Annotated in this window: 200 protein-coding genes and 4 pseudogenes (1 of these 204 cut by a window edge); 95 read left to right on the top strand and 109 right to left on the bottom strand. The window is 73.7% G+C overall.

Going from position 1 to position 230,686, the window contains the following annotated elements; translation table 11 throughout:
- Window positions 1–554: 554 nt before the first annotated feature.
- On the bottom strand, window positions 555–1,559 hold the full coding sequence (locus IMZ35_RS04610) for an NAD(+)/NADH kinase (RefSeq protein ID WP_199439681.1): 1,005 nt from the start codon (window positions 1,557–1,559) through the stop codon (window positions 555–557).
- A gap of 92 nt (window positions 1,560–1,651) precedes the next feature.
- On the opposite strand from IMZ35_RS04610, the pseudogene IMZ35_RS32055 reads away from it, so the two are divergent.
- From IMZ35_RS32055 to IMZ35_RS32065, 3 genes and pseudogenes are all read left to right on the top strand, one after another.
- Window positions 1,652–1,951 (top strand): annotated as a pseudogene (locus IMZ35_RS32055) (winged helix-turn-helix transcriptional regulator); the annotation flags it as partial.
- A gap of 40 nt (window positions 1,952–1,991) precedes the next feature.
- Window positions 1,992–2,216 (top strand): annotated as a pseudogene (locus tag IMZ35_RS32060) (acyl-CoA thioesterase domain-containing protein); the annotation flags it as partial.
- A gap of 21 nt (window positions 2,217–2,237) precedes the next feature.
- Window positions 2,238–2,480, top strand: a complete 243-nt coding sequence (locus tag IMZ35_RS32065) for a hypothetical protein (RefSeq protein WP_368857012.1) — start codon at window positions 2,238–2,240, stop codon at window positions 2,478–2,480.
- Between the two features lie 81 nt (window positions 2,481–2,561).
- Here IMZ35_RS32065 and IMZ35_RS04620 read toward each other — a convergent pair whose 3' ends face one another.
- Window positions 2,562–3,278: a hypothetical protein gene (locus IMZ35_RS04620; RefSeq protein WP_199439683.1), complete on the bottom strand. Its 717-nt coding sequence runs from the start codon at window positions 3,276–3,278 to the stop codon at window positions 2,562–2,564.
- Window positions 3,279–3,442: 164 nt separating this feature from the next.
- Here IMZ35_RS04620 and IMZ35_RS04625 point away from each other — a divergent pair, with 164 nt between their 5' ends.
- Complete coding sequence (locus IMZ35_RS04625) at window positions 3,443–5,020, top strand: penicillin-binding transpeptidase domain-containing protein (RefSeq protein ID WP_199439684.1); 1,578 nt, start codon at window positions 3,443–3,445, stop codon at window positions 5,018–5,020.
- A gap of 60 nt (window positions 5,021–5,080) precedes the next feature.
- Here IMZ35_RS04625 and IMZ35_RS04630 read toward each other — a convergent pair whose 3' ends face one another.
- On the bottom strand, window positions 5,081–6,058 hold the full coding sequence (locus tag IMZ35_RS04630; RefSeq protein ID WP_199439685.1) for a sigma-70 family RNA polymerase sigma factor: 978 nt from the start codon (window positions 6,056–6,058) through the stop codon (window positions 5,081–5,083).
- Window positions 6,059–6,380: 322 nt separating this feature from the next.
- Between IMZ35_RS04630 and IMZ35_RS04635 the strand changes: the two genes are divergently transcribed.
- Window positions 6,381–8,063 (top strand): DEAD/DEAH box helicase, encoded by a 1,683-nt coding sequence (locus tag IMZ35_RS04635; protein WP_199439686.1) that lies wholly within the window; start codon window positions 6,381–6,383, stop codon window positions 8,061–8,063.
- A gap of 118 nt (window positions 8,064–8,181) precedes the next feature.
- Window positions 8,182–8,487: a DUF3140 domain-containing protein gene (locus IMZ35_RS04640; protein ID WP_199439687.1), complete on the top strand. Its 306-nt coding sequence runs from the start codon at window positions 8,182–8,184 to the stop codon at window positions 8,485–8,487.
- Here the strand turns inward: IMZ35_RS04640 and IMZ35_RS04645 are convergent.
- Window positions 8,453–8,647 (bottom strand): hypothetical protein, encoded by a 195-nt coding sequence (locus IMZ35_RS04645; protein WP_199439688.1) that lies wholly within the window; start codon window positions 8,645–8,647, stop codon window positions 8,453–8,455. The genes IMZ35_RS04640 and IMZ35_RS04645 overlap by 35 nt on opposite strands.
- 18 nt (window positions 8,648–8,665) lie before the next feature.
- Between IMZ35_RS04645 and IMZ35_RS04650 the strand changes: the two genes are divergently transcribed.
- Window positions 8,666–9,322, top strand: coding sequence for a hypothetical protein (locus IMZ35_RS04650; protein WP_199439689.1), 657 nt, complete (start codon window positions 8,666–8,668; stop codon window positions 9,320–9,322).
- A gap of 210 nt (window positions 9,323–9,532) precedes the next feature.
- Here IMZ35_RS04650 and IMZ35_RS04655 read toward each other — a convergent pair whose 3' ends face one another.
- Window positions 9,533–10,234, bottom strand: coding sequence for a polysaccharide deacetylase family protein (locus tag IMZ35_RS04655; protein ID WP_229370738.1), 702 nt, complete (start codon window positions 10,232–10,234; stop codon window positions 9,533–9,535).
- A 272-nt stretch (window positions 10,235–10,506) separates the two neighbouring features.
- Here IMZ35_RS04655 and IMZ35_RS04660 point away from each other — a divergent pair, with 272 nt between their 5' ends.
- Window positions 10,507–10,677 carry a hypothetical protein gene (locus IMZ35_RS04660; protein WP_199439690.1) on the top strand — a complete coding sequence of 57 codons (171 nt, stop codon included), beginning with the start codon at window positions 10,507–10,509 and terminating at the stop codon, window positions 10,675–10,677.
- A 42-nt stretch (window positions 10,678–10,719) separates the two neighbouring features.
- On the top strand, window positions 10,720–11,313 hold the full coding sequence (locus tag IMZ35_RS04665; RefSeq protein ID WP_199439691.1) for a DUF1349 domain-containing protein: 594 nt from the start codon (window positions 10,720–10,722) through the stop codon (window positions 11,311–11,313).
- A gap of 37 nt (window positions 11,314–11,350) precedes the next feature.
- On the opposite strand, the gene IMZ35_RS04670 is transcribed toward IMZ35_RS04665, so the two are convergent.
- Window positions 11,351–12,088 carry an SAM-dependent methyltransferase gene (locus tag IMZ35_RS04670; protein ID WP_199439692.1) on the bottom strand — a complete coding sequence of 246 codons (738 nt, stop codon included), beginning with the start codon at window positions 12,086–12,088 and terminating at the stop codon, window positions 11,351–11,353.
- Between the two features lie 586 nt (window positions 12,089–12,674).
- On the opposite strand from IMZ35_RS04670, the gene IMZ35_RS04675 reads away from it, so the two are divergent.
- The 4 genes from IMZ35_RS04675 (at window position 12,675) to IMZ35_RS04690 (ending at window position 16,394) form a co-directional block, all read left to right on the top strand.
- A complete protein-coding gene (locus IMZ35_RS04675; protein WP_199439693.1) occupies window positions 12,675–13,880 on the top strand; it encodes an NAD(P)/FAD-dependent oxidoreductase in 1,206 nt (401 codons plus the stop codon).
- Between the two features lie 48 nt (window positions 13,881–13,928).
- Entirely contained in the window at window positions 13,929–14,255 is a 327-nt protein-coding gene (locus tag IMZ35_RS04680) for an ArsR/SmtB family transcription factor (protein WP_199439694.1), read from the top strand.
- Between the two features lie 424 nt (window positions 14,256–14,679).
- Window positions 14,680–15,090, top strand: coding sequence for a hypothetical protein (locus IMZ35_RS04685; protein ID WP_199439695.1), 411 nt, complete (start codon window positions 14,680–14,682; stop codon window positions 15,088–15,090).
- A 104-nt stretch (window positions 15,091–15,194) separates the two neighbouring features.
- Window positions 15,195–16,394, top strand: coding sequence for a serine/threonine-protein kinase (locus IMZ35_RS04690; RefSeq protein ID WP_199439696.1), 1,200 nt, complete (start codon window positions 15,195–15,197; stop codon window positions 16,392–16,394).
- Here IMZ35_RS04690 and IMZ35_RS04695 read toward each other — a convergent pair.
- Window positions 16,384–17,148 (bottom strand): bestrophin-like domain, encoded by a 765-nt coding sequence (locus IMZ35_RS04695; RefSeq protein ID WP_199439697.1) that lies wholly within the window; start codon window positions 17,146–17,148, stop codon window positions 16,384–16,386. The genes IMZ35_RS04690 and IMZ35_RS04695 overlap by 11 nt on opposite strands.
- A 163-nt stretch (window positions 17,149–17,311) precedes the next feature.
- Here IMZ35_RS04695 and IMZ35_RS04700 point away from each other — a divergent pair, with 163 nt between their 5' ends.
- A complete protein-coding gene (locus IMZ35_RS04700) occupies window positions 17,312–18,757 on the top strand; it encodes a hypothetical protein (RefSeq protein WP_199439698.1) in 1,446 nt (481 codons plus the stop codon).
- A 42-nt stretch (window positions 18,758–18,799) separates the two neighbouring features.
- Here the strand turns inward: IMZ35_RS04700 and IMZ35_RS04705 are convergent, their stop codons facing one another.
- The 3 genes from IMZ35_RS04705 to IMZ35_RS31630 form a co-directional block, all read right to left on the bottom strand.
- Window positions 18,800–22,090, bottom strand: a complete 3,291-nt coding sequence (locus tag IMZ35_RS04705) for a GH92 family glycosyl hydrolase (RefSeq protein ID WP_199439699.1) — start codon at window positions 22,088–22,090, stop codon at window positions 18,800–18,802.
- A gap of 131 nt (window positions 22,091–22,221) precedes the next feature.
- A complete protein-coding gene (locus IMZ35_RS04710; protein WP_199439700.1) occupies window positions 22,222–23,889 on the bottom strand; it encodes a glycoside hydrolase family 43 protein in 1,668 nt (555 codons plus the stop codon).
- Between the two features lie 109 nt (window positions 23,890–23,998).
- A complete protein-coding gene (locus IMZ35_RS31630) occupies window positions 23,999–25,003 on the bottom strand; it encodes a YdcF family protein (RefSeq protein ID WP_199439701.1) in 1,005 nt (334 codons plus the stop codon).
- A 100-nt stretch (window positions 25,004–25,103) separates the two neighbouring features.
- On the opposite strand from IMZ35_RS31630, the gene IMZ35_RS04720 reads away from it, so the two are divergent.
- From IMZ35_RS04720 to IMZ35_RS04730, 3 genes are all read left to right on the top strand, one after another.
- Window positions 25,104–26,762, top strand: a complete 1,659-nt coding sequence (locus IMZ35_RS04720; RefSeq protein ID WP_199439702.1) for an NAD(P)/FAD-dependent oxidoreductase — start codon at window positions 25,104–25,106, stop codon at window positions 26,760–26,762.
- Window positions 26,759–28,180 (top strand): ATP-binding protein, encoded by a 1,422-nt coding sequence (locus tag IMZ35_RS04725; protein WP_307867764.1) that lies wholly within the window; start codon window positions 26,759–26,761, stop codon window positions 28,178–28,180. The genes IMZ35_RS04720 and IMZ35_RS04725 overlap by 4 nt, the downstream gene beginning before the upstream one ends.
- A gap of 74 nt (window positions 28,181–28,254) precedes the next feature.
- A complete protein-coding gene (locus tag IMZ35_RS04730; protein ID WP_199439703.1) occupies window positions 28,255–28,914 on the top strand; it encodes an HAD-IA family hydrolase in 660 nt (219 codons plus the stop codon).
- Window positions 28,915–29,023: 109 nt separating this feature from the next.
- On the opposite strand, the gene IMZ35_RS04735 is transcribed toward IMZ35_RS04730, so the two are convergent.
- The 19 genes from IMZ35_RS04735 to IMZ35_RS04825 form a co-directional block, all read right to left on the bottom strand.
- A complete protein-coding gene (locus tag IMZ35_RS04735; RefSeq protein WP_199439704.1) occupies window positions 29,024–30,139 on the bottom strand; it encodes an acyl-CoA dehydrogenase family protein in 1,116 nt (371 codons plus the stop codon).
- 94 nt (window positions 30,140–30,233) lie between these two features.
- A complete protein-coding gene (locus IMZ35_RS04740) occupies window positions 30,234–31,406 on the bottom strand; it encodes a trans-sulfuration enzyme family protein (RefSeq protein WP_199439705.1) in 1,173 nt (390 codons plus the stop codon).
- Window positions 31,396–31,854, bottom strand: a complete 459-nt coding sequence (locus IMZ35_RS04745) for a rhodanese-like domain-containing protein (RefSeq protein WP_199439706.1) — start codon at window positions 31,852–31,854, stop codon at window positions 31,396–31,398. Before IMZ35_RS04745 ends, IMZ35_RS04740 begins: the two co-directional genes overlap by 11 nt.
- A gap of 133 nt (window positions 31,855–31,987) precedes the next feature.
- Entirely contained in the window at window positions 31,988–32,845 is an 858-nt protein-coding gene (locus IMZ35_RS04750; protein WP_199439707.1) for a sugar phosphate isomerase/epimerase family protein, read from the bottom strand.
- Window positions 32,846–32,859: 14 nt separating this feature from the next.
- Window positions 32,860–33,870 (bottom strand): sugar phosphate isomerase/epimerase family protein, encoded by a 1,011-nt coding sequence (locus IMZ35_RS04755; protein WP_199439708.1) that lies wholly within the window; start codon window positions 33,868–33,870, stop codon window positions 32,860–32,862.
- Window positions 33,870–35,255: an alkaline phosphatase family protein gene (locus tag IMZ35_RS04760; RefSeq protein ID WP_199439709.1), complete on the bottom strand. Its 1,386-nt coding sequence runs from the start codon at window positions 35,253–35,255 to the stop codon at window positions 33,870–33,872. Before IMZ35_RS04760 ends, IMZ35_RS04755 begins: the two co-directional genes overlap by 1 nt.
- Window positions 35,252–36,424, bottom strand: a complete 1,173-nt coding sequence (gene eboE, locus IMZ35_RS04765) for a metabolite traffic protein EboE (RefSeq protein WP_199439710.1) — start codon at window positions 36,422–36,424, stop codon at window positions 35,252–35,254. Before eboE ends, IMZ35_RS04760 begins: the two co-directional genes overlap by 4 nt.
- Window positions 36,424–37,290 (bottom strand): TatD family hydrolase, encoded by an 867-nt coding sequence (locus IMZ35_RS04770; RefSeq protein ID WP_199439711.1) that lies wholly within the window; start codon window positions 37,288–37,290, stop codon window positions 36,424–36,426. The genes eboE and IMZ35_RS04770 overlap by 1 nt, the downstream gene beginning before the upstream one ends.
- Before the next feature lies 1 nt (window position 37,291).
- On the bottom strand, window positions 37,292–38,725 hold the full coding sequence (locus tag IMZ35_RS04775; RefSeq protein ID WP_199439712.1) for an EboA domain-containing protein: 1,434 nt from the start codon (window positions 38,723–38,725) through the stop codon (window positions 37,292–37,294).
- The gene (locus tag IMZ35_RS04780; protein WP_199439713.1) at window positions 38,722–39,576 is read right to left on the bottom strand and encodes an SCO3242 family prenyltransferase; all 855 of its coding nucleotides are present in this window, start codon (window positions 39,574–39,576) and stop codon (window positions 38,722–38,724) included. The genes IMZ35_RS04775 and IMZ35_RS04780 overlap by 4 nt, the downstream gene beginning before the upstream one ends.
- Window positions 39,573–40,739: an inositol-3-phosphate synthase gene (locus IMZ35_RS04785; RefSeq protein ID WP_199439714.1), complete on the bottom strand. Its 1,167-nt coding sequence runs from the start codon at window positions 40,737–40,739 to the stop codon at window positions 39,573–39,575. Before IMZ35_RS04785 ends, IMZ35_RS04780 begins: the two co-directional genes overlap by 4 nt.
- 81 nt (window positions 40,740–40,820) lie before the next feature.
- On the bottom strand, window positions 40,821–45,623 hold the full coding sequence (locus IMZ35_RS04790) for a ThuA domain-containing protein (RefSeq protein ID WP_199439715.1): 4,803 nt from the start codon (window positions 45,621–45,623) through the stop codon (window positions 40,821–40,823).
- Window positions 45,624–45,785: 162 nt separating this feature from the next.
- Window positions 45,786–46,934, bottom strand: a complete 1,149-nt coding sequence (locus IMZ35_RS04795) for a Gfo/Idh/MocA family protein (RefSeq protein WP_229370739.1) — start codon at window positions 46,932–46,934, stop codon at window positions 45,786–45,788.
- Window positions 46,935–46,996: 62 nt separating this feature from the next.
- Complete coding sequence (locus tag IMZ35_RS04800; RefSeq protein WP_199439716.1) at window positions 46,997–48,046, bottom strand: substrate-binding domain-containing protein; 1,050 nt, start codon at window positions 48,044–48,046, stop codon at window positions 46,997–46,999.
- A gap of 103 nt (window positions 48,047–48,149) precedes the next feature.
- On the bottom strand, window positions 48,150–49,193 hold the full coding sequence (locus IMZ35_RS04805; RefSeq protein ID WP_438816824.1) for an ABC transporter permease: 1,044 nt from the start codon (window positions 49,191–49,193) through the stop codon (window positions 48,150–48,152).
- Window positions 49,190–50,707, bottom strand: coding sequence for a sugar ABC transporter ATP-binding protein (locus IMZ35_RS04810; RefSeq protein ID WP_199440276.1), 1,518 nt, complete (start codon window positions 50,705–50,707; stop codon window positions 49,190–49,192). Before IMZ35_RS04810 ends, IMZ35_RS04805 begins: the two co-directional genes overlap by 4 nt.
- Before the next feature lie 71 nt (window positions 50,708–50,778).
- On the bottom strand, window positions 50,779–52,023 hold the full coding sequence (locus IMZ35_RS04815) for an ROK family transcriptional regulator (protein WP_199439717.1): 1,245 nt from the start codon (window positions 52,021–52,023) through the stop codon (window positions 50,779–50,781).
- A 260-nt stretch (window positions 52,024–52,283) separates the two neighbouring features.
- Entirely contained in the window at window positions 52,284–53,486 is a 1,203-nt protein-coding gene (locus tag IMZ35_RS04820; RefSeq protein WP_199439718.1) for an ROK family protein, read from the bottom strand.
- Between the two features lie 77 nt (window positions 53,487–53,563).
- The gene (locus tag IMZ35_RS04825; protein WP_199439719.1) at window positions 53,564–55,417 is read right to left on the bottom strand and encodes a SpoIIE family protein phosphatase; all 1,854 of its coding nucleotides are present in this window, start codon (window positions 55,415–55,417) and stop codon (window positions 53,564–53,566) included.
- Window positions 55,418–55,605: 188 nt separating this feature from the next.
- Between IMZ35_RS04825 and IMZ35_RS04830 the strand changes: the two genes are divergently transcribed.
- The 3 genes from IMZ35_RS04830 to IMZ35_RS04840 all read left to right on the top strand — a co-directional run bounded on the left by IMZ35_RS04830 (window position 55,606) and on the right by IMZ35_RS04840 (window position 57,710).
- Window positions 55,606–56,010 carry an ATP-binding protein gene (locus IMZ35_RS04830; protein ID WP_199439720.1) on the top strand — a complete coding sequence of 135 codons (405 nt, stop codon included), beginning with the start codon at window positions 55,606–55,608 and terminating at the stop codon, window positions 56,008–56,010.
- 88 nt (window positions 56,011–56,098) lie between these two features.
- Window positions 56,099–56,449, top strand: coding sequence for a PRC-barrel domain-containing protein (locus IMZ35_RS04835; RefSeq protein ID WP_199439721.1), 351 nt, complete (start codon window positions 56,099–56,101; stop codon window positions 56,447–56,449).
- Between the two features lie 541 nt (window positions 56,450–56,990).
- On the top strand, window positions 56,991–57,710 hold the full coding sequence (locus IMZ35_RS04840) for a spermidine synthase family protein (RefSeq protein WP_307867765.1): 720 nt from the start codon (window positions 56,991–56,993) through the stop codon (window positions 57,708–57,710).
- A 14-nt stretch (window positions 57,711–57,724) separates the two neighbouring features.
- Here the strand turns inward: IMZ35_RS04840 and IMZ35_RS04845 are convergent, their stop codons facing one another.
- From IMZ35_RS04845 to IMZ35_RS04870, 6 genes are all read right to left on the bottom strand, one after another.
- Entirely contained in the window at window positions 57,725–58,033 is a 309-nt protein-coding gene (locus IMZ35_RS04845) for a hypothetical protein (RefSeq protein WP_199439722.1), read from the bottom strand.
- Window positions 58,034–58,133: 100 nt separating this feature from the next.
- Entirely contained in the window at window positions 58,134–58,505 is a 372-nt protein-coding gene (locus IMZ35_RS04850; protein WP_199439723.1) for a hypothetical protein, read from the bottom strand.
- Window positions 58,506–58,602: 97 nt separating this feature from the next.
- A complete protein-coding gene (locus IMZ35_RS04855) occupies window positions 58,603–59,853 on the bottom strand; it encodes an MFS transporter (RefSeq protein ID WP_199440278.1) in 1,251 nt (416 codons plus the stop codon).
- A 166-nt stretch (window positions 59,854–60,019) separates the two neighbouring features.
- Window positions 60,020–61,114 (bottom strand): zinc-binding dehydrogenase, encoded by a 1,095-nt coding sequence (locus IMZ35_RS04860; protein WP_199439724.1) that lies wholly within the window; start codon window positions 61,112–61,114, stop codon window positions 60,020–60,022.
- A 72-nt stretch (window positions 61,115–61,186) separates the two neighbouring features.
- Window positions 61,187–64,111: a beta-galactosidase gene (locus IMZ35_RS04865; RefSeq protein ID WP_199439725.1), complete on the bottom strand. Its 2,925-nt coding sequence runs from the start codon at window positions 64,109–64,111 to the stop codon at window positions 61,187–61,189.
- Window positions 64,112–64,156: 45 nt separating this feature from the next.
- On the bottom strand, window positions 64,157–67,123 hold the full coding sequence (locus IMZ35_RS04870) for a glycoside hydrolase family 3 protein (protein ID WP_307867766.1): 2,967 nt from the start codon (window positions 67,121–67,123) through the stop codon (window positions 64,157–64,159).
- Window positions 67,124–67,479: 356 nt separating this feature from the next.
- On the opposite strand from IMZ35_RS04870, the gene IMZ35_RS04875 reads away from it, so the two are divergent.
- The 4 genes from IMZ35_RS04875 (at window position 67,480) to IMZ35_RS04890 (ending at window position 69,320) form a co-directional block, all read left to right on the top strand.
- Window positions 67,480–67,842, top strand: a complete 363-nt coding sequence (locus tag IMZ35_RS04875) for an ArsR/SmtB family transcription factor (protein ID WP_199439726.1) — start codon at window positions 67,480–67,482, stop codon at window positions 67,840–67,842.
- On the top strand, window positions 67,839–68,327 hold the full coding sequence (locus IMZ35_RS04880) for an SRPBCC family protein (RefSeq protein ID WP_199439727.1): 489 nt from the start codon (window positions 67,839–67,841) through the stop codon (window positions 68,325–68,327). The genes IMZ35_RS04875 and IMZ35_RS04880 overlap by 4 nt, the downstream gene beginning before the upstream one ends.
- Window positions 68,328–68,431: 104 nt before the next feature.
- A complete protein-coding gene (locus IMZ35_RS04885; RefSeq protein ID WP_199439728.1) occupies window positions 68,432–69,091 on the top strand; it encodes a HemK2/MTQ2 family protein methyltransferase in 660 nt (219 codons plus the stop codon).
- On the top strand, window positions 69,063–69,320 hold the full coding sequence (locus IMZ35_RS04890) for a CDGSH iron-sulfur domain-containing protein (RefSeq protein ID WP_199439729.1): 258 nt from the start codon (window positions 69,063–69,065) through the stop codon (window positions 69,318–69,320). The genes IMZ35_RS04885 and IMZ35_RS04890 overlap by 29 nt, the downstream gene beginning before the upstream one ends.
- On the opposite strand, the gene IMZ35_RS04895 is transcribed toward IMZ35_RS04890, so the two are convergent.
- The 4 genes from IMZ35_RS04895 to IMZ35_RS04910 all read right to left on the bottom strand — a co-directional run bounded on the left by IMZ35_RS04895 (window position 69,242) and on the right by IMZ35_RS04910 (window position 72,520).
- Entirely contained in the window at window positions 69,242–70,237 is a 996-nt protein-coding gene (locus tag IMZ35_RS04895) for an iron-containing redox enzyme family protein (RefSeq protein WP_199439730.1), read from the bottom strand. The two genes, IMZ35_RS04890 and IMZ35_RS04895, sit on opposite strands and share 79 nt — an antisense overlap.
- Before the next feature lie 45 nt (window positions 70,238–70,282).
- Window positions 70,283–71,377 (bottom strand): carboxylate-amine ligase, encoded by a 1,095-nt coding sequence (locus tag IMZ35_RS04900; RefSeq protein ID WP_199439731.1) that lies wholly within the window; start codon window positions 71,375–71,377, stop codon window positions 70,283–70,285.
- Window positions 71,378–71,467: 90 nt separating this feature from the next.
- The gene (locus tag IMZ35_RS04905) at window positions 71,468–71,749 is read right to left on the bottom strand and encodes an isoamylase early set domain-containing protein (RefSeq protein WP_199439732.1); all 282 of its coding nucleotides are present in this window, start codon (window positions 71,747–71,749) and stop codon (window positions 71,468–71,470) included.
- Window positions 71,750–71,884: 135 nt separating this feature from the next.
- A complete protein-coding gene (locus IMZ35_RS04910; protein ID WP_199439733.1) occupies window positions 71,885–72,520 on the bottom strand; it encodes a TetR/AcrR family transcriptional regulator in 636 nt (211 codons plus the stop codon).
- A gap of 220 nt (window positions 72,521–72,740) precedes the next feature.
- Here IMZ35_RS04910 and IMZ35_RS04915 point away from each other — a divergent pair, with 220 nt between their 5' ends.
- Window positions 72,741–73,913: a cytochrome P450 gene (locus tag IMZ35_RS04915; RefSeq protein WP_199440280.1), complete on the top strand. Its 1,173-nt coding sequence runs from the start codon at window positions 72,741–72,743 to the stop codon at window positions 73,911–73,913.
- Window positions 73,914–73,924: 11 nt separating this feature from the next.
- On the top strand, window positions 73,925–74,119 hold the full coding sequence (locus IMZ35_RS04920; RefSeq protein WP_199439734.1) for a ferredoxin: 195 nt from the start codon (window positions 73,925–73,927) through the stop codon (window positions 74,117–74,119).
- On the opposite strand, the gene IMZ35_RS04925 is transcribed toward IMZ35_RS04920, so the two are convergent.
- The gene (locus IMZ35_RS04925) at window positions 74,105–75,607 is read right to left on the bottom strand and encodes an MFS transporter (protein WP_199439735.1); all 1,503 of its coding nucleotides are present in this window, start codon (window positions 75,605–75,607) and stop codon (window positions 74,105–74,107) included. The genes IMZ35_RS04920 and IMZ35_RS04925 overlap by 15 nt on opposite strands.
- A gap of 193 nt (window positions 75,608–75,800) precedes the next feature.
- On the bottom strand, window positions 75,801–78,140 hold the full coding sequence (locus IMZ35_RS04930) for a chitobiase/beta-hexosaminidase C-terminal domain-containing protein (RefSeq protein ID WP_199439736.1): 2,340 nt from the start codon (window positions 78,138–78,140) through the stop codon (window positions 75,801–75,803).
- Window positions 78,141–78,531: 391 nt separating this feature from the next.
- Between IMZ35_RS04930 and IMZ35_RS04935 the strand changes: the two genes are divergently transcribed.
- The gene (locus tag IMZ35_RS04935) at window positions 78,532–79,233 is read left to right on the top strand and encodes an SOS response-associated peptidase (RefSeq protein WP_199439737.1); all 702 of its coding nucleotides are present in this window, start codon (window positions 78,532–78,534) and stop codon (window positions 79,231–79,233) included.
- Between the two features lie 185 nt (window positions 79,234–79,418).
- Here IMZ35_RS04935 and IMZ35_RS04940 read toward each other — a convergent pair whose 3' ends face one another.
- The 5 genes from IMZ35_RS04940 to IMZ35_RS31635 form a co-directional block, all read right to left on the bottom strand.
- On the bottom strand, window positions 79,419–80,318 hold the full coding sequence (locus IMZ35_RS04940; RefSeq protein WP_199439738.1) for a nitroreductase/quinone reductase family protein: 900 nt from the start codon (window positions 80,316–80,318) through the stop codon (window positions 79,419–79,421).
- A 234-nt stretch (window positions 80,319–80,552) separates the two neighbouring features.
- Complete coding sequence (locus IMZ35_RS04945) at window positions 80,553–81,692, bottom strand: sugar efflux transporter (protein ID WP_199439739.1); 1,140 nt, start codon at window positions 81,690–81,692, stop codon at window positions 80,553–80,555.
- Window positions 81,693–81,777: 85 nt separating this feature from the next.
- Window positions 81,778–82,473 (bottom strand): NUDIX hydrolase, encoded by a 696-nt coding sequence (locus IMZ35_RS04950; RefSeq protein ID WP_199439740.1) that lies wholly within the window; start codon window positions 82,471–82,473, stop codon window positions 81,778–81,780.
- A gap of 27 nt (window positions 82,474–82,500) precedes the next feature.
- Window positions 82,501–83,826, bottom strand: a complete 1,326-nt coding sequence (locus IMZ35_RS04955) for an adenylosuccinate synthetase (protein WP_199439741.1) — start codon at window positions 83,824–83,826, stop codon at window positions 82,501–82,503.
- An 8-nt stretch (window positions 83,827–83,834) separates the two neighbouring features.
- The gene (locus IMZ35_RS31635; protein ID WP_199439742.1) at window positions 83,835–84,821 is read right to left on the bottom strand and encodes a hypothetical protein; all 987 of its coding nucleotides are present in this window, start codon (window positions 84,819–84,821) and stop codon (window positions 83,835–83,837) included.
- A 1,156-nt stretch (window positions 84,822–85,977) separates the two neighbouring features.
- On the opposite strand from IMZ35_RS31635, the gene ilvD reads away from it, so the two are divergent.
- The gene (ilvD, locus tag IMZ35_RS04970; protein WP_199439743.1) at window positions 85,978–87,666 is read left to right on the top strand and encodes a dihydroxy-acid dehydratase; all 1,689 of its coding nucleotides are present in this window, start codon (window positions 85,978–85,980) and stop codon (window positions 87,664–87,666) included.
- On the opposite strand, the gene IMZ35_RS04975 is transcribed toward ilvD, so the two are convergent.
- The 8 genes from IMZ35_RS04975 to IMZ35_RS05010 all read right to left on the bottom strand — a co-directional run bounded on the left by IMZ35_RS04975 (window position 87,577) and on the right by IMZ35_RS05010 (window position 97,019).
- Window positions 87,577–89,304, bottom strand: a complete 1,728-nt coding sequence (locus IMZ35_RS04975; protein WP_199439744.1) for a PucR family transcriptional regulator — start codon at window positions 89,302–89,304, stop codon at window positions 87,577–87,579. The two genes, ilvD and IMZ35_RS04975, sit on opposite strands and share 90 nt — an antisense overlap.
- Window positions 89,305–89,393: 89 nt before the next feature.
- On the bottom strand, window positions 89,394–90,500 hold the full coding sequence (gene menC, locus IMZ35_RS04980) for an o-succinylbenzoate synthase (RefSeq protein ID WP_199439745.1): 1,107 nt from the start codon (window positions 90,498–90,500) through the stop codon (window positions 89,394–89,396).
- Window positions 90,497–91,411 carry a GNAT family N-acetyltransferase gene (locus IMZ35_RS04985; RefSeq protein ID WP_199439746.1) on the bottom strand — a complete coding sequence of 305 codons (915 nt, stop codon included), beginning with the start codon at window positions 91,409–91,411 and terminating at the stop codon, window positions 90,497–90,499. The genes menC and IMZ35_RS04985 overlap by 4 nt, the downstream gene beginning before the upstream one ends.
- Complete coding sequence (locus tag IMZ35_RS04990) at window positions 91,408–92,562, bottom strand: M20/M25/M40 family metallo-hydrolase (protein WP_199439747.1); 1,155 nt, start codon at window positions 92,560–92,562, stop codon at window positions 91,408–91,410. Before IMZ35_RS04990 ends, IMZ35_RS04985 begins: the two co-directional genes overlap by 4 nt.
- Before the next feature lie 201 nt (window positions 92,563–92,763).
- Window positions 92,764–93,939 carry an aldose epimerase family protein gene (locus IMZ35_RS04995; RefSeq protein WP_199439748.1) on the bottom strand — a complete coding sequence of 392 codons (1,176 nt, stop codon included), beginning with the start codon at window positions 93,937–93,939 and terminating at the stop codon, window positions 92,764–92,766.
- Between the two features lie 185 nt (window positions 93,940–94,124).
- Window positions 94,125–94,787, bottom strand: a complete 663-nt coding sequence (locus IMZ35_RS05000; protein WP_199439749.1) for a response regulator — start codon at window positions 94,785–94,787, stop codon at window positions 94,125–94,127.
- Between the two features lie 20 nt (window positions 94,788–94,807).
- Window positions 94,808–96,331, bottom strand: coding sequence for a sensor histidine kinase (locus tag IMZ35_RS30395; RefSeq protein WP_199439750.1), 1,524 nt, complete (start codon window positions 96,329–96,331; stop codon window positions 94,808–94,810).
- Between the two features lie 13 nt (window positions 96,332–96,344).
- Window positions 96,345–97,019, bottom strand: coding sequence for a phosphatase PAP2 family protein (locus tag IMZ35_RS05010; RefSeq protein WP_307867767.1), 675 nt, complete (start codon window positions 97,017–97,019; stop codon window positions 96,345–96,347).
- A gap of 219 nt (window positions 97,020–97,238) precedes the next feature.
- Between IMZ35_RS05010 and IMZ35_RS05015 the strand changes: the two genes are divergently transcribed.
- Together IMZ35_RS05015 and IMZ35_RS05020 are read left to right on the top strand one after the other, a co-directional pair.
- Window positions 97,239–98,258, top strand: coding sequence for a DUF6892 domain-containing protein (locus IMZ35_RS05015; protein WP_199439751.1), 1,020 nt, complete (start codon window positions 97,239–97,241; stop codon window positions 98,256–98,258).
- A gap of 88 nt (window positions 98,259–98,346) precedes the next feature.
- On the top strand, window positions 98,347–99,372 hold the full coding sequence (locus tag IMZ35_RS05020; protein ID WP_199439752.1) for an LLM class flavin-dependent oxidoreductase: 1,026 nt from the start codon (window positions 98,347–98,349) through the stop codon (window positions 99,370–99,372).
- A 471-nt stretch (window positions 99,373–99,843) separates the two neighbouring features.
- On the opposite strand, the gene IMZ35_RS05025 is transcribed toward IMZ35_RS05020, so the two are convergent.
- Window positions 99,844–100,587: an ABC transporter permease gene (locus IMZ35_RS05025; protein ID WP_199439753.1), complete on the bottom strand. Its 744-nt coding sequence runs from the start codon at window positions 100,585–100,587 to the stop codon at window positions 99,844–99,846.
- 232 nt (window positions 100,588–100,819) lie between these two features.
- Here IMZ35_RS05025 and IMZ35_RS05030 point away from each other — a divergent pair, with 232 nt between their 5' ends.
- The 4 genes from IMZ35_RS05030 to IMZ35_RS05045 all read left to right on the top strand — a co-directional run bounded on the left by IMZ35_RS05030 (window position 100,820) and on the right by IMZ35_RS05045 (window position 103,268).
- Window positions 100,820–101,404 (top strand): malectin domain-containing carbohydrate-binding protein, encoded by a 585-nt coding sequence (locus IMZ35_RS05030; RefSeq protein WP_199439754.1) that lies wholly within the window; start codon window positions 100,820–100,822, stop codon window positions 101,402–101,404.
- A 264-nt stretch (window positions 101,405–101,668) separates the two neighbouring features.
- Window positions 101,669–102,166, top strand: coding sequence for a DUF2231 domain-containing protein (locus IMZ35_RS05035; RefSeq protein WP_199439755.1), 498 nt, complete (start codon window positions 101,669–101,671; stop codon window positions 102,164–102,166).
- A gap of 113 nt (window positions 102,167–102,279) precedes the next feature.
- Window positions 102,280–102,933: a DJ-1/PfpI family protein gene (locus tag IMZ35_RS05040; RefSeq protein WP_199439756.1), complete on the top strand. Its 654-nt coding sequence runs from the start codon at window positions 102,280–102,282 to the stop codon at window positions 102,931–102,933.
- Between the two features lie 35 nt (window positions 102,934–102,968).
- Complete coding sequence (locus tag IMZ35_RS05045) at window positions 102,969–103,268, top strand: hypothetical protein (RefSeq protein WP_307867768.1); 300 nt, start codon at window positions 102,969–102,971, stop codon at window positions 103,266–103,268.
- Window positions 103,269–103,423: 155 nt separating this feature from the next.
- Here the strand turns inward: IMZ35_RS05045 and IMZ35_RS05050 are convergent, their stop codons facing one another.
- Together IMZ35_RS05050 and IMZ35_RS05055 are read right to left on the bottom strand one after the other, a co-directional pair.
- Entirely contained in the window at window positions 103,424–105,109 is a 1,686-nt protein-coding gene (locus tag IMZ35_RS05050) for a DUF4832 domain-containing protein (protein WP_199439758.1), read from the bottom strand.
- 91 nt (window positions 105,110–105,200) lie between these two features.
- Window positions 105,201–106,124, bottom strand: a complete 924-nt coding sequence (locus IMZ35_RS05055; RefSeq protein WP_199439759.1) for an MBL fold metallo-hydrolase — start codon at window positions 106,122–106,124, stop codon at window positions 105,201–105,203.
- A 441-nt stretch (window positions 106,125–106,565) separates the two neighbouring features.
- Here IMZ35_RS05055 and IMZ35_RS05060 point away from each other — a divergent pair, with 441 nt between their 5' ends.
- From IMZ35_RS05060 to IMZ35_RS05080, 5 genes are all read left to right on the top strand, one after another.
- On the top strand, window positions 106,566–107,897 hold the full coding sequence (locus IMZ35_RS05060; protein ID WP_199439760.1) for a glycoside hydrolase family 10 protein: 1,332 nt from the start codon (window positions 106,566–106,568) through the stop codon (window positions 107,895–107,897).
- Window positions 107,898–108,209: 312 nt separating this feature from the next.
- The gene (locus tag IMZ35_RS05065; protein WP_199439761.1) at window positions 108,210–108,845 is read left to right on the top strand and encodes a DUF998 domain-containing protein; all 636 of its coding nucleotides are present in this window, start codon (window positions 108,210–108,212) and stop codon (window positions 108,843–108,845) included.
- Window positions 108,846–108,907: 62 nt separating this feature from the next.
- Complete coding sequence (locus IMZ35_RS05070) at window positions 108,908–109,081, top strand: hypothetical protein (protein WP_199439762.1); 174 nt, start codon at window positions 108,908–108,910, stop codon at window positions 109,079–109,081.
- 44 nt (window positions 109,082–109,125) lie between these two features.
- Window positions 109,126–109,503, top strand: a complete 378-nt coding sequence (locus IMZ35_RS05075; RefSeq protein WP_199440282.1) for a hypothetical protein — start codon at window positions 109,126–109,128, stop codon at window positions 109,501–109,503.
- 93 nt (window positions 109,504–109,596) lie between these two features.
- Entirely contained in the window at window positions 109,597–110,058 is a 462-nt protein-coding gene (locus tag IMZ35_RS05080) for a DoxX family protein (protein ID WP_199439763.1), read from the top strand.
- Here the strand turns inward: IMZ35_RS05080 and IMZ35_RS05085 are convergent.
- From IMZ35_RS05085 to IMZ35_RS05110, 6 genes are all read right to left on the bottom strand, one after another.
- The gene (locus IMZ35_RS05085; protein WP_229370753.1) at window positions 110,009–110,221 is read right to left on the bottom strand and encodes a hypothetical protein; all 213 of its coding nucleotides are present in this window, start codon (window positions 110,219–110,221) and stop codon (window positions 110,009–110,011) included. The two genes, IMZ35_RS05080 and IMZ35_RS05085, sit on opposite strands and share 50 nt — an antisense overlap.
- Window positions 110,222–110,266: 45 nt before the next feature.
- Window positions 110,267–110,650 (bottom strand): hypothetical protein, encoded by a 384-nt coding sequence (locus tag IMZ35_RS05090; protein ID WP_199439764.1) that lies wholly within the window; start codon window positions 110,648–110,650, stop codon window positions 110,267–110,269.
- Between the two features lie 85 nt (window positions 110,651–110,735).
- Window positions 110,736–111,149, bottom strand: coding sequence for a VOC family protein (locus tag IMZ35_RS05095; RefSeq protein WP_307867769.1), 414 nt, complete (start codon window positions 111,147–111,149; stop codon window positions 110,736–110,738).
- Window positions 111,146–111,733, bottom strand: a complete 588-nt coding sequence (locus IMZ35_RS05100; protein ID WP_199440285.1) for an ArsR/SmtB family transcription factor — start codon at window positions 111,731–111,733, stop codon at window positions 111,146–111,148. Before IMZ35_RS05100 ends, IMZ35_RS05095 begins: the two co-directional genes overlap by 4 nt.
- Before the next feature lie 128 nt (window positions 111,734–111,861).
- Window positions 111,862–113,349 carry a DHA2 family efflux MFS transporter permease subunit gene (locus IMZ35_RS05105; RefSeq protein ID WP_438816825.1) on the bottom strand — a complete coding sequence of 496 codons (1,488 nt, stop codon included), beginning with the start codon at window positions 113,347–113,349 and terminating at the stop codon, window positions 111,862–111,864.
- A 158-nt stretch (window positions 113,350–113,507) separates the two neighbouring features.
- On the bottom strand, window positions 113,508–114,158 hold the full coding sequence (locus IMZ35_RS05110; RefSeq protein WP_199439765.1) for a TetR/AcrR family transcriptional regulator: 651 nt from the start codon (window positions 114,156–114,158) through the stop codon (window positions 113,508–113,510).
- Window positions 114,159–114,353: 195 nt separating this feature from the next.
- On the opposite strand from IMZ35_RS05110, the gene IMZ35_RS05115 reads away from it, so the two are divergent.
- Complete coding sequence (locus IMZ35_RS05115) at window positions 114,354–115,055, top strand: alpha/beta fold hydrolase (protein ID WP_199439766.1); 702 nt, start codon at window positions 114,354–114,356, stop codon at window positions 115,053–115,055.
- A gap of 62 nt (window positions 115,056–115,117) precedes the next feature.
- The gene (locus IMZ35_RS05120) at window positions 115,118–115,438 is read left to right on the top strand and encodes a hypothetical protein (RefSeq protein ID WP_199439767.1); all 321 of its coding nucleotides are present in this window, start codon (window positions 115,118–115,120) and stop codon (window positions 115,436–115,438) included.
- Between the two features lie 78 nt (window positions 115,439–115,516).
- On the opposite strand, the gene IMZ35_RS05125 is transcribed toward IMZ35_RS05120, so the two are convergent.
- The 5 genes from IMZ35_RS05125 to IMZ35_RS05145 all read right to left on the bottom strand — a co-directional run bounded on the left by IMZ35_RS05125 (window position 115,517) and on the right by IMZ35_RS05145 (window position 121,372).
- Entirely contained in the window at window positions 115,517–116,131 is a 615-nt protein-coding gene (locus IMZ35_RS05125) for a helix-turn-helix transcriptional regulator (RefSeq protein ID WP_199439768.1), read from the bottom strand.
- A gap of 200 nt (window positions 116,132–116,331) precedes the next feature.
- Window positions 116,332–118,080 (bottom strand): glycoside hydrolase family 35 protein, encoded by a 1,749-nt coding sequence (locus IMZ35_RS05130; RefSeq protein WP_199439769.1) that lies wholly within the window; start codon window positions 118,078–118,080, stop codon window positions 116,332–116,334.
- A 49-nt stretch (window positions 118,081–118,129) separates the two neighbouring features.
- Window positions 118,130–119,470, bottom strand: coding sequence for an ABC transporter substrate-binding protein (locus IMZ35_RS05135; RefSeq protein ID WP_307867770.1), 1,341 nt, complete (start codon window positions 119,468–119,470; stop codon window positions 118,130–118,132).
- Window positions 119,471–119,525: 55 nt separating this feature from the next.
- Window positions 119,526–120,449, bottom strand: a complete 924-nt coding sequence (locus tag IMZ35_RS05140) for a carbohydrate ABC transporter permease (protein WP_199439770.1) — start codon at window positions 120,447–120,449, stop codon at window positions 119,526–119,528.
- A 2-nt stretch (window positions 120,450–120,451) separates the two neighbouring features.
- Window positions 120,452–121,372 (bottom strand): carbohydrate ABC transporter permease, encoded by a 921-nt coding sequence (locus IMZ35_RS05145; RefSeq protein ID WP_307867771.1) that lies wholly within the window; start codon window positions 121,370–121,372, stop codon window positions 120,452–120,454.
- A 276-nt stretch (window positions 121,373–121,648) separates the two neighbouring features.
- Here IMZ35_RS05145 and IMZ35_RS05150 point away from each other — a divergent pair, with 276 nt between their 5' ends.
- On the top strand, window positions 121,649–122,641 hold the full coding sequence (locus IMZ35_RS05150; RefSeq protein ID WP_199440289.1) for a LacI family DNA-binding transcriptional regulator: 993 nt from the start codon (window positions 121,649–121,651) through the stop codon (window positions 122,639–122,641).
- 144 nt (window positions 122,642–122,785) lie between these two features.
- On the opposite strand, the gene IMZ35_RS05155 is transcribed toward IMZ35_RS05150, so the two are convergent.
- Window positions 122,786–123,676 carry a helix-turn-helix domain-containing protein gene (locus IMZ35_RS05155; RefSeq protein ID WP_307867772.1) on the bottom strand — a complete coding sequence of 297 codons (891 nt, stop codon included), beginning with the start codon at window positions 123,674–123,676 and terminating at the stop codon, window positions 122,786–122,788.
- A 133-nt stretch (window positions 123,677–123,809) separates the two neighbouring features.
- On the opposite strand from IMZ35_RS05155, the gene IMZ35_RS05160 reads away from it, so the two are divergent.
- Both IMZ35_RS05160 and IMZ35_RS05165 read left to right on the top strand, forming a co-directional pair.
- A complete protein-coding gene (locus tag IMZ35_RS05160; protein WP_307867773.1) occupies window positions 123,810–125,198 on the top strand; it encodes an MFS transporter in 1,389 nt (462 codons plus the stop codon).
- Between the two features lie 56 nt (window positions 125,199–125,254).
- On the top strand, window positions 125,255–126,109 hold the full coding sequence (locus IMZ35_RS05165; protein ID WP_199439773.1) for an NYN domain-containing protein: 855 nt from the start codon (window positions 125,255–125,257) through the stop codon (window positions 126,107–126,109).
- A 9-nt stretch (window positions 126,110–126,118) separates the two neighbouring features.
- Here IMZ35_RS05165 and IMZ35_RS05170 read toward each other — a convergent pair whose 3' ends face one another.
- Window positions 126,119–126,622 (bottom strand): Lrp/AsnC family transcriptional regulator, encoded by a 504-nt coding sequence (locus IMZ35_RS05170; RefSeq protein ID WP_199439774.1) that lies wholly within the window; start codon window positions 126,620–126,622, stop codon window positions 126,119–126,121.
- Window positions 126,623–126,808: 186 nt separating this feature from the next.
- Here IMZ35_RS05170 and IMZ35_RS05175 point away from each other — a divergent pair, with 186 nt between their 5' ends.
- The 4 genes from IMZ35_RS05175 to IMZ35_RS05190 all read left to right on the top strand — a co-directional run bounded on the left by IMZ35_RS05175 (window position 126,809) and on the right by IMZ35_RS05190 (window position 130,817).
- Window positions 126,809–127,912 (top strand): thiamine pyrophosphate-dependent enzyme, encoded by a 1,104-nt coding sequence (locus IMZ35_RS05175; protein ID WP_199439775.1) that lies wholly within the window; start codon window positions 126,809–126,811, stop codon window positions 127,910–127,912.
- The gene (locus IMZ35_RS05180; protein WP_199439776.1) at window positions 127,909–128,883 is read left to right on the top strand and encodes an alpha-ketoacid dehydrogenase subunit beta; all 975 of its coding nucleotides are present in this window, start codon (window positions 127,909–127,911) and stop codon (window positions 128,881–128,883) included. The genes IMZ35_RS05175 and IMZ35_RS05180 overlap by 4 nt, the downstream gene beginning before the upstream one ends.
- An 88-nt stretch (window positions 128,884–128,971) precedes the next feature.
- The gene (locus IMZ35_RS05185; RefSeq protein ID WP_199439777.1) at window positions 128,972–130,327 is read left to right on the top strand and encodes a dihydrolipoamide acetyltransferase family protein; all 1,356 of its coding nucleotides are present in this window, start codon (window positions 128,972–128,974) and stop codon (window positions 130,325–130,327) included.
- Window positions 130,328–130,457: 130 nt separating this feature from the next.
- Window positions 130,458–130,817, top strand: a complete 360-nt coding sequence (locus IMZ35_RS05190) for a cupin domain-containing protein (RefSeq protein WP_229370755.1) — start codon at window positions 130,458–130,460, stop codon at window positions 130,815–130,817.
- A 36-nt stretch (window positions 130,818–130,853) separates the two neighbouring features.
- Here the strand turns inward: IMZ35_RS05190 and IMZ35_RS05195 are convergent, their stop codons facing one another.
- A complete protein-coding gene (locus IMZ35_RS05195) occupies window positions 130,854–131,810 on the bottom strand; it encodes an NAD(P)-dependent alcohol dehydrogenase (protein ID WP_199440291.1) in 957 nt (318 codons plus the stop codon).
- 122 nt (window positions 131,811–131,932) lie between these two features.
- Between IMZ35_RS05195 and IMZ35_RS05200 the strand changes: the two genes are divergently transcribed.
- Window positions 131,933–132,631: a TetR/AcrR family transcriptional regulator gene (locus IMZ35_RS05200; RefSeq protein ID WP_229370765.1), complete on the top strand. Its 699-nt coding sequence runs from the start codon at window positions 131,933–131,935 to the stop codon at window positions 132,629–132,631.
- Between the two features lie 34 nt (window positions 132,632–132,665).
- On the opposite strand, the gene IMZ35_RS05205 is transcribed toward IMZ35_RS05200, so the two are convergent.
- Entirely contained in the window at window positions 132,666–133,319 is a 654-nt protein-coding gene (locus IMZ35_RS05205) for a TetR/AcrR family transcriptional regulator (RefSeq protein ID WP_199439778.1), read from the bottom strand.
- Between the two features lie 104 nt (window positions 133,320–133,423).
- Here IMZ35_RS05205 and IMZ35_RS05210 point away from each other — a divergent pair, with 104 nt between their 5' ends.
- From IMZ35_RS05210 to IMZ35_RS05220, 3 genes are read left to right on the top strand one after another with little or no spacing between them, the layout of a single operon-like run.
- Window positions 133,424–133,927: a (2Fe-2S)-binding protein gene (locus IMZ35_RS05210; protein ID WP_307867774.1), complete on the top strand. Its 504-nt coding sequence runs from the start codon at window positions 133,424–133,426 to the stop codon at window positions 133,925–133,927.
- A complete protein-coding gene (locus tag IMZ35_RS05215; protein WP_199439779.1) occupies window positions 133,924–134,919 on the top strand; it encodes an FAD binding domain-containing protein in 996 nt (331 codons plus the stop codon). The genes IMZ35_RS05210 and IMZ35_RS05215 overlap by 4 nt, the downstream gene beginning before the upstream one ends.
- Window positions 134,916–137,216: a xanthine dehydrogenase family protein molybdopterin-binding subunit gene (locus tag IMZ35_RS05220; protein WP_199439780.1), complete on the top strand. Its 2,301-nt coding sequence runs from the start codon at window positions 134,916–134,918 to the stop codon at window positions 137,214–137,216. The genes IMZ35_RS05215 and IMZ35_RS05220 overlap by 4 nt, the downstream gene beginning before the upstream one ends.
- A gap of 109 nt (window positions 137,217–137,325) precedes the next feature.
- Here IMZ35_RS05220 and IMZ35_RS05225 read toward each other — a convergent pair whose 3' ends face one another.
- Window positions 137,326–138,330, bottom strand: coding sequence for a hypothetical protein (locus IMZ35_RS05225; RefSeq protein WP_199439781.1), 1,005 nt, complete (start codon window positions 138,328–138,330; stop codon window positions 137,326–137,328).
- 467 nt (window positions 138,331–138,797) lie between these two features.
- On the opposite strand from IMZ35_RS05225, the gene IMZ35_RS05230 reads away from it, so the two are divergent.
- Genes IMZ35_RS05230 through IMZ35_RS05245 form a run of 4 tightly spaced genes read left to right on the top strand, consistent with a single transcriptional unit; the run spans window position 138,798 to window position 145,025 of the window.
- A complete protein-coding gene (locus tag IMZ35_RS05230; RefSeq protein ID WP_229370776.1) occupies window positions 138,798–139,934 on the top strand; it encodes an isochorismate synthase in 1,137 nt (378 codons plus the stop codon).
- Window positions 139,935–139,972: 38 nt separating this feature from the next.
- Window positions 139,973–140,581, top strand: coding sequence for an isochorismatase family protein (locus tag IMZ35_RS05235; protein WP_199440294.1), 609 nt, complete (start codon window positions 139,973–139,975; stop codon window positions 140,579–140,581).
- A 29-nt stretch (window positions 140,582–140,610) separates the two neighbouring features.
- Window positions 140,611–143,595: an amino acid adenylation domain-containing protein gene (locus tag IMZ35_RS05240; protein WP_199439783.1), complete on the top strand. Its 2,985-nt coding sequence runs from the start codon at window positions 140,611–140,613 to the stop codon at window positions 143,593–143,595.
- Window positions 143,592–145,025 carry an MFS transporter gene (locus IMZ35_RS05245; protein WP_199439784.1) on the top strand — a complete coding sequence of 478 codons (1,434 nt, stop codon included), beginning with the start codon at window positions 143,592–143,594 and terminating at the stop codon, window positions 145,023–145,025. The genes IMZ35_RS05240 and IMZ35_RS05245 overlap by 4 nt, the downstream gene beginning before the upstream one ends.
- Here IMZ35_RS05245 and IMZ35_RS31275 read toward each other — a convergent pair.
- A complete protein-coding gene (locus IMZ35_RS31275; RefSeq protein WP_199439785.1) occupies window positions 145,012–145,878 on the bottom strand; it encodes a polysaccharide deacetylase family protein in 867 nt (288 codons plus the stop codon). The genes IMZ35_RS05245 and IMZ35_RS31275 overlap by 14 nt on opposite strands.
- Window positions 145,879–145,935: 57 nt before the next feature.
- On the opposite strand from IMZ35_RS31275, the gene IMZ35_RS05255 reads away from it, so the two are divergent.
- On the top strand, window positions 145,936–146,307 hold the full coding sequence (locus IMZ35_RS05255; RefSeq protein WP_199439786.1) for a MerR family transcriptional regulator: 372 nt from the start codon (window positions 145,936–145,938) through the stop codon (window positions 146,305–146,307).
- Window positions 146,308–146,314: 7 nt separating this feature from the next.
- On the opposite strand, the gene IMZ35_RS05260 is transcribed toward IMZ35_RS05255, so the two are convergent.
- Complete coding sequence (locus IMZ35_RS05260) at window positions 146,315–148,354, bottom strand: phosphocholine-specific phospholipase C (protein WP_199439787.1); 2,040 nt, start codon at window positions 148,352–148,354, stop codon at window positions 146,315–146,317.
- Window positions 148,355–148,678: 324 nt separating this feature from the next.
- On the opposite strand from IMZ35_RS05260, the gene IMZ35_RS05265 reads away from it, so the two are divergent.
- On the top strand, window positions 148,679–150,412 hold the full coding sequence (locus tag IMZ35_RS05265) for an ABC transporter ATP-binding protein (RefSeq protein ID WP_199439788.1): 1,734 nt from the start codon (window positions 148,679–148,681) through the stop codon (window positions 150,410–150,412).
- On the top strand, window positions 150,409–152,268 hold the full coding sequence (locus tag IMZ35_RS05270) for an ABC transporter ATP-binding protein (protein WP_199439789.1): 1,860 nt from the start codon (window positions 150,409–150,411) through the stop codon (window positions 152,266–152,268). Before IMZ35_RS05265 ends, IMZ35_RS05270 begins: the two co-directional genes overlap by 4 nt.
- Before the next feature lie 75 nt (window positions 152,269–152,343).
- Here IMZ35_RS05270 and IMZ35_RS05275 read toward each other — a convergent pair.
- A pseudogene (locus tag IMZ35_RS05275) lies at window positions 152,344–152,724 on the bottom strand (ATP-binding cassette domain-containing protein); the annotation flags it as partial.
- Window positions 152,725–153,165: 441 nt separating this feature from the next.
- Window positions 153,166–153,696, bottom strand: a complete 531-nt coding sequence (locus IMZ35_RS05280; RefSeq protein WP_199439790.1) for a CGNR zinc finger domain-containing protein — start codon at window positions 153,694–153,696, stop codon at window positions 153,166–153,168.
- Between the two features lie 38 nt (window positions 153,697–153,734).
- Here IMZ35_RS05280 and IMZ35_RS05285 point away from each other — a divergent pair, with 38 nt between their 5' ends.
- Entirely contained in the window at window positions 153,735–154,682 is a 948-nt protein-coding gene (locus IMZ35_RS05285; protein WP_199439791.1) for an EamA family transporter, read from the top strand.
- 15 nt (window positions 154,683–154,697) lie between these two features.
- On the opposite strand, the gene IMZ35_RS31640 is transcribed toward IMZ35_RS05285, so the two are convergent.
- Window positions 154,698–155,819, bottom strand: coding sequence for a Rossmann-fold NAD(P)-binding domain-containing protein (locus tag IMZ35_RS31640; RefSeq protein WP_199439792.1), 1,122 nt, complete (start codon window positions 155,817–155,819; stop codon window positions 154,698–154,700).
- A gap of 293 nt (window positions 155,820–156,112) precedes the next feature.
- Here IMZ35_RS31640 and IMZ35_RS05295 point away from each other — a divergent pair, with 293 nt between their 5' ends.
- The 5 genes from IMZ35_RS05295 (at window position 156,113) to IMZ35_RS05315 (ending at window position 164,482) form a co-directional block, all read left to right on the top strand.
- Entirely contained in the window at window positions 156,113–159,406 is a 3,294-nt protein-coding gene (locus tag IMZ35_RS05295; protein WP_199439793.1) for a hypothetical protein, read from the top strand.
- A 121-nt stretch (window positions 159,407–159,527) separates the two neighbouring features.
- Window positions 159,528–161,843, top strand: coding sequence for an ATP-binding cassette domain-containing protein (locus IMZ35_RS05300; RefSeq protein ID WP_199439794.1), 2,316 nt, complete (start codon window positions 159,528–159,530; stop codon window positions 161,841–161,843).
- Entirely contained in the window at window positions 161,840–162,232 is a 393-nt protein-coding gene (locus tag IMZ35_RS05305) for a hypothetical protein (protein ID WP_199439795.1), read from the top strand. Before IMZ35_RS05300 ends, IMZ35_RS05305 begins: the two co-directional genes overlap by 4 nt.
- A gap of 447 nt (window positions 162,233–162,679) precedes the next feature.
- A complete protein-coding gene (locus IMZ35_RS05310) occupies window positions 162,680–164,179 on the top strand; it encodes a family 43 glycosylhydrolase (protein ID WP_307867775.1) in 1,500 nt (499 codons plus the stop codon).
- Between the two features lie 72 nt (window positions 164,180–164,251).
- A complete protein-coding gene (locus tag IMZ35_RS05315) occupies window positions 164,252–164,482 on the top strand; it encodes a DUF2188 domain-containing protein (RefSeq protein WP_199439796.1) in 231 nt (76 codons plus the stop codon).
- Here IMZ35_RS05315 and IMZ35_RS05320 read toward each other — a convergent pair.
- From IMZ35_RS05320 to IMZ35_RS05335, 4 genes are all read right to left on the bottom strand, one after another.
- Window positions 164,443–165,069, bottom strand: coding sequence for an alpha/beta hydrolase family protein (locus tag IMZ35_RS05320; protein WP_438816826.1), 627 nt, complete (start codon window positions 165,067–165,069; stop codon window positions 164,443–164,445). The genes IMZ35_RS05315 and IMZ35_RS05320 overlap by 40 nt on opposite strands.
- 223 nt (window positions 165,070–165,292) lie before the next feature.
- Entirely contained in the window at window positions 165,293–166,027 is a 735-nt protein-coding gene (locus tag IMZ35_RS05325; RefSeq protein ID WP_199439797.1) for a hypothetical protein, read from the bottom strand.
- Window positions 166,014–167,585 (bottom strand): substrate-binding and vWA domain-containing protein, encoded by a 1,572-nt coding sequence (locus IMZ35_RS05330; protein WP_307867776.1) that lies wholly within the window; start codon window positions 167,583–167,585, stop codon window positions 166,014–166,016. The genes IMZ35_RS05325 and IMZ35_RS05330 overlap by 14 nt, the downstream gene beginning before the upstream one ends.
- Window positions 167,576–168,745: a hypothetical protein gene (locus IMZ35_RS05335; protein ID WP_199439798.1), complete on the bottom strand. Its 1,170-nt coding sequence runs from the start codon at window positions 168,743–168,745 to the stop codon at window positions 167,576–167,578. Before IMZ35_RS05335 ends, IMZ35_RS05330 begins: the two co-directional genes overlap by 10 nt.
- A gap of 410 nt (window positions 168,746–169,155) precedes the next feature.
- Between IMZ35_RS05335 and IMZ35_RS05340 the strand changes: the two genes are divergently transcribed.
- The gene (locus IMZ35_RS05340; protein ID WP_199439799.1) at window positions 169,156–170,313 is read left to right on the top strand and encodes a hypothetical protein; all 1,158 of its coding nucleotides are present in this window, start codon (window positions 169,156–169,158) and stop codon (window positions 170,311–170,313) included.
- Window positions 170,314–170,332: 19 nt separating this feature from the next.
- Here IMZ35_RS05340 and IMZ35_RS05345 read toward each other — a convergent pair whose 3' ends face one another.
- Together IMZ35_RS05345 and IMZ35_RS05350 are read right to left on the bottom strand one after the other, a co-directional pair.
- Window positions 170,333–170,695 (bottom strand): hypothetical protein, encoded by a 363-nt coding sequence (locus IMZ35_RS05345; RefSeq protein ID WP_199439800.1) that lies wholly within the window; start codon window positions 170,693–170,695, stop codon window positions 170,333–170,335.
- A gap of 43 nt (window positions 170,696–170,738) precedes the next feature.
- A complete protein-coding gene (locus tag IMZ35_RS05350) occupies window positions 170,739–171,932 on the bottom strand; it encodes an aminotransferase-like domain-containing protein (protein ID WP_307867777.1) in 1,194 nt (397 codons plus the stop codon).
- Here IMZ35_RS05350 and IMZ35_RS31645 point away from each other — a divergent pair.
- The gene (locus tag IMZ35_RS31645; protein ID WP_199439802.1) at window positions 171,864–172,601 is read left to right on the top strand and encodes a cupin domain-containing protein; all 738 of its coding nucleotides are present in this window, start codon (window positions 171,864–171,866) and stop codon (window positions 172,599–172,601) included. The genes IMZ35_RS05350 and IMZ35_RS31645 overlap by 69 nt on opposite strands.
- Window positions 172,602–172,707: 106 nt before the next feature.
- On the opposite strand, the gene IMZ35_RS05360 is transcribed toward IMZ35_RS31645, so the two are convergent.
- On the bottom strand, window positions 172,708–172,884 hold the full coding sequence (locus tag IMZ35_RS05360; RefSeq protein WP_199439803.1) for an adenine nucleotide alpha hydrolase family protein: 177 nt from the start codon (window positions 172,882–172,884) through the stop codon (window positions 172,708–172,710).
- Here IMZ35_RS05360 and IMZ35_RS05365 point away from each other — a divergent pair.
- The 7 genes from IMZ35_RS05365 to IMZ35_RS05395 all read left to right on the top strand — a co-directional run bounded on the left by IMZ35_RS05365 (window position 172,864) and on the right by IMZ35_RS05395 (window position 182,375).
- Window positions 172,864–173,739 carry a LysR substrate-binding domain-containing protein gene (locus tag IMZ35_RS05365; protein ID WP_199439804.1) on the top strand — a complete coding sequence of 292 codons (876 nt, stop codon included), beginning with the start codon at window positions 172,864–172,866 and terminating at the stop codon, window positions 173,737–173,739. The two genes, IMZ35_RS05360 and IMZ35_RS05365, sit on opposite strands and share 21 nt — an antisense overlap.
- A gap of 144 nt (window positions 173,740–173,883) precedes the next feature.
- Window positions 173,884–174,798 (top strand): 5-dehydro-4-deoxyglucarate dehydratase, encoded by a 915-nt coding sequence (kdgD, locus tag IMZ35_RS05370; protein ID WP_199439805.1) that lies wholly within the window; start codon window positions 173,884–173,886, stop codon window positions 174,796–174,798.
- Window positions 174,799–174,826: 28 nt separating this feature from the next.
- Window positions 174,827–176,158, top strand: coding sequence for an enolase C-terminal domain-like protein (locus IMZ35_RS05375; RefSeq protein WP_199439806.1), 1,332 nt, complete (start codon window positions 174,827–174,829; stop codon window positions 176,156–176,158).
- Between the two features lie 28 nt (window positions 176,159–176,186).
- Window positions 176,187–177,323, top strand: a complete 1,137-nt coding sequence (locus IMZ35_RS05380; RefSeq protein ID WP_199439807.1) for an L-talarate/galactarate dehydratase — start codon at window positions 176,187–176,189, stop codon at window positions 177,321–177,323.
- A 24-nt stretch (window positions 177,324–177,347) separates the two neighbouring features.
- Window positions 177,348–178,862, top strand: coding sequence for an aldehyde dehydrogenase (NADP(+)) (locus IMZ35_RS05385; RefSeq protein WP_307867778.1), 1,515 nt, complete (start codon window positions 177,348–177,350; stop codon window positions 178,860–178,862).
- 415 nt (window positions 178,863–179,277) lie between these two features.
- On the top strand, window positions 179,278–180,033 hold the full coding sequence (locus IMZ35_RS05390; RefSeq protein ID WP_307867779.1) for an HAD family hydrolase: 756 nt from the start codon (window positions 179,278–179,280) through the stop codon (window positions 180,031–180,033).
- Complete coding sequence (locus tag IMZ35_RS05395; RefSeq protein WP_199439808.1) at window positions 180,030–182,375, top strand: glycoside hydrolase family 65 protein; 2,346 nt, start codon at window positions 180,030–180,032, stop codon at window positions 182,373–182,375. Before IMZ35_RS05390 ends, IMZ35_RS05395 begins: the two co-directional genes overlap by 4 nt.
- A 396-nt stretch (window positions 182,376–182,771) precedes the next feature.
- Here IMZ35_RS05395 and pip read toward each other — a convergent pair whose 3' ends face one another.
- Both pip and IMZ35_RS05405 read right to left on the bottom strand, forming a co-directional pair.
- A complete protein-coding gene (gene pip, locus IMZ35_RS05400; RefSeq protein ID WP_307867780.1) occupies window positions 182,772–183,713 on the bottom strand; it encodes a prolyl aminopeptidase in 942 nt (313 codons plus the stop codon).
- A gap of 36 nt (window positions 183,714–183,749) precedes the next feature.
- Entirely contained in the window at window positions 183,750–184,709 is a 960-nt protein-coding gene (locus tag IMZ35_RS05405; RefSeq protein ID WP_199439809.1) for an endonuclease/exonuclease/phosphatase family protein, read from the bottom strand.
- A 132-nt stretch (window positions 184,710–184,841) separates the two neighbouring features.
- Here IMZ35_RS05405 and IMZ35_RS05410 point away from each other — a divergent pair, with 132 nt between their 5' ends.
- Window positions 184,842–185,513 carry a GntR family transcriptional regulator gene (locus IMZ35_RS05410; protein ID WP_199439810.1) on the top strand — a complete coding sequence of 224 codons (672 nt, stop codon included), beginning with the start codon at window positions 184,842–184,844 and terminating at the stop codon, window positions 185,511–185,513.
- 41 nt (window positions 185,514–185,554) lie between these two features.
- A complete protein-coding gene (locus IMZ35_RS05415) occupies window positions 185,555–185,872 on the top strand; it encodes a PASTA domain-containing protein (protein WP_199439811.1) in 318 nt (105 codons plus the stop codon).
- Between the two features lie 9 nt (window positions 185,873–185,881).
- Here the strand turns inward: IMZ35_RS05415 and IMZ35_RS05420 are convergent, their stop codons facing one another.
- Window positions 185,882–186,760: an alpha/beta fold hydrolase gene (locus tag IMZ35_RS05420; RefSeq protein ID WP_199439812.1), complete on the bottom strand. Its 879-nt coding sequence runs from the start codon at window positions 186,758–186,760 to the stop codon at window positions 185,882–185,884.
- 131 nt (window positions 186,761–186,891) lie between these two features.
- Here IMZ35_RS05420 and IMZ35_RS05425 point away from each other — a divergent pair, with 131 nt between their 5' ends.
- The gene (locus IMZ35_RS05425) at window positions 186,892–190,122 is read left to right on the top strand and encodes an ATP-binding protein (RefSeq protein ID WP_307867781.1); all 3,231 of its coding nucleotides are present in this window, start codon (window positions 186,892–186,894) and stop codon (window positions 190,120–190,122) included.
- A 159-nt stretch (window positions 190,123–190,281) separates the two neighbouring features.
- A complete protein-coding gene (locus IMZ35_RS05430) occupies window positions 190,282–191,214 on the top strand; it encodes an NADP-dependent oxidoreductase (RefSeq protein ID WP_199439813.1) in 933 nt (310 codons plus the stop codon).
- A gap of 120 nt (window positions 191,215–191,334) precedes the next feature.
- On the opposite strand, the pseudogene IMZ35_RS31650 reads toward IMZ35_RS05430, so the two are convergent.
- A pseudogene (locus tag IMZ35_RS31650) lies at window positions 191,335–191,598 on the bottom strand (Atu4866 domain-containing protein); the annotation flags it as partial.
- On the opposite strand from IMZ35_RS31650, the gene IMZ35_RS31655 reads away from it, so the two are divergent.
- Together IMZ35_RS31655 and IMZ35_RS05440 are read left to right on the top strand one after the other, a co-directional pair.
- The gene (locus tag IMZ35_RS31655; protein ID WP_307867782.1) at window positions 191,519–191,725 is read left to right on the top strand and encodes a hypothetical protein; all 207 of its coding nucleotides are present in this window, start codon (window positions 191,519–191,521) and stop codon (window positions 191,723–191,725) included. The pseudogene IMZ35_RS31650 and the gene IMZ35_RS31655 sit on opposite strands and share 80 nt — an antisense overlap.
- Entirely contained in the window at window positions 191,722–193,539 is a 1,818-nt protein-coding gene (locus tag IMZ35_RS05440) for a cation:proton antiporter (RefSeq protein ID WP_307867783.1), read from the top strand. Before IMZ35_RS31655 ends, IMZ35_RS05440 begins: the two co-directional genes overlap by 4 nt.
- Before the next feature lie 66 nt (window positions 193,540–193,605).
- Here the strand turns inward: IMZ35_RS05440 and IMZ35_RS05445 are convergent, their stop codons facing one another.
- From IMZ35_RS05445 to IMZ35_RS05455, 3 genes are read right to left on the bottom strand one after another with little or no spacing between them, the layout of a single operon-like run.
- A complete protein-coding gene (locus IMZ35_RS05445) occupies window positions 193,606–193,941 on the bottom strand; it encodes an STAS domain-containing protein (RefSeq protein ID WP_199439814.1) in 336 nt (111 codons plus the stop codon).
- Entirely contained in the window at window positions 193,938–195,188 is a 1,251-nt protein-coding gene (locus IMZ35_RS05450) for a SpoIIE family protein phosphatase (RefSeq protein WP_199439815.1), read from the bottom strand. The genes IMZ35_RS05445 and IMZ35_RS05450 overlap by 4 nt, the downstream gene beginning before the upstream one ends.
- Window positions 195,188–196,000: an alpha/beta fold hydrolase gene (locus IMZ35_RS05455; protein WP_229370802.1), complete on the bottom strand. Its 813-nt coding sequence runs from the start codon at window positions 195,998–196,000 to the stop codon at window positions 195,188–195,190. Before IMZ35_RS05455 ends, IMZ35_RS05450 begins: the two co-directional genes overlap by 1 nt.
- Window positions 196,001–196,243: 243 nt before the next feature.
- Here IMZ35_RS05455 and IMZ35_RS05460 point away from each other — a divergent pair, with 243 nt between their 5' ends.
- Window positions 196,244–198,817 carry a family 2 encapsulin nanocompartment cargo protein terpene cyclase gene (locus tag IMZ35_RS05460; RefSeq protein WP_229370804.1) on the top strand — a complete coding sequence of 858 codons (2,574 nt, stop codon included), beginning with the start codon at window positions 196,244–196,246 and terminating at the stop codon, window positions 198,815–198,817.
- Between the two features lie 134 nt (window positions 198,818–198,951).
- Here IMZ35_RS05460 and IMZ35_RS31280 read toward each other — a convergent pair whose 3' ends face one another.
- Together IMZ35_RS31280 and IMZ35_RS31285 are read right to left on the bottom strand one after the other, a co-directional pair.
- Window positions 198,952–199,548, bottom strand: coding sequence for a winged helix-turn-helix domain-containing protein (locus tag IMZ35_RS31280; RefSeq protein ID WP_199439816.1), 597 nt, complete (start codon window positions 199,546–199,548; stop codon window positions 198,952–198,954).
- A gap of 75 nt (window positions 199,549–199,623) precedes the next feature.
- Window positions 199,624–199,752: a hypothetical protein gene (locus tag IMZ35_RS31285; RefSeq protein WP_267877040.1), complete on the bottom strand. Its 129-nt coding sequence runs from the start codon at window positions 199,750–199,752 to the stop codon at window positions 199,624–199,626.
- A gap of 322 nt (window positions 199,753–200,074) precedes the next feature.
- Here IMZ35_RS31285 and IMZ35_RS05470 point away from each other — a divergent pair, with 322 nt between their 5' ends.
- Window positions 200,075–203,314: a LamG-like jellyroll fold domain-containing protein gene (locus IMZ35_RS05470; RefSeq protein WP_199439817.1), complete on the top strand. Its 3,240-nt coding sequence runs from the start codon at window positions 200,075–200,077 to the stop codon at window positions 203,312–203,314.
- 75 nt (window positions 203,315–203,389) lie between these two features.
- Here the strand turns inward: IMZ35_RS05470 and IMZ35_RS05475 are convergent, their stop codons facing one another.
- Window positions 203,390–203,845, bottom strand: coding sequence for an STAS domain-containing protein (locus tag IMZ35_RS05475; RefSeq protein WP_199439818.1), 456 nt, complete (start codon window positions 203,843–203,845; stop codon window positions 203,390–203,392).
- Between the two features lie 501 nt (window positions 203,846–204,346).
- Window positions 204,347–205,393 carry a cell division protein ZapE gene (gene zapE / locus IMZ35_RS05480; protein ID WP_199439819.1) on the bottom strand — a complete coding sequence of 349 codons (1,047 nt, stop codon included), beginning with the start codon at window positions 205,391–205,393 and terminating at the stop codon, window positions 204,347–204,349.
- A 186-nt stretch (window positions 205,394–205,579) separates the two neighbouring features.
- Between zapE and IMZ35_RS05485 the strand changes: the two genes are divergently transcribed.
- On the top strand, window positions 205,580–207,013 hold the full coding sequence (locus IMZ35_RS05485; RefSeq protein WP_199439820.1) for a WGR domain-containing protein: 1,434 nt from the start codon (window positions 205,580–205,582) through the stop codon (window positions 207,011–207,013).
- 55 nt (window positions 207,014–207,068) lie between these two features.
- On the opposite strand, the gene IMZ35_RS05490 is transcribed toward IMZ35_RS05485, so the two are convergent.
- Window positions 207,069–207,224, bottom strand: a complete 156-nt coding sequence (locus tag IMZ35_RS05490) for a hypothetical protein (protein ID WP_199439821.1) — start codon at window positions 207,222–207,224, stop codon at window positions 207,069–207,071.
- 197 nt (window positions 207,225–207,421) lie between these two features.
- On the opposite strand from IMZ35_RS05490, the gene IMZ35_RS05495 reads away from it, so the two are divergent.
- Entirely contained in the window at window positions 207,422–208,639 is a 1,218-nt protein-coding gene (locus tag IMZ35_RS05495) for a cytochrome P450 (RefSeq protein ID WP_199439822.1), read from the top strand.
- A 16-nt stretch (window positions 208,640–208,655) separates the two neighbouring features.
- Here IMZ35_RS05495 and IMZ35_RS05500 read toward each other — a convergent pair whose 3' ends face one another.
- Entirely contained in the window at window positions 208,656–209,237 is a 582-nt protein-coding gene (locus IMZ35_RS05500; RefSeq protein WP_199439823.1) for a TetR/AcrR family transcriptional regulator, read from the bottom strand.
- A gap of 25 nt (window positions 209,238–209,262) precedes the next feature.
- Between IMZ35_RS05500 and IMZ35_RS05505 the strand changes: the two genes are divergently transcribed.
- Together IMZ35_RS05505 and IMZ35_RS05510 are read left to right on the top strand one after the other, a co-directional pair.
- Entirely contained in the window at window positions 209,263–210,432 is a 1,170-nt protein-coding gene (locus tag IMZ35_RS05505) for an MFS transporter (RefSeq protein WP_199439824.1), read from the top strand.
- 259 nt (window positions 210,433–210,691) lie between these two features.
- Complete coding sequence (locus IMZ35_RS05510; RefSeq protein ID WP_199439825.1) at window positions 210,692–211,294, top strand: class I SAM-dependent methyltransferase; 603 nt, start codon at window positions 210,692–210,694, stop codon at window positions 211,292–211,294.
- 184 nt (window positions 211,295–211,478) lie between these two features.
- Here the strand turns inward: IMZ35_RS05510 and IMZ35_RS05515 are convergent, their stop codons facing one another.
- Window positions 211,479–212,144 carry a TetR/AcrR family transcriptional regulator gene (locus tag IMZ35_RS05515; RefSeq protein WP_199439826.1) on the bottom strand — a complete coding sequence of 222 codons (666 nt, stop codon included), beginning with the start codon at window positions 212,142–212,144 and terminating at the stop codon, window positions 211,479–211,481.
- 109 nt (window positions 212,145–212,253) lie between these two features.
- On the opposite strand from IMZ35_RS05515, the gene IMZ35_RS05520 reads away from it, so the two are divergent.
- Window positions 212,254–213,201 carry an SDR family NAD(P)-dependent oxidoreductase gene (locus IMZ35_RS05520; RefSeq protein ID WP_199439827.1) on the top strand — a complete coding sequence of 316 codons (948 nt, stop codon included), beginning with the start codon at window positions 212,254–212,256 and terminating at the stop codon, window positions 213,199–213,201.
- A gap of 124 nt (window positions 213,202–213,325) precedes the next feature.
- Here IMZ35_RS05520 and ligA read toward each other — a convergent pair whose 3' ends face one another.
- Window positions 213,326–215,317 carry an NAD-dependent DNA ligase LigA gene (gene ligA / locus IMZ35_RS05525; RefSeq protein WP_199439828.1) on the bottom strand — a complete coding sequence of 664 codons (1,992 nt, stop codon included), beginning with the start codon at window positions 215,315–215,317 and terminating at the stop codon, window positions 213,326–213,328.
- A gap of 84 nt (window positions 215,318–215,401) precedes the next feature.
- Window positions 215,402–216,214: a DUF1684 domain-containing protein gene (locus IMZ35_RS05530; protein ID WP_199439829.1), complete on the bottom strand. Its 813-nt coding sequence runs from the start codon at window positions 216,212–216,214 to the stop codon at window positions 215,402–215,404.
- A 243-nt stretch (window positions 216,215–216,457) separates the two neighbouring features.
- Here IMZ35_RS05530 and IMZ35_RS05535 point away from each other — a divergent pair, with 243 nt between their 5' ends.
- Both IMZ35_RS05535 and IMZ35_RS05540 read left to right on the top strand, forming a co-directional pair.
- On the top strand, window positions 216,458–217,483 hold the full coding sequence (locus IMZ35_RS05535) for a dihydroxyacetone kinase subunit DhaK (RefSeq protein WP_199439830.1): 1,026 nt from the start codon (window positions 216,458–216,460) through the stop codon (window positions 217,481–217,483).
- Complete coding sequence (locus IMZ35_RS05540; RefSeq protein WP_199439831.1) at window positions 217,480–218,103, top strand: DAK2 domain-containing protein; 624 nt, start codon at window positions 217,480–217,482, stop codon at window positions 218,101–218,103. The genes IMZ35_RS05535 and IMZ35_RS05540 overlap by 4 nt, the downstream gene beginning before the upstream one ends.
- Before the next feature lie 63 nt (window positions 218,104–218,166).
- Here IMZ35_RS05540 and IMZ35_RS05545 read toward each other — a convergent pair whose 3' ends face one another.
- The 8 genes from IMZ35_RS05545 to IMZ35_RS05575 all read right to left on the bottom strand — a co-directional run bounded on the left by IMZ35_RS05545 (window position 218,167) and on the right by IMZ35_RS05575 (window position 222,897).
- Window positions 218,167–218,658, bottom strand: a complete 492-nt coding sequence (locus IMZ35_RS05545; protein ID WP_199439832.1) for a VOC family protein — start codon at window positions 218,656–218,658, stop codon at window positions 218,167–218,169.
- Window positions 218,659–218,712: 54 nt separating this feature from the next.
- Window positions 218,713–218,847 carry a hypothetical protein gene (locus IMZ35_RS31290; RefSeq protein WP_267877042.1) on the bottom strand — a complete coding sequence of 45 codons (135 nt, stop codon included), beginning with the start codon at window positions 218,845–218,847 and terminating at the stop codon, window positions 218,713–218,715.
- A 46-nt stretch (window positions 218,848–218,893) separates the two neighbouring features.
- Window positions 218,894–219,487, bottom strand: a complete 594-nt coding sequence (locus IMZ35_RS05550; protein ID WP_307867784.1) for an MSMEG_1061 family FMN-dependent PPOX-type flavoprotein — start codon at window positions 219,485–219,487, stop codon at window positions 218,894–218,896.
- A 213-nt stretch (window positions 219,488–219,700) separates the two neighbouring features.
- Window positions 219,701–220,009 (bottom strand): DUF3140 domain-containing protein, encoded by a 309-nt coding sequence (locus tag IMZ35_RS05555; protein WP_199439833.1) that lies wholly within the window; start codon window positions 220,007–220,009, stop codon window positions 219,701–219,703.
- The gene (locus tag IMZ35_RS05560; RefSeq protein ID WP_199439834.1) at window positions 220,006–220,221 is read right to left on the bottom strand and encodes a hypervirulence associated TUDOR domain-containing protein; all 216 of its coding nucleotides are present in this window, start codon (window positions 220,219–220,221) and stop codon (window positions 220,006–220,008) included. Before IMZ35_RS05560 ends, IMZ35_RS05555 begins: the two co-directional genes overlap by 4 nt.
- A gap of 66 nt (window positions 220,222–220,287) precedes the next feature.
- The gene (locus tag IMZ35_RS05565; protein ID WP_199439835.1) at window positions 220,288–221,655 is read right to left on the bottom strand and encodes a permease prefix domain 1-containing protein; all 1,368 of its coding nucleotides are present in this window, start codon (window positions 221,653–221,655) and stop codon (window positions 220,288–220,290) included.
- A complete protein-coding gene (locus tag IMZ35_RS05570; protein ID WP_199439836.1) occupies window positions 221,652–222,026 on the bottom strand; it encodes a PadR family transcriptional regulator in 375 nt (124 codons plus the stop codon). The genes IMZ35_RS05565 and IMZ35_RS05570 overlap by 4 nt, the downstream gene beginning before the upstream one ends.
- A 268-nt stretch (window positions 222,027–222,294) precedes the next feature.
- Window positions 222,295–222,897 (bottom strand): TetR/AcrR family transcriptional regulator, encoded by a 603-nt coding sequence (locus tag IMZ35_RS05575; protein ID WP_199439837.1) that lies wholly within the window; start codon window positions 222,895–222,897, stop codon window positions 222,295–222,297.
- Window positions 222,898–223,448: 551 nt separating this feature from the next.
- Between IMZ35_RS05575 and IMZ35_RS05580 the strand changes: the two genes are divergently transcribed.
- The 6 genes in view from IMZ35_RS05580 to IMZ35_RS05605 are tightly spaced (at most 10 nt apart) and all read left to right on the top strand, a layout consistent with a single transcriptional unit that may run on beyond the window.
- Window positions 223,449–224,963 (top strand): aromatic amino acid ammonia-lyase, encoded by a 1,515-nt coding sequence (locus tag IMZ35_RS05580; RefSeq protein ID WP_199439838.1) that lies wholly within the window; start codon window positions 223,449–223,451, stop codon window positions 224,961–224,963.
- A complete protein-coding gene (locus IMZ35_RS05585) occupies window positions 224,960–225,841 on the top strand; it encodes a 3-methyl-L-tyrosine peroxygenase-related protein (protein ID WP_199439839.1) in 882 nt (293 codons plus the stop codon). Before IMZ35_RS05580 ends, IMZ35_RS05585 begins: the two co-directional genes overlap by 4 nt.
- Window positions 225,777–226,445, top strand: coding sequence for an O-methyltransferase (locus IMZ35_RS05590; protein WP_199439840.1), 669 nt, complete (start codon window positions 225,777–225,779; stop codon window positions 226,443–226,445). The genes IMZ35_RS05585 and IMZ35_RS05590 overlap by 65 nt, the downstream gene beginning before the upstream one ends.
- Entirely contained in the window at window positions 226,442–227,674 is a 1,233-nt protein-coding gene (locus tag IMZ35_RS31295; RefSeq protein WP_199439841.1) for a wax ester/triacylglycerol synthase domain-containing protein, read from the top strand. The genes IMZ35_RS05590 and IMZ35_RS31295 overlap by 4 nt, the downstream gene beginning before the upstream one ends.
- The gene (locus IMZ35_RS05600; RefSeq protein WP_199439842.1) at window positions 227,671–228,699 is read left to right on the top strand and encodes an alcohol dehydrogenase catalytic domain-containing protein; all 1,029 of its coding nucleotides are present in this window, start codon (window positions 227,671–227,673) and stop codon (window positions 228,697–228,699) included. Before IMZ35_RS31295 ends, IMZ35_RS05600 begins: the two co-directional genes overlap by 4 nt.
- A gap of 10 nt (window positions 228,700–228,709) precedes the next feature.
- On the top strand, window positions 228,710–230,686 hold the 5' portion of the coding sequence (locus IMZ35_RS05605; protein WP_199439843.1) for an SDR family NAD(P)-dependent oxidoreductase. The gene runs 270 nt beyond the window's last position; only the first 1,977 of its 2,247 coding nucleotides appear in the window; its start codon is at window positions 228,710–228,712; the stop codon falls past the right edge of the window.

Here is a 230,686-nt window from a genome sequence, read left to right on the forward strand (position 1 = left end):
GCACCGTCACCGGCCGACACCAACCAGACCGTGCGGCTGGAGCGGCCGACCCCCGACCCGCGGCAGTAGCCGTCGCGGGGGGGGGGGGCGCCCCCCCCCCCCCCCGCCACCGGCTGGTCGACCGCCGTGTCAGCGCGAGCCGGAGGACGCTCGGCGCCTGCGGCTCAGCACCGGTGCGGCGGTGCCGGCCGCGAGCAGGACCGCGCAACGGACGAGCAGGGCGAGGACTCCGCGCACACCGGTCCCCGGCGCGTTTCTCCGCGCGCTCCGTCAGCACGCGGAGAAACTCTCGACGTATTCACGAATCGGGCCCGTCCCCCCTGCGGACGGCACTTCTCTGCAGACAGGGGGAATTGCAGAGACGTGCCGTCCGCCGGTTCGGGCCGATACCGGAGAAGAAGAGCAGGGCGTCGATTTCAGGGGGATCGACGTTCGTTTCTCCTCCGATGCGGAGAAAGTTACGGCACGTCGAACGGCGACCACTCCACCGTTCGGACCATTAATGATCTTTAAATTCGCTTAACCCACAGGTCGGGAGGGGTGGCGTCCAGCGGTCAGGCACCGCCCTCGAACAGGGCGGGCGGAGCGCCGTCGGCCGAGGCGGCGGGGGCGTCGGCGAGCGCGAACCGGTCGCGCAGTCTGCCGTAGAAGTCCGAGGGGCGCAGCCGCAGGAGCCGCGCCGTGCGGTCGGAGGGGTGCACGGAGATCCAGTCACCGGGGTCGAGGACGGCGCGGAGCTGCCCGTCGACGCTCAGCGCGACCTGGCCGGAGTGGTCGAGCACGCGCAGGCCGACGGCCTCGTCCGCGGACATGATGAGGCTGCGGTTGAACGCCATGTGCGGCGCGACGGGGGTGAACACCAGCGCGCGCAGCCGCGGGGACAGCACGGGGCCGCCCGCGGCGAAGCTGTAGGCGGTGGAGCCGGTCGGGCTCGCCACCACCAGCGCGTCGGCCGAGTAGGACGCGAACAGCCGACCGCCCACGTAGACGCCGACGCTGGCCTGGCGGTCGCGCGCGAGCTTCTCCAGGACGATGTCGTTGACGGCGGTGACGTCGACGGCGACGCCGCGCCCGCCGGTGTCCGGGCGGCACAGGGGCGGCGCGAGCACCGCTCCCCTGCCGTAGCGCAGCAGCTCCTGGATGCCGTCGGGGACGGACAGCGGGCGGGAGGCGCGCAGGCCCAGCAGCAGCCGCGACTCGATTTCCACCCGGTCCTCGCCGTAGGCGGCGAGCGCCTCGGGGATCTCCGCCGGTTCGATCTCGGTGAGGAAGCCGACGCGGCCGACGTTCACACCGAGCACCGGCGCGTCGTCCTGCACGGCGATGCGGACCCCGCGCAGGAACGTGCCGTCGCCGCCGATGGTGACGATCAGGTCGGGGTGGCCGGACGCCTCGGCCTCGTCGTGGGCGCTGCGCCGCGCGCCGCCGTCCTGCTCCCAGACGTCCATCTCCGCCACGGACACGCCCCGCTCGGCGGCCCACTCGCGCACGACCTCACCGGCCGCGACCGCGGCGGGCCTGCCCCGGTGCACGATCAGCCCGATCCGCCGACACACCATGCGCTTCTCCCGTCCCGAGCCGTGGCACCGATCTTGCCACCCGACCAGTGGGTTGCATCAAGCTAGTGACTCCTCCCAGCGTCGCTCGCATCATGCGACGAACCAGTTTCCGCGACGTGGAGTGCCCGGTCGCCCGCAGCCTCGAAGAGGTCGGCGAGTGGTGGAGCATCCTGATCCTGCGCGACGCCTTCCACGGGCTGCGGCGCTTCGACGAGTTCGCCACGAGCCTCGGCGTGACCGCGACCGTCCTCACCCGGAGGCTGACCACGCTGGTCGACAACGGCCTGCTGGAGCGGCGGCGCCACAGCGAGCGGCCACCACGCGACGAGTACGTGCTCACCGGCAAGGGCAGGGACTTCCAGCCCGTGCTGCTGGCCCTGCTGGCGTTCGGCAACCGGCACCTGTCCGGGCCGGACGGTCCCGCGCTGGTGGTCCTTCGCCGGGGCGCACGGCGGCCTGCTCGCCGCGCACGGCCTCACCGCGATGCGCGCGCGACTCGACGACGTCCGGCCGGTGCGCACGCTCAGCGCCCACTTCTTCGTCCCGGTGGACGACCGTCCCCCGGCCCACACCGCAGTTGTGGAGCGCGCGGCGGTCGGCACGACCACCACCTCGTTCTCCGCGCGGCAGGGCGACGGCGTGGCCCCGATCGGCACGGCCGTGTTCGGCGCTCTCCCGATGAGCGGCGGGCCGCGCCCGGAGCTGGTGGCGTGGATGCGCTTCGCCGACGGGCGGCCGGTCGACGCCGAGTCCGCGGTGCTGCTGTCCGACGCGCTGCCGCCCGCGCTGTTCGCCACGTGGACCACGCCGCGGCCGGTGCTGTCGGTGGACCTGACAGTGCACCTGACCGACGCGCTGGACGACGGCGCGCGCCACGGGTGGGCGCGCTCGCCGTGGCGCGTCAGGTCAGGCGCGTGGTGAGCGCCCGGCGGTGAGCCCGCTCGTCGCACCGCCGGACCGACCCGGCTCCGTCCCCCGGCCGCAGCCGGTCGGCTGACCGGCTCACCTGCGTCGCAGCAGCTTCACCAGGATCAGCAGCGCGGCCACGGCCGCCGCGGCGGCGGCCACCGGCACGGGCCTCTTGCGCACCTCGGCGGAGTACGTCCGCACCTGTTCCGTCGCCGCGGAAGCGGTGTCGCGGGCGCGGTCGGCGGCGTCGGAGGCCACGGACGCGGCGTTCTCGACGACGCGGCTCGCCGTCTCGGTGGCGCGGTCGGCCACCGTGCCACCGAGCTGCGCGGCCTGATCCGAGGCGGCCGACACGGTCTCCTGGACCTTCTGGGCGACCTGCTCGGTCGAGCCGGTCCGCTCGTCCTGGTCGTCGGCGCCGGTCTCGCCGGTCGCGCCGGTCTTCGCGGGCTCCTCGGCCCCGCCGGTCGCGCCGGTCGCGCCGGTCTTCGCCGGCTCCTCGGCCCCGCCGGTGGCACCGGTCTTCGCCGACTCCGCGGCCCCGCCGGTCGCACCGGTCTTCGCGGGCTCGTCGGCTCCGCCGGTCGCACCGGTCTGCTCGGTCCTGCCGCCGGGAGCGGGCGTCTCCTTCTTGGCCCTCTCTGCCGCCTGCGCGACCTTCTGGACCTTCTCCGCCGGGGTCCTGGTCGTGTCGGCGATCTGCTCCTGCACGCGCCGGGCGTCCTCGCGCGCCAGGGCGGGGTCGGCGGGCAGCTCGGACGCCTCGGCGGCCGTGTCGCTGGACGTGCGCTGGCCTGCGGACTCGGTCATCGGTATCCCTCCGTCGGTGATCTCGTCACCCACCTACCCGAACCGCGCGTCCGGCAACCATCGACGCGTCCGTTCGGGCGTTGTGCCTCGCGGGTGCATCCGTTCACCGCCGGGAGTGGGAAGATCATCGCCCCGACCGGGTGACCAACAGGAGAGCAGTCGCGGTGACGACCACGGCGCGGAAGCGGAAACGCGGTACGCGCACCGACCTCGTGCGCATCAGGGTGAGCCGCCTGGTGATCGCACTCGTCCTGCTCGCGGCGGCGGCCCGGCTGGTCCAGGTGCAGGGCGTGCGGGCCGCGGCGCTGTCCGCCGAGGCCGAGCAGCAGCGCACCATCACCGAGACCGTGCAGGGCCTGCGCGGGACCATCGCCGACCGCAACGGCATCAGCCTCGCGTTCAGCGTGTCCACCCGGAAGCTGTGGATGAACCCGGTGGTGCTGCGCGGGGACTGGAAGGCCAACCCCGACTCCTACCGGGCGCTGAAGCTCGGCAGCACCTACGAGGAGTACACCGCGCGGCTGGCGGCGAAGCTGCACATCGCCGTCGGCGGGCGCGTCCCGGAGGACTCGCTGCTCGCGTCGATCCGCTCCGACCGCGGCTACGTCGTGCTCGCCGACGACGTGGACCCGGTGCTCTCGGCCGAGGTGGTCGAGCTGTACCCGTCGGTCGGGACCGAGGTGCGGCAGCGGCGGGTGTACCCGTCCGCGCCGGTCGGACAGGCCGTCGTCGGGACGGCGAACTGGCGGACCGACGCGACGCCGCCCGGCATGTACGGCCTGAGCGGCCTGGAGAGCTCGTGGGACGGGCGGTTGCGCGGCGTCGACGGCAAGCGGATCTACCAGATCGCGCGCTCGCGCGACGACCTGGAACTGCCCGGCGCCTCCCGCACCGTCGAGCAGGCCGTGCCGGGCTCGAACGTGCGGCTGACGCTGGACGCCGACCTCCAGCACCGCGCCCAGTCGCTGCTGGAGGACCACGTGGCCCTCAGCGGCGCGACCTCGGGCGCCGCGATCGTCGTGGAGGTCGCCACCGGCGAGGTGCACGCCCTGGCCGTGTCCGGCGAGCTCGACCCGGCCCGCACGGCGTTCGAACCCGGCGCGGCGGCGTCGATCGCCGCCGAGGCCGCCGCGGTCGAGCAGGGCGTCGACTCCCCCGCCGACGTGGACGCGGAGCGGTTCGCCGCGCTGCTGGACCGCTGCGGCCTCGGCGAGAGCACCGGCTCGGGACTCCCCGGCGAGACCGGCGGACGGCTGCCGCCGCACAACCAGTGGTCGGCGGCGACGCTGCCGGGACTCGTCGCCGGTGAGGGCGTCGAGACGACCCTGCTCCAGCTCGCCGGGATGTACCAGGCGATCGGCAACGAGGGCCTGCGGCTGCCGCCGTCGGTGGTCAAGGAGGAGCGCCGCGCCGACGGCACACCCGTCCCGCTGACGAGACCGGACCCGGTGCAGGTGGTGAGCCCGCAGACGGCGCGGGCCGCGCTCGCGGCGCTCCCGGAGACCGGCGCGGCGCGGGCGTTCCCCTCCGCCGGCGCCGAGGGCCGCTCGCGGCACCTGGACCGCGGCACCGGGCAGACGTGGCTGCGCGACGTGTTCGCCGGACTCGTCCCCGCCGAACAGCCGCGCTTCGCGCTGGCCGTGGTGCTGCACGGGCAGATCGCGGAGGCCCGCGCGGAGCCGGTGTTCCACGACGTCGCCGCGGACCTGGTGTTGCGCCACGGCATCCCCGCACCGCCCTGACGTGCCAGAACGGCGGGTGACCGCGCGCGTGCGCGCGGTCACCCGCCGTTCCGCGGTGCCTCAGCTGGCGACGGCCAGCAGGTCGCGGTTGCGCTCGGGGTCGCGGAGCTGCTTCAGGGCGATCTTCTCCAGCTGGCGGATGCGCTCCCTGGTCAGGCCCAGGTGCTTGGCCACGTCCTGGAGCGTGCGCGGGTGGTCGTCGTCCAGGCCGAAGCGCATGCTGATGATCAGCGCCTCGCGCTCGGGCAGAGTGCGCACCAGGGAGCGGAGCTCCGCGTGCACGGCCTCCTGCTCCAGCAGGGCCGACGCCACGGGCACCTCGGAGTCCTCGATGAGGTCACCGATGCTCGTGTCGCCCTCGGCCCCGACCGGGGTGTCCAGGCTGATCGTCTCCCGCGACGCGCGCCGCAGGTCGGCGATCTTGTTCTCGGGCACACCGGCCTCCCGGGCCAGTTCGGCCGGGGTCGGGTCGCGGTTCAGCGTCAGCGCGAGCTTGCGCTCCAGCCTGGTGTACTTCGCCAGCTCCTCCACGACGTGGACGGGCAGGCGCACCGTGCGGGTCTGCTCGGCCAGCCCCCGGCCGATCGCCTGACGGATCCACCAGGTCGCGTAGGTCGAGAACTTGAAGCCCTTGGTGTAGTCGAACTTCTCCACGGCGCGGATCAGCCCGATGTTGCCCTCCTGGATCAGGTCGCCCAGCGGCAGGCCGCCGCGGAACTGCTTGCGGACCAGCGACACCACCAGCCGCAGGTTCGCCCTGATCATGTGGTCCTTCGCGGTCACGCCCTCGCGGGCGATCGTCCGCAGGTCGCGGCGCCGGTCGCGGTCGAGCTCGCGCCCGCCCCCGTCGGCTCGGCGCAGCAGCTCCTCGGCGTAGAGTCCCGCCTCGATGCGCTTGGCCAGCACGACCTCCTCGTTCGCGGTGAGCAGCGGGGTGGCCCCGATCTCCCGCAGGTAGTAGCCGATGGGATCGGGCTCGTCCTGACGGCCGGGGCCGCGACGCCCACCCCGCACAGCGACCTTCTCCTGAACGGACACGCGCACACCTCCTCAGACCGCAGAACGGCAGCGCGAGCCGTCCAGGGTGATTCCTCCGACACGAGGGAACCCGCCGCTCACGTCCCCGGTGAGCCGGGCGGTCGATCACCGGCCGAGTGCCGGTTCCTCCTCCTTCAACGCCGTGGCGCCCAGGTGAATTCCGTGTGTGACCGGCGATTCACCGGTGCGTCGACGACCCGTCGCGGGTACCTCTTCACGACGCCGAAAGACCACAACGCACGGCCGGTCGGGTGAGTTCCCGAGCGACAGGGGAACATGTGCACCACCGATACCGTCGCACTACCCCTGGAGGAACACGCCCATGCCCCTGGACGCGAACGAAGACCGGACCGGCTTCGCCGAGCTGGCGCTGCGGCCCGAGCTCCTCGGCGCGCTGTCCGGCCTCGGCTACGAGGAACCGACGCCGATCCAGCGCGAAGCCATTCCCCCTCTGCTGGAGGGGCACGACCTGCTCGGACAAGCGGCGACGGGCACGGGCAAGACCGCCGCGTTCGCCCTGCCGGTCCTCCAGCGCATGGAGAAGGACCGCAGCGCCACGGCGCCGATGGCCCTCGTGCTGGTCCCGACCCGCGAGCTGGCCGTGCAGGTGTCGGAGGCGGTGCACCGCTACGGCAAGGACATCGGCGCACGCGTGCTGCCGATCTACGGCGGCCAGCCCATCGGCCGGCAGCTGCGCGCGCTGGAACGCGGAGTCGACGTCGTCGTGGCCACGCCGGGACGTGCGATCGATCACATGGGCCGGGGCACGCTGAACCTGGACCAGCTGAAGATGGTCGTGCTCGACGAAGCCGACGAGATGCTCGACATGGGCTTCGCGGAGGACATCGACCAGATCCTCCAGGCCGTGCCGGAGCAGCGGCAGACCGTGCTGTTCTCCGCGACGATGCCGCCGCGCATCGACCGCATGGCGCGCAGCCACCTCCGGGAGCCGGTGCGCATCCAGATCGGCCGGGAGACCACGCCGCAGGGCGAGGCGCCCCGCGTGCGCCAGGTCGCCTACGTGGTGTCCCGCGCGCACAAGCCCGCGGCGCTGGGCCGGGTCCTCGACGTCGAGGCGCCCACGGCGGCCATCGTGTTCTGCCGCACGCGCGACGAGGTCGACCAGCTCACCGAGACCCTCAACGGCCGCGGCTACCGCGCCGAGTCGCTGCACGGCGGCATCAGCCAGGAGCAGCGCGACCGGGTGATGAACCGGCTGCGCGCCGGTACGGCCGACCTGCTGGTGGCCACCGACGTCGCGGCCCGCGGCCTGGACGTCGACCAGCTCACGCACGTGATCAACTACAACGTGCCGTCGGCACCGGAGTCCTACGTCCACCGCATCGGCCGGGTCGGTCGCGCGGGGCGCGAGGGCGTGGCGATCACGCTGGCCGAGCCCCGCGAGCACTCGATGCTCAAGACGATCGAGCGGGTCACGAAGCAGAAGATCGAGATCGAGAAGATCCCGACCGTCGCCGACCTGCGCGCACGGCGGCTGGAGCTGACCAGGGCGGCGCTGCACGAGAGCCTGCTGGAGGACGACCTGGCGTCGTTCCGGGTGGTCGTGGAGTCGCTGACCGACGAGTTCGACCTCGTGGAGGTCGCGCTCGCCGCGGTCAAGCTCGCGCACGAGGCCAGCGGGGCCGCCGCCGACGAGGAGGAGATCCCCGAGGTCGCGCCGCGCACCGAGCGGCCGCGCCGCGAGCAGAGCGGACCCGGTGGCGTCGGCGGCGCTCGTCGCGGCCGGGGCCCCACGGCGGGGATGACGCGGCTGTTCGTCGGTGCGGGCCGCGCGGCCCGGATCCGCCCGCAGGACCTCGTCGGAGCCATCGCCAACGAGTCGCGGCTCAACGGCCGCGACATCGGCGCGATCGAGATCGCCGACCGGTTCTCGCTGGTGGAGGTGCCGGAGGAGGCCGCGGAGGACGTCATCTCGGCCCTGCGCGGCGCCACCATCAAGGGCAGGCGCGTGCAGGTCCGCCGGGAGCGCGACACCACCGCCTGAGGTCTGTTCCACCACGGGTGTGGTGGTCGGGTCACCCGACCACCACACCCGTGGTGCTCACCCGAGCGGGCGACCCTTTTGACGTGCGCCGGAGGGGTACCCGTCCGAAACTCGGTTCATGTGCATCTACCGAGATTTCGACGAGGCGGTGAACATGAGCGCCTCGGAGTTGCGGCGCTGGCTCGGAACCAGGGAGTCCAGATCCGTCGGCCAGGTCGCCGAGGACGGCGACCACTCCGGACGGCGCGTCGTCGACCTGCTCCAGAAGCGCGTGTCCGACCTGACCGAGTCCGACACCCAGACCATGCGCGGGATCGTCGGCTACGTGCACCGGCACCTGGCGCAGAAGCCCGGCGGCGACGTCGCGCGCAGCCGCTGGCGCTACTCCCTCATGAACCGGGGGCACGATCCGCTGAGGGACTGACCGCCTCGGACGCCGTCGCCTCCGCCACGCGCGCGTGCAGCCTCGACCGCACCTCGTCGGGCGTGTAGGCGCGGCGCTGCCGCTCGGAGCGGGCCACCACGGCCCCCGTCGCGGCGACGCCGACGAATCCGGCCAGGCCGAGCAGCTTCCACCAGCGCATCTGCCTAGGCTACACAGCATGGCGGAGACGCGGATCACCCTGGACGAGGCTGTCAACCTGACGCGGACCGGTGACGTGTGGCTCTTCCGCGGGCAGTCGCCCGCCGACCGGGCCATCCGGATGACCACCAACAGTCCCGTGAACCACGTCGGCATGTCGGTCGTGCTGGACGACCTGCCGCCGCTGATGTGGCACGCGGAGATGGGCCGGTCACTGCCCGACGTGTGGACGGGCACGCACCAGCGCGGCGTGCAGCTGCACGACCTGCGCGACGCGGTCGTCACCTGGGCCCGCAAGTACGGCCAGCGGGCGTGGCTGCGGCAACTGGAGTTCGACCACACCCGCGAGTCCGACGACGCGCTGCTGCGCACCATCGCCCGGCTCGACGGCACCCCCTTCCCCTCGACGGCACGCCTGGCCTCGCGCTGGCTGCGCGGCCGGCTGCCGAACCTGCGCGGCCCCAGGCCCGACGGCGACCTGGAGACGGCGTACTGCGCCGAGGTCGTCGCCGTCACCTACGAGGCGATGGGACTGCTGCCCGCCGGCAAGCGCGCCAGCTGGTACGACCCCGGCCGCTTCTGGAGCGGGGACGACCTGGAGCTGTCCGGCGGCACGCTGAGCCAGGAGATCGCGGTGGACGTGCTGGACGCGGAGATCCCGGAGCGCGTGAGCTGAGCAGGACTGCCGCGGTGTCCGATCGCCGCTCGTGCGCAGACGGCGGTCCGGGTGCTCCGCCCCGGTCGTCCCGTCTCGCTGGACCACACGCTCCGCGAGTTCCGCGTGCGGTCCAGCGAGGCGGCGGACGACCGGCGCACCCCCGCACCGCGCCCACCCCCGTGCGCGAGTCGACCGTTCAGGCACCGCCGGCCGAGCTTCCGCTCCCCGCTACGGGGCCACCACCGCGGCTGTGCCGTCGCGGTTGACCAGGACTCCGGGGCACAGGTTGCGGGCGGCCAGGTCCCGCACGATCCGGCTCACCGCGTTGACCGTGGTCGTGTAGCCGTCGTGCATCAGGACCACGCCGCCCGCCTGCGCCCTGGCGGCCGCGGCGACTATCTGGTCCGTGCTCGCGTTGTTCCAGTCCTGGCTGTCCACGCTCCACAGGACCTGCGCCAGCCCCTGGCTCCTGGCGATGTTCTGCACCGTCCCGTTGGTCTCGCCGTACGGCGGGCGGAAGAGCGTCGGCGACCTGCCGATGATCTGCTGGGTGATCTGCTGCGTGCTGCTGATCTCCTGCTGGACCTGGCTCGTCCCCAGCTGCGTGAGGTGCGGGTGCGACCACGTGTGGTTGCCGACCGTCATGCCGGCCTGGTTGATCCTGCGCAGCAGGTCCGGGTACTGCTGCTCGCGGGAGCCCAGTGTGAAGAACGTGGCCTTCGCGCCCGCCGCTTGCAGCGCGTTGAGCAGCGCGGGGGTCGACGACGGGTTGGGTCCGTCGTCGTAGGTGAGGGCGACGTAGCCGTTGCACGCCGCCGCGTCCCGCGGTGCGGCGGTGGCGGCGGGAGCCATCAGCGAGGCCCCCAGCAGCAGTCCCAGAGCCGACGTGCAGGACGACCGCACCACGCGGCCGAGTACGCGTCCAGACATCCTTCCTCCTCGAAGGACGACCGGAGCCGGGCAGCGGAGCGGCACTCCGGTGGGTGGAACTCCACCGTGCCCGTGCTCTCCTCGCCGGGCAATGCGTTTCGGAAACTTTTCGATAGGTATCACCCGACCGGGTGGACGCACTGCGGCGGCAGCCCGACAGGATGCCGCACGCCCGGTCGTCGCGCGTGACGTGTCCCACGGAGGAGTGGTTCGACACCGCAAGATCGGGGGGTGGTTGCGCCGGACGGGGGCGAAGAGGACAGCATGAACCCATGAGCTCGACTCCGATCTACGACGAACTGGCCGCCATCCACCTGGCCGATCTGGACGCGCCCGCGTCCGATCCCCGGCCCGAGGATCCGGTCACGGCGACACGTCAGACACCCGTGCCGCCGGCCGCGCCCGCGGGTGGACGACGGCGGCGGCCCGAGACCGGAGCCTGACGCTCCCTTGCCCCGCGCGCCGCCGTCCGCTTCGGTGGGCGCATGGGACACGAGATCGTCGTACCGGGCGCGAGCGCGCCGCTGACCGGACCCGCCGCCGTCACGCAGGACGACGGCGTGGTGACCGTCGTGGCCGGACCGCGCACGGACCTGTTCGTCTCGCCGGGCGGAGCGCCACCGGTGCTCACGGCCCCGCGCGCGCTGACGCCGGTGCGCGGCGACTTCGCGTTCTCCGCGAGGGTGAGCTGCGACGGCACCGCGACGTTCGACGCCGCGGTGCTGCTGGCGTGGGCGGGCGAGGACCGCTGGGCGAAGCTGTGCCTGGAGCGCTCCCCCGCCGACGTGTTCACCGTCGTGGGCGTGGTGACGCGCGGGGTGTCCGACGACGCGAACGCGTGGGTCGTGCCGGGCACGTCGACGTGGCTGCGGATCTCGCGGCACGGACCGGCCACGGCCTTCCACGCCTCGTCCGACGGCCGCCGGTGGGACCTGGTGCGCCAGTTCGCGCTCGGCGAGGACACCGAGCTGTCGATCGGCGTGCTGGGTCAGTCGCCGACCGGCGAGGGCTGCACGTCCCGCTTCGAGGACCTGCGCGTCGTGCCGGAGGGCGTCGCGGAGATCCGCTCGGGCGAGTGACGTGCCGGAGCGGGCGACGGGCCCGCTCCCCCACCGGTCAGGCCGGGCGCAGGACGAACACACCCCACCCGAGGTGCTCGCGCGCGAGCAGGTGGCCCCGTCGCGAGCGCGTGAGGAACTCGCGGACCCCGTCGTGGTCGGGGTCGTCGGGGTTGGCCCTGAGCCACTCGTCCAGCGCCCACCACTGCGGCGCGACGTAGCGGTCCCAGCTGCCTCCGTCGGCGAGGACCATCTCGATCAGCTCGACACCCGCCGCGGTGAACCGGTCGAGCGTGCCGGGCAGCGAGGTGAACATCTCCTCGGGGAAGCCGAACGCGTCGAGCACCTCCTGCGGCGGGGGCGAGGTCCAGCAGGGCTCGCCGACGAGCAGCAGCCCGCCGTCGCGCAGCGCGGGCCTCATCAGCTCGATCGTGCCGGCGAGGCCGTCGCCGATCCACGTGGCGCCCAGGCAGGACACCACGTCGAAGGACGCGGGTTCGGCCACGTACCGCGCCGCGTCGCCCCGCACGAAGCGCACCTGGTCGGTGACGCCCAGCTCGGCGGCCCTGGCGTGCGCGGCGGCGAGGAAGACATCGCTGATGTCGACGCCGACGCCGTGGACGCCGTGACGCAGCGCCCAGGTGCACAGCATCTCGCCCTTGCCGCAGCACAGGTCGAGCAGTCGTCGTCCGGCGGAGAGCCCGGTCAGCTCCCCCAGCAGGGCGACGTGGTGTTCGGAGACGGGGTTGAGAATCCGGTTGCGGGACTCGGCGATCTCGTGGAAGCGCAGCGACACGACGTTCTCCGTGCTCGAGGAGGGACCGGCCGGACACCGTCGACGACACCCGCACCACGGTCGTCCCGCGTCCTCCTTCTCGTCCACGATCCGTGCCGGACCCGCGACCGTACCGGTGGAACGGGGGTCGGCCAACCGGTTTCCCGGCCGCACCGCCGACGGGCGGTCCGCGGCCCGGACGGCGGTGGTGGTGGCCGGTGAGAACCGGCCGGTCCACTCCCGCTCCTCGGGCTGCCCGAGCAGCGGTGCCCCGAGGACGCCGCGTCGATCACCGCGGTCGTGGACCAGCTCGACGGCCGGTGCGAGCGCCGTGCACGAGGACGGCACGCCCACCGTCGCGTCGCGGGGTGGGGGTCGCAGCCCCCGGACCACGTGGTGCCCGCCGGTCACCGGACCGGGCCGGTGCTGGTGCAGGACCTCGCCGACCGCGTGGTGGTGGCCCCGGCGGCGCGGGAGGTCGCGGTGGAGCCGGACGCGACGAGCGTGTCGGTGCCCGTCGTGGGCGGGAGGTGCCGCTCGGCGCCCGCGCGGAGGCCAGTACTCTCCTGCCACCGCTGTAGGACGGGCCTCGGGAGGACCTCCAGGAATGAGCACCCCGATCCACCGCGTGGTCGTCGTCGGCGCGTCCACCGCGGGGCTGTCCACGGCGGAGTCGTTGCGGCGCGGCGGACATCGCGGGGAGATCGCGCTGATCGGGGACGAGCCGAGTCCGCCCTACAGCCGCCCTCCCCTGCTGAACCAGGTGCTGCGCGGCGACTGGAGCCCCGAGCGCGCCCAGCTGCGCTCCGCCGACGAGCTGACCGCGCTGCGCCTGGAACTGCGGGTCGGCACCACGGCCACGGGCCTCGACCTGGACGCGCGCGAGGTGTCGCTGTCCGACGGGTCCACCACGGACTACGACGCCCTGGTGATCGCGACCGGCGTGCGTCCGCGCGTGCTGCCCGGCGTGGACGGCGTCTCCGGCGTGCACTCGCTGCGGACGCTGGAGGACGCGCTGAACTTCCGCAAGCGCCTCGTCCCCCGCAGCCGCCTGGTGGTCGTGGGCGCCGGGCTCCTCGGCACGGAGGCCGCGGCGCTCGCGCGGTCCGAGGGCGTCGACGTGTGCGTGGTGGAACCGGCGTCGGCCCCGCTCGCGGGACTCGTCGGCGATCAGGCCGGTGCCGTCGTGGCGGCGGCGCACCGGGAGCACGGGGTGGACCTGCGCACCAGCACCGGTGTCGCGTCGATCCTGTCGGTCGACCGGCGCGCGACCGGCGTGTGGCTGTCCGACGGCACCACGCTGTCCGCCGACACCGTGCTCGTGGCCATCGGATCGCGCCCCAACGTGGAGTGGTTGCGGGGCAGCGGGATCGTGCTGGACGACGGCGTGGTGTGCGACCGCTTCTGCTCCGCCGCACCGGGCGTGTGGGCGGCGGGGGACGTCGCGCAGTGGCAACACCCGGTGCTGCGGGCGCCGGTGCGGGTGGAGCACCGGGCGAACGCCGCGGCTCAGGGTGCGCTGGTGGCGTCGAACATCCTCGCCGAGGGCGCGCTGACGCCCTTCGAATCCGTACCGCACTACTGGTCCGAGCAGTACGACCTGCGCATCGACGTGCACGGGCACCTGGCGGGACACGACGAGTGCCACGTCCTGGAGCTGGACCCGGAGTCGCGCCGGTTCCTCGCCGTGTACCGCAGGGGTGAGCACCTCACGGGCGTCGCCGGGATCAACATCGCGCCGCGCGTGCTCCGGCCGTGGCGCACCGCGCTGAGCGCCGCGACGACCTGGCGCTCGGTCCTGCACGGCGGCTGACCGCGCTCGCCCCGACGGCGTACATGCCTCTCTTGGTATATTTCCGCGGTGGCGACGACGTTCGAGGTACTGGCCGAACCGAGCCGCAGGCGGATTCTCGACCTGCTGCGCGGGGGTGAGTGCCCGGTCAACGAGCTGGTCGAACGGCTCTCGCTGACCCAGCCCGCCGTCTCCAAGCACCTGCGGGTGCTGCGGGAGGCCGGACTCGTCCAGGTCAGGCAGGACGCCCAGCGCCGCTGGTACCGGCTGCGCCCGGAGCCGCTCGCCGAGATCGACGAGTGGCTCGCGCCCTACCGCGAGCTGTGGAACACCCACCTCGACGCGCTCGAACGCCACCTCGACTCCACCCCCGACCGGGGAGGCGACCGCGCCTGATCACCGCGCGCACCAGCCGGAGGGGCGCCCGCACGTGCTGCGGCAGCGGTGTGCCGTGACGTCCGGGAGCTGACCGTCGCGACCGGACCGCCGTGCGGACGGCGGCGCGGTGCGCGCAGCGGCAGCGGCGCGCCCGTCGACGAGCGGTTCGTCGTTCCCGCAGGGCGTCCGGGGAGCAGACCGCGGGTGCGGGGGGCGGTCGTGGCGGCGCTTCTTCCTCGCGAGGTGCCGACGTCGCGGGGAACGGGGTCACGTCGTCCGCGACGATCCGCACCGCGGTGAGAACACCGCGCGCGCCGTCCGCGCGACGTCCCGGATCGTCGAGGGGGCACGTCCTCTGCTCGTCCGCGCACACCCTCGCCCCGGTGGCGCCGAGATCACCTAGGGTGGCAGGCCAGTGCCGAATACTGGGGAGCGTGCGGCAATGACGACGGTGCAGAACCGAGCTGGAACGAGACGAACGCGCGACGATCTGCGCGACGACCTCCTGATCACGACCATCCGGAACGACGTCGAGGCGTCGGCTCCGTGCGAATCGGCCGATCGGGTCTTCGCGGACGACGGCGGCACGGCCGTCCCGGACGCGGAGCAGATCGCCCGGACGATCTCGGAGGTCGACAGGATGCACGCGGTGCTCACCGGACAGCTCGCACTCGTGCGCGAGCTGGAGGACGCGCTGCCGTCCGACGGGGAGCCGGTGGTTCCCCTCCAGGGCGGGACGGCGGTGTTCGGCCGCCGGAGCGGTGCGGGCGGCGCTGATCTCCAGGCGGTGCTCCAGGCGTCCCTGAGGCAGCTGGAGTCCGTGCGCGAGGCGATCACCGGCGTCCGCCGCTGACCCCGCTGTCCGCCGGGCGGCACCACCGCCCGGCGGGCAGCTCCGCGCCACCGTCCACAGCGGACTGACCGGCCGCGGGCCACCGGGCTGACTACGCTCGCCGCGTGGACGACGAGCGGGAACGGCCGGGCGCGGACGACGACCCGCCGGCACGGGCACCGGAGTCCGGGCGCACCACGCGGCCGGTGCCGCGACCGGCGCGTCCGGAGATCTCCCTGCCCGGTTACGCCGACTTCCGGCTGATCGCGCAGGGCGGCGCGGGATCGGTCTACCGGGCCAGGCAGATCGGGCCGGACCGCGACGTGGCCGTGAAGGTCCTCCAGGTGTGGGACGACGCCTCGCTCGCCCGGTTCCGCGAGGAGCTGGAGACCACGGTGCGGCTGGGGCGTCGGCACCCGCACGTCGTGACGGTCGTCGACACCGGGACGGTGCCGGACGGACGGCCGTGCGTCGTGATGGAGTACTACGACCAGGGCTCGCTGCACGACCGGTTGTGCGAGCGCGGTCCGCTGCCGGTGGCCGAGGTGGTCGCGGCGGGGACGGCGGTGGCCGACGCGCTGGCGTTCGCCCACGCGCGGGGCGTGCCGCACCGCGACGTGAAGCCGCAGAACGTGCTCGTGCCACCGGCCTCGTACGTGCTGGCCGACTTCGCCATCGCGCGCGGCGTCGACGCGGCGCTGTCGGCGTCGCTCCAGACGGTCAGCTACCAGCACGCCTCGCCGCAGGTGCTCGACGGTGCCGCACCGGCCGCGGCGGACGACCTGTGGTCGCTCGGGTCGACGTTGTTCACGCTGCTCGACGGCAGACCGCCGTTCGCGGCCGACGATCCCGGCGACGCGGTGCTGCCGTACCTGGCGCGGGTGCGGGCGGGGCGGCCGAGGGAGCTGACGCGCGACGACGTGCCGCCCGAGCTGCGCGCCGTGATCACCCGCTGCCTGCGGACGCGCCGGGAGGACCGCTTCCCCGACGCGGCGGCCCTGCGCTCGGCCCTGGCGGCGATCGGCACCGCACCACCGCGGCTCGTCGCGATCCCGCCGCGCGCCGCGGAGCCGGACAGCGCGGCCGCCTCCCCCGACCGGGCGCCGCCGCGGGAGGCGGAGGAGCCGCCGCGACGCCGCGGTGGCCTGCTGCTCGCACTGGTCGTGGCCGTCGCGGTGGTCGGCGTCGCGGTGGTGGTCGGCGTCGCGATCGGCATCGCCCTGATGTCGGCCGGCGCCGACAGCGCGCCGTCGCAGCACGCCCCTCCCCCGGCACCCCCCGCGGCGGCGAGCGCGCCGCCGGACCTCGACGAGATCAGGGGATGACCGAGAACTCCACCAGCGCCGCGCGGAACGCGTCCGGTTGCACGGCGAAGACTCCGCTGAACGGGTGCCCCAGCTCGATGGACACCCACAGCACGAGCGCGAGCGCCAGTGCGAGCACTCCCACGACGAGCACGTGCCGGACACCGGCGCTGAAGCCGATCACGAGCGGGAAGGCCACCATCAGCACCGCGCCCGCGACGGCTCCGACGAGCAGCAGCTGGAGCAGGGCGTCACCGCCACCGGCGACGGCCACCCGCTCGCGCCTGCTGTCGACCACCTGCCGCACGTCGCGCAGGGCGTGCTCGCGGGCGCTCTTGACCTTCTCGTCCTCGACCGGCAGCGCCGCCACACCGGCGCGCAGCGACACGAGCAGCTCGTCGGCCCCCGGATCGGCCCGTCCCCGCTCCAGCAGCGACCACTCCTGGTCGACCACCCTGGTGGTGTAGTCGCGGATCAGCCCCCGCAGCTGGTCGCGCTCCTGCTCGGGCGCGGCGGCCACCTGCCAGTAGGCGTCCACCAGCGCGGCGGACTCGGTCGCTGACCGCTCGTGCACGTCGTTGCCCGCCTCCCAGGCGAACACGACGTAGAAGGCGAGGACGACGACGAACAACGCGTTCAGCACCCCGCCGACGAACGACGCGGAATCACCGTCGAACTGCCCTTCCGAGGCGCGGCGCAGGCGTCCGGCGACGATCGTCGCGACTATCGCGAGAACGACCGGAACGACGACGGCGACCGCGGAGAAGAAAGACATCCAGCATTCCTCCCCGGCGGTCGGCGCACCCGACATCGAAGCATCCTCGGGCGCTGCGCCGCACGTCAACGAGGTTGCCCCCATCGTGAACACCCGGCCGAGGGATGTGTTCCACCGCCGCGAAACCCTACAGTCGTCTGTCAGTTCCGGTGGGAGGTCATTCGTGCGCACGGTCAGGAGGTGGTGTGCGGCCGCGGCCTCCGGCGTCCTCTTCTTCGCACTCCCCGCCGAGATCTCCGCCGCTGTTCCCCCTGGGCTGGAACATCCCCTGCACGTCGCGTTCGACCGCACGGTGCGCGGGGACTTCGCGATGGCCGGGAACACCGTCACCGAGTGCCCGCCGCACTCCGTCGCGTGCCGGCGCGCGCAGAACCGGGAGGGCGAGGGGCTCAACAACCACTTCCCGATGCGGTGGGCCGACGTGGACGGCGATCCGGCGACGTTCACCTCCTCCACGGCGCTGCTGACGATCCCCGCGGGGGCGTCGGTCGTGCACGCCGAGCTGAACTGGGGCGGGGACACCGGCCGGTCGCGCACGGCACCGTGCGGCCGGGCCGGTCGCCCGGCGGGATCACCGCGGGAGCAGGCCGTCGCGCTGTCGGTGAACGGGACCACCACCAGGATCGGGCCGGGCCGGTTCGCGCTGCGGGAGGACGAGCCGGCCCGGCTGGGACCGGAGGACGGGCTGCTCTACAGCGCGCACGCCGACGTCACCGCGGAGTTCGCCGGTCTGCCGGGCGGCGCCGCGGCCGAGGTGGGCGTCGCCGACGTCTGGACCCCGCTGGGCCGGGACTGCGTGGGCGGCTGGTCGGTGGTGGTCGTGTGGTCGGCGGCCGACGCGCCGAGCCGGCGGGTGACGGTGCACGACGCGCACATCAGGACCTCCCAGCGCGCGCGGACCGTCCGCACACCGCTGCAGGTGGGTCCGGCGGCGCGCCTGGGCGTCACCGCGCACGAGGGCGACTGGGCGCTGGACGGTGACGAGATCTGGGTGGGCGGGCGGCGACTGGGCGAGCCGGGCAACGCGCTGACCTCCAGCGCGCTCGGGGCCGCGCGGCCCGCGCACCTCAACGGCATGAGCACCGACGTCGTCGTGTGGCCGCTGCCCGACGACGGAGACGAGGACGGCGGGGACGAGACGGTGCTGGAGTTCCGGGCCGTGCCGGACGTCTACCTCGTGCAGGGGGTCGTGGTGTCGTGGTCCGACCCCGAACGCGGGGGCGGCGCGGGCAACACGGTCCCACCCGCCCCGGTCGGGTCCGCGACGCCGGTGGAGCCGGTCCGCAACACCGTTCCGCCCGCGCCGGTGGTCCCACCGGCGCCACTCGTCCCGGTTCCCGTCGCGGAGCCGCCCGAGCCCGTGCCGTCCCCCGTACCGGTGGTCGAGCCGTCGGAGGAGCCGGTCACCACGGCGGCGCCGGTTCCTCCGCCGAGCAGTGCGGCGCCCCCCGCGAGCAGCGCGCCGCTCGCGGGCGACGAGCCGGAGGACTCCGTGCCGCCGGAGGAGGACTCGCTGGTGGCGGTGGCCGTGTTCATCGCGAGCCTGGCGGCGTTCGTGATGCTCGTGTCGATGGGCTCGGTGGCCGCCGCCGTGCGGCCCAAGAGCTGAGCGGACCGTCCCGCCCCGAGCGGGGGCGGGACGGTCCGGCCCTCACGCGAGGGTCAGCGCGTAGACCTCGATGCGCGGGTCGTCCGGCAGGGTCACCGAGTGGACGGTCTTCGCGCCGTCCAGGGGCAGCGACCGGCCGAACAGGCGCACGGGCGGGCCGTCCACGCCGCTGCCCGCCTTGATGCGGTGCGGCATGTCGAGCACGACCGTGCTGCCGGCCGGGGTGGACCCGGCCCAGTCGCCGACCACGACCGGCACGTCCGCGGTGGTGCCGTCGGTGTAGCGCACGGTCAGCGCGGACGTCACCGGGCCGTTGTGGGCGGCGGCGACGAGGCGCAGCGAGCCGTGCTTCCCCTGCGGCAGCAGCAGACCCCGGCCGCGGGCCTCGACGAAGTTCGCGGCCGTGCCGGTGGCGTTCGGAGCGACGTAGGTCGTGTCGCCCCAGACGACGGGGCCGGCCGCGGGCAGCAGGTCGCCGTCGTAGCTCCAGCCCTGACCGTCGAAGTCGCCCTGGGCCGACTGCGCCGTGGTGGCCGTCCCGTCGTGGTTCGCCTCGCGGGAGAGGTCCACCGCGCACTGCGTCCCCGCCAGGGCGGCGCAGACCGCCGCCTCCCGGACCTCGATCGACGCGGTGAGGTCCACGGTGCTCGCGCCGGGAGCCGACACGCTCACCTTCAGCGAGCTGGTGCCGACCGGGGTGCCCGCCGGAACGGTCACCTCCAGGGCGACGGTCTGCTGCGCGGGCAGCCGGTTCGACCTGATCACCAGCGGCGAGCGCGGGGTCGCCCGCACGGTCCAGCCCTGCGGCGCGGTGGTCCGCACGGTCACCGGCAGCGCGCCCGGTGCCTGGCCGAGCACGTCGAGGTTCAGCGGCACCGTCTGGGCCGTCGCGCCGGTGGGCACGACGGCGGACGCCGGTCGCAGCGAGGCGTCCACGTCGCGGCGGCCGTCGGCCTGCGCCCTGTTCACCGACGGCGGCGCGGCGTCGCGGCCGGTCCCCCAGGACGACGGCGTCGTGTCGAGCTGGTGGGCCAGCGTGCCGCCGTGCGCGATCGTCCTCCAGTCCAGCCAGGTCTGCCGCACGTCGCGGCCGTCGAACGACACGCTGCGCACGTAGCGCTTCGCGTCGCTCGCACCGGGCGCGGTGACGGTCAGCGTTCCGCCCTGCGAGGTGCCGTACCGGCCGATGCGGACGGTCGCGGACTCGAACTGCGGGCTGGACAGCGCGAGGAAGTTCGCGCCGCTCATCGTCGGGTAGAGCCCGAGGGAGGAGAAGACGTACCAGGCCGACATCGTGCCGAGGTCGTCGTTGCCGGTCATGCCGTCGGGTCCGGTGGTGAACAGCGTCATCGCCGCCCGCACGACCGTCGCGGTCTTCGCGGGCGCCCCGGCCCACAGGTAGACGTAGGGCGCGTGCAGGTCGGGTTCGTTGTTGGGGTTGTAGGTGGGCTTGCCGTAGTAGTCGTAGGGCTGGGTGATCCAGTCGGTGCGCGCGGTGCCCGCCGGGTCGGTGAGCAGCTCGTCGTAGACGAAGAAGTCGTCCAGGCGCCGCTCGGTGGCCTGCCGGCCGCCCATCAGGTCGACCAGTCCGGCCGTGTCCTGCGGGACGAGCCACTGGTACTGGTGGGCGCCGCCCTCGTGGAACTGGTGCCCGGCCTCGACCGGGTCGTAGGGGGCGTACCAGGTGCCGGCGGTCGTGCGGGGGCGGAACTGCGCGATCGAGGAGTCCCACAGGTTGCGGTACCACTGGCCGCGCTCGGCGAACGTCCTCGCGTCCTCGCGGTGTCCCAGGCCCTCGGCCATCAGGGCCAGAGCGGCGTCGGCCGCGGAGTACTCCAGGGTGGCCGACGCGGGGTGGACGCAGTCGTTGTCACCGCCCTTGTGCGCGCAGTCCTGACCCAGGACGAGCCCGGAGGGGATGTAGCCGCGGGCCTTGTAGTGCTCGACGCCGGAGCGGCCGTTGTACTGCGAGTCGGCGGGCGGCAGCGTGGTGGCGTTGGCCTTGAGCAGCCGGTACGCCTCCTCCTCGTGCCCGGCGAGCAGGCCCTTGGACCACGCCTCGACCAGGAAGGGCGTCACCGGGTCACCGGTCATGATGTTGGTCTCGCTGTTGGCCAGCGCCCAGCGCGGCAGCCAGCCGCCGTCGCGGCCGACGTCCAGGATCGACAGGGCCACGTCGCGGGCGACCTGCGGGCGCAGCACCTCCAGGAGCTGGTTCTGCGGCCGGTAGGTGTCCCAGAGGGAGAAGTTCTGGTACGGCGTGTGGTCGGTCGCCACGTGCACCCGGTCGTCGAACCCGGTGTAGCTGCCGTCGACGTCGCCGGCGAGGTTGGGGTGCAGCAGCGAGTGGTAGAGCGCCGTGTAGAACGCGGTCTGCCGCTCGGGGGTGCCGCCGCTGATGCCGATGGAGCGCAACTGCTCGGCCCACGTGTCGTGCAGGGCCGTGCGGGTGGCGTCGAAGTCGTGGGAGTCGCCGGTCTCGGCGGCGAGGTTGCGCCGCGCGCCCTCCACGCCCGTGTAGGACAGGCCGACCTTGAGCACGACGTCGCGGTCCGCGGTCGCGTCGAAGGTGACCCACGCGCCGTTGCCGCCGGTGCCGGCGGCGTCGCGCGAGCCGGGGGTGCGGGTGGAGCCGCGCCACGTGCCGGTCGCGGTGAAGGGGCGGTCGAACGTGGCGGTGAAGTAGGTGGTGTGCTCGTCGCGGCCCGCGCAGAAGCCGCCGGAGCGCACGCGGCCCTCGACGGTGCGGTCGCCGACGACGTGGATCTCGGAGTCGAACACCGACTGGTTGGCCTTGCCGGTGTTGAACAGGACGTTGGCCGCGCCGGTGGCCGGGAAGGTGTAGCGCTGCCAGCCGGTGCGCTCGGTCGCGGTCAGCTCGGCGTTCACGCCGTAGCGCTTCAGGCCGACCCGGTAGTGACCGGGCGAGGCGTCCTCGTCGTCGTGCGAGTACTCCGAGCGGTAGGCGGCGGGGTCCACGGTGTCGACCGCGCCCGTGGTGGGCATGATCGGCAGCTCGCCCACCACGCCGCAGCCCACGCCGGACAGGTGGGTCTGGCTGAAGCCGTAGATCGAGTTCTGCTGGTGGTCGTAACCGCCCTGACCGCCGGTGTCGGGGCTGACCTGGACCATGCCGAACGGCGCGCTCGCTCCGGGGAAGGTGTTGCCGAAGTTCTGCGTGCCGACGAACGGGTTGACCAGCGTCGTCGGATCGGCGGGTTCTGCCGCCGCTGCGGCCGGTGCGGCGATCGCACCGCCGGACAGCAGTCCGGCGATCAGCAGGCCCGCCGTCGCCGCGGCGGGGGCACGGTGTCGTCTGACTCCAGGCGGCATGGGGACACCCTTCTCGCTGACATCGTTGTCACGCCCCGATGCGGACCCGGGGACCGGAGGTCACGGTCTCAGCGGGTTCCCCGCCTGTCAAAGAACCTGTCCGATTTCAGCCAGGCCGTCCACCGCCCGGCTCAACGGACGACCAGCCCCACGGTGACGGCCGCCGGGGTCTCGTGGTGGTGCCGGGTGTTGGCGACGTCGGTGTAGCTGCCGTCGGCACGCTGCCGCTGGTAGGTGATCGTCACCCGGGAGACGCCGCGCCGGTGCGGCGTCACGGTGACCTCGCCGCCGCTCACCGTGACGGTGGCGGCGCCCGCGGGCCGGACCTCGGCGCGCACCCGGTTCAGCGGGTTGGTGAGGTCGAACGCGGCTCCCGGCGCGCTGTGCACCCGCACGGTCGTCGTGACCGGCCGTCCCGCGGCGGTCCGCAGCACGCGCTGGTCGGCCACCGGGGTGATCGGCCCGACGCCCGACGGCATCGGCTCGTCGGTGGTGGACGACTCGATCGCCAGGTTCCCGTCGTCCAGGAGGAACCGGGAGGTGTAGAGCGCCCTGCCCGCGGTGGTCGACGGCCGCCCGTGGTGCACGTAGTACTGCTCCGCGCCGTCCGGGGACGCCGCGATGCTGCCGTGACCGGTCGAGTAGAGGCCCTTCGCCGGGTCCTGCGCCAGGACCGGGTTGTCCGGGCTCTTGCGCCACGGGCCGAGCGGGCTGGACGCGGTCGCGTAGCCGACGCCGTAGAACTCGTTCTCGTAGTTGTTGGCCGAGTAGGTCAGCAGGTACAGCGGCCGGCCCTGCGCGTCCGTCGTGCGGATCGTCGTCGAGCCCTCGGCCCAGCGCCGGTCCTTCTTCGCCCCTCCCGACCTCGCGTAGTCGTCGACGTGCGCGTTCTCCCACTCCTGCGGGTCCGCGCCGTGGTTCAGGATCGGGACGTAGCCGTCCTTCCTGGTGCCCGGCGGGTCCTCGGGAGCGAGGTTGGCGTTGCGGTACGCGGGCGCGATGCTCGGCACGGTGCGGCCGGTCGGGTCGCTCCACCAGTCGCCGGTCAGCTCCACGGCGTAGATGTTCGACTCCTCGACGTACTTGCCGAGAGCGTCGTCCCAGACCCAGTTCCGGTAGGCGTTGCGGGAGAAGTAGAGGTAGATCCGGCCGTCGGCGTCGAAGAACACGTCGGGGTCGATGAACGGGATGTAGGTGCCCAGCGGCGCGGTCCGGCCCTCCTCCTGCGTGGCGGGCGGCTTCTTCTGCTCGGCGTCCATGATCAGGTTGACGTCGTGGTAGTCCGGGTCGTACGGGAAGTAGTCCAGCGGTGCCTCGACGATGTCGCGGAACGGTCCGGCGGGCGAGTCCGCCACCGCGACACCGACCTTGGACGGCTCCTCGAAGTCCGCGTACCGGAAGTTCTCGGCGACGCGCGTGTTCATCCGGCCCGAGTAGAACAGGAAGTACAGGCCGGTGGCCGGGTTGTGGTAGACCTCCGGCGCCCAGAACCAGTCGTGGGCCCAGTTCCCGTCCTGCCCCTCCCGCAGCGCGCCGCCGGGCAGGTGCTCCCAGGTCGCGAGGTCGGGCGAGCGGTAGACGCCGAAGTGGTGGCCGGGATCGGCTCCCTCGGTGGAGTAGGCGTAGTAGTAGCCGCTGGCCCGGTCGAAGAGCACGTGCGGGTCCGCGCCGGGGCTGCCCGCGTCGTTGAACCAGGTGGCGTCCGTGGCCGGGGCGCGGTGCGGTGGCGCGGCCTCGGCTGGCACCGGCGCGAGCACCAGCGCCAGGACGACGGCACCGCGCAGCAGACTCTTCCTCATCAGCACCCCACGTCCTCGCACCACCCGATCGGTCCGTCCTCCGCATCCTGTGCCCCGACGCGCCGCCGGGCAAGCCGGTCGACCTGTTCGTCGTACGCGGCTCCCCCGCTCAGGAGAGCACCACGACCGCGAGCGGGAAGATCAGCGCGAGCACCGCGCCGATGCTGACGTTCACCGCGAGGTGCTCGACGAGGACCGCGACGAACTCGCGGATGATCGCGTTGGGCAGGAAGTACCGCGCGGTCGGCGCCCCGACGACGTGCCCGTTGACGCGCGCCTTGCGCGCCCAGAGCGCGGCGCGGAAGGCGTGGAAGTTGTTGGTGACGACCACGCAGCGGGCGTCGGGACGCACCCGGTCCATGATCGCCCGGCTGAACCGCAGGTTCTCCAGGGTCGTCGTGGACCGCTCCTCCAGCAGGATGCGGTCGTCCGGAACCCCTCGCTCGATCAGGTGGTCGGCCATCGCGCGCGCCTCGGACACCTCCTCGTCGGCCCCCTGACCACCGGAGGTCACGATCATCGGCGTGCGGCCGGCCGCCGTCGAGGCGTCGAAGACCTTCCGCGCGAGGTCGAGCCGGTTCGCCAGCAGCGGCGGCACGCGCGATCCGGCCAGTCCCGCGCCGAGCACCACGACGAAGTCCACGGCGTCGCGGCGCGGCATCCGGCCGTAGAGGAACGAGTACAGCAGGTAGCAGGTGAACACGAACGACGCGTAACCGATCAGCAGGGCCGTCGAGACGGTCACCACGAGCAGCGGGGTCGACCGGGTCAGCACCCCCGCGAACGCCAGGACGGCGAAGCCCACGATGCCGAGCCCGACGAGCAGGGACAGCAGGTTCGCCGGGCGGGCGCCCTCCCGCTTGATCATGGTCACACCGTTGGTGATCAGGAACACCGCCAGCAGGAGCCCGAGCAGCGGGGTCAGGACGAACACCGCCGACGCGGCCACGGCGGGCACGAGCGGCGTGCGGTACGACAGCGTCCAGTACCACCCCGCGGCGAAGAAGAGCAGGGTGAGCCCCAGGTACACGCCGTTGCGCAGCTGGCGGCGGTCGCGGGCGACGCTGACGACGAAGAGGACGAGGAAGACGGTGGCGACGAGGTGGAACGGCACGGCGCAACGGTAGCCGCCGCCACCCGGCGACCTCCTCGTCCCCGCACGTCCGCGAGGTAGCGTTCACGCTGAGCACGAGGCCCTGCGAGAGGACCTGCGAATGGGCAAGCCCGTCCTGCTGACCGTCGACGACGACCCGAGCGTGTCCCGCGCGGTCGCCCGCGACCTGCGTCGGCGCTACGGCGAGGAGTTCCGCATCGTCCGCGCGACCTCCGCGCAGGAGGCGCTGGACGCGCTCAAGGAGATCAAGCTGCGGGGCGAGCCGGTGGCCGCGGTGCTCGCCGACTACCGGATGCCGGTCATGGACGGCATCGAGTTCCTGGAGCAGGCGATGGACCTGTTCCCGCTGGCCCGGCGGGCGCTGCTCACCGCGTACGCCGACACCGACGCGGCGATCCAGGCGATCAACGTCGTCGACGTGGACCACTACCTGCTCAAGCCGTGGGACCCGCCGGAGGAGAAGCTCTACCCGGTGGTCGACGCGCTGGTGGAGACGTGGCGGTCCACCGACGACCGGTCCGTGGAGGAGATCAAGGTCGTCGGGCACCGCTGGTCGGCCAGGTCGTTCGCCTGCCGCGACTTCCTGGCTCGCAACGCCGTGCCCTACCGGTGGTACAGCGTGGACGAGCCGGAGGGCGAGCGGCTCGTGCAGGCCGCCGGTGGCCGCGCGGAGGACATCCCGCTGGTGGTGACGCCCGACGGGCAGGCGCTGGTGTGCCCGACGGAGAGCGAGATCGCCACCGCGGTGGGCCTGTCGGTCGACCCGGTGCAGGAGTTCTACGACCTGATCGTCGTCGGCGGCGGCCCGGCGGGGCTGGGCGCGGCGGTGTACGGCGCGTCGGAGGGCCTGCGCACGGTGCTGGTGGAGCGGCACGCGACCGGCGGCCAGGCCGGGCAGAGCTCCCGCATCGAGAACTACCTCGGCTTCCCGGACGGCGTGTCCGGCGCGCAGCTCACCGACCGGGCCCGGCGGCAGGCGCTGAAGTTCGGCGCGGAGGTGCTGTCGGCGCGCGACGTGGTGTCGCTGGAGGCGCGCGGCTCGGCCCGCGTCGTGCACTTCGGCGACGGCTCGGAGATCTCGGCGCACTCGGTGATCCTCGCGACGGGCGTGTCCTACCGGAGCCTGGACGCGCCGGGCGTGCGGGAGCTCACCGGACGTGGCGTGTACTACGGCTCGGCGATGACGGAGGCACCCGGCTGCATCGGGCAGGACGTCTACGTCGTGGGCGGCGCGAACTCGGCGGGGCAGGCGGCGGTGTTCTTCTCCCGGCACGCCCGCACGGTCACGCTGGTGGTGCGCGGCCCGTCGTTGCAGGCGTCCATGTCGCACTACCTGATCGAGCAGCTCGACGCCCTGGAGAACGTCGTGGTGCGGTCGGGCACGGTCGTGGACGAGGCGCACGGCAGCGACCACCTCCAGCAGCTCACGCTGCGGTCGGTGGAGACGGGCGAGACGGAGAAGGTGGAGACGGGACACGTGTTCGTGTTCATCGGCGCAGCGCCCCGCACCGAGTGGCTCGACGGCGTGGTGCACCGCGACGAGCGCGGTTTCGTCCGCACCGGCCCGGACCTGCTGGTGGACGGGAAGCGCCCGCCGGGCTGGACCGTGCCGCGCGACCCGTACTACCTGGAGTGCAGCGTGCCCGGCGTGTTCGTGGCGGGCGACGTGCGGGCGGACTCGGTCAAGCGGGTGGCCTCGGCGGTGGGTGAGGGCGCGATGGCCGTGACCCTCGTGCACAGGTTCCTGGAGGAGCGGTGAGCACGTCGGGGCTGCTGTCGCACGAGGACCTGCGGGCGCTGTTCCTGTTCGAGCAGCTCGACGACGAGCAGCTCGACTGGATCGTCGACAACGGCGACGTGGTGGAGCACCCGGCGGGCGCGGAGGTCGCCCGCGAGGGCGAGACCGCCGAGTGCTTCTACGTCCTGCTCGACGGCGAGATCCGGCTCAGCCGGGCCGTGCGGGGCGACGACGTGGAGCTGATGCGCGGGAGCCGGGCCGGGGTGTACGCGGGCGCGACGCAGTTCTACCTGGGCGACCAGGTGACGCAGACGTACTCGGCGACGCTGCGCGCGCTGACCGACGTGCGCCTGCTGGCCCTGCCCGCGCCGCAGTTCGCGGCGGCGTTCAGCCGGTGGTTCCCGATGGCCGTGCACCTGTTGCAGGGCATGTTCGTGGGCATCCGCAACAGCGACGAGATCGTGGGCCAGCGGGAGAAGCTGCTGGCCCTGGGCAAGCTGTCCGCGGGGTTGATGCACGAGCTGAACAACCCGGCCGCCGCGGCGGCGCGGGCGACGCAGGCGCTGCGCGAGCGGGTGGCCGGGATGCGCTCGAAGCTGGCGAAGCTCGCCGACGGGCGCATCGACGGCGAGCAGCTGCGCACGCTCACCGAGTTGCAGGACGACTTCGTGGAGACCGTGCGCGACGCTCCTCCCCTCTCTGCGCTGGAGACCTCCGACCGGGAGGACGAGCTGGGCGAGTGGCTCGACGAGCGCGGCATCGCCGGGAGCTGGGACCTGGCGGCGGTGTTCGTCGGCGGCGGCCTGGACACCTCGGCGCTGACGCGGGTCGAGCGGACCGTGGCGGAGACGTTCCTCGAACCGGCCCTGCGGTGGCTCGCCTACACCGTCGAGACCGAGACGATCATGTCCGAGCTGATCGACGCCAGCGGGCGCATCTCCACGCTGGTCGGCGCGGCCAGGCAGTACTCCCAGATGGACCGGGCGCCGTCGCAGGTCGTGGACCTGCACGAGGGCCTGGACTCGACGCTGGTGATGCTGGGCCGCGACATCGGGCCCGGCATCGACGTGGTGAAGGACTACGACCGCACGCTGCCCCGCCTGCCGGTGTACTCGGCGGAGCTGAACCAGGTGTGGACGAACCTGATCGACAACGCCGTGGACGCGATGGGCGACCGCGGCACGCTGACGGTCCGCACCGCGAGGGAGGGCGGCGACGTGCTGGTGGAGATCGGCGACACCGGCCCCGGCGTGCCGCCCGATCTGCGGCGGCGCGTCTTCGAGCCGTTCTTCACCACGAAGGGCGTCGGAGAGGGCACCGGCCTGGGGCTGGACGTGTCGTGGCGGATCGTCGTGACCCGGCACGGCGGGGACCTGCGGGTCGTGTCGGAGCCGGGTGACACCCGCTTCCAGGTGCGCCTGCCGCTGCCCGCCGCCTGACGCCGTCGCCGGTGACGGTCGGGCGTCGGGGACACTGTGGACGCCCGACCGTCACCACCCCTCCCGGAGAGAACATGATCGAGATTCCCTGCGACGGCCTGCTGTTCGACAACGACGGCGTGCTCGTCGACTCGGACGCGGGAGTGCGCGCCGCCTGGGGACGCTGGGCGACCGATCGCGGCCTGGACCCCGACGAGGTCAACGAGATGGTGCACGGCCGCCGTGCCGCGGACACCGTGGCGCTGCTCGTCGCCGAGGCGGGACGGGCCGCCGCGCTGCACGAGGTCACCGAGCTGGAGCTGGCCGAGGCCGAGGGCACGACCGAGATCCCCGGCGCGGGCGCGCTGCTGCGGTCGCTGCCTCCGCACGTGTGGGCGGTCGTCACCTCCGGGGTGGCCCCGCTGGCGAAGGCGCGGATCAGCGCGGCCGGACTCCCCGCGCCGACCGTGGTCGTGACCGCCGAGGACGTGGCCGAGGGCAAGCCCGCGCCGGACTGCTACCTGGCCGCGGCGCGCGCGCTGGGCGTCGACCCGGCTCGCGCCGCGGTGCTGGAGGACAGCGGCGCCGGGATCGCGGCGGGTCGCGCCGCCGGTGCCGGGGCGCTCGTGGGCGTGGGCGTGCGCGGCCTGGAGACGGACGCGGACGTCGTGGTGCGCGACCTGAGCGGACTGAGCTGGGCGGACGGTGTGCTGCGGGTGGCGCAGGACTCCGTGCTGCGGGCCGGGCGGCGGTGAGGCGGTTCCGGCGCCGTCTGCGGAGCACCCGGTCGGGTCGCCGGTCGGGTCGCCCAGCTCCAGGCGGAGCGAGGCTCGTGCGGTGCCCGCCAGCCGTCCGGGCACGGCCCTAGAGGCGGCTCGTGTCGGCCGGGACGCCCAGGGCGACCTTCGCGTAGACCTCGAACAGGCGGCGCGAGACGATGGCGTGCTGCCCGGCGACGTGCGCGTCGCGCAGGCAGCGCTGGAGCACCGACGACTCGAACACCGCACTGCCGCCGCCGGTGAGGAACGCCAGCCTGGCCACCTCGGACGACTCGGCGGCGGCGTGCGAGCACGCCAGGCGCAGCCGGGCCCGCCGCCCCTCCGGCAGCGCGCGCCCGGCCACGGCCTCGGCCCAGCAGAGCGCGGTCTCCTCGCGCAGGAACGCCCCGGCCGCGGACAGCCTGGCCTCGGCGGTGGCCAGGTCGAGCTGCGCGCCGGTCTGCTCGGCCAGCCGGACCGTGGTGTGCGCGGGCGTCTTGTCCGCGGCCAGCGCCGCGATCTCGTCGACCGCCCGGCGGGCGATGCCCAGGCACACCGCCGCGACGCCGAGGGCGAGGAACGTGAAGTGCGGGAACAGCGGCAGCGCGCCCTCGACGACCGGGCGGCCCGCCGGTGGCCACGCCGTGCGGCGGTCGGGCACCACCACGCCGTCCACGGAGAACTCGTGCGAGCCCGTGGCGCGCAGCCCGGCCGCGTGCCACGTGTCGTGCACGCGCACGTCCTCGGCGCGGAAGACGGCCAGTCGCGGCCCGCCGGGCAGCAGCACACCGCCGACGACGGCCGTCGCGTGCGGCACCGCGCTCCCCCAGCCCCAGCGGCCGTGCACGAGGTGGCCGCCGTCGACCGCCTCACCCGCGCCCTGCGGCGCCGCGGTGCCCGCGATCACCGCGGCCGGGTCGCCGAAGACCTCGTCCGCGCCGTCCTCGGGCAGGAACCAGGCCAGCGAGGAGGTGGCGCTGGTCGTCATCACGCACCAGCCCGTGGAGCCGTCGGCGCGCGACACCTCCTGGAGCAGGTCGATCCACGCCGGCAGGTCCAGCTCGGCGCCGCCGTGCCGGGCGGGCGCGAGGGCGCGCAGCACTCCCGAGCCGACGAGCGCGTCCCACACCTCGTCGGTGAGCCGCCGCGCCGCCTCCGCCCCGGCGGCGTGCTCCCGAATCGTCGGCAGCAGTTCCAGTACCCGCTCGCGCACGTCGTCCACGCTTGGATCTTGCCCCGGACGACGGTCGCCCGTCAGGCGATCGGGGAAGTCGCGGCGGGCCCGCTCGGCCGACACCCCTCGCGAGCCGCCGGCGTCAGAGGACGTCCAGGGCCGCGCTGAAGTCGGCGACCAGGTCGGTCGGGGCCTCCAGCCCCACCGAGACGCGGACCGCCGCGGGCGAGATGCCCGCCGCCTCCAGCGCGGTGTCGTCCAGCTGCCGGTGGCTCGTGGTGGCCACGTGGCTCACCACCGTCGTCGTGCCGCCCAGCGACGGCACGACGCGGGCCAGGCGGAGGCCGTCGCACAGCGCCGCCGCGGCGGCCCGGCCACCGCGCGGGGACACCGTGACGACACCGCCGAACCGGCCGTCGTCGAACAGCTCCTTCGCCAGCGCGTGATCGGGGTGCTCCTCCAGGGACGGGTGCAGCACCGACTCGACGGCCGGGTGGCCGCGCAGCGCGGCGGCCAGCGCGACCGCGGTGCCGTTCTGCCGCTCCACGCGCAGCGGCAACGTCCGGAGACCGCGCAGCAGCAGGAACGCCTCGTCGGGGGCCAGCGAGCCGCCGAGGTCGACCCGCACCTGCCGCACCCGCGCCAGCAGATCCGGCGAGCCGGCCACGACACCGCCCGTGGCGTCGCCGTGCCCGCCGAGGTACTTCGTGGCCGAGTGGACCACCAGGTCGGCGCCCAGCTCCAGCGGGCGGCACACGAGGGGGGTCGCGAAGGTGGAGTCCACGACGAGCACCGCACCGGCCCGGCGCGCGACGGCGGCGTACGCGGGCAGGTCCGCCACGCGCAGCACCGGGTTGGACAGCGTCTCGCAGAACAGCACCCGCGTGGCCGGGGTCGTGGCGGCGGCGGCCTCCGCCGGACCGTCCACGAAGGACACCGCGACGCCCCAGCGGGGCAGCAGGCGGGCGAGCAGGTGGTGCGTTCCGCCGTAGAGGTGCTTCTGCGCCACGACGTGGTCGCCCGCCGAGAGCAGCGCGAGCAGCGTCGTGCTGATCGCCGCCGAACCGGAGGCGAACGGCTGACCGGCCGCCGCGCCCTCCAGCTCGGCCACGGCCACGGCGAACGCGTCGCTGGTGGGGTTGTCGATGCGGCTGTAGGAGTAGCCGGGTTCCTCGTCGCCGATGACGGCGGCGAACTCCGCCGAGGTGGCGAACTCGAACGTCGAGGTCCGGTACACCGGCGGGGTCGACGGGCGGCCGACGGGAGTGGCCGGGGTGCGCGGGTGGACGGCTCGGGTGTGCGGGTCAGCAGCCACAGGACGCCCCCGCGGGCACGGCGGTGAGCGCGTCCACCGGACCCCGCAGCACGCCGTCGGCGGTGGCCACCGGCAGTCCCTCGCGGGCCCAGTACTCGAAACCGCCGATCATCTCCTTGACGCGGTAGCCGAGCAGCGCGAACTCCAGCGCGGCTCGGGTGGCGCCGTTGCAGCCGGGGCCCCAGCAGTAGGTGACGACGGTGGCGTCCCGGTCGACGAGCGCCTCCGCCTCGGCCGCGACACGCGCCGTGGGCAGGTGCAGCGCGCCGTCGACGTGACCGCGCGCCCAGCTCGCGTCGTCGCGGCTGTCCACGACCACGAGCCCGGCCACGCCCGCCGCGAGGTCGGCGGCGACGTCCGAGCAGTCGGTCTCGACCGCCAGCCTGGCGGCGAAGTGCCTGACGGCCTCGCGCTGATCCGCTGCGGGTACCCGCTTCACCGACGACATGCGGCTCCTCCTGCTGTTCCGGTTGGTTCCATCCTCGGGAGCGGGAGGGAGCCGGAACCAGTGGCAGGACTGCTGACCACCGTCAAGATGGCGCCACGGCGGCGCGGAGGCTCGGCCTCCGCGCCGCCGCACGTCAGAAGCGGAGGTTCGCCAGGTACTCGTACCCGACCTTCGCCGTCACCAGCGCGTCGGCGGGCTGGTCGTTCTCCACGACGTACTCGTCGACGCGGTGGTGCCACGTCTCCCGGAAGATCCGGGCGAAGTCGATCGTGCCGGTGCCGAGGTCGGCGAAGCTTCCGTCGGGCTTGCGGTCCTTGACGTGGTACTGCCGCACGCGCGGGAAGTTCTGCCGGAACACGTCGACGGGGTCGACGCCCGCCACGACGGCCCAGTACAGGTCCAGCTCCAGGTGCACGTCCCGGCGCGACGTGCCGCTGGTGATCACGTCGTAGGGGCGCTTCCCCTCCAGCACCTCGAACTCGTGGGCGTGGTTGTGGTAGCCCAGCTTCAGCCCGGCCCGGCGGAACACCTTCGACGCCGCGTCCAGGCGCTCGGTGAACGACACCCACTCCGCGAGCGTCGGGTAGTTCACGTACGGCACGACGACGTGGGTGTTGCGCAGCGTCTTCGCGTCGGCGATCACCTGGTTCAGGTCGCCGTCGATGCCCACGTGCGCGGACGTCGCCGCCAGCCGGTGCCGGCGCAGGATCTTCGCGAACTCCGCGGCGGTGCGGCCGTAGGTCCCGGCCAGCTCCACCCGGCGGTAGCCGATGTCGGCCAGCGCGGACAGCACGGGCTCCGGGTCGTCGCCCATGATCCCGCGCAACGTGTAGAGCTGGATGCTGATGGCCTCGCGGGGCACGCGGCGGCCGTGCCACCCGTGCCCCCCGCCAGTGGCGGCGGCGGTGCCGGGCAGGGCGCCCGCGACACCGGCGGCTGCGGCTGCGCCGAGGGCGCCGAGAACTGCTCTTCTGGACGGGCTGTGCGTCATCGCGCGCTGTCCTCTCAGGATTCTTCTCGGGTGGAGAACGCCGCGTCGAAGGCCGCGGCGGGCGGGTCGAACACGAGCCCCCTGATGAACTGCACGGCCTCCTCGGCACCGCGCAGCCGGTCCATCCCGGCGTCCTCCCACTCCACCGAGATCGGGCCGCTGTAGCCGATGGCGTTCAGGGCGCGGAACGCCTGCTCCCACGGGACGTCGCCGTGCCCGGTGGACACGAAGTCCCAGCCGCGCCGGGGATCGGCCCACGCCAGGTGCGAGCCGAGGCGGCCGTTGCGGCCGTCGAACCGCTTCTTGGTGTCCTTGCAGTCGACGTGGTAGATCCGGTCGGCGAAGTCGAGGATGAAGCCGACCGGGTCGAGGTCCTGCCACACGAAGTGCGACGGGTCCCAGTTCAGGCCGAACGCGGGCCGGTTGTCCACGGCGTCGAGCGTGCGGCGGGTGGTCCAGTAGTCGTAGGCGATCTCCGACGGGTGCACCTCGTGCGCGAAGCGCACGCCCACCTCGTCGAACACGTCGAGGACCGGGTTCCAGCGGCGGGCGAAGTCGGCGTACCCGTCGTCGATCACCGCCTGCGAGACCGGCGGGAACATGGCCACGTACTTCCAGATCTTCGACCCGGTGAAGCCCACGACGGTGTCCACGCCGAGCTTCGCCGCGGCCCGCGCGGTGTCGGCCATCTCGGCGGCGGCCCGCTGCCGCACGCCCTCCGGTTCGCCGTCGCCCCAGATGCGGGCGGGCAGGATGTTGCGGTGCCGCTCGTCGATCGGGTCGTCGCACACGGCCTGGCCGACGAGGTGGTTGGAGATCGTCCACACCTTGAGCCCGTGCGACTCCAACTGGGCGAGCTTCGCCGGGACGTAGTCCGGCTCGGCCAGCGCCCGGTCGACCTCGAAGTGGTCACCGGAACAGGCGATCTCCAGCCCGTCGTAGCCCCACCGGGCCGCGAGCGCGCAGACCTCCTCGAACGGCAGGTCGGCCCACTGTCCCGTGAACAGGGTGACGGGTCGGCTCATCACTGCTCTCCTCTCGTGTGCACCGCGAGTCCCTGCAACTCCAGCAGGAGGTTCTTCACGTCGGTGGCGGCGATCCGGTCGCGCGGCGGCGCGGTGGTGTCCGAGCACAGCAGCACGGGTCCGTCGGCCGCGCTGTCCGGCAGCCGGCCGTGGGTGCCGCGCACGTGCGACGGGTCGAGCGGCACGACGTTCATCGCGTACCGCAGGCCCGCCTTCTTGCGGACGAGGTTCAGCCCGGCCCTGGCCCTCGCCAGCGGATCGGCCGGGTCGAAGAACAGCTCGGCCGGGTCGTAGCCGGGTTTGCGGTGGATGTCCACGCCGCGCGCGAAGTCCGGGGCGCGGTCGTCGTCGAGCCAGTAGTAGTAGGTGAACCACGCGTCGGGCTCGGCGACGGCGACGAGTTCGCCGGAACGCTCGTGGTCCAGACCGACGGCGGCCTGCGCGGTGCGGTCGAGCACCTGGTCCACGCCGGGCAGCGCGGCGACGACCGCCCGCGCCCGCGGCACGTCGGCGGGGTCGGCGACGTAGACGTGGGCGATCTGGTGGTCGGCGACGGCGAACGCGCGGGACGTCCACGGGTCCAGGTACTCCATGCCCGCCTGCGCGTAGACCTCCAGCAGGCCCTCCGCGCGCAGCGCCCGGTTGACGTCGACGGTCCGGCGGGCCGGGGTGATGCCGTACTCGGACAGGGCCACCACGGTCGCGCCCGCGCCGAGCGCGTCGACGAGCAGCGGCGCGATCTCGGCGTCCACGGCGGCGGCCGCCGCGACGGCCTGCGGGGAGTCCGGGCCGAAGCGCTGGAGGTCGTAGTCCAGGTGCGGCACGTACACCAGCAGCAGGTCCGGGCGCTGCTCGACGAGCACCTTCCTGGCCGCGCCGACGATCCACCGGCTGGAGGCGATGGACGCCGTCGGCCCCCAGTACTGGAACAGCGGGAACTCGCCCAGCTCCTCCACCAGCCGGTCGTGCAGCGCGGGCGGGCGGACGTAGGCGTCGGGCGACTTGCGGCCGTCGGCGTGGTAGATCGGCCGGGGCGTCACGGTGACGTCGGTGGACGCCCCCATCGCGTACCACCAGCAGACGTTGGCCGCGGTGTAGCCGGGCTGCGCGCGGCGCGCGGTCTCCCACAGCTTCTCCCCGCCGACGAGGCGGTTGTGCTGGCGCCACAGGTGGACCTCGCCCACGTCGCGGAAGTACCAGCCGTTGCCGACGACACCGTGCTGCGCCGGGGTGAGTCCGGTGAGGAACGTGGACTGGGCGCTGCACGTGACGGCGGGCAGCACGGTGCCCAGCTCCGCCCGCCAGCCCAGTCGTGCGAGGTTCGGCATGTGCGGCAGCAGCGCCGGGGTCATCCCGACGACGTCGATCACGACCAGCGGCGTCACGGGCGCGCTCCTTCCTCGACGGGCAGATCGCGGGCGGACGCCTGCGCGGGTACGGCCGGGTGCGGCGGGGCCAGGTGCTCGCGCGCCCAGCGCAGCTCGGCGGCGATGCCGCGCACGAGCCCGGTGTCGTCCTGCCCGACCGCGCCGGGCAGCACGCCCCAGGTGTAGGTCTCGACCTCGACGTGCGGCAGCGGACCGTGCGCGGCCAGCGCGGCGACGGCGTCGCGCAGCACGTCGGTGGTCGCCGACAGGGGCGCGGCGGGGCGGGCGTGCAGCGGCACGTGGAAGTGCACCCGCCACGGGTCGCGGCCCGGCAGCTCGTGCCGGGCCTGCGGCAGGTCGTCGGACGCGAGGACCACTCCCCCGCTGCGCTCGCGGACCTGGTGCAGGTAGCGGGGTTCGGTGAACGCGGCCAGCGCGGCGCGGCCCTCGGGCGTGCTCGGCCCGCTGACCTCCAGCGCGGCGGACGCCTGCACCTTCACCACGCGCAGGCCCGCCGCGTGGATCTCGGCGACGGCGGCGGCCGGGTCGGCGAAGGACACCGCGAGGTGGCAGGTGTCCAAGCAGATGCCCACGTGCCGGGGGTCGACGCGCCCGGCGAGGCGGGTCACCGCGTCGTGCACGGTGTCCAGCACGCAGCCGGGCTCCGGTTCCACGGCCAGCGCGATCGGCTTGCCGGTCCACGCGGCCTGCGCGCGCAGCACCCTGGCCAGCTCGTCGAGCGCGGCGAACGCGACGGAGTCGTCCTCGGGGGTCCACGGGTCGCGCCAGCCCAGCGGGAGCGTCGAGATGCTGCCGCTGGTCGCGTCGTCGGGCAGCAGGTCGGCCAGCACGGTCGCGCAGTCGGTGGTGTAGCGCAGCCGCGCCGGGTCGGTCCAGCTCGGCCGGTACACCGAGTGCTTGACGACGGCGTCGTGGAAACCGCCGTAGGGGAAGGCGTTGAGGGTGCGGACCTCCAGGCCGCGGGCGTCCAGCGCGGCCCGCAGGCGTGCCCGCGCTGCGGCGTCCTCGGCGAGGCCGCGGGCGACGTCGGCGGAGAGCCACAGGCCGAGGCCGAGCCGGTCGGCGCCGAGCAGGCGACGCACCGGCAGGGCGAAGCGGTCGAACTGGGCGAGCACGCCGCGCAGGTCCTCGGCGGGGTGCACGTTGGTGCAGTAGGACAGGTCCATCAGCGATCACCGCCGCCGCGCAGCACGGAGTTGCCGGAGAACGTCTCCGGCGCGGCGCTGAAGCCGGGCAGGTCGTCGAGCACGAGCCGCCCGCTCTGGCCGTAGAACTCCACCGGGTTGCGCCACAGCACGTCGTCCACGTCCGACTCGGTGAACCCGGCCGCCAGCATCGCCAGACCGGTCTTGTGCGTCTTGAGCGGGTCGGAGCGGCCCCAGTCGGCGGCGGAGTTCACCAGCACCCGTGTCGTCCCGTACTCCTTGAGGATCGCGACCATCCGCTCCTCGTCCATCTTGGTGTCGGGGTAGATGGAGAACCCCATCCAGGCGCCGGAGTCGGCCACGGCACGCACGGTGGTCTCGTTGAGGTGGTCCACGGCCACCCGCTCGAACGGCAGGCCGGACTCCTTCACCAGGTCGAGCGTGCGGCGCGTGCCGGCCGCCTTGTCCCGGTGCGGGGTGTGCACCAGGGCGGGGAGGTCGTGCTCGATCGCGAGCTGGAGCTGCCTGGCGAACGCCTCGTCCTCCTCCGGCGTCATCGAGTCGAACCCGATCTCGCCGACCGCGACCACGCCGTCCTTCTCCAGGTAGCGCGGCAGCACGTCGAGCACCGGCGTGCAGCGCGGGTCGTTGGCCTCCTTGGGGTTCAGCGCGATCGTGCAGTGGTGGCGGATGCCGAACTGGGCGGCGCGGAAGCGCTCCCAGCCGATGAGGGCGTCGAAGTAGTCGGTGAACGAGCCGACCGACGTGCGGGGCTGGCCGAGCCAGAAGGCCGGTTCCACCAGCGCGCGCACACCGGCGGCGTGCATGGCCTCGTAGTCGTCGGTGGTGCGGGACGTCATGTGGACGTGCGGGTCGAAGATGCGCACCTCACATCCCCCTTCCGAGCAGTCGGGCCGCGTCGGCGGGCACGTCGCGGCCCGCTGCGGTGCGTTCGGCGGTGTAGTCGGCGACCATGCGCCGCAGCTCGTCGTCGGTGCGCCGCTCCAGCCCGGCCACCGCGGCCAGCGGCACTCCGGTGAACAGGCACTTGAGCACGCCGTGCCGCCAGCCGTGCTGGTCGAGGTGCTCGGCGGCGAACGGGCCGAGCGCGGCGGCGACGAGACGGACGTCGTTGGTGCGCAGCGCGTCCCGGACGATCTCCAGGCCCGCGTCCACCGCCCGGTTCCCCACCAGCGCCAGGCCGCGCAGCACGCCGCGCTTCTCGGCGTCGTCGCCGTGCCGGTAGAGCGCGAGCAGCTCCGCGGACAGCGCGTCGTCGTCGAGCACGGTGGCGAGCGCGCCGAGCAGTTCGGCGCGGGCGGAGTCGTCCAGGGTGCCGTGCACGAGGCCCCGCGGGTCGTCGTCGGGCCGGGCGGCGGTCCGGCCGACGCGGCGGCCCGCCGCCGGGAACAGCCGGCCGATCTGGACGGGGTCGCGGCGCACGGCGCGCTGGGCGTCGGCCAGCCACGGGTGGCGGGGGCGGGCCGGTTCGTCGGGCATCGCCGCGCGCAGCGCGTCGAACGCCCGGCCGGCCACGTCCGGGGCGGCGTGGCTGTGCCGGGGCAGTTCGACGGCGGCGACGCCCGCGTAGCCGACGGCGGCGAGCGCGGCGAGCGTGCCGCGCAGGTCCAGCTCGCCCTCGCCGAACTCCAGGTGCTCGTGCACCCCGGGCCGCATGTCGTCGAGCTGCACGTTGACCAGCAGGCCACCGGCGCGGCGCACGCAGGTCGCCGCGTCGTCGGGTTCGACGGCCACGCAGTGCCCGACGTCCAGGGTGATGCCGAGCAGCTCGGGCGACCCGAGCTCCTCGCGCAACCGCAGCGCCTGCGTGAGGTGCTGCACGAACATGCCCGGTTCGGGTTCCAGGCCGAGCGTCACGCCCAGCGGGGTGGCGCCCTCCAGGACGGCGGCCACGCCGGAGCGCATCCGCCGCCACGCCTCCTCCCGCGGGACCTCCGCGGGCTTGATGCCGGACCAGAACGACACGCAGTCGGCGTTCAGCTCCGCGGCGACGCGCACCGCGCGGAGCAGGAAGTCCACCCGCACGTCGTGCGCCTCGTCGACGAGCGTCGGGTGGTGCTTGCGCCGGGGGTCGAGCAGGAACCGCGCGCCGGTCTCCACGACGCAGCGCAGGCCGAGCCGGTCGAGCCTGGCGGCGACGTGCGCCACCCGTGCGGGCAGGTCGTCGGCGAACGGGTCGAGGTGGTGGTGGTCCAGGGTCAGCGCCACGGAGGTGTAGCCGAGCCCGGCGATGACGTCGAGGGCGTCGTCCAGGCGGTGGTTGCTGAAGCCGTTGGTGCCGTAGCCGAGGTGGAAGGTCACGTCGGGCTCACCTTCCGGCTCAGCCGCCGCGCGAGCGGCAGCGCCAGGGCCACGGCGGCGGCACCGGCGAGCGATCCGGCTCGCGCGGCCAGCGCCGACTGGAGCGGCACCATGCCGTGGACGCCCGCCTTCGTCGCGGTCCGCACGGACGCCGCGTCGGGCGCCCGCACGGCGGCGAGCTGGGGGCGGCCGACGGTGACGACGTAGCCCGCGGCGGCGACGAGCCCGGCGAGCCGGTCCCGCCGGGACGCAGACGGCCCGGCGACGGCGGCCAGGGCGCTGAGCGCCGTGCCGCCGAGGGCGGTGCGGGCCGTCGACGCCGACGTGCCGTGCACCTCGCCGCGCGACAGCGCCGTCACGCCGAGGGTGTGCCCCGCGACGGCCGCCGCGGCGGGCAGCGCGCTCCGCGATCCGGCGGCGCCCGCGCCGAGCAGCACGTCCAGCGCCCGGCAGGCCGCCATGCCCACCGGTCCGGCCGGGGTGTTCTTCAGGACGGTGTCGTAGGACCACACGGCGAGGGCGAGCGGCACGGCGACGCGCAGCGCGTCCCGGCCACCCGCCCACGCGGCGAGCCCCAGGCCGGTGGCGCTGAGCCCGGTGGCCACGATCAGCGCGCGGCGCGGGGAGATCCTCCCCGACGGCACGGGCCGCTCGGGGCGCTCCACCGCGTCGAGGTCGCGATCGGCCCAGTCGTTGAGGGCCATGCCAGACCAGTACAGGGCGGCCGAGGACAGCGGCAGCAGCACGCGGCGGCCGCGCAGCGGGTTCCCCGCCGCCGCGGCACCGGCGACGGTGTCGCCGAGGACGGTGAGCGCGGCGGGGGCGCGGACGAGTTCGACGTAGGCCCTCACGCGCCCCTCCCCAGTTCGCGCGCCCAGGCGTGCAGCTCGCGGGTCTGCTCGGCGAAGCGGTGCTCGTCGTGGCCGAGGGGGTCCTTGAAGAAGAACGCCAGCGCGCCCAGCGGGCCGGACTGCCCGTCGGCGTGCGCGGCGGCCACGAGCCGGCCCAGGTCGAGCACGAGCGGCGCGGCCAGCGAGGAGTCCAGGCCGGTCCAGGTGAACTGGAGGCTCATCCGCGCGCCGAGGAAGCCCTCGAACGACACGTGGTCCCACGCGGTCTTGGTCTCGCCCAGGTCGGGGACGTTGTCGATGTGCAGGGGCGCGGCGACGGGCTCGCCGAGCAGCGCGGCCAGGCCGCGGGCCTTGGACTCCAGCTTGCTGGCGGCGTGCTCGGGGTCCTCCAGGGTCGCGCCGTCGCCACCGCCGAGCAGGTTGGTGCCCGACCACGAGCGCACCCGCAGGCCGCGCGCGGTGAACATGGGGGCGAGGACGGTGCGCAGCAGCGTCTCACCGGTCTTGCCGTCCCGCCCGGCGTAGGGCAGGCCGAGGTCCTCGGCGAGCCGGTGCAGCACGGGCAGCGCGACACCGGTGGACGGGGTGAAGTCGACGAACGGGCAGCCCGCCCGCAGCGCCGCGTACGCCGTCAGCGAGCTGGGCGGCAGCACGGCGCGCTCGGGGTCGGCCAGCGCCACCTCCAGCAGCGCGAGGTCGTCGTGCTCGGGCAGGTGCGGCACCGGCGGTTCGGTGGAGGACACGTTGACCACGACGACGCGGGCCAGGTCGTGCCGCTCCCGGAAGGACACCAGGTCGGCGGTCAGCCGCTCCGCCGCCACCGCCTGCGCTCCCCGGTGGGTGGCCGGGTGGTAGCCCTCGCGGATCTCGGCGTCGGCCGCGCGCAGCCCGCCGGCCAGCGAGGGCAGCAGGTGGTGCGGCAGGACACCGGCGTGCGCGAGCTGTTCGGCACGCTTCTCCAGGGGCGTCGTCACGACGTCGTGGCCGCCGACGACGAGGTCGTCCCACGACGGCAGGTCCACGTCCGCCAGTTCCACTCTGGCGGTGACGCAACCGGTGGGCGGCGCGAGCCCGGCCCGCAGCGCGAGCAGTCCGCTCACCGCCGTCGTCGCCACCGATCCGCGCGCCCCGATCAACCACAGTCCGGTCCGCTGGTCCGTCATCACTACCGCCCTTCAGGAGAGGTTGGTGGTGCCGGGACGGGCGGGCGCGGGGTCGCCGCGCCCGCCCGTCCCGCTGGTGCCCTACTCGCGGTGCAGCGCGATCTCCCCGTTCAGCACGGTGATCACCGCGTCCGCGTCGCGGACGAGCACGGCGCGCACGCCCGTGTCCGGAACACCGGACGCGAGGGTGCGGAACCGCTGGAGCTCCTGGACCGCCCTGTGGTCCTTGCCCGCCGCCTCGGCCGTGCGGGCCTTGGCGAGCTGCTTGGTCAGGGCGTCGTGGGACGCCCGCGACAGCCGGTTGGTCGCCTTGAACCGGTCGAGCAGCTGGGACACGTCCCGCAGCGACGTGGTGACCGCGAACGGCACCGTCCTGGTGGTGGTGTTGCCCGCGACGTCGGTCGCGGACACCCGCAGCTCGTGCACGCCCAGGGGCAGCTCGTGCAGCGCCACCGCCACGCCGGAGGTCAGCGTGCGCTGACCCAGGGTCGCGGTGACCGCGCCGACGCCGGAGGTGGCGTCACCGGCCTGCCACGACACGACCACGTCGGTCGCGTCGCCGTACACCCGGTCGTTCGCGACGCCCGAGACGAGCAGCGTCGGCGAGGTGCCGTCGATCTCGATCGTCGCCGCGCGCTCCACCTCGGTGTTGCCCGCGACGTCCACCGACCGGTGCAGCAGGGTGTGGGTGCCGTCGCCGGACACCGCGACCGGGCCGCTGTAGGCCGTCCACGGGCCGCCGTCGAGCCGGTGCTCCGTGCGGGCCACCCCGGAGGCCGGGTCCGCGGCGGTCAGCACCACGGCCACGTCCCCGGTGTGCCAGCCGCTCTCGCCGGGTGCGGCGAACTCGGCGGACGTGACCGGGGCGGTGCCGTCGAGCTTGATCTCCAGCGACGTGGCCTGCTCCACGTTGCCCGCGACGTCGGTGGAGCGGTACTCCACGACGTGCCTGCCGTCGCCGGTCACCACGACCGCCTCGGTGTAGGCGGTCCAGTTCCCGCCGTCGAGCCGGTACTCCGTGCCCGCGACCGCGCCGTCCGCGTCGGTGGCCGACAGCTGCACCGACACCGGTGCCGCCGTGTACCAGCCGGAGCTGCCCGGCTGGGTGCTCGTCGTGGCCGTCGTCACCGGCGCCACCACGTCGAGGTCCTTGACGCGCACGTTGCGGAACCAGACGTCGTCGCCGTCGCCGTGGTTCTGCAGGCCGATGTGGCCCCGCGTGAGGTCGCGCGCCGGGTCGGTGCTGGTGTAGTCGTTCACCAGCGTCCCGTTCAGCAGCACCTGGATGCGCTGCCCGGTCACCACGATCTCGTAGGCGTTCCACTGGCCGGCCGGCTTCAGCGCCGCGTCGCGCGCCGCGAGGTCGGCGGACTGGAAGGAGTACACCGAGCCGGTGGTGCGGTCGGCGGCGTCGGTCGGGTCGATCTGGATCTCGTAGCCGTTGTCCACCGCGACCCACGGGTCGTCGCCGGGGTCGGGGAACCCGATGAAGACACCGGAGTTGTCGTCACCGGCGAGCTTCCAGTCGAGCTTCAGGCTGTAGGAGCCCAGTTCGCCCTCGTGCCACAGCAGACCCATGCCGCCCTCGGTGCGGACGGAGCAGTCGGGCTGGTGCGCGAAGCGTCCCGGACCGGCCTGGTTCCACGTCTCCAGGCTCGCGGCGGTGCCGTCGTAGAGGCTGCGGTAGCCCTCCTCCGGCACGACCGGCTCGCACGTCGGCGTCTCGACCGGGTCGGTGCTGAAGTGCAGCGCGTCCACGTCGAACAGGCTGCCCGCGCCGCCCGTGAAGACCAGGTACAGCTCGTGCGTGCCGCCGGGGTCGGTGACGGGCGTCGGCGCGAGGTCGACGTAGTTGTCCCAGCCACCGGTGTTCGCCACCGGCACCGACTGCACCAGCGGACCGTTCGGCGCGTCGACGCGCACCTCGATCGTGCCACCGGAACCGCCCGAGGAGACGCGGTAGCCGATCCCGGTCACCCCGGCGAGGTTCACCGGGCCGTACTTGACCCAGTCGCCGTTCTCGATCTCGCCGACCCGCTTGCGGCCCTCGGCGGTGTCGCGCTCCAGCGCCCGCGCGCCCTGCGCGCCGGTGTAGAACTCGGCCTGCTTGTGCTTGGGCTGGAGCACCGCCTCGTCGGAGCCGGTGAGCGCCGGGGCGCCCTGGCCGCCGCCGTCGGTGTAGGTGGCGTTGATGACGCCGAACACGTTGGCGTCCGCGCCGTGACCGCCGTCGGCCGGGGTGGGGATGGTGCCCTCGCAGCCGGTGGCCCGGCTGAGCGGGTGGCCGTGGCTGTCGTGGCCGAGGATGTACTCCACGACGACCTTCGAGCAGTCGATCGGCGTGTCCTCCGGGTCGGTCACCGTCACCGAGAACGGCACCTGGTCGCCGAAGCTGAACACCGAGCCGTCGGCCGGGGTGTTGAGCACCACGACCGGCGCGGTGTTGCCGACGTTGATCACGACGCTGGCCGAGCCGGTGAGCCCGGTCGGGTCGGTCACCGACAGCTTCGCGCTGTACTGGCCGACGGTGTCGTAGGTGTGGCTCACCGGCCCGGCCTGCGTGGAGTCGGTGGTGCCGTCACCGTCGAAGTCCCAGGCCCAGCTCAGCTCGGGACCGTCCTCGTCGGTGGTGCCGGCGGGGTCGAAGTTCACCGTCAGCGGCGCGGGGCCGGACGTCTTGTCGGCGGCGAGCTTCGCCACCGGCGTGTGGTTGCCCTGCGTGTAGTCGATCCGGTAGACCGCCGAGTCGGCGGCGCCGCCGAAGTAGCCGCTGCCGTAGTCGAGCACGTACAGCGAGCCGTCCGGCCCGAACTCCAGGTTCATCGGCCTGGTCAGCGTCATCGAGTCGAAGAACGGGGTGATCGCGCCGCGCTCGCCGTTCTCGCCGACGTCGATCGTCTTGATCCAGCCGCGGTCCCACTCGTAGGCGAAGTTCTTGCCGTCGAAGTACGCCGGGAACTTCGTCACCGAGTTCAGGTCCGGGTCGAAGTCGTAGGTCGGCCCGCCCATCGGGGACTCGCCGCCGGTGCCGAACTCCGGCACGGAACCGCCGTCGTAGGGGATCCAGGCGGGCTGCACGGGCGGCAGGTCCACCAGGCCGGTGTTGTGCGGGCTGTCGTTGCGCGGGGCGGCGCAGTCGAACTTCGCGCCGGACGCGCCCGTGGCGAAGTCGTAGTCGTTGTACGCCTGGTTGTCCCCGACGCACAGCGGCCAGCCGTAGTTGCCCGGCTCCTTGACGAGGTTGAACTCGACGGTGCCGCCCGGTCCGCGGTTCGGGTTGGCCGAACCGGCGTCGGGGCCGTAGTCGCCCAGGTGGATCCACCCGGTCTTCTTGTCCACGGCGAACCGGAACGGGTTGCGGAAGCCCATCGCGTAGATCTCGGGACGGGTCTTCTCGGTGCCGGGCGCGAACAGGTTGCCCGCGGGCACGGTGTAGGAGCCGTCCTCGGCGACCGCGATGCGGATGATCTTGCCGCGCAGGTCGTTGGTGTTGGCCGAGGAGCGGCGGGCGTCGAACGCGGGGTTGCGGTCGGCGCGCTCGTCGATCGGCGTGTAGCCGTCCGAGGCGAACGGGTTGGTGTCGTCGCCCGTGGACAGCAGCAGGTTGCCCTGCGCGTCGAAGTCGATCTCACCGCCCGCGTGGCAGCACAGTCCCCGGTCGGCCGGTACCTGCAAGATCCGCTGCTCGCTCGCCAGGTCCAGCGTGCCGTTGTCGGACAGGGTGAACCGCGAGAGCTGGTTGTGGCCCCTGAACCGCTCGAAGTCGGCGGGCGTGCCGTTCTCCGGCGCGTCACCGGCCGGGGTGTTCAGCGGCGGTGCGTAGTAGAGGTACACCCACTTGTTGGTCGCGAAGTCCGGGTCGACCGCGATGCCCTGCAGGCCGTCCTCGTCGTGGTTGTAGACGGGGATCTGCCCGGCCAGCGAGGTGGTCGCCTCGGGGGTGGTCAGCCACACGCGGCCGTCGCGGGAGGTGTGCAGGACCCTGCGGTCGGGGAGGACGGCGAGCGCGATGGGCTCACCGGTCTTCTCCTCGCCCAGCGCCAGGGTGATCTGGTCGAAGTCCGCGTCGGTCGGCGGCTCGTCCGGCGCGGTGTCCTGCGGCTCGCAGTCGGCCGCGACGGCGCCCGCGGCGTACTTGATCCCGCCGAGCAGGTGCGCCCGGAACGCCGGGTCCGCGTAGGACTCCTTCGTGTGGCCCATGCCGGTGTACCAGGAGCGGCCCTCGCCCTGCGGGTGGCACCACACGATCGGGTGATCACCGGCGGGATCGGTGGGGGTGTAGCTGGTCTCGTCCAGCGCGGCCAGCACGTGCACGTCCTCGCGCGGGTTGCTCTGGTAGCTGTACCACTCGTCGGTGCGGGTCCAGGTCTCCGGCAGGGTGGCCGTGGAGGGGTGGTCGTGGTCCTCCACCAGGACGTCGGCCTCCTGGATGGCCGGGTGGGACTTGAAGTAGGAGCCCACCAGCTCGCCGTACCAGGGCCAGGTGTACTCGGTGTCGGCCGCGGCGTGCACGCCCGCGTAACCGCCGCCGTCCTGCACGAACCGCTCGAACGCGGCCTGCTGCTGGTCGTTCAGCACGTCGCCGGTGGTCGACAGCCACACCACGGCGTCGAACCGGTCGAGGTTCGCGTCGGTGAAGGCCCCCGCGTCCTCGGTGGCCTCCACGGAGAACGCGTTCGCCGCGCCCAGGGCCTGGATCGCGGCGATGCCCTCGGGGATGGAGTCGTGCCGGAACCCGGCGGTCTTGGAGAAGACCAGGACGTGCTCACCGTCCGGGTGAGCCGCCGCCGGAGCGGCTGCGGTGACGAGCCCTGTGCCGACACCGGTCAGCAGGGCCAGGGCTGCGACGCCGAGTCGCCTCGCCGTCGGTGAAGGTGGTCGCAACTGCGCATCGAGCTCACTGCTTCGCTTACCACGCACGGATGTTCTCTCCTCGTTCGCACCGAACTGGGGACCGTGAAAGGGCGGGTGATCTCCTCTCGTGCCGCGGCACCGTTCCGGACCGTCCGCCGGACCGGTGCCGTCCCGTCTCGTGCTCCGTCCCGGTCAGGCCGGGATCTGCTGCCAGGCGGCGTTCGCCGCCGCGCTGTCCTCCACCGCCGCGAGGACCCGCTGCACGCGGAGCCCGTCGGCGAAGCTCGGCGCCGGATCGGTCCCGGCCCCGACGGCGTTCACGAGGTCGACGACCTCGTGGACGAAGGTGTGCTCGTAGCCGAGCAGGTGACCGGGCGGCCACCACCCGCCGACGTAGGGGTGGTCGGCCTCGGTGACCAGCACGCGGCGGAAGCCCGCCGCGTCGGCGGGGTCGTCGCCGTCGAAGAAGCTCAGCTCGTTCATGGACTCGAAGTCGAAGGCCAGGCTGCCGCGCGAGCCGTTGACCTCCAGGCGCATGGCGTTCTTGCGGCCCAGCGCGTAGCGGGTCGCCTCGAAGCTGCCGATCGCGCCACCGGCGAAGCGGGCCAGGAACAGCGCCGCGTCGTCGACGGTGACCTCGTCCGTCCCGCCGTCGCCCGTCGGGCGGGACCGCACGAACGTCTCGGTCAGCGCCGACACGCCCGTGACCAGGTCGCCGGTGACGAACTGCGCGGCGTCCACGATGTGCGCGCCGAGGTCGCCCAGCGACCCCGACCCCGCCCGGTCGCGCCGCAGCCGCCACGTCATCGGCGACTCCGGGTCGGACAGCCAGTCCTGGAGGTACACCGCGCGGACGTGCCTGACGGTGCCGAGCCTGCCCTCCGCGACGAGGCGGCGGGCCAGCGCCAGCGCGGGCACGCGCCGGTAGTTGAACGCCACCATCGACCGCACGCCCCGCGCGGCGGCCGCCTCGGCCGCCGCGGTCATCCGCTCCGCCTCGGCCACCGAGTTGGCCAGCGGCTTCTCGCACAGCACGTGCTTGCCCGCCTCCAGCGCGGCCACGGCGATGTCGCAGTGCGAGTCGCCCGGCGTGCAGATGTCCACCAGCTGCACGTCGTCGCGCCGCACCAGGGCCGCCCAGTCCGTCTCGACGGCGGCCCAGCCGAACTTCGCCGCCGCCTCCTTCGCCCGGGTCTCGTCCCGTCCGCCCAGCACCGCCAGCCGCGGCACCAGCGGCAGGTCGAAGAAGCGGTGCGCGTTGCGCCACGCCTGGGAGTGCACGGCACCCATGAAGGCGTGCCCCACCATGCCGACGCCGATCTCACCGCGGTTGTCGCTCATCCCTACCGGCCCTTCGTCGCTCGTGCGCTGCGCTCCACCCGTGTCCCCCCGCGGGGGCCGGGTCACGAGTCGAAGCCCACGTCGAGGTAGGAGTCCACGTTCTCCTTGTGCACGACCGCCGAGTACGTGGTGATCAGCGCGGGGATCTCGTGCTCGGCGAGGTCGGAGATGCCCTTGGCCTGCCCCAGCATCCGGGCCAGCGCGATGGCGGAGGACGCCATCGAGGGGCTGTAGAGGACGGTCGCCTTGACCACGCCGCTGTCGGCCTTGATCAGGTCCATCATGTTCCGCGATCCCGCGCCGCCGACCATGATGAACTCGCTGCGTCCCGCGCCCTCGATCGCGGCCAGCACGCCGATGCCCTGGTCGTCGTCGTGGTTCCACAGCGCGTCGAGCTTGCTCGCGCCCTGGAGCAGGTTCGAGGTCTGCTGCTCTCCCGACTCCGGGGTGAACTGCGCGGACACCCGCGGGCCGACGGAGAAGCCGCTGCGGGCCAGCGCGTCCTTGAACCCCTGGCTGCGCTGCTGCGTCAGCGGCAGCGAGTCGATCCCGGCGACCTCGCCGATGACCGGGTTCGAGATGTTCTTGGCCTTCATCTGGTCGGCGATGTAGTTGCCCGCGTTGACGCCCATGCGGTAGTTGTCGCCGCCGATCCAGGCCCGGTAGGCCAGCGGCGTGTCGAAGATCCGGTCGACGTTGACGACCTGGATGCCCGCGTCGGTGGCCTGCCGACCGACCTCGGTGAGCGCGCTGCCGTCGAAGGGCAGGATCACCAGCACGTCGACCTTGTCGTTGATCAGCGTCTCGACCTGGCCGATCTGCTGGTTGACGTCGTTGGTGCCCTCGGTGGTCCTCAGCGTCACGTCGGAGAACTGCTCCGCCTGGGCGCGGGCGTTCTTCGTCATGGCCGCCATCCAGCCGTGGTCGGCGGCGGGAGCGGAGAACCCGATGGTCACCTGCTTGCCCGGCGCGCTGTTGGCGCCGGTCCCGCCCGCGACGGCGTTGGTGGCGCCGGCGTTCGGCGACTCGTTGGAGGTGCAGCCCGCGAGGACGGCGGTGGCACCGACGGCGGTGGTTCCCCAGAGGAAGCGGCGGCGGTCGAGTGATGGCATGGCGAACTCCAGCGGTGTGGGTGCGGGTGGAAGCGGTGACGGACGGCCGCGCGTCCGGTGGGCGCGCGTCGGGTCGCCGTGCGTCGAGCGGTGCGGCTGTGCGTCAGGTCGCCCGGACGCGGCGGCGCAACCGGGTGCTCTGGAGCAGCACGGCGGCGACGATGATCACGCCCTTGGCGATGTTCTGGATGTCGGTGTCGAGGTTGTTCTGGGTGAAGATGCTGTTCAGCACGGTGAAGATCAGGACGCCGACGAGGGTGCCGACCAGGCTGCCCCGTCCGCCGGTGAGCAGCGTGCCGCCGATGACGACCGCGGCGATGGCGTCCAGCTCGTAGAACAGGCCGTTGGTGGAGGCGCCGGAGGTGGTGCGGGCGACGACCATGATCGCGGCGATGCCGCAGCACAGACCGGCGATGCCGTAGACGATCGCGGTGTGCCGCTTGACGTCGATGCCCGCGAGGCGTGCCGCCTCGGCGTTGCCGCCGACGGCGAAGGTGCGGCGACCGAAGGTGGTGCGGTTGAGCACGGTCCAGCCGATCGCGAACACCAGCGCCAGCATCCAGATCAGGACGGGGACGCCGAGCAGGTCGCCGCGGAAGAAGGTGGTGAAGCCGGTCTCGGAGACGACCTGCGTGCGCCGCCCGGACAGCCGTTCGGCCAGTCCCCTGGCCGAGGCGTACATCGCGAGGGTGGCGATGAACGGCACGATCTTGCCGTAGGAGATCAGCACCCCGTTGATCAGACCGCAGCCCAGGCCCACGGCCAGCCCGCACAGCACCATGACGAACGGCCCGAAGGACTGGGTGGCGAGCGTGGTCATCCACACGCTGCACAGCGCCACCATCGAGCCGACCGACAGGTCGATGCCGCCGCTGATGATCACGAACGTCATGCCGACGCTGACCACGCCGATGGCGGCGGCCAGCCGCAGCATCGTGGAGATGTTGGCCTCGGTGAGGAAGCTGTCGGGCCGGGTGACGTACCCGACCAGGCACAGCACCACCAGCACGCCGACGAGGCCGGCGAGCCGCACGTCGAAGGGGAACCCGCCGCGCCGCCGGTCGCGCTCGCCCGGCGGGGCGGGCCGGGCGGCCTGGTGGTCGCCGGTGTCGGCGGTGAGCACCGGGATCGAGGACTTCTGGGTCACGACGCCTCCTCTGCCACGCCACCGAGCTCGGTCGCGGCGCTGCCTTCCATCACGATGTCGAGAACGGCCGCCTCGGTGAGGTCGCTCGCCGGTCGGTCGGCGAGCACCTCCCCCTCGCGCAGGACCAGCACGCGGTCCGCGAGGCCGAGCACCTCGGGTACCTCGCTGGAGACGAGGACGACGGCCACGCCGTCCGCCGCCAGCTCGTGGATCAGCCGGTACAGCTCGGCGCGCGCGCCGACGTCCACGCCCCTGGTGGGCTCGTCGAGCAGCAGCACCCGGCAGCCGCGCACGAGCCAGCGCGCCACGACGGCCTTCTGCTGGTTGCCGCCGGAGAACGTGCCGACGAGGCGGCGCGGATCGGCCGGGCGCAGGTCCAGCCGCTCCAGGGTGGTGCGCGAGTCGCGCATCTCCCGCGCCCGGTCGGTGAACCCGAAGGAGCTGTACTTGCCCAGGCTCGCCAGGGTCACGTTGTGCGCCACCGGGAGTTCGAGCAGCAGGCCCTGGCTCTTGCGCTCCTCCGGTGCGAGCCCGATCCCCGCGCGCACGGCCGCCGCGACGCTGCCGGGCCTGAGCCGCGTCCCGTCGACCGACACGCTGCCGGAGTCGGGCTTGCGGGCGCCGAACACGGTCTCCAGGATCTCGCTGCGCCCGGCGCCGACGAGGCCCGCGATGCCGAGGATCTCCCCGGCGTGCACGGTGAAGCTCACGTCGGAGAACTCGCCGCGGCGCGTCAGGCCCTGCACGCGCAGCACCTCCACCGACCGGTCGGCCGTGGACGCCTCCCGCTCCGGGAACACCGTCCGCACCTCGCGGCCGGACACGAGGTCGACCAGCTCGGAGGTCGGCGTGTCGGCGGGCAGCCCCGAGGCGACCGTGCGGCCGTCCTTGAGGACGGTGACGCGGCTGCCGATGCGGCGGATCTCCTCCAGCCGGTGGGAGATGTAGACCACGGACACGCCGTCGGCGGCCAGCTCGGCGACGATGCGGAAGAGGTTGTCCACCTCGTCGGAGGCCAGCGCCGCCGTGGGCTCGTCCATCACGATGAGCCGCGCGTCGTGGGCCAGCGCCCGCGCCATCGACACGAGCTGCTGCCCGGCGGCCGACAGCAGGCCGACCTCGCGCTCGGGCCGGATCTCGGGGTGGCCGAGCCGCCGCATCAGCGCCGCCGCCTCGGCCCTGGCCGCACCGCGGCGGCTGAACCCGAAGCGGGACTTCTCGTGGCCGAGGAAGATGTTCTCCGCGACCGACAGGCCCGGCACGAGGTCCAGCTCCTGGTACATCGTGGCGACGCCGAGCCGCAGCGCCGTCACCGGGGAGGACAGCGTCGTGGGCCGGCCGTGCCAGCGGATCTCGCCGTGGTCGGGCTGGTGCGCGCCCGCCAGGACCTTGATCAGGGTGGACTTCCCGGCGCCGTTCTGGCCGAGCAGGCAGTGCACCTCCCCCGCCTCGACCCGCAGGTCCACGCCGTCCAGCGCGCGGACGCCGGGGAAGGTCTTCACGATGCCGCTCATCACCAGCAGCGGCTCGCCGCCGGTGCCGTGGGCCACCGGGTCGGCGGTGTGCGGGCTCGGTTCTCGCTGGCTCATGCCGGAGCCTCCTCGTTGTCCTCGATCGGCACGACGGTCGGGTCGTCCAGCACGCGGCTCAGCGCGTGGACCGCGCCGCCGATCGACGAGGCGCGGAAGCCGAGCCGGGACGCGACGACGGTGGCGCCGCCCGCCCCGTCGGCGAGCACGCCCGCGGCGACCTCGGTCCGGATCGGGTCCACCAGCCACTCGGGCAGTGCCGCGAAGTAGCCGCCGAGCACCACCACCGCCGGGTTGAGCAGGTTGACCAGGACGGCGATCCCGGAGCCGAGCGCGACGCCGATCTGGTGCAGCGCGTCGAGCGTCCGCCGGTCGCCGGCCTCGGCCCTCGCCCGCACGATCGCCATCCGCTCGTCGGGGTGCAGCGCCGGGTCGCGCACCGGGTCGTCGGGCGTGGAGCACGCGTGCAGCAGCGCGCCGAGCCCGACCCGCGTCTCCCAGCAGCCGCGACGGCCGCAGGAGCACCTGCGCCCGAGCGGGTCCAGCGACATGTGGCCGACCTCGCCGGCGTGGCCCAGCGCGCCGCGCACCAGCACGCCACCGCAGACGAGTCCGCCGCCGACGCCGTGGTCACCGGTCAGGTGGACGAAGTCCTGCGGCGAGTTCGCCGGACCGGCGTCGATCTCCGCGGTCGCAGCGAGGTTCGCGTCGTTGTCGATGCCGAAGAACTCCAGCGGCAGGCCGGTGCGCGCGGCGAGGCCGTCGAGCACGGTGACCTCGCGCCAGCGCAGCCGCGGGGCGGTGCGGACGATTCCGGTGCCGGTGTCGACCAGGCCGGGGACCGCGACGGTCGCACCGCTCACCCAGCCGCCGCGCGCCTCGACCGCGGCGAGCACCCGGTCGGCCACGGCTGCGAGTTCGTCGAGCGCACGCTCCGGCCCCAGCGACGCGACGTCGAGGGGGACGCGCTCGGTGTGCAGCACGTCGCCGGTGAGGTCGACCGCGGTCGCGCTGACGTGCTCGACGTGCACGTCCAGCCCGATGCCCGACGCCGCGGCGGGACGCAGCTCGACGAGCTCGCCCGGCCTGCCCTGCCCACCGGCCGTGGTGCCCGCGCTGCGCACGAGCCCGCGCTGCGCCAGCTCGGTGACGAGGGAGGAGACCGTGGCCTTGGACAGCCCGGAGTGCACCGCGAGCTGGGCTCGCGAGACCCGGCCGTGCTCGCGCACGGTGCGCACGAGGAGGGCGAGGTTGGCACGACGCAGACCACTGCGGTCCGCCGGGCTGGTACTGCTCAGCACGGACTGCTCCACTTCGTTGAGGAGCCGATCGAATGACGGTGTCTCAGCTCACAATGGAGCCTGAACTACGACCCGCACTCGACGCAATACGCCAATCAGAGCAAGAAGTCGGGGGTACTTTTGTATAAAACATGCAAAAGTTGGTAAAGATCAGTCGAAACTTCGGCGACACGGAGCGCCCGCACGAGGACGTGCGGGAGCCGCTGGGGGGTGTGCGGAAGGAGGCCGCGCGGCTCAGCCGACGGTGACCACTGAGCGGCTCAGCCGACGGTGGAGAACGCCCGGTCCGTCGCCGACCACGCCGCACCCGTGACACCGGCCAGGTCGCCGAGCTCGGACAGCACGATGGGCAGGTTGCCGGTGGCCAGCGGCAGCGAACGCCGGTAGACCGCGCCGCGCACCTCGGCCAGCAGCGAGTGCCCCAGCCGGGACACGCCGCCGCCGATCACGACCATGCCGGGGTTGAGGAAGCTGACCAGGGACGCGACGACCTGACCGAGCCTGCGGCCGCCCTCGCGCACCAGGCTGGCCGCGGCGAAGTCGCCCGCACCGGCCGCGGCGCCGACGTCCTCCGCGGTGAGCGCTCCCCTGGCCTCCAGCGCGGCGGCGAGCAGCGTCGACCGGCCGCTGCGCGCCAGGGTCAGCGCCTCGCGGGCCAGCGCGGCACCGCCGAAGTACGCCTCCAGGCACCCGACCTCGCCGCACGCGCAGGCGGGCCCGAAGTCGTCGAGCCGGATGTGACCGATGTCGCCCGCGGTCCCGGCGACGCCCCGGTACACCCGGCCGCCGAGCACGATGCCGCACCCGATGCCCGTGCCGACCTTGACGAAGATCAGGTCGTCCAGGGAACGCGCCACTCCGGCGTGCCGCTCCCCCAGCGCCATGACGTTCACGTCGTTGTCGACCGTGACCGGGCAGCTCCACTTGCCCGCCAGCTCGTCGCGCACCGGGTAGCGGTCCCAGCCCGGCATGATCGGCGGCGCGACCGGCATGCCGTCGCGGAAGCTCACCGGTCCCGGCAACCCGATGCCCGCGCCGATCAACCGTCCCGGAGCCTGCGCGAGCACCCGGTCGGCCAGCGCGACGACCCGGCCGAGGACCGCGACGGGGCCCTGCCGGACGTCGCACTCCTCGCTCTCGTGGGCCAGCACCTCGCAGCGTCCGTCTGTGACGGCGACCGTGATCGAGGTCGCGCCCACGGCCGCGCCCAGCAGCCGCAGGTCGTCGGCGAGGTGGACCAGCGTGGAGCGCCGTCCCCCGCGACTGGCCGCCGGGCCGCCGACCTCGGCGAGCCCGCAGTCGACGAGCTTGCCCAGCTCGGCGGTCAGCTTGGCGCGCGGCAACCCCACGCGCTCGCCCAGCGCCACCCTGGAGATCGCGCCCTCGTCCCGCAGCAGGGCCAGCAGCTCCGCCTGGTGGCGCGATCCGACCCGCGGTCGCCGAGACGTGCCCGCTGCGCTCATCGAGCCGCCCTTCCTCGCACTGATCGACGTCCAGTGTGCCGCGTGTCGCGCACGGACACGCGAGGCGGGTGCGCCGATCAGGTTCTGGGCACGCCGATGGCGAGCACGACCACGTCGTCGTCGTGCCCCGCCCCCACGAGGGTGCTCACCGCCACGTCCACGATCTGTCTCGTCGGCAGCCCGGCCAGCTCCTGCAGCAGCAGGCGCAGTCCGGCGGTGGCCTCGTCGAGGTCCGTGCCGCGCCGCTCCACGAGACCGTCCGTGTGCAGGAAGACCGTCGTGCCGGGTTCGAGGACGACGAGGTGGTCGGCACGCCGGTGCTCGCGCAGCTCGGGAAAGCCGAAGAGCATGTCGTGCCCGGTGCTCGTGCCGGTGCTGCCGTCCGGGTGGATCAGCACGGGCGGCGGGTGCCCGGCGTTGCTGAAGCACAGGGTCCACCGGCCCGATCCGTCGCCGTGCGGCAGCAGGTGGGCGTGCAGCAGGGTGCCGTGCGCGGCGACCGGGATTCCGGCGAGTGCCTCCTCCAGCGCCTCCACGATCGTCGACGGCGGCTCGCCGGGCGTGCACCAGGCGGCCTGCCGCAGCATGCTGCGCACCTGGCTCATCATCGTGGTCGCGTGCACGTCGTGACCGGTGATGTCGCCGACGGTCACCGCCAGCGCCCGCTCACCGGGCTGGCCGGGGTACGGCACGGACACCGCGTCGTACCAGTCGCCGCCGACGGTCTCCTCCGCGGCGGCGGGCAGGTAGCACGCCGCCAGCTCCAGGCCCTCGATCTCGGGCAGGTCGGTGAGCAGGGCCTCCTGCATCAGACGCGCCACGCCCTCGCGCTGCTCGACGTAGCGGGCGCGTTCCAGCGCCCGCGCGGTGTACGCGGCGATGGTGGTGATCACGGCGCGCTCGGCGGAGTCGATCCGGCGCGGGGTGTCCCAGCCGAACACCAGGACGCCCAGCAGGTCGCGCGACCCCGTCACCGGCGCGCAGACCAGCGCGTGCAGGCCCAGGGCCACGAGGAGACGCACGACGTCCGGCGGGAACTCGGCGGCGAAGCTCTCCCGGTCCTCGTGCCAGATCGTCCGGTGCTCCCTCGCGGCGACGGCCGTCGGCAGCGCCGCGCCGAACCCGCTGCCGCCGAACCCGCCGTCGCCGCCGCGCGACGCGCGCGGGTCGGCGACCTGTCTCAGCCGTCCGTTCTCCACGACGAGCAGGCCGACGTGCGCGGGCTTCAGCTCGCCGGAGACCAGTTCGCTGACCTCGTGGCGGATCTGCTCCACGCTCAGCGTCGTGTTGAGCGCCTGCGCCGCGGTCAGCAGCAGCTGGCTGCGGGCGAAGGCCAGCTCGACCAGCACCGACAGCTCGCGGCTGCGTCCGCGCTCGTGCTCGGCCTGCCGGGCGGCGACGCGCAGCCGCAGCTCGGCCGAGCACGCGGCGGCGACGTCGCCCAGCGCGTCCAGGTCGTCGCGCGTCCAGTCCCGCGGCTCGGGGTCGATCGCGCACAGCGCGCCCAGCACGTGGCCTCCGCTGTCGGTGAGCGGCGTCCCGGCGTAGGCGACGACTCCGAGGCCGGGAACCGCGAGGCCGCCGCGCAGCTCCGGGTCGGCGCGGACGTCGGCCACCGCCAGCGGTCGCCCGGTCGCCACGACGTGCGAGCACGGCGAGTGCGACAGCGGGGTCCGGCGCGAGGTCGCCCAGGGTTCGGCCAGGCCCCGCGCGCCGGGGAGCACCTGGTGGTCCGGCTCGACGAGCGTCACCAGTGCCGCGGACACGCCCAGCTGCCGCCGCGCCATCCCGGCGAAGCGGTCCATCGACTCGTCCGGGGCAGCGCTCAGCCCGCTCTCGCGCACCGCGGTGACGCGCGCCGGATCGTGCAGGACCCCGGCCGTGGCGGACCGCTCGCCCGCGGAGGCCCCTGGGGGCGACTCTCCCGGCACCCGAACTCCGTCCCGTGAGGCACGATCCCGCGGTGGGTCGGCGTCGCCCCACGGTAGCCCTGCGAGGATCTCCGCACACCACCGCCGATCACGCGGTCGTGCGGCGCGAGGTGTGTTCCGGGCCGGGAGCGGGTACCTCCTCGGTGCCGCTCGGTCGTCGGGAGGAGCGGCACCATCCGAGGAGAGACGTGGACACCGCTGAGACCGAGCAGAACCAGCACGACTTCGACATCGGAAGTCCGGAGGACCCACGCCTCTCCGAACTGCGCGCCTGGGTGCGCGATCTGCTCGCCGACCTGCACTCGGACGTCGTGGCCGACGCGGAGCTGGTGGTCACCGAACTGGCGGCGAACGCCTGCGAGCACGCCGAGGGACCGCGGTCGCTGCGGCTGATCCGCCGGTCGGACGAGCCGGTGGTGGACGTCGAGGTCGACGACGCGAGCCCCGACGCGCTGCCACGTCCCGGCCTGTCCACCCTCGGGGACTTCCGGGGTCGCGGGCTGCTGATGGTGGAGACGATGAGCACCTCCTGGGGCGTGCGGCAGCACCCCGGTCGCAAGACGGTCTGGGCACGCCTGCCCGCCGTGCCCTGATCCGGCCGGTGTGTCGGCCCGCCGTCTGCGGGGAACACCGGGAGTGCGCGCGCCGAGGAGCGCGCCCAGGAGCGGAGAGGGCCCGGACATGAGCGAGCACGAGCAGCACTCCGACGACCTGACCGGCCGGGTCGTGTACGACCCCGACGGCTTCAAGATCGGCAAGCTCGGTCAGGCGTGGATCGGCGAGCACGACGAGCGGCCGCGGTGGGTGACCGTGAACACGGGTCTGTTCGGCCTGCGCGAGTCCTTCCTGCCGGTGCGGGGTCTGCGGCTGGACGAGGACGGCGAGATCCAGACGCCGTACTCCAAGGACCACGTGAAGGACGCCCCGTCGATCGAGCCCTCTGGCCGGCTCGACCCCGCCGAGCAGCGACGGCTCGCCGAGCACTACGCCGAACAGCCCGTCGACGACACCGCCGGCAGCACCAGCGTCTGACGGTCCACACCGGACCAGACGCGCCAGCGGCCGTCGCGGGGGTGGTGCGCACCGGGTCGCGCTGCGGTCGTCGTCGCCACGTGAGGACCGGAGAACCCGTTCCGTCCCCGGAGGACGACGAGCCCGGAGGACGACGAGCCCGGAGGACGACGAGCCCGGAGGACGACGAGCCCGGCGCACGCCGCGGAACGGGGGTCGCCACCACGCGCCCGTGGTGGCGAGGTTCGAGCCGTGCCGACGAGGCGGGGTGGGGACGACCGCGCGCGAGGTGCTCGACTAGCACCTCGCGCGCGTCGGGCGGGTGAACCCGGTGGTCAACGCCGTCGTCACCCCCGACGAGGACGAGGTGTTCGGCCACCGCGGCGACGCAGGTGCTGCCCGCGGGACTCCCGATCGTCGGCGGTCACCTCGCGGACCTCGCCGTGCTGTACGCCGCGCACGCCTTCGAGGGCGCCACCGGCTTCGGGCGGCTCGCTCCGCCCGCGTGACCGGGTCCGGGTCGGTACCCTGCGCGGATGACCGCACACGTGAGGCCGAACGGGTGAGCGCGCGCTTCCAGGAGCTCGACTGGCGTCCGACCCCCATGGGAGAACTCGTCCTGCGCCGCCGGAGGGACCCGGCCGTCGACGAGGACGTGTACGAGATCAAGCTGGGCGCCGAGTTCCTCATGTCGAGCATGTTCACCGTCGCCGAGATCGAGCTGGCGCGGCTCGCCCTCGCGGAGCTGAGCGGGACCGCGCTGGACGTGGCCGTCGGCGGGCTCGGCCTCGGGTACACCGCGCTGGCGGTGCTGGAGAACCCCGGTGTGCGGTCGCTGGCCGTGGTCGAGGCTCTCGGCGAGGTGATCGAGTGGCACGAGCAGGGCCTGGTCCCCGCCGGGTCCACGCTCACCGCGGACCCCCGTTGCACGTTCGTGCGAGGCGACTTCTTCGCCCTGGTCCGCGACTCGGCACTCGCGGACGTCGCGCCCGAGCGCCGGTTCCACGCCGTCGTCCTCGACGTCGACCACTCGCCGCGGCACGTGCTGCACCCCGATCACGCCGACTTCTACGAGGTGGAGGGACTGCGGCGGCTGGCGCACAGCCTTCATCCCGGCGGGGTGTTCGCGCTCTGGTCGAACGACCCGCCGGACGAGGACTTCATCGCCACGCTCGCGCGGTGCTTCACCGGTGTCCGGGCAGAGGTGATCAGCTTCGCCAACCCGCTCCAGGGCCGCGAGTCCACCAACACCGTCTACCTCGCCCGGACTCCCCCGGCCTGACCGGGTCCGCCCGGTCAGGCGCCCGGCGAGGTCAGCACTCCCGCGGGCGACGTGTCCACCGGCGACCTGTCCATCGGGAGGGTCTCCGGCGGCACGGGTCCGGTCGTCGTCGTGCCCGCGGTGCGGGGACCGGCCGGACCCGCCGGACCGCCGCCGTGCCCGCGGGGCAGCAGCGCGACCGCCAGGACGACGGCGGCCGTGGTGAGCCCGGTCCCGGCGACGGCGAGGGCACGACGGCGCCGGCGGACCCGTCCACCGGCGCGGACGACGTCGGCCGCGGTGCACCGCAGCTCGGGCTCCCCCGCGCGCAGCGCGTCGAACACCTCTCTCAGGTCGCTCTCCCGCAGCAGGTCACACCTCCGATCCGCGCCGACACGGACCCGAGCGCGCCGGTTCCCGGCGAGGACCTCCGCGCGACGCCGGTCAGCGCCGGGTCGTCGCGGTCGGAGACGTGGTGACCGGGGTCGTCTCCACCGGGGTCGTGGCCACCGGCGGGGCACCGGCCGGAGACGTCTCCACCGGCGGCGCACCAACCGGAGACGTCTCGATCGGCGTCGTGGCAGCCGGTGACGTCTCGATCGGCGGCGCACCAGCCGGAGACGTCTCCACCGGCGTCGTGGCGGCCGGAGACGTCTCCACCGGCGTCGTGGCGGCCGGAGACGTCTCGATCGGCGTCGTGGGGACCGACACCGTGCCGGGGGCTCCACCGCCGGACGCACCGGCGATGGCCGGCACGGCCAGCCCGGCGGCGCCGAGCACGATCGCACCGATCACGAGCATCTGACGCTTCTGCATGTGCTGCTCCTCTGAACTCACGACGGGCGGCCACCGGTTCGGCGACGCCCTCGCCCCTCTTCATGCGATCGGCCGGTCCGGTGGTTGCACCGCGTTCTCAGCCGGTGGACCGGGCTCGGCTCACGACCGGGTCCGACCGCCGCGCGGGGTCGTGCCGGGGAAGCAGGAGCGGGGTCGCCAGCAGGAGCACACCGGCGACGGCGATGGCGGTGCGGGGACCGGCGAGCCCGGCCAGCAGGCCCCACAGGGCGGTCGTGGCCGCCGTCGTGGCCTTGCCGGTGACCGACCACGCCGCCAGGACGCGAGCGACCCGGTCCACCGGGACCAGGTCGAGCCGGTGGGTGGCGAACACCGGGGTGAACACGCTCGTGCAGGTGATCAGTCCCAGCTCGACCACGATCACGAGCACCAGCCCGGACGGTCCGGCGTGGACGAACGCCAGACCGACGGACCAGCAGACGCGCAGCGTCCCGGCGACGAGCAGCACCTCGCGCCGGCCGAACCGCGCGACGAGCCGGGGGGACAGCCACGAGCCCAGCAGACCTCCGAGGCAGGGCAGGCCGAACGCGAGGCCGTACTGCCAGGGCGCGAAGCCGAGGTCGCCGAGCATCAGGACGGCCAGCAGCGGCGCGACGGCCATGATCAGGCCGTTGACCAGGACCGTGTTGAACAGCAGTGCGCGCAGCGCCGGGTCGGTCAGCACGTGACGCCACCCCTCGACCAGCTCACCGGCGCGGGAGCGCCGTGCGCCGGTCCGCGCGGGAGGTGCTTCCCCGCCGCCGATCGCGCGGAGTCCCGCCGCCGACAACAGGTAGCTGACCGCGTCGGCCACCACGGTCGTCACCGGACCGAGCAGTCCGATCGCGGCGGTGCCGAGCGGCGGTCCGAGCGCGGTGGCGGTCCAGGCCGTGGACTCGAACCGCGCGTTCGCGACGAGCAGGTCCGACGGCGGCACCAGCGACTTCAGGTACGCGCCACCGGCCACCTGGAAGGTGATGTCGGCCGCGGCGACGACGACCGCCACGACCAGGAGCTGGGTGAAGCTCAACCGGCCCAGCGCGAGCGCGGCGGGAACGCTGATCAGCGCCGCGAACCGGACCAGGTCCATCGCGATCATCACCGGCCGCTTGCGGCGGAACTCCAGCCACGGGCCGAGCGGCACCGTCACCACCGCGCCCACGGCCAGCCCGGCCGCCGCCAGCAGCGACACCTCGGTCGCCCCGGCGTGCAGCACCAGGATCGCGATCAGGGGGAACGCGTCGAAGGCGAGCCGCGTGCCGAACGTGCTGACGGCGCTCGCCGCCCACAGCCAGCCGAACCGCCGTCCCAGCGACCGTCCGCCCACCACGTCGTCCCCCCTCGCCTGCGAGACCGGCGCACCCCCGGCGCCGATCGGTGAGATCACAGCGGACCGCGCGCCCGCCGGGCGACCTCCGGTTCCGCGGGTGCGGGCGCGGCGTGCAGGAACTCGCCGGTCCACGGCGTCCGACCGGCCGGCCGCCGTGGACCGGCGGTCAGGGGACGATCAGCGCCTTCACCACGCGCTGCGCGGCGACGTCCTCCAGCGCGGTCTGCGCGTCGGCGAGGGCGTACTCGGCGCTGATCAGGTCGGTCCACGGGAACTGCCGCGCGTAGCGGTCCACCACCCGCACCGCCCGGTGCACGTGCCCGGCGTCGCTGCCCCAGCAGCCGCGGACGTCGAGGTGCTTCTGGTTCAGGTCCAGGTGCGGGTTGATCGTCGCGGAGCCGACGTCGGTGTACTGGCCGACGACCACGTAGCGCCCGGCGTCGCGGGTGAGCCGCATCCCCTCGGGCACCGCCGACGGCACACCGGTGGCCTCGATCGTGACGTCCGCTCCCCGTCCCCCGGTGGCGTCCCGGATCATCGCGAGGCGCTCCTCCGGGGTCGTGCTGGCGATGTCGATCACCGCGTCGGCACCGAAGGCGGTGGCCGCCGCCAGCCGCACCACGGGTCCGCCGACGACGATCACCGACCCGGCTCCGCGCAGCTGGGCGAGCACGGCGGCGCACAGGCCGACCGGTCCCGCGCCCTGCACGACGACGGTGTCGCCGAAGGCGATCTCGGCGAGGGTCGCGGCGTGCAGCGCCGTCGGCATCCCGCAGCCGCCGGCGAGGAACGCGCGCCAGTCCAGGGAGTCGGGCAGGGGGACCACGTGCACGCCGGGCTTGAGGTGGATCTGCTCGGCCCAGCCGCCGAGCAGGCCGTCGTCGGCCGACATCGTCACCCCGTAGACCCGGCGCGACGGGCACCGCGTGGTGGCGTGCCCGACCGTGCAGTACCAGCACCGGCCGCAGGTCCCGTGCACGTCCAGGAACGTCACGACCTGGCCCACGTGCAGGGGCACGCCGGACACGTCGCGCGGGACCTCCCCCGGACCGAACGCGGCGATCCGCCCGACGCTGACGTGCCCCGGCACGATCGGGTAAGGCACACCGGCGAGCTGCCCCCTCCACAGGTGCACGTCCGTGCCGCACACCTCGCTGCCGAGCGTCGTCAGCAGGATCGCGCCCGGTTCGAGCTCCGGCGGCGGGAACGTCCGCAGTGCGAGCGGTTCACCGGGTCCGGTCATCACGGCTGCGGAGATCACACCGGTTCCGTTCTCTGGTCGGGTCCGTCGTGGACGGCGGACCCCGATCATCTCCCACGACCGGGGCCGGTCTCAGCCGACGTCGCGCACGGGCACCCCTCCGCGGGAGGCGCCGAGCACGACGAGGTCCACGTCGCCCGGTCCGCTCGCCCCGGCTCCCGGTGTGATCACCGCGAGCGAGAGCGTGTTCTCGCCGTGCTCGCGCAGCAGCCCGGCCGGCAGCGGGAACTCGCGCTGCGGGCTCGCGTCGCCGAAGTACTGGCCCACGTTCCAGCCGTTGAGGAAGATCAGCACGCGCTGTCCGGCCGGTGCGCTCCCGCCGAAGCGCAGCCTCACGGAGGTGTCCTGCCCGCGCGGCAGGTCGAGCCGCGCGGTGCCGCGGAACCACGAGACGCCGGGAGCCACGGCGACGTCGCCCGGCGAGGCCGTGCGCTGCCAGCCCCGGTCGGGGGCGTCCGGCAGGTGCCAGCCGACGCGTTCGCCGTGCAGACCGCCGGTGTTGAGCGGGCCGCGCGCCACGTCCACCAGGTCCTGCCCGCCGCGCGCGCCCTGCACGCGCCAGCCGATGGGCGTGGACGAGCCCGTCAGCTCGGCGTGGACCAGGCCGCGCGGCTGCTTGTGCCGGACGTCGTCGGCGGTCCAGTCGTCGTTGTGGCCCGTGTTCTCCACCAGGACGGACACGACGGCCTCGTGGCCGGGCCGCAGCAGGCCGGGTGGGATGGGGAAGTCGCCGGGACCCGGATCGGGGTTCACCGGTTCCGCGTCCGCTTGCACTCCCCCGGCGGCCGAGCCGAGGTGGTGCCCGTCGACCCACACCAGGTAGATCCCGCGGCGGCCGGTGATGGCGTTGAGCTTCAGCGACGTCTCGTCCCCGGTGGGCGTGAAGCGTCCCCGGTACCAGACGTTGCCGTGGTGGAAGCCGTACTCGTCGCTGTAGAGGACGTGCTCGCCCCGCGGCTTGATCGGGCTGACCGTGGTGGTCCGGTCGGCCACCGCCCAGGCCGAGTCGTCGAAGGCGGGCTCGGTCTCCGGCACGTCGGCTCGGTGCCGCCAGCCGGTCAGGGCCGGCAGCTCCACCGGCCGGGGGCCGGGGAGCGTCCCGAGCAGCGTGCCGCTGCGCGTGCGGGTCACGTCGACGGCGGCGTTCCCGACGACCAGGCGGCGCGCGGAGGACGGTCCGAACACCTCGACCTCACCGGCCCGCTCGGTGTCGGCGCGCAGGAACACGGTGCCGCCGGCGACGCGGGCCGACCGCGCGAGCGACGTGCCGCGCACCAGCACGGTGCCGTCACCGGTGTCCAGCCGCCAGAACTGCGCCGCGACGTCGCTGGTGGCCAGCAGCAGGAGCAGGGGACCCCGGCCGCCGCCGGTGATCTGCACCCTGGCCAGGCCGGAGTGGCGGTGGTCCAGCCGCAGGTCGCCGGTGGCGGGGTCGAAGGAGGTGCGGACGTCGCCGTCGAGCACCCGCACCGACGGCGCGGAGGAGTACCGCAGGACGGTCGAGCCGTCCTCGCCGTCGCGGCCGTGCAGCACGGCGACGTCGCGGCCCCCGGTCGAGGTGTGGGTGAGGATCTCCGAGGAGGACCACACGAGCCGCTGCCCGCCGAGGTCGTACCCCGCCACCAGGATCTTCGCGTCCCGGCCGCCGACCCCGGTCGGCACCGCGTAGCGGCCGTCGGGCGTGACCCAGTCCAGCGTGGTGCTCGCGGGGGTGGCCGAGCCGCGCTCGGCGTGGCGCACGAGGACGAACTGGGTGCCGGTCTCGGTGTTGGCCCTGGCGAGGGTCTGCACGGCCGGATCGCTCGACGCCGGAGCGGGCGCGGGATCGGTCCTGGTCAGCGGTGCCACGGTCGTCGCGAAGTAGCCCTGCCGCTTGAACTCGTCGTACTTGTCGGTGAGCTGCCGGGACTCGGTGATCGCCGCGCCGTAGTCGTAGGAGCTGTAGACGTCGTCGGGCTGCGGCAGCCAGCCCCACGAGGTGCCGCCGAAGGCCATGTAGTACCCGAACACCGTCGCGCCGCTGGCGACCACGTTGGACTTGTAGAACGACCGCATGTAGGCCGGGCCGGTCAGTTCGCGGCACCGGTCGTACCCGGCGTCGTGCAGGTCGATGGCGCCCGCCTGGTACTCGGCGGCGTAGACCGGCGCGTCCTCGCGCAGCCGCCGGGTCACGCCGTCGCCCCACGGTCCCCACGCGTCGGGGTTCGGGCAGTCGAAGGACTGCGGGTAGTCGTCCACGCCGGGGATCTGCACCGCGCCCCGCCCCGACGACCAGTTGGGCAGGTCGCCGCCGCAGCAGTTGTTGTGCGTGATCGGCACGTCGACGCCGTGGCCGCGCGCGGTCTCCTGGAGCTGCTCCATGTAGAGGGGGTCGACGTTCGCGCCGTACTCGTTCTCGACGTTGTAGGCGATGACCGACCCGCCGCGCGTCACCTGGTGCCGGGCGATGATCGGGTCGAGGTGGCCCAGCCAGTCGCGGTAGGCGGCCGTGTAGCCCGGATCGCTGGAGCGCGCCCGGCCCTCCACGAGCTTGAGCCACGCCGGGAGGCCGCCGCCCGTGGTCTCGGCGTTGATGTAGGGGCCGGGCCGCGCGACGACGTACAGGCCCAGCTCCTCCGTCATCCGCAGCAGCCGCTCCACGTCGCGCACGCCGGTGAAGTCGTACACGCCCGGCGCGGGCGAGTGGTAGCCCCAGTGGAAGTACAGCGAGACGCCGTTGAACCCGGCGGCCCGGATCTTCTCCAGCACGTCGCGCCACAGGTCGGGGCTGGGCAGCCGGAAGTAGTGGAACTCCCCCGACCACAGCAGGACCCTGCGGCCGTCGACGGTCATCGAGTACCGGTCGTAGCCGACCTCGTGGCGCTGCTGACCGGCGGCGGGCGACGGCGGACCGGCCGCGGCGGGCGACGGCGGACCGGCCGCGGCAGGGGACGCCGGCGCCCCGGTGAGCAGCGCGAGCAGGACGGCGAGGATCAGCAGCGGTCGGCTGCGGGACATGACGGCCTCCGGTCGGAGCGGTGCTCTGGTCGGCGCGGGCCCGGATCAGCGCACGGAGAAGGTCGACACCCTGGCGTCGCCGGTGAACACGAGGTAGACGTCCTGGCGGCCGCGCGCGCCGTGCAGCGCGGTGGTCGTCGTGACGTAGGAGTGGACGTCGCCGGTGCTCGGCACGCGCGCCGTGCCGAGCAGCCGGCCGTGCACGGGATCACCGAGGCGGACCTGCACGGTCGCCTCCCCGGCCGCCGCCCTGGCCACCCGCGCGGTGAACGTCCTCGCCCCGCGTCCCAGGTCCACGTCGCGGAAGCGGAGCCAGTCGCCCGCCGAGCCGCCGACGGCGTCTCCGCGCACCCTGCTCTCGTCCACCAGGTCGACGCCCGCGTACCCGTCGAAGTCGACGGCGCGCGTGCCCGTGCCGAGCGTGCGGGCGGGGATGCGCTCACCGTCGACGCGCAGCGCGCCCCTCAGTCGGACGTCCCGCGCGGACGAGCCGACGAGGACGTCGTGCACCGAGGACTCCACCGCCCACCTGTTGCGGGTGACGTCCCAGGTCGCGAGGTCCGCGGCCGCCACGTCCAGTTCCACCCGCCGCGTCTGGCCGGGGTGCAGCTCGACGCGCTGGAACGCCCGCAGCTGCTGGTTCGGCTGCTCGTCGCGCGAGGTCCGCTGGTGGGTGTAGAGCTGCACGACCTCGTCGCCCGCGCGCGATCCGGTGTTGGTGACGTCGACGCTCACCCGTGCGCGACCGTGCGCGTCGATCGAACGCCGGTCGATCGACAGCCGGTCGTAGCGGAACGACGTGTAGGACAGCCCGTGGCCGAAGGGGTAGAGCGGGGTGCCGTCGAAGTACAGGTAGGTGCGGTCCCCCTCGATCACGTCGTAGTCCAGGATGTCCGGCAGGTCCTCGGCCGACCGGTACCAGGTCTGGGTGACCCGTCCGGCGGGGTTGCGGTCGCCGAACAGCACGTCGGCGAGCGCGTTGCCGGTCTCCGCTCCCGCGTGGGTCGTCCACAGGATCGCCGGGAGCTCCTCCTGCTCCTCGTTCACCGTCGTGGGATAGCTGTTCTCCAGCACGAGCACGGTGTTCGGGTTGGCCTCGTGGACCGCGCGCACCAGCGCCCGCTGGGACTCCGCGAGGTTCAGGTCCGTGCGGTCGTGGTCCTCGCGGCCGTTGATGAACGGCATGCTGCCGACCACGACGACGGCGGTGTCGGCGGCCTTCGCGGCGGCCACGGCCTCCTCGACGCCGCTGCGCACGACCTCCTTGGCGAACCTCGCCGCACCGGCGGCGCTCGTCGCGCCGAGCACGAGGGTGCCGTCGGCGGCCACCGTCAGGTACTCCTCCGGCCCGGACCAGTCGTGGGCCTTCTCGTAGCCCGCGTAGCGGACGACGACGGTCCCGTCACCGGCGTCCTCCAGCACGAACTGCTGCTGCACGAACCACCCGTGGGGCTGCTCGGCGCTGTTGGTGAAGGAGGAGCCGTTCAGGGTCGCGTACCTGCCGTTGGCCGCGCTGCGCAGGGTGAGCACACCGCCGCCCCAGTCGAACACGTCGAGCTGCTGAGCCGGTCCCGCCGCGGTCCCGGTCGCGCGCAGCACGTCGCCGTCCGCGTCGGTGCCGCCGGTGACGTAGCGGCCGGTGGCGACGTCGCGCAGGGCGATCCGGTCGACGCCCTCGGTGCCGGTGACGGTGCCGTCGTCCCCCAGCCGCGCGGTGATGCCGGCGCGGGGCGTGACCTCGTAGGGCAGCGCGCCGGAGTACCAGTCGGTGTAGAGGGTGTCGGCGAGCGGGCCGATCACCGCCACGTCCTTCGAGGTGGCGGGGTCCAGCGGCAGCGCCGCGCCCTCGTTCTTCAGCAGCACCACCGCGTCACCGGCGGTCTCGCGGGCCAGCGCCCGGTGGGCCGGGCTGTCCACGACGTCGGCGGTGATGCCCGCGTGCGGGCCGCCGCCGGGGTCGAACTCGCCGAGGCGGACGCGCACGCTCGCGATGTGCCGCACCGCGGTGTCCACATCGGACTCGGCGAGCAGGCCCCGCTCCAGCGCGGTCCTGATGGCGGTGGTCGTCCTGGTCGGGTCGGTGTTGTCGGTGGTGAAGCTGTCCACCCCGGCCTTCAGCGTCGCCGCGTTCGCCTCGACCAGGCTCGGGTAGTACTTCTGCGAGTCGACCAGGTTGTTGGGGCCGGACGCGTCGGTCACGGTGAACAGGTCGCGGTCGGTCCACGTGCGCACCACGTCGTTCACGTCGGAGTGCGCGGTCATCGGGCGGCCGTTGACGAGGTTGTAGGCGGTCATCACGCCGGTGGCGGCGTCGGCCGCGATGGCGGGCCGGAACGCGGCCTCGTCGTACTCGTGCTTCACGATCGGCCGCAGGTTCGACGACGTGGTGTCGCGGCGGACCTCGTTGTTGTTCGCCAGGTAGTGCTTGAGCACCGGGGCGGCCTTGAGGTGGTCGGGGTCCTCGCCCTGGATGCCGTGCCCGTAGGCGGTGGAGATGGCGCCGGTGAGCAGGGGGTCCTCGGAGTAGCCCTCCTCGTTGCGGCCCCAGCGCGGATCGCGCAGCAGGTTCACCACGGGCGCCCACAGCTGCAGTCCCCACACGTCCGGGTTCTGCGAGTGCAAGCCGCGGGCCTCGTCGCCGACCGCGGAGCCGACCCGTTCGACCAGTTCGGGGTCCCACGTCGAGGCGAGGCCGACGGCCTGCGGGAACACCGTCGCGGTGGCCGTGACGACGTTGCCGTCGTCGTGCACGTCGGTGGACCACCCCACGCCGTGCAGCGCCTCGGTCCCCGTCTTGAACGAGGCGATGCCCAGCCGGGGGATCGCCGGCTGGTACTGGTGCAGCAGGGAGATCTTCTCGTCCAGCGTCAGCCGAGACACCAGGTCCGTCACACGGGTGTTCAGCGGCAGGGCGGGATCGCGGAACGCGGGGGTGTCCGCCCCCGCCTGCGGGACGGACGTGGACAGCGCGGTGACGAGCACCGCCGCCGTCGCCGCGACGGTTCTGCTCACGGCTGCGCTGCGTCGGGAACGGTGTCCGATCACGGGTGGATCCCCCTCGGTCGAAGCGATTCGACGGTGAATCGCGGACCACGACGTCGAGTCGCGGGCGGCGTCCAGCACTATCGCAGCAGCACCAAAAGCGGGTCAAGGAATTCCCCGAGGAATTCACCGCTCGAAATCGAAGCGATTCGACTGCCTGGCGGGAAATCATCGAACCAATCGAACGCAACGGGCGGACGGGCGAATTCCCGACCGATTCCGGACACGTCCGCCACCCCGTGTTCAACCAATCGGTTGACAACAGGACCGCCTGCGGCGTACCGTCTTCCTCAACCACTTGGTTGAAGAAGAGCAGGAGGTGTGCGGTGGCGGACGACCGGCTCTCCAGGGTCTTCGCGGCCCTGGCCGATCCGACCCGGCGCGACATCGTGGCCCGCCTCTCGATCACGGACGCCACGGTCGGTGAACTGGCCGAGCCCTACGACGTCTCGGTGCAGGCCGTGTCCAAGCACCTGCGGGTGCTCACGGACGCCGGGCTGGTGAGCCGCAGCCGAGACGCCCAGCGCAGGCCCTGTCGCCTCGAACCGGAGGTGTTCGACCTGATGACGAAGTGGATCGAGCGGTACCGCGTGCAGGCCGAGGAGCGGTTCAGGCGCCTCGACGCCGTGCTGGCGGAGATGGACGACGAGCAGAGAGCGACCGACGATCGACGAGGAGCAGCATCATGACCACGACGTCGAAGAACGAGACCACCATCGAGGTGGACCCGGCCCTGCCGACCCTGCGGATCGTGCGGGAGTTCGACGCGCCCGCCAGCCGCGTGTACCGGGCCCACACGGACCCCGAGCTGGTCGCCCGCTGGCTCGGGCCGAGGAGCATCGTCCACCGCGTCGACAGCTGGGACGCCCGCACCGGGGGCAGCTACCGGTTCTCGGCGTGGCGCGACGGCGAGCGGGTCGCCGCGTTCTACGGCTCGTTCCACGAGGCGCGGCCGAACGAGCGGCTGGTGCAGACCTTCACCTACGAGGGCGTGCCGGACGGCGTCTCCCTGGAGACCCTGACCTTCACCGACCTCGGCGACGGGCGCAGCAGGATGACCTCGCTCGCCGTCGTGGACTCGATGGAGGCCCGCGACGCGATGGTCGCCAGCGGCATGGCGGTCGGCGTGGTCGAGGGGTACGAGAAGCTCGACGAGCTGCTCGCGGAGGGCTGAGGACCCGCTCGGCGCTCGTCCCGCGGGACGAAACGCGCCTCCCCGGACGCCGCGGCGTGCGAGGAGGCGCGTTTCGTCCGGCCACGAGGAGGTACTTCCCCGGTGTGATGCTGCTCAGAGCACCCGGCGTGTACGCGCCGCAAGCCGACACCTGGCTCCTCGCGGAGGCACTCGCCGACGCCGCCGTGCCTCCCGGTGCCCGCGTCCTGGACGTGGGCACCGGAACCGGCGCACTCGCCGTGATCGCCGCGAAGGCGGGTGCGAGCGAGGTGACCGCTGTGGACGTCTCCACCCGCGCCGTGCTGTCCGCGCGGCTCAACGCGCTCGTCCGGCGGCTGCCGGTGCGCGTGCGCCGCGGCCGGGCGCCGGACGCGGTCGCGGGCAGGCAGTTCGACCTGATCCTGTCCAACCCGCCCTACGTGCCCGCGCAGCGCCAGGGCCGGGGGCGGCACCGCGCGTGGGACGCGGGCACGAACGGCCGGTCGCTGCTCGACCCGCTGTGCGAGAGGGCCCCGGAGCTGCTGGCGCCGGGCGGGATCGTGCTCGTCGTCCACTCGGCGCTGTGCGGGGTGGACGAGACGTTGCGGCAGCTCCGCGACGCCGGGCTCAAGGCGTCGGTGGTGCGCCGCCGCTGGGAGCCGTTCGGCCCCGTGATGCGGTCGCGCATCGGCTTCCTGGAGAGCGCCGGTCTGATCGAACCGGGTCAGCGCAAGGAGGAACTGGTGGTGATCCGCGGTGAGCGCCCCGTGCGGTCGAGCAGCTGACACCCCCGGCGCCGAACCGCGCCGGGTGACCGTCGTGCCCGGAGGCCCCGTCCTGGTGGAGGGACCGGTGGAGCTGGTGCTGGAGGACGGCACCACGCACACCTCCGACCGCTTCGTGGTCGCGGTGTGCGCGTGCCGCCGCAGCAAGCGCTACCCGTTCTGCGACACCAGCCACCGGCGCCGGGTGCGCAGCGACGACTCGCCCGAACCCCACGACGACAGCAGCTGATCGGCGAGCCGCGCCTCCAGCAGTTCCGTCGCCTGCACGCCGAACACCACGTCCTCGCGCAGCTCCGGCTCGCGGTCGAGCAGGTCGCCGATCACGTCGCGGCGCATGATCTGCTCGTGCACCGCGTCCGCCTCGATGTGCTCGGTGAAGAACAGCGTGCAGGCGGCGGGCGCCTCCAACCGGTCCAGCGCCGCGGCCATCCGCCGCGCGCTCGGGGCGGTGGTGATCTCCGCCGCGGCGAAGTGCCCGACCAGCGAGCCCCGCAGGTTCCGGTGCAGACCGAACAGCGACATCATGTTGACCAGCGCGATGGCCGGGGCCGGCACGTCGTCGAAGTAGTGCAGGTACTCCCCCGACATCCCGGCGGCCACCAGCAGGTCCACGTAGAGCTGGGAGTGCATGCGGGAGCCGCGGCCACCGCCGAACTCGTCGAACTCGACGGCCACCAGCGACGCCTTCGCCTGGCCGCGCAACCGGGGGATCACCCAGGCGTGCGGGTCGGCCTCCTTGTGGTGGTAGATCGAGCGGTGCGCGAAGTACTCGCGCATCTGGTCCCAGTCGCCCTCGTCGCGCAGGTGGTGCGACACGCCGGAACCGGGAACGTGCTCGACGAGGAGCTCGTCCAGCACCCCCTCGACGTCCGCGCCGCCGTCCACCCCGGACCTCAGCGCGTCCAGGAACACCCGTTCGACGGCGGCGCGGAACCTCAGCAGTTCGGGGTTCCACTCCCACTCCGGGTCCACGTCCGGGAATCCCCGGTAGTGCAGTTCGTAGAGCGTGTGCAGCGCGACGGCGACGTCGTCGCCGAGGGGATCTGCGTCGGCGACGGCTGAGGCGGGAAGGGCGCTGCTGGACGGGCGGTGTCGCAGAGCGTCCACGACGACCTCTGACAGCGGTCCACGGGGTTCAGGGAGCACGGTCGGGGTGTACCCACTTCCACGCGCTTCACGCGGCGTGGTCGATCACCGCAGCACGGCCGCCCCCGCCGACTCCGCGATCCGGCCGAGCACCGCCGTGTCGCCGCTGTCCTCCAGCGCGGGGGTCACGTGCGCGACGAGTTCGCCCAGCAGGGTCGTCGCGGGCACGCGCTGCTCGCGCAGCGGGTGGACGCCGACGCCGCCCAGGCCGTACCTGGCCGCGGACCACACCGCGGCGGCGCACACGTCGTCGCGCACCCGCGGCGCCTCGCGGCCCGCGCGCAGGTCGGTCAGCGCGGTGCGCACCAGCGCCCGCGACAGCGCGGCCTGCACCACGGCGTCCTCCACCTCGCGTGCGGTGTCGGCGACCCGGAACTCCACCGTCGGCAACCGCGGCGAGCGCCTGACCAGCCAGAAGCTCATGGCCCGGTCGACCAGCACCCCGCACTCGACCATCCGCTCGACGTGCGCGTCGTACTCGGCCGCCGAGTCGAACCACGGCTGCACGCCGAAGCCGGGGAAGCGCGACTGCTGCACAGCGCGCCAGCTCGCGTACCCGGTGTCGCGTCCGCCGTGGCGCGGCGAGTTGGCCGACAGCGCGAGCAGCGTCGGCAGCCACGGGCGCAGGTGGTTCAGCACGCCGATCGCCGTCTCGGCGTCCGGCACGCCGACGTGCACGTGGCAGCCGCACGCCTCGTAGTCCTCGACCACGGCCGCGTAGGTGTCCGCGATCCGACCGAAGCGCTCCTCCGTGCTCAGCACGGGCCCCGCCGCGGGTTCCGGCGGGGCGCCGAGCGGCACGAGGTCCAGGCCCAGCGCCCCGGCCGCCGCGGTGAGCCGGCCGCGGGCCTCGCCGAGCGCGGAGCGCAGTTCGTCCAGGTCGACGCACGGTCCGGTGGCCGCCTCGACCTGCGTCGCCGCCAGCTCGCCGTGGAACCGGGTCAGCGCCCCGTCGCGCACGAGCCCCAGCACCTCGTCCGCACGCGGCGCGGTGCGCCCCGACCGGGGGTCGACGAGCAGGAACTCCTCTTCCACACCGACGGTGCCGCCAGCCGCGGGGTCGATCACGTGCCACTCCTGTGCGGTCGTGCCGTCACCCGAGCGGACGGCGAAGACCACGGTGCCACGTTCGGGTGCCACCCGCACAACACCCCCGCGAGTGGAGCGTTCAGACACCACGAGTGGAGCGTTCGGGCACCGCGAGTGGAGCGTTCGGGACGGGTGCGCGGGTCAGAGGGTGATCCGGCCGTTCCCGTGCTCGTCGCGGTCCGACAGGGCGGGGTCGTCGGTCCACACGCCGCCCTCGGTCAGGTAGCGGAAGGACACCGCCGCGCCGCGCGGCAGGACCACCGACACCGAGCGCTTGCCGTTGGACCTCCCCCGCAGCGGGTGCGTGTCCGGCGTCCACCCGTTGAAGCAGCCGACCACGCTGGTGGCACCGGCCGGTTGATCTCGGTCCAGCGTGAAGGTGACGCGGACCTCGTCTGACGGGAGTGGTTTCGTGCTGATCATCGGGCGAGCGGATCCTCTCCGGCTGGACGGTGGTGGCCTGCCGCGACGATCGGCGCGGCAGGAGCAGAGTGCCGTCCCGGCGGGGACGACACCACCACTGGCACCCGGTCGTGGGACACACGGGAGAGTCCCGCCTCAGCGGCCCAGGTCGCCGACGCTCAGCGGGCGGCCGGGCAGCGACGTGGCGGAGGTGGAGCGCAGGCCGTCCACCATGATCGCGATGCAGCGGTCGGTCGCCCCGGCGGCGGTCTCCGGGGTCTTCGCGCGTGCCCGGCGCAGCAGGAGGGCGAACAGCAGCGCGATGTCACCGGGGCCGACGTCGGCACGCAGTTCGCCCTCCCGCTGCGCCTCGCCCACGAGCCGTTCGACCTCCGCGAGCAGCTCGTCGCGCAGCACGAGCACCTCCGCGTCGCTCTTCAAGATCTCCAGCGCCCGCGGCGAGAGCATCGCGAGCTGGATGCCGAGCTGGAGCTCGGCGGACCGGTGCAGCAGCCGTACCAGGGCCTGCCACGCGGTCCGCTCCTCGCTCGCCGCGGTTCTGGCGTCGGCGATGACGCGGGCGAAGCTGTCGAGCGCGACCGCCCTGATCAGCGCGTCGCGGTCGGGGAAGCGCCGGTAGAGCGTGCCGACGCCGACGCCGGCCGCGCGGGCGATCTCCTCCATCGGCACCTCGGGCCCGCGACTGCCGAAGATCGTCCGCGCCGCGGCGACGATCTGATCGCGGTTGCGCCTGGCGTCGGCGCGCAGGGGAACTCCGGGCTCTGCCGTCATACCTCGCCTCTCACCGGCTACGACGGGAATTGTTCCACGCGGCGGCGTCACCCCTTCGCACGTGGACGAACACCGGGCCCGTGCGTAGCGTCGAGAGCGAAGTGGAAGGTAATCGTCCGCACACGTTCTGCGCCTGTGCGCGTCGGCGGCCCACCCGGCCGACCGGTGCGCCGGGGAGGAGGCCAGCGTGACCACGGCACACGACGCACCGCAGTTCCCGATGACGAGGGAGTGCCCGTTCTCGCCGCCCGCCGAGTACCGGCGCATCCGCGAGGAGGAACCGGTGAGCAGGGTCCGGCTGCCCAACGGGAGCGGGGCGTGGGTGGTCAGCAAGCACGAGCACGTGCGCCTCGTGCTCAACGACCCGCGGTTCAGCGCCGACCGCGCCAACCCCGACTTCCCCGTGCTGACCAGGCAGAGCGTGGAGCGCGACCCGAAGGCCGAGCGCACCATGATCACGATGGACGCCCCGGAGCACGGACCCGCGCGCCGCGCCGTGCTCGGCGAGTTCACCGTCAAGCGGATCGACGCGCTGCGCCCGCGCGTCCAGGAGATCGTCGACGACCTGATCGATCGGATGCTGGCCGGTCCGAAGCCCGTCGACCTCGTCGAGGCGCTCGCCCTGCCGATGCCGTCGCTGGTGATCTGCGAGCTGCTCGGCGTGCCCTACGCCGACCACGACTTCTTCCAGTCCAGGACCGCGGCGATGATCAAGTGGGAGGTGGACCCGAAGGAGCGCAAGGCGGCGTTCGACGACGTCCGCGACTACCTCGACGGCCTGGTGGCGACCAAGGAGCGGGACCGGCCGGACGACCTGCTCGGCAGGCAGATCACGAAGCTGACCGCGGAGGGCACCTACCGGCGCGGCCCCCTCGTGGGCACCGCGTTCCTCCTGCTGATCGCCGGGCACGAGACCACGGCGAACATGATCTCGCTCGGCACCGTGGCGCTGCTGGAGAACCCCGACCAGCTCGCCGCGCTGCTCGCCGACCCCGAGCGGACCCCCGACGCGGTCGAGGAGCTGCTGCGCTACTTCACCATCGCCGACGTGGTCACGGCGAGGGTGTGCGTGCGGGACACCGAGGTCGGCGGCGTGCTGATCCGCGCCGGGGAGGGCGTGCTGGCGCTGGGCCACGCCGCCAACCGCGACGAGGAGGCGTTCCCCCGCCCGGACGAGCTGGACATCGAGCGCGGCGGGCGGCACCACGTCGCGTTCGGGTTCGGCCCGCACCAGTGCCTCGGGCAGAACCTGGCACGCACGGAGCTGCGGATCGCGTTCGACACCCTGTTCCGGCGCGTCCCCGGCCTGCGGCTCGCCGTTCCCGTGGACGAGCTGCCCTTCAAGCACGACGCCGCCATCTACGGCCTGTACCGGCTTCCCGTCACCTGGTAGGAGGAGGCACCATGAAGATCGTCGCGGACACGGGCCGGTGCGTCGGAGCGGGTCAGTGCGTCCTGACCGACCCCCGGCTCTTCGACCAGGACGAGGACGACGGCACCGTGGTCGTCCTGGACGACGCGCCGGAGGGGGACCTGGCCGACGCCGCCCGCGAAGCGGTCGAGATCTGTCCGAGCCAGGCGCTGTCACTGCACGGCTGAGCCGTCACCGCTCGATCTCGTCGTGGTGCGGGCCGGGCTCCCCCGGCGCTCGGAGCGCCGCTCCACGACGCCGACCGCCAGCGCCACCACCGCGGACGCCGAGGCCACGCCGATCGCGACGGCCGCCGCCGTGGAGGAGGAGCGGCCCGACGCGGCGAGGACCGCGTAGTAGGCGCCGGGCAGCGCGGCGGTGCCGATCGCGGCGCCGACGCGCTGCCCGGTCTGGAGCGCGCCACCGGCCGAGCCCGCGGTGGAGACGGGCACGTTGCGCAGGGTGAGCGTGGTGTTGGGCGAGATCACCCACCCGCTGCCGACACCGGCGACGAGCAGCGCGGGCGCGACCGCGAGACCGACCGCGCCGGACGGGACGGCGAGCAGGATCAGCGCCGTGGCCGTCAGACCTCCCACGACCAGGCTCAGCCCGACGACCGTGAGCGTGCGGCCCCAGCGCTCGACCAGCCGCCCGCCGATCGCGGCCGAGCACGCCGAGCCGAGGGCGAACGGGGTCACCGCGAGGCCGGACCACAACGGTGTGTACCCCAGGCCGGACTGGAGGTGGACGGCGAACACGAGCCAGATCCCGCTGAACCCGATGAAGTAGACGAGGCCGAGCAGAACACCCGAGCCGTACCCCGGTGTGCCGACCAGCAGGCCGATGTCCAGCAGCGGTTCGCGGCCGCGGCCGGCCACCCGTCGCTCCCACCACACGAACACGACCAGCAGCACCGTTCCGAGCGGGAACGACCACCACAGCCGGAACAGGCCGCCCGCCTCGGCGAGGACCAGCGGCAGCATCACCGCGAACACGCCGCAGCCGAGCAGACCGACGCCCACCAGGTCGACGTGCCCACGTGGGCCGCCGCGGCCGCGCGGCAGCAGCCGGGCCGCGAGCACCAGCGCGACGAGTCCGATCGGAACGTTGACGTAAAAGATCCACCGCCAGCCGTCGGCCTCACCGGCCAGCGCCAGCAGCGCGCCGCCGACCACCGGCCCCACCGCCGTGGAGACGCTGACCGTGGCGCCGTAGAACCCGAACGCACGTCCACGTTCGGCGCCGCGGAACATCTGCTGGATCAGCGCCGAGTTCTGCGGAGCGAGCGCGCCGGCGGCGACGCCCTGCGTGAGCCGTGCCGCGATCAGGACCCCGGTGCTGGAGGCGGCTCCCGCGATCGCGCTGCACAGCACGAAGCCGCTGAGAGCGGCGAGGAACATCGTGCGACGGCCGATCGCGTCGCCGAGCCTGCCCGCGGGCACCAGCGCGAGGCCGAACGTGAGCGCGTACCCCGACACCACCCACTGCACGCTGGACGGGCCGGCGTCCAGTCCCTCCTGCACCGAGGGCAGCGCCACGGCCACGATGCTGATGTCGAGCAGACTCATGAAGCCCGCGACGAGGGTCACCGCGAGCGCCTGCCAGCGCCGGGGGTCCGGCTGGTGCTCACCGCCGGGAGTGCGGTCCGCGGCCTCGCGCACGGCGCGGTCGGTCATGAACTCCTCCTGGGGCCGGTGCCGTTCGGGCCGGAAGTGAGGAGGTACCCGCCACCGGGGAGCCGACACGTGCCCCGGAACGACGTCACGGCCCGGCCGGAACCCGGCCGGGCCGTGAACGTGCTGCTCACCGTGCTCGAAAGCTCACCTCACGGTGCTCGAAAGCTCCACCCGTGGTGTCTGAACGGTCCGCTCAGGGGTAGTTGATCACGTTCGTCGGGACGGTGCCCGGCTGGGTGACGCCACCCGTGTCGTTGACCACGTGGGTGATGGTGCCCTTGTAGTTGAGCGAGACCGTCAGCAGGTTGTGCAGCTTCACGCCCGGGTTGTTCGGCACCTCGAACGCGTGGTACGCGCTGACGGAGGGGTTGACGTTGAAGAAGCAGTAGCTGCCCAGGCCCCACGCCTCGTGCGAGGTGACGTTGTCCGCGACCTTGTACGCGGCGTAGCCGTTGAGCCCGTTGGGGCTCTTCCAGCCGGCCTGGTCCGGCACGTCGTACGGCATCTCGTTCTGGAAGAAGATCGTCCGGCCGCGCTGGCCGTTCCAGATCACCTGGTACTTCTGGTAGTGCTCGACGAACAGGCCGGTGGCGAGGACGTCGTTGCCGTTGACGATCACGCCGGTGTCGCCGAGCGCGGTCGTCCAGTCGTACGTGCCGGGGTTGCCGTGGTCGGCGCGCCAGGCCCAGGTGTGGTCGATGATCGTGTTGTTGCTGTTGACGATCAGGCTGGTGGTCGCCTTGCCGGCGATGGAGCCGCCGATGCGGAAGAACACGTCCTGGAGCGTCGTCGGGTTGGCCGCGTGGTTCGCGGTCGAGCCGGAGTGGCCGACGGTCAGCAGCGCCGCCGACCTGGTCGTGCCGGCGTCGAAGAGCAGACCCTTGAGCCGCACGCCGTCGACGTCGGCGACCTGCATGGCGTCGACGCCGTTGTCCGGGATCAGCGTCGGGTAGCCGATGCCGAGCACGACGGTGTTGGCCTTCGTCACGTTGAGCGTCTGGTCCAGGTGGTAGACGCCGGGGGTGAACAGCAGGTGGCAGCCGGAGGCCAGCGCTGAGTTGATGGCCGAGGCGGTGGCGCCGGGGCGCACCACGTAGAACTGGCTCATCGGCAGCGAGGTGCCGGGGGTGCTGCCGCCGGCCCAGCTCGGCCCGGAGGCGTTCGTGCGCAGCGCGGGCTGGAACACCCGGTACTTGCCGGAGCCGTCGACGTAGAGGTAGGGCACGTCGCGGGAGACCGGCGTGGTGCCCAGGGTGGTCACCGGCGGGTTCGGGAAGGTGCTGGCCGGGGCGCCGGTGGTGCCGGAGAACACCATGTTCCACACGCCGCCCTCCCAGCTGCCGTAGCTGGTGTCCCGCGTGTACCACTGCTGCTGGGAGATCGACGCGGTCTTGCCGGACACCCTCGTGTCGGCCGTGTAGCCGCCGCTGGCGAAGCCGTAGCTCGCCGGGTAGAGCTGGAGGTCTCCGCGCACGTCGATGCGGCGGAACGGGGCGGCCTGCGCCACCGCCCAGCGGTTGGCCCCGCTGCTCGGGTTGATGGCGAGGTTCTCCGCGGAGCGCCAGAAGTTCTGGAGCGCGACGCCCTGGTCGGACTCGTTGAAGGCGTCGACCGTCACGTCACCGTTGATCACCACGTCGCCGGGGTTCTGCCCGAGACCCGCGACCGAGGTGTAGTAGCCGACGTTGTCCTTGACGTTGTAGGTGCCCGGCTTGAACAGGTGGGCGACCCGCCTGTCGGTGAACTGGGCGCTCAGCGTGTCCTTCTGCGCGGCGAAGTCGGCGTCGAGCTGCGCCTGGATCGTCGCGGCGGGCATGCTCGGGTCGAACACGCGCGTGTTCGGGCCGAGGTTCGGGGTGTCCGACTGCGTCGGGCAGGACGCCGCAGCGCCGATCGTGTAGGTGGCCGAGGCCACCGCCGAGGTCGTCGAGCCGCTCTTGAGCGCGACGGCCCGCACGGTCGTCGTGGCCGAGACGGTGATCGGGCCGCTGTAGAGGGCCGACGACGCGGTGGGCGTCGACCCGTCCAGGGTGTACCGGATCGTCGCCCCCGCGGTCGCGGTCGACAGCGTCACCGACTGCGCCGAGGAGTACGTGCCGCCCGCCGGGCTGAAGGTGGGCGTGGCGACCGCGCCGGTGCCCCCGCCGTGGGTGTACGTGAAGTGGGGCGTGTCGTACTGCGGGCCGCTCTTCTCGTAGGTGAACCAGTACTCCAGCGCGGTGCCGGTCGACAGGGAGCCGACGGTGTGCTGCCAGGTCCCGGCGTTGTTCGTCATCCGGAGGTTCTGCTGGTTGGAGCCGTTGACCAGGTAGTGGAGGTCGACGTAGCGCGAGGGCGTGGCGGGTGTGAAGGCGATCTGCGCCTGGGTGGAGCTGAGCGGCGCGACGCTCTGGGTGTAGTCGGCCGCGGCCGCGGAGGCCCCGCCGACGCCGGAGGCGAGCAGCAGGGTCGAGGACGCGACGGCGGCGAGGGCGACGAGACGGGCACGCCAGCGCGCCCCTCTCCGTCGCGGGTTCTGAGGGCTTGTGGACATGGTGCGGTACCTCCAGGCAGGGAAACCGTGGCCGAGCACCTGTGAGAGCGCTCTCACCAAGGAGACGGTAAACCGCGAAATCCTGAGAAGGAAGAGGCGAGGGCCAGAAACACCCGCAACCGCTGCGTCATCCGGCGGTGACCGGGTGTTCACGAGCGGGGCTGCCCACCCCGCGCCCACCGCCGGTCGGCGCCTCAGCCACCTCATGGCGACGGTGCCGGCGCGGGGAGCGCGACGAGGTGGCCCGGCAGCAGACCGGGTGCGGCCGGTCCCCGCACCCGGCTTCCACCTCGGTTCCGACACGGACTTCTCGCGCGTGCCGCTGCCGCGCTCGCGGACTCCGCGCTGAGCGCGCGCTGCGGGTCCCGGCGGTGAACGGGAGACTGGGAGCATGTGCGGCCGATACGTCAGCTCCAGTTCCAGCGCGGACCTCGCGCGCGCGTTCGACGTCGACGACGTGGTGGGCGAGGACCTCTCGCCCTCGTGGAACGTGGCCCCGACCCAGCAGGTGCGCGTCGCGCTGGAGCGCGCGGAGCAGGAGGAGGAGCCGGTGCGGCAGTTGCGCACCGTGCGGTGGGGACTGGTGCCGTCGTGGGCGAAGGACCGCAAGATCGGCTCGAAGATGATCAACGCGCGGGTGGAGACGCTCACCGAGAAGCCCGCGTTCCGGGCCGCCGCGCGGCGCCGCCGCTGCCTGGTGCCCGCCGACGGCTACTACGAGTGGCAGACCGCCGACGGGCGCAAGACGCCGTACTTCCTGCACGCCGCCGACGAGGAGGTCCTGGCGTTCGCGGGCCTCTACGAGCTGTGGCAGGACCCGGAGCGCGCCGAGGACGACCCGGACCGCTGGCTGTGGAGCTGCACGATCGTCACCACGTCCGCCCCGGACACCCTGGGCCACGTGCACGACCGCTGCCCCCTGCTGATCCCCGCCGACCTGCGCGACGCCTGGCTGGACCCCGCGCTCACCGAGGACGACGCCGTGCGCGACCTGCTGGCGCAGGTCCCGGAACCCCGCCTGGAGCCCCACCCGGTGAGCACCGCGGTCAACAACCCCCGCAACAACACCCCGGACCTGGTGGCCCCGTCCTGACCCCGAGTTGAGCGTTCAGGCACCCCGAGTTGAGCACTCGGGCACCCCGAGTGGAGCGCCCGCGCCGGGCGAGGTGAGCGCTCACGCCCCGAACGCTCCACTCACCCGACCCGAACGCTCAACTCACCATGCCCGAGCGCTCAACTCACCGTGCTCGAACGCTCAACTCGGGTGGTCGGGACTGGTCACGCGGGGGGCGGGGCCAGCGTGTTGAGCGCGGTGACGATCGTCCGCTCCTCGTGGGCGAAGTGCGCTTCCAGCTCGGCCGTGAGGCGGTCGAGTTCGCGACGCAGCGCGGCGGGATCGTCCTTCCCCGGCACGTGACCGTCCACCAGCCGCTGGATCTCGTCCTGCAAGCGCGCCACGACGACGTGGTCCTCGCCGAGCTTCGTCAGCACCGGCGCGAGCGCGGGGAAGCGCTGCGCCAGCACCGGGAACGCACCCACGTCCTCCCCCGTGTGGTGCTTGGTCAACGCCCCGCAGAACGTCGCGCAGTGCGCCCGCAGTTCCCGCACGAGGTCGCTCCCGGCGGTGCCGCGACCGTCCAGCACCTCGTCGGCGCGACGGCGCAGTTCGGCGAGCTCTCCGCGCAGCCAGTCGTGCACCTCCACGAGGAAGGCGCCCGGCCCCTCGGCGTCCGGGTCGATCCGGTGCAGGCTCACCACCGGGATCACCCGGCTCGTCCTGGTCTGGTACTCGGCGTAGCCGGGCTGCACCTCGGCGATCTTCGCGAAGAGCGCGTCGCGCTCGGCGCCGGTCGGGATCGCCGCCATCGCCTCGAAGGTCTCGGTGCCGGTCTCCACGGTGACCAGCGGATCGCGCCGGATGTTGTGGTACCACGCCGGGTGGGTCGGCGCGCCCATCGCGGAGGCGACGACGAGCGGCTGCCCGTCGATCACCACGTACCCCAGCGGGCTGGTCCGGCGCAGGCCGGTCCGCGCGCCCGTGGTGGTCAGCAGCGCCAGGGTCGCGCCGGCGAACATCCCGCCGACCCGGCCGCCGTTGGCCCGGAACTCCTCGATGACGCCGCGCTGGAACGCGTCGACGTCGAACTCCTGCGGCGCAGTGGTTTCTCGCTCTGTCATCTGGTCTTCTCCTCGTCGATCCACTTCGGACCGGAGGCGGGCTTCCGCCGGAGGGGAGACGACACGGAGCACACGTGAAGGGCCTGGTACGCACTGGAAACCCCGAAGAACCGTCCGGGGGACGGAGGTGCGAGAGACTCGGGCTCGTGCCGATCTCGGGTGGCTGAGAAGCCGCTACCTCCGTGCGTAGGCCCATACGGGGCTCGTGAGGAAACTACCACGGACCCGTGCGGTTCAACCGCGGCGTGGCCGGAACAGCAGCAGCACGGCGAGGCCGCACACGCACAGGCCCAGCGCGATGGCGTAGGCGGAGCGGTAGCCGAGGTGCGCGGCGAAGCCGATCAGGGGCGCGACGATCATGCCGCTGAGCGTGAGGGTGTTGGTGTAGAGCGTCGTGGCGTACCCCGGCCGGTCGGGCGCGAGGTCCTGGAAGAAGGAGATGCCGATCCCCATCACCGCGGAGATCGCGATCGCGCTGAGCACCTGGGCCGCGAGCACCTGCCAGGTGGTCGTCACGACGAGCATCACCGCGTGGTAGAGCATGGCGGCCACGCCGCCGGCGCAGACCAGCAGCCTGCGGTCGAACCTCAGCGCGAGCAGTCCGAGGCCCATGATCAGCGGGATCTCCAGCGCGGCGCACAGGCCGAGCACGAAGCCCGCCTCCTGCGCCGTGCCGTGCAGGTCGGACGTCACGAACAGCGGGATCGCCGTGACGCCGAGGGAACTGGCGCCCTGGAGCAGCACGAACGCCAGCGCCGCCAGCAGCATCTCCCGCCGGAGGTTCCGCCCCTCCCCCGCGACGGGCGTCGCCGACGCGCGCGCTGCGCCCAGCCCCGGCAGCCACAGCGCCGCGACGCCCGCCGTCAGCGCGTACACCGCGGCGGTCACCCCGAACAGGCCCGCGTACCCGGTCTGCGCGACGAGGACCGCGGCCAGCGGCGGGCCGATCACCCAGGCCACGGAGAACAGCGTCCGCAGTCCGCTGATCACCATCGGCGCCCGTTGCGAACCGCCGTCGTCCAGAGCCTGCCGCGCGTAGGCGAAGGTCTGCGACATCAGCGACGACGCCACGGCCGCGAAGGTGGCCGAGACCAGCAGCAGGAGCCAGTACTCGCGCACGAGGGCGAACAGCGCGTACCCGCCCGCACCCGCCACGCCGCCGATCACCAGCAGCGCCCTGCGCACCGGGCGTGCGTCGGACAGCCGCCCGAGCAGGGTGTTCGCCACCAGGCCCGCGATCGGCGCGACCAGCAGGAACACGCTGAGGCGCACGGGGGAGACGTGCAGTTCGTCGGTGAGGAACAACGCCGTGAAGGGCATGGTCAACGCGGCCGCGACACCGACCAGCACGCTGACCGCCGCCAGCGGCACCATCGGTCGCCCCGAGACGGGAGAGGCTTTCTGAAGCGCTACAGACACGCCTCCAGTGTGGCGACGAAGGCCGAATTCGCGAAATCTTTTAAGATCGATCCCGAGTGGTGACACCGGACGGAACCGGGTCCCACCTCCACACCAGCGGCGGCCGGCCGCCCTTGGGCAGCGCGGACGCGTGCTGCGCGGTCCGGCGCAGCCCCGGCACGCGGTCCATCGTGCGGCCCAGGTTCGCCGGGTAGGGCCGGTCGCCGGTCAGCGCCTCGGTGACGTCCAGCGCCTGCGCGGTGGTGAACTCGGCGCCCAGCAGACCGGCGGTGAACGCCGGATCGCGCCAGAGCCGGTCCCGGAACAGGGGGCGGCAGTCCGCCACGATGCGGTCGTGGTCGAACGCCAGGGCGGGCACGTCGCCGAGGGACGCCCAGGTCGGCCCGTCCCGGCCGTCGAGCCGACCGGGGTCGACGGTCGCCCACAGCGCCACCGACAGCGTCGGCCCGCGCGGGTCGCGGGAGGGCTCGTCGAAGGTCGCGAGCTGCCCCACCGCCGTCACCGCTTCCGCGGCCACCCCGAGCTTGCCGGTCACCGCGCGCAGTGCGGCGTCGCGCAGCCGCTCACCGCGTCCCAGCAGCACGCCGGGCAGGGCGAGGTCGCCGCCGAAGGGGTCGTGGGCGCGGGGGGCGACGCCCAGCAGCACCGCGCGGGCGTCCGGGGCGAACCGCAGTGCGAGCACGTCCACCGAGACCAGCGTCGACTCGATGCGCTGGTCGTCCTGTGCCGGGTTCATCCGACGATTCTGGCGCACCGCGCGGGATCAGCGGCGCAGCGGCACCGGCGTCGCGAGCCGGTGGTCGGCCCGGTCCGGGCCGGTGCCGGTCAGCAGCACCGGCGCGTCCAGCAGCGTCTCCAGCCGGTCCACGACGGCGTCCGGATCGCGGGGCAGCTCCTCCAGTCGCGGGGTGCACCGGCTCAGCGACTCCGTCAGCTCCCGCTGGTGCCGCACCGCTCCGGCCGGTCCCAGCGGCAGGCTCGTGAGGTCCGCGCCGGACGGGGTGCGGTGGGCCGTGGCGACGCTCAGCCCGCTCGCGACGCGGTCGAGGTGGGTCACGGCGAGCGCGTCGATGCCGCCGCACGCGGCCGCGGCGTAGCGCAGGAGCACCTCGTCCAGGTGACCCGCCCGCCACGCGCCCTGGTAGCGGCCGGTGCCGTTGTGCGCCTCGGGAAAGCGGTCGAGCACGCCGGGGTCCTCGGTCGGCAGCGGACCGGCGCCGTGCCGGGTCTGGTAGGTGCGCGTCACGCCGAGCACGGTGGCCCGGCGCGCGCCGAGCAGCCCCGAAGCCGCGTCCGGGGTGACCGTCGACCAGGTGGTGTGCGGGTGGAAGCCGCGCCACTGGTCGAGCAGCACGCCCTGCGCGCCCTCGAAGACCAGCCGTCCCCGGTCGGCGCGGCGGCCCACCTCGTCACCGGACACCGTCCGCACCGCCCCGGAGAACTCGCGGTAGAGGTTCACCAGCTCCTCCACGGCGGGGAACCCGTGCTCGCTGCCCGCGATCAGCGGCTCGTAGAACCGCGCCAGGTCGTCCAGCCGCCGCCGCAGGCGAGCCGGGTCGCCGCAGTCGCCGACCGTCGGCGGCGTCCCCGGCGGGCTCGGCACCACCTGGTCCTCCACGACGTCGCCCGGCGCGGACCCGCGCCGCGAAACCAGGGAGTACCAGACCGTCTCGCCGATCCCCCTGCCGCACGAACCGTGCCGGCTCGCGCCCCTGGCGTCCTCGCGGGCGCGGTTGGCCGCGACGTGGATCGGCGTGGTGAGCAGCGCGCCCGCGTCGACGGACACCAGGCCCAGCGGGTCCGGCACGCCCAGCGCCACCAGCTCTCGGGCCTCCGTGGCCAGGGCGATCGGCTCGACCAGGACGTGCCGGGACAGCAGGGTCGGCGTGCCGCAGAGCGTGCCCGACCCGAACTGGCTGAACGTGTGGTGCCGTTCGCCCGCGACCACGTTGTGCGCGGCCTGAGCGCCGCCGTTGAACCGGACGACCGCGGACACCGAGCCGTCCCGGCACAGCGCGTCGACCACCGAGCCCTTGCCCTCGTCGCCGAAGCCGAGGCCCACCACGACGACGTGCCCGTCGGAGATCATCGCGGCCGTCAGTTCAGCGTCACGTCGTCGGGGCCGTCGAGCCCCGGCAGGGCCGGCAGCGTCGCCACGGCTCCCCGCGCCGCGCCGACGCGGACGAGCGCCCGGCCCACCGAGCCGCTCTCGGCGTGCGACCCGACCTCGGCCAGGTCGACCATCGCCTGCTCCAGGTCCACGACGCGCTCCTCCAGGCCGATCGTCGTGGCGATCAGCTCGCACACCGCGCCGGGGTCGTCGAGCTTGAGGAAGTTCTGCCCGAGGATCTCCTGCCAGTGCTCGGCGATCTGCGGGTCGTCGTAGTACGAGGACTGCCGGGGCAGGACGAAGTACACGTGCCAGCGGCGGCTCAGCTCCCGGTACACCGACGCGGGGTCGACGTCCTCGGGCAGGTCGTCGCCGATGATCCGGCGGACGTGCCGCGCCTCCAGCCGTGGCTTGTTCAGCTCGTCGCCGATGATGAACAGGTACCCCTTGCGGCCCCGCTTCCGCCACGCGTCGGTGACGACGTGCCGGGCGACGAAGTAGGCGGCCAGCTCGTAGGACTCGCTCTTCTGCCCGCCGCCGTTGCCCTCCAGGAAGATCGTGCGGAGCTGCTCGTCCATCCGGTTGTCCGACTCGAACTGCCCGACCTGGAGCGGCACGCGGTCGCTGTCGGCGTCACCGATGCCGCCGAACATCAGCTGCGGATCGGTCACGTACCCCTTGCGCTGCAACAGACCGTGCAGCTTGCCGAGCTTCTGCTGCATGATCTGCGGCACCTGCCCCATCGATCCCGTCACGTCGAACAGCACCGCGATCGGCGTCGAGTCCGCGTGGTCGGGCGAGTCCAGGCACTCCCGCGCGGTGACGCCCAGCGGGTCCAGCGAGGGGTCAGCCTTCCAGGCGGTGGACGGCGCCGCCTTCATCGCGCTGGTGTAGCCGAAGTCCGCGATCCCCCTGGCCGCCCGGAAGGTCCGCGCCGCCGCGTACGTGTCGTCGTCCCACTTGCCGTGTCCCACGTCGTTCCCCGTTCTTCTGGTCCGGCAGCACGAACGGCCGGAAGACCCGGTCGCCGTACAGCTCGTCGAGCAGTTCGTCGTACTCGTCCAGCAGATCGGCCGCGTCGGGCCGCGTCCGCGGGTCGTCCTGCGTGCAGCCGCGCGCGAAGGCGCGCTGCCCGGTCTCGCCCGGCCCGAGCAGGCCGAGCATCAGCGCGTGCGTCATGTGGACGTCGGTGGCGGCGGTGACCGGGGCACCGGCGCGGACCTCCGGCGGGTAGGCCGCCCGGAACTCCGCCGCCCCGCTGGTCGCCAGGAGCCGTTGCCCCGGCTCCACGGCGAACGACCAGCCGACCAGCACGATCCCGTGCTGCTCCGGGTGGACCAGCACGTTCTCGGCCACGATCGCGCCGTGCACGAGACCGGCGCGGTGCGCTCCGGCGACCGCCCGCAGCAGGCGGCGGTGCATCCACGCCCAGTCCCGGCCGTCGAGCCCGGCCGGGAACGCCCGGCGCACGTCGGCCAGCGTCACGAACCCGTCCACCAGCGGTTCGAGCACGGTGAACGCCCGCTCGTCCCGCCCCACCGGTCCCGAGGCGTCCACCACCCGCGGGTAGTAGGGGGTGAGCCAGCGGTGCCGGGAGGTGAACTCGCCCAGGGCGCGCAGGGCGTCCAGCTCGGCGTGCAGCAGGGCGTTCGTCGCGGGGTTGCGCACGACCTTCACCACGCACGGGCCGCCACCGCCCTCCGCCAGGTACGCGTTGGCGACGCTGCCGGTCGCGTGCAGCGCGCCGATCCGGTAGGCGTTCCCGGCCGGTGTGCGCAGCGCCGCCGCGCCCGCGCCGCGCGTCCAGTCGTCGTAGAGCCGGGTCAGCTCGGCCGACGCCGCGCCCGCCCTGGCGTCCGCACCGGTCCGGTCGGGGTGCAGCACGGCGGCCAGTCCCCGGAACGTCCGCTGCGCTTCCCGGCGCACCGCGGAGTCGGCCGAGCGCGGGCCGAACAGCACGGTCGCGGACGCGGCCGTCTCGACCCTCCGGAGCGCTTCCTCCCTGGTGAACATAGTTTAAGTCTAGATAACTCAAACCTGGATCGCAAGCGCGTGGTGTCGGCCGGTCGCGTGCGGCCCGATCGACGGAACCGCGGCGTGCCCACCTCGCGCCGGTGCTAGCGTCGAGCCGTGGCCGATCTCAAACCTCGCAGCAGGGACGTCACCGACGGTCTGAAGAGCACCGGCGCACGCGGGATGCTCCGGGCCGTCGGTCTGTCCGACGACGACTTCGCGAAGCCCCAGATCGGCGTGGCCTCGTCCTGGAACGAGATCACGCCGTGCAACCTCTCCCTGGACCGGCTGGCCTCCTCCGTCAAGGAGGGCGTGCACGCGGCGGGCGGGTTCCCGCTCCAGTTCGGCACCATCTCCGTCTCCGACGGCATCGCGATGGGCCACGAGGGCATGCACTTCTCGCTGGTGTCCCGCGAGGTGATCGCGGACTCCGTGGAGACGGTGATGGGCGCCGAGCGGTTCGACGGGTCGGTGCTGCTCGCCGGGTGCGACAAGTCGCTGCCGGGGATGCTGATGGCCGCCGCCCGGCTCGACCTGGCGGCGGTGTTCCTCTACGCGGGCTCGATCCTGCCCGGCCGGGCCACGATGTCCGACGGCTCCGAGCGCGAGGTCACCGTGATCGACGCCTTCGAGGCCGTGGGGGCGTGCGCGCGCGGCCTGATGAGCCGCGAGGACGTCGACGCGATCGAGCGCGCGGCGTGCCCGACCGAGGGCGCCTGCGGCGGCATGTACACGGCGAACACGATGGCGAGCGCCGCCGAGGCGCTGGGCATGTCGCTGCCGGGGTCGGCCGCTCCCCCGGCGGTCGACCGGCGGCGCGACGGGTACGCGCGCCGCTCCGGCGAGGCCGTCGTCGAACTGCTGCGGCGGGGCATCACCGCTCGGGACGTCCTGACCAGGGAGGCGTTCGAGAACGCCATCGCCGTGGTCATGGCGCTGGGCGGCTCCACCAACGCCGTGCTGCACCTGCTGGCCATCGCCCACGAGGCGGAGGTCGAGCTGACGCTCGACGACTTCGCCAGGGTCGGCAGCCGCGTGCCGCACCTCGGCGACCTCAAACCGTTCGGACGGCACGTGATGACCGACGTGGACCGGATCGGCGGCATCCCGGTCGTCATGAAGCTGCTGCTCGACGCCGGCCTCATGCACGGCGACGCGATGACCGTGACCGGCCGGACCATGGCGGAGAACCTCGACGAGCTGAACGCGCCCGCTCCCGACGGCGCCGTCATCCGCACGCTGGCCGAACCGCTGCACCCCACCGGCGGCATCACGGTCCTGCACGGCTCGCTGGCCCCGGACGGCGCCGTGGTGAAGTCGGCGGGGTTCGACGAGACGGTCTTCGAGGGCACCGCCAGGGTGTTCGACGGCGAGCGCGCCGCGATGGACGCGCTGGAGAACGGCACGGTGGTCGCCGGTGACGTCGTCGTGATCCGCTACGAGGGCCCCAGGGGCGGTCCGGGGATGCGGGAGATGCTCGCGATCACCGGGGCGATCAAGGGCGCCGGACTGGGCAAGGACGTCCTGCTGATCACCGACGGCCGCTTCTCCGGCGGCACGACCGGGCTGTGCGTGGGGCACGTCGCCCCCGAGGCCGTCGACGGCGGTCCCGTCGCGTTCGTCCGCGACGGCGACCGGGTGCGCCTCGACGTGGCCGTCGGAACCCTCGACCTGCTGGTCGAGCCCGCGGAGATCACCCGCCGCGGCACCGGCTGGTCACCGCCGGCCCCCCGCTACACCCGCGGCGTGCTGGCCAAGTACGCCCGTCTGGTGGGAACGGCCAGCCGAGGCGCGGTCTGCGACTGACGGTCCACGCGGGGGCGGGGCCACCACGCGGAGCTGGATCATCGCGGCGAAGCGGGCCTCCGGGTCGGTCAGGTCCAGGCCGCCGACCTCGGCCAGGCGGCGCAGGCGGTAGCGGAAGGTGTTCGGGTGGACGTGCACGGACGCGGCCGCCGCGACGACGTCGCCGAAGGTGTCCAGCCACGCCCGCAGCGTCTCGACCAGCCTCGCGCCGTGCCGCTCGTCGTAGGCGAACAGCTCGGCCACCGCCCCGGTCGGTCCGTCGCCGCGCGCCGCGGCCAGGTCGCGCAGTTCCAGCACCAGCGTCTCGACGTGCACGTCGGCCAGCCGGGCGACGCGCCGCGCGCCGTCGCCGTCGCGCAGGACCCGCAGCGCCCGCACGGCACCGGCCCGCGCGTCCGCCAGCTCCACGACGTCCTGCGCGACCCGGCCCACGCCGATCACGGCACGGACGCGGTCGCCGACGCGGTCGAGGAAGTCCGCGGCGATGCGCACGGCGCGCTGCTCCCCGTCCCCGTCGCGGCTCACGGGCAGCAGCCCGTAGGCCACGTCGCCGATCAGCGCGGCGGCGCAGCGCGGGTGCACGGCGCTCAGGTGCAGCGCGAGGGCGTCGCTCAGCCGCTGCCGCTCGGTGGCCAGGTCCGCGTCCGCGCCGGGACCGGGTTCCGGCTCGCGCACCGCGAGGGCGAGCACGACGACCGGCCGATCGGCCAGCCCCAGCCGGCGCAGCGCCTCGCGCGCCGCGACGCCGCCCTCCAGCGCCGTGCTCACCAGGTCGGCGCGCAGGCGGCGCTCGACGTCGGCTCCGGCCCGGATGCGCAGCATGTGCAGCGCCGTCACCCCGGCCGCGTCGCGCAGGGCCCGCGTGCGCTCCTCGCTCAGCGGCTCGCGCACGGCGGCCCAGATCGAACCGAGCACCTCGTCACCGGCGCGCACGGCGACGGCGACGCGCGGCAACGAGAGCGGGGGCCCCGGCAGCGGCTCGACGTACACCGGCCGGTCACTGCGGTACAGCTCGCGGAACACCCCCCGCTCGGTCAGCAGGCGCGAGTACCTCTCCGGGACCTGGCGGCCCAGGATCGTCTCCACCCGCGACGGGTCCGCCTCGTCCTGCCGCCCGGAGAACGCCAGCACTCGGGAGCTGCGGTCCTCGATCGTCACCGGTGCGTCGAGCAGCGCGGCGACCGCGTTGGCCAGCGCGAACAGGTCGCCCGACGGCATCCCGCCCCTGGCCTCGGGCTCGCCGACGTCGCCCTCCGCGAGCAGCGAGCGCAGGAGCGCCGCGAGCTGGGCCCAGGACGCGCCGCGGGTCAGCGCGAGCAGTGCCACGCCGGACTCCCGCGCCGCGGCGGCCAGTTCGCCGGACACCACGACGGGCGCGCGCAGCACGAGCCCGGCCGCTCCCCGACCGCCGAGCGAGCGCAGCAGCCGCACGACCTCCGCCGGTTCGCGCAGTCCCACTCCCAGCACGAGCGCGTGCTGCGGCAGGACCGGTTCCTCCAGCGGGTCGTGGATGACCACGCCACCGACGTGGCCCGGCCGGTCCGCGTCGCCGTGGACGATTTCCAGCAGCGTGGCCCCGAGGTCGTCGAGCACACGGCCGAGGCTGGCGCGGGGTCGCGGGTTCTTCGACACGAGCACCACCCGATGGTAGGAGTCGACGGGTCAGCCCGGTTCGTCGGCGCGGACGAGATCGGCCCCCCGCACCTGTCGGACCGGACGAGGTCGTCTCACGGTGTGAGCCACCGCGTCGACGTGGTGACCGCCTCCAGTTCGTCGGGCAGGGGGTCGACGCCGATGCCGGGCCCCGCGGGCACCGGCAGGTGGCCGTCGTCGAGCACGAACGGCGCCGTGACGTCCGTGCGGTAGTAGCGGCCGGAGGCCGAGGTGTCGCCGGGCAGCGTGAAGCCGGGCAGCGCGGCCAGCGCGAGGTTCGCGGCCCGGCCGATCCCCGTCTCCAGCATCCCGCCGCACCACACGGGCACGCCGTGCGCCGCGCACACGTCGTGGATGCGGCGAGCTTCCAGGTAGCCACCGACGCGGCCGGGCTTGACGTTGACGATCGAGCACGCCCCCAGGCCGATCGCGTCGGCGGCGGCGCGGGCGGAGGTGATCGACTCGTCCAGGCAGATCGGGGTGCTGAGGACCTTCGCCAGCGCGGCGTGCCCGCGCACGTCCTCCTCGTCGAGCGGCTGCTCGATCAGCAGCAGGCCGAACGGGTCGAGCCGGGCGAGGTGGCGCGCGTCGGCGAGCGAGTAGGCGGCGTTGGCGTCGACCTGGAGCAGCACGTCGTCGCCGAAGCGCTCGCGCACCGCGCGCACCGGCTCGACGTCCCAGCCTGGCTCGATCTTGAGCTTGATCCGGACGTAGCCCTCGTCGAGGTGGCCGCCCACGGAGTCGAGCAGCTCGCCGATCGAGTTCGCGATGCCGACCGACACCCCGCACGGGACCCGCTCGCGCACCGCGCCGAGCTCGCGCGCCAGCGGGCGGCCCGAGGCGCGCAGTTCGGCGTCGAGCACGGCCGTCTCCAGCGCGGCCTTCGCCATCCGGTGCCCCCGGAACTGCGCCAGCGCGGGGGCCACGGCGTGCGCGTCCAGTCGCGGGTGGGCGGCCAGCACCGGGACGAGGAAGCGGGTCAGCACGTCCGCCGCCGCGTCGACGTACTCCGAGGAGTAACGCGGGTCGGACATCGCCACGCACTCCCCCCACCCCTCGGCCTCGTCGGTGACCGCCCGCAGCAGCAGGACGTCGCGCGAGGTCTCGGTGCCGAACGAGGTCCGGAACGGCGCGACGAGCGGCATTCGGATCCGACGCAGTTCCACTCCGGTCAGCTTCATCTGTCGTTCTCCTCCGGTGCGGGCGGTGCGGGCGGTGCCGCGGTGTCCTGCGGGCCTCGGGTGACGACGTACCACCCGGCCCGGTCGAAGCCGGTGATCCGGGCGCCGTCGGCCACGAGCGTCGTCAGCACGTCGCGCAGCGCGACGCGCCACTCCTTCGCCTGTCCCGGATCGGCCGAGCGCAGCGCCTCGACGTCGCGCGGCACGGCCACCAGCAGCGTGTCGCCGGCCAGCTCGCCCGCGATCGGCAGGTCGTGCTCCGAGCGGCCGAGCGCGACCACCGCGCCGCCGGCCAGCTCCGCCCGCGCGTCGCGCGGCGACGGCGTTCCGGCGCAGGCCGCCACGACCGCCGGAGCGGTCAGGTCCCAGTGGACCAGCAGCCGGTCGCTGTCGTCGCTGCCGTTGATGCCGTCGCGCATGCCGCCGTAGAAGTCGACCAGGTACTCCTCCGGCGCCGCGCCGAGCTTGGCCAGGTTGAAGTGGGCGTTGCGGCGGACCAGCGGGTCGAACGTCCACGCGACGGTCGAGACGCCGCGGTGCAGGGCCCAGGCGCGCTGGTGCAGCTTGAGCGCGAAGCCGACGCTGCGTCCCAGCGCCGCGGCGGACACCCCGGCGACGTGGCTGTGCAGGGCGGCGCGCGCCGGTGGGCCGAAGAAGCCGGCGCAGGCGCCCACGAGCCGTGGCCCGTCGAACGCCCCGGCGACGTAGTTGCCCGCCTTGCTCAGCGCGCGCAGCAGTTCGGTGGTCACCGGCGGGTTGGTCGGGTCGGGCCGCCAGATCTCGTCGTAGAGCCGGTGGACCGCTTCCAGCTCGGGCAGGCCGGTGATCTCGCGGATCGTGACGCCCGCCGCCAGCGCGGCGGCCTCGGCGGCCGCGTGCCCCTCGGCGACGAGGTGGTGCTGCGCGGTCATCCTCGCTCTCCCGTCGGCGCGGCGGACGTGTCCAGCAGGTCGGCCACGAGCGCGGCGACCAGGGCCGCGCGCCGGGGCAGTTCGGCGACGAGGACGTGCTCGTCGTCGGCGTGCGCCCCGCCGCCGACCGCGCCGAGACCGTCGAGCGTGGGCGTCCCGACGCCCGCGGTGAAGTTCCCGTCCGATCCTCCGCCCACGGCGACTCCGGTCAGCGGCGGAAGTCCCAGCCGGTCGGCGAGCGCCGCGGCGCGGGCGAACAGCGCCGCCGACGCCGAGGCGGGCAGCGGTGGCCGGTTCGGGGCGCCGAGCAGCTCCAGGCGCGCGCCCTCCAGCACGGGGCTCAGCGCACGCAGCGCGGCGTCCACCCGGTGCTGCTCGGCGGCGTCGCGGACGCGGACGTCGAGCGCGAACTCACCGGTGGCGGGCACGGTGTTGGTCGTGGTGCCCGCCGACATCACCGTCGGCGTCACCGTCGTGCCGCGCTCGGGGTCGGCGAGCGCGGTCACCGCCAGCACCTGCCGCGCCAGCTCGACGGTGCTGTTGACGCCGCGTTCCGGCTCCAGTCCCGCGTGCGCGGCCCTGCCGGTGACGCGGAGCCGGTAGTGCGAGACGCCCTTGCGCTCGGTCTTGAGCGCGCCGCCGCCGGCCGACGCCTCCAGCACGAGCGCCGCGACGCGGCCAGCGGCCTCGGACTCGATCAGCTCCCGCGAGCTGGGCGAGCCGATCTCCTCGTCGCCGGTGATCAGGAGCGTCGCGCCGGAGGGGTCGGGGAGCGCGGCCAGTGCGTGCACCGCCAGCACCACACCGGCCTTCATGTCGAAGCAGCCCGGACCGCGCAGGACGCCGTCGCGCACCGCGAACGGGCGGGTGTGCAGCGATCCCAGCGGCCACACCGTGTCGTGGTGCCCGAGCAGCAGGACGCGGGACGGTCCGTCGCCCAGCCGCCAGCGCAGGTGGGTGCGCCCGTCGAGCACGATGCGCTCGGGGGCCGCGCCCAGCCGCCGCGTCCCGACGCGCGCCACGACGTCGGCGCTGGCGGCGACCGCGGCGAGGTCGGACGACGGCGACTCGCAGGTCACCAGCGCCTCGACGTCGGCGAGCAGCGCGGGCAGCAGGGCCTCGAACCGGCCCGGCGTCTGAACGGGTGTCATCGTGCCTCCAGCGGAACGTCCGTGAGGCACAGCCTGCCCGCGCGGCGGGCACCTGTCTTCGTTCCACCCGACCAGGAAACGCGGTCCGGCTCGTCCGCCGCGCTCACCCGGCCGGTGAGCGGCCCCGGACGCGCCACCGCCCGGCGGATCGCGGCCTCGTGGCGAGGACCGGGATCGGCCGGGCGGTGGGGAGAGGAGGAGCTACCCGCGGTCGGTGGAGAACTGGTAGGTGGTGCTGGTCCGGTAGGTGTCACCGGGGCGCAGCTCGGTGGACGGGAACTGCGGCTGGTTCGGCGAGTCCGGGAAGTGCTGGGTCTCCAGCGCGAACCCGTCGCCCTGGCGGTAGATCCGGCCGCTGGTGCCCACGAGGGTGCCGTCCAGGAAGTTGCCGGAGTAGAACTGGATGCCCGGTTCGGTGGTGCGGATCGTGAGCACGCGCCCGCTGTCCGGGTCGATCACCCTGGCGGCCTGCTCCAGCGAGGTGTCGTCCCTGCGGTCGAGCACGTAGTTGTGGTCGTAGCCGCGGCCGATCACGAGCTGCTCGAAGCCGTCGCGGACGCGCTCGCCGATCGCGGTCGGACGCCGGAAGTCCATCGGCGTGCCGGCGACGGAGTCGATCGCGCCGGTGGGGATCAGCGTGTCGTTCACCGGCGTGTACCTGCTGGCGTCGAGGGTCAGCCGGTGGTCCTCGATGCTCCCGCTGCCCTCCCCGCCCAGGTTGAAGTAGGTGTGGTTGGTGAGGTTGACGACGGTCGGCGCGTCGGTGGTCGCCCGGTAGTCCACGTGGATCGTGTTGTCGCGGGTGAGCCGGTAGGTCACGGTCACGTCGAGCGCGCCGGGGTAGTTCTCCTCGCCGTCGGGGCTGGTGTAGGTCAGCTCCAGGCCGACCGCGTCCCGGTCGCGGATCTCGGCGGCCCGCCAGATGCGCTTGTCGAAGCCCACCGTGCCGCCGTGCAGGTGGTTCACCCCGTCGTTGAGCGCCAACTGGTGGGTGACGCCGTCGAGGGTGAACCTGCCGTTGGCGATCCGGTTGGCGTAGCGACCGGTGATGCTGCCGAAGTAGGGGCTGCTCTCGACGTAGTCGGTGATGTTGTCGAAGCCGAGCGCCACGTTCGCCGTGCGGCCGCGCCGGTCGGGGACCTCGATGGACTGGATGATCCCGCCGTAGGTCAGGATGCGCACGCGCATCCCGCGGCCGTTGGTGAGCGTGTAGCGGTCGACGGCCGCCCCGTCCGGAGTGCTGCCGAAGACGTCCTTCTCGATCCGGGGCTGACTCGCCCCGACGGCCGACGGCGCGGCCGGGCCGAGCACCGCCAGACCTGTGATGATCAGCGGCACCGCGCCGAGGCGCGCTGCCGTCCGGGTGAACCACCGCATGTGGACTCCTCTGTCCGATCACGCCACTGCGACCACCGCGTCCGACAGGTCGAACCACTTCGATCGCCGATCGACGGTAGACGCTAGCGCGCCCGAACGCTCGGTGCCAGCACGACTTCAGCGCGACGTTCGCGGTGGAGCCGGTCAGGACGACGCCACACCGGGCGGCGCCCGCGCGCCGTCGCCTACAACAGCCGGTGCGCCGGCGGGACGAGTCCGGCCTCGTGGGCGACGACTGCGGCCTGCACCCGGTTGCGCACGTCGAGCCGTCTGAGGATCGTGCTGACGTGCACCTTGACGGTGCCCTCGACCACGTGGACGTGACGCGCGATCTCCGCGTTGGACATGCCCGCTCCCACGAGGCCGAGCACCTCGCGCTCCCGCGCGGTCAGACCGGTGACGCGGTCGGTCGTGCGCAGCCGGGGGCCGCTGCCGGAGAGGTGGTCGATCACCCGCTTGGCGACCGGCGGCGAGAGGTGGGCGGCACCGGCCGCGACGGCGCGCACCCCCACGACGATGTCCAGGGGATCGCCCGTCTTCAGGACGAACCCGCTGATGCCGCTGGCGAGCGCGCGGGAGATGTGGGCGTCGTCGGCGAAGGTCGTGAGGACCAGCACCCCGGTGCCGGTGCCCAGCCGACGGATCTCCGCGGCCGCGTCCAGTCCGTCGAGCACCGGCATGCGGATGTCGAGCACGGCCACGTCCGGACGGTGCGCGAGCACCAGGTCCACCGCGGCGCGACCGGTGTCGGCCTCCGCGACGATCTCGACGTCGTCCGCCGTCGAGAGGACGGCCCCGACCCCCATCCGCACGACCGCCTCGTCGTCGGCGAGCACCACTCGGATCACGCCCGCATCATGACCGGTCGTCACGGGTCGCGGGTGATCAGGGTCTTGTCCACCAGACGGCCGTCCTGGAAGCACAGCCGGTGCAGGTCGCGGCCGCGCTGGCCGAACGGGTTCCAGTGGGTGCTGTAGTACCGGCAGGTCCACCCGTCCCGCGGTGGCGGTTCGCCGTCCGGGTCGTCGACGCGGGTCCGCCCCGGCAGCACGGCTCCGACGTCCGCCTCGCCCTGGCCGACGTGGAGCCCCGCGTAGTGGACCGGGGAGAGCACCGAGGTCGCCGCGTCGACGACGAGGTGGCCGAGCACGCTGAGCACGACGCCCGCGCACGTCGCGGCGGCCACCAGCACGGTCCGGCGGGCGCTGTCCCGCACCCGCCGCTCCGTGGACTCGCGGTGCGTCCGGGTCGTCGGCGTTCCCGGCGCGATCGTGGTGACCGGCCGGCTCGGCAGGTGGGCGACGACCTCGAACCCCCCGCCCAGGCGAGGACGGGCGTCGAACCGGCCGCCGACGAGCGCGACACGTTCGCCGAGCCCGAGCAGACCCCGGCCGCTGCCCGGCGCTGCGGTCGCCGCGGACCGGGCCGCCTCGTTGACGACGCGCAGGTCGAGACCGTCACCGGCCCCGGTGAGGCTGATCGCGACCGGCGCGCCGGGAGCGTGCTTGACCGCGTTGGTGATCGACTCGGTCACCACGCGGTGGACGGTCCGCGCGATCACCGGGTCGAGCTGTGCTGCTCCGGCCTCCTGGACGACCAGGTCCACCGGCAGACCCGATCGGCGTGCGCGCTCGACGACGGTCTCGACGGGTTCCACGGGCTCGTCCTCCTCGGGGCGCAGCAGGCGGACCGCGTCGGCCAGCCGCTCCGCCGCCGCGGTGACACCGGCGCGAGCCTCGCGGGCCGCCGCGCGGTGCTCGGCCGGCAGCGTCGGAGCGACCTCCAGCGCACCGACGCGCAGCGCCGCTCGTGCCAGCTCGTGCCCGACCAGGTCGTGCATCTCCGCCGCGAGCCGCGCACGCTCCCGCGCCCCGGCCTGCTCCACCGCGCGCTCGGCCTCCCGCTCCAGGTGCTCGGCGCGGTCCCAGCCCGCTCGGACCATCTCCGCGTAGCGGCGGCGGTAGCGGCCGACGGCCCAGGGCACCACCGCGAGCACGAGGACGGCGACGAGGGACGCGACAGCGGTGTCCGTCCCTCCGACGACGAGTCCCCCGGTCACCGCTGCGGTCAGACCGCACAGCAGTGCCGCGACACCCCGGTGGCCCGTCGTGGCGTGCCGACCGGCGAGGAAGCTCAGCGCGACGAGCCCGGCGGCGAGGACGGCCACCGCGAGCGTGCTGTCCCGCTGCGCACGGCTGAAGAACACGACCTGCCACGTCGCGGTGATCAGGAGCAGCACCGTCGCGGGTCGGCGACGGACCAGCCGCACCGCCGCGGCGAGCACCACCAGGCACGCCACCGCCTCCACCGCGCTCAAGCGGTGGGGCCGCGAGACGACCGCGGCCCAGACGACGGGCGAGGCGGCACAGGTCCACAGGGTCACCGCGCGCACGGCCCGCATCATGTCAGCTGCGGACTTCCCGCGAGGCGGGCACCGGGCCCGCCCCCAGCAGCCGTGCGCCGACGGGGTGCGTCCGCACGCGGGCGACGAGCGGGGTCAGCAGCCGGGCCAGCAGCGGCAGGATCGCGGCGACCGCCGCACCGAGCAGCAGTCCCGCCAGCACGTCGTGCGGGTAGTGCACTCCGACGAACACCCTGGACGCCGCGGCCGGCAGCGCCAGCACGACGGCGGCGAGACCGAGGGCCCCGCTCGACCACAGGACGGCGACCGCCGCGGCACCGGCGAACGTCGCGTGGTTGCTCGGGAAGGACCAGTCGCCGAACTCCGGACAGGCCGCGATCGTGGCGACGTCGCCGAGCGTCCGGCAGGGCCGGTCCACCTGCCACGCGCTCTTGGTCACCTCGCTCGCGACGTGGGCGAGCACGGTCACCACCGGGGCCAGCAGCGCACGCGCCGCGCGCACCGCCGAGCCCCGCCGAGCCCGCCACCACAGCGCCACGAACATCAGCACGAACACGCCCACGACCGCCTCGGTGAGGACCGCGCCGGCGAGCCGCGCGAACTCCGGACTCTCCGCCCCCAGACCGGCGACGTCGAGGTACCACCGCGCGCTTGCGTCGGGGACGTCCGGGACACCGGTTCCGTCCGGCGACCTCTCCACTGCTCCTGGTGTCAGCACCGGACCGACGCTAGGCAGATCCGCCGCCGCCGACCTCTGTCGAAAGCGAACGGTCCACCCCCACCTTCGACGGGGTCCCGCCCCCGCCCACCGGCCCGTGCCGTCCACGCCGGACCGCCGCGCCGGACCGGGAAGTTCCGCTTCTCGGTCCGGGCCGCTCGCCGATCGCGTACGGTGCGGTGATCCACCGCCGTCCAGCAGAAGGGCCGCCCCGCCGCCGTGGAGTTCCACGATCTCGCAGCCAAGCTGCTGGTCCTGGACCAGCTCTGCCACCAGCTGCGCCTGCTCCCGCCCTACGACGGCCCCGGCCTGCCCGACGACCGCCACGACGCCACCGCGATCGACGAGGCGGCCCGCTCCTACTACCGGGACCTGCACGTCCCCGACGAGCTGCTCGCGCGGGTGACCACCGTCCTGTTCGACGGCGGGAACTCCGTCTACCAGGACGTCGCCCCCCTCTGGGACGGTGAGGACGACCTCTTCGACGTGCGCGACTGGCGGGAGATCGCGGCGCTCCCGGCGCTGGAGGTCGTCAGCGCCGCCGGTCCGCTCGACCCCGCCGCGAGGCGCCTGCTGCGGGAGCGGGGCGTGGTCGTGGACGACGGCTCCGACCGGAGCGCGGTGACCCGCGGCTTCCTCCGCGACGTCGGCGACCTGAAGGTCCGGATGTCGGCCGAGAGCCGGCACGCCGCCCTGCTCGACGGTCTCGTGGAGGCGTTCGCGCCGCTGCCGGTCGACGCGGTGACGTCCGGTGTCCCGGTCCAGCTCGGGTGCGGTCTGTTCCGGATCGTCCCGGAGGAGCACGGCGGGCGTGCCGAGTGGGTGGCGCAGGCCCCCGACTACTTCCGCGACCTGCGCGGGGCGCCCCTGTCGTGGCAGCGGAGCCTGAGCCAGTCCCTGCGGATCGTCGACGCCCAGCGGCAGCTCGCCGAGGAGGTGCTCGGCGACGGTGCGCCGTCCGGTCCCGCACCCTCCTTCACCGACGGGGTGGACGTCGAGCCGGGCGCGGAGCGGGCGCGGGAGGTGCACCTGCGCCGGAGCCCTCCCACCCCCGGCCGGTCCGGGTGGTGCCTGCGCCCCGGCCGCCCGGACGGCTCCGGCGCGGCGCCGAACCCCACGACGTACCCGCTGGCGCACCTGCTGCGCATCCGCCCCGGCGCGGTTCCCGCCCTCGCACTCCCGCCGGGCACCACCGTCGTCCTCGACGTGGACGAGGTCCTGTCGATCACCACACTCTGAGATCACCACCGCGATCGGGAACCGCGTGCCACGATCGGCAGTGCGCCGACGGTGCGGCAGAGCACGTCGCCGACGATGGAGGAGCCCGGTGCCACCGACCTCTCGACCGCTGCGCAAGCTGGGTTTCCTGACGATCGGGCTGTTCGACGAGGCCGATCCCCGCCGCGGCCACGAGTCCACGCTGGAGGTCGTCGAGCTGGGCGAGCGGCTGGGCTTCGACAGCGCGTGGGTGCGGAACCGGCACCTCCAGCACGGCATCTCCTCCCCGGTCGCCGTGCTGGCGGCGGCCACGCAGCGCACCAGCCGCATCGAGCTGGGCACGGCGGTCATCCCGCTGGGCTGGGAGAACCCGCTGCGGCTGGCCGAGGACCTGGCGACGGTCGACGTCCTGTCCGGCGGGCGGCTCAACCCCGGCGTGAGCGCCGGTCCGCCGATGAACTACGACAGCGTCAAGCACGCGCTGTACCCGGACACGGCCGACGCGGAGGACTTCGGCCACGGCCGCGTGCGACGCCTGCTGGACCTCGTGCGCGGTGAACCGGCCAGCGACTTCAGCGGCACCCGCGGCTTCGAGGTGTTCTCCGACCGCGTCCAGCCGCACTCCCCCGGCCTGGGTCGGCGCCTGTGGTACGGCGGCGCGAGCCTGAGGTCGGCGCGGTGGGCCGGGGAGAACGGGATGAACTTCCTGACCAGCAGCGTCGTGAAGGCGGAGGAGTCCGAGGACTTCGCCGAGATCCAGCTCTCGCACGTGCGGGAGTTCCGCGCCCACCACCCGGACGGCGACCGCGCCCGCGTCTCGCAGGGGCTCGTCGTCGTCCCCACGGACTCGGCCTCGGCGGAGCAGCGGGCGAAGTACGAGGAGTACGCGCGGCAGCGGACGCCGCGCACCACCGCGCCGCGGGGACCGGCGCGGATGCTGTTCGCGCCCGATCTCGTCGGCACCTCCGAGGAGATCGCCGAGCGCCTGCACGCCCACGCCGCGTTCCGGGAGATCGACGAGGTCGCGTTCGCGCTGCCCTTCACGTTCGAGCACGAGGACTACGTCCAGATCCTCACCGACATCGCCGAGAAACTCGGCCCGGCGCTGGGCTGGCAGCCGACCGCGTCGGGCTGAACCAGGTCGCCGGTTCACCAGCCGCGGGCCGGTGAACCGGTCACGACCCGGACCCCGCGCACGGCCAGCCGTTCCAGCTCGGCCTCGGCGAGAGCGGGCGCGGATCTCCCACCCGTGGCGGTGCGGGCAGTGGACCACGTCGTGCCCGGCCGCGCCCTCGATCAGCAGTCACAGGGCCTCGTCCTCGGTCCGGGTGGCCAGCACGGCGTGTCCGACCGTCACCACACCCCCGTGCTGCTCGACCTCCGCCCGGTGGCGGCCGGACCCCGGCGAGAAGACGAGCGGTCTTCGCGGGAGATCGGGGTTCGGCGACTCCGCTCCGGAACCGGGGGCGGCCGCGCGGGGTGGACGTGCTCGCCGCCCCGGAGTCCGCCCCGCCGCTGCGTGAGCGGCAGGAGCGTCGCCGTGCCGACGCGGACCGGACGCGGGTCGCCCGCCGGGGCACGCCGGTGCCCACACGGCGTCGCGGCGCTACCCGACCGGCCGCCGCACCCCACCCGCGGCGACCAGTTCCACGACCACCACGACAGCGATCACCTCGACCACGAGCAGCGCCAGCAGCACCACCAGCTGGAGCGCAGCGGCCTGCCACACCGGAGCACCACCGAGCAGCATGCCGACGAACGCGCCCGGCAGCGTCACCAGCCCGACCGTGCGCGTCTGGTCCAGGGCGGGCACCAGCGCCTCGGCCGCCGGAGCGCGCACCAGCTCCCTGACCGCGAGCGGCTCGGTGAAGCCCAGCGCCAGGGCGGCCTCGAACTCGCCGTTCCGGTCGCGCAGCGTGTCCAGCGCGCGGCGCGCGGACAGCGTCGTGGCCGTCATCGCGCCGCCGATCAGGATGCCGCCGACCGGCACCAGCGCGATCCCCTCCAGCGGCACCACACCGACCGCGACCAGCAGCGCCACCGTCGGCACCACACCGGCCAGGATCGCCAGCCCGACCCGCGCGCCCCGCGCCCCGACACCCGTGCGGGCCGACGACGTGCCGGTCGCCACGGCCGCCATGACGACGAGGAACGCGGCCGTGAGCGGTAGCGACACCAGCACGGCCGTGATGACCGCCGACACCGCGGCCAGCTGCACCACCGCGCGGACCGCGGCCCGCAGCACCGGCCGCGGCGGCACCACCCCGGCCACGCGCCCGACCCCGGCGACGACCGCCGTGAGCACGACGCACACGACCACGATCCGCACCTGGTCCGCGACGACGATCACCCGGACCGTTCTACCCGCCGCACCGGTCGTCGTCGACCGGAGCCGCTGCGACGAATCCGATCTCACGACCGCGGAGAACGGTCAACGTGACGAGAGTCCCACGACACGAATTCACAGAATCGCAGGTGAGCGTTGTCGCGACCGAAGAGACACCGTTCCCGGACCGTTGCCCGCCAGGAAGCAGCACCGCTGGTTTCAACCGCGCTGAGAATTCACAGAACAGGAGTTCTGAATGCGCTCGACGACCTTTTCCCGGCGAACCGCGGGCGTGCTCGCGGCCGTCGCCCTGGTGAGCGGAACCGCTTCGGCGGGAGTCGCGCACGCCGATCCGAGCGCGGTGCACGTCGACGTGGGCGGCAGCGGCGACGCGACGTTCGCGGCCGACAGCTTCGGCACGGGTGGCATCGTGGACACCAAACCCGCCGGCGTGCGGAGCTACCCCAACTGGGGACGATCGGTCCCGCACCCGATCCCCGCCGAGATCTGGCACACCTCCCGGTTCACCGACTCCTCGTACACCGTCACCGGTCTCACGGGGGGCACCACCTACGAGGTGCGCCTCTACTTCATGGACTGGTACTTCCAGCGAACCGGCAAGCGCGTGTTCTCCGTCGTGATCAACGGCGTGGAGGTGCTCACGAACTTCGACATCACCGGAACGGTGGTCGCACTGGGCGCCGACGGTCAGCAGTCGTTCGGCCTGGAGCGCGATTTCCCGGTCGTCGTCGACTCCACCGGAACGGTCACCATCGACTTCGTGCGCGGCTCCGCCGACCAGCCGCAGATCAACGCGATCTCCCTGGTTCCGATCGGGTGACCGCCGGTTCGCGCGGGAGGGCGGTCTCCGCTCTCCCGCACGCCGGTCCCCCGGCGGTCACCGCCTCGCGGGCGAGCCGAAGCAGAGCCCACCGGACGGACGACGGCCGCGGCGGAGGGCGAGCGGGTCACAGCCGGGGCGGCTGCGAGGCCACCTCGGCGGACGCTCCCCCCAGCGGCGGTCGGGTGTCCCCCGGTTGGCCCGACTACTCGCCGTTCCGCGGGGTACGCCAGCGTTCTGGTGACCACGAGAGGGGCGATGACGATGCGCAGTCGTGTTCGGGCGGCGGGGCACGCCGTGCACCCGATGCTCATGGTGTTCCCGCTGGGCCTGCTCTCGACGGCCGTCGGGTTCGACCTGCTGCACCTGTTCACCGATCGCGCGAGCTTCGCGACCACGGCGGCGCACCTGATCGGCGCGGGCGTGCTGCTCGGCGTGCTGGCGGCGGCGACCGGCTGGCTGGACTGGCGGCTGGCCGTCCCTCCCGGCACCAGGGCACGCCGGGTCGGCCTGATCCACGGCTCGGCCAACTCGGCGGTCCTCGCCCTGTTCGCCCTGAGCTGGTTGCTGCGCTCCGGCGAGCCGTCCTGGCAACCGGGCTGGTTCGCCGTGGTCCTCGGCTGGATCGGTCTGATCGGCGCGGGCGTCGGCGGCTGGCTGGGCGGTGAGCTCGTCGAACGGCTCGGCATCAGCGTCGAGGAGGACGCCCACCCCGATGCGTCCAGCTCCCTGCGCACCTCGGGAGCCGCGCACCGGCCCTGACGGGGGTCGGCGGCGGCGAGAACCCGGCGGAACGTGGCACGGCGACCCGTGTCGGCACCGGTCCGCCCTCACTAGCGTCGGCCGGGTCGAGAACGAGGAGGACTGATCCGACCATGCGCACGCAGATCGTGTTGTTCGACGGGTTCGACCCGCTGGACGTCGTGGCCCCGTACGAGGTGCTCAGCGCCGCCCGGATGGTCGGCGAGGCGGGGGTGGAGGTCGAGCTGGTCTCGGCCGAGGGCGCGCGCGACGTGCCCAGCGGGCTCGATCCGATGACCCTCCGGGCGACGGCCCGGCTCGACCCGTCCCGCGCCGACCTGGTCGTGGTGCCCGGCGCGCTGGGCGCTCTGCCGGACGGGGACGACATCGCCGAGGACAGCATCCCCGCCGTCCTCGCCCGCACGCTCGACACGGGGCTGCCCGGACTGCTCGCGGAAGCCCTCGACCGTCCGGGACTGACGGTCGCGACCGTGTGCGGCGGCTCCGCGCTGCTCGCCATGGCCGGACTGATCGAGGGCCGCCCGGTGACGACGCACCACCTGGGGTTCGACCTGCTCGACGCGAGCGGAACGGTCGGCGTCGACGCGCGGGTCGTGGACGACGGCGACCTGGTGAGCGGCGCGAGCGTCACCTCCGGCCTGGACCTGGGCCTGTACCTGCTGGAGCGCGAACTGAGCCCGCAGGTGGCGCTCGCCGTGGAGAAGCTCATCGCCCACGAGCGCCGCGGCACCGTCTGGCGCGCACCGGTCGCGGCGGCGCGGCCGTGAGCGGGACGTCCGTCGAGGGGACGTGGAGCCTCGTCGTGGACACCCCCCTCGGGAAGCAGCGAGCCGTGCTCGAACTGTCCACTCGGGACGGTTCGCTGCACGGTGCGGTCCGCGACCTCCGGCACGGCGAGGAGGTGGTCGTCACCGACCTGGTGCGCGACGGCGACCGGCTGACGTGGGCGCAGTCCGTCACCAGGCCGCTGCGCCTGAACCTCGTCTTCGACGTCGTCGTGGACGGCGACGAGCTGACCGGCCGGGCGCGGGCGGGCCGCCTGCCCGCCTCCGCGGTCACCGGGCGCCGCGAGGACCCGAACCGCGTCGCGGACGGCCTCTAGCCGGCGTCGGACGAGGACGGCCTGATCGACGAGCTGACGGTCGTGGTGCGCCCGGTGCCGGTGGCGGTGGCGGTTCGAGCAGATCCAGCGCTGGGCCGCCGGGGGCGGACACCCCGGACCGCCCGCACGTGACGTGCGGACGGTCCGGGGGCCGACTACGACACGGTCACCGTGTGCCGCAGGTCGTTCAGGCCGGTCGACGCCTCCCACAGGCCGGTGTTGGCCGTCCGCACGGAGTACTCGGGCCGGTTCGGCAGCGCCGGGTCGGCCAGCTCCAGCAGCAGCGCGTAGGAGCCGGGGGCCAGCGACGACGGCACCGTCACGGTCTGCGCCACGGTGTGCGCGCCGGGCTGCCAGGTGCGCGGGTCGGCGCCGAGCGGGAGCCGCGTCACCGCTCCGGTGGAGGTGTTGCGCAGCACCAGCGCCGCGCCGCGCGGGTTGACCGGCGCGGCGTAGCCGTCGTTGGTGAGTCCGATCCGGACGGCCAGGCCCGAGCCGCGCGCGGCGGTCGCCGGGAACGAGCCGTCGCGCAGGGTGAGCCGGTAGCCGAGCCGGTTGGTCACCTCGGCCAGGCAGCCCTGGTCGGCCCACGACTGGAGAACACCCTGGTGGAAGTCGGTGTTCAGGTAGGTCCAGTGGAACCGGGACAGCTCGGCCGTGGCGGTGGGGCAGTCCGACCGGGGCGCGTTGACGCCGCACGTCTCGCCGCCCATCGGCACCGTCCTGGTCTCGTTCTCCAGGTAGGGGTAGTCCACGGACGTGTTCTCGTAGGTGCCCATGTCGGTCGGGCTCGCCAGGAAGCAGTCGTTGTGGTGGCCCAGCCGCGCGTTGCCGGGGAACATGGTGCGCTTGTAGGCCAGCGTGCGCAGCTGCACGGCGCGGTCGGCGGGCAGGACGCTGAGCAGCTTGTCCACCACGGCCTTGCGGTTGGCCCAGTCGGTGGAGCTGATCACGCCGAGGTCGCCGAAGTTGCGCGTGTAGTACCACTCGCCCCACGCGCCGACGAAGCCCGCCTGCACGACGCCGATCACGTCCGCGTTGGCCCTGAGGTACGGCGCGAGCTGGTCGAGGTGGCTCAGCACGCGGTCCTTCGGGGCGTCGTCACCGGATTCCGCCGTCGTGTAGGCGAAGCGCACGACGAACTTGACCCCGGCCGCGCGGGCCGCGGTGAACTGCCGCTGCAACCGGTCCAGCGCGGTCTGGGCGATCGGCGCGTTCCGGTACTCGGCGAGGTAGAACACGCACATCACCAGCGTGATGCCCTGCGCCTCGCGGTACTGGCGCAGCACGTCGACGGAGAAGTCCGACTTGTCGCAGTCCCCGCTGTAGCGGTAGAGCCCCCGCTCCGGGTTGGCGATGTTCGCGGTCGACGGCTGGTAGACCGTGCCGCTCCCGCTCCCACCGCCGGTGTAGGTGTGGGTGAGCTTGGCGGAGGTCTCCATCGGCGCTTCCACCTGGAACACCACGTCGGCGTCGTTCGGACTCGCCTGCTCGCCGATGGCGGCTCGCTGCACCTCCCAGCGCGCCGTGCCGCCCGAGGAGGTGAACGGCACCTGCCCCAGCTGGGTCCAGGACCAGTCACCGCCGGCGTGCCGGTAGAGCCACCCGTTCTCCAGCAGGTAGTCCGCGCCCACCCCGTGCTGGGCGTACCCGGTGGCCGTGGAGCGGTCCACGTCCACGTAGACGCGGGCGAACTCGGGCGTCCCGGTGTGCCCGACCTGGTAGGTGACGGTCGTGGCGGTGCTCGTCACCGAGGGGGCCGTGATGGCCGCCCCGGCGGGCACCGCCGCCACGCAGGTCGCGGCGAGCGCCACGACCAGGCCTTGAACGATCTTCGACACGCAGTCCTCCGTATGTCACCCGAACGGTGCAAGACCCATTCAACCCAACCGGTCCGGGCCGGGTCGAGGTGGTCGTGGTTCGCCGGGGTGATCACCTCCAGTGCGTGCGCCGCCGCCACCGCAGCCACGCGGCGCGGACGCGGTGGCGTGCGAGGGCCGCGCGGCACGGCCCGTTCCAGATCGCGAAGTCCTCGTGGACGTGCACGCCCGGCCGGTCCACCGTCCGCACGGCGGCGTCGCGCACGGCGCGCAGCCGGTCCACCGTCATCTGCGGCGGCAGCTCGTCGGGCTGGTACGTGCTGCCGATCGGGTGGTCGCGCCCCGGCCTGCGGCTCATCTCGACGTGGCAGCCCAGCACGTGCGTCACCGCTCTGGCGTCGGCGAACGCCACCAGCCGCTCCAGGCTCGCCGCGAACGCCGGCGCGTCGCGCACGTACAGGCGGCCGGGGTAGACGGTGTCACCGGTCAGCAGCAGTCCCGTCCACGGGTCGTGCAGCGCGACGGAGGTCTCGTGGTGGCCGGGACAGCGCACGACGTCGAGCACCCGCCCGCCGAGGTCGAACCGCGCGACCTCGTCCAGGTCGTCGCCGAACCCGAAGAACTCCCGCACGGCCGCCACGTCCGTGCCCACCACGGTCGTCCGGGGCCGATCGGCGAACTGCCCGTCCCCGGCGACGTGGTCGGAGTGCGCGTGCGTGTGGGCGACGACGAGTTCGTAGTTCTCCCGCGGGTGCCGGGCGAGGTGCTCGCGCAGCAGCCGGTCCACGGTGCCGCGCAGGGGGAACAGCGCCGGATCGGCGGTGGCGCCGCTGTCGAGCAGCAGCGCGCGGGCGTTGCCGAGGAACAGCACGAGGAACGGCGCTTCGTGGTGCACGGCCATGCTCTGCCGCAGGACGACCGTGAACGGGTCGTGCTCGTGGACCTGGACCGGCGGGTCGTCCGCAGCGGCCCCGTGGATCCACCGCACGTCGAGGTCGCCCGCCACCGGCGCCCCGCGGACGAAGTCGATCTCCACCGTCGGCCTCCCCGAATCCGAGGCCCCGATCCTCTCATCCGGCGCTGACGGACGAGCCCGTCACGCCAAGCGGACTCGAAAGTTTCGACATGTTTGCGCAATCTCTGATCGACCCACGCAAGGAGACGACTGTTCCACTGACTACGAACAGTCGAGTCATCACCTGCACTTATGGGTTCGAAGACGGATCGGACGCGGTGATCGTGCCCGCGTTTCCCGTGCGGGTCAGCGCTGCTCCACCTGGCGGAGAGCGTCGAAGGCATCCTTGCCACGGGTGTCTGTTTCGGTCAATACTGCTAAACGTTTCAGACCTGGGCGGGTCGCGCTGCCGCCGCCGTGCCGGACCAGGTCGCCGACGCCGACGCACGGGCACGCCCCGGCGACGTCGCGCCGACCACCCCACCTGCCGCAGCCGCAGGTGCTCCCCAGAAGGTGCCAGACATGACACTGACGACGACGTCAGGATCGCGAGCCGCGCTCGTGGCGGCAGCGGTGGCCATCACCGCGGGAGCCGTGGTGCTCGCGCCCGCGGCCGCCGACGCCGCGACGACGCTCGGCGCGTCGGCGGCCCAGTCCGGTCGCTACTTCGGCACGGCCGTGAGCGCGGGCAAGCTGAGCGACTCGACGTACGTGAACATCTTGAACCGCGAGTTCGACATGGTCACGGCCGAGAACGAGATGAAGATGGACGCCACCGAGCCGAACCCGGGGCAGTTCTCCTACGGCAACGCCGACCGGATCGTCAACCACGCCGTCGCCAGGGGGATGCGGGTGCGCGGGCACGCGCTGGCCTGGCACCAGCAGCAGCCCGGCTGGATGCAGAGCATGGAGGGCTCCGCCCTGCGCCAGGCGATGCTCAACCACGTCACGCAGGTCGCCACCCACTACCGGGGCAAGATCTACGCGTGGGACGTGGTGAACGAGGCGTTCGCCGACGGCAGCAGCGGCGCGCGCCGCGACTCCAACCTCCAGCGCACCGGCAACGACTGGATCGAGGCGGCCTTCCGCGCCGCCCGAGCCGCCGACCCCGGCGCGAAGCTCTGCTACAACGACTACAACACCGACGACTGGTCGCACGCCAAGACGCAGGCCGTCTACCGGATGGTGCAGGACTTCAAGGCCCGCGGCGTGCCGATCGACTGCGTCGGCCTCCAGTCGCACTTCAACGCCGCCAGCCCGGTCCCCGGCAACTACCAGACCACGTTGCAGAACTTCGCGGACCTGGGCGTGGACGTGCAGATCACCGAGCTGGACATCGAGGGCTCCGGCTCGGCCCAGGCCGATGCGTTCGGCCGGGTCACCAGGGCCTGCCTCGCGGTGACCCGCTGCACCGGCATCACCGTGTGGGGCATCAGGGACACCGACTCCTGGCGCGCGTCGGGCACCCCGCTGCTGTTCGACGGCTCCGGCAACAAGAAGGCCGCCTACACCTCCGTCCTCGACGCTCTCAACGGCGGCGGGACGACCCCGCCGGACGAGTCGGACGGCTGCACGGTCGCGGCGTCCGTGAACGCCTGGAACACCGGCTTCGTCGCCACGGTGCGGGTCACCGCCGGATCGGCGGCCATCAACGCCTGGACGGTGACGTTCGCCCTGCCGACCGGCACGACGGTCACCGGGACGTGGAACGCCGAACGCAGCGGTGACAGCGGAACGGTCCAGTGGAAGAACACGACGTACAACGGGAACGTCGCCGCCGGGCAGTCCGTCGAGTTCGGCTTCCAGGGCACCGGGTCCAGTGCCGGTCTGAGCCCGACCTGCGTCTCCAGCTGACCCCGTCGACGGTCCGGGGCGGGGGAGCCGCCACTCCCCCGCGCCGGACGCCCGGTGTCCACCGGCGCGTCGGCGACCAGTCCGCCGAAGCGCGTCCGCGTCCCCGCCAGCCGCACCGCCTCGGCGTCACCGGAACAGCGCACGAGCACGTTCCCCCGATCGCTCCCGGCAGCGACCGGTGCGCGCCGACGGGCCGTGCGGACGGTGACCCGGTAGAACGAGGAGAGCAGTTTCGCCGACTCCGGGGGTGACGTGCACTCGCACGATCGTGGCGCACGCGCCGCCTGTTCGACGAGCACGCGGCAGTCGTGGGTGGCCGCGGCCGTGCTGTGGGTGCTGGCGAGCACCTGGTACCTGCTCTCGGAGGCGGTGACGGCCCTGGCCCTGCCCGGCTACAGCTACGCGCAGCACTACATCAGCGACCTCGGCGTCCCGGAGACGAGCGCCGCCGCGGGAGCGGTGACCGGCTCGCCCCTGGCCGCGGTGATGAACCTCGGTCTCGTCCACCAGGGTCTGCTGTTCAGCACAGGCGCCGTGTTCGCCTTCCGCGCGATGCCGGCGGGCCGGGGACGGCGAGCCTTTCTCGCGCTGGCGCTCGTGCACGGTGCGGGCAGCGCCCTGGTCGGCCTCGTCCACTCGGACGCCGACCACGTCGCCGCCCTCCACGGCGTCGGCGCGGCGATGGCGATCGTGGGCGGCAACCTCGCGGTGATCACCGCCGGGGTCGTGGTCCGCCGCTCCGCCCCGCCGCGCGGCTTCCCGGTGGTGAGCACCGTGCTGGGAGCGGCCGGGCTCACGTCGCTGGTCGTGCTCCTGGTCGGCTCCTCCGCCGGAGGTCCTCTCCTCGGCGTCGGCGTCTGGGAGCGCGGCGCCGTCTACACGATCAACGCCTGGGAGTTCGCCGTGGCCGCGGCCGTTCTGGCCACGCGCGGCCGAGCGGGCGAGTGAGCCCCTCCCGCGGTGCGGGGAGGAGGATCGGACCCGACCGGGCTCGCGAGGTGGAGGTGGCGGTGGAACTCGAAGCGGACGGTGCGCCCCCGCGAGGTGACGCCGAGGGCGGTGATCCGGTGTGCTGGCTGTCGCGGGTGTGCCCGGAGTGCGGGGCGTTCGTCGAGGCCGTCCCGCCCGCGCCGTGCCCGCGGTGCGGTGCGGTGGTGGCCGCGAGCGAGGACGGTGTCCGGTGACCTCCGCCGCGGTGGTCGCGGGCGGTGCCTGCGTCTGGCTGGGGATGGTGCTGGCGATCTCCTTCCTGGAGGCGCCGCTGAAGTTCCGGGCTCCGGGCGTGACGGTCCCGATCGGGCTGGGCATCGGCCGGATCGTGTTCCGCGCGCTCAACCTCGCCGAGGTGGTGCTGGCGGTGGCCGTGGTGACGGCCGCGGTGGTGAGCGGGCCGCCCGGCGCGGTGCGGGGAGCGCTCGGTGCGGTGGTGGCGGTGCTGGCGCTGCAACTGCTCGCCGTGCGACCGGTGCTCGACCGGCGGTCCGATCGGGTCCTGGCGGGCGGGACACCGCCCCGGTCGCGCGCCCACCTGGCCTACGTCGTGCTGGAGGTGGTCAAGGTGGTGGCGCTGGTCCTGCTGGGCGTGACCGCCCTCGGCGATCTCTGACACGCCCCTCCTCGGACGGTCGTGCGGCGGACGTGTCGATCGGGCCGGTTCCCGTTCGACGTACCGGTAGAAGCCCACCGAGGAGGAACCGAGATGACCACCACCACCGCGTCTCCCACCGCGTCTCCCACCGCGTCCGCCACCCGCACCACCGGACGCGACGCCCTCGTGCTCGCCGCGTTCAGGATCGTCGTGTCGTTCCTGTTCAGCTTCCACGGCCTGATGGGCCTGGGACTGTTCGGCGGTGTCGACGGCGCGGGCGCCGCGGCCCCGGTCGGCTCGTGGCCCGGCTGGTACGCCGGTGTGATCGAACTGGTGGGCGCGCTCCTGGTGCTGCTCGGCGTGGCCGCCCGGCCCGCCGCGTTCGTGCTGTCCGGTGTGATGGCCTTCGCGTACTTCACCGTGCACCAGCCGGAGGCGCTGCTGCCGGTGCACAACGCCGGTGAGCTGGCTGCCGTCTACAGCTGGGTGTTCCTGCTGCTGGCGGTGCTCGGTCCCGGCGCCCTCACCCTGCCGCGGGCGCTGGGCGCGCGCTCCACCCGCGGAACGGACTGACGTCGCGGATCAGGTCGAGCAGTGGTGCGAGGAGGTCGAGTGCGATCTCCCGGACCGCCGGCACGAACAGGACCAGTGCCAGCAGCAGCGCCACGTACGGTGCGATGCCGGTCCTGCGCTTCGACGCCATGCCCACCCCCGGCCCGTGTGCCGCGGACAGCATGACACGTCGCCGACGGCCGGGACACCGCTCGTCGCCCGCTCGTCGTCACGGCCCGTCGTTCCCGACGACGCGGTCGAGCCAGGACCGCCAGGCGGCCGTGCGGGCGTCGCGGTCCACCGCGACGCCGCAGGAGCACTCGATCGTGCTCGCCATCCCGTGCAGGTCGTCCACCGCGAAGCGGATCAGGCCGTGCCCGGTGCGCACGCCGAGCAGCGACGGCTCGCGCAGGTCCACCACGCCCTCGGCGGGGTCGAGGCCCTCCGGTCTGAGGCGCACCCGCTCGCCGAGGGCCGGATCGGCACCGAGACGGGCGATCGGGCCGGCCCACACCTCGTCGCCGGGCCGGGTGGTGACCCCGATGGCGACCACGCTCGTCACCGGCGGCCCGGCGAAGTGCCGGAAGCACTCCGCCAGGTCGTGGAGGAACACGGTCCACCCCGGTCGTCGCCGTCGAAGAAACCGCTGTGGACCAGGCGGAGCACGGTGGTGCCGTGCTCCGCCTGGTCCACAGCGCTCAGTCCTGCTGGGTGAGCGCGATGAGGTTGCCGCAGGTGTCGTCGAAGACCGCCTGCGCACCGAAGTCGGTCTTCGTCGGCTCCAGGGTGAACCTGACGCCGTGGGCCTTCAGCCGCGCGCAGTCCTTCTCCAGATCTGTGCTGCCGAGCACGGTGAACGGCATCCCCGCGTCGTAGAGCGTCTTCTTGTAGACCCGTGCGGCCGGCTCGCCGCCGATCTGCACGCCGGGGTTGCCGTCCGGTTCGAGCAGCAGCTCGACGCCGTCCGGCGCGCCGGGCGAGACGACGGTCAGCCACTTCGCGTCGCCGACCGGGACGTCGGTCTTCTTCACGAACCCCAGCACGTCGGTGTAGAACGCCAGGGCCTTCTCCTGGTCGTCGACCAGGATGCTGGTCACCGGGACGAACATCATCGGATCTTCCCCTCTCGTCGTGCGGTCGGATGCACGGCGACCACGATGCGGTGCGCCCGCCCACCGGCCGCGGACTCGTCGTGGTACTTCGAGACCAGCGACGTCACCGCCCCGGCGAGCTCCTCGGCGAACGCGGCGCGGTCGGCCGCCGAGGCGAACCGGACCTCGCCGTCCAGGGCGAACGTCGCCACGCGCTCGCGAGCCCCGGCCGCACCCGTGATCAGCTCACCCACGTCGCGCACCAGCCGCGCCGCCACGGCGAGCAGCCAGCGCGCGGACAGCTGGTCGGGGGACCTCGCCGGATCGGGCTCGACCGCGGCCAGGGCGCTCGGCGAGATCACGTACGAGGCCGCGGTCGCCCGCAGCACGCGCTCGGTGAAGTTGCCCCTGCGCCGCTCCTCGACCAGCTCCACCAGCCCGTGCCGCTCCAGCGTGCGCAGGTGGTAGTCGACCTTCTGCCGGGTCGGCCCGACCCGCTCGGCCAGCGTCGTGGCCGAGCCGGGTTCGGACAGCTCGGCGAGCAGCCTGGCGCGCACCGGGTCGAGCGAGACCTCGGCCGCCTCCGGATCGTCGATCACCGCCACGTCGTGCCCGAGCCTCACTCTGACAAATTTTTTTGTCGAGGGGGGCGGGCGAGCACCGGAGAGGAACGGGTGGCGGTCGTGGAACGGGTTCTCCCCGACCGGCGTCGGCCGGCCGGGGAGAACCGTCGTCAGTGGCGGTCGCCCGCGGGCCGCGCCGCCGCGTCCGCGCCGCCGCGGCGTCCGCGGATGAACAGGGACGCGATCAGAGCGATCACACCGACGCAACCGGCGGCGACGAAGGCCACCCGCAGGCCGTCGACGTCCGGGATGCCCGTCGGGTCGAGACTTCCGCGAGCGGCCAGGGTGACGAACACGGCGGTGCCGAACGCACCGGCGACCTGCTGGAGGGTCGACAGGATCGCGCTGCCGTGCGAGTACAGGTGGTCGGGCAGCGCGCCCAGGGAGTCGGTCATGAGCGGGGTGAGCATCAGGCCGATCCCCACCATGAGCAGCACGTGGACGCCGACGACCAGGCCCAGCGACGAGCCGGCGCCGAGGCTGGCGAACAGCCACAGCGCCGCGGTCATCGCGGACGCGCCGGAGATGACCAGCCACCGAGCGCCGACGCGGTCGTAGAGCGCTCCCACCGGACGGCCGAGCAGCCCGAGGGCCAGGCCGCCGGGGAGCAGGACCAGTCCGCTGACGAAGGTGCTGGTCCGCAGCACGCTCTGGAGGAACAGCGGGAGCAGCATGGCCGACGCGCCCAGGAAACACATGAAGACCAGGGCGGACACGAGCACCGAGACGGAGAAGTCGCGCTGCCGGAACGGACGCAGGTCGAGCAGAGCGCGGTCGCGGCTCTGCAACCTGAGCTGCCGCCACACGAACACCGCCAGCGCGAGCAGCCCGACGGCGATCGACGCCCAGGAGAGTGCGTGCCCGTCCCCGCTGGACTCGCCGAAGGACGACAGCCCGTAGAGCACTCCGCTGAAGCCGATCGCGGACAGCAGCACCGAGAGCAGGTCCAGCGGCACCGACCGGGTGTCCGCCGACAGGCGCAGGAACCGGGTGCCGACGACCAGGGCGGTCACCGCGAGCGGCAGGACGAGCCAGAACATCCACCGCCAGTCCAGCGTGGACAGGATCGCGCCGCCCGTGGTCGGGCCGATCGCCGGAGCGACGGCGATCACGATGGTGATCGTGCCCATGGTCGCGCCGCGGCGCTCGGCCGGGATCAGCTTCATCACCGTGGTCATCAGCAGCGGGATCATCACGGCGGTTCCGCCCGCCTGGAGGACGCGGGCCGCCATCAGCACCGCGAAGCCGGGGGCCAGCGCCCCCAGCAGCGTGCCCAGGGTGAACATCGTCATCGCCGCCGCGAACACCTGGCGCGGCGTGAACCGCTCGAGCAGGTAGCCCGTCATCGGGATGACCACGGCCATCGTGAGCAGGAAGCCGCTGGTGAGCCACTGGACGGTGGTGGTGCTCACCCTCAGGTCGACGGCCAGGTCGCGCAGGGCGACGCTCAGGATCGTCTCGTTGAGGATCATGACGAAGGCCGACAGGACCAGGACCGTGAGCACCAGGGTGGTGGCCCTGGACGAAGCGGGTGGGACGTGGGCGGTTTCCGGCGCGTCGGCCGTGGCCGATCTGGGTGTACCGGACGTGGTGGTCACGTGGATCTTCTCCTGGCGTCGTGCGGGCGGAACGGCCGTCCCGCGGACGGCGTCGAGGTGCGAACCGCACCGTGCGTTCGTGGTGAACCTGCGCAGTCCACGTCGGTCGTCGTCGACCCGGCCGTGGACGTGCCGCCCGGCGGTGCGGGCGGCGGTGGTCAGACCGGCTGGGCACTCCCGTGCATCCGGTCGAGGTCGACGGCGTCGACCAGCGGGGTGGGGTCGGGTGCGCACAGGCCGTCCACGAACAGGTCGAGGTGCCGGTGCGCGCAGGGTGCCGACAACCGGGCGTCGACGCCCGGCATCGGTCGGGTGAGCTGGCACAGGGCGAGGAAGACGTCGCCGACACCGATGTCGGGGCGCAACCGGCCCTGCTCCTGCCCCTCGGCGATCATCGTCCCCAGCGCGGCGAGCATCCGGTCGTTGGCCTCGGCGAACCCGGGGGTTCCCCCGTTCACCCAGCGGGCCAGCGCCGTCTCGATCGCGCTGATCCGGCTCTCCGCACCGCGGTGCACGAACGCGCGCAGCGCCGCGACCGGGTCCGGTTCTCCGGCGAGCAGCTCCTCGGCCGTGCGCGCGTTCTCCTCCACGACCGCGAGGATCACGCCGTGCAGGAGTTCGTCCCGGTCGGGGAAGTGCCGGTAGACGGTCGCGTTGCCGACCCCGGCACGCCGGGCGATCATGTCCAGCGGAGCGTCGCACCCGTGCTCGATCAGGACGTCGAGCGCTGCCGCGAGGATGTTCGCCCGGTTGCGCTCGGCGTCTGCCCGGCGAGGTCGGACGCACACGACGGTCTCGTCGTCCAACACCTCGCCCTTCTCGCGCTTACCGGGGACTTCTTCCCCGGTCAGTAAACCAGCCGACGATCCGGGGAGCAAATCCCCACATCCGGCTCGCTGTTCCACCGGATCGAGCGGACACGACCGCCCGCGCCGCGGGAGTGCGGTTCCGGCGCGGAGCACGAGCGCGGCGGAACCGTCGGTGGCACGTCGTAGCCTCCCGTCGTGAACATCCTGCTGATCCCCGGTTTCTGGCTCGACGGCTCGTCGTGGGACGAGGTGACCCCCGTGCTCGAACGGGCGGGCCACCGGGTGCGCGCGCTGACGCTGCCCGGCCTCGGAGCGGTCGACGCCGACCGCGGCGGGATCGGACTGCGCGACCACGTCGACGCGGTCGTCGCCGCGGTGGACGAGGCAGACGGGCCGGTCGTGCTCGTCGGGCACTCCGGGGGCGGCGCCATCGCCCACGCCGCGACCGACGCCAGACCCGACCGGGTGGCGCGGGTCGTGTACGTGGACGCCGGGCCGCTGGAGCACGGGAAGGCGATCAACGCCGAGCTGCCCGTGGTCGACGGCGAGATCCCGCTGCCGGACTGGTCGGAGTTCGACGAGGCCGACCTGCGCGACCTGGACGACGAACTGCGAGCGGCGTTCCGGGCGCGGGCGGTGCCCCAGCCCGCGGCCGTCGCCGGCGATCTCCAGGTGCTCTCCGACGAGCGGCGCTACGACGTGCCGGTCACGGTCGTCGCCTGCGAGTTCCCGAGCGAGCTCCTGCGGGAGTGGATCGCGCGGGGGCACCCGTACGTCGCCGAACTCGCGCGCGTGTCCGACGTCGAGCACGTCGACCTCCCCACCGGCCACTGGCCGCAGTTCACGAAACCGGCGGATCTCGGACGGGTGATCCTCGCCGCCGTCGACCGGAACTGATCATCGTCGGCCGCGGTTCGAGTACTGTCGGATTTGTCAGGTTTCGACGAGAGGTGCACACCATGGGTCTGTTCGACGCCATCCGCGACAAAGCCACCGAACTCGTGTCGGGTGCCACCGGCGCGGTCGGCGACCTCGCCGGCAACCTGCCCGGTGCGCAGGCGGCCGAGGGACTGTCCACGTCCGCGACGGACGCCGCCACGCAGGTCACCGGTGACGTCACCGGCACCGCTCAGGACCTCGGCACCACCGTGACCGGTGCCGCCACCGACTCCGTCGGCACCTTCACCGACGCCGCCGGCAACGTCACCGACGCCGCCGGCAACGTGACCGGCTCCGTGAACGACGGATTCGATTCGCTGACGGACCCCTTCCGCTTCTAGGTCGGGCAGCGGGCCGGGAGTTCCCGGCCCCTCCCCGCGCCCGAGGGGGTGCGGCGCGGCGTGAACGGCCGCTCGCGGTCAGATGACGCCCGCGCGGATCGCGTACGCCACCGCGTGCGGGCGGTTGCGCAGCTTCTTCCTGGTGATCAGGTTGTGGACGACGTTCATGACCGTGCGCGTGGCGCACCCGAGCTCGTGCGCGATCTCCGCGGTGTGCCGCCCCTCGGCCAGCAGCCGCAGCACGTCGACCTCCCGCGGCAGCAGGCCCTCCGCGGCCGGGGAGCGGGGTGCGGCGGAGCGCGACTCCTCCTCGGCGAACGCGTCGAGGAGGGCGCCTCCGGTGACCACCGGGCCGGTGGCCGCGTGCCGGATGCCGCGCACCAGCCGGTCCCCGGTGGTCGTCGCCCTGGGCAGGACCTGGACCACACCGGCGGCGGCGAGACGGAGCGCCTCCCGCCGGTCGAACTCGCCCACCACCAGCACCGCGGGCACGGCGGCCCGGCGCGCCTCGTCGCGCACCGCGAGTTCCGCGGAAGCCAGGACCAGCACGTCGACGTCGGCCCGCTCGCCCGGTGACACCGCGGAGATCCCGCGCGCCCGGTCGAGACAGGTGAGCAGCGCGGTCATCGACAGCGGGTCGTCGGTCCGGACCGCGACGCGCAGGCCGTCGGCCGACTGCGGTGAGGAGGGCACTGTCCCGATCACCTTCCTTCCGGACAGGTCGTCGCGGAGCGCGATCCGCTCCCCACCACCTCTACCACCACGACGGGCGGGGAGGCGCGGTCTCGCCCCGCCGGGACCTCAGCGGCGCTGCCCGACCTGGTTCGACCCGCAGCCGCCGACGAGACACCCGTGCGCGCGGAACGTCCGGGTGCTCGCGGCGGCGGCCGTGCTCAGCGCTCCGTCGGACCGAGGTCGGGTTCGGCGCGCAGCGCGACCGCGGGGCGGCGGGTCGAGTGGAGTTCGAGCACGGTGATCTCGTTCGCGCCCGGTCGCAGCACCGGCGCGGGCACGTAGAGCGTCCGCTGCGGGCCGCGCGACCAGTACCGGCCCAGGTGGAAGCCGTTGACCCACGCGTTGCCCTTGGTCCAGCCGTCCAGCGACAGGAAGGTGTCCGCCGGGGTGTCGACGTGCACGACGCCGCGGTGGAAGGCGGGGCCGACCGGTGGCCCGGAGGTCGGGGTGAAGCGCAGGTCCGCCAGGTCGTCCAGCGGCAGGGCGGTGCTGGTCCAGTCGCCGAGTTCGACGCCGTCGAGCAGCACCGGGCCGGTGATCCCCTTGCGGTCGTGCACGGCCGGGCCGTAGTTGACGCGACCCTGGTTCTCCACCAGCAGCGCGAGAGCCGCGCCGGGGTGCGGCACGGTCAGCGCCAGCACGTGCTCGTGGCGCTCGCGCTCCAGCACGCCGACCGGCACGCCGGCGAGGAACACCTGGACGCGGTCGCCGAAGGCGGTGACGTCCAGCAGGGCCGGGCCCGCGTGCTCGACGGTCGTCTCGTACAGCACGAACCCGGTACCCCGGCCCAGTTCCTCCATCGTGAACGGGTGGCCGTCCTGCTCGGCGGCACCGAGGACGCCCGCGCTGCCCAGGAGCGGAGCGCTGTCGGTCAGCAGCACCTCGGGCACCGCCAGCTTCGGCCCGGCCGCGGGCGGCTCCCCCGGCGGAACGGGGGCGTGCTTCGCGATGACCTCGCGGAAGGCGTGGTACTTGGGCGTCGGGTCACCCGCCTCGGACAGCGGGCTGTCGTAGTCGTAGGAGGTGACGGTCGGGCGGTAGGTGCCCTTGTCGTTGGCGCCGTTGGTGAAGCCGAAGTTCGTGCCGCCGTGGAACATGTAGAAGTTGACCGACGCACCGGCGGTGAGCATCTCGTCCAGCGTCGCGGCGGCGTCCGCGGCGGGCCGGGTGACGTGGTGCCCGCCCCACTCGTCGAACCAGCCGTTCCAGAACTCCGAGCACATCAGCGGACCGGTGGGCTGGTGCTCGCGCAGCGCGGCCAGCGCCTCGGTGGCGCGGCTGCCGAACGTGACCGTGCGCAGCACGTCGGGCAGGCCGCCGCGGGCGAGGTCGCCGGGCTGGTCGCAGGTGAACAGCGGAACGTCCACCCCGTTGCCGCGCAGCAGGTCCACCAGGCGGCGCAGGTACTCGGCGTCGTCGCCGTGGGCGCCGTACTCGTTCTCCACCTGCACCGCCAGCACGGGACCGCCCCGGCTGGCGAGCGTGTCGAGCAGCGACGGCCACAGCTGCGCGAAGTAGGACTCGACCGCGTCGAGGAAGCGCGGGTCGGTGCTGCGCAGCCGGACGTCCGGCTCGGCCAGCAGCCACGACGGCAGGCCGCCGCCCTCCCACTCGGCGCAGATGTAGGGGCCGGGGCGCAGGAGCACGTGCAGTCCGTGCTCCTGCGCCAGGCCGACGAACCGCGGCAGGTCCAGCTCCGCGTCCACGCGCACGACACCCCGCTGCGGCTCGTGCAGGTTCCACGGCACGTAGGTGTCGACGGTGTTGAGGCCCATCCACTTCGCCTTGCGCATCCGGTCCTCCCAGTGCTCCGGGTGGACGCGGAAGTAGTGCAGCGCTCCGGAGATCATCCGGAACGGGGCCCCGTCGAGGGTGAATCCGTCGTCGGTGGTGCCCAGGGCGGTCATGGACGTCCTCTTCTCGTAGCGGGCGGCGCGTCGACGTGGTGCTGCCGGTTCACGGTCCGACCGTGAACCCCTGCTGCTCGCCGTACTCGATCGACGAGTCCTGCCACGCGCGCAGGCCGTCGCTCAGCGTGGTGTCCGAGACGTAGGCCTTGCCCGCGGTGTCGTTGAAGACGCTGTTGGCGTAGACCTGGAAGGGCAGGTAGGTCCACCCGTCGAGGACGTTGCGCGCCTCCTCGGCGAAGATCTCGTTGGCCTTCTGGCCGCCGAAGTAGGGGAACTCGGCGTTCAGGAACTCCGGCGACGACAGCTGCTCGGTGGTGGCGGGGAAGGCGCCGCCGTCGACGCGGAGCTGCACGCCCTCGCCCGTGGTGGCGTACTCGACGAACGCGTGGGCCAGCGGCTTCTTCTCGCTGGCCGCCGGGATGGACAGGCCGCTGCCGCCGTTCTCCGCACCGGCCCGCTCACCCGCCTTCCACTGCGGCATCGGGGCGACCCGCCACTTGCCCGCGCCCGCGGCGACACCGGACTGGAGGTTGGCGGGCATCCAGGCACCGGTCACCAGGGTCGCGACACTGCCCTCGGCCAGGCCCTGGTACCACTGGTCGGTCCAGGAGTCCACCGGCGCGAGCAGCTTCTCGCTGATGAGCTGCTGCCACATCGCGGTGTAGCGCTGGGTGCCCTCGTCGGAGAAGTCGATCGTCACGTTCGTGCCGTCGACCCCGTACGGCTTGCCGCCGGCCTGCCAGATCATGCTGGTGGCCATGCCCGCGTTGCCGATGTCGTTGGTGATGTAGACCGCCGGGTCGGCCGCGTGCAGCGCGCGGGCCGCGGCCACGTACTCGTCCCAGGTGGTCGGCACCGCGATGCCGTGCTTCTGGAAGATCTCCTGGTTGTAGTACAGCGCCATCGGGCCGGAGTCCATCGGCAGGGCGAAGACGCCCTCCCCCGCGTGCACCGACGCCCACGGGCCGGGGGTGAAGGTGTCCCGGTACTCGTCCGCACCGAGGGTGCGCAGGTCGGTGACCGACTTGGCCAGGGCGAACTGCGGCAGGGCGTAGTACTCCAGCTGCGCCACGTCGGGCACGCCAGAACCGGCCGCGATCGCGTTCTGCAACGCGGTGTACTGGTCGTCGCCGGTGCCGACGTTGACCAGTTCCACCTTCACCCGGGGGTGCTTGCGCTGGAACCCGTCCACGACCTGCTTCAGGGTGGGCTCCCACGCCCACACCGTCAGCGTGCCGCCCGCGTCCAGCGCGGCCTGCACGTCCTGGTCGGAGAACTGCTGTTCCTGCGCGCCGGAGCCGGAGCCCCCGGAGCCGCAGGCGGCCAGGACGAGCGCGAGGACGCCGGCCAGGGCGGTGAACGCGGAACGACGACGTTGTCTGATCACGGTGCGACCTTTTTCCGAGGGTGGAACGGGGAACCGGGAGGTGGTGCGGTCGGCGTCATCCCTTGACGCCTCCGGCGGTCAGGCCGGACTGCCAGAACCTCTGCAGCAGCAGGAAGGCCGCGATCAGCGGGAGGATCGTCAGCAGCGAGCCGGTGACGACGAGGTCGAACACGACCTCGCCGCCCGCCGTGGTCGCCTGCGAGTTCCACGCGTCCAGTCCCACGGTCAGCGGGTACCAGTCCCGGTCGCGCAGCATGATCAGCGGCAGGAAGTAGTTGTTCCAGGTGGCGACCGCGGTGAACAGCAGCACGGTCACCGTGCCGGGCGCCAGCAGCGGCAGGCAGATGCGGAAGAAGATCCGGAACTCGCCCGCGCCGTCGAGGCGCGCGGCCTCCAGCAGCTCGTCCGGGATCGCCTCGGACGCGAACGTCCACATCAGGTAGAGGCCGAACGGCGAGATGAGGCTGGGCACCACGACCGCCCACGGCGTGTCGGTCAGGCCCATGCCGCTGAACATCAGGAAGGTCGGCACGGCCAGCGCGGTTCCCGGCACGGCCACCGCGCCGATGATCACCGCGAAGACGGCGCGCTTGCCGGGGAAGTCGAACTTGGCCAGCCCGTACCCGCCCAGTGCGGCCAGCGCCGTGGCTCCGCCCGCGCCGAGCACGACGTAGAGCACGGTGTTCCCCAGCCAGCGCAGGAAGATCCCGTCGTCGTAGGTCAGGGTGCGGACGACGTTGTCCCACAGGGCGAAGTCGTCGGCGAACCACAGGCCGAAGGAGTCGAACAGGCCCTGCTGCGTCTTGGTCGCGTTGACGACCAGCCACACCAGCGGGACCAGGGAGTACAGGACGACCACGCCGGTCAGCGCGGTGAGCAGGACGCTGCGCCGCGGTCGGCGGGCGCTCGTCGACCGGCCGGTGGAGCGCGGCGGCGCCACCCGGCGCCGGGACTCGCGGATGCGGACGGGAACGCTCATCGTCAGCCCCTCTCGCGCATGCCGCGCAGCTGCACGACGTAGGCCACGACCATCGTGATGAGGCCCATCACGATCGCCACGGTGGCCGAGTAGTCGAAGCGCTGACCGGAGAACGACAGCGAGTAGGCGTACAGGTTCGGCGTGAAGTCCGTGGTGATCGCGTTCGGTGCGATGCTCTGCAGGATGCTGGGTTCGTTGAACAGCTGGAAGCTGCCGATGATCGAGAAGATCGTGGCGATCAGCAGTGCGCCGCGCAGGGCGGGCAGCTTGATCGAGGTGATGACCCGCAGCTGACCGGCCCCGTCGATCTCCGCCGACTCGTAGAGCGACGTGGGCACCACCCGCAGGGCCGAGTAGAAGATCAGCATGTTGTAGCCGATGAACTCCCAGGTCACGATGTTGCCGATGGACGCGAGGACCAGTTCCGGCGACAGCGGGTCCGGCAGCGTGATCCCGAACGCCTCGTTGACGTTGCCGACCAGGCCGAACTGCGTGCCGTACATGAAGCCCCACATCAGCGTGGCGACGACCGCGGGCACCGCGTACGGCAGGAAGACCGCGATGCGGAAGAAGTTCCGGCCGTAGAGCCGCCCGCTGTCGACGGCCAGCGCGACCAGCAGCGCGATCAGCAGCATCACGGGCACCTGGACGGCCAGGAACAGCGTCACGCGGACCACCGCGGACCAGAACTGCGGATCGCGGAGCACCTGCTCGTAGTTGTCCGGGCCGACGAACGTGGTGCCGCCGACCAGGCGGGTGCGGAAGAGGCTCAGGTAGATCGAGTAGGCGACGGGCGCTAGGAAGACCAGCGCGAAGATCGCCAGGAACGGGCCGACGAACCGCCAGCCGGCCCACGAGCGCCGTCGCCGCGGCCGTCGTCGCCCGTTCTCGGCCGGTACGGCCGCGGGCAGGGGTGTCGCCACGGTGCTCCTCACTTCCGGCCGCAGCGGTGCGACCGGGGTGCTCGACGATGTTTACGCAAACATCAACTTCGCGGAACTGCTCGGCAGAATTGACCTCGGGTAGCCGAAAACGCTCCCACCAGGGGATGTTTGCGCAAACACGGTGGCGCTATAGTTGCAGCGCCGTCCGGTCGCGTCAAGACCCGGCGCGAAAGGGGGCAGCACGGCGTGAGTGCGAGCAGATCGGCCGCTGACGTGCCGCGGGACCAGCCCGCACGACCCTCGCGCCGCGTGTCGATGACCGACGTGGCCCGCCGGGCCGGTGTCTCGGCGCAGACCGTCTCCCGGGTCTCCAACGGCCATCCGGGCGTCGTGGGCTCGACCAGGGAACAGGTCCTGACGGCCATGCAGGAGCTGGGCTACCGGCCCAACAGCGCGGCGCGCGCGTTGAAGTACGGCCAGTTCCGCACCATCGGCGTCATCCTCTTCACCCTGTCCACGGTCGGCAACAGCCGGACGCTGGAGGCGATCGTCGACCACGCCGCGAGCGAGGGCTACGCCATCACGCTGATCCCCGTCGCCGTGCCGACCCGCGACGGCGTCCTCGGCGCCTTCACCCGGCTGGGAGAGCTGGCCGTCGACGCGGTGATCGTGATCATGGAGAACCACCTGGTCGACACCGCCGCCGTCAGCCTCCCCTCGGGGGTGCCGGTCGTCGTCGTGGACTCCGACGCCGACGACCGCTACGCCACCGTGGACACCGACCAGGTCGACGGGGCCCGCCTGGCCGTCCGGCACCTGCTGGACCTGGGTCACCGCACGGTGTGGCACGTGGCCGGACCGGAGGAGTCGTTCGCGGCGGAGCGGCGCGCGGCGGCGTGGCGCACCACGCTGGAGCGGTCCGGCCGGCGCGTTCCCCCACCGGCTCGCGGCGACTGGTCCTCCGACTCCGGGTACCGCGCGGGCCTGCTGCTGGCCGACGAGCCGGACTGCACCGCCGTGTTCGCCGCCAACGACCAGATGGCGCTGGGGCTGCTGCGGGCGTTCCACGACCGGGGCAGGATCGTGCCCCGCGACGTCAGCGTCGTGGGGTTCGACGACATCCCGGACGCGGTCTCCTTCATCCCGCCGCTGACCACCGTGCACCAGGACTTCGCCGAGGTCGGTCGCCGGTGCGTCGAGCGCGTCCTGCGTCAGGTGCGCGCCGAGGCGGTCGAACCGGGCACGTCCCTGGTGCCGATCCGCCTGGTGGTGCGCGAGAGCACGGCCCCGCCGCGCCACCGGCACTGACGCGCGTCAGCCGGTGGTGGTGCCGCCCCGGCAGCGCGACGCCGGGCGGCTTCCCCGCGGGCGATCTCCTCACGGCGGTCGTTCGGCGATCCGCGCAGCGCCTGCCGCCTCCGGGGCGGGGAAGAGAGCAGGACGGGCGCCCGATCACGTCCGGAAGGACCGGTCCCCGGTGGACGGTCGCACGTGCGCGGTCGCGCGCAGCAGGCTCAGGGCGGCTTCCGACGGCGAGCCCGGCGCCGCGCTGAGCGCGAGGACCCGCTGTCCGGACGGGCCCGCCACGTGCAGCGCCTCGAACTGGAGGTCCAGGTCGCCGACCACGGGGTGGCGCAGGTGCTTGGTGCCGGACACGCAGGTCGCCACCGGGTGCTGCGCCCACAGCGACGCGAACTCGGGGCTGCGCACGACCAGCTCGCCGATCAGCTCGGTCAGCGCCCGGTCGTCGGCGGCGCGTCCGGCGACCAGGCGCAGCGACGCCACGGCGCGGGTCGCCTCGGTCCGCCAGCAGCGGTGCAGGTCGCGGTGGTGGGGGTCCAGGAACAGCATCGCCGTGAGGTTGGGCCGGTCGGCGATCCGGTCCGGCGCGTCGCGGTCGAGGTGCCCGGCGTAGAGCTGGTGGCCCAGCGCGTTCCAGGCGAGCACCTCGGTGCGCGGGCCCAGCACGAGGGCCGGGACGTCGGTCATGGCGTCGACGAGCTGCCTGGTCCCCGGTCGCGCGACGGCGGGCCGCTCCGGCGGGCGGCGCTTCGCGCGGGCCGGCCGGGCGAGGTCGTGCAGGTGCGCGCGCTCGTCGTCGTCGAGGCCGAGCGCGGTCGCCACCGCGTCGATCACCGACTCCGAGGCGTTCGTGCTGTGCCCCTGCTCCAGGCGGGTGTAGTAGGTGAGGCTGACCCCGGCGAGCATCGCCAGCTCCTCGCGGCGCAGGCCGGGGACGCGGCGCTCGCCGTGCCAGAGGACGCCGACGTCCTCCGGCCGGACGGCGGCCCGTCTGCCGCGCAGGAACTCGCCGAGTCGGGTACCGCGTGCTCGATCCACCACTCCCCCATGTTGCCCCGGCGCGGCCGTTCGCGGGTGTCCCCGGCAGTGCTGGGCAGAACGGGCACCTGGTTCACCGCGCCGAACGCGCCGACGGTGGCGGTGTCCGATCCCCGTGCACCGAGAGGTCCTTCCCGTGACCGACACCGATCGACGCGTCCCGCCCGCGATGAGCGCGAGGCAGCGGGTGGCGCTCGCCCTGCTGCTCACCGCGAGCTTCACCCTGGCCGTCGACTTCTCCGTCCTCACCGTCGCCCTGCCCGCCATCGGCTCCGACGTGGGCCTGCCGCTGGAGCACCTCCAGTGGATCGCCACGTCGTTCGCGCTGTGCTCGGCGGGCTGCACCCTCCTGTTCGGCCGGGTCGCCGACCTGGTCGGCCGTCGCCGCGTCTTCCTGGCGGGCGTGGCGCTGCTGGGGGTCGCGTCCCTCGCCGGCGGCGTCGCCACCTCACCGGGCGTGCTGCTCGCCGCCCGCGTCGCCCAGGGGCTCGCCACCGCGGCCGTCACCCCGGCGGCGCTGTCGCTGCTGACCACGTCGTTCCCCGAGGGGCCGCTGCGGGACCGGGCGCTCGGCCTCAACGGCGCGCTGATGGCGGCGGGCTTCACCACCGGGGCGGTGCTGGGCGGTGTGCTCACCGACCTGCTGAGCTGGCGCTGGGCGTTCTTCCTCAACGTCCCCGTCGCGGTGGCCGTGCTGCTCCTCGCGCCCGCCGTGCTGCCCGCGGACGGGCCGGAGCGGCGGGCGCGGCTCGACGTGCTCGGCGCGCTCACCGTCACCTCCGGACTGCTGGCCGTCGTGTTCGGCCTGACGACCGCGGGCCGCACGTCGTGGACGGACCCGGCCGCGTTCGGCTCCCTGCTCGCCGGTGCCGTGCTGCTGGCCTGGTTCTGGCTGGTCGAGCGGCGAGCCGCCGACCCGCTGGTGCCGGTGGCGGTCCTGGGGCGCCGCACGGTCGGGTGGGGGAACGTCGTCGGGCTGCTCGCGTTCGCGACCGAGACGTCCCTGGTGTTCCTGCTGACCCTCTACCTCCAGGACGTGCTGGGGTACTCGCCGCTCGCCGCCGGGCTGTCCTTCGCCGTCCTGGGCGTGGGCACCGTGCTCGGCGGGGCGGTCGGGCCGCGGCTGATCGCGGTGCTGGGCACTCGCAGCACCCTCGTCCTGGGGTCCGGCGTGCAGGCGGTCGCGACCGCGCCGCTGGTGCTGCTCGGCCACGAGCCGGGCTGGATCGCGCTGCTGCTCGTCGCGACGTTCGCCGGTGGCGTGGGCAACCTCGTCGCGATCGTCGGCTTCGTCGTCACCGCCACCTCGGGGCTGCCGGACCGGGAGCAGGGCCTCGCCACGGGTCTCGCGACCACCAGCCAGCAGATCGGCATCACGACGGGCATCCCGGTGATGAGCGCGGTCGTCACGGCCCGGCTCGACGGCGGCGTGCTGAGCGGGATCACCGCGGCCGTGGGCGTCAACGCGGCGCTGTGCGCGCTCACCGCGGTGCTGGCCGCCGTGTTCCTGCGCCCCGGCAGGTAGCGCCGCGGCGGTCCGGGCGTCTCACCCGGTGGCGGCCGGGAGGTAGGGTCGGTGGCGTGGGGAAGGTCGTGCGCATCGGTGTGTTCTACGACGGCACGTGGTTCGCCTACCTGAGCGACTTCTACGCCACCGTCCACCCGCGCGCGGCCCGCATCGCCCTCGACGGCCTGCACGACGCGCTGCGCTGGTACGCGCACACCGAGACCGGCGGCGACCTCGCCGACTGCCGCGTGCAGGAGGCGCACTACGTCCGCGGGCGCATCGCCACCCCGGCGACGTCCTTCGACGCCGTCCTGGCCGCCGCCGGGGTCGCCCGGCACGACCTGCCGCTGCACGGCGGCAAGGAGAAGGGCGTGGACGTCCACCTCGCGCTGGAGGTCTGGGACCGCGCCACCACCGCGCCGCTGGACCAGGTCGTGCTGATCACCGGCGACGCCGACTTCGCGCCGCTGGTGACCCGGCTGGTCGCGCGCGGCGTGCAGGTGGTCGTGCCGGTCGCCGACCCCGACCCGGCCACCTTCCCCGTCCTGCCCCCGTCGGCCTCGACGCCGCGCACCGCCGCGCCGCTGCGGGCCGCGGCCACCCGCACCCCCGCCTTCGACGCCCTGTTCGCCGCCGCCGAGCGCTCCGGCGTTCCCCTGCGCAGTCCGTTCGTGCGCTCCACCGCGGTCGTGGCCTCCCCCGCCGGCGCTCCGCGCGGCCGCCGCCGCGGCACCGTGACCGGCTGGCGCGCGGGGCAGCCGCACGGGTTCATCACCGACAGCCGCGGCGCGTCGTGGTTCGTGTCGCGCGACCAGCTGCCCGGCGGCCGCACCGAGCTGCGCTCCGGGACGGCCGTGTCGTTCACCGGGTCACCGGCACCGACGCCGGGCAAGAAGTACCCGCAGGCGTTCGAGGTCCGCGTCGACTGACCGGCGGTCTCACAGCGGGCCGGGGGTCGAGCGGCCCCACCCGCGACCCTCGGTCAGCTTGTCCAGCAGCGGCTGGAGCCGGTAGGGCACCGGCGTCGACACCGCCAGGGTCGTCGTGGTGTGGCGCACGCCGGGCAGGTCGATGATCACGGTGACCACCTCCTGCAACGTCTTGTGCGTGCTGGAGGCGACCCTGGCCACGAGGTCCTCCCGGCCCGCCTGGGTGACGACCTCCAGGACCTCGGGCACGCGCGCCAGCGCCGCGGTGACCTCCCCGAGGCGCTTCTGGTCGAGCTCGATCGCGACGAACGCCTGCACGTGGACGCCGATGCGGTCCAGGTCCAGCTCCGGGCGGAACCCGCCGAGCACGCCGGTGTCCTCCAGCCGCTTGAGGCGGGCCTGCACGGTGCTGCGGGTGACCCCCAGGTGCGCGGACAGCTCGGCGACGCTCATCCGGGAGTCGACGGTCAGCCTGCCGATGATCTCGGCGTCCAGGCGGTCGATCTCGGCCACGTCCCACTCCTCGCACGGATCGGTCTCCTGGGCAGAACACGCAGGTGAGCAGCCTTGCGTCGAGTCCCACTATACGAATCGAGCAGTTGTGGGAGAAGCTGTTGACCTTTCAGCACGCCTGAACGACCTTGTGCTCACAGTTCCGGGCACCACCGCCGGGGGCCGGGGAGGAAGGAAGGCCGGGCGATGAGCACCGAACCGCTGTCCCTGCTGGCTCCCGACGGGACGTTCACCGCGCACGCCGGACCGGCCGGCCCGGCCGGCCCGTTCGGCCCGGCCGAGCTGCGGGCGCTGCACCGCGACATGGTCATGACCCGGCGGATCGACACCGAGGCCATCGCCTTGCAGCGGCAGGGCGAGCTGGGCCTGTGGCCGTCGCTGCTCGGCCAGGAGGCGGCGCAGGTCGGCGCGGGCCGGGCCGCGACGCCGCGCGACGTCGTCTTCCCGACCTACCGCGAGCACGGCGTCGCCTGGTGCCGCGACGTGGACCCGGTCAGCCTCCTCGGCCTGTTCCGGGGCACCACGCTGGGCGGCTGGGACCCGGCGAGCAACAACTTCCAGCTCTACACGCTGGTCATCGGCGCGCAGACGCTGCACGCCGTGGGCTACGCGATGGGGATCGTGCGCGACGGCGACGTGGGCACGGGCGACCCCGGCCGCGACCGCGCGGTGCTGGTGTTCCTCGGCGACGGGTCGCTCAGCGAGGGCGAGACGAACGAGGCGTTCGTGTGGGCCGCCGCGCAGAGCCTGCCGATCGTCTTCTTCTGCCAGAACAACCAGTGGGCGATCTCCTCGCCGTACTCGGTGCAGAGCCGGGTCCCGGTGGCCCAGCGGGCGCAGGGCTTCGGGTTCCCCGGCGTCCGGGTCGACGGCAACGACGTGCTGGCCTGCCTGTCCGCGACCCGCGACGCGCTGGACTCGGCGCGCGCCGGGAACGGCCCGACGCTGATCGAGGCGTTCACCTACTGCCGCAACCCGCACACGACGTCCGACGACGACGGCCGCTACCGGTCCGGTTCGGAGAACGACGCCTGGGCCGCGCGGGACCCGATCGAGCGCTTGCGGCGTCATCTCGTGTCCTCGGGGGCGGCCGACGCCGCCCACTTCGCGAAGCTGGAGGCGCAGGAGCGCGCCCTGGGCGAGCGGCTGCGCACCGGGTGCCGCGCGCTGCCCGACCCGCCGCCGGACTCGTCGTTCCGCAACACCTACGTCGACCTGCCCGCCGAGCTGGCCGGGCAGCTGAGCGAGCACACCGAGTTCGTGGCGGCGGGACAGGAGGACGCGCGATGAGCCCCACCGCGATGGCGCACGCGCTCAACGCCGGACTGCGCCGGGCGATGGAGGACGACGACCGCGTGGTGCTCATCGGCGAGGACATCGGCCGTCTCGGCGGCGTCTTCCGGGTCACCGACGGTCTCCAGAAGGACTTCGGGGACCTCCGCGTCGTGGACTCCCCGCTGGGCGAGGCCGGCATCGTGGGCAGCGCGATCGGCCTGGCGATGGCCGGGTACCGGCCCGTCTGCGAGATCCAGTTCGACGGCTTCGTCTTCCCCGCCATGAACCAGATCGTCACCCAGCTCGCGAAGTACCGGCACCGCGCGGAGGGCAGGGCCTCGCTGCCCGTGGTCGTCCGCATCCCCGTCGGCGGCGGCATCGGCGCGATCGAGCACCACTCCGAGTCGCCCGAGGCGTACTTCGCGCACACCGCGGGTCTGAAGGTCGTCTGCCCCTCCTCGCCGCAGGACGCCTACGACCTGGTCCGGCAGGCGGTCCGCAGCGACGACCCGGTGGTGTTCCTGGAGCCCAAGCGCTCGTACTGGCGCAAGGGGGAGCTCGACCTCGACGCGGTGCCCGCTCCGGTGGAGCGGGCGCGCGTGCTGCGGGCGGGCGACGACGTCACCGTGGTCACCTACGGGGCCCTGGTGCCCGTGGCGCTGGAGGTCGCGCGGATCTGCGCCGAGGAGGGCCGCTCCGCCGAGGTGATCGACCTGCGGTGCCTGTCCCCGATCGACGACGCGACGATCCTGGACTCGGTGCGGCGCACCGGGCGGCTGGTCGTCGCGCACGAGGCGTCCCGGACGGCCGGACTCGGCGCGGAGATCGCCGCCCGCGTGCAGGACCGGGCGTTCTACTCGCTGGAGGCGCCGGTCCAGCGGGTCACCGGCTACGACACCCCGTACCCGCCGAGCCGCCTGGAGGAGGACTGGCTGCCGGGTGTGGACCGGGTGCTCGACGCCGTGGACCGCACCTTCGAACACTAGACCGCACGTCAGGAGTCGGTGTCCGGCACCAGCCGCGCCGAGCGGCCCCACCGGACGACACCTCCGGAACTCGACCCAGGAGAAGACCGTGAGCACGGCGACCACGTCCCAGTTCCACCTCCCCGACGTGGGCGAGGGCCTGACCGAGGCCGAGATCGTCTCCTGGCTGGTCCGGCCCGGTGACCTCGTCGAGGTCAACCAGCCGGTCGTGGAGATCGAGACGGCGAAGTCGGTGGTGGAGCTGCCCAGCCCGTTCGCCGGCCGGGTCAGCGCGCTGCACGCCGAGGCGGGCGAGACCGTCGCGGTCGGCCGGGTGATCATCAGCGTCGAGTCCGGCGCGGCCGCCGACGAGCGGCCGACCACCACCGACGACCCGCAGCTCCTCGTCGGCTACGGCGCGAGGGAACCCGGCGCGCACCGCCGCCGCAGGCGGGGCGGGGCCCCCGCTGCCCCGGTGGCGGAGGCGGCGCCCGCCGCCCGGCCGCTGGCGAAGCCGCCGGTCCGCAAGCTGGCCAGGGACGCGGGCGTCGACCTCGCCGCGGTCACGCCGACCGGGGCGGGCGGTGTGATCACCCGCGCCGACGTGCTCCGGGCGTCCGAGCAGGCTCCCGCCGCGTACGAGACCGCCGCGAACAAGACCGCCGCGCCCGAGGCCGCCGCGCACCGGGTCGCCGCTCGCGAGGTCGCCGCGCACCGGGCCGTCGCGACCGGGGCCACCGCGCCGGAGGTTCTCGCGGGCGGCGACCTCCGCATCCCGATCAGGGGCGTGCGCAAGCACACCGCCGCGGCGGTGACGGCGTCCGCGTTCACCGCGCCGCACGTGACGGAGTTCGTCACGATCGACGTGACCAGGACGATGGAGCTGCGCGAGGAGATCGCCCGGCGGCCGGAGTTCCGCGACGTCAAGCTCAGCCCGCTCGCCCTGGTCGCCCGCGCGTTCCTGCACGCCCTCGCCCGCACCCCCGAGGCCAACTCCCGGTGGGACGAGCGGGCGCAGGAGATCGTCCAGCTGGCGGAGGTCAACCTCGGCATCGCCGCGGCCACGCCGCGCGGGCTGGTCGTGCCCAACGTCAAGAGCGCGCAGCGCCTCTCGCTGCTCGACCTGACGCTCGCGATCAACGACCTGGCCGCGACGGCGCGCGCGGGCAGGACCGAACCCGCGGCGATGGCGGGCGGCACCGTCACCATCACCAACATCGGCGTGTTCGGCATCGACACCGGCACCCCGATCCTGAACCCCGGCGAGACGGCGATCCTGGCTCTCGGCGCCGTGCGGCGGATGCCGTGGGTCGTGGAGGACCGGCACGGCGAGCGCATCGAGCCGCGGTGGGTCACGCAGCTCGCCCTGTCGTTCGACCACCGCGTGCTGGACGGGCAGCAGGGATCGCAGCTCCTGGCCGACACCGCGGCGCAGCTCACCCAGCCGGGGCTCGCCGTCCTCTGACCGGCCGACCGGCGGCCGGTCGGAGGACTGCGCTGTGACCACACCACCGGACGACGCTTCCGATCGTCCGCGGAGGTGGACGGCGGGGACCGGGGACGCGCCCCGGTGCCCCGTCGTCGCCGTCGTCGCGATGAGCGAAGATCGTGACATGCGCGACGAGCACGAGTTCTTCGAGGTGGACGCACTGCCCTGGCGGGAGGACCCCGCGTCGCCCGGTGTGTCGGAACGGGTCCTCAGCCGGGGCTCCGACGGCGTCACCCTCACCAGGATCGCCCGCTGGGCCCCCGGCCTGGACACCTCCGCCTCCGGGGTGATCCGGCACCAGTACCACGAGGAGGTCTACCTCCTGACCGGTGAGCTGACCGACCTCACCTCGGGCGAGACGCACGTCGCGGGCAGCTACGCGTCCCGGCGGCCGGGAATGCCGCACGGCCCGTACGTCACCGGCCCCGGTTGCACGATGCTGGAGATCCGCACGGTCGCCGGATGACCGACGTGGTCCCGCCGGCGGCCGGTCCGGCGGCGCTCAGCCGATCTCGACCACGATCTTCCCGCGGACGCCGCCCGCCTCCAGGGCGCGGTGCGCTCCGGCGATGTCGGCCAGCGGGAACACCCGGTCCACGACGGGCCGGATCGCTCCGCTCTCCACGAGCCGGGTCAGCTCGGCGAAGAGGTCGTGCCCCGGGTTGCCGCTGAAGAACCGCACCCGCCGGGAACCGAACACCGCGGTTCCCGCGATGTGGGCCAGCGACCGCACCGGGTGGTCCACGTCGAAGCTGATCGACACCATGCGCCCCGTCCTGGTCAGCAGACGCCGGTAGGGCTGGAACCCGCCGCCGACGGTGTTGAGGACGACGTCGAAGCGGCCGAGGTCGGCGGGACCGGTGCTCGCGCGGTCGAACACCTCGTGGGCGCCGAGTTCGCGGACGAACTCGGCGTGCCGGGCACCGGCCAGAGCGGTGACGTGCGCGCCGTACGCCCTGCCGAGCTGCACGGCGACGCTGCCGACCCCACCGGCGGCCCCCCGCACCAGCAGCCGCTGTCCCTCCCGGAGCCGGGCGTGGTCGCGCAGCGCGGTGATGGCCGTCGTGCCGACGCCGGGCAGGGCCGCCGCCCGCACCGGGTCGATCCCGGCCGGGGCGAGGGCCAGTTGCCGGGGAGGCACGGCCACGAACTCGGCCGCGCTGCCGAACCTCCGCGGCAGTCCTCCCCACACCGCGTCGCCGACGGCGTGCTCCGTGACACCGGGTCCGACGGCGGCGACCTCCCCGGCGAAGTCGATCCCCACCCGCTTCGGGAAGCCCCGGCTCGCCAGAGCGGTCGCGAACCGGACCCGGCCCGCCCGGCCCGCCAGTTCGCCGCCGTTCACGCTGGCGGCGCGGACCCGCACGAGCACCGTCCCCGGACCGGCGACCGGCGCGGGCACCACTCCTTCGTACAACACCTCTGGCGGCCCGTAGCGGTCGTACAGGGCAGCACGCATCTCGTTCACGAATCGTGTTCCGTTCTACCGGAGAATGAACTGCGGAGATCGACGTCTTCCGCTCGGATTCACGCTATCGCGCACGACGGGGTTCCGAACCGCCTGCAGCTAATGTGAGAGACATGACCGCCGATCCCTCTCGGATGACACCGGACCCCGCAGGCGCCGACGCGGTGCGGTTGCGCTCCGACGCGCTGCACAACCGCGAGCGCATCCTCGACGCCGCGCGCGAGGTGCTCACCACCCGTGGGCTCGACGTCCCGATGACCGCCATCGCCCGGCGCGCGGGTGTCGGCGTGGCCACGCTGTACCGGCGCTTCCCCACCAGGGAGGCGCTGATCACGGAGATGTTCGTCGATCAGCTCGACGACTGCGCATCGGCGCTCGACGACGCTCTCGACGACCCCGACCCGTGGCGCGGGTTCTGCACCGGCATCGAGAAGCTGCGCAGTTTGCAGGTGGCCGACAGCGGATTCACCGCAGCATTTCTCACGGCATTCCCCGAGGCGATCGACTTCGAGGAGAAACGGGCGACCGCCGAGCGCGGACTCACCGAACTCGTGCGGCGGGCGCAGGCGTCGGGCCACCTGCGCGCGGACTTCGACCCGTCGGACCTGGTGCTCCTCGTCCTGGCCAACAACGGCCTCCTCGCCAGCACCGGCACGGCGGCGGCGGTCGCGTCCCGGAGGTTGGTGGCCTACCTGCTCCAGTCCTTCCGAGCCGATCACACCGGCCCGCCGGCGCCCCTGCCGCCACCGGCACCGCTCGACCTGCACGACGTGCACGAGCGGCGGACCGAGATCCGCCGTCCCCCCTCCTGAAGGGCGACACGCCGTGACGCGTGCCCCGCCGGGTTCAGCGCAGGGTCGGCAGACCGGCGATCACGGCGGCGATCAGCCGCTTCATCGACGGCAGGAACTCCGGGCAGGACGCCGCCAGCCGCTCGTCCTGCTCGTAGAGCCGCACGAGGGTCGGGGGCGGGGTGATCAGCGGGTAGAGCAGTCCGGCCACGCCGGAGGCGGCCTGGACGATCTCGGCGGCCTCGCTCTCGGTCAGCGTCGGGTGCGCCGCCACGACCAGCGGGGCGACCTCGGCGACGACGTCGTACATCGTGTGCTTGAAGTGCCGTGCCGCGTCGACCGAGACGTTGTGCTCCAAGATCGTCGACACCTGGCCGAGGAGGTCGCAGAACAGCGGCAGCGCCAGGAACGGTTCGGCGAGCGCGTCCACGACGGCGTCCGGCCCGCTCGCGCCGTCGAGCCGCTCGGCGACCGCCCGCCCCCACTCGCGCCAGCCCTCGGCGGTGAGTTCGAGGTAGATCTCCTCGCGGGTGCCGAAGTACCGGGTCACGTTGGACTTGGCCAGTCCCACGGCCGACGCGACGCCGCCGAGGCTGACGGTGCGGACACCCGAGTTCAGCGCGAGTTCGCGGGCGGCTGCGAGAATGGCCTCGCGCCGCTGCTGCTTGTGCTCCGGGCGTCTGGCCCTGAGGAACCCCTGGTGTCCCATGTCGGCGGGAAGTATAGGCCCCGATTTAAGAGACGACCGTTCTCTTGTTAAGGAGACGGTGTTCTGTTAGCTTCGGCGTCTCCACCACAGGACGGAGAACGCACGTGACCGAGGTACGGATGCGCATCAACGGGGCGACGACGGTGCTCGAACTGGAACCGCGGGTGAGCCTGCTCGACGCGCTGCGCGACGAGCTCGGTCTGACCGGCACCAAGAAGGGCTGCGACCAGGGCGCGTGCGGCGCGTGCACGGTGCTCGTCGACGGCGAGCGCATCAACTCCTGCCTCGCGCTGGCCGTGCAGTACTCCGGCCGGGAGATCACCACCGTCGAGGGCGTCGACCACCCGCTCCAGGCGGCCTTCGTCGCGAACGACGGCCTCCAGTGCGGCTACTGCACCCCCGGCCAGATCTGCTCGGCGATCGGGATGCTCGCCGAGCACGCCGCGGGTGCGCCGAGCGCGGTGACCGAGCACCTGTGCGAGCCGGACCCGGAGCTGACCGACGCCGAGATCCGCGAGCGCATGAGCGGGAACCTGTGCCGCTGCGGCGCGTACAACGGCATCGTCGACTCCGTCCGCGAGGTCGCCGTCGCGGAGCAGCTCCGATGAGGCCCTTCGGCTACGTCAGCGCCCCCGACGTCGCGACGGCCGTCCGCGTCGTCTCCACCGAGCCGAACGCGAAGTTCCTCGGCGGTGGGACGAACCTCGTGGACCTGATGCGCGAGGGCGTCGAACGGCCCGACACGCTCGTCGACGTCACCGGGCTCCCGCTGACCGCGATCGAGGAGCTGCCCGGCGGCGGCGTCCGGATCGGCGCCCTGGTGCGCAACGCGCGGCTCGCCGCCGACCCGCTGATCCGCTCGCGCTACCCCGTGCTGTCCCGCGCGCTGCTCAGCGGGGCGTCGGCACAGCTGCGGAACGTGGCCACGGTCGGCGGGAACCTCGTGCAGCGCACGCGCTGCCCCTACTTCTACGACCACGCGTCGGCGTGCAACAAGCGCGAGCCCGGCGCGGGCTGCGACGCGATCGGCGGCGTCAACCGCAACCACGCCGTCCTCGGCGCCAGCGAGCACTGCATCGCGACCCACCCCTCGGACATGGCCGTCGCGCTCGCCGCGCTGGACGCGGTCGTCGAGCTGGAGAGCGTGCGCGGCACCCGGCGCGTCCCGCTGCTCGACCTGCACCGGCTGCCGGGCGAGACGCCCCACGTGGAGACCGTGCTCACCGCCGACGAGCTGATCACCGCCGTGGAGCTGCCGCACCTGCCGGTCGCGGCGGCGTCGCACTACCGCAAGGTGCGCGACCGGGCGTCCTACGCGTTCGCGCTGGTGTCCGTCGCCGCGGCCCTGCACGTGCGCGAGGGCGTGGTCACCGACGTCCGGCTCGCCCTGGGCGGGGTCGCCGCGAAGCCGTGGCGCGCTCACCAGGCCGAGCGGGTCCTGCTCGGCGCCGAGGCGACCGAGGAGGTCTTCCTGCGGGCCGCCGACGCCGAGCTGGCCGCGGCGACGGGCCTGCCCGACAACACGTTCAAGATCGAGCTGGCGCGGCGCACGATCGTGGCGACGCTCCAGGAGCTGCTGACCGACGGGAGCGCGGCATGACCACGGCACCGGCTCGCCCCGACGCGCCGCCCACCGGCACGTCCGGTCCCTACGTGGGCGCACCCGTGGACCGGGTGGACGGCGTCGTCAAGACGACCGGCGCGGCGAGGTTCGCCGCGGAGCACCCGTACCCCGGCCTCGCCCACGCCGCGCTGGTGCACGCGACGATCCCGCGCGGTCGCGTCACCTGGATCGACAGCGCGGCGGCGCTCGCCGTCGACGGCGTGCTCGCGGTGATCACGCACGAGAACGCCCCGGCGATGCGACCGGTGAAGACGCAGAGCGTGCTGGACCTGTCGACGCTGGTGCCCGGCTCGACGGTGAACCACCTCGCCAGCGACGAGGTGCACTGGGACGGCCAGCCGGTCGCAGTCGTCGTGGCGGAGAGCCGGCAGATCGCGCTGCACGCCGCGTCCCTGGTCCGAGCGACCTACCGGGAACTCCCGTCCACCGTGGACTTCGCCACCGAGAAGCGCAACGCCCTCCCGCAGAAGAAGAGCGTCGTCGACCCCGGCCGGGCCGCGAAGGGCGACGCGGAGGCCGCGCTGAGCACCGCCGCGGTCGCCGTGGACCACCTCTACACCACCCCGGTCCACCACCACAACGCGCTGGAGCTGCACACCACGACGGCGGTGTGGGACGGCGACCGGCTGACCGTGCACGAGCCCACGCAGGGCATCGACTGGACGCGCAAGCACCTGGCGCACCGGTTCGGCGTCCCGGTCGAGAACGTGCGGGTGATCGCGCCGTTCGTCGGGGGCGCGTTCGGCGGCAAGTGGCACGTCTGGGCCGGCACGCTGCTCACCGTGCTCGCGGCGCGGGTCGTCGGCCGCCCGGTGCGCCTGGTGCTGACCAGGGAGGGCGTCTACCGCACGGTCGGCGGGCGCTCCCCGTCGGAGCAGCGCGTCGCGCTGGGCGCCGACGCGGACGGCACCCTGACCGCCCTGATCCACACCAGCGTGACGCAGGTCGGCCGGGTCGGCGGTGGCCCGGAGCCCGCCACGGGGCTGTCCCGGTACGCCTACGCGGCCGAGAACGTCCTGGTCGAGCAGAAGCAGATCGCGCTCGACCTGGTGCCCAACACCTACATGCGCGCCCCCGGCGAGGCGATCGGGTCGTTCGCGCTGGAGTCCGCGATCGACGAGCTGGCGCACGAGCTGGGCGTCGACCCGATCGAGCTGCGGATGCGCAACGAACCCGAGCGCGACCCGATCGACGGCAGGAGGTTCTCCCACCGGAAGCTGCGCGAGGTCTACGCGCTGGGCGCGGAGCGCTTCGGCTGGGCCGGGCGCTCGCTCCGTCCCCGGTCGACGCGGGACGGCAGGTGGCTCGTCGGCACGGGGGTGGCCACCGCGTTCCACCCGGCGAACCTGTTCCCCGCCAACGTGACCGTGCGGATCTCCGCGGACGGCGGTGTGCTGGTGCGCTGCGGGCTGCACGAGATGGGCATGGGCGCGGCGACCGCCCAGGCGCAGATCGCCGCCGACGCGCTCGGGGTCCCGATCGAGTCGGTGCGGGTCGAGCACGGCGACAGCACGCTGCCCGCGGCACCGGCGGCCAGCGGCTCGACGCAGACCGCGAGCATCGCCAGCAGTCTCCTCGCCGCCTGCGAGAAGCTGAAGCGGTCCGCGTTGGCGCTGGCCCGCGGATCGGCCGACTCCCCGCTGCGGGGCGCGAAGCCGGCCGAGGTGCAGGCGCGGGACGGCGGGCTGCACGCGGCGCGCGGCGGCGAGACCTACGCGGCGATCCTGGCCAGGGCCGGACGGTCCTCGCTCGACGCCGCGGTGGGCGCCGAGCGCGGGTTCGCCGCGGTGGCCGGGCAGGTGCGGTTCATGTCGAAGTTCCTGCTCGACCGCCGCCGCTGGGTGCGGGCCGCGAGCGGCGCGCAGTTCTGCGAGGTCCGGGTCGACGCGCACACCGGCGAGGTGAGGGTGACGCGCTGGGTCGGCGCGTTCGACGTCGGCACGGTGATCAACGCGAAGACCGTCGCGAGCCAGCTGCGCGGCGGCATCGTGATGGGCATCGGCATGGCGCTGTCCGAGGCCACGGTCGTCGACCCGCGCACCGGCCGGATCGTGAACCCCGGCCTGGCCGAGTACCACGTCCCGGTGCACGCGGACGTCCCGCCGATCGAGATCCACTGCCTCGGCGACCCCGACCCGACCATGCCCGCCGGCGTGCTCGGCGCGGGCGAGGTCGGCATCACCGGTGTCGCCGCCGCCATCGCGAACGCCGTCCACCACGCGACGGGCAGGCGCGTGCGCGACCTGCCCGTCACGCTGGACGACCTGCTGTAGCGAGCGGTCCGCGGTGCTCCCCCGCGCGGGGAGCACCGCGGACGGTCCACACCGGACGGTCGCGCCGTCGCGCCGCGCCCGGCGCCGATCGGCGGCCCCCCGGCCGGTGTCAGCCCTCGCCCGGGTGCTCGTCCCGGCCGGAGAGGCCGGGTGGGGTGAACGGGTGCGCGGCGGTGCCGCGGTACCCGACGGGCCCCTCGCCCACGTTCTGCCGGTGGCCGGTGAACGAGGTGCCGTCGCGGGACAGGCCCAGCCAGGCGGTGACGCCGCGCTGGTCCCGCCAGCTCATCCGGTCGAGCCGCCCGATCCCGGCGTCGAGGTGCACTCCCAGCAGTCCCGCCCGGTGCCACGTCCTGCCCCAGTTGACGTCGGTCCGGAACCGCGCGGCGGGCCGCGGCGGGCGCGGTGCCCGCTCGACCAGGTGACCCTCGAACTGGCGCCACTCCCCCTCGGCGGTGCGCAGGTGCCCGAGGAAGGCGTTCAGCTCCGCGGTGAACACGACGGACGCCTCGCCACCGTCGCGGCCGCGCCAGCTCAGCTCGGCGGGCAGCGACGCCCGACCGTCGTGGAGCCACAACCGCAGCCGGGGCTCCGGACGCCAGATCCGCCAGTCCCCGTCGGAGGACCTCGTGGTGTAGGTGAGGGCCGCCTCTGCGGCGACCTCCGCGCGCAGCGCCCGCTCGGCCGCGTCCCGGTCCCAGACGGACTCCAGCAGGACCTGGTAGAGCCGCAGCGTCGTCGAGGAGTCCGGCGAGCTGCGCAGCTCCAGCACGTTCTGCCCCGTGCGCAGCAGGTCGGCGGGCACGACGAACGCCATCGTCTGCGGCAGGTCGCCGCCGCCCGGAATCCGGAAACCCGCGATCACGTGCTCGTCGTTGACCAGGACGTCCAGCGGGGCGCGCCCCACCGACGGCCCGCTCTTCGACACCAGCGCGCGGATCTTCAGGGTCAGCTCGTCCGACGGGGCCCCGGCGTCGAAGACCAGCCGCACCGACCCTCCCGCCCCGACGGTCCAGTGGTCGCCGGCGGCGTGCGCGCGCGAGGCGTGCACGGAGGCGTTCGCCGTGCGGGGCGGGGTCGCCGAGAAGTCCGCGAACGCGGGTTGCAGAGACATGGTCGGTGATTCTTCCGCACCACCCCGACGGTTCCGCGGCGGAGGACGACCACGAGACCGGGCAAAATGTCGCCCATACTAGAACCGTGTCAATTACGGCGCAAGAGGGCCTGATCATTGCTTGACACGGTCATTGCGCCTTTCGGCGGTGTGATCCACGTCGCCTATCGACACGGGCACCACCACGCTAATTTTAAGAAAGTAGATCGCCACCAGGAAAACAATTAAACCGGACCGGACAGAAGCGAAAGAGCAGTTCAGGGAGCGTGCACAGGCGCGACGCGGGCACAGTTCGCCGCACAGCCCGAAAGAGAGGGCCACGACGACCGGCGGCCCCGCTCCCGGCGATCGGAGCCGCGCGCGAAATGGACGCGATCGTTTCTCGCCTCCTCACCGAGAACGACGGGGCCGGCGGCGGCACGCGCCCGGCACGACCACTCCTCGCACCTCATCGAACGGAGCCACCCTTGCCGAGCGTACGAACTCCGGAGCGGGAACTCGGGTCCGCCCTGCTGCGCGACCACCGGCCGGAGTCCTTCCTGCTGTCCTCGCCGAACGGTGTCGTGCTCGCACCCGACCCCGTCCACGACCTGCTGTCGGAGGACGCCGCGCGCGCGGCCCTGGCCACGGCCTCCGGGGACGACGTGCTGGTGGGCGCCTTCCCGTTCGACCTGGACCAGCCCGCCCGGCTGGCGCTGTCCAGCACGGTCCGGCACGGCGCACCCGTGGCGGCGGAGGCGTTCTCCCCGCCGCCCGCGTCCGGTGCGATCCGCTGGTCGCGCGGGGCCGAGGACGTGGGCGAGTACCGCTCGGCGGTGGCCGGAGCGCTGCGGCGCATGGAGCTCGGCGGCCTGGACAAGGTGGTGCTCGCCAGGGCGATCGAGCTGACCGGGGACCGCGCCGTGCGGCCCGCTGAGCTGGTCGCCGCCCTCGCCGCGGGCGATCCCCGCGCCTACGTCTACTCGATCGACCTCGGCGATCGGACCCTGGTCGGCGCCAGCCCGGAACTGCTGGTGTCGCAGCGCGACGGGACGGTGCTCGCCAACCCGCTCGCCGGATCGGCCCCGCGGCACCCCGATCCGGTGCGGGACGGGCAGAACGCCACCGCGCTGCTCTACTCGGCCAAGGACCAGGGCGAGCACCGGATGGTGGTCGACGCGGTCGCCGACGGCCTCGCTCCGCTGTGCCGGCAGCTGACCGTGCCGCAGCGGCCGGAGCTGCTGCGCACCGGGACCATGTGGCACCTGTCCAGTCGGGTCACCGGCGTGCCCCGCGACGGGGTGACCGCGCTCGACCTCGCGCTGGCGCTGCACCCGACCCCGGCCGTGTGCGGGCTCCCGACCGCGGCGGCGGGAAGGCTGATCCGCGAGCTGGAGCCGTTCGACCGGGGGTTCTACGCGGGGATGGTCGGGTGGACCGACGCCCGCGGGAACGGCGAGTGGGCGGTGACCATCCGGTGCGTCGAGCTGCGCGACCGCTCGCTGAGGCTGTTCGCCGGAGCCGGCGTGGTGCCGGAGTCCACTCCGGACGGCGAGGTGGCCGAGACCGCCGCCAAGTTCCGCGCCGTGCTGCGCGCCCTGAACATCGAGGAGGACCACCGGTGACCACCACGACGAGGCTGCCCGCGATCTCCGCGTACCCGATGCCGGTCGCGGCCGAGCTGCCGCCGAACCGGATCGACTGGGAGGTGGACCCGGACCGGGCCGTCCTGCTGGTCCACGACATGCAGAACCACTTCGTGCGGGCCTTCCCGTCCGGCGCCAGTCCGCTGACGGAACTGGTCGACGGCATCGACGCCCTGACCCGGCGCTGCCGGGCCCTCGGCGTGCCCGTGGTGTACTCGGCCCAGCCCGGCGGCCAGTCCCCCGAGCAGCGGGGGCTCCAGCTCGACATGTGGGGCGCCGGCGTCGGGTCCGGCGGCGACGACGCGGCGATCGTGGACGCGCTCGCACCGCGGGAGGGCGACGTGTCGCTGGTCAAGTGGCGCTACAACGCCTTCCACCGCACGGAACTGGCCGACCTGCTCGCCGGGTGGGGTCGCGACCAGCTCGTCATCACCGGGATCTACGCCCACATCGGCTGCCTGATGACCGCGGCGGACGCGTTCATGCGCGACGTCCAGGCCTTCCTGGTGGCGGACGCGGTCGCCGACTTCTCCCGCGAGGAGCACGACACCGCGCTGCGCTACGCCGCGGGGAGGTGCGCGCGCGTCACCACCGTCGACACCCTGCTGGACAGCCTGCCGCTCTGACGAGCACGTTCCCCCGGAGAACTCCCACCATGACGAACACCGACACGCCCTCCCCCGCGCCGCTGGCCGATCTGGTCCGGGAGGCCGCCGCCGCACGGCCCGACGCCGTCGCGGTGGAGGCGCCGGACCGCACGCTCACCTACCGCGAACTCGTCGACGCCGCCGACCGCCTCGCCGCCGGGCTCCGCGCCACGGGAGCCACCACGGTCGCCGTGACCGGGCCGCGCGGCACGGGGCTGGTGGTCGCGGTCCTGGCCGTCCTGGCGGCTCCGCTGCGGGTCGTTCCGGTCGATCCCGAGCTGCCGGTGTCCCGCCGCGAGCTGATGCTCCAGCGGACGGGGGCCGGTCTCGTCCTCAGCTCGGACGAGGCGTCCGCCCCCGCGATCGGCGGGGTCCCGGTGGTCCGGGTGTCCAGCGCGGGCGACGCGGTCGACGCGCTGCCCGACGTCGACCGGGGCGGTCCGGCGGCCGCGGGCTCCTACGTCTTCTTCACCTCGGGCACGACCGGCACGCCGAAGGCCGTCGTCGGCGTGCAGTCCGCCGTGGCCCACTTCGCCCGCTGGCAGCGCGACCGGTTCGCCATCGCGCCGGGCGACCGCTTCGCCCAGCTCACCGGCATCTCCTTCGACGTCGTCCTGCGCGACCTGTTCACGCCGCTGTGCGCGGGGGCCGCGGTCTGCGTCCCGCCCGCCGACGCCGCGGTCCGCGCCGGAGGAGTTCCGTCGTGGCTGCGCGCCGCGGGCATCACGGTCCTGCACACGGTCCCCGGCCTCGCCACCCGCTGGCTCGCGACGGCCGAGCCCGCGACCGGGCCGGGGACGCTGCGGCTGACGTTCTTCGCGGGCGAGCCGCTGACCGGCACGACCGTCACCGGCTGGCGCGAGCGGTTCCGCGGCACCCGCGTCGTCAACCTCTACGGCCCGACGGAGACGACGCTCGCCAAGTTCTGCCACGAGATCGACGTCCCGGTTCCCGGAGTCCAGCCGGTGGGCCGCCCGCTGCCCGAGACCGACGTCCGGATCGTGGACGAGGAGGTGTGGATCCGGACCCCGCACCGCACCGAGGGCTACCTGGACGACCCCGGCGAGACGGCGCGTCGGTTCGTCCACGACGACGGCGTCTGGTACCGCACCGGCGACCTGGGCTCCCTGGACGAGGACGGCCTGCTGCACCTGCGCGGTCGCCGGGACTTCCAGGTGAAGGTGAACGGCAACCGGGTGGAGCTGGAGGGGCTGACCGCGCTGCTGTGCGCCTGCCCCGGCGTGCGCGAGGGCGTGGTGACCGCCCGGACGCGGCCCGACGGCGCGACGTACCTGGCGGCGTACTGCGTGACCGGATCGTCCGAGGCCGACCTGCGCGCCCGGCTGAGCGAGCAGCTTCCGGCCGCGCAGGTGCCGTCGGTGTTCGTGCGGCTCGACGCGCTTCCCCTGGGGGCCAACGGCAAGGTCGACCGCGCGGCGCTGCCGGACCCCCTCGGCGCGGCGGCGCGACCGCGGGACCGGGAGGCCCTGGACCCCGTCGACGGCGCGGTGCTCGACGCCTTCGAGGCCGTGCTGGGCTCCGCCGGGGAGGGCGCGGACTTCTTCGCGCTCGGCGGGACCTCGCTCGACGCGGCCGAGCTGAGCGTCCGGCTGCTCGCCGCCACCGGGCGGCGCGTCGAGATGTGCGAGATCTACGAGCTGCGCACTCCCGCGAGGCTGGCGGACGCCGTCCGCGGTCGCGCGCCCGACGAGCAGCGGCCGATCCTGCGGCGTCCGCCGGTCGCGACCACGGGACTGTCCCCGCAGCAGCGCCGGTACCGCAACGTCTTCTTGCCGGAGGGCAACCGCACCTGGGCCAACATGCCCGCGCTGTTCCCGCTGCCCGACGGTGCGGACGCGCCGGACGTGCGGCGGGCGCTGGCCGTCGTGGTGGACCGGCACGACAGCCTCCGGGCCTGGTTCTCCGGCGACGTCCAGCACTTCGCCGACAGCGTGCCGATCGCGGTGGAGACGGTCGACCTGAGCCACCTGTCCGAGGAGCACCGCGCCGCCCGCGTCGAGGAGCTGCGGATCGCCGAGGCGAACACGCCCGTCCCGGTGGACGCCCCGCCGCTGTTCCGGGCGAGCCTCCTGCGGCTCGGCGGAGGGCGTTCGACGCTGCTGTGGAACGTGCACCACCTGGTGTCCGACGGCGTCAGCCAGCAGCTGCTCCGCCGGGAGCTCCTGACGCTGCTGGGCGGAGGACGCCGGGAGGACCTGCCGGAGCTGCCCATCTCCTACCGCGACTACATCGCCTGGCGTGCCGAGAACGGCGAGGAGGCGGTCGCCGCGCAGCGCGCGTACTGGCGGGAGGTCTTCGCGGGCGGCTACGAGCGTCCGCTGCTGCCCGTGCGGCACGACGTCGCGGAACCGGCCAGGGGCATCGCCCACCAGTTCCCCGTGGACGAGGAGCTGAGCGCCCGCGTGGAGCGGTTCAGCCGGGCGCACGGGACCACGGGCTTCTCCGTCTACTTCGCCGTCTACTTCCTCCTGGTGCACGAGCTGTTCGAGCGCGAGGACCTGGTGGTGTGCACCCCGGCGGCCGGGCGCACCCGGCCGGAGTTCCTGCACCTGATCGGGAACTTCATCTCCCTGGTCGCCGTCCGGCACCGCCTCGGCGAGGAGGACTCCTTCCCCGACCTCGTGCGCACGCTCCAGCACCGCACGATCCGGGCCATCGAGAACCAGGACTACCAGTACGACCAGGTGATGGCGGACGTCGGCGCGGCGCCGGACGACGACCGCTTCCCGCTCAACCCGATCGCGATCTCGCTGACGGACCTGCCGCCGGAGGAGGCGGCGGCCCTGCGGCGGCCCGGTCACCGGGACCTGGGGTGCGACGTGAAGTTCGACCTGCTGGGCTACGTGCGCCGCGCGGGTGGCGCGGTGGCCTTCGACCTGCACACCCGCAGCGGGCTGATGGACCGGGCGCGGCTGCTGGAGCTGGAGAAGACCTACCTCGACCTGCTGCGCACCCACGTGGGAGAGGCGTGAGCTCCGCGCCGGCGGAGCTGGGAGTCCGGCAGCGGCGGCTGGTCCTGCTCGTCTGCTGCGCCGGGCTGTTCGTGGTCAGCCTGGACAACACCGTCCTCAACGTGGCCCTGCCGTCCCTGCGCGAGGACCTGAACGCCTCCGTCTCGGGCGTGCAGTGGGCGGTCGACGCCTACACCGTCGTGCTGGCCTCGCTGCTGCTGCTCGCCGGTTCGACCGCCGACCGGATCGGCCGGCGGCGGGTGTTCCAGACCGGGCTGACGCTGTTCACCCTGGGGTCGGCGCTGTGCAGCCTCGCGCCCTCGCTGCCCTGGCTCGTGGCGGCCCGGATCTTCCAGGCGGTCGGGGGCGCGATGCTCAACCCGGTGGCGATGTCCATCGTCACCAACACCTTCCCCGAACCGCGCGAGCGCGCTCGCGCGATCGGCTGGTGGAGCGCGGTCGCGGGCATCAGCATGACGACGGGGCCGATCATCGGCGGCGTGCTGGTGGAGACCGTCGGCTGGCGGTCGATCTTCTGGGTGAACGTCCCGATCGGGGTGGCGGCGCTGCTGCTGGCCGCCCGGCACGTGCCCGAGTCCAGGGCGGCCAGGCCGCGCCGGGCCGATCCGGTCGGGCAGGTGCTGGTCGTCGCGCTGCTCGCCTCGGTGGTCTGGGCCGTCATCGAGGCGCCGGTGGCGGGCCCGGCCTCGCCGGAGATCGTCGCGGCCGTCGTGGTGGCGGTGGCCGCCCTGATCGGGCTGCTGGTGCACGAGCCGCGGCGGCGCGAACCGCTGATCGAGACGCGCCTGTTCCGCAGCGCGCCCTTCAGCGGCGCGGTGATCACCGCGATCTGCTCCTTCACCGCGCTCGGCGGCTTCCTGTTCGCCACCACCCTGCACCTGCAGGGCGAGCGGGGCCTGTCCCCGTTGCAGGCCGGGCTCCACCTGGTGCCGATGGCGTCGATGGGCCTGGTGGCCGCGCCGCTGTCCGGGCGGCTGCTCGCCGCCCGCGGTCCCCGGCTGCCGCTGCTGATCGCCGGAGCCGGGCTCACCTCGGGCGGTGCGCTGCTGGCCGTGAGCCACGCCCGGCCGGGCGAGTTCTTCCTGCACCTCGCGTTCGTCCTGTTCGGCATCGGCTTCGGCTTCGTGAACCCGCCGATCACCAACGCGGCCGTGTCCGGTCTGCCGCGCTCGCGAGCCGGGGAGGCCGCCGCCGTCGCCGCGACGAGCCGCCAGGTCGGCTCCGCGCTGGGCGTCGCGGTGATCGGCGCGCTGATCGCGGCGGGACTGGGCGCGGCGGCCTGGTGGGTGATCGCCGGGTGCGGCGCGGTCGTCCTGCTGCTCGCCGGGGTGACCACCGGGCAGCGGGCCGCGGCCAGCGCCGCGCGCACCGCCGACCTGCTGCTCGCGGACGAGCGGCGGAACGCCGACCGTCCGCTCAGGACCGGGTGACCCGCGTGCGCAGGTAGTGCTCGGCGATCTCGTCGCTGGTGGTCAGCCAGGCGTCGGGTTGCGCGGCGAGGAACTCCAGCGCCTGGTCCAGGTACCGGTGCCGGAACGGCTGACCGATCACGAACGGGTGCAGGGCCAGCGCCATCACCCGGCCGCTGTGCTCCGAGTCGGCGCGCAGCTGCTCGTACTGGTCCTGGACGATGCGGACGAACTCGGGTCCGGTGGTCCCCCTGCCGAACAGCACGAGGTCGTTGAGCTCGACCGAGTAGGGGACGCTGATCATGCCGGGCACGGTCAACGGGTAGGGCTGGTCGTCGTTGGTCCAGTCCAGCAGGTAGCTCAGGCCGAGTTCGGCCAGCAGCGCCGGGGTGTTGAACGTCTCGGTCAGCCCCGGCCCCATCCAGCCGCGCGGCCGCTGACCGGTGGCCGCCTCGATGGTCTCGACGACGTCGGTGAGGAAGCGGCGCTCCTCGTCGAGGGTCATGTCCGTCTGGAGGATCGAGTTGGTCCGCCCGTGCGCGAGCCACGCCCAGTCCCGGCTGCGGCCGGCCTCGACGATCTGCGGGTGGTGCTCGGCGACCGCGGAGTTCAGCAGCACGCTGGCCCGGATGCCGTGCCGGTCCAGGCTCTCCATCGTGCGCCAGATGCCGACCCTGGCCCCGTAGTCGCGCCAGCCCGCGTTGAGCGCGTCGGGGACCAGGTCCGCCGTGCCGGGCCAGATGCTGGTGGACGGGCGGTCGATCAGGAAGTGCTCGACGTTGAGCCCGACGTAGACCGCGACCGGGGCGCCGCCCGGCCAGCTGATCGGCGGACGCTCGGGAACGGGGCTGTAGTGGAAGAGTGCGTTCGTCACGCCGGTACGGTAGGAGCTGACACCCGTGTCAGGTTCAAGCCGGAATCGGAGGTCGGGATGCGGATCGGTGAGCTCGCCCGGCGCACCGGGGTGAGCGAGCGGTCGCTGCGCTACTACGAGCAGCAGGGGCTGCTGTCCGCCGAGCGCACGCCCGGTGGCCAGCGCGAGTACCACGAGCGGGCGGTCGACCGGGTCGTCCGCATCCAGGAGCTGTTCGCCGCGGGGCTGCACAGCAAGAAGATCGCGCAACTCCTCCCCTGCATGCGCGACACCGACGGTGGCCCCTCCCCGGTCGCCACGCCGCGACTGGTCGCCGAGCTCGCCGCGGAGCGGGACCGCATCGACCGGACGGTCGCGGGCCTGCTCAACTCCCGCGACGTGCTCGACGAGGTGATCGGCGCGGCCTCGGAGCCGACCGGGCCCCGCTGAGACCGGCTCAGGCCGTCACGCCCGGCCGGCCGTCCTCGACGCGGCCCGTCAGGCGGCGGCGGAAGTCCGGGGCGGTCACCTCCAGGTCGTACCAGCCGCGGTCGGTCGCCCAGTCCAGAGAACGGCTCCGGCCACCGCGCAGGACGACCTTCGTGCTCCGGCGGCCGTAGCGCAGCGCGGTGACCTCCAGGGTGACGGTGGCGCGGCCGTGGTTGACCAGTTCGAGGGTCGTGCCGCGGAGCACGACGTCCACGGCCGGGCCGGTCGCGGTGCCGGACAGCTCGTACCAGAACCGGTTCGGACCCTGCACCGCCAGTTCGTACGCCCCGCCGACCGGCACCCGGACCGCGGTGCGCGCGCCCGCGTCCACGTGCAGCGGCTCCGGCAGCTCACCGCGGTACGGGTAGACCGCGAAGTGGCAGTTCCCGCCCAGCGTCAGCGCCAGTTCCCCGTCCGACAGCAGGGCGGACGCCCACGGCCGGTAGGGCAGCGCTCGCGCGGGCCTGCGGCCCGGCTCCTGCTCCGGCAGCGCCTGCGTCTCGGGAGGGGTCGGTCGCCAGCGCGAGATCGGCGCGGGCACCGCCCCCGGCTGGTTCAGCTCCGGCGCCCGCCGGGCGCCGGAGAAGTCGAACGCCGAGGTCAGGTCGCCGCACACGGTCCGGCGCCACTCGCTGATGTTCGGCTCGCGAACGCCGGTCCACCGCTCCAGGAACCGGATCACCGACGTGTGGTCCGCGACCTCCGAGCAGACGTTCCCGCCCACGGTCCACGGCGACACGACGGTCATCGGCACGCGCGGCCCGAGCCCCATCGGCTTGCCGTCGTACCACTCGGCCGCGGCCGCGGCGGGCGGCACGGGTGCCGGCACGTGGTCGAAGTACCCGTCGTTCTCGTCGAAGTTGATGAACAGCGCGGTCTTCGACCAGGTCTCCCGGTCCGACGCGATGGCGTCCAGCACCTGGTGGACGAGGTTCGCGCTGCCCACCGGCGTCGACGCGCCGGGGTGCTCGGACAGCGCCGCGGTCGGCACGAGCCAGCTCACCCGCGGCAGCCGCCGCGCGGCGATGTCCGCCCTCAGCCGCGCCACCAGCGTGTCCGGCTCGCTGCGGTACGCGCCGCGGTCGAACAGCGTCCGCTCGGACGGCGTCAGCGCCGCGCGCCCGGCGGCGAACTGCGCCAGCGCCGCGGCCCGGTCGGTCGCCGACATGCCGGACAGCGCGTCGTAGAACTCCTCGGTGGTCCGGAAAGGACGCTCCACGTGCGACAGGATCTTCCGGCCGATCCGCTTGAACGGCAGGAAGTACTCGACGGCGTTGTCCGTGAAGTTGTCCCACTCCTGGTAGATCTGCCACGACACGCCCGCCGCCTGCAAGCGCTCCGGGTAGGTGGTCCAGTCGTACCCGGCGTGGTCGTAGGAGTACGCGGCGTTGGTGACCGCCCGCGCCGTCGAACCGGGCTCGTGGCCGGTGGTGCCCGACCACAGGAAGTTCCGGTTCGGGTTCGTCGACCCGTGGACGCTGCAGTGGTAGGCGTCGAGCAGGGTGAACGTCTCCGCCAGCTCGTACTGCAGCGGGATGTCCTGCCGCTCGTAGTGGGTCATGGTGGCGCCGCTCTTGGCCGGCACCCACCCGTTGTTCCAGCCGCGCGCCCACGCCGCGCTCGCGTCGGTCCACCCGTGCGGCAGGTCGCCGAGGTACTGGACGTCGGAGCTGGGCCGGTCGGCGAGTTCGGCGGCCCTCCGCACGGAGAACGGCAGCACCTCGGCCGCGCCGGCCGGCTGCCGGAACACCGACCGGCCGTCGGGCTGGCGCAGCGGGTCGTGGTCGCCGAAGCCGCGGACACCGCGCAGCGTCCCGTAGTAGTGGTCGAAGGAGCGGTTCTCCTGCATCAGCACGACGACGTGCTCGATCGCCTGCAGACCGCCGGGGCGGACCGGCGTCGAGGCGATGGCCTCGTGCAGCGACGCGGGCAGCAGCGAGCCGGCCGCGGCCGCGCCACCGGTGGCGGCAGCGGCGGACAGGAGCCGGCGACGCGAGATCTCGACCATGGCGAGATCCTGGACGAGCCGGTTGAACACCGGATGTCGGGAGGTGGCCCGGCGGCGCAACAGTTGCCGCCGGACCGGCGGCCCGGTGGACGCAGACCTCGTGGAGCCGCGTGGACACGCCGGTGGCGGCCTCGACGGTGAGTTCCGCGCAGCCGACGTCGTTCAGCTCGGCCCGGGCCGCGCCGAGGACGACCTGCTCCAGGGGGGCGCCGCGGCGGCGGGACCTCGTCTCGCTCACCGTGTCCCTTCGAGCACGTTGCGCTTCTGGCCGGGGAACCCTACGTTGCCGCACGAGATACGTCGCGTTTCTTCTGGGGGACGTCGTTGCTGAACCGTCTGCTGCTCACCTTCTTGCGCCCCTACCGGCGCGACCTGGGCGCCGTGCTCGTGCTGCAACTGATCGGCACCGTCGCGTCGCTCACCCTGCCCAGCCTCAACGCCGACATCATCGACTTCGGCATCGCCACCGGGAACACCGGCTACATCCTGTCCACCGGCGGCTGGATGCTGGCCGTCACGGCGATCCAGGTCGTCTGCTCCGCCGGCGCCGTCTACTGCGGCGCGCGCTGCGCGATGGCCTTCGGTCGTGACGTGCGCTCCGCCGTCTTCCACCGGGTCGGCGAGTTCTCCGCCCGCGAGGTCGCCGCGTTCGGGCCTCCCTCGCTGATCACCCGCACCACGAACGACGTGCAGCAGGTGCAGATGCTCGTGGTGATGGGCTGCACCATGCTGGTCACGGCGCCGATCATGTGCGTCGCGGGCATCGTGATGGCGCTGCGGGAGGACGTCGGCCTGTCCTGGCTGCTGCTGGTCTGCGTTCCCGCGCTGGTGCTCGCCATCGGGTCCATCGTGATCAGGATGGTCCCCCGGTTCCGCGAGATGCAGGAGCGCATCGACCAGGTCAACCGCGTGCTGCGGGAGCAGCTCTCCGGCATCCGGGTGGTCCGCGCGTTCGTCCGCGAACCGGCGGAGACCCGGCGGTTCGCCGACGCCAACACCGCGCTCACCGACACCGCGCTGCGGGTCGGCAGGCTCCAGGCGCTGATCTTCCCGACCGTGATCCTGCTGCTCAACGCCTCCAGCATCGCCGTGCTGTGGTTCGGCGCGCGCCGGATCGACGACGGCGCGATGCAGATCGGCTCGCTGACCGCGTTCCTCAGCTACCTGATGCAGATCCTCACCGCGGTGATGATGGCGACGTTCATCTCGATGATGATCCCGCGCGCCGCCGTCTGCGCCGAGCGGATCAACGAGGTGCTCGACCGGGAGTCCTCGGTGACGCCTCCGGTGACGCCGGTGCGCGAGGTGCGCACGCGTGCCGAGGTGGAGTTCCGGGGCGTGGAGTTCCGGTACCCCGGTGCCGCGGACCCCGTGCTGCGCGACATCTCCTTCCGCGCCGCGCCCGGCACGACGACCGCGATCGTCGGCAGCACCGGCGCGGGGAAGACGACCCTGCTCTCGCTCGTCCCCCGGCTGATCGACGTGACCGGCGGCGCGGTGCTCGTCGACGGCGTGGACGTGCGCGAACTGGACCCCGACGTGCTGCGCTCCCGCATCGGCCTGGTGCCGCAGCGGGCGTACCTGTTCACCGGCACCGTCGCGAGCAACCTGCGCTACGGCCGTCCGGACGCCGCGGACGAGGAGCTGTGGTGGGCGCTGGACGTCGCGCAGGCGCGGGAGTTCGTGGAGGAGATGCCCGGCGGGCTCGACGCGCCGATCGCGCAGGGCGGCACCAACGTCTCCGGCGGGCAGCGGCAGCGGCTGTCCATCGCGCGGGCGCTGGTGTGCCGTCCGGAGATCTACCTGTTCGACGACTCGTTCTCCGCGCTCGACCTCGCGACCGACGCCCGGCTGCGCGAGGCGCTGCGACCGCACACCCGGCGGTCGGCGGTGCTCGTCGTCGCCCAGCGGGTCTCCACCGTTCTCGGCGCCGACCAGATCGTCGTGCTGGACGACGGGTCGGTCGTCGGCACCGGAACCCACGCGCAGCTGCTCGACACCTGTCCGACCTACGTCGAGATCGTCCAGTCCCAACTGACCCCGGAGCCGGCCGCATGACCACCTCGCCCTCCAGCCCACGGCCCGCGTCGCCCCCCGGCGGACGCGGGTTCCCCGGCACGGGGATGCCGATGGGCAAGGCGCAGAGCTTCGGGCCGTCCGCGCGGAGACTGGTCGCCCGGATGCGCCCGGAGCGGCTCGCGCTCGCGGCCGTCGTCGTCCTCTGCGTGATCAGCGTCGGGTTCGCGGTCGCCGGGCCGAAGGTGCTCGGGCACGCCACGGACATCGTCTTCGACGGGGTCCTCGCGCGCCTGCGGGGCGTTCCCGGCGCGGGCGTCGACTTCGGCGCGCTGGGCACCGTGCTCGCCTGGGTGATCGCGCTGTACGTGGCGTCGTCGCTGTTCGCCTGGGCGCAGGGCCTGCTGTTGAACGGGGTCGTGCAGCGCTTCGTCCTGCGGCTGCGCGCCGACGTGGAGGCGAAGCTGCACCGCCTCCCGCTGCGCTACTTCGACGGGCAGCCGCGCGGCGAGCTGCTGTCCAGGGTCACCAACGACATCGACAACGTCTCGTCCACGTTGCAGCAGACCCTCAGCCAGCTGCTGACGTCCCTGCTGACCGTGATCGGCGTCGTGGTGATGATGCTGACCATCTCCCCGCTGTTCACGCTGATCGCGCTGGCCGTCATCCCCTTCTCGGTGGTCGTCACCGGCCGCATCGCGAAGCGGTCGCAGAAGTCGTTCGTGGCGCAGTGGAAGCAGACGGGTGCGCTCAACGCGCACGTCGAGGAGTCGTTCACCGGGCACCAGCTGGTCACGGCGTTCGGCCGGCAGCGGGAGTCGGAGGCGGAGTTCCGCCGCCGCAACGACGAGCTGTTCGACTCGGCGCTCGGCGCGCAGTTCGTCTCCGGGCTGATCATGCCCGCGATGATGTTCCTGTCGAACCTCAGCTACGTCGCGGTCGCCGTGGTCGGCGGGCTGCGGATCACCTCCGGCACGATGAGCCTGGGCGAGGTGCAGGCGTTCGTCCAGTACTCGCGGCAGTTCACCCAGCCGCTGACCCAGGTGGCGTCGATGGCGAACCTGATGCAGTCCGGGGTCGCGTCGGCCGAGCGGGTCTTCGAGCTGCTGGACGCCGAGGAGCAGAGCCCCGATCCGGCGGACGCGTCGCTGCCCGCGCTGCGGAGGGGCCGGGTCGAGTTCGACGACGTCAGCTTCTCCTACGAGGCCGGGAAGCCGCTGATCCGGCACCTCTCGCTGGTGGCCGAGCCGGGGCAGACCGTCGCGATCGTCGGCCCGACCGGCGCGGGGAAGACCACGCTGGTCAACCTGATCATGCGGTTCTACGAGCTGGACGCGGGCCGGATCACCCTGGACGGCGTGGACGTCACCCACCTGCGGCGCGAGGACCTGCGGTCGCAGATCGGCATGGTGCTCCAGGACACCTGGCTGTTCAGCGGCACGATCCGGGACAACATCGCCTACGGCAGGCCCGACGCGACGGAGGAGGAGGTGCTGGCCGCCGCCAGGGCCACCTTCGTGGACCGGTTCGTGCGCACGCTGCCCGACGGCTACGACACGGTGATCGACGACGAGGGCACGAACGTCAGCGCGGGCGAGAAGCAGTTGCTGACGATCGCGCGGGCCTTCCTCGCGAGCCCGTCGCTGCTGATCCTCGACGAGGCGACGAGTTCGGTCGACACCCGGACGGAGTCGTTGGTGCAGCACGCGATGGCGGCGCTGCGGTCGTCGCGCACGAGCTTCGTCATCGCGCACCGGCTGTCCACGATCCGCGACGCCGACCTCATCCTGGTGATGGAGTCGGGCCGGATCGTGGAGCAGGGCACCCACGCCGAGCTGCTGGAGGCCGGTGGCGCCTACCACCGGCTCTACTCTGCGCAGTTCGCCGCCGCCACCTGAGCGCGGGTTCGCCCCGGCCGGCTCCGGGCGGGGCGAACCCGCGCTCAGCCGCCGTCGGGGCGCTTCAGCAGCTGCGTCGAGCTGGGCGCTGGTGCGCTCCTCCACGTCCCAGTCGTCGCCGATCGTGGTGCAGTGCTCCTCGGCGGTGTCCCCGGACTCGATCGCCTCCAGCGCCCGGATCGCGGCGGCGATGCCCAGCACCTCGGCGACGGTGAGGTCCCCGGTGAGGGGCAGGTCCTGCGGGAGGTACCCGAGGGTCCCCGCGACGGACACGCTGCCGGAGCTGGGCCGGAGCTGTCCGGCGATCAGCCGGAGCAGCGTGCTCTTGCCCGCGTCGTTCGACGCGACGAGGCCGGTGCGACCACCGCTCGCGGTGAAGGAGAGGTCCTGGAACACCGGGGTGTCGTCGGGCCAGGAGAAGGACGGGGCGGAGCAGACGACGAACGCGTCGGACACGGCAGACCTCGCGTGTGGTGCGGGCGCGCTGCGCGCTGCCCGGCGGAGCGTGGACGTGGGAGGACGACACGACCCCGGCGGCTGCGCTCGCGCGCGCCTGCCGGTGGCCGATCACTTCCGGCATCACCCGGAGGTGTCGTCGTCACCTGCCACGTCTGCTCTCCTCGGTTCCCGAACCGCTCGCGACCGACGACAGCAGGACCGGTCACGGCAGCACCGGCGGCGATCGACGTCGGGACGAGGCGACTCGCTTAACCCGATCGGGTGAGCATGACGTCCTCTTCCCGGGGTAACCGGCCAGTGCGGAACAAGGGACCGCGGTGAGGGTGGCAGGCGGTCGGGTTCCTGCCGGTGGTGCTGCGCTGCGGGGCGCACGGGGACACCACCGGTGGGGACCCGATCCACCCCGACACCGGCCGGTCGACCGCGAGGAGCCGGAGTTCAGCCCTTCCTGGCGCGGTAGGCCGCGACGGCGACCCGGTTGCCGCACGCGGTGCTGCAGAAGCGCCGGGACCGGTTGCGCGACAGGTCCACCACGATCCCGCCGCAGCTCTCGTCGGCGCACACCGACAGCCGGCTCAGCTCGTCGGCTCGGATGACGTCCACCATCGCCATGGCGGTCTCGACGGCGATCCGGTCGGCCAGCGGCGCGTCGTCGCGGATGCAGTGCAGGTGGTAGTCCCACTCGTCGTGGCGCACCAGCGCGGGCACGGCCCGCCGCTCCGCCAGGACGCGGTTGACGATCCGCACCGCGGAGTCCCGGTCGCTCGTGAGCAGCTCGCGCAGGGGTGCGCGCAGCGCGCGGACCGCGCCGAGCTCGGCGTCGTCGCCCGTCCGGCCGCCGCTGTAGCGGTAGGTGGCGTAGAACGCGTCGAGGTGTTCCCCCGTCGTCATCGTGTCCGGTGGCTCCGCCGAGTTCACGAGCGCGACCGCGGCGGTCAGCGCTGCGTTGGTGTCATGAGCGAAGACCATGTTGACACCTTACACACCCGCCCGTAGCGTCACGAGTCATGACAGCTTTGACCCATGACACGGCGCTCACCGGCGGCCGGACGGTGGCCGGGTTGGGCCTCGCCGCGCTCTCGGCCTTCTCCTTCGGCTTGTCGGGTTCGCTCGCCCGCGGGCTGATGGACGCGGGCTGGTCGTCGGCGGCGGCGGTGGCGGCCCGCATCCTGATCGCCGCGGCCGTGCTCGTGCCGGTGGCCGCGCTCCAGCTGAGGGGCCGGTGGTCGCTGCTGCGCCGCAACCTCCCCCTGATCGTCACCTTCGGCGTCGTCGCCGTGGCGGGGTGCCAGCTCGCCTACTTCAACGCCGTGGCGCACATGCAGGTCGGAGTCGCGCTGCTGATCGAGTACACCGCTCCGGTCGCGGTGGTGGGCTGGTTCTGGGCGCGCCACGGTCAGCGCCCCAACCGGCTGATCGTGCTCGGCGTGCTGCTCGGCGCGGCCGGGCTGGTGCTGGTCCTCGACCTGCTCTCGGGTGCTCGCGCGAGCACGACCGGCATCCTGTGGGCGCTCGCCGCGATGGCCGGGGCCGCGGTGTACTTCGTGCTCTCCGGGGGTGAGGAGCGCGGGCTGCCCGCGACCGTCCTCGCCGCCGGGGGCATGCTCCTGGGCGGCGTCGTGCTGCTCCTCGCCGGTGTGGCCGGTGTCGTCCCGCTCGCCGCGTCGACCGGGCACGTCACCTTCGACGGGGTCGTCGTGCCCTGGTGGCTGCCGGTGCTGGCCCTCGGCGTGGTCAGCGCCGCGCTCGCCTACGTCACCGGCATCGCGGCCACCCGCCGGCTCGGCTCGCGACTCGCGTCGTTCGTGGCGCTGTCGGAGGTGCTGGCCGCACTGCTCGTCGCCTGGCTGCTGCTGAGCGAGGTCCCGCGCGGCGTGCAGGTGGCGGGCGGAGCCCTGATCCTGCTCGGCGTGGTCGCGGTCAAGCTCGGCGAGGAACGCCCGGCGACCGGCTGAGCGGAACGACGCCGGTCACCCGACGACGGCTCGCAGCACGTCCCCCGCTCCGAGGAACCGCGCACCGCACACCCCCGCGGACACCTCGCCGAGACGGCCGAGCACGCTGCGCGGGTCCGCGAGGAAGTCCACCGTCGTGCGGTGCACCAGGTGCTCGGCGAACGCGTACAGCTCCTCCGGATCGGCCCGGTGGAAGGCGGCGGTGCCGTGGTGCTCGACGGAGTCGCAGACGGCGGCTCCCGCACTGCTGACCACGTCGGGCAGGACGACCGTCCCGCGCGAGCGCAGGACGTGCTCCGCCTCCGGGCCGGTGAACGGGGCGTCGGCCGCGGAGACCAGCGCTCCGGCCCGCAGCACCCCCGCGAGGCCGGGATCGATCACCTCCGAGGCGGAGCACACGACCACGACGTCCACGGGGACGCGCCACCACGGCTCGTCGGGCGGGACCGCGCGGCAGCCGGGACGGATCGCCCGCGCCGGATCGAGGTCGTGCGTGCGCACCCCGGCCCTCGCGGCGCACAGCAGCTCCGCGACCTCGGCGCCGACCGCGCCCGTGCCGTGCACGAGGAAGCTCAGTCCGTCCAGCCGGTCGCCGACCACGGCGCGCACACTGCCGAGCACGCCCCTGGCGGTGGCACGGACCGGGTCGACGCGGCAGGAGGTCCCGCCGAGGACGTGCCGCGACAGGGTGGCCAGGTAGCGGACGTCCTCGGCCGTGGTGCCCGCGTCGCGACCGGTGCGGAGGGTGCCGTCCAGGCCGTCGAGCACCGCGGCCGTCGCACGCAGGAGCGCCGTGCGGTCGACTCGGCGCGGGTCCGCTCCGGCGATCAGCGCAGCACCGGCGAAACCGGTGCGGTGCACGGCGTGCTTGACGCGCGCCCGGCCCGCGAGGAGGTGCCCGGCGCGGATCGCCTCGGTGTCGTCGGCGCACGCCAGGAGCCGCAGCCCGCCGTTGGCCGGTCGGCGCGTCGTGGCGGGTTCCGTCACGACGAACAGGGTCGCTCCGGGGCACACCTCGACCCGGATCGTCTCGTACTCCTCCGGACCCGGCGTGCCGGCGGGGTGCTCGGTGATGTCGCCTCCTCGGGGTGGCGGGCCGTACGACGCAGCAGTCTGCTGCGGAAGTCGTCGTTCCACGACGGACACCGGCCGGTCGTCACACGACAGCGCGGTTCCCGCGACGACCACACCGGAGCGTCCGCCGGACGCGCCGCACCCGACGGTCGTGGCAGCGCGCCGATCGGGGACGGGACCGTCCTCACCGGCCGTGACACGCCCCGGACCGCGGTGCTCCCCGTGCGGTGACGACGGTCCCCGGAGAGGTGATCCCCCTGCGGCTCGACGGTTGCCCGGCACGCCACCCGCCCGTGCGACCGCGGTCGGCGGGAAACGGGTTCGCACGGCACCGGACGATCGCTCAGAATCCCGGCGTGACCACCTCCGCGCGCCGCCTGCTCCGCTCCCTCGACCCGTTGCCCTTCGCCGAGCGGCAGCGCCTGCTGGCCCGCACCGCCCGCGACCTGGTCGGCACGGACCAGCTCGACGGGCTGCTGCGCGACCTGCACGGACGAGGCGAGTTCGCGCGGCGGGCGGCGCTGCACGTGGCGCACGTCGCGGGCCACCGCGAGCACGTCGAGCGGTGCCTCTCGGCGGAGCAGACGACCGTGGTGCGGGCCGCGCTGGGGGTGGCGGTCAGGCTGGGCCTCCCGCCCGAGGTGTTCCTCGCGCGGCTGCCGCACCTGTCGGCCGCGCTGCGCCAGGGGCTGGTCGACGTGGTCCGGCGGCGCGGTGCGACCGCGCTGGCCGACGCCCTCCTGCCGGAGGTGCGGTCCCGGTACGGCGACCACGGGGCCACCGGGCTGCTCGTCGCGTGCTCGGGTGCGGTGGTGGCCGCCGCGTTGCCCGGACTGGAGCACGCGGTGGTGAACTGGCCCGCGCTCGCGCGCCGGCACCCCGACGAGTTCCTCGCCTTCGTCGAGGCCGAGCTGACCGCGACACCGGTGTCGTGGTGGCCGCGGGTGTGGCAGCGCCTGGGCGCCGGTGTGTCGGCCGCGGCACCGGCGCGACCGGCGCGGGTGCTGGACCTGGTGGAGCGGGTGCTCCCGCACGCCCCGCTCCCGCCGGGCTCCGACGACGTGATCGGCGGGCTGGCCCGGCACTCGCCCGACCGGGTGGCGCGCATCCTGCTGGACCCGCGCCGCGGCGGGCCCGTCCCGGATCGACGGCCGCTGTGGCGGGCGCTGGCGGGTCTGCGGGACGCCGGGCTGATCGACCTGGCCCGCGTCCTGTCCGACCGGCAGTTGGTGCGGCTCCTGCACGAACTGCCGCCGTCGCGGCGCGCGGCGGTCGCCACCGGTGCGGTCGGCGATCGCCCGGACGTGCCGCTGGCGGTGCTGGACGAGCTGCCCGGCGCGGCGCGGGCCGCCGAGGCCCGCCGGCTGCTGGCGCTGCGGAGCGTCGCGGACCACCCCGCGCGCCGGCTCGCGGTGACCGCCCGGCTCAGCTGGGACGAGGCGAGCCCGGTGCTGCGCGAGGCCGTCCGCGGCGCCGCGGCGGAGGAGCGCGCACGGGCGTACCCGCTCCACGTCGCGGCGGCCGCCGCCACCGGGGACCCCGGGGTGTTCGGGCCGGTCTGCGCCGGACTGACCCGGCTGGCGAACGAGCAGGACCCGGTGCGCGCCCCGGCGATCAGCGCGCTCGCCGCGGTGCCGGGCCGGCTGCTGCGCTCCGCGGAGACCACCTCGCTGACCCGGTTGATGGTCGACGCCCTCGCAGCGCGGGACTGCTCGCCGCAGACCCGGTGGGCGGTGCGCGCGCTGGCGGGGACGCTGATCCGCGAGGGCGTGGTGTCGCGGACTCCGGAGCTGGTGGACGCGGGGCTGACCGGGCTGGAAGGTCTCGGCGCGCACGCGGCCTCGATCGACCTGTCCGGGCTGGACCGGGTCCTGCCGCGCGGTGCCGAGCACCACGTGTTCGAAGCGCTGCGGCCGCGCATCACGGCCGACGCGGCACGCGGCCGGTACCCGGTGCTGCTCGCGCTCGCCGCCGGACTGGGCCGCCGGGCCTGGACGGTGCCGCCGCTGCAGGACCTCCTGGACCGGGCGCGGTCCGCTTCCGACGACGGGGTGGTCCGCCGGGCGGTGCACCTGTGGCTGGCGCCACCGGCCACCAGGGACGAGCGGGTGGCCGCGGTGCTCGCCCGCGACCCGTCCACGATCACGCTGCCCGTCGTGCGGGAGACGATCGGCCGACGGCGCACCGACCTGCTGGACGCGGTGATCGGCCGACGGCTGCACGGCCGCTTCCTCAAGCGCGGCGTGCGCCACGTCCCGTCGTTCGCCCGGTGCTTCCACCGGTGGCTGCCGCGCCAGGTCGCCGCTCACGCGGCCGAACTGGCCGATCTCGCGACGGCGTCGCGCGTTCCGGCGCACGAGCGGGCGAGCGCCGTGCGCTCCCTCGGCCGGGTTCCCGGCAGCGCGGCCGTGCTGCGCGAGTTCCTCCGCGACGGCGAGGTCCAGGTGGTCGAGGCGGCGTTGTCCGCGTTGGCGTGGACGGACGAGCCGGAGGACGTGATCGGCGACCTGCTCGCCCACGCCGACACCGATCGCGCTCGGATGGCGGTGTACGCGGCGGTCAGGTGCGCGCGGTTCGTCGCGCCCGACCGGCTCGGCGAACTGCTGGAGCCGCTGCTGGACAGCCCGAAGGTGACCGCGCGCAAGGAGGCCGTCCGGCTGCTGGCCGAGCACCGTCCACCGGGCGCGCTGGCGCGGGTGGCCGGATCGTGGGACGGACCGGGCGCGCACCGCGACGTCCGGCGAGCGCTGGTGTCGGCGACGAGGTGGTTCCTCGACGACGAGGCCGCGTGGGACCTGCTGAGCAGAGCGGTCGCGGACGAGCGGGAGGTCGCGCTCGCGGTGCTGGGCGCGTCGCCGCAGACCGTGGCGCGGCAGCACCGCGCCCGCTACGCCGCGCTGGTGCGGACGGTCGCGGGCTCCGCCGACCCGGACACCGCGAACCCCGCGCTGTCCGTGCTGCGGAACTGGAGCCGGTGGGACGACGGCGCCGGTGACCTGCTGGTGCGCCTGGTGACCGACCTGGGCGGCACCGCGACCTGGAACACCGCGCTGACCTCGCTGGTGGACGTGTGCGCGGCGTCGGGCGACGTCGAGCCGCTGCGCGTCGCCGCGGCCGGTCTGGTCGCCGAGGCCGACCGGTTCGACGCGGCCGAGGACCGCGATCTGCCCGCTCGGCAGCGGCTCGGCGTCCTGGTCCGGGTCGTGGCGCGGACGCGGGGCGTACCGGTGCTGCGCGCGGCGGCGCGGCTGCTGGCCGCCGACCTCGCGGCGACCCACCGCAACCTCGCCGTCGACCTCGCGCTCGCCGCGGTCCCGTGGGACGAGGAGGGCGCCGAACTGGACGCGCTGCGCGAGGTGGCCCGGCTGGCCGACCGCCCGGCGCTCGCGCTGCGGGCCGGTGGCGAGGCGGCGCGGCACCTGGAGCCGCTGCTGCCCCGGCTGGCGCGCGAGCGGGTGCGCGCGGTCGCCGGGGAGCTGGCGGCGGACGGCACCACTGCCGCCGGGGTGCTCGCGCTCGCCGTCACCGCCCTCGCCGGGCGCGACGCGGGCTGGCCCGAGTCGTGGCGCTCACTGCTGCGCGCCCTGCGCCGGCACGACGACCCGGACGTGCGGTACGCCGCGCTGGAGACCGTGACGACGGCGGAGTGACGACGGCGGGCGACGGTGGCCGGTGCGCGCCGCCGTCGCCCCCGTTTGAGACTTGTCCAACTCGTTGCTCGGCTGTTGGCGCACGACTCTCAACGGGAGGTTCAACGATACGGTCGAATCCGTGACTGCCACGAAACAACGTGACCCCAGAGCGCCCGTCGCGGAGTGGATCCGGGTGGTCGGCGCGCGCGAGCACAACCTCGCCGCCGTCGACGTCGAGATCCCCAAGCGGCGGCTCACCGTCGTGACCGGCGTGTCCGGATCGGGCAAGTCGTCGCTGGTGTTCGACACGATCGCCCTGGAGGGGCGGCGGCAGATGAACGAGACGCTGCCCGTGTTCGTGCGCAACTTCCTGCCCTCGTCCGCCCGGCCCGCGGTCGACCTGATCGAGCACCTGCCCGCCACCATCGCCGTCGACCAGCGTCCCCTCACCGGCGGCGCGCGTTCCACCGTCGGCACGATCACCGACGTCGCGCCGCTGCTGCGGTTGCTGTTCTCCCGCGCCGGTGTGCCGTTCGTCGGGTACGCCGACGCGTTCTCCTTCACGATGCCCGCCGGGATGTGCCCCGAGTGCGAGGGCACCGGCGAGATCACCGACGTCGACCTGGACGCCTTCCTCGACCCGTCCAGGTCGCTGAACGAGGGGGCGCTGCGCGCACCGGTCTTCGCGGTGGACTCGCGGGACTGGCACCTCTTCGTCGCCTCCGGCCGTCTCGACCCCGACAAGCCGGTGGCGGAGTACTCCGAGCGGGAACGCCACGACCTGCTGCACTCCACGTCGGGCAAGGTGGCGCTGGAGGTGGCGGGCAAGCCGCTGAACCTGGCCTACGAGGGCGCGGTGGTGAAGTTCCGCCGCCGCTACATCGACCGCGACGAGGAGGCCGGGGGCAGGACCAGGGCGATGGTCGAGGCGTTCACCACGACCGCGCCCTGCCGGGCCTGCGGGGGCACGCGGTTGTCGCCGCTCGCGCTGGACAGCAGGATCGAGGGCCGCAACATCGCGGAGCTGTCCGCGATGGAGGCCGACGAGCTGCTCGGGGTACTGACCGCGCTGGACCTGCCGGAGGTGCAGCCGGTCGTCGACGCCGTGGCGGCGGGGGTGCGTCACCTGGTGGAGATCGGACTGGGTCACCTGAGCCTGGACCGGCGCACGGCCACCCTCTCCGGTGGCGAGTCCCAGCGGGTCAAGATCGTGCGGCACCTGTCGAGCAGCCTCAACGACGTGCTGTACGTCTTCGACGAGCCGAGCACGGGACTGCACCCGCGCGACGTGCACCGGCTCACGGACCTGCTGCTCGCGCTGCGGGACAAGGGGAACACCGTGCTGGTGGTCGAGCACGACCGCGACGTGATCGCGGCGGCGGACCACGTGATCGAGATGGGGCCCGGCGCGGGCGCCGCCGGTGGCCGGGTCGTGTTCACCGGTGACGTGGCGTCGCTGGCCCGGTCCGGCACCGCGACCGGCCGGAGCACGACCGCCCTCGTCCGGCTCAAGGACGCGGTCCGCACCCCCACCGGTGTCCTGCCGGTCGTCGGCGCGCGCACGCACAACCTGCGCGACATCAGCCTCGACCTGCCCGCCGGTGTGCTCACCGTGGTCGCCGGGGTGGCGGGCGCGGGCAAGTCCAGCCTGATCAACGGGGCGTTCCGGGCCCAGCACCCGGAGGCCGTGATCGTCGACCAGTCGCTGCCGCACGCGAACCGGCGGTCCACCACCATCACCTGGACCGGGGTCGCCGACCACGTCCGCGCCGAGTTCGCCCGCGCCAACGGCGTGAGACCCGCGCTGTTCAGCGCGAACTCCTCCGGCGCCTGCGCGACCTGCGCGGGCCTGGGGGTCGTGCACACCGACCTCGCCTCGCTGGACGGCGTGGCCCTGACGTGCCAGACGTGCGACGGCCGCCGCTTCTCCGACGACGTGCTGGAGCACCGGCTGCGCGGCGCGACCATCGGCGACGTCCTGGAGATGACGGTCGGCGAGGGGCGGGAGTTCTTCGCCGGCAACCGCCGCGTGGCCCCCGTGCTGGGTGCGCTGACCGACGTCGGCCTGGAGTACCTGCGGCTCGGCCAGCCGCTGACGAGCCTGTCCGGCGGCGAGAGCCAGCGCATCAAGCTGGCCACCCACCTGCACGACGGCCGCACGACCTACGTGCTCGACGAGCCGACGACCGGTCTGCACGTGACGGACGTCGAACGGCTGCTGGGCGTCCTCGACCGGCTCGTGGACGACCGCGGTGCCACCGTGATCGTGGTCGAGCACGACCTGCACGTCGTCGCGCACGCCGACTGGGTCGTGGAACTGGGGCCGGAGGGCGGCAGCCGCGGGGGGCGGTTGCTCCACCGGGGCACGCCGCGCGAACTGCTCGACGTGGCCGGATCGCCGACCGGCACCCACCTGCGCCGCGCCGTCACCGGCGTCGGGGAGGGCGCGGCGTGACGCCCCCGTCCGTCGGCGACCGCCGCCGGTTCGCCGCCGCGGTCGCCGACGCCGCCGGGGCCGTGGCGGCGGTGCTCGGGGCGAACCCGCTGCGCGGCAGCGGACCGTACCCGATCGCCGAGGTGCTGCCGGTGCTCGTCGAGCAGCACGAGTCGCTGCGGGCGGCGGTCGACGGGTGGCCGGGGCCGCTGGCCGTCGACGCGGCGGGGAGGGAGGACCCGCTGGTCGTGGAGCTGGCGGGCCTCATGAGCTGCCTGCAACTGCTGCGCGTGCTGCACCACGGGCTCGACGGGGTGCCCGCCCCGCTGCGCGTCACCGCGAGCAGGCACCTCGCGACCACGCACCTGGTGGCCCGCCGCGTCCGCGACCGGGCGCGGCGGGCGAGCTAGCGCTCCTCGGGAAGGGCGTGCCGCGGTTCCGCGCGGGAGGTGACCTCCAGCGTCCGGTGCGCCCCGTGCAGCAGCACCGGCGAGCAGCTCGGACCGGCCAGCCGACCGAGCCGGAGCCTTCATGTGAGCGCGAACAGTGCAACTCGTCGCGGTGCGGCACAACCCGCTGTTAGCGGTAACAGAATCCTTGTTCCAGGCCGTGCACTCGCGCTACGGTGGCCAGGACGCTCCCGGTCGTGCCGCCCCCGGAAGCGCACCACGGCCCCTGCTCGCGAGGAGGCGACGCACGAGTCCGCGCACGAGAACCACCGGGGCGGCACCCCACCACGTCCGCGCACCGCGACGACCTCTCCTCGCCAGCGGGACCAGCGCGTGCACACGCGCCCTCCGTCCGTCCACACCGGACGGGAACACCTCCTTTCCGTGCAGCGTCGCAGGGAGACGACCGTGACACCGACCACCCGAAGCACACGCCGACCGCACCGCGCCGCTCTCGCCGTCGCCACGACGGCGGTCCTGCTCGGCGGGACCACCGCGGCCCCGCCGGTCGCGGCGTCCGCCGCGACGGTGGACACCAGCGCCTCGTACGTCCTGGTGAACCGCAACAGCGACAAGGCTCTGGACGTGTACGACCTCGCGACCGGCGACGGCGCGCGCATCTCGCAGTACACCCGCAACGACGGCGCCTGGCAGCAGTGGCAGTTCGTCGACTCCGGCGGCGGCTACTACCGGCTGAGGTCGCGGCACAGCGGCAAGGTCCTGGACGTCTCCGGCGCCTCCACCGCGAACGGCGCCGCCCTCGTGCAGTGGACGGACCGCAACGCCGGCAACCAGCAGTTCCGGCTGGCGGACTCGGCGGACGGGTTCGTGCGGCTGATCAACCGCACCAGCGGCAAGGCGGTGGACGTCCTGGACTTCTCCACCGCCGACGGCGCGGACCTGGTGCAGTGGACCGACCTCGGCGGCACGAACCAGCAGTGGCAGCTGGTGAAGCTCGGCGGGAGCGCTCCCGGCACGTTCACCAACCCGATCAAGCGCAACGGGCCCGACCCCTGGTTGCAGTACCACGACGGGTACTACTACCTCGCCACGACGACGTGGAACTCCACGATCACCATGCGGCGCTCCACGACGCTGGCCGGTCTCAGCACGGCGGCCGACACCACGGTGTTCGACCTCTCCGGACGGCCCGGCGGGTGCTGCAACATGTGGGCGCCGGAGTTCCACCTGCTCGACGGGCGCTGGTACCTGTACTACGTGGCCGGGCAGAACGTCTCCGACTACAACCCCACGCAGCGGTTGCACGTGCTGGAGAGCGACGGCGCGAACCCGATGGGGCCGTACCGCTTCAAGGCCGACCTGGGGAACACGTGGGAACTCGATCCGAGCGTCCTGCGGGTCGGCGGCAAGCTCTACCTCATGGGCAGCGCGATGGACGGCACCCAGAGCCTGACCATCACGCCGCTGAGCAACCCCTACACGATCAGCGGTGCGCGCCGCACGATCAGCCAGCCCACCCTGGCCTGGGAGCAGCAGACCGCGCCGGTGAACGAGGGCGCGGAACCGCTGTACCGCAACGGGAAGACCATGATCGTGTACTCGGCCAGCGCGTGCTGGGGTCCGGACTACAAGCTCGGCCTGCTGACCCTCACCGGCACCGACCCGCTCAACCGCGCGCACTGGACGAAGTCGCCGAACCCGGTGTTCCAGCGCAACGACGGCAACGGCGTGTTCGCGCCGGGGCACAACGGGTTCTTCACCTCCCCCGACGGCACCGAGGACTGGATCGTCTACCACGCCAACGACTCGGCGGGCGGCGGCTGCGACATGAACCGTTCGACCAGGGCCCAGAAGTTCACCTGGAACGCCGACGGGACGCCGAACTTCGGCACTCCCGCACGGCTGGGCACGACGCTTCCCGCGCCCTCCGGAGAACCCGGTACGTGATCCGCGATGTTTGACGGCCCCGCCTTCCCGGGCACAGTGCGGTGGAGACGAGCGATCGGAAGGAGTGTCACCGTGCCGAAGGGCGACGTGGAGACCTACCACGAAGACGGCCAGTGGAAGAACAAGGTCGAGGGCAACGAGCGGGCGTCGAACACCGCTGCCACCAAGGCGGACGCCGTCTCGGTGGGACGCGACATGGCGCGCGAGCGCGAGGTCGAGCACGTGATCAAGAACGAGGACGGCACGATCTCGGAGAAGCACACCTACCCGCGCAGCAGGGACCACAACCCGCCCGCGGGCTGAGCGGACGGTCGAACCGGCCGGCGCGACCGCACCCCGGGTGCGGTCGCGCCGGTTCTGCGCGGGGACCTCGGACTCCCGGACTCGGCGTCGTAGCGGTACTCGCCGGGGAACAGGTCGACGACGGACCGCATCCTGATCGCGGCGTTCACGACGGCACCGGCGGTGACCGGGACGTCGGTGTCGGCGAGCACCCGCAGTGCCACCGCCCCGCCCAGCGAGCCGCCGAGCACGCCGATCGGACCGTCGTCCACCCGCAGCTGCGCACGGATCGACGCCAGTGCGGCCGGGAACTCCTCGGTGGCCTGCCGGACGAACGGGTGCAGGAAGGACATCAGGGGGTCCTCGCGCATCAGCTGCACGACGGCGTCCGTGCCGCCGTCGACCGCGCGAGCCCCGCACATCGGCATGCCGAGGTGCACCCGCCACGCGGGCAGGCCGTGCATCGGCAGCGCGGCGGCGAACGCGGCGTCCGACCTCGGCGCGTCCAGCACGTGCCAGGTGACGAGCAGCGGCGCGGGGTCGTCGCCGACCGGTGGCAGGGCGGTGAAGGGCACCCCGGCGGCCGTGCCCGTGATCGGTGAGCGCATGCGGCCACGGCAGGTCCGCGTCCACGCGCCGGGAACGGGTTGCGCCACGAGCGGAACCGGTTCCCCGCCGGGGCCGGACGGTGGTGGTGGCGGCGGGTCGCCCGAGCCGGACGTGGGCACCGGTGCACACCGACCGGCGGAACGTCGGCGGGCACGTCCCGGCGGTCCCGCACACGGCTGTTCGCGGTGACCGGGCCGGAGGGGCGACCGCAGCGCGGCCCGGTCAGCGGAAGATCGCCAGTGCCCACATCTTGAGCACCCCGTCCTTCGCGTCCCAGTTCTCCACCTTGCCGAGCACGCGAGCGCGGAACGACACGTCGTTGTCCGGCAGCACGTTCCGCTCGCGCACCCCGCTGCGGGCGACCTTGACCCGGACGTGGGCCTCACCGGACGGGTAGGGGGCGCGCAGGCGCAGGTAGTCCTCGTCCGACCCGTCGCCCTCCTCGTAGCCCTCGAAGAGCCCGTCGACGGAGAGGAACATCCTGGTGTCGCTCAGCTTCGCGTGCCCGGCCGCGCCGTCGGCCAGGCTCCGGTGCGCGTGCACCTCACCGGTGTGGAAGTCCGCGTAGACGATGGCGTCGGCGGCCTCCAGCGCCCGGACGACCGTGCGGATCGCCGTGATCGGCCGTTCCTCGGCCTCGTAGGACTCGGTCGTCTCGCCGTCGCGGGTCCGGCTCCCGCCGAGGCCGAACCAGTGGGTCTTCACCTCGCCCCGGCCCTCCGCGCTCTCCCTGGTGTACTGCTCCACCAGCCGCTTGAGCGCGGGCACGTCGCCCCGGTACTGGAGGATGTCCATGACCGTGGTCTCGTTGAGGTAGACCAGGAACTCGTGTTCGCCGATGGTGCCGGACGTGTCGCGGTGCGGCCGCCTGCCGCGCGCGTACAGCACCACCGCGACGGCCACGAGGGCGGCGCCCGCGCCGATCAGGGTCCAGAACCACGGGTCAGCGGCAACCACGGATCTCCTTGAACGCCTCGGCGAGAGAGGTGGCGTTGGCGTCGACCATGCGGCCCCCGGTGGCTCTCGCCACCTGGTCCAGCTCGCCTGCGTCGGCCTCTCCGAAGCGGATGGTGTAGGTGTGCACGGCCTTCACCGGTGGGTGCCGCGCCTCGTAGTTGCGCAGGAAGTCCGGCAGGCCGATCCCGGCGTTGTTCTCGCCGTCGGTCATCAGCACGATCGTGACCGGTTGCTCCGGGTCCTCCCCGATCACGGCCGCCGCCTTCTCGTAGGCGGCGTCCAGTGCCGACCACACCCCGGTGCTCCGGTCGAAGCGGTCGCTGCCGACGTGGTCGCGCAGCGCGTCGAGGTCGGCCTGCCCGCTGACGACGAAGTCGCGCTCGTCGATGACCGTGCCGCCGAAGCGCAGGACGGTGAACCGCTCACCGCGGTAGAAGCGCACGAACTTGCCGGTCGCGGACGGGTCGGCGCCGCTGAACCCGGCGAACGCGGAGCGCAGGGCGTCCATGCGGGGTCCCTTCATCGACTCGGAGAAGTCGAGCACGAACATCACGTGCGACGGGTTGTGCGAGAGGGGGTCGGCGTACTCGGCGGTGAGCCGGTCGACGGTCTCCTTGCGCTCGGGGAAGTAGAGGGTGTTCGTGCCGAAGTCGTGGAACCGCGGATCGCGCGGCACCGCGCTGTTCAGCGGGCGGCGCGACGTCCGCTCCACGATCGCGCGCTGCGCCCGCTCGGACTCGAACCAGGCCACGACGGCGCCGAAGCTGTCCCGCTTCGCCGGGTCCAGCAGCAGCATCGGGTAGTCGGCGAGGACGATGCCGTCGCGCGGGTACAGGATCTCCAGCGGCTCGCGCAGCGTGCCGCCCGCGTTGAGGGACAGCAGCACCGACTCGTAGTTGATCAGTGCGTCCGCGCTGTCCTGGTCGGCCGCGTAGGCGTCGGCGAGCTGGCGCGAGGTGTCCTCGGCGAGGGTGCGCCCGGTGAAGAACCCGCGGAGACGGTCGCAGGTGATGTCCTCCTCGCGCAGGGCGCCTCCGGTTCCCGCCGCCGCCGTCGCGACGCCGATCAGCGCGGAGAGCCCGCTGCCCGCGTGCCGCGGGTCCGCCATGCCGAAGCGCACCATGCCCATCGCCGCCCGGTCCGCCAGGTCGGCCCAGGAGAGGTGCTGGTCGGCGGTGGAGGCCCTGAGCAGCTCAGCGGTGCCCGGTTCGACTCCGACGGCCAGCGGCGAGAACATGAACCTGCTGCTGAGCGGACGCTCGCCGGTGAAACCGATCTGCTTCAGCTTCAGGTCGAAGTAGCGGTCCGTGGACAGCCAGGCGACGTCGTGCTGGTAGTTCCCCGGTTCCAGCGCGTTGGTCGCGTCGATCGTCCCCCGGTGGTCCACGACGAGTTCGACGCCGGTGTCGCGGCGCAGCTCCTCCAGCAGGGGCCGCATGTCCGTGAGCTCGGAGGAGGCGAGCACCCTCAGGACGGTGTGCGGCGGGGGCGGTTCGCCGGTGCACGCGGCGAGCAGGGCCAGGACGGCGCACAGGACGCCGAGCCGCCTCACGGGCACCCGCCGACGGTGGTGACGAGCTTCTCGAACAGGTCGAGCGGCGGCAGGTACGCCCTGGTGTGGTCGTCGTCGGCCGACGGCGCCTCGATCCCGCGCTCGGCGAGCAGGTCCGCCAGCTGCGGGCTGGCCGTGCTCTGGTCGGTGTCGAGCACCCGGAACCCGAGTTCGACCGCTCGTCGCCGCAGGTCGGCGTCGGTGCGCAAGAACTGGGCGAGCTTCGCCCCGTTCTCGTTGAGGGCGATGAACGAGGGCTGGGTCTCGAAGTGGTCGGCGGGGTAGAGCAGCACCCGCTCCTCGTCGGGACTCCCGCCGGGACGCCGCAACTGGTGGGCGAGGTACTGGTGCTCGTAGATCACCACGATCGGCGCGATCCGCTGACCCTCCTGGGACAGGTAGAAGGGGAGCCGATCGGCCGTGGGCGCGCCCTGGGCCCGGTAGAACGGTTTCAGCGACTCGGCGAGCGCGACGACCTCGTTCTCGGCCGTGGCGATCTTCCCGCCGTTCTTGGCGTAGGCGATCAGGCCCTGGTAGGTGCCGCCGGAGTTGGACTTGCACACGTCGGGCGTGTGGGCGAGGACCAGGTTGTCGTTCTGGATGCCGTGGTCGCGGATGCCGATGTCGTTCCAGCGCTTGCCCAGTTCGGTGAGCTCGACGAACTTGCCGACGTCGAGTTCGTAGTACAGCGGGTCGGGCCGGTCCGGGTTCATCGGTGCGGCGACGTCCGCGGCCTGGAGCGCCAGGGCGTACGGCCGGTAGGTGGCGAGCACGATCGGGCTGACGAACGGGACGTGCGCCTGGGCGTACTCGTTGCTCCTCTGCCGTTCGGCCAGGACGAGGTCGGCCGTGGGCTGTCCGGAGGGGAAGACGAAGTCGTACCGGCCGACGTCGTTCGTGGCGATCTCGCGCGAGCCGGAGTTGTCGACGACCACCTCGATCCCGTTGCGCTTGAGGATCTTCTGGACCTCGGTGTCGCGGAAGAGGTCGGCCTTCGAGCCCATCTTGCCCCTGATGACGGTCGTGGCCTGCGTCGGCGGCGCCGAACGGACCACGAGAGGCGTCACCACCAGCAGGAGCAGCCCGACCACGCCCACGACGACGATCGGGGCCAGGGCAGGCCGAGGCGGAGGTCGTCTGATCGTCAACAGCGGTTCTGCGGCCACGCGCCCTCCAGCGGTTCCCCCACGGTGCCGACTCCCAGCAGTACACCCGCTCGGTGAACACGTCCAGACATCCGGATAACGCTTCACCCCTCGCGCGCCCGGCTCCGTCCGCCGGGCCGGACCCCTCGAATTCGCCAGCGGTCCGGCCCGGAACACGCGCGGCGCACTCCCGGTGTTCGACGACCGGCACCGGAGGAGGTCGTTCCGTCGCATCGTTCGACGAAACGTCCTCTTCCGGTCACAGAATCGTCCTCGTTCCACCGGAGCGGCGCGCTACGGTGCTGGGAGGTGCTCCCAGAACGGTTGAGCCGGTTCCGTCGCCCGGTGTCGAACAGGCGCGTCACGTCTTCCGCTCGAAGCGGGGACGAACGCGCACGAGAAGTTCTCGGCGACGAGGGGATCGTGGCGCGATGAGGCCGACGGGAATCGGATGGCGGGCGGCGGCGGTGGCGGTGGCCGTGCTCGGCGGACTGGTGACGCCGCCGCAGACGGGTTCGGCCGACGTCCGCGCCGCGGCGGACTGCGGCAGCGGCAGCTTCCACGCGGAGGCCTACTCGAACGGCGGCACGTGGACCGCGCGGCGCGGCGGCGCGGTCGTCCACACGGGAACGGACATGCGGGCCGCCGTGCAGGCCGCGATCGGCAGCCTCACCGCGGGGCGCACGTCGAAGGAGCGCGTCGTGGTCCGGCAGGGCGGCACGATCAGTGCCGGTGCGCGGATCTCGCTGCCGAGCCACACCGTGCTCGACGCGTGCGGCACGATCGACGTCACCGGATCGGGTTCGGGCGACCAGGCCCCGGTGTACTCGCGCGGCACGACGGACGTCGAGGTCCAGCACCTCCGCGTCACGGGGACTCCGCTGTACGGCGTCTTCATGCGCAACGTGACGAACGTGGTCCTCGGGCAGATCGACCTGCGCGTGTCGAGCGGGCTCGGCGTCCGGATCGACAACCTCGGCGACACGAGCGTGCGCAGCCGCAACATCACCATCGGCGACGTGCACGTCTCCGGCACGAGCACGCACGGCGTGGAGACCTACGGCGTGGACGGCCTGCGCATCGGCACGGTGACCGCGCGCGGGACCCGCGACTCGGGGCTGCTGCTGAACAACACGATCAACGCGACGATCGGCACGGTGGACGCGCAGAACGCCGGCACGGGCACCGGTTACGCCGCGTTCAGGGTGGCGAACCGCAACGGCCGGATCGGCGACGGCTATCCGACGAACGTCCGGGTCGGTCTGGTGAGGGCCAGTGGCGGCGGTCGCGGCGTCTTCTGCGTGTCGGAGAGCGGCGGGCTGGTCGTCGACCGGGTGGAGCTGTCGAACACCGGCAACAACGCGATCCTGGTCGAGAACTGCCACAACGTCACGATCGCGAGCCAGAGCGGCACCGTGAACGGCGGTGGGGAGATCCGGCTCGCCGCGCGCGGCGAATTCGCCAACAACTCCGACGTCCACGTCCAGAACCTGACCGTCACGAACTCCGCGATCCGCGAGAGCCCGTGCGGGAACAACACGGTCTTCCGCAACAACTCGCTGGTGAACAGCAGCATCGACGTCTGCTGACGGCGGCCGCGCCCCCGGATCAGTCCGCGGTGAACCTCCTGGCGCGGAGTTCGGCCGGGGGCGCCTCCCCCGTCGACGTCCCCGTCCGGTCGTAGGTGGTCGCCACTGCCGTGCCGGTGAACGCGTCCCCGGTGACCCGCAGGTCGAACCGGATCTCGCTGCGCCCCAGGGCGAGCCGGGTGACCCGGTCGGCCCTGGTCTCCAGGAAACCGCCGAGGACGCGGTCGCCCTCCGCGCGCCAGACGCCCATTCCCGTGCTGTCGCTGGAGACGGCGTTGCCGCCCTCGGGGTTGGACTGCAACATCGTGCCGCCGGCGTTGAACATCATCACGTGGTGGTCGAACGGGGCGCCGTCGACCCAGACCTCCCACACACCGACCACGGGGTGCACGTCCGGTGCTCCCCGACCCCCCGGGTCCCGCGGGTCAGCCACGACGACCCGCTCCGCACAGCGACGCGAGCGTCCCGGCTCCGCGCTCGACGTCCGCGACCGCCGCACCGGCGATGCTCAGGCGCATCGAGTTGCGGCCCGCGCCGTCGGCGGTGTGGAAGACGCTTCCCGGCAGGAAGGCGACACCGGCGTCGAGGGCGCGCGGGAGCAGCTCGTCGGCGTCGAAGTCGTCGGGGCCCTCCACCCAGGTGAACAGACCGCCGTCGGGGTCGGACCAGCGGAACCCGTCCGGCAGGTGCGCGCGCAAGGCCGTCTGCAGCAGGGCCGTCTTCGTGCCGTACACGTCGACGACGTGCGTCAGGTGCGTCTCGAACTCCGGCGAACCGAGGGCTTCGGTCGCGACGGCCTGCGCGAGGGCCGAGGTCTGCATGTCGATGCCCTGCTTGAGCCGCAGCACCGCCTCCAGCAGCAGCGGGGGCATCGTCGTGATCCCGACGCGCAGGGCGGGGGCGAGCGTCTTCGACAGCGACGTCAGGTACACGACGTGCTCCGGCGCGTGCGACGCCAGAGCCGCGACCGGCTCTCCCCGGTAGCGCAGGTCCCAGTAGACGTCGTCCTCGACGGCGAGCGCGTCGTGGCGGCGCAGCACCTCGGCCACCTCGCGGCGGCGGTCGGCGGACGCGGTCCTGCCGGTCGGGTTCTGGAACGTGGGCAGCAGGTAGGTGAGGGCGTCGCGGTGCAGCGTCAGCCCGGTGTCGAGCGCGGCGGGGACGACGCCCTGCTCGTCCGTGTCGACCGCCACGACCGTCGCGCCGTGGCTGCGGAACACCGACACCGCCGGTGCGTACGTGGGCCGTTCCACCAGGACGACGTCACCGGGGTCGATCAGGGCCGCAGCGACGCTGTTGAGCGCTCCCGAACCACCGGTGGAGATGTGCGTGCGCTCCGGACCGGCGTGCACGCCACGAGCCGCCAGCAGGGGCTGCACGGCGGCCAGCAGCGGCTGGAAGCCCCGCGTGGACCCGTACTGCAGGACCGACGAGCCCCACCGGGTCAGCGCTCTTTCTGTGAAAAGACTCACCAGATCGACCGGAAGCAGATCGACATCGGGTGCGCCCACCGCGAAGGAAACGACTTCGGGCCGCTCGGACAACTGCTCGTGAACATCGGCTATGCGATCCCGCCCGAGCGCGGCAGCCCTTCTGCTGATCTTGCTCGAAATGTTCACAGCTTCTCCCGCGCGACGACGCGACCCCTTGTCACAGCAGCGAAGCTACCATATATTCCACTCGCCCCGGACTCGCCGGAGTCCGCACCGAACAATCTTATGAAGATCAAGGAAAATCGCACCGTGAGCAGCAGCAACAACGTCCACGTGGTCGGCCCTGCGGCATCACGAGCGATCGTGGGCCCCCAGGGCCAGCACCTCGTCCCGTGCATCACGGCCGAAACCGCCGGAACTCACCGGCTCTCCGCAGGATTGGTCGTGATGCCGCCGGGAACCTCCTCGCAGGTTCACCACCACAGCCACAGCGACATCGTGGTGATGTGCGTTCAGGGTTGGGCGGCGTCTCTCATCGGCCCCGAACTCGAACCGCGCCTGCACGGTCCGGGAGAGTTCATCTACATTCCAGCCGGTGTTCTCCACATGGCGGTGAACCTCAGCACGACCGAAGAACTCGTCGCCGTCGAGTCGCGCACAGATCCTCAGTTCAACGAGGACGTGGTCGTCTCCCCCGAGTTCCAGGCAGCGGGTGAGGCCGTCGCCGCGACGCTGCGCGCCGAGTTCGACGGTGACGCCGCCAGGGCGGCGCAGAAGGAGCGCGCGGCACAACTGCCACCGGCCCTCGCCGGTTTCGACGTCGTGGGGCTGGCCGAGCGGGCGTTCGTGCAGTGACGGCGTCGCCGGACGGCGGCGCACCCACCTGCGAGCGGCCTCGTCGCGGACCTCGGCCCCCGTGAACACCCGCTGACGACGACCGGCCGGGCACCGGTGCCCGGCACTACGGGCGCGGCTCGACCGCGAGCACCGGCCGGTCGGCGTCGAGCAGGACGCGCTGCGCGCTGCTGCCCACCAGCAGCGCCCACCAGCAGCGTGCCCACGGGGAGCGGCGGCGCAGGCCGATGACGATCAGGGCGTGGATCGATACCTTCGGGGCATGACGTTCACGCTGGAGCAACTTCGCGGGTTCGTCGCGGTGGCCGACGAACTGCACTTCGGGCGTGCCGCGGCCCGGTTGACGATGACCCAGCCACCGCTGAGCCGGCAGATCCAGAAGCTCGAACGGGCGGTGGGCGCGCAGCTCCTGCTCCGGGACAACCGGCGGGTCGCCCTCACCGCCGCGGGTCAGGTGTTCCTGGTGCAGGCGCGGCGGCTGCTGCGGCTGGCCGAGACCGCGCCCGAGCAGGCCAGGCGGGTGTCGTCGGGCTCCAGCGGCCTGCTCCGCGTCGGGTTCACCGCCGCTTCGGCCTGCGGCGTGCTGGGGTCCCTGCTCAACCGGCTGTCCGAGGAGCTGCCCGACCTCGACGTGGACCTCGCCGAGATGGTGACCCGCGAGCAGGTCGCCGGGCTGCTCGACGAGGAGGTCGACCTGGGGTTGGCGCGGCCCCCGTTCGACCACGCCACCTTCGGCTCGCGCCTGCTGCACCGGGAGGCGCTGCTGATCGCCGCGCCCGAGGGCCACCACCTGCTGGGCGGGGGTCCGGTGACGGCCGCCGAGGTGGCCGCCGAGCCGGTGGTGATGCACTCGCCGACCAGGGCGCGCTACTTCTACGACCTCGTGGTCGGCACGGTGCCGATCGCGCCGGAGAACACCGTGCACACGGTCGGCCAGGTGCTCACGATGCTGTGGCTGGTGGCGGCGGGCCGGGGCATCGCGTTCGTGCCGGAGTCCGCGTCGCGGATGTCCGTCGACGGTGTCGGCTTCGTGCCGCTGGCCACCGCCGTGCCCGAGCCGGTGGAGCTGCACCTGCTGTGGCTGCGCGAGTCGACCAACCCGGCGCTGTGGCGTGCGCTGGGCGCGCTGGAGGACTGATCGCGCCGGGCGATGCCGTCGTGGTATCGAACAATGCGCACTAGCACTTGGACAGGCATCGCGAGGTGTTCTTACGGTGACGGCGACCTCCCGCCCCGCGGCACCGGCCGCGGCGCGTCCCCGCTGGAGCAAGGACACCGAGCCGTGACCCCGATGCCCCCCGACGTCCTCGCGAGCCGCCTCGAATCCGGTCTGCTGTCCTTCCCGGTGACCCACTTCGACGACGCGCTGGAGTTCGACGAGACCCGCTACCGCGAGCACCTGGCCTGGCAGGCCGGGTTCGACGTGGCCGGGCTGTTCGCCGCCGGCGGCACCGGCGAGGGCTTCTCGCTGACCCCGGCCGAGGTCGACCGGGTGGTCCGGGTCGCCGTCGACGAGGTGGGCGGCGTCGTGCCGGTCGTCGCCCCGGCCACCGGGTCCACCGCGACGTCCTCGGCCCAGGCCGCGGCAGCCGAGGAGGCGGGCGCCTCCGGCGTGCTGCTGTTCCCGCCCTACCTCACCGAGGCCAGCCAGCGGGGTCTGGTCGAGCACATCAGCGCGGTGTGCCGGTCCACCGAGCTGGGTGTCGTGGTCTACAGCCGGGCCAACGCCGTGCTGTCCGACGACACCGTCGTGGAGATCGCCGAGCGCAACCCCAACCTGATCGGCCTCAAGGACGGCGTGGGCGACGTCGAGCAGATGACGCGCACCTGCGCCAAGGTCGGCGACCGGCTGATCTGCATCGGCGGGCTGCCCACCGCGGAGACGTTCGCGCTGCCCCTGCTCCAGCTCGGCGTGAGCACCTACTCCTCGGCGCTGTTCAACTTCCTGCCCGAGTTCGCACTGCGGTTCTACGCGGCGGTGCGCGCGCAGGACCGCGCCGCGGTCCACGGGATGCTCAGGGACTTCGTCATCCCCTACCTCGACATCCGCGACCGCTCCCGCGGCTACGCGGTGTCCGTCGTCAAGGCCGGGCTGACCGCGGTGGGCCGCGACGGCGGCCGGGTGCGCCCGCCGCTGACCGACCTCACCGCCGACGAGCTGGCTCAGCTGACCACACTGGTGCAGAAGGTCTCCTGACCGTGCCCCACGACCCGGAAGGACCGCGATGACCGGCCGCTCCCCCACCGTGGCGCGCGTCGAGGTGGTGCCCGTCGCCGGGCGCGACAGCATGCTGCTCAACCTCAGCGGCGCGCACGGCCCGTTCTTCACCCGCAACGTCGCGATCGTGACCGACGGCGAGGGCCGCACCGGCGTCGGCGAGGTGCCCGGCGGCGAGGCGATCCGGCGCACCGTGCAGGACGCTGGCGCGCTGCTGCTCGGGCAGCCCGTGGCCCGGTTCGCCACCCTGCTGCGCTCGGTCGCGGCGACCTTCGCCGACCGCGACGCCGGTGGCCGCGGCACGCAGACGTTCGACCTGCGCACCACCGTGCACGCGGTGACCGCGCTGGAGTCGGCGCTGCTGGACCTGCTGGGTCAGCACCTGGGCGTGCCGGTGGCCGAGCTGCTCGGCGACGGGCAGCAGCGCGACTCGGTGCCGGTGCTGGGCTACCTCTTCTACGTGGGCGACCGGCGGGCCACCGACCTGCCCTACGCGGCCGAGCAGGACCCGGCCGACGACTGGGAGCGGCTGCGCCGGGAGCCCGCGCTCACGCCGGAGGCGGTGGTCGCGCTGGCCGAGGCGGCGCACGCGCGCTACGGCTTCGCCGACTTCAAGCTCAAGGGCGGTGTGCTCCCGTCCACCGAGGAGGCCGCGGCGGTGCGCGCGCTGGCCGCGCGGTTCCCCGAGGCCCGCGTCACGCTCGACCCCAACGGGGCGTGGTCGCTGGCCGAGGCCGTCGAGGTGTGCCGGGACCTGCGCGGGGTGCTGGCCTACGCCGAGGACCCGGTCGGGGCCGAGGGCGGCTTCTCCGGCCGCGAGGTGATGGCCGAGTTCCGCCGGGCCACCGGTCTGCCCACCGCCACCAACATGATCGCCACGGACTGGCGGCAGATGGCGCACGCCGTCCGCTCGGCGGCCGTGGACGTCCCGCTGGCCGACCCGCACTTCTGGACGATGCGCGGCTCGGTCCGGGTCGCGCAGCTGTGCGCGGACTTCGGCCTGACGTGGGGTTCGCACTCCAACAACCACTTCGACATCTCGCTGGCGATGTTCACCCAGGTCGGCGCCGCCGCACCGGGGAAGATCACCGCACTGGACACGCACTGGATCTGGCAGGACGGCCAGGCGCTCACCCGCGATCCGCTGGTGATCCGCGACGGGGCGATCACCGTGCCGACCGCGCCCGGCCTGGGCGTGGAACTGGACCGCGACGCCCTGGCCGCCGCGCACGAGCTGTACCTGGAGCACGGGCTCGGCGCGCGCGACGACGCCGTGGCGATGCGGTACCTCGTGCCCGGCTGGCAGTTCGACGCCAAGAAGCCCTGCCTGGTCCGCTGATCGCGCCCGCCTCCGACGAAGGAGCCCCGTGACCGCCGTGCTCGACCGCATCGCCTCGGTGACCCTGTCCTCGGTGACCCTCCCGCTGCCATCGGGCATCAGCGACGCCAAGGTCCTCACCGGACGCCAGCGACCGATGACCGAGATCGCCCTCCTGTTCGCCGAGATCCGCACCGAGGCCGGGCTGGAGGGCGTCGGCTTCAGCTACTCCAAGCGCGCGGGCGGTCCCGCGCAGTTCGCCCACGCCCGCGAGGTCGCCCCCGACCTGATCGGCGAGGACCCCAGCGACATCGGCCGGCTGTGGACCAAGCTGGTGTGGGCGGGCGCCTCGGTGGGCCGCAGCGGCGCGTCCACGCAGGCGCTGGCCGCGTTCGACGTGGCCCTGTGGGACCTCAAGGCCAAGCGGGCGGGCCTGCCGCTGGCCAAGCTGCTGGGCGCGCACCGGGACTCGGTGCGCTGCTACGACACCTCCGGCGGCTTCCTGCACGAGTCGATCGAGCAGGTCGAGGACAACGCCACCCGCGCGCTGGAGTCCGGCGTCGGCGGCGTCAAGATCAAGGTCGGCCAGCCCGACCGGGCCGAGGACCTGCGCCGCGTGGCCGCCGTGCGCGAGCACGTCGGCGACGCCGTGCCGCTGATGGTCGACGCCAACCAGCAGTGGGACCGGCCCACCGCGATGCGGGTCAGCCGGGCGCTGGAGCAGTTCGACCTGGTCTGGATCGAGGAACCCCTCGACGCCCACGACGCCGAGGGCCACGCCGAGCTGGCGCGGTCGCTGGACACCGCCGTCGCCACCGGTGAGATGCTGACCAGCGTCGCCGAGCACCACGAGCTGATCCGCCGCGGCGCGGTGGACGTCCTGCAACCCGACGCGCCGCGCATCGGCGGCATCACCCAGTTCCTCAAGCTCGCCGCCCTGGCCGAGCACCACAACCTCCAGATCGCGCCGCACTTCGCGATGGAGATCCACGTGCACCTGGCCGCCGCCTACCCGATCGAGCCCTGGGTGGAGCACTTCGACTGGCTGCACCCGCTGTTCGAGGAGCGCCTGGAGATCGCGGGCGGGCGGATGCACCTGTCCGACCGCCCCGGCCTGGGCATCACGCTGAGCGAGCAGGCCCGCGCGTGGACCGTCGCAGGTGTCACCGTCGACAAGCCCTTCTGACCGTCGCAAGTGGAGGAGATCCCCGTGACCGATGTCGTGAGCACCGACCCCAGGACGGGCCGGGCCGTCGAGGTCGTGGCGCAGGAGACCACGCCGGAGGAGGTGGCCCGGCTGTGCGGGGCTGCGCTGGCCGCCGCCCCCGCGCTGGACCGCCTGGGCCGCGACGGCCGAGCCCGGCTGCTGCGCGCGCTGGCCGACGCGCTGGAGGCGCGGCGCGAGGACGTCGTCGCGACCGCCGACCGGGAGACCGGGCTCGGCCCGGCCCGGCTCGACGGCGAGCTGACCCGCACCACCTACCAGCTGCGGCTGTTCGCCGAGGTACTGGACGAGGGCGGCTACCTCGAAGCGGCGGTCGACCACGCGGGCGACACGCCGATGGGCCCGCGCCCCGACCTGCGCCGGATGCTGGTCCCGCTGGGCCCGGTGGCGGTGTTCGGGGCGAGCAACTTCCCGCTGGCGTTCTCCGTGCCCGGTGGCGACACCGCGTCCGCGCTGGCGGCGGGCTGCCCGGTCGTGGTCAAGGCGCACGGTTCGCACCCGGCCACCTCGCAGCTGTGCTTCGACGTGCTCGACGCGGCGGCGCGGGAGGCGGGCGCACCGGAGGGCACGTTCGGGATCGTGCACGGACTTCAGGCCGGTGCGGCCCTCGTCGCGCACCCGGCGATCCGCGCGGTGGGCTTCACCGGCTCGGTCGGCGGCGGCCGGGCGCTGCTGAGGATCATCGAGCAGCGGCCGGACCCCGTGCCGTTCTACGGCGAGCTGAGCAGCCTCAACCCGGTCGTCGTCACGCCCGGTGCGGCGGGCGAGCGGGGCGAGCGGATCGGCCGCGAACTGGTGGGCTCGTTCACCCTGGGCGCCGGTCAGTTCTGCACCAAGCCCGGCCTGGTCCTGGTGCCGGTCGGCGACGACGGCGACGGCGTGGTCGGCGCCATGACCGAGGCGGTCCGGAGCAGCGGCGCGCAGGTCCTGCTCAACGAGGGCATCGCCGACTCCTTCGAGCGCGTCTCCGGCGGCCTGGCCGGTGCGCCGGGCGTCGAGGTGCTGGCCCGCGGCACCGGCGACGACGGCGACGGCTTCACCGCCGCGCCGCTGCTGCTGTCGACCTCCGCGGCGGACCTGCCGGCCGAGGTGACCGAGGAGTGCTTCGGCCCGGTGACGGTGGTGGCCCGCTACGACGGGCAGGACGAGCTGCTGACGGCGCTGACGGACATGCCGTCGTCGCTGACGGCCACCGTGCTGCGGGCCGAGGGGGAGACGGAACTGCCGCTGACGATCTCCGAGCGGCTGCGTCCCCTGGCCGGTCGGCTGGTCTACGACGCCTACCCCACCGGGGTGGCCGTGTCGTGGGCGCAGCACCACGGCGGCCCGTGGCCGTCGACCAACTCCCAGCACACCTCGGTCGGCACCACGGCGATCCGCCGGTTCCTGCGACCGGTGACCTGGCAGGGAGCGCCGCGCGAGGTCCTGCCGCTGGAGCTGACCGACGACTTCACCGGCGTCCCGCGCCGCGTCGACGGCGTGCTGGAGCTGCCCCGGTGAGTGTCGGGACGCGGGTGGTCGCGGCGTGAACGCGGTCCTGGGCGGGTTCGCCGCCCTGATCGCGGTCATCGGCGTCGACCCGTCTGCGCTGTTCTCGACACCCCGGCACCCCGGCACCCCGGCGAGCGCCGCGTCGGAGCCGTCGAGGTGCACCTGCCGGACGACACCGCGAGGGTCGTCAACGGCGACGGCGTGCGGGAACGGGTTCACGCGTGACCAGCGCACAGGACCGGCAGCACCGGGGCCGCGGCTCGGCTGGCGCGGTGCTCGGCCCCGGCACGGGCGGTCCGGATCGCACGCGGTGTGCCGGTCGTCCGGACAGGACGGGGTGTGGCACGGTGGGCGAACGGGTACGGACCGGCGGACGGCCGCGGGCGCCTTCGCGGCTTCGCCAGCAGAAGAGGAGTCGTGCGCAGTGGAACCGACGAACACCGGCGCGGTGGGTCTGCCCGAGGGCGTCGAGGTGTGCCTGTTCGACCTCGACGGCGTGCTCACCAGCACAGCCCTGGTGCACCGCGCGGCGTGGAAGAAGACGTTCGACGGCTTCTTGCGCGAGCGCGACGGCGAGGGGTTCGCCGAGTTCACCGACGCCGACTACGCCCTCTACGTCGACGGCCGGCCGCGCCGTGACGGGGTGCGGGAGTTCCTGGCCTCGCGGCGGGTCGTCCTGCCCGAGGGCTCGCCGGACGACCCGCCGGACCGCGACACCGTCGCCGGGGTCGGCAACCGCAAGAACGAGCTGATCCAGCAGGTGCTGCGGGAGGAGGGCGTGACCCCCTACCCCGGTTCGGTGCGCTACCTGCACGCCGTCCGCGACGCCAGGCTGAAGATCGGCGTGGTGACGTCCTCGGCCAACGGCGAGCAGGTGCTGCGCGCCGCCGGTCTGATGGGCTTCGTGGACGCGCTGGTCGACGGCACGGTGATCGACCGCGACGGGCTGCGCGGCAAGCCCGCGCCCGACTCCTTCCTGGCGGGTGCGACCGCGCTGGGCGTGGAGCCGTCGCGCGCTGCGGTGTTCGAGGACGCGCTGTCCGGGGTGCGGGCCGGGCGCGCGGGTGCGTTCGGGCACGTCGTGGGCGTCGACCGGGCGGGGCAGGCCGAGGCGCTGCGCGAGCAGGGTGCCGACGTCGTCGTGGACGACCTCGCCGAGCTGCTGGAGGACCGCGCGTGAGCGAGGGGTACGAGATCGCACCGTGGCAGCTGGCGTGGAACGGGCTCGCGGTCGACCAGTTGCAGCGCACCGAGTCGACGTTCGCACTGGCCAACGGGCACATCGGCATGCGGGGCACCCTGGAGGAGGGTGAGCCGCGCGGCCTGCCGGGCACCTACCTCAACGGCTTCTACGAGGAGCACCAGCTCCCCTACGGCGAGGGCGGTTACGGCTACCCCGAGTCGGGGCAGACGATCGTCAACGTCACCGACGGCAAGTTCGTCCGCCTGCTGGTGGAGGACGAACCGCTGGACGTGCGCTACGGCCGGACGCTGGAGCACCGGCGGGTGCTGGACTTCCGCTCCGGCACGCTGCGCCGCGAGACGGAGTGGGAGTCGCCCACCGGCAAGCGGATCACCGTGCGGACCGAGCGGCTGGTGTCGTTCACGCAGCGCGCGGTCGCCGCGATCCGCTACGAGGTGCGGGCCCACGACGACCTCCAGCTCGTGGTGCAGTCCGACCTGCTGGCCAACGAGCCGATCGAGCACGTGGGCGGAGATCCGCGGGTGGCCTCCGCGCTGTCCTCGCCGCTGGAGGCGGACTTCGCGTGGGCGCAGGGCAAGCGGGCGGTGCTCCAGCACCACACGAAGCGCTCCGGGCTGCGCATGGCCGCCGCGATGGACCACGAACTGGCCACACCGGACGGCCTGCGCACCGGCATCCACGCCGAGGGCGACCTGGCGCGCTTCACCGCGGCCGTGGACGTGCCGGCCGGGAAGTCGCTGCACCTGGTGAAGTACCTCGGCTACGGCTGGTCGGCGCAGCGCTCGGTGCCCGCGCTGCGCGCCCAGGTCGAGGCGGCGCTGGCCGGGGCGCGGCAGACCGGTTGGAAGGGGCTGCTGGCCGAGCAGCGGCGGTTCCTCGACGACTTCTGGGAGGTCGCCGACATCGAGATCAGCGGGGACGAAGCGCTCCAGCAGGCGCTGCGGTTCGCGCTGTTCCACATCGTGCAGGCCGGTGCGCGCGGGGAGAGCCGCGCGATCCCCGGCAAGGGCCTGACGGGACCGGGGTACGACGGGCACGCCTTCTGGGACACCGAGATGTTCGTCCTGCCGGTGCTGACCTACACGGTGCCCGACGCGGCGCGCGACGCGCTGCGCTGGCGGCACTCCACGCTGGACAAGGCGCGGCACCGGGCCGAGGTGCTCGGCCAGCGCGGCGCGGCGTTCCCGTGGCGCTCCATCAACGGCGCCGAGTGCTCGGCGTACTGGCCGGCGGGCACGGCGGCGTTCCACGTCTCCGGGGACGTCTCGCACGCCGTGGCGCAGTACGTCGCGGCGACCGGCGACGCGGAGTTCGAGCGCGAGGCCGGCACGGAGATCCTCGTGGAGACCGCGCGGCTGTGGACCTCGCTGGGGCACCACGACCAGCACGGCCGCTTCCGCATCGACGGGGTGACCGGGCCGGACGAGTACACGGCGATCGTGGACAACAACATCTACACGAACCTGATCGCGCAGCGGAACCTCCTGTCGGCGGTCGACGCCTGCGAGCGGCACGACGACGTGCGCGAGCAGTTGGGGGTGACGTCCGAGGAGATGGCCACGTGGCGGCGCTCGGCGGAGGACGTGGTGCTGCCGTTCGACGAACTGCTCCGCGTGCACCAGCAGTCCGAGGGGTTCACCGAGCACGACGAGTGGGACTTCGAGGGCACACCGGCCGACCAGTACCCGCTGCTGCTGCACCACCCCTACTTCGACCTGTACCGCAAGCAGGTGGTGAAGCAGGCGGACCTGGTGCTGGCCATGCACGTGCGCGGCGACTGCTTCACCTCCGAGCAGAAGGCCCGCAACTTCGCCTACTACGAGGCGCGGACCGTGCGGGACTCGTCGTTGTCGGCCGGCACGCAGGCGGTGCTGGCCGCGGAGACCGGACACCTGGACCTGGCGCAGGACTACCTCGTGGAGGCGGCGTTCACCGACCTGCACGACCTGCACGGCAACGTGCGCAACGGCCTGCACATGGCGTCGCTGGCCGGCGCCTGGACGGCGGTGGTCGCCGGTCTGGGCGGCATGCGGGACCACGGCGGGACGCTGAGCTTCGCGCCGCGGCTGCCGTCGTCGCTGGAGAGCCTGACGTTCCGGATGTCCTTCCGGGGCACGAGGTTCTCGGTGGACGTGCGCGCGGGCCGGGCGACCTACGCGATCGTCTCCGGCGGACCGCTGCACACCTCGCACCACGGCGAGGAGATCGTGGTCTCGCCCGGTGAGGACGTGACCCTGCCGATCCCCGACGCCCCGAAGCCCGAGCCGGTGCGGCAGCCCGCGGGCCGGGAGCCCAAGCGGTGGGGATCGCACGAATGACGGTTGCCGTCCGGCAGCCGTCGCCGCTCCGCGCGGGGACGTGCGGCGAGGAGGACGTCCGTCGGCCGACGCGCACGAGCCGGCGGGCACCACGCGGTCCGCGTCCGCACCGGTGCGCCGGTGGCGGCGGGCCGCGGCCGACCGCCCCGGTCACGAGCGGCCGGACGCGGAGCTCCTGCCGCTGAGCGTCGGGTCCACCGGGGTCGCGCTGCACGCGGAGGCCGGGAGGCGGTCGAGCCGGTGCGGCGCGGCCCCGCGATCAGCTCGCACGGCGCGGGGACGCGGGTCGCGGCGATCTTCCGCGCGAGCGATCTCCTCCGCAGGTCGCCGCGGACCGGAGACCGCCGCGAGCGCGACCAGCGCCGACCGCGCTCGCCGGGTGGCGACGGCGGGCCGTCAGCCGCCGGCGAACCGGGTGATCGCGGCGCGCACCCGCTCCCCCATCGCCGGGCTCCCCCGGTGACCCGCGTCGTCCACGACCACGAGCTCCGCGTCCGGCCAGGCGCGGGCCAGGGCCTCGGCGGTGCTCAGCGGGCAGCTCAGGTCCAGGCGGCCGTGGATCATCACGCCGGGAATCCCGGCGAGCTTCCCGGCGTCGCGCAGCACGGAGTCGCCCAGCCACCCGTCGTGCGCGGCGTAGTGGGCGCAGATCCGCGCGAACGCCAGCAGGGCGTCCGGGTCGCGGTCGCTGTAGTGAGCGGCCGCACCGTGGGGCTCCCGCGAGAGCACGGCGTCCTCCCACGCGCTCCAGGCCACCGCCGCCGCGGCCCGCACCGCCGGGTCGGGGTCCTCCACGAGCGCCGCGTAGCCGGCGACCGGGTCACCGTCGCGCAGGTGCTCCGGCAGGGCGTCGCGGAACCTCGCCCACTCCCGCGGGAACAGCCGCTCGGCCCCGCCGCGCCGGTAGAGCCAGTCGACCTCCGCCCGGCTCATCGTCCACACCGCGGGCAGCACCAGGCCCAGCACCCGGTGCGGGTGCCGCTCGGCGTAGGCCAGGGACAGCGCCGCTCCCCACGACCCGCCGAAGAGCAGCCAGCGCTCGACGCCCAGGTGCTCGCGCAGCAGTTCCACGTCGCGCAGCAGGTGCTCGGCCGTGTTGACCGACATGTCGGTGGCCGGGTCGCTCGCGTGCGGCGTGCTGCGCCCGCACCCCCGCTGGTCGAAGGTGATCACCCGGAAGCGCTCGGGGTCGAACGCCCTCGGCGTGCCGGGCGGGCTGCCCGCTCCCGGTCCACCGTGGACGATCAGCGCCGGTGTGCCGCCGGGATCGCCACCGGCCTCCCAGTGCACGAGGTTGCCGTCGCCGACGTCGAGCATCCCGCTGTCCCGCGTGGTCACGTGTCGCACTCCTCCCGTGGGCGGTCACCGAGTCTGTCAGAGAGGATCACGGGGCAGCAGCGCCACTTCCGCGACGACGGCGCGGTGGTCGGTGCCCGGCACGTCGTGCTCGGTCACCGCGGTCGCGGCCAGTCCGCTGCCGTGCAGCACGTGGTCGATCTGCACGAGCGGGACGGCGGAGGGCCAGGTGGGCGCCCAGCCCCGGCCCAGCTCGGCGTGGGCGTCGACGAGCCCTGCGGCCAGCAGCGCTCGCGCGTCGGCGTGGTCGTGCGTGGCGTTGAAGTCGCCGAGCAGCACCGCGTCCGGCCGCGCCTCCGGACGCAGCGCCGCCAGGTCGGCCGCCCAGCGCGCGGGGTCCTCCACCGGGTAGAGGGTGTGCACGGCGATCAGCCGGACGGCCCGCCCGCCGAGGGTGATCTCGGCGGTGGTCTGCGGCCAGGTGGTCGGCCGGTCGAGCAGTCCGGCGCGGGTCAGCGGCAGCGCCGAGTACAGCGAGGAGTCGGCCTCGGGGTGCAGCTCCTGGTGCGGCAGCAGGCGCGACAGGCCGGCCTCGCCGAGCGCCCGGACGGCGCCGGCGGTGGCCTCCTGCACGGCCAGCACGTCCAGCCGCTGCTCCCGGACGAGGGCCACGACCGCGGCGGGATCGGCGCGCCCCGCGTGCAGGTTGAGGGTGCCGACGCGCACCCGGACCGCGTCGGCGGGGACCTCCGCGCCGTCGGGGAGGAAGCGGGGCGCGAGCCAGCCGGTCTGCACCACGAGGAGCAGCACCGCCACCGCGACCGACCAGCGCGCCCGCAGCGCCACCAGCGCGACGAGGCAGATCGCGGTGGCCACCGCGGCCAGCGGCAGCCCGGCCACCGGCAGGGCGAGCACCGTGCCGGAGTCCAGCCCGGTCGCCCGCACGAGCGCCGTCGCGCCCGCACCGGCCAGCACGCAGCGGCAGACCACCGGTGTCACGGCGCGGACCACCCGCGCGACGGGTGCCGCAGCGATCACCGCGTTCTCCTCTCGCGCCGGGAGCGACGACCGTAACCGCACGTCCCCGGCGCGGTGGTGGAGGAGTCGTGGTGATCGTGCGGAGATGCCGGTCACCAGTACGGTGTGGGCTGCGAGAGGACGGTGTGCGGGATGACGGAACCAGCGGGGTTCTTCGAGACGAAGAGCGAGTTCGCCTACCGGACCGTCCGGGAGAAGATCCTGGCCGGCGTCTTCCCGCCCGGTTCGGTGATCAACCAGGGCGAGCTGGCCAGGACCATCGGCATCAGCACCACCCCCCTGCGCGAGGCGCTCAAGCGGCTCAAGGGCGAGGGCCTGGTCGAGCTGGACGCCCACCGCGACGCGCGGGTCACCGACCTGAACGCCGAGGAGGCGCGGGACCTGCTGGAGATGCGCCGGTCGCTGGACCCGCTGGCCGTGGCGCTGGCCGCCGAGCGGCGCACGCGGGCGGACATCCGCGAGATGCGCGACGCCGCCGAGGGCCTGCGGGCGCTGCCGGTGGACGCCGACCGGAAGAGCCTCGCGATCCACCGGCGCTTCCACTCCGCGCTGTACCGGGCGTCGCAGAACGTCCTGCTGATCCAGACGCTGGACGGCCTGTGGGACAGGGCGGACCGCTACCGGCTGCTCGCGCTGGAGGTCGACCGCGGTGACGCGGCGCGGGCGAAGACCGACCAGGAGCACGCCGACCTGCTGGAGTTCGTGATCGCGGGCGACGGTGAGCGCGCGGCGGCCGTGATGCGCGAGCACGTCGACACGAGCCTGGGCGCGCAGGCGGCGTGGCGGCTGCGCAGACCCCGCTGACGGCGGTGCCGTCCGTCGCCGTGCTCCGGGATCGTGGTTTCGTGGCAACGGTGGAGGTTCCCCGGTTGATCGGCGTGGACGTGGGCGAGGCGCAGCGCGTCGCGCGCGCGTCCGGTCTGGTGCTCAGTTCCGGCGCGCAGGACGGGCCGCCGTTGAGCGAGCTGACCTGGCCGGGGGTCTGGGTCGTCACCGCGCAGCTGCCCCCGGCGCGGACCGCGGTGGACCGCGGCTCGGTCGTGCTGGTGGAGTTCGAGCGGCTGCCGGGCGCGGGCGGCGCCGGTGACCGGGAGCCGCGCCGCCCGCTGCCCGCGCCCGACGAGCTGCGCGCCGAGCGGGAGGTTCCGCAGGACTCGCCGTGAGGCCCGCCGCTACCTGGCCAGCAGGTCGCGCAGCGCCCCGACCACCTCGGCGGGCGCCTCCTCGGCCATGAAGTGACCGCAGGACACCGTGCGGTGCACCAGGTCCGGCGCCCACGCCCGCCACAGCTCCTCCGCGTCGAAGCCCAGCGCCGCGCCCCAGTCCTGCTGGAGCACGCTCACCGGCATCCGCAGCCGGTTCCCGGCCTCCCGGTCGGCCGTGTCGTGCTCGACGTCGACGGAGGCCGACGCCCGGTAGTCCGCGACGATCGAGGTGACGGCCTCGCGGGAGGCCCTCAGGTAGGCCGCCCGGACGTCGGGTGGGATCGCCGCCGGGTCCTTCGTCCAGACGTCGAGGAAGTGGCCGAAGAAATCGTCGGCGCTGCCGGCGATCATGCGCTCGGGCAGGCCGGGCGGCTGGGCCATCAGGTAGAGGTGGAACCCGACGGCGGCCGACGTGCCGCGCATGACCTCCCACGTGTCCAGGGTCGGCAGGACGTCGAGGGACGCCAGGTGCGTGACGGCGTCCGGGTGGTCGAGTCCCGCCCTGATCGCGACGAGCGCGCCGCGGTCGTGCCCGGCCAGCGCGAACCGCTCGTGCCCGAAGGCGCGGGCGACGGCGACGACGTCGGCGGCCATGACGCGCTTGGAGTAGGTCCGCCCGTCGAGGTCGGCCGGCTTGTCGCTGTCGCCGTAGCCGCGCAGGTCCGGCACGATCACGGTGTGGTCGGCGGCGAGGTCCGCGGCGACGTGCCGCCACATCAGGTGGGTCTGCGGGAAGCCGTGCAGCAGCACGATCGGGCTGCCGGAGCCGCCCACGGCGGCGCTGAGCGTCACGTCGCGGGCGACGGGGACGCGCTGGTGGTCGAATCCGGGGATCTTCGGTGTCACGGTGGTGTCCCTCTCGGTCGGTCCTGGTCGGTGGCCAGCGTGTCCGGCGCCGATCAGCAACCGATCAGCACGCGCTGACCAGGGCGTTCACCGGAGGTCCGGTTAGGGTCTGCGCCGGGAGGTGATCAGCGGTGGTGACGTTCGGCGTGCTCGGTCCGCTGGTGGCGCGCGACGAGCGCGGCCCGGTCGGGCTCCGCGGACCCCGGCACCGGTCGGTGCTGGCCCGGCTGCTGATCGCCCGGCGCAGGGTCGTCCCGGTCCGGCTGCTCGTGGACGACCTGTGGGACGACCCGCCGGAGGGCGCGGTCGGGGCGGTCCAGACGTTCGTGGCCGCGCTGCGCCAGGCCGTCGAGCCCGACCGGCCGCCGCGGACGCCCGCCACCCTGCTGGTGACCGAGGCTCCCGGCTACGTGCTGCGGGCCGCGCCCGACGCGGTGGACGCCTGGCGCTTCGAGGACGCGCTCGCCGGGGCGGCCGGACTGCTGGCGGCGGACCGGGCCGAGGCGGCGCTGAGCGGGCTGGACGACGCGCTCGCGCTGTGGCGGGGGCCCGCCTACTCGGAGTTCGCCGAGGAGCACTGGGCGCGGGCCGAGGTCGACCGCCTGCACGAACTGCGGCTGCTCGCGGTGGAGCGGCGCGCGGAGGCCGCGCTCGCGCTGGGCCGGGCCGACGCCGTGGCCGCCGACCTGCGGGCGCACGTCGCCGATCACCCGTGGCGCGAGCACGCCTGGTGCCTGCTGGCCCTCGCCCTGTACCGGGCGGGTCGTCAGCGCGACGCCCTCGACGCGCTGCGCACCGCGCGGACGGCCCTGCGCACCGAACTCGGCGTGGACCCCGGCCCCGAGCTGCGCCGGGTGGAGGCGGACGTCCTCGCGCAGGACCCGCGGCTGAGCGCGCCGGTCGGGCCCGCGGCGCCGGTGCGCGCCGCGCCTCCCGACGTGCTGGCCCGGCCCGCGCTGGTGGGACGAGCGCAGGAGCTGGCCGTCGCGACCGCCGCGGCGGAGGCCGCGCTGGCCGGTGACCGGCTCGGGCTGGTCCTGGTGTCCGGTGAGGCCGGTGCGGGCAAGACCGCGTTCGCCGAGGCGCTGACGGCGGCCCTGGCGGCGCGGGGCTGGACCACGGCCGGGGGGCGCGACCCGGAGCGCGAGGGCGTGCCCGGGGCCTGGCCGTGGACGCAGATCCTCGACGCGCTCGCCGCGGCGGGGCACGCCCCGGCCCCGGCGGCGACCGCGCGGCCGGACGGCGCGGAGGACCCCGCGACCGCCCGGTTCCGGGCGCACCGGGCCGTGGTGTCGCACCTGGGCGCCGTCGCCGAACGCGGTCCGCTGCTGCTGGTGCTGGACGACCTGCACCTGGCGGGCGAGGAGACCCTGGCGCTGCTGGCGACGCTGATCGGCGAGCCGCCCGCGCGGCCGGTGCTCCTGGTGGGGACGTTCCGCACCACCGGCGTCTCCCCCGGTCTCGCCGCGCTGCTGGGCCGCGCCGCTCGCGCCGAGCCCGTCCGGATCTACCTCGGCGAGCTGCCGGAGGCGGCGGTCGGCGAGCTCGTGCGGGCCACCACCTCCCGCGAGGTGGCCGGGGACACCGTGCGGGTGATCCGGGAGCGCAGCGGCGGCAACCCCTTCTTCGTGCGCGAGCTGGCGCGGCTGTTCGACGCCGAGGGCGACTGCGCGCTGTCCGCCGTGCCCGCCGGGGTGCGCGACGTGATCCGGTACCGGCTCTCCGCCCTGCCGGAGGCGGCTCGCACGGTCCTGCAGAGGGCCGCGGTGATCGGCCGGGACGTGGACCTGGACCTGCTGGTGCCGCTGGCCGGGGACGAGGACCTGGTGCTCGACGCGGTGGACTCCGCGCTGCTCCTGGGCTTCCTGGTCGAGTCGGGGGGTGACCCGCCCCGGTTCGCGCACGCCCTGGTGCGGGACACGCTGTACGAGGACGTGTCCGGGACGCGGCGGGCGCGCTGGCACGCCGCCGTGGCCGACGCGCTCGAAGACCTGCGCCCCGACGACGTCGACGCCCTCGCGCACCACCTCCTGCTGGCGGGGAGCCGGTCCACGGCGGCGCGCGCCGCCCGCTACGCGGGGCTGGCCGCCGGGCGGGCGGAGCGCCGGTTCGCGCCGCACGAGGCCGCGCGGCTGTGGCGGGCGGCGATCACCGCGCACGACCGGGTCGGCACCGGCGACGCGCGAGCACGGCTGGACCTGGTCACGGGCCTGGTGCGGGCGCTGGCGGTGACCGGGGACCTGGAGAGCGCGCGGCGGCACCGCGCCGAGGCGATCACCGAGGCCGGGAGGCTCGGGGACGCCGAGCTGACGGCCGGGGTGATCGGCGCGTTCGACGTGCCGGGGATCTGGACGGTCAACGACGACCCGGAGCTGGCCGAGCACGTCGTCGCGGTGGCCGAGCGCACGCTCGCCGCCCTGCCGGGGCACCTGCTCGCCGAACGGAGCCGCCTGCTCGGCACGATCGCGATGGAGCTGCGCGGCACCCGGTCGGCGCGGGGGCGCGAGGCCGCGCAGGAGGCGGAGCGCATCGCCCGCGAGCTCGGGAGTCCGGCGCTGCTGGCGTTCGCGCTGAACGGCCGGTTCATGCACACCTTCCACCGCACCGGGCTCGCGCCGCGGCGTGCCGAGATCGGCCGGGAACTGGTCGCGCTGGCCGCCGAGCACGACCTGGTGACGTTCGCGGTGCTGGGCCACCTCGTGCTGGTCCAGTCGCACTCGGCGCTGGCGGAGTTCACCGCGGCCGACGAGCACGCGGCCGCCGCGGACCTGCTCGCCGAGCAGCACGGGCTGCCGGTGGTGGGGGTGTTCACCGAGTGGTACGCGGCGCTCCGGCTGGCCGCGGCGGGACGCGGCGGGGCCGAGGCCGCCTACCGCGCCGCCGCCGCGCGGCTCGACGGCACCGGCATGCGGGGCGTGGAGGTGGGGACCCTGCCGCTGGCCCTGCTGTGCCTGCGGATGCGCGACGGCGCACCGGCCGACGTGGACCTGAACGCGGACTGGGGCCCGCACCTGGACTGGGTCCGTCCGCTGGGGCTGCTGACCGCCGGGAACCGCGCCGGAGCGCTGGCCGCGCTGCGAGCGGTTCCGGACACCCCCGGCGACCTACTCGCGGAGGTGCGGTTGTGCCTGCTGGCGGAGGCGGCGCTGGGGCTGCGCGACCGGTCTGCGCTGGCGCGCGCCCACGCCGAACTGCTGCCCGCAGCCGGGGAGCTCGCGGGCGCGGGCAGCGGCCTGGTCACCCTGGGGCCGGTGGCCGGGCGCCTCGCCCGCCTGGCCACCGCGCTCGGCCGTCCGGCGGAGGCGCGGGAGCACCGGCGCCGCGCCGACGAGATCGCCGGACGAGCGTCCGCGGCGCGCTGACGGCGAACGATCCCCAGGCCTCCGGCGAAGCCGCGTCCACCACCCGCCGACGTCGATGTGCTTCGAACTCGAAGCGTGCTATGGTCTCCATGTACTTCAAATTCGAAGTACATGCGCCGGTGTCCCGCTGGACACCGGCTCCGCACCAGGAGGCATCTCGTGAAGGCAGTCCGCTACCACCGCCACGGCGACGTCGACGTCCTCCAGCACGAGGACGTCGAGCGGCCGGTCCCCGGCGCGGGCCAGGTCCTCGTCCGGGTCGCGGCCACGTCGTTCAACCCGGTCGACGCCGGCATCCGCGCCGGGCACCTCCAGCAGGTCTTCCCCCTGCACTTCCCGCACGTGCCCGGCATCGACGTGGCCGGAACGGTCGCCGAGCTGGGCGACGGCGCGACCGGCTGGGCCGTCGGCGACACCGTCGTCGGGTTCCTGCCGATGAACGAGGACGGTGCCGCGGCGGAGTTCGTGCTGGCACCCGCCGACGTGCTGGCCGCCGCGCCGAGCACCGTCCCCCTCGCCGACGCAGCGGCGCTGCCCGCGGTGGGGCTCACCGCGTGGCAGGCCCTGTTCGAGCACGCCGACCTGCGGGAGGGGCAGCGCGTCCTCGTCAACGGCGCGGGAGGTGCGGTCGGCGGCTACGCCGTGCAGCTCGCGAAGCGGGCCGGGGCGTTCGTCGTCGCGACCGCCGCTCCGCGCAGCGCCGACCGGGTCCGGTCGGCCGGTGCCGACGAGGTCGTCGACCGCACCACGACCGCGGTGACCGACGCGGTCACCGAGCCGGTCGACGTCGTGCTGAACCTCGCCCCCGTGACCGGGGAGGAGGTGGCGGCGCTGGTGGGCCTCGTGCGTCCCGGCGGTGTGCTCGTCTCGACCACCGCCCCCGCACCGGCGGACACCGAGCGCGGCGTCCGCACGAGCAGCGTGTTCGTGCGCGGCGACGCCGCTCAGCTCGCCGGTCTGGTCGCGCTGGTCGACGCCGGTGAGCTGCGCGTCCACGTGGGGGCCAGGCGACCGCTGGCCGACCTCGCCGCCGTGCACGAGCAGAGCGTCACCGGAGGGCTCGACGGCAAGGTCGTCCTGATCCCCGGCTGAGTCCGGCCCGACCGTCCGCGGCGGACACGCGGCGGGCACGCGGCGGCCGAGCGAGCAGCGGTACCCGGCGAGGTGCAGGACGCCGTCGGAGAACTCGCCGAACGCCCAGAAGCCCTGGTCGTCCAGGTAGTCGATCCGGTCGCCGGCGATCCGGTAGCGGCCCCGGCAGGCGCTGTCGCGGTCGCCGCGGGCCTCCTCGTAGCGACCGTCGGGCAGGAGCTGCTGGCGCACGAAGCCGTTCTCGTCCACCCACGTGCCGAGGTACCGGTGATCGGCCGGGACGACGCCGGCCGGGGAGCCGGGCGTGAGCGTGTCGGTGGAGCCGCCCGCGAAGTCCACCGACGAGGGCAGGACCACGCTCCCGGCGCAGTCGACCACGATCACGCCGTCGTCCTCGGCCGCCGTGAGCAGGCCGGGACCGACGCCGGCGATCACCGGGCCGACGATCAGCACGTCGGCGCGCTCCCAGTCCCCCAGCAGCGGGTTCGCCGTGACGACCGTGCGCCGGTGAGCAGCAGCGGCCTGCCGCTGTCGGCCCCGGTGGCGTCGAGCACGTCCTCGGTGCGGTGCGTGGTCACGATCCGTCCCCCCGATCCCGGTGCCGCGCCGTTCGCGGCCCCTGGGACGAGACCGCGGGAACCGGTGAGGGGCGACCAGGCCGCTGGTGTCCCTGGTGCGGCGCACCCGCTCCCGCTGCGGGAGCGCGCCGGACGTGCTCAGCTCGACGCGCAGCGGACGCGAGCGGTGGAGGGCGTGGTCGTGGAGCAGGTGGTCGTCGTCGTGGTGCTCATGGTGGCCGCGGTCGTCCTGGTGGGCGTCGGCGAGCGGGTGCGGCTGCCGTGGCCGGTGCTGATGGTCGTGCTGACGGCGGCGGCGGCGTTCGTGCCCGGCCTGCCGACGCTGCACGTGGACTCCGAGCTGATCCTGCCGCTGTTCCTGCCACCGCTGCTGTGGGCGGTGGCGCGTCGGACGTCGTGGTCGCTGTTCCGCGCGCGGTGGCGCACCGTCGTCGGGCTGGCCGTCGCGCTGGTCGCGGCGACGGCCGCGGTCGCCGCGGGCACCGCGTGGGTGCTCGTGCCGGGGATCAGCGTCGCGGCGGCCGTCGCGCTGGGCGCGGTCGTGGCGCCGCCCGACCCGGTCGCGGTGGAGGCGGTCGCCGGGCCGGTGCGCGTCCCGCGCCGGCTGATCGGCGTGCTCCAGACGGAGGGGCTGTTCAACGACGCGGTGGCGCTGGTGACCTTCCAGAGCGCCGTGGCGGTGGCCGTCAGCGGCACCCCGACCAGCGTCGGCGAGCAGGCGGTCCGCCTGGCGTGGGCGCTGGTCGTCGCGGTCGCGGTCGGGTTCGGGGCGGCGTGGGCGGCCTCGTTCCTGCTGCGGCGGGCGGCCGATCCGGCCGCCGGAGCGGGGCTGACCCTCGTGGTGCCGTTCGCGGTGTACCTGGCGGCGGAGTCCGCCGGGGGCTCCGGGGTCGTCGCCGTGGTGATCGCCGCGTTGCAGCTGGACCGCGCCGCCGAAGACGAGTCCAGCGAGCGCCTCGTGGGCGCCGCGTTCTGGCGGGTGCTGGAACTGCTGATCACGGGGGTGGCGTTCGGGCTCATCGGGCTGCGGCTGCGCGAGGTGGTGGACGACGCGGGCGACCAGCTCGTCACCACGGTCCTGCACGGACTCGTCGTCGCGGGGGTGGTCGTCGCGCTGCGCACGGCGTGGATGTTCGCGACGGCGCTGGTGCTGCGCCGCTCGACCGACCCGGACCGCGCACCGCGCACCGGCGGCGAGGCCGTCGTGCTGGCGTGGAGCGGGATGCGGGGGCTCGTCACGCTCGCCCTGGCGCTGAGCCTGCCCGCGGAGGGCTTCCCCGCGCGCACGGAGATCGTCGTGATCGCCGTGGTGGTGCTGCTCGTGACCCTGGTCGGCCAGGGTCTGACCCTGCCGCTGGTCGTGCGCCTCACCGGGGTGGAGGCGTGCGCCGACGCCGAGAACGAGGCGGAGGGCGCGCTCGCCCTGCGGGCGCAGGACGCGGCGGTCGTCGCCGTGCGGCAGCACGAGCTGCGCGAGCAGATCCCCGAGGACGTCCTGCAGTGGCTGATCTCGCGCTTCGCGACCCTGCGCGCCGACGTGGCGGCGCACTCGCCGGAACCGGAGGGCCGCCGCCGGGCCGCGGAGCTGCGCGAACGCCGCCGCGTCCTGGAGCGCGTGCACGCCGACGCCCTGTCGGCCGCCCGTCGCGAGGTGCTGGCGGCCCGCACGGAGCGCGGCACCGACCCGGCCGCGGCCGACCGCGTCCTGCGCCGCCTGGACCTGCAAGCGGTGGCCCTGCCCCGCTGATCCCGCGAGTTGAGCGTTCGAGCACCACGAGTGGAGCGTTCGGACACCACGAGTGGAGCGCCGGGCTCACGCCTCGCGGGGGTCGGCGCCCGAGTCGGTGGTGAAGACCTGGTCCAGACCGACGACGCGCAGCATCCGGACGAGGTGGTCCGGCACGCCCGCCAGCACGAGGTCGGCGTTCACGGCCCGCGCGCGGTTGTGGGCGACGACCAGCGCCGTGATGCCGCTGGAGTCGCAGAAGGTGACGCCGGACAGGTCGAGGACCAGCCGCCAGCCCGGTCCCAGCGCGAGCGCGTCCAGGGCGGAGCGCACCCGATCGGCCGTGCTGAGGTCGAGCTCCCCGGCCAGCGCCAGCACGCTGCCGGTGCCGCTGGTGCGGGCGGTGGTGACGAGGTCGCTCACCGCCGCGCCCGACCCGGATCGGCGGGGACGCTGAGGGCCAGCACCGCGGTGTCGTCGTCGAGGCCGTCGCCGAAGCTGGTCAGCAGGCTCCGCACGGCGGTGATGGCCACGGACGCGCTGGTGGGGGCCAGTGCGGTGGCGAAGTCGAGCAGGGCCTCGTCGTCGTAGCGGTTGCGGGCGGCGTCGACGCGCGCCTCGGTGAGACCGTCGGTGTAGAGCAGCAGGGTGTCACCGGGCGTCAGTCGCACGGTCGCGGTGACGAAGCGCGGGTCGGGCAGGACGCCGACGAGCTGTCCGCCGGTGGTGTGCTGCTGCTCGACCGTCCCGTCCGCGCGCAGCAGCAGCGCGGGCGGATGACCACCGCTGGCCAGTTGGACGGTGCAGCCGTCGTCCGTCTGCGTCAGCAGGCCGAAGATCACGGTGCAGAACCGCGGGTCGTCGAGGTGGTACTCGTGGTTGAGCACGGTGTTCAGGTTGTCCAGCACCGCGACCGGATCGGAGTCGTAGACGGCCGCGGCGCGCAGCGTGTAGCGGGCCAGCGACGTCACGGCGGCGGCTCCCGCGCCCTTGCCGCAGACGTCGCCCAGGAACAGGCCCCACCGCTCCCCGGAGAGCGGGAACAGGTCGTAGAAGTCGCCGCCGACCTGCTCGGGAGAGGCGATGTGGTAGTACGAGTCGACCTCGACGCCGGGCACGGGGGGCAGCGTCGGGGGCAGCAGGCTGCGCTGGAGGGTGGTCGCCAGGCGCTGCGCCCGGTCGCGCTCCCGCTCGGCCTCCTCGCGGGCGCGCAGCAGTTCGCGCTCGTAGGACCGGCGGTCCCTGGCGTCGAAGACGGTGGTGCGGATCAGCAGCGGCTGCCCGTCGGCTCCGGTCTTGACGACGGAGGTCACCATCACCGGCAGCCGGCGGCGGTCGGCCGTGCGCAGCTCCAGCGCCACCCCGCCCAGCTCGCCCTGCATCCGCAGCAGCGGCGCGAAGTGCGTCTCGTGGTAGATCTTGCCGCCGACCGTGAGCAGGTCGGCGAACCGCAACCGGCCCACGACCTGCTCGCGGGTGTACCCCAGCCAGCCCAGCATCGTCGTGTTGATCTTGGCGATCCGGCCGTCCAGCAACGTGGACAGGTACCCGCAGGGCGCGTGCTCGTAGAGGTCTTCGGCGCTGTCCTCCAGCAGTGCGGAGAACGCCGCCGCGGAGTCGTCGCGGGCGTCGTCCGCCCCGCCGTCCGGGTCCTGCCCGGTCGCGCACATCACCGCGCACCGGCGACGAAGGCCGTGATCGCCTCGGTCGTGGCCTCCGGGGAGCTGAGCTGCGGGCAGTGGCCGGTGGCGTCCAGGGTGACCAGTTCGCTGCCGGGGATCTGCGCGTGGACGTACGCGCCCACCTCCCTGGGCGCGATGGCGTCCTGCGAGCACTCGACGACCAGGGTCGGCACGGCCACCTTCGGCAGGTCGGCCCGGTTGTCGGACAGGAACGTGGCGCGCGCGAACACCCGCGCGATCTTCGGGTCCGTGCGGCAGAAGCTGTTGGTCAGCTCCTCCTCCAGCTCGGGACGGTCCGGAGTGCCCATGATCACCGGCCCCATCGCCGCCGACCAGCCCAGGTAGTTGCTCTCCAGCGACTCCAGCAGCTCGTCGACGTCCTCCGCGCTGAACCCGCCCCGGTAGCCCTCGTCGTCGACGTAGCGCGGCGAGGGGGTGAGCAGGACCAGGCCCGCGAAGCGCTCCGGCTCGGCGACCGCAGCCAGCACGCCGATCATGGCGCTGACGGAGTGCCCCACGAACACCACGGGACCGGGGTCGAGCTCGCGCAGGATCTCCAGCACGTCCTCCGCGTAGCCCTCCAGGGACGAGTAGCGGTCCTCCCGCCAGGCCGACAGGTCCGACCTGCCCGCTCCCACGTGGTCGAACAGCACCACCCGGAACCTCTCGGCCAGGGCGGGCGCCACCAGCCGCCACAGGTTCTGATCGCATCCGAAGCCGTGCGACAGCACCACCACCGGACCGTCCACCGGTCCGTCGACCACCACGCAGTTCCTGCTGAGCACGTCCACGGCGCCCATCCTGTCACCTCGCGGCCGGGCACGAGCCGTTCGAGCACGTCGTGGACGTGGTGATCACCGCTCCCGCCGCACCGCTCTTGCCGGAACGGAGGAACTCGCCCCTCCCGATCGTGTGGAATCGCGTCGGCGGGGTGTCGCGCCGGCCACCCTCTCTGGTTGCCTGCGACGGCCGAGACGACCGGGTCTCCCCCGCCCCGGACCGGCGTTCGGGCCACCCGCCGCACGAGAGGTCAGATCCAGGACATGCAGCCATTCACGCTGCCGGAGTTCTACACACCGCACCCGGCCCGGCTGAACCCCGAACTGGAGGGGGCGCGCGTCCACAGCAAGGCGTGGGCGCACGCGATGGACATGATCGACGTGCCGCAGAACGGCGTCGCGATCTGGAGCGAGCACGACTTCGACTCCCACGACTACGCGCTGCTCTGCTCCTACACCCACCCCGACGCGCCGGGGCCGGAGCTCGACCTCGTGACCGACTGGTACGTCTGGGTCTTCTACTTCGACGACCACTTCCTGGAGCTGTACAAGCGCAGCCGCGACGTGCCCGGCGCGCGGGAGTACCTGGACCGGTTGCGGGCGTTCACGCCGGTGCGGGGCCCGATCACGGCCACGCCCACCAACCCCGTGGAACGCGGACTGGCCGACCTGTGGACGCGCACCGTCCCGAGCAGGTCGGCCGACTGGCGTCGGCGCTTCGCGGAGAGCACGAGGAACCTGCTCGACGAGTCGCTGTGGGAGCTGGCCAACATCGACGAGGGCCGCCTCGCCAACCCGGTCGAGTACGTCGAGATGCGCCGCAAGGTGGGCGGCGCGCCGTGGTCGGCGAACCTCGTGGAGCACGCGGTGAACGCCGAGGTGCCCGCCGCGGTCGCCCACAGCCGCCCGCTGCACGTGCTGCGGGACACCTTCTCCGACGCGGTCCACCTGCGCAACGACCTGTTCTCCTACCAGCGCGAGGTCCAGCAGGAGGGCGAGCTGAGCAACGGCGTGCTGGTCTTCGAGCGCTTCCTCGGAATCGACACGCAGCGCGCGGCCGAGGCCGTCAACGACCTGCTCACCTCCCGGCTGCACCAGTTCGAGCACACCGCCTTCACCGAACTGCCCGCCCTGTTCGAGGAGCACGCGCTGGACCCGGCGAGCAGGACGGCGGTCCTCGCCTACGCCAAGGGCCTGCAGGACTGGCAGTCCGGCGGCCACGAGTGGCACACGCGCTCCAGCCGCTACATGAACGGCGCTGGCGAGCAGGGGCAGGCGGCGGGTGTGCTCGGCGGTCCGCGGGGGCTCGGCACCTCCGCGGCGCGCATCGTGTCGTCGGTGCTGGCGACCGCTCCGCAGCGGACGAGGAGCTTCAGCCACGTACCGTTCACGGTCGTGGGCTCGCTGCCGCTGCCCGAGATCCACATGCCCTACACCACCACGCTGAGCCCGCACCTGGCCACCTCGCGCGAGCACGTCGTGGAGTGGTCGGAGCGGATGGGCATCATCGGCCCGCTGCCCGGCACGCGGGGGCCGAACGTCTGGAACGAGCGGAAGCTGCGGGACTACGACCTGCCGCTGTGCGCCGCGGGCATCCACCCGGACGCCACGTCCGAGGAACTGGACCTGACGTCGGACTGGCTCACCTGGGGCACCTACGGCGACGACCTCTACCCGGTCGTCTTCGGCCGCGGCGCCGGTGTCCTGGTCGCCGCCGCGTACACGAAGCGGCTGGCGGAGTTCATGCCGGTGGACGCCGAGACGACGCCCGTGCCGGTCGACCCGCTGGAGCGCGGGCTCGCCGACCTGTGGGCCCGCACGGCGGGCCCGATGACCCCGCAGGCGCGGCGCACGTTCCGCCGCACCGTCGTGGACATGACCGAGAGCTGGCTGTGGGAACTGGGCAACCAGGTGATGAACCGCATCCCCGACCCGGTCGACTACGTCGAGATGCGTCGCAAGACCTTCGGTTCGGACCTCACCATGAGCCTGTCGCGGTTGTCGCACGGGCGGAGCGTGCCGCCGGAGGTCTACCGCTCCCGGCCGATCACGTCGATGGAGAACGCGGCGGCCGACTACGCGTGCCTGCTCAACGACCTGTTCTCCTACCAGAAGGAGATCCAGTTCGAGGGCGAGATCCACAACGGCGTCCTGGTCGTGCAGAACTTCCTCGACTGCGACCCGCCCACCGCGATGAGGATCGTGAACGACCTGATGACGGCGCGGATGCGGCAGTTCCAGCACGTCGTGGACGTCGACCTGCCCGCCCTGTTCGAGGACTTCGGCCTGGACGCCGGCGCCCGCGCCACGCTCACGGGCTACGCCGACGAGCTGAAGCGCTGGATGGCCGGCATCAAGATCTGGCACGAGGGGTGCCACCGCTACGAGGAGGCCGACCTGGTGCGGAACGCGCAGGAGACGACCAGCGCCCTCACCGGTCCCGCTGGTCCGGGCACGTCCGCGGCCACACCTCCGCGCGCAACGGCCCGCACGCTCGGCCCCGCGGGTCTCGGCACGTCCGCGGCACGTCCGCGCGGAACCACCCACGTCCTCACCGGACCGGGCACGTCGACAGCGTCGCTCCCACCCGACACGACCCCCGCGCCCCACGCCCGGCGGGGAGCGGCCCGCACGCTCGGCGGCCTCACCGGACCGGGCACGTCGACAGCGTCGCTGCCGCCCGACACGACCCCCGCGCCCCACGGCACGGGCGCGCTCCCGCGCGCAACGACGCGCGTCCTCGGCGGGCCCACCGGTCTGGGCACGGCGGCGGCGGTGCTCCCCCGGCTCCGCCGCACCGGTGCCGGTTCCGAGACGGCTCCCGCGTCGGCGCGGTGATCGGTCGGGCGCACCGGTGCGGCGGCGGGCGGCGCGGACCACGCCGGGTCCTCGTCACCCGCTGAGCCGAACAGGTCGCGCGACTCGGTCGTCGCGAGATCGACTCGGCCGGATCGCCGCGCGCCGGGACGGCGTCACCACTCCCCGGTGACCGGGCCGGAGGAGGGAACTCCGGATCGGCCGATCAGGTCCTCCCGCTCCACGCGCACCCGCTGCCCGGACTCCACCAGGTAGCCGATCCCGCGCACTGTGGAGATCAGGTCCGCCGCCGCGCCGAGCTTGCCGCGGATGCGGCGCACGTGCACGTCCACGGTCCGCACGCCCGCCTGGCCGCCGCCCCACACGTGGAACAGCAGATCGCGGCGGCGGTGCACGCGGTCCGGGTGCTCGCACAGGAACAGCAGGAGGTCGAACTCCAGCCTGCTCAGCTCGACCGGCGAGCCGCGGTGCAGCACCCGGCGCGAGTGGGGCAGGACGCGCACCTCCACGTCGCGCTGACGCTGCTGCGGCACGCCGACGTCGACGGCGAGGCCCGCCTCGCGCAGCGCCTGCACGACGCGCGTGGTGGCCGCGGCGATCTGCTCCGCCTCCGCCTCGACGCTGATGCTGATCAGCAGGCGCACGGTGTTCTTCCCGTCGGCGCCGAGCGGTGGGCGGCCGGGGACGCGCAGCGCGGTGACGACCGGTGCGGTGCCGTCGGCGCGGTGGTGCTTCGGAATCGTGCGGGTCATCGGGACGACCTCCGTGAGGCGGGACTCGGGCGGGAGTCCTCTGCGGTCGAGCTGCGGTCCGGGCGAGGTGGGTCGTCAGCCGGAACAGGCCGCGCTGCGGAGGCGGCCGAAGTCGACGTGCCGGCGCGCGCACAGCACCCGCGCGCCGGAGCGCAGCCAGGACGCGCGAGAACGCGCGGCAGCCGTGCCGTGCTCGCCGCCCATCCGGTTCTCCGCCCGCCGTTCCGCGCCGCGGTGGTCACCCGGCGCACGCCGCCGATGGTGGCGAGAGGGGGCGCGCACGGCAAGGGTCCGCCGATCGCGTCCACCTCGTGAACGCCGTTGACACCCGTGCCGCGCCACGGGGCCCGCCGCTCCGACCTCAGGGCGCAGAGCTGGTTAAAACGCCAAAAGTCAACGGCATTTGGGGGCTTGCCTGTTCGATTTGCGCCAGATTCTGTGCAGTGCTGTTGCCTTCCTGTAACGGGCGTGCTTCATTGAGGAGGTCTGTGAGTCGCCTCACACGCGACGGCCCAGGAAGGACGTCATGCCACGACCAGTGTTCCGGTCGCTCACCCTGATCCTGCTGCTGATCACCTCGGTCCTCGCGCTGCCCGCGGGCGGCGCACCGTTCGCCTCCGCGGCCGAGCCCGACGCCGACTCGGCCACCGCTGAGGTGCACGGCCTGAAGGGCGAGTACTTCCGGGCGTCGGCCCCCGGCGCCCACGACTTCGCCCACCTCGGGGGCATCACCCTCGACCCGAACATCGACCTCCCCGGACTGGCCGCGACCTTCGAGTCCCTGACCGGCCGGACCGAGCACACCACCGCGCGCTGGACGGGCCGGATCACGGCTCCGGAGACCGGCGACTACACGTTCTCCGCGATCGGCGACAACGGCTTCCGGCTGTTCGTCGACGACCAGCCGGTGATCGACCACTGGGTCGGGGACTGGGACGTCGAGCAGCACAGCGCGCCGGTGCGCCTGATCGCGGGTGAGCGGCACGACTTCCGGCTGGAGATGTTCCAGGACGTCGGCGGCGCGAACATGTTCCTGCGCTGGTCGAGCGCCTCGATCGCCAAGCAGATCGTGCCGGAGTCGGCCTTCACGCCGCCGGACGGCTTCGAGGTGTACCCGGTCGGCCTGACCGTCGCCGAGGACGGCCTGCGCGTGGTGGCCGACTTCGAGGACGCGGTCACGGCCGTCGCCGAGGCGGCGGGCCACCTCACCGTCGAGGCCGACACGACGCCGATGCCGATCGGTTCGGTGGCCGTGGCCCCCGACGACTCCTCGCGCCTCGTGGTGACGCTGACCGCGCCGGTTCAGCGCGGCCAGCGGGTCCGCTTCTCCTACGACGGTTCCGGCGGCCTGGCCGTCGGCGGGGAGGCGGTGCCCCAGATCGTCCGCAACGCCGCCAACTCCTCGACCCACCGGCTGCGCACCGAGTGGGCCGACGACGTGGACGCCGAGCACCCGCTGCCCGAGTACCCCCGGCCGCAGCAGGTGCGCGAGAAGTGGCTCAACCTCAACGGTCCCTGGGAGTTCGCCGGTGCCCACGAGGGCGAGCAGCCGCGGTTCGGGCAGCCGCTCGCGGAGCGGATCGTCGTGCCGTTCCCCGTGGAGTCGCAGCTGTCCGGGCTGGAGCGCCACGAGGACCACATGTTCTACCGCAGGCTGGTCACGGTTCCGGCTGGCTGGCGCATCGGTTCCGGGCAGCGGCTGCGGCTCAACTTCGGCGCCGTCGACCACCACGCGCGGGTGTGGGTGAACGGCCGGCAGGTCGCCGAGCACGTCGGCGGCTACACGGAGTTCTCCGCCGACATCACCGACGCCCTGCGCCGGTCGGGCCAGCAGGAGATCGTCGTGGCGGTCACCGACACGACCGGCCCGAACCAGCCCGTGGGCAAGCAGTCCTCGAACCCCGGCGGCATCGTCTACACGGAGTCCTCCGGCATCTGGCAGACCGTGTGGCTGGAGCCGGTTCCCGTCACGGCGATCGACGACGTCAGGAGCACGCCGAACCTCGCGACGAGCAGCCTGGCCGTCGAGGTCCGCTCGACGTCGGCGTCGCCGTCCGCGCGGGTCACGGCCACCGCCCGCGACAGCAGGGGCCGCAAGGTCGGCAGCGTCAGCGGTCCGGCCAACGCGCCGCTGAACCTGCCGGTGCCGCGGCCCCACCTGTGGAGCCCGGACGACCCGTACCTCTACGACCTGGACGTCGTGCTCACCGACGGGCGGAGCAGGGACTCCGTGGGCAGCTACTTCGGCATGCGCTCGATCGCGGTGCAGGAGGTGGGCGGCTTCCCGAAGCTCGTGCTCAACGGCAAGCCGATCTTCTCCCTCGCCATGCTGGACCAGGGCTTCTTCCCGGACGGCCTCTACACGGCGCCGACGGACGAGGCGCTGCGGTTCGACCTCCAGGCCCAGAAGGACCTGGGGTTCAACGCGGTGCGCAAGCACATCAAGGTCGAACCGGCCCGCTGGTACCACCACGCCGACCAGCTGGGCCTGCTGGTGTGGCAGGACTTCGTGTCCGGCGACATCACGAACGAGCAGGGACAGCAGGCGTTCCTCACCGAGGGCCGCCGCACGATGGAGCAGTTGCACGACTCGCCGTCGATCATCGGCTGGGTCGTGTTCAACGAGGGCTGGGGCGAGTGGGACCGCGAGGCCACCGGCCAGATCGCCGAGTCGGTGAAGGCGGCCGACCCGTCCCGGATCACCAACGCGCACAGCGGTGTGAACTGCTGCAACTCGAAGGGCGACTCCGGCAAGGGCGACGTGATCGACCACCACGACTACCTGAACACGGACGCGCCGTACCCGGACGCGACCCGTGTCGCGATGGACGGCGAGCACGGCGGCTTCACGCTGCGCACGCCGGGCCACATGTGGCCGGGCACCCCGGCGGCCATCTACAGCGGCGTGGCGGACAAGGCGGCGCTGACGGCCAAGTACGTCGAGAACACCAGGACGTTCTACCTCGACGCCGCGGGCGCGGAGCTGTCCGGTTCGGTCTACACCCAGGTGACCGACCTGGAGAACGAGCTGAACGGCCTGTGGACCTACGACCGCCGGGAGATCAAGGTCGATCCCGCTCCGGTGCGCGAGATCAACCGGCAGGTCGTCGCCGCGGGTGCGCGCGCCGGGGAGGACGCCACGTTCCCCGGCCGCGGGCACTGGCCGCTGGACGAGGGCAGGGAGCTGGTGGGTCGCGACCGCAGCGGCGGCGGCAGCGACGTCGCACTCAGCGGGAACACCTCGTGGGTGAGCGGGATCAGCGGGTCCGCGCTCCACTTCGACGGTGACGGCGACTTCGCCCAGACCGGACGCCCGGTCCTCGACACCAGGGGCGACTACACGGTCTCGGCGTGGGTGACGCTCGACGCGCTGCCCGGCAACTACGCCACCGCCGTGAGCCAGGACGGCCGGGTGACGGAGAACCCGTTCTACCTCCAGTACGGCCGGGGCACCTTCGCCTTCAGCACACCGGGCGGGCACCGGGCCACCCTCGCGGTGACGCCGGAGCTGGGCCGGTGGTACCACCTGGTGGGCGTGCGCGACCACGCCAGCGGTGAGGCCCGTCTGTACCTGGACGGGCAGCGCGTCGGCACGGCGCAGGCCGGTCCGGACGTGGTCAGCACCGGGCCGCTGACGATCGGCCGCGCCAAGTACGCCGGTCAGAGCACCGATCACTGGTCCGGGTCGATCGACCAGGTGCGCGCCGTCGGCCGCGCGCTCAGCGATCAGGAGGTGGCCGACCTGCACGGTTCCGACCGGCGCTGATCCCTCGTCGCCGGGTGACGGGCCGGTCCCGTCACCCGGCGACGTGCGGGGTTCGGCCGGGTCGACCCCGGGTGGTCAGCGCGGGTGGTCGGTCCCGGTCGGCTCGTCGGCGCGGGCCGGAGGCCGCCCGCCCGGTGTGCGGTAGTGCGTGGAGGCGAGTTCGCGCACGGCGTCGGCGAGCGATTCGTAGGTCGGGATCTCGGCGGCCACGGCGCTCATCCGCAGCACGTACAGCGCCAGGCGGTCGTGGGCGACGACTCCGAGGCGGTGGCCGGCCGCTCCGGAGCGCTGCGCCGCCTCGATCAGCACCCCGATGCCGGCCGCGGTGAGGAAGGTGACCCTCGTCAGGTCCACCACCACCAGGGCCGGGAGGTCGCCGTCGAGCGCTCGGGCCAGCCGGGGGGCCGTGAGGAGGTCGATCTCGCCCTGCGCGGAGACCACCAGCAGGTCGGGCCGGTACTGGACGCGGCGCGTGGTCAGCGGGAAGTCGGCACTGGAGAACTCGGCGTCGCGTGCCGGACGCTCGGACATGCGGTCAACCTCTGCTCGTTCCACGCCGGGTCCCACCGGGGCCGGGCACCTGCCACGTCGAGTGGTGCTCACCGGCACGACGCGTCGAACCCGATCGTGCTGGGCGTGGTCGAGCGGGAAGCCGATCGTTCCCGTCCGACCAGCACACCCGAATCTACCTCACGAACCGTGACGGCTGCATCACGACGAGTCAGAGCGGGCGGGCTCGCGGTCAGCCGGTGCCGGACGCCCACCGCGGCAGCGGCCCGACGCCCGAGCGCCGGCCGGGTCGCGTCGCGGCGTGCCGCTGGCCCGGTCCCGGCCCCCGCCGCGCGGCGAGCGCGTCGGCCACCACCCCGGTGGCGAAGGCGCAGACCGCCTTTGCGGCAGGTCGACCGCCAGCTCCGAGCGGGGCCGGGTCTGCGGCGGCGCGCCCTGCCCGAAGTGCACGGCCGGGGCGATCACCCGCGGCTGCCGACCGAGCTGCTCAGCACGGCGCAGGTCTCCCCGCGGGAACCGCGTTCACGCACCGGTCGGGCCGTCGGGTGCGACGGACAGCAGCGAGAGCCGGCTCTCCAGCCGGTCGACGTCCCTCGGCGCGCGGTTCCCGCGCAGCACCTCCGCCAGCGGCGCCTCCCCGACGAGGACCAGGCGCGCGTCCCGGTCGCACAGCACGTCGACGAGGTACGCGAACCGCTGGGCCGCCTGCTCGTCGACGTCGCCCAGGCGGGGCACGCCCGACACGACCCACGTCGGGAAGTCATCCGCCAGGGGCAGGTAGTCCGCCGCGGACGTCGGCCCGGCGCACAGCTCGGAGAAGTCGAACCACACGAGGTCCTCGCGCACGGCGGCGGCGCGCAGCGCCCGCCCGCCGACCTCCAGCACGCGGGCCTCGTCGGCGCTCGGCGGCGCGAGGCCGAGCGCCCGCACCTGCTGGCCGGTGCCGGGGCACAGGTACGCGCCGCGCTCGAAGCCCGACCTCGGCCCGCCGGGACCGCGCTGCCTGCGGTGGTCCACCGGGCCGTTCAGCTCGACCACGTCGACCTCGCGCTCCAGCAATGCGACGGTCGGCTCGACTAGGTGGTGGTACAACGGCTCGGGCAGCAGTCCGCCCGGCGGGTGGTTCGACGTGGTCAGCAGCACCACCCGCCGCTCGAACAGCGAGCGCAGCAGGCGCCCGAGGAGCACGGCGTCACCGGGGTCGTGGACGTGGAACTCGTCGAAGCACAGGAAGCGGCAGCCGTCGAGCAGTTCGGCGACGGCCAGGTCCACCGCCAGGTCGGCGGCGCGGTGCCGGGAGTACGCGGCGTGGAAGTCGCGGAAGAAGTCGTGGAAGTGCAGGCGCCGCTTCCCCTCGACGTCGGCGGCGTCGAACGCGACCGACGCCAGCCAGCTCTTGCCGCGCCCCACCGGGCCCCACAGGTGAACGCCACGAGGAGGCTTCCGGAACCGTCCGCGGTGGCGCGACACCTCGCTCACGAGCCGCCCGAGCCGCTCGGCCACCAGGGCCTGGGCGTCGTCCAGGACGAACCCCGCCCCGGCCGCCGCGTCGTCGAACACGGAGCCCACCCGACAGACCCCTCCCCCCGGCGGCCCGCGTCGGCCACCGCCGATCGCAGGCTCGCACGCGACCGGAGCGCTGTCGATCAGATCGGCGGAGAAGTGACGCGGGCGACCGTTCGCAAGATCGGAGAACTGTCGGTGGCCGTCGATAGCGTGAGCGCAGTCGATCACATGGGACCGAGGGGGAACACCATGTCCACTGGCACCACGTACCTGGAGCTGTCCGAGGCGGGCGGCGGTGCGCACAAGTTCTACGAGGTGGACGTGGACGGCACCGCGGTCACCATCACCTACGGGCGCATCGGTGAGCGGGGCGCGGTGCGCACCACGTCCTACGCCGACGCCGCGAAGGCGCGCAACGCCGCGGAGAAGAAGATCGGCGAGAAGGTGCGCAAGGGGTACGCGCCCGCCGTGAAGGGCGTGCGGCAGCGCCGCCCGATCACCCGGCGGCAGATCACCAGCACGCGCTCCACCGCGCAGCAGGCTCCGGTGCTGTGGCGGTTCGCCTCGGGCGCCGCGGCGTTCGGGATCTTCGTCGGCGAGGACCGGGTGTGGATCGGCAACGAGCGGGGCGACGTCTACACCCTCACCCACGACGGTTCCGTCACCGGCCGGTTCGGACTGCCCGACGGCGTCAAGTGCATCGTCGCCGACGACTTCTGGATCTACGCGGGCTGCGACGACGGCCGCGTGTACGACCTGGGCGGCAAGGTCCCGCGCGTGGCCTACGAGATCGCGAGCAACGTCGACATCTACTGGCTCGACATCGACGACGGCGTCCTGGGCGTCTCCGACCGGCAGGGCGGGATCACGGTCGTCGACCACGAGGACGAGTTCCAGTGGTCGCGCCGCAGCGCGGGCGAGAGCGCGTGGATGGTGCGCTGCGCCACCGAGGGCGTCTTCCACGGCCACTCCGGGGGCGTCACGCACTACCGGGCGCGCAGCGGGGACCCGGTGTGGCACACCGACACGCCGGGCGACGTGCTGTTCGGCTGGCAGGAGGCGGGCGAGGTGTTCGCCGGCACGAGCCGGGGCGAGGTGCACCGCCTCGCCAAGTCCGACGGCGCGGAGATCGCCCGCTACCGCTGCGACGCCGCGGTGTTCTCCTGCGCGACCTCCCCGGACGGCGAGTACGTCTTCGCGGGCGACAGCCACTCGTCGGTGTACTGCTTCGCCGCCGACGGCACGCGGCTGTGGAAGCTCGGCACGGGCTGCGGTTCGGCGTTCTCCATGCAGTACCACGACGAGCGGCTCTACCTCGTGACCACCGACGGCTCCCTGGCGTGCATCGACGCCAGCCCGGCCGCCGTGCACGCCGCCGAACAGGGGGTGCTGCCGCGGCGCAGCGACGTCAAGGCCGACGGCTGGCGGCGCGTGGAGGCCACCGCCGAGGTGGAGACGATCGCCGGGGTGCCGGCGCACACCGGCGGTGTCGTGGTCGAGTGCGTGCAGGACGGCGGGCGGCTGCGCGTGCACGTCGTGTCCGAGGGCTACGACTCGCGGCTGGGCGTGCAGTTCCCCAAGGACATCCGCGTGCCGGGGGCGCGCTACGTCGTCACGGAGGTGCACCCGTCCGCGAACGGCGGCTTCTACCGGGCCAGGGGCGAGATCAAGCGCCTGCTGTGAACTCCGGTTCCGGGGAGGCGGCTCGTCGGGGACCGAGCCGCCCTCCGGCAGGCCGTCACCGCTCCGGGGACGGGCGGAGACCGTGCCCGCGGTGCCCGATCACGCGGCGGCACACCTCGGCCTCCGCCTCGTGCGAGAACGGCGTCGAGCCGGGGTCGCCCTCTCCGGTGCTGACGGTCGTCGTGCGGTCCGGTCCTGTTGCTGCGCTCATGCGCGTCACCTCCTCCACCACCCTGACCGCCCGCTCGACCGCCCGGCAAGTTTCGTTGCCGATCTGGCAAGTCGAACGACGACCGGGACCGGATGGGCTGATCGGGTGATCGGATCGTCCGGTCGAGCAGCACGCCGTGCGGACGGTTCCCCCTCGTGGCGCTGCCCCCGCAGCCGACGCTCGGACAGACTGGCAGCATGAGCGAACCGGTCGCCACCTTCCCCTCCTACGACCTGTTCACCCCGGAGGTGCTGGACGATCCGCTGCCGCTGCTGCGCCGGATCAGCGCCGAGACGCCGGTGAGCTACATCCCCCAGCTGGACGCCCACCTGATCACCCGGTACGCGGACGTGCTCTCCGCGCTGAAGGACCGCCGGATGAGCACCGCCAACCTCACGCAGGGACTGGACCGGCTGACCCCGGCCGAGCTGGAGGAGCTGCGGCCCGTGCGCACCTCCGTCGCGATGTGGATGGGCCACACCGATCCCGCCGACCACGTGCGCTTCCAGCAGCTGCTCAAGCGCTACTTCACCCCGGCCACGGTGGACCTGCTGCGTCCGCGGGTGCGCGAGCTGACGCACGAGCTGCTCGACGCGGTGGAGCCGCGGGGACGGATGGACGTCGTCGCCGACCTCGCCTACCCGTTGCCGGCCAACGTGATCGCCGAGATGCTCGGCATGCCCACCCGCCACCGGGAGCAGCTCCAGGCCTGGTCGCGGGACATCCTGGCGCTGTTCCAGCTCGCGGACGTCGACCTGTTGCGCAAGAGTCAGCGCAGCGTCCTGGAGATGCAGGACTACCTGCGCGGCCTGGTCGACGAACGCCGCCGGACGCCGAGCGAGGACCTGCTCAGCGTGTTCGTGGCCGCAGAGCGGGAGGGCGTCGTCACCGAGGACGAGATCGTCGCGAACTGCGTGCTGCTGCTCTTCGCCGGTCACGAGACGACGGCCGGGCTCATCGCCAACGGGCTGGCGCTGCTGTTCGACAACCCCGACCAGCTGGCCCTGCTGAAGAGCGAGCCCGAGCTGACGCCCTCCGCCGTGGAGGAGATGCTGCGCTGCGACGGCCCGGCGGGGGTGGTCGCCAGGGTGAGCACGGAGCCGGTGGAGGTGGCGGGCACGTCCTTCCCCGCCGGTCGGCAGTTCTACCTGGCCATGCTCGCGAGCAACCGGGACCCGAGCGTGTTCTTCGAGCCGGACCGGTTCGACGTCAGGCGCAAGCCCAACCGGCACACCGCCTTCGGCCTCGGAGCGTTCTACTGCCTGGGCGCCTCGCTGGCCCGGATGGAGACCGAGGAGTGCTTCCGCGTCCTGCTCGACCGCTTCCCCGGCCTGCGGCCGGTCGACGGTGGTCCGCTCCGGCGTCCGTCACTGCCGCTGGGACGTCGCATCGAGTCGTTCCCCGTGGAGCTCTGAGCACGCCACCGTCCACTCAGGACGGCTCTGCCGGCCGTGCGGCGCGCACCAGGACCTCCGCCGTCGCACGGCCGCGTTCGATCGCCGCGTCGGCGTCCCCGCGGAGCATCATCGCGAGGACGCCCGTGACGACGAGCAGGAGCTGCTCGGCGAGCGCCTCGGCCCCGTCGTGCGCCACGGGCACCGCGAGCGCGGTCAGCCGGTCGCGGAACAGGCGGGTGTCGTCCGCGAGGGTCCGCGCCAGGTCGCCGTCCGGGTGAGGGCGTTCGGCCGCCGTGCCGAGGAAGGCGCACCACCTGGCGGCGGCGGGAGCCAGCCGGAAGCGCTGGAGCGCGTCGAACACGGCGAGCAGGCGGCGGTGGTCGTCGGTCTCCGCGTCGACCGCCTCCTGCCACTGCCGGTCCCAGCGTTCGAGGCGGCGGCGCAGCGCGCTGACGACGAGGCCCTCCTTGTTGCGGAAGTGGGCGTAGAGGGTGGCGGGAGCGACGCCCGCGCGGGCGAGGACGGCGTCCACCGGAGTGGCCGCGATCCCCCCGGTGAACAGGAGTTCGTCCGCGGCGTCCAGCAGCCGTTCCCTGGGGCGAGGTCGCGCTGACACGACACACACTGTAACCTCCGTTTCAATGAAACGGTCGTTACAGTCATCTGCGCTGCTCAGTGGAGCCACCGCACTCATCGCCGCCACCTACGGACTGGTCCGGCTCGGCTACGGGCTCTTCCTCCCGGACGTCCAGCGGGACCTGCGCCTGCCGGTCGAGGTGGCGGGGCTCGTCGCGTCCGGCGGTTCGGCGGCCTACTGCGTCGCCGCGGTCCTGGCGTTCCTGATCGCCGAGCGCCGTCCGCGGCCGGTGGCCGCGAGCGCCGGACTGCTCGCGGCCGCGGGCTCCGCGGGCATGGCCGCCGCCGCCCACCCGGCGGTGTTCGCCGCGGCCGCGGTGGCCGGGTCCGCCGGCGCCGGACTGGCCTCACCGGCCGTGGTCGCCCTGGTGCGCCGCAACGTGGCGCCCGCGCGGCAGGACGCGGCGCAGACGGTCGCCAACGCCGGAACCGGGCCCGGTCTCGTCGTCGCGGGCGTGCTCGCCCTGCTGGTGCTGCCCGACTGGCGCACGGCGTGGTGGCTCATCGCCGTGACGACGGTCGTCGTCACGGCCGTCGTGCTCCTCGCCGATCACCCCCGGCACGAGGCGCCGGACGCGAGCGCCGGCACACCCGTGCCGTGGCGGCTGCTCGGGACGCCAGCGGCGGGGGCCGTCCTCCTGGGCGTGGGAAGCGCCGGTGTCTGGGTGCACGGCCGGTCGTTCCTCGACGCGGCGAGCGAGCCGGGTTCGCCCGTCTCCGTCGTCGCCTGGATCGCCCTCGGCGTGGGCGGGGTGCTCGCGGCGGCGTCCGGGGCCGTGCTGGCGCGGGGCGTGCGCGGGGCGTGGACGGTGACGGTGGTCCCCGTGGCACTGGCGAGCCTCGCTCTCGCCCTGGCTCCCGGCACCCCGTGGCTGAGCGTCGCGGCGTGCGCGGTCTTCGGCTGGGGCTACACGGCGGCGTCGTCGGTCCTCGTCGTGTGGGCGAGCCGGGTCGCGCCGCACGCCGCCGCGCGCGGGACGTCGGTGCTGTTCGTCGCGCTCGTCCTCGGCCAGGCCCTCGGCTCGGCGCTGACCGGCGCGCTGCTCGCCCGCGCACCGGGCCCGCTCGGCCTCGTCGTCGCCGCGGGAGTCGCCCTGCTCAGCGCCGCGCCCGCGCTCGTGCGGGACGCTCCCGCGCGACCGGCGGACGTGCGGCCGGAACCGGTCGGGCGCTGATTCAGGCGTTCTCGGCGCTCGGGGGTCGGCGTCGCCGGAGAACGCCCCCGCGCGCACGGGCGCGAACCAGCGCCGACTCGTGGGCCCGCGGCGTCTCGACCCGCGCAGGGTGACGGACGAGCCGTCGTGGACGACCTCCGACCGACCTCCGCCGGTTCGCGACCGCAGCGGAAGTTGCGGTTCCGGCAAAGAACGTTGTCAGTTCGTCGCGGTCGGGAGCAGGGTGGTGACGACGCCACCCCCCAGCGAGGAGAGACCGATGGACGCCCAGTTCTGGGACGAGATGTACCGCGGCCGCGACCAGGTCTTCAGCGGCCGGCCCAACGGAGTGCTCGTCGCCGAGGTCGCCGACCTGCCGCCAGGGCGAGCGCTCGACGTGGGGTGCGGCGAGGGCGGCGACGCGCACTGGCTGGCCCGGCGGGGCTGGCGGGTCACCGGCGTCGACATCTCCCCGACCGCCCTGGAACGCGCCGCCGCCGCGACCGCGGACCTCGCGGACCTCGTGACGTGGACGCTCGGCGACCTGACCACGACGCCACCACCGGCACGCGCGTTCGACCTGGTGTCCCTCCAGTACTTCCCGCTCCTGCGGCAGCCGGGCCACAGCGCGCTGCGCGGCCTGCTGGACGCCGTCGCGCCGGGCGGCACCCTGCTCGTCGGCGGCCACGACCTGGCCGACCTGCCACCGGGAGAAACGCACGGCTTCGACGTCGGCGCCTACTACCAGCCGGCCGAGGTCGCCGAACTCCTCGACGACGACTGGACCGTCCTGGTCGACGAGACCCGCCCGCGCACGGCTCCCGCGCCACCCGGCACGCACCACGCCCACGACACCGTCCTGCGGGCCCGGCGCCTGCGGTAGCCCGCTCCCGCAGAGGCGCCGGTCGTGCGGAGCGGAGCGGCCGGCGCCGGGTGACCGACCGCTTCGGCCAGCCGGTCGAGCGTGTCGGCCGCCGGTGGGACCTCGATCCGATCGCGGGGCCGGGCGGGGTGCGCGCCGATGTCGCAGCGGTGCGCACGTCGGCGGTGCGGTGGCGCAGCGCGGATCAGCTGCGGGGCAGCACGCCCAGGAGGGTCGCGGTCAGGGCCAGCTTCAAGTAGTCCCTCAGCTCCAGGCGGAAGCGGGCCAGGTCGGGCTCGGCCAGGTAGGCCGCCTGCAGGCTGGGCGGGGGTGTGCTGTACGCCGACAGCGCGCCGGCCATGACCATGGTTTGCAGGCTGAACAGCGTCGCGTTCTCGCCCAGCTCCGGCAGGTACTTCTGGAGCAGGGCGGCCATGGTCGTCAGGCGGTCCAGGGAGGCGCGCTTGTAGCGCGCTACGACCTCCACGGAGACGTTGTGCTCCAGGACGCTGCCCTGTGCGCCGAAGAGGTCGCACAGCACCACTCGGCCGGACAGCGAGCGACTGAGGACCTCGGCCACCGCCACCGCTCGCTCGGCCACGGGCAGATCTTCGTCGACGTCGGCGGCCAGCTCGCTCGCCAGTTCCGTCAGCCACTCCAGCAGGAAGTGGTTCAGCAGTTCCAGCAGCACCGCCTCGCGGGACTCGAAGTAGCGCAGCACGTTCGGCTTCGCCAGGCCCACCCGGCGGCTGAGCTCGTTCAGGGTGACGGCGGCCACGGGCATCTCGTCGAGCATCGCCGACGCCGCGTCGAGGATCGCCCGCCGACGGATCTCCCGCTGCTCTTGGGTTCGCGCCCGCTGGAAGGTCACGATCGCCAGCCTAACTGCAGTACCGGCGGTACGTTGACAACGTACCGGAAGTACTTTAATGTCACTCCCACAAGATACCTCCGGTACCTTGAACGATCGGGAGCCTGGCATGAGCGAGAAGTGGACGACGACGGACATTCCGGACCAGCACGGGCGGGTGGCCGTGGTGACCGGGGCCAACACCGGACTGGGGTACGAGACCGCCAAGGCGCTCGCCGAGCGCGGGGCGTCCGTGGTGCTCGCCGTGCGCGACGTCGAGAAGGGCGAGCAGGCCGCAGCCGGCATGACCGGCGACGTGACCGTGCAGGCGCTGGACCTGACCTCGCTCGACTCCGTCCGGACCGCGGCGGCGGCGCTGCGGTCCCGGCTCGACCGGATCGACCTGCTGATCAACAACGCCGGCGTGATGTACACCCCGAAGCAGACCACCCGGGACGGCTTCGAGCTGCAGTTCGGCACCAACCACCTCGGCCACTTCGCGCTCACCGGGCTGCTGCTGGACCTGATGCTGCCGGTGCCCGGCTCGCGCGTGGTGACGGTCAGCAGCACCGGCCACCGCATCCGGGCCGCGATCCACTTCGACGACCTGCAGTGGGAGCGGTCCTACAACCGCGCCGCCGCCTACGGGCAGTCCAAGCTGGCCAACCTCATGTTCACCTACGAGCTGCAGCGCCGGCTCGCCGCGCACGGCACCACCGTCGCGGTGGCCGCGCACCCCGGCATGTCCAACACCGAGCTCACCCGCAACTCCCCCGCGGCCCTCCGGCTCCCGCTCACCTGGCTCGCGCCGCTGATCACCCAGACTCCGGCGATGGGCGCGCTGCCGACCCTGCGCGCCGCCACCGACCCCGCCGTGCTCGGCGGCCAGTACTACGGTCCCGGCGGACGCAACGAGGTGAAGGGCCACCCCCGGCTGGTCGCCTCCAGCCCGGACTCGCACGAGGTGGCCGTCCAGCAGCGGCTGTGGACCGTCTCGGAAGACCTCACCGGGGTGAAGTTCCCCGTCGTCGCGTCCGAGCAGGACTCGTTCTCCTCCGGGGCGGCCGTCACGACGTAGCCCCCGCCGGTGGGAGGCGTCGGCTCGTCGCGGTGCACGCGGGTGGTGCCGAGACCGACGCCGCCTCCGACGCTCGACCGGCCAGCCGGAGCGCTCAGTCGCACCCCGTCCGCGACTCGGGGCCTCAGACGATGCCCGCCGCGATGAGCTGCTGCCAGATCACCCCCTGGTCGACCACCTCGACGCCCAGCTTCTCGGCCTTGGTCAGCTTGCTCGCGCCGACGTCCGCGCCGGTGATCAGCTGGTCGGTGCTGGCCGAGACCGACGTCGCGGTGGTCGCACCGGCCCGCTCGCACAGCCGCTGGAACGTGGGGCGGGGGACCTTCTCACCCGAGCGCGGGTCGCTGATCGCACCGGTGATCACGACCGTCTTCCCGGCCAGCGGAGCACCGGCGGCGACGACGGGCGGGAGGTCCTCCTCGCGCACGTCCAGCGACACCCCGCGCCGCCGCAGCCGCTCCATCTCGGGGCGCAGCCGGGTGAGGTGCTCGATCAGCGAGGCGGCGACCTTCGGGCCGATGTCCTCCACGGCGACGAGTCGCTCCTCACCGGCGTCGGCGACCTCCTCCAGCGAGCCGAACCCCGCCCGGCACAGCCGGGTCGCGGTGCCCTCCGACGCCATCGGGATCGCGAACCCGATCAGCGCCCGGCGCAGTCCGACCCGGCGGCTGGCGGCGATCGACTCGATCATGCGCGTCGCGGAGGTCTCGCCGACGCGGTCGAACTCCAGCAGTTGTTCCCTCGTCAGGGTGTAGAAGTCCGACGGGTTCTCCAGCAGCCCCGCCTCGGCGAGGCGTTCGATCCACACCGGACCGATCGCGTCGACGTCGGCCGCCGCGCGCGAGGCCCAGTGGATCAGCCTGCGCACGGTCTGCGCGGGGCAGGCCACGTTGGTGCAGAACAACTCCCGGCTGTTGCCCTGCTCGGTCAGGGGGTCGGCGCACGACGGGCACGTGTCCGGCGGCACGATCTCCCGCTCCGCGCCGGTGCGCTTGGACGCGTCGAGCACACCCGCGACGAACGGGATCACGTCACCGGCGCGGCGCACCAGCACCGTGTCACCGATGCGGATGCCGCGCGCCCGGATGACCTCCTGGTTGGCCAGGGTCGCGCGGGTGACCGTGGTGCCGCCGACGAACACCGGTTCCAGGCGGGCGACGGGGGCGATCTTGCCGGTCTTGCCGACGTCCCAGACCACGTCGGACAGCACGGTCGTCCTCTCCTCGGCGGCGAACTTGAACGCCAGCGCGCCGCGCGGCGAGTTCGACCGGGTGCCGGCGGCGGCGTAGGCGCCCCGGTCGGCCAGCCGCAGCACGGCGCCGTCGAGGTCGTAGTCCAGGTCGTTGCGCTGCTGCTCGATCGTCGTGATCACCGCCTGCGCCGCGTCCGCGCCGGTGCTGTGCCGCATGTCGGCGACGGTGAACCCGAGCGCGCGCAGCCCCTGCTCCAGGTCGGCGGCGGTCGTGTCCGCCGAGGTGTCCAGGTCGAAGGCGAAGAACCGCAGGCGGCGCTCGGCCACCGTGGCCGGGTCCTTGGCCCGCAGGGTGCCCGCGGCGGCGTTGCGCGGGTTGATCAGCGGCTTGTCCGGGTGCGCGGCGTTGTAGGCGGCGAAGGTGGAGCGCAGCATCACCGCCTCGCCGCGCACCTCGACCCGGCCCGACGCGTCCACCCGCTCCGGCACGCCGTCGGCCAGCGCCCGCACCAGGAAGGTCACGTCGTCGCCCGTCGTGCCGTCCCCGCGGGTGATCGCCCGCGACAGCCGGCCGTCCTCGTAGACCAGCGCCAGCGACAGCCCGTCCAGCTTCGGCATGACCACCACCGGCTGACCGGGGAAGCGGTCGAAGAACGCGGCGACCTGCTCGGGCTTCGTGGCCTTCTCCAGCGACAGCATCGGGCGCGAGTGCCGGATCGGCGCGTGCAGCACCGCGGGCGCGCCCACCTGCTCCAGCGGGTTCGGGTCGGGCGCCAGCTCCGGGTTCGCCCCGATCAGCTCCCGCAGCTCGTCCTCGACCGCGTCGTACTCCGCGTCCGCCACCAGCGGCGAGCCGCGGTAGTAGGCGTCGCGCAGCACGACGATCCGATCGGCGAGTTCCTGAATGCGTTCCCCGGCGTTCACAGCGCAGGACGCTACCGGTGCCCACCGACAGACCGCCGCGGTCCGGCCGTCGCTCCACCTGCGACGGTCGGACGGCCGAGCGGATCAGGAGCGCTCGTACGGCGTCTTCTCCCCCGCCTCCACCGCGAAGGGCAGGGCGTTGCCCTCCGGCGGGAGGGGGCAGGTGGCGTGGTCGGTGAAGGCGCACGGCAGGTTCACCGCCCTGGTGAAGTCGAGGACCACCGTGCCGTCCTCCGCGGGCGGCGGCACAGCCAGCGAGCGGTTGGCCGCGTAGGTGGTGACGCCGCTCGTGGCGTCGGTGAACAGGATGCTCAGGCCCGAGCCCCGGCCGTTGAACGCGGTGAGCACGTGCTCCGCGCCGTCGTGCTCGAAGCGCACCACGCCGGGGGCGGCGTAGACGTGGCTGAGCCCCTCCACCACCGCGCCGACCGTGGTGGGGCGCGGCTCGTCGAAGGGCTCGTACGTGCCGGTCAGCACCCACTCGGGCTCCGGGTCGTAGGCGGGCACGCCGCGGAACGCGCGCAGCACCGGCGCCTTCGGGTCGTGCACCCGGATCAGGTGGCCGCCGCGGCGAGCCACCTCGATCTCCACCTCACCCGCCACGACCCGCGTGCCGGCTCCGCTGTTGACCAGCTCGAACCGCACGGGCCCGGTGACGGGCTCGCCCTCGTGCACGGCCCGCGCTCCCCGCGGGTCGAAGTGCGCCGCCGACGCGTCCTCGTCCTGCCACCACAGACCGGGCAGCCCCCGGTACGCCCGCGGCTCGGTTCCCAGCCAGTCCAGCGACACCAGCGCGAGCCAGCCGTGCGGATCGGCCAGGCTCTGCTCGCGCTCCCGCTTCCAGTTCCGCCAGTCCTGGACGAACGGGTCCTGCGCCGCGTCCACCGCACCGCTCATCGGAGCACTCCTCTCGGGATCTGCGTCACCAGTGCGAACGAGCACCGCCCGCGACTGTTCCCCCTCTCACCTGATGGGATGACCAGGTCGCGGTCTCCAGCTCGCGCGCCCGGCGCAGCCGACCGGCCACCGGACTCGCCCCACCGCGCTGCTGTCCCCTCCCGCCGCGAGCAGACTGGGGCGGAGCGAGGCTCACCGCGCTCCCGCGACCGCCTCACGACCGCACCAGGGAGAACGCCCGACATGGCTCCACCCCTCCACCCGGCCGACGGGGACCCGGTCCCGCCCGCGCTGCGCGGCTTCGCCAAGGCCCACGCCGACCTCGTGCGGTTGCACGAGGACCCCGCCCACCTCGTCGCCCGGCACCGCGACCCCGCACGCCGGGTCGGCCTGGTCTCCGGTGGCGGCTCCGGCCACGAACCGATGCACGCCGGGTTCCTGGGACGCGGGATGCTCGACGCCGTCGCCCCCGGCAAGGTCTTCGCCTCACCGCACAACAAGCAGGTCCTGGCCGCCTCCCGGCACGCCGCGGGACCGGACGGCGTGCTGCACGTCGTGAAGAACTACACCGGCGACCGCATCAACTTCGGCATCGCGGCGGAGCGGCTGCGGCTGGAGGGGATCGAGGTCCGCCGGGTGCTCGTGGACGACGACCTGGCCACCGAGTCGGACGAGACCGCCACCGGGCGGCGCGGCACCGGCGCCACGGTGGTCGTGGAGAAGCTGCTGGGCGCCGCCGCCGACACCGGCCTGGGGCTCGACGACCTGGCCGCGCTGGGAGCGGAGTTCGCCGGGGCCTCGCGCAGCCTCGCGGTGGCGACGCGGGCGCAGACCTCGATGCACACCGGGAGGCCCTCCTTCGCGCTGGAGGACGGCGAACTGGAGTACGGGGTCGGCATCCACGGCGAGCGGGCCCAGAGGACGATCTCCCGGCCACCGGCCGAGGAGCTGGTCGACCGGATGCTCGACGAGGTCGTGGCGGGTCTGCCCGCCGGGCCCGACGAGGTCGTCGTGGTCGTCAACGGCCTGGGCGGCACCACGCTGCTGGAGCTGTACGGGCTGCACGACCTGGTGTCCGACGGGCTCGCGCGGCGCGGTCTCGACGTGGTGGGCGCGCTCGTGGGCACCTTCGTCCCGGCGCTGGACATGGCCGGGTTCTCGCTCACCCTGACCCGGCTGCGACCGTCGTGGAAGCCGTGGTGGACCGCACCGGCGATCACTCCGGCCTTCCCCCGCAGCACCGCGCCGACCACGGAGGAGACCCGGTGACGACCTTCGACCAGGAAGCGGTCCTGCGCCGGTTCGCCCGTGCCGCGGAGGACGCGCACGCCGAGCTGACCGAACTGGACCAGCGCAGCGGCGACGGCGACTTCGGCGACAACCTGCGCGGTGGGCTCCGCGCCGCCGTCCAGCGCTTCGAGGACGGCTCCGGCGGCGCCTTCGACGCGCTGGGCGAGGTGTTCCTCGACGAGGTCGGCGGCACCAGCGGCCCCCTGCTGGGCCTGCTGTTCACCGAGATCGCCCACGCGCTGGCCAGCGGCACCGATCCCCTCACCGCGTTCGGGGAGGGCACGAGGGCCGGTCTGGCCGCGATCCAGCGCGTCGGCGAGGCGCGGGTCGGCGACCGCACGCTGGTCGACGCCCTCTCCCCCGCGGCCGACGCCCTGGTCGGCGGCGGGTGGGCCGAGGCCGCCGCGGCGGCGAAGGAGGGCGCCGACCTCACCTCCGGGCTGCGCGCGCGGATGGGCCGGGCCAGCTACGTCGGCGAGCGGGTCAAGGGCGCGCCGGACCCCGGTGCCGTCGGGATCGCGCTGCTGTTCTGGGTCGCGGCCACCGTCGCGGAACCGGACGCGAGCGTTCCCTCCCCGCTGAGCGGTGTCACGGGCTGAGCGGTGATCGGCCGTGCCGCGGACCACGCGGCACGGCCGATCGGGTCGTCGCGGGACCGGCTGTCAGCCGGCGGGGCCGCGCAACGCCGCGTCCAGGGAGTCGAACACGCAGGTCGACCCGCCCTCCCACGGCAGCCCGGCATCCCCGCCCCGGGCCGGGGCGTACAGCCACCAGAGGTTGCCCCACGGGTCGCGCAGACGCGCCAGGTCCTCGCCGCCGTAGAAGGGCGTCACCTCGGTGATCACCGCGGCACCTCGCGCCGCGGCTCGGTCGAGCACCTGCTGCGCGTCGTGCACGTAGACCTGGAGCAGGGCGGGCACGACCGGCCAGCCGGGCTGCCTGTCGGCCACCAGGAGCACCGAGTCGCCGATCGCCACCTCGGCGTGGATCAGCGATCCCGACGGCAGGGGAGTGCGCGCCTGCACGCGTTCCTCGCCGTCGAAGACCTCCTCGACGAACGCGATCAGATCGGCTGCCCCGTCGACGAGCGCGAACGGGTTGAGCGCGCGCTCCCCGCTCGGCAGGTCCGGTCCGGTGCGGACAACTGACGACATGTGGCGCTTCCTTCCCTCTGCGGCCTCGGACCGCCACCGTAGGAAGCGTTCAGGTCAGTTCACGTCCTGAAGAGGCGTGCAGCCGGGCCGTCGGGTGCGCGTCTCGCGCGTCCGCCACAGCAGCAGCACCGGGTGCGGGGTGCCCAGCGGCACGAGGACCTCCGTCTCGCCCCGCTCCGGCGCGACCACCGCTCGGCGGGAGCGACCAGCCGCGCGCGCCGGTCGCGGTGCGGCGTCAGGCCAGGAGCCGCTCCGGGGGCACCGGCCAGTGGGCCACCTGGGACGCGAAGAGCTCGGCGGTGCCGGCCACGGCGTCCGGGGCGGGCCAGCCGGCCGGGTCCCACAGGGACGACCGCCGCAGCGCCTGCCCGCAGTGCAGGAACAGCTCGTCCACCTCCAGCACCACCCCCAGCGGCGGCGCGGGCGCGGCGAAGCGCTCCAGGAACGGCGCGTCGCGCACCGGGGTGGCCCGGCCGTTGACCCGCAGCACGTCCGTCCGGCCCGGCACGACGAACAGCATTCCGGCCCGTGGCCGTTGCAGGAGGTTGCGGAGACTGTCCGCGCGGCGGTTGCCGGGCCGGTCGGCGAAGGCGATCGTCCGCTCGTCGAGCACCAGCACTCCCCCGGCCGGGTCACCGCGCGGGGAGACGTCCACGCTGCCGTCGGCGGCGGTGGTGGCCAGCAGGTAGAACGTCGACGCCTCCAGGAAGCGCCGGGACTCCGCGTCGACGACCGCGATGGCCTTGTCCCGCATGTGCGGGTGCGGCTCGGGAACCAGCTCGCGCAGCTCGGCCTCGTCGCGGACCGGCGTGCCGTGCTCGGGGTTCACGCCGCGCACGCCGCGCGCAGGCGGCTGCCGGGGGTGGTCGGGGCGGTGCCCGGCACCGGGTGGCGCATCAGGGGGTCTCCGAACCGAGGTCGCGATGGGGTCGCCCCAACCTAGACGCGCGACGGCCCGGACGGCGCGGAGCCGCGGCGCAGATCACAGCGGCCGGTCCACAGCGGCCGGTCCACAGCGGACTCACCACACCCGGCGGTGGCGTCAGTCCTTGAGCGGGTCGTGGCCCCAGTTCATCAGCGAGTAGCGCCACCGCGTGTGCTCCACGTCCCCGGCCGGACGCTGGGCGAGGTGCCGGTGCACGTACCCGACGACCTTGTGCACGTGGGCGTGGTCGTCCTCGGTCAGGTCGCCCTTCTTCGTCCGCAGCAGCTGCACGATCCGCCTGCCGGACTCGTGCCCGACCGACTCGCCGCCGTCGGACTGGCCGACGGACTTCGACTCGTCGGTCTCCAGCCACCGCTCCAGCTCGGCCGCCGTCATGTTCACGGCTCCCTCGAAATCAGCGCTCACGAGTCGTCTCCCAGCGCGCTCGGCCTGTGCACGGCGTCCTTGCCGGTCTTGTCGCTGCGCACGCGGTACTGCGGATCGTCCTGCGAGGCGCGGACCGTCCTGCCCGCCGCCTCGGTGTCCTCGGTGATCTCCTCGACGACCTCGCCGTGCACCGTCTTCCCGTGACTGGACCAGGTGACTTCGTCACCCTCGTGCAGTTCTTCCTCGCCCATGAGGAGGAGTCTGTGCCGTCACGTCGGCCCACGCACGACGAGCCGGACGGCCACCCCGCCGGCCTGTCAGAGGTAGCCGAACACCGGGGGCAGGAGCAGGACCACGATCCAGGCCCACGCCGCGTACACCGGGAGGTAGGCGGTCTGCCAGCGCTCCAGCGCCGCGAACGGCGCGCGCCCGCGGACGAGTCCGAGCACCAGCCAGGCCGACCAGGCGAGGTTGATCAGCAGGACGACGTTCTCCCCGAGCGCCGCCGCCTTGTTGGGGGTGGTGCCGTACTCGGTGATGCGCCCGGCGATGGCCAGCAGCACCAGCACGTCGATGGCCAGCGCGCTGACCACGAGAGCGAGTTGCAGCCTGTCGAACAGGCCGGCCGGTGCCAGCGGGTCGCGGGCCGAGATCGAGTACAGCAGCAGTCCCAGGACCACGGCCAGCAGGAGGTCGAACAGGATCAGCGCCTCCCGCTCGACGTCGATGACTCCGCTGGTGACGCCGAAGGTGACGAGGAAGGCCAGCAGCGCCACGGTGAACAACGGGGTGAACAGTCGCGTGAGCACCGGAGCGATGTTCTCCACGACGCTCTGCTTGGCCTCGACGAGCCACCCGGCCACCACCACCGCGCCCGCGGCGCCGCAGGGCATCACCCAGCGCGCCATGACGTCCTCCGGGGAGACCCCGATCGCCTCGAAGGTCCCGAACACGAAGGCGATCAGCACACCGCCGCCGAGCGCGATGAGGACGTAGTAGACGAACAGCTCCCCGGTGAAGCGGACGAAGTCCATGCGCCGGCGCGCCGAGCGCACGTCGTCCGCCACGTAGGCCAGACCGACCGCGAACCACAGGGCGATGGGCAGGTGGATGCTGGTCAGGACCAGCGACTGCGACTCCTCCGCGAGCGGGTAGGCGTTGGCCGCCACGGCGCCGAGCGCGAACAGCGCCAGCAGCACGCCGATCAGCGCCGGTGCGGCACGCCTGCGCCAGGCGAGGAAGCCCGCCAGCCAGGGCAGCACGAGCAGGCTCGCGTTGGCCGCGTAGAACGCGCCGTCCTCGTCGGGGTTCGCCCCGAACAGTTCCGGCACCTTGACCGACACCGCCGCGCCCACCGCGAACAGGAGCGTGCCCAGCAGGTCGCGCCGCGACCGGGTGGTCGCGGCTGGCCCGTCGGTGTCGCCGGCGAGCACCAGCTGCTTCCACAGCCGTTCCGAGTGCTCCCTGGCGAACTCGCGGGACAGGTCGTCCAGGCTGCCCATGCGCTTGACCGCGACGAGGAACGCCTCGTCGGGGTGGAGACCGGCGGTGAGGAGCTCGTCGACGGACCCCCTGAGGTGGTCTTCGAGCTCGTCGGCGTCGGGTTCCCGCAGCTCCCGCCGACGCTGCACGTACTGGCGCCACTGAGCGAACTGGGCCTCCAGCTCGTCCGGACCGTTCGTCATGCGAGCCCTCCCGACGGGAACACGATCAGCGACCTGGAACCGTCCGGGCCGCGCCAGATCTCCTTGAGCGCGTCCACGACCGTGTCCCACTGGCGGCGCTGCTCGGCGAGCTCGGCCAGTCCGCTGTCGGTGATGCGGTAGTACTTGCGCCGCCGCTCCCCGGCGACCGACCGCCAGTCGGCCTCCACGTGCCCGAGGCGTTCGAGCCGGTGCAGCAACGGGTAGAGCAGCCCCTCCGTCCAGTCCAGTTCTCCCCCGGACAGCTCGTTGATCCGCCTGAGGATGGCGTAGCCGTAGCTGTCCGCCTCGGCCAGGATGCCCAGCACCATCGGCGTCGCCGACGCGGCCACGAGATCCTTGGTGACTTTCACGGCGACCTCCACCGGTTCGTACCCTAGATGTACTAGGCATAGTAGTTCTAGGTATTGAAGAGAGCAAGGAGCGCCGACATCGCCCGTCGGGGCGGGCGAGTCGTGCCGGGAGGAAGTGGCGGCGCAGGGCGGGGTCAGCTCCAGCGGACGGGCGTCCACGCTCCGCGCGCGGCGGAGCCGGGTGGCACGAGCACCCGCTCGCCGTCACCCCTCGCGTTCCCGCACGCGGTGAACCGGACCTCCACGACCGGACGCCCGGCCACCGGCGTCAGCGCCGGGCGACCTCGATCACGGCACGCCCGGCCGCGACGAGCGTGTCCGCCCTCAGGCCGGAACCGCCGCCCAGGTAGCCCTGCACCATCGCGCCGTCGCGCAGCACGACCAGCTGCTCCAGCGCCGCGGAGCGGTCACCGACGCCGAGTTCGACGAGCAGTTCGTCCAGCACCCCGGCGAACCACTTCCGGTGCGCGGCGACGGCGTGGCGCACGGGGTGCTCGGGGTCGGCGTACTCGGCCGCGGCGTGGATGAACGGGCAGCCGCGGAACCCCGGCGCGCAACTGGCGTCCACGATGGCCTCGGCGACGGCGGTGAGCGTTCCGCACGGATCACCCGGACGGTCGGACCGCACTCGCGCGATCTCGGCGCGCTCCCAGTCCGAACGACCCCGGAGGTAGGCGAGCACGAGGTCGTCCTTGGTCGGGAAGTGCCGGTAGAAGGTGACCTTGCTGACCTCCGCGGCGGCGATGATCCGGTCGGCGCTCACGGCCCGGACGCCCTCGGCGTAGAACATCGCGTCGGCGGCGGCCAGGATGCGCTGCCGCACCGGCGACACGCCCGCCTCCGCCCGCGCCGTGGTTCCGGTCGCCGCCATCGCCGTGTCCCGCCTCCGCCCGCTCGTCCTCCCGTCCAGGTTAACGTCTCGCGCACGCCCGCGGAGTCGCGCCGTCTCGCGGACGCGCCGTTCGGCGACACCGCGATCGACCGGTGAGAGGGACTCCCGATTCCACGCCCGCTCGGAGCGCAATGGGGTCGTCACGCGAACTCGCCGTCACCGACACGCGCTGCGCTCGTTGGCGTCCGTCGATATACCGTTACTACACGTATCGCTTTTGTGTTCGACGGCTCTCCACGAACGAGTACCACCACCTCCACCACGAAGGACCGGACTCATCAGCGGGTTCACCAGATGAATACATCGCGCAGGTGAACAGCGGGACACCTCGTGTTCACCGCAACCGGTGACGATTTTTACAAGCCGCTCTTGCACCGCAAGAGTCTCGGTGACATAGTCCATCCGAGCGTTGCGGAAGGGCGAAGAAATGGTTTGCCCCCAGGGGTGGATTCCGCACTGGTTCGTTCGTCCGGGGTGTCGTCCCCACGTGCACGGTGGAATTTTTCCTCTTCCCGGAATCAAGGAATGACATGCTGCTGCCCCTTTCCGTCGGTCTTCCGGTCAGACTGGACGCGCACACCCTCGAAAGCGCCGGCGGACCGGTGAGCATCACCCTGTCCGACTCGGCGCGCGGTGAGGTCGAGCGCTGCCGGGCGTTCGTGGACCGGTGCCTGTCGGACGACCGCGCGATCTACGGGTCCACGACCGGCTTCGGTCCGCTCGTCACGTTCGCGGGCCGGGAGACCACGGTCGACCAGTGCGACAACGTGCTCCAGCACCTCACCGCCGGCCAGGGACCCGACCTGCCGCCCTCCCTCGTGCGGGCCGCGGTCCTGGCCAGGGTGTGGTCGCTGTCGCAGGGACGGTCCGGCGTCTCCCTCACGGTGATCGACGCGCTGTGCGCCATGCTGCGCACCACCTTCGCACCGGCCGTCCCCTCGCTCGGCTCCGTCGGCGCCAGCGGCGACCTCGTGCCGTTCGCGCACACCGCGCAGGCTCTGCGCGGGCACGGGCACGCCTACGTCGACGGGCAGCGGATGCCCGCCGCGGCGGCGCTGGAGGCCGCCGGCCTGGACCCGATGCCGCTGGACGGGCGCGACGCGCTGGCGCTGGTCAACGGCACCTCGCTGACCACGGCGGCGGCCGCGCTCGCGTGGACGTCCGTCCACCGCTCGCTCCGGACGGCCGCCGCGCTGACGGCGCTGCTCGCCGACGTCCTCGGCTCCACCCCGGCGTTCCTGGCACCGCAGCTGCTGGCGGCCTACGGGCACCCCGGCGCGGTCACGGCGGGCGCGTACCTGTCCGCGCTGCTGCGGGACGTCCGGCCGACGGGCGACCGGCCGTTGCAGGAGCCCTACAGCATCCGCTGCTCACCGCAACTGCTCGGCGCGGCGTGGGCCTCGGTGGACCACGCGGGCTCGGTGATCCACGACGACCTCAACGGGGTCAGCGACAACCCGCTGTTCTTCCCCGACGACGAGCTCGTGGCGCACGGCGGAAACTTCTTCGGACAGCCGTGCGCCTTCGCGGCGGACGCGCTCAGCGCGGTCGCCGCGCAGGTGGGCAACCTCGCCGAGCGCCAGCTCGACCTGCTGGTCGACCCGCGGCGCAACAACGGGCTGCCGCCGATGTTGTCGCCGGACCCCGGTGTCCAGCACGGCCTCCAGGGCGTTCAGCTGGTCACCACCGCGATCGTGGTGGACATGCGCAGGCGGGCCGCCTCCCCGGCGAGCTTCCAGAGCGTTCCGACCAACCTGCACAACCAGGACGTCGTGCCGTTCGGCACCCAGGCGGCGCTCAACGCCCTCGACCTCGCCGGGTCCCTGCGGCTGCTGCACGGCTCGCTCGCGCTCGGCCTGCGCCAGTCGGTGCACGTGGGCGGCCGGCGACCCACCGCTCCCGCCTGCGTCCAGCTGATGGAGGCGCTGGCCGACACGCTGGCCCCCGTCGACCGGGACCGGCCGCTGGACGGCGACGTGCGCGCCGCCGCCGACCTGCTCGACACCCCCGGCCTGCTCGACGGCCTGGTCGAGGGCGACCGATGACGCCGCCGGTGCGGGCGGTCCTGCGCCCCCTCCCGCTGCCCGCGCCCGACGACCACCTGCGCGACGGCGCGGCCCGCGACGTCACCGCCGATCTCGAACTGGTGCTGCGTCCGCGGACCGACGTGCTGCTCCCGCCCGACGACCCCGCCGAGCGGGCGTTCTACCGCTGGGTCCTGGGCCACCACATCGCGTTCGCGGTGTGGCGGCTGCTGGGCGACCTGCTGGAGCGGATGCTGCGCGACGGCGCCACCGAGCAGGACGAGGCCGAGGCCGCGGCGTGGTACGACCGCTACTCGGCCCTCCAGGTCTACGCGGGCAGCTGCACGCCGCAGGTCTACGCCACCGTCATCCGCCAGCGCATGATCGACGACCATCCCGCCTTCAGCGGTGTGTGGGCCCGCGACTACGAGCGCGTGCTCGGTCTGCTGACACGGCTGGACCCACCGGTCGACGGCGTGCTCAAGCAGGCGCTCAAGCGGCACCGGCTGGTGCACATGACGCTCGCCAAGTTCCTCGTCCCCGCGGGCGAGTCGCTGCTGAAGCAGGCGGGACGACGCCCCGGCGAGGGTGCCACGGACGTCGAGCGGAACCTGCTCGACACCTTCTTCCTGGTGCGGCGCGGCCCGGTGTCCGCCGGGGAGTTCCACGCGGAGGTCGTGCACCGGCTGGCCGCGGCCCAGTGCGACCTGGCCGCCGTCCCGCTCGGGTCGGACGAGCTCGTGAGCGTGCTGGCGCTCCTGCCCGCGGACCTGCCCACGACCCTGCGCGACATCGCCTCGATCCTTCCCGAACGGCTTCACCTGGAGGAGCAAGATGGACCTCGACAAGCGGATCGGTCTCACTCCCCCGCTGGCCGGCTACGTCGTCGCGCAAGCTGAGCCGCCCAGTCCGGCGCAGCGCCGGCTGGTGGAGGCCACGACCGCGCTCGGCGGTGTCGCGGAGATGCAGATCCCGCACGAGCAGAGCGTCCTGCTGACCCTGCTCGCGCAGTCGATCAACGCCACCACGATCGTCGAGATCGGCACGTTCACCGGGTACTCCACGCTCGCGCTGGCCCGCGGCCTCGCCCCCGGCGGCGTGGTGCACACCTTCGACATCTCCGAGGAGTGGAGCGCCATCGCCACCCGCGGGTGGGAGGACGCCGGGGTGCGCGACCGGATCAGGCAGCACACCGGTCCCGCCGCGCAGACGCTTCCCGCGCTGGCCGGCGACCTCGTGATCGACCTGGCGTTCGTCGACGCCGACAAGGCGGGGTACGTCGGCTACTGGGAGACGCTGGTCCCCCTGGTGCGTCCCGGAGGGCTGATCCTCGCCGACAACGTGCTGTACGCGGGCGAGGTCGTCGACGACAGCCCGTCCGCCAACGGACTGGCCATCAGGGAGTTCAACGCCCACGTCCGCGCGGACGACCGCGTCGAGTCGGTGCTGCTCACCATCGCCGACGGACTGACCGTGGCGCGCAAGAAGGACATCGCCTGGTGAGCGACCCCGGCCTCCGGGTCGACCTGCTCACGCGCACCTTCCTGGCCATGGAACGCGGCGTGCCCGACCCGGCCGACGTCCACTTCGGCGTGCTGCTCCGCTGCGCCGGCCCCGCACCCCGCCTGGACGAGCTGCGCGCCCACGTCGGCGCGCGACTGGGCCGGCTGCCCGCCCTCACCAGCCGGCTCACCGGGGAACCGGCGTGGGAGCAGGACCCGGACTTCGACGTCGCCCGCCACGTGCACCTGGTGCCCGGCCTCCCGGTCGAACCCGTTCCCGTGCGGCGGCTGGTGGACGCCGCTCCCGGCCACGACCGCCCGCTGTGGCGCGCGTGGCTGCTGCCCGGCGACGGCGGCGTCTGGGGACTGGCCTTCGCCGCGCACCACGCCCTGCTCGACGGCAGCGGGGTGCTGCACGTGCTGCGGGTGCTGTTCGGCGACCACGAACCCGCACCGGTGGTCCCCCGCGCTCCCCGTGGGCTGGCGGTCCTGCGCGTCCTGCCGAACGTCCTGTCCACCCTGCGCCGCGCGCCGGACCTGCCCGTGCTGGGCGCCCTGACCGGCAAGCGGCGCCTGGACCACGCGAGCGTCGCGCTCGCCGATCTCCGCGCCGTCGCCGACGCCACGGGCACGACCGTCGGCCAGGTGCACCTGGCCGCGCTGGCCGGAGCCGTCCGCCGGTGGTCGGGCGCGGGAGAGCGCGGCCGCGACGTTCCCGTGTGCGTGCCGGTGGACACCAGGACCGCGGAAGAGCGCGACAGTCTCGGCGTCCACCTCGGCCTGCACCGCTCGGTGCTGCCCACCGGGACGGCCGATCCCGCCGCACGGCTGCGGATCACCGCCCGGCGGTTGTCCCGGCGCCGCACGGCCACCGCGCGCACCGCGACCCGGGCACTCGTGGACGACGTGCCGTCCCGGTGGAGCGGGATCGCGATGCGGCGGCTCGGCGATCGCCGGAACGTGGCGCTCACCGCCTCCGTCTTCCGGCCGTCGTCGCTGACGCACGTGCTCGGCGGCGCCGTGCAGGACGTGTTCGCCCTGCCCTGGCTGCCTCCGGGACACGGCTGCTTCACCATCCTCGCCGTGCACGGCGCACGGGCGTCGCTCTCCGTGCTGACCGACACGGGGGTCGACGCCACCCGCGACCTGTCCGCCCTCTGGGCGGACGAGGTGGCCGTGCTCGCCGCGGCCACCGGCACCGGACCCGCTCGAAAGGACACCACCCCGTGAAAGCCGCCGTTCTGCACGGTCCCGGTCACCTGAGCGTCGAGGACGTCGACGACCCGCGCGTCCAGGAACCCACCGACGCGGTCGTGCGCGTCGTCGTCGCCGGCGTCTGCGGCACCGACCTGCGCGGCTACGCCGGTCTGCCCGGCCCGGCCAACGGGCCCCGCTGCGGGCACGAGTTCGTCGGAGTCGTCGCCGAGGTCGGTGCGGCCGTCACGACCCTGCGCGTCGGCACGACGGTGGTGGCGCCGTTCGTCTTCGCCGACGGCACCTGCCGGGCGTGCCTGCGCGGCCTGTCCACGTCCTGCCGGTCCGGCGGCATGTTCGGCGTCGCCGGCGACGGCGGACAGGCCGAGGCGGTCCGCGTGCCGTTCGCCGACGCCACGCTGGTGCCCCTCCCCGTGGACGAGCACGACGAGCGGCTGCCGGCGGTCCTGGCCCTGACCGACGTGATGGCCACCGGGCAGCACGCCGTGCACACCGCGCGGGTGACGGCGGGCACGTCCGTCGCCGTCGTGGGCGACGGGCCCGTCGGGCTGTGCACGGTGCTGGCGGCGCGGCGGGCCGGTGCGAGGCGGATCGTCCTGCTCGGCCGGCACGAGACCCGCACGCGCATCGGCACCGGCTTCGGCGCCGACACCGTCGTCGGCTCCCGCGGCGAGGAGGCCGTGGCGGACGTCCTCGACATCACCGGCGGCGCCGGGGTGGACGTCGTCGTCGACTGCGTCGGCGAGGCCACCTCCACGGCCACCGCGCTGGGCGTCTGCCGCGACGGCGGCACGCTCAGCGTCGTCGGCGGCGTCCACTCGGGAGTCGACGTGCTGGCGTGCTTCCTGCGCAACATCACCATCACCGGCGGCCTCACCCCGGCGCGCAGCTACCTGGAGGCGCTGGTGGACGACGTGCTCGCCGGTCGGCTCGACCCCTCGCCGGTGTTCGACCTGTCGGTGTCGCTGACCGACGTCGCCGCGGGCTACGAGGCGATGCGGACCCGCGAGGCGACCAAGGTCCTCGTCCGGCTCTCGTGAAGGAACTCCTGTGAAGGACGGCAACGGCGTGGATCTGGCGGACGCGGACGAGATCGGCCTCGTCGAGGCGATCTGGGGACCCGACCTGGCGGCGGTGACCGACGACCGGCTCGCCGTCGTCGACCTGACCGGCGACGAGCCGCGGCGGTGGACGCGGCGCGACCTGGCGGTGGCGGCGGCCGGGGTGGCGGCGCGCGTGCGCGGCGCCCGGACCGTCGGCCTGGTGATGGAGAACTGCGCCGAGTTCGTCGTCGCGTTCCACGGCGTGCTGGCGGCGGGTGCGGTGGTGCTGCCCCTGGACCCCAGGGCCACGCCGGAGTCGTGGGCGTCCGCCCTGGGCGCGCAGGGCGTGGACGTGGTCGTCGCCGGTGCCCGGCAGCGGGCGCTCCTGCCAGCGGACGTGACCGTGGTGGAGGTCGACGGCGCCCCGGAGCGGCGCGAAGCGTCCTGCCCCGTCCCCGCCGGGGGGACGCGCACGGCCGTGCTGGCCTCCTCCAGCGGGACGCAGGGCAAGCCCAAGCACGTGATCGTCACGCACCGCAACCTGGTCGCCAACCTGGCCCAGATCGCCGGGGTGCACGTGCTGAGCGAGGCTGACGTGGTCCTGGCCGTCACCCCCCTGCGGCACATCTACGGCATGCAGATGGCGATGAACAACGCCCTGCTGACCGCCGCGCTGATCGTGCTGGCGCCGACCCCGCTGCGCGGGGCGGCGGACCTGCTGGATCTCGTCGCCGAGCACGGCGTGACGGTGGCGTACCTGGTGCCCGGCGTGGTCGCGGAACTCGGCGCACTGGGCCGCACGAGCCGGGGAACGGCGTTGAAGCTCGTCGTCTCCGGCGGTGCCCCGCTCGCGGTGACCACGGCCCTGGAGTGCTCCGCCGCGCTCGGCGTGCCGGTCGTGCAGGGACTGGGGATGACCGAGGCGGGCTGCATCTGCTTCACGCCCGACGGCGCCCCCGGCCCGCCGGACACGGTCGGTGTACCGCTGCCGGGCACCGAGGTCCGGTTCGTGGACCCGGCCACCGGCGCCGACGCCGTGCCCGGCGAGCTGTGGATCCGCGGCCCCCAGATCACGCCGGGGTACCTCGACGACCCCGACGCGACCGCCGCCCTGATCGACGCCGACGGCTGGCTGCACAGCGGGGACCTCGCCGAGCGCGACGCCGACGGGTACGTCCGGATCGTGGGCCGGCTCAAGTCGATGATCAAGTACAAGGGGCACCAGGTCGCGCCGGCGGAGCTGGAGGACCTGCTGATGACGCACCCGGCGGTCGCCGACGCCGCCGTGCTCGGCGAGCCCGACCCGGTGGCCGGAGAGCTGCCCAGGGCGTTCGTGGTGCTCGCGGAGCCGGTGCCGCTGGCGGAGGTCGTCGAGCACGTGGCGGCCCGCGTGCCGCCGCACAAGCGGATCCGGCTGATCGAGCGGGTGCGCGTCGTCCCCCGCTCGGTCACCGGGAAGGTCGTGCGCGCGGAACTGCTGGAGGGTCCGCTGCGCGGCCTGTCGGTGGTGGTGACCGGCGGCGGACGGGGCCTCGGCCGGGCGTTCGCCTCGGCGGTGGCCCGCGCGCGGGCGAACGTCCTGATCACCGGCCGGGACGAGGGCGTCCTGAGGGCGACCGCGGCGCAGCTCGCCGACGACGGCGGACAGGTGTCCTGGGCCGTCGCCGACGTGCTGGACCCGGAGGCCACCCGGCGGGCGGTCGAGGACTTCGGCGACGTCGACGTCCTGGTGAACAACGCGGCGCTGCCCGGCCCGATCGGTCCGGCGTGGACGGTCGACCCCGACGAGTGGTGGCGGGCGGTGGAGGTGACCGTGCGCGGCACGATGGCGACGACGCGGGCGGTCCTGCCGGGGATGATCTCCCGCGGCAGCGGGCGCGTCATCAGCATCGTCAGCAACGCAGGACGCACCCGCTGGCCGCACGCCAGCGCGTACTCGGTGGCGAAGGCGGCGCAGATCAAGTTCGTGGAGAACCTCGCCTCC

It is taken from the genome of Umezawaea beigongshangensis (assembly GCF_016464305.1).
Lineage (GTDB): Bacteria > Actinomycetota > Actinomycetes > Mycobacteriales > Pseudonocardiaceae > Umezawaea_A > Umezawaea_A beigongshangensis.

Bases quoted from the DNA above. Each gene is read 5' to 3' on its own strand.
- IMZ35_RS04730 (WP_199439703.1), top strand. From the start codon at position 28,255: ATGATCGAGATTCCCTGCGACGGCCTGCTGTTCGACAACGACGGCGTG.
- IMZ35_RS04810 (WP_199440276.1), bottom strand. From the start codon at position 50,707: ATGAGCGGCATCGTGAAGACCTTCCCCGGCGTCCGCGCGCTGGACGGC.
- IMZ35_RS05190 (WP_229370755.1), top strand. From the start codon at position 130,458: ATGAGCGAAGATCGTGACATGCGCGACGAGCACGAGTTCTTCGAGGTG.
- IMZ35_RS05410 (WP_199439810.1), top strand. From the start codon at position 184,842: ATGACGGAACCAGCGGGGTTCTTCGAGACGAAGAGCGAGTTCGCCTAC.
- IMZ35_RS04935 (WP_199439737.1), top strand. From the start codon at position 78,532: ATGTGCGGCCGATACGTCAGCTCCAGTTCCAGCGCGGACCTCGCGCGC.
- IMZ35_RS04635 (WP_199439686.1), top strand. From the start codon at position 6,381: ATGCCCCTGGACGCGAACGAAGACCGGACCGGCTTCGCCGAGCTGGCG.
- IMZ35_RS05340 (WP_199439799.1), top strand. From the start codon at position 169,156: ATGAGGCCGACGGGAATCGGATGGCGGGCGGCGGCGGTGGCGGTGGCC.
- IMZ35_RS31285 (WP_267877040.1), bottom strand. From the start codon at position 199,752: ATGGGCGGCGAGCACGGCACGGCTGCCGCGCGTTCTCGCGCGTCCTGG.
- IMZ35_RS05035 (WP_199439755.1), top strand. From the start codon at position 101,669: ATGCGCAGTCGTGTTCGGGCGGCGGGGCACGCCGTGCACCCGATGCTC.
- IMZ35_RS05485 (WP_199439820.1), top strand. From the start codon at position 205,580: ATGTCCACTGGCACCACGTACCTGGAGCTGTCCGAGGCGGGCGGCGGT.
- IMZ35_RS05205 (WP_199439778.1), bottom strand. From the start codon at position 133,319: ATGGGACACCAGGGGTTCCTCAGGGCCAGACGCCCGGAGCACAAGCAG.
- IMZ35_RS04905 (WP_199439732.1), bottom strand. From the start codon at position 71,749: ATGATCAGCACGAAACCACTCCCGTCAGACGAGGTCCGCGTCACCTTC.
- IMZ35_RS05150 (WP_199440289.1), top strand. From the start codon at position 121,649: ATGACCGACGTGGCCCGCCGGGCCGGTGTCTCGGCGCAGACCGTCTCC.
- IMZ35_RS05560 (WP_199439834.1), bottom strand. From the start codon at position 220,221: ATGGGCGAGGAAGAACTGCACGAGGGTGACGAAGTCACCTGGTCCAGT.
- IMZ35_RS05260 (WP_199439787.1), bottom strand. From the start codon at position 148,354: ATGGTCGAGATCTCGCGTCGCCGGCTCCTGTCCGCCGCTGCCGCCACC.
- IMZ35_RS05495 (WP_199439822.1), top strand. From the start codon at position 207,422: ATGAGCGAACCGGTCGCCACCTTCCCCTCCTACGACCTGTTCACCCCG.
- IMZ35_RS04850 (WP_199439723.1), bottom strand. From the start codon at position 58,505: ATGCAGAAGCGTCAGATGCTCGTGATCGGTGCGATCGTGCTCGGCGCC.
- IMZ35_RS05450 (WP_199439815.1), bottom strand. From the start codon at position 195,188: ATGTGCGCGACCGGGCAGGACCCGGACGGCGGGGCGGACGACGCCCGC.
- IMZ35_RS04620 (WP_199439683.1), bottom strand. From the start codon at position 3,278: ATGACCGAGTCCGCAGGCCAGCGCACGTCCAGCGACACGGCCGCCGAG.
- IMZ35_RS05490 (WP_199439821.1), bottom strand. From the start codon at position 207,224: ATGAGCGCAGCAACAGGACCGGACCGCACGACGACCGTCAGCACCGGA.
- IMZ35_RS05085 (WP_229370753.1), bottom strand. From the start codon at position 110,221: ATGCTGTCCGCGGCACACGGGCCGGGGGTGGGCATGGCGTCGAAGCGC.
- IMZ35_RS05075 (WP_199440282.1), top strand. From the start codon at position 109,126: ATGGTGCTGGCGATCTCCTTCCTGGAGGCGCCGCTGAAGTTCCGGGCT.
- IMZ35_RS04955 (WP_199439741.1), bottom strand. From the start codon at position 83,826: ATGATCTCCGACGGGCACGTCGTCGTGGTGGGCCTCGGCTTCGGCGAC.
- IMZ35_RS04985 (WP_199439746.1), bottom strand. From the start codon at position 91,411: ATGACCGCGCAGCACCACCTCGTCGCCGAGGGGCACGCGGCCGCCGAG.
- IMZ35_RS04610 (WP_199439681.1), bottom strand. From the start codon at position 1,559: ATGGTGTGTCGGCGGATCGGGCTGATCGTGCACCGGGGCAGGCCCGCC.
- IMZ35_RS05225 (WP_199439781.1), bottom strand. From the start codon at position 138,330: ATGTCTCTGCAACCCGCGTTCGCGGACTTCTCGGCGACCCCGCCCCGC.
- IMZ35_RS04640 (WP_199439687.1), top strand. From the start codon at position 8,182: ATGTGCATCTACCGAGATTTCGACGAGGCGGTGAACATGAGCGCCTCG.
- IMZ35_RS05280 (WP_199439790.1), bottom strand. From the start codon at position 153,696: ATGGTCTTCGCTCATGACACCAACGCAGCGCTGACCGCCGCGGTCGCG.
- IMZ35_RS32065 (WP_368857012.1), top strand. From the start codon at position 2,238: ATGAGCGGCGGGCCGCGCCCGGAGCTGGTGGCGTGGATGCGCTTCGCC.
- IMZ35_RS05130 (WP_199439769.1), bottom strand. From the start codon at position 118,080: ATGACCGCCCTGGGCACCACCGACGACGGATTCACCCTCGACGGGGCC.
- IMZ35_RS04685 (WP_199439695.1), top strand. From the start codon at position 14,680: ATGACGACGGTGCAGAACCGAGCTGGAACGAGACGAACGCGCGACGAT.
- IMZ35_RS04795 (WP_229370739.1), bottom strand. From the start codon at position 46,934: ATGAGCGACAACCGCGGTGAGATCGGCGTCGGCATGGTGGGGCACGCC.
- IMZ35_RS05320 (WP_438816826.1), bottom strand. From the start codon at position 165,069: ATGCGCTCACCGATCACGGGCACGGCCGCCGGGGTGCCCTTCACCGCC.
- eboE (WP_199439710.1), bottom strand. From the start codon at position 36,424: ATGGACCTGTCCTACTGCACCAACGTGCACCCCGCCGAGGACCTGCGC.
- IMZ35_RS05270 (WP_199439789.1), top strand. From the start codon at position 150,409: ATGACCACCTCGCCCTCCAGCCCACGGCCCGCGTCGCCCCCCGGCGGA.
- IMZ35_RS05545 (WP_199439832.1), bottom strand. From the start codon at position 218,658: ATGTCGTCAGTTGTCCGCACCGGACCGGACCTGCCGAGCGGGGAGCGC.
- IMZ35_RS05585 (WP_199439839.1), top strand. From the start codon at position 224,960: ATGACGCCGCCGGTGCGGGCGGTCCTGCGCCCCCTCCCGCTGCCCGCG.
- IMZ35_RS04995 (WP_199439748.1), bottom strand. From the start codon at position 93,939: ATGCGGTGGTTCACCCGGACGGCAGCGCGCCTCGGCGCGGTGCCGCTG.
- IMZ35_RS05530 (WP_199439829.1), bottom strand. From the start codon at position 216,214: ATGAGCGGTGCGGTGGACGCGGCGCAGGACCCGTTCGTCCAGGACTGG.
- IMZ35_RS04940 (WP_199439738.1), bottom strand. From the start codon at position 80,318: ATGACAGAGCGAGAAACCACTGCGCCGCAGGAGTTCGACGTCGACGCG.
- IMZ35_RS04835 (WP_199439721.1), top strand. From the start codon at position 56,099: ATGAGCGAGCACGAGCAGCACTCCGACGACCTGACCGGCCGGGTCGTG.
- IMZ35_RS05475 (WP_199439818.1), bottom strand. From the start codon at position 203,845: ATGTCCGAGCGTCCGGCACGCGACGCCGAGTTCTCCAGTGCCGACTTC.
- IMZ35_RS04745 (WP_199439706.1), bottom strand. From the start codon at position 31,854: ATGTCGTCGGTGAAGCGGGTACCCGCAGCGGATCAGCGCGAGGCCGTC.
- IMZ35_RS04675 (WP_199439693.1), top strand. From the start codon at position 12,675: ATGAGCACCCCGATCCACCGCGTGGTCGTCGTCGGCGCGTCCACCGCG.
- IMZ35_RS04755 (WP_199439708.1), bottom strand. From the start codon at position 33,870: ATGAGCCGACCCGTCACCCTGTTCACGGGACAGTGGGCCGACCTGCCG.
- IMZ35_RS04705 (WP_199439699.1), bottom strand. From the start codon at position 22,090: ATGCCGCCTGGAGTCAGACGACACCGTGCCCCCGCCGCGGCGACGGCG.
- IMZ35_RS05510 (WP_199439825.1), top strand. From the start codon at position 210,692: ATGGACGCCCAGTTCTGGGACGAGATGTACCGCGGCCGCGACCAGGTC.
- IMZ35_RS04925 (WP_199439735.1), bottom strand. From the start codon at position 75,607: ATGACCGACCGCGCCGTGCGCGAGGCCGCGGACCGCACTCCCGGCGGT.
- IMZ35_RS05285 (WP_199439791.1), top strand. From the start codon at position 153,735: ATGACAGCTTTGACCCATGACACGGCGCTCACCGGCGGCCGGACGGTG.
- IMZ35_RS05590 (WP_199439840.1), top strand. From the start codon at position 225,777: ATGGACCTCGACAAGCGGATCGGTCTCACTCCCCCGCTGGCCGGCTAC.
- IMZ35_RS04915 (WP_199440280.1), top strand. From the start codon at position 72,741: ATGACGAGGGAGTGCCCGTTCTCGCCGCCCGCCGAGTACCGGCGCATC.
- IMZ35_RS05455 (WP_229370802.1), bottom strand. From the start codon at position 196,000: ATGGGCGCCGTGGACGTGCTCAGCAGGAACTGCGTGGTGGTCGACGGA.
- IMZ35_RS05140 (WP_199439770.1), bottom strand. From the start codon at position 120,449: ATGAGCGTTCCCGTCCGCATCCGCGAGTCCCGGCGCCGGGTGGCGCCG.
- IMZ35_RS04785 (WP_199439714.1), bottom strand. From the start codon at position 40,739: ATGACGGACCAGCGGACCGGACTGTGGTTGATCGGGGCGCGCGGATCG.
- IMZ35_RS05220 (WP_199439780.1), top strand. From the start codon at position 134,916: ATGACCACGGCACCGGCTCGCCCCGACGCGCCGCCCACCGGCACGTCC.
- IMZ35_RS05180 (WP_199439776.1), top strand. From the start codon at position 127,909: ATGAGCCCCACCGCGATGGCGCACGCGCTCAACGCCGGACTGCGCCGG.
- IMZ35_RS05200 (WP_229370765.1), top strand. From the start codon at position 131,933: ATGACCGCCGATCCCTCTCGGATGACACCGGACCCCGCAGGCGCCGAC.
- IMZ35_RS04660 (WP_199439690.1), top strand. From the start codon at position 10,507: ATGAGCTCGACTCCGATCTACGACGAACTGGCCGCCATCCACCTGGCC.
- IMZ35_RS05195 (WP_199440291.1), bottom strand. From the start codon at position 131,810: ATGCGTGCTGCCCTGTACGACCGCTACGGGCCGCCAGAGGTGTTGTAC.
- IMZ35_RS04750 (WP_199439707.1), bottom strand. From the start codon at position 32,845: ATGACGCACAGCCCGTCCAGAAGAGCAGTTCTCGGCGCCCTCGGCGCA.
- IMZ35_RS05255 (WP_199439786.1), top strand. From the start codon at position 145,936: ATGCGGATCGGTGAGCTCGCCCGGCGCACCGGGGTGAGCGAGCGGTCG.
- IMZ35_RS04645 (WP_199439688.1), bottom strand. From the start codon at position 8,647: ATGCGCTGGTGGAAGCTGCTCGGCCTGGCCGGATTCGTCGGCGTCGCC.
- IMZ35_RS04880 (WP_199439727.1), top strand. From the start codon at position 67,839: ATGACCACGACGTCGAAGAACGAGACCACCATCGAGGTGGACCCGGCC.
- IMZ35_RS05040 (WP_199439756.1), top strand. From the start codon at position 102,280: ATGCGCACGCAGATCGTGTTGTTCGACGGGTTCGACCCGCTGGACGTC.
- IMZ35_RS05535 (WP_199439830.1), top strand. From the start codon at position 216,458: ATGGCTCCACCCCTCCACCCGGCCGACGGGGACCCGGTCCCGCCCGCG.
- IMZ35_RS05095 (WP_307867769.1), bottom strand. From the start codon at position 111,149: ATGATGTTCGTCCCGGTGACCAGCATCCTGGTCGACGACCAGGAGAAG.
- IMZ35_RS04710 (WP_199439700.1), bottom strand. From the start codon at position 23,889: ATGAGGAAGAGTCTGCTGCGCGGTGCCGTCGTCCTGGCGCTGGTGCTC.
- IMZ35_RS05080 (WP_199439763.1), top strand. From the start codon at position 109,597: ATGACCACCACCACCGCGTCTCCCACCGCGTCTCCCACCGCGTCCGCC.
- IMZ35_RS04950 (WP_199439740.1), bottom strand. From the start codon at position 82,473: ATGAACCCGGCACAGGACGACCAGCGCATCGAGTCGACGCTGGTCTCG.
- IMZ35_RS05240 (WP_199439783.1), top strand. From the start codon at position 140,611: ATGACGAACACCGACACGCCCTCCCCCGCGCCGCTGGCCGATCTGGTC.
- IMZ35_RS05470 (WP_199439817.1), top strand. From the start codon at position 200,075: ATGCCACGACCAGTGTTCCGGTCGCTCACCCTGATCCTGCTGCTGATC.
- IMZ35_RS05235 (WP_199440294.1), top strand. From the start codon at position 139,973: ATGCCGGTCGCGGCCGAGCTGCCGCCGAACCGGATCGACTGGGAGGTG.
- IMZ35_RS05060 (WP_199439760.1), top strand. From the start codon at position 106,566: ATGACACTGACGACGACGTCAGGATCGCGAGCCGCGCTCGTGGCGGCA.
- IMZ35_RS04945 (WP_199439739.1), bottom strand. From the start codon at position 81,692: ATGGTGCCGCTGGCGGCGGTCAGCGTGCTGGTCGGTGTCGCGGCCGCG.
- IMZ35_RS04720 (WP_199439702.1), top strand. From the start codon at position 25,104: ATGGGCAAGCCCGTCCTGCTGACCGTCGACGACGACCCGAGCGTGTCC.
- IMZ35_RS04800 (WP_199439716.1), bottom strand. From the start codon at position 48,046: ATGCCATCACTCGACCGCCGCCGCTTCCTCTGGGGAACCACCGCCGTC.
- IMZ35_RS05460 (WP_229370804.1), top strand. From the start codon at position 196,244: ATGCAGCCATTCACGCTGCCGGAGTTCTACACACCGCACCCGGCCCGG.
- IMZ35_RS05120 (WP_199439767.1), top strand. From the start codon at position 115,118: ATGGGTCTGTTCGACGCCATCCGCGACAAAGCCACCGAACTCGTGTCG.
- IMZ35_RS05575 (WP_199439837.1), bottom strand. From the start codon at position 222,897: ATGGCGGCGACCGGAACCACGGCGCGGGCGGAGGCGGGCGTGTCGCCG.
- IMZ35_RS04865 (WP_199439725.1), bottom strand. From the start codon at position 64,111: ATGTCCCGCAGCCGACCGCTGCTGATCCTCGCCGTCCTGCTCGCGCTG.
- IMZ35_RS05375 (WP_199439806.1), top strand. From the start codon at position 174,827: ATGACCGGCCGCTCCCCCACCGTGGCGCGCGTCGAGGTGGTGCCCGTC.
- IMZ35_RS04920 (WP_199439734.1), top strand. From the start codon at position 73,925: ATGAAGATCGTCGCGGACACGGGCCGGTGCGTCGGAGCGGGTCAGTGC.
- IMZ35_RS05565 (WP_199439835.1), bottom strand. From the start codon at position 221,655: ATGACGAACGGTCCGGACGAGCTGGAGGCCCAGTTCGCTCAGTGGCGC.
- IMZ35_RS05505 (WP_199439824.1), top strand. From the start codon at position 209,263: ATGAAACGGTCGTTACAGTCATCTGCGCTGCTCAGTGGAGCCACCGCA.
- IMZ35_RS05030 (WP_199439754.1), top strand. From the start codon at position 100,820: ATGCGCTCGACGACCTTTTCCCGGCGAACCGCGGGCGTGCTCGCGGCC.
- IMZ35_RS04910 (WP_199439733.1), bottom strand. From the start codon at position 72,520: ATGACGGCAGAGCCCGGAGTTCCCCTGCGCGCCGACGCCAGGCGCAAC.
- IMZ35_RS04990 (WP_199439747.1), bottom strand. From the start codon at position 92,562: ATGACACCCGTTCAGACGCCGGGCCGGTTCGAGGCCCTGCTGCCCGCG.
- IMZ35_RS04820 (WP_199439718.1), bottom strand. From the start codon at position 53,486: ATGAGCGCAGCGGGCACGTCTCGGCGACCGCGGGTCGGATCGCGCCAC.
- IMZ35_RS05580 (WP_199439838.1), top strand. From the start codon at position 223,449: ATGCTGCTGCCCCTTTCCGTCGGTCTTCCGGTCAGACTGGACGCGCAC.
- IMZ35_RS05365 (WP_199439804.1), top strand. From the start codon at position 172,864: ATGACGTTCACGCTGGAGCAACTTCGCGGGTTCGTCGCGGTGGCCGAC.
- IMZ35_RS04655 (WP_229370738.1), bottom strand. From the start codon at position 10,234: ATGTCTGGACGCGTACTCGGCCGCGTGGTGCGGTCGTCCTGCACGTCG.
- IMZ35_RS04695 (WP_199439697.1), bottom strand. From the start codon at position 17,148: ATGTCTTTCTTCTCCGCGGTCGCCGTCGTCGTTCCGGTCGTTCTCGCG.
- IMZ35_RS31280 (WP_199439816.1), bottom strand. From the start codon at position 199,548: ATGACCCGCACGATTCCGAAGCACCACCGCGCCGACGGCACCGCACCG.
- IMZ35_RS04665 (WP_199439691.1), top strand. From the start codon at position 10,720: ATGGGACACGAGATCGTCGTACCGGGCGCGAGCGCGCCGCTGACCGGA.
- IMZ35_RS05520 (WP_199439827.1), top strand. From the start codon at position 212,254: ATGAGCGAGAAGTGGACGACGACGGACATTCCGGACCAGCACGGGCGG.
- IMZ35_RS04930 (WP_199439736.1), bottom strand. From the start codon at position 78,140: ATGTCCACAAGCCCTCAGAACCCGCGACGGAGAGGGGCGCGCTGGCGT.
- IMZ35_RS05175 (WP_199439775.1), top strand. From the start codon at position 126,809: ATGAGCACCGAACCGCTGTCCCTGCTGGCTCCCGACGGGACGTTCACC.
- IMZ35_RS05215 (WP_199439779.1), top strand. From the start codon at position 133,924: ATGAGGCCCTTCGGCTACGTCAGCGCCCCCGACGTCGCGACGGCCGTC.
- IMZ35_RS04650 (WP_199439689.1), top strand. From the start codon at position 8,666: ATGGCGGAGACGCGGATCACCCTGGACGAGGCTGTCAACCTGACGCGG.
- menC (WP_199439745.1), bottom strand. From the start codon at position 90,500: ATGAAGCTGACCGGAGTGGAACTGCGTCGGATCCGAATGCCGCTCGTC.